This is a genomic window from Bradyrhizobium sp. DN3, from assembly GCF_041357655.1.
GTDB lineage: Bacteria > Pseudomonadota > Alphaproteobacteria > Rhizobiales > Xanthobacteraceae > Bradyrhizobium.
On the sequence record NZ_JAULLN010000007.1, the window covers coordinates 56507 to 284714 of the forward strand.

The 228208-nt window shown below is 60.7% G+C and carries 209 protein-coding genes and 10 pseudogenes (2 of these 219 cut by a window edge); 142 read left to right on the forward strand and 77 right to left on the reverse strand.

The features are described from left to right. The 7 genes from AAE027_RS12425 to AAE027_RS12455 all read left to right on the forward strand — a co-directional run. Positions 1 to 22, forward strand: the final stretch of a protein-coding gene (locus AAE027_RS12425) for a GmrSD restriction endonuclease domain-containing protein (protein ID WP_370988295.1). The gene continues 1745 nt to the left of window position 1, outside the view; 22 of the gene's 1767 nt are visible here — the last part of the coding sequence; the start codon falls outside the window, past its left edge; its stop codon occupies positions 20 to 22. A 222-nt stretch (positions 23 to 244) separates the two neighbouring features. After that, entirely contained in the window at positions 245 to 793 is a 549-nt protein-coding gene (locus AAE027_RS12430) for a cyclin-dependent kinase inhibitor 3 family protein (RefSeq protein WP_370988296.1), read from the forward strand. Between the two features lie 23 nt (positions 794 to 816). Further along, positions 817 to 1839 carry a hypothetical protein gene (locus AAE027_RS12435; RefSeq protein ID WP_370988297.1) on the forward strand — a complete coding sequence of 341 codons (1023 nt, stop codon included), beginning with the start codon at positions 817 to 819 and terminating at the stop codon, positions 1837 to 1839. Between the two features lie 835 nt (positions 1840 to 2674). Beyond that, a complete protein-coding gene (gene tnpA, locus AAE027_RS12440; protein WP_370988298.1) occupies positions 2675 to 3076 on the forward strand; it encodes an IS66-like element accessory protein TnpA in 402 nt (133 codons plus the stop codon). A gap of 23 nt (positions 3077 to 3099) precedes the next feature. Beyond that, the gene (gene tnpB, locus AAE027_RS12445; RefSeq protein ID WP_425304745.1) at positions 3100 to 3420 is read left to right on the forward strand and encodes an IS66 family insertion sequence element accessory protein TnpB; all 321 of its coding nucleotides are present in this window, start codon (positions 3100 to 3102) and stop codon (positions 3418 to 3420) included. A 45-nt stretch (positions 3421 to 3465) separates the two neighbouring features. Continuing rightward, entirely contained in the window at positions 3466 to 5130 is a 1665-nt protein-coding gene (tnpC, locus tag AAE027_RS12450; protein ID WP_370988299.1) for an IS66 family transposase, read from the forward strand. A 172-nt stretch (positions 5131 to 5302) separates the two neighbouring features. After that, entirely contained in the window at positions 5303 to 5464 is a 162-nt protein-coding gene (locus AAE027_RS12455) for a hypothetical protein (protein ID WP_370988300.1), read from the forward strand. A 106-nt stretch (positions 5465 to 5570) separates the two neighbouring features. Here the strand turns inward: AAE027_RS12455 and AAE027_RS12460 are convergent, their stop codons facing one another. Continuing rightward, positions 5571 to 8918 carry a TM0106 family RecB-like putative nuclease gene (locus AAE027_RS12460; RefSeq protein ID WP_370988301.1) on the reverse strand — a complete coding sequence of 1116 codons (3348 nt, stop codon included), beginning with the start codon at positions 8916 to 8918 and terminating at the stop codon, positions 5571 to 5573. 71 nt (positions 8919 to 8989) lie between these two features. Here AAE027_RS12460 and AAE027_RS12465 point away from each other — a divergent pair, with 71 nt between their 5' ends. The 7 genes from AAE027_RS12465 to AAE027_RS12495 all read left to right on the forward strand — a co-directional run bounded on the left by AAE027_RS12465 (position 8990) and on the right by AAE027_RS12495 (position 17045). Beyond that, complete coding sequence (locus AAE027_RS12465; protein ID WP_370988478.1) at positions 8990 to 9985, forward strand: helix-turn-helix transcriptional regulator; 996 nt, start codon at positions 8990 to 8992, stop codon at positions 9983 to 9985. Between the two features lie 31 nt (positions 9986 to 10016). Continuing rightward, positions 10017 to 10853, forward strand: a complete 837-nt coding sequence (locus AAE027_RS12470) for a pentapeptide repeat-containing protein (protein WP_370988302.1) — start codon at positions 10017 to 10019, stop codon at positions 10851 to 10853. A gap of 105 nt (positions 10854 to 10958) precedes the next feature. Beyond that, on the forward strand, positions 10959 to 11978 hold the full coding sequence (locus AAE027_RS12475) for a hypothetical protein (protein ID WP_370988303.1): 1020 nt from the start codon (positions 10959 to 10961) through the stop codon (positions 11976 to 11978). Positions 11979 to 12980: 1002 nt separating this feature from the next. Continuing rightward, on the forward strand, positions 12981 to 14012 hold the full coding sequence (locus tag AAE027_RS12480; protein WP_370988304.1) for an agmatine deiminase family protein: 1032 nt from the start codon (positions 12981 to 12983) through the stop codon (positions 14010 to 14012). A 38-nt stretch (positions 14013 to 14050) separates the two neighbouring features. Then, positions 14051 to 14710, forward strand: coding sequence for a hypothetical protein (locus tag AAE027_RS12485; RefSeq protein ID WP_370988305.1), 660 nt, complete (start codon positions 14051 to 14053; stop codon positions 14708 to 14710). A gap of 451 nt (positions 14711 to 15161) precedes the next feature. Continuing rightward, complete coding sequence (locus AAE027_RS12490) at positions 15162 to 15440, forward strand: hypothetical protein (RefSeq protein ID WP_370988306.1); 279 nt, start codon at positions 15162 to 15164, stop codon at positions 15438 to 15440. Between the two features lie 204 nt (positions 15441 to 15644). Next, positions 15645 to 17045 (forward strand): DUF2130 domain-containing protein, encoded by a 1401-nt coding sequence (locus AAE027_RS12495; protein WP_370988307.1) that lies wholly within the window; start codon positions 15645 to 15647, stop codon positions 17043 to 17045. Between the two features lie 29 nt (positions 17046 to 17074). Here AAE027_RS12495 and AAE027_RS12500 read toward each other — a convergent pair whose 3' ends face one another. Continuing rightward, entirely contained in the window at positions 17075 to 17692 is a 618-nt protein-coding gene (locus tag AAE027_RS12500; protein WP_370988308.1) for an ImmA/IrrE family metallo-endopeptidase, read from the reverse strand. 10 nt (positions 17693 to 17702) lie between these two features. Then, a complete protein-coding gene (locus tag AAE027_RS12505; RefSeq protein ID WP_370988309.1) occupies positions 17703 to 18068 on the reverse strand; it encodes a helix-turn-helix domain-containing protein in 366 nt (121 codons plus the stop codon). Positions 18069 to 18194: 126 nt separating this feature from the next. Here AAE027_RS12505 and AAE027_RS12510 point away from each other — a divergent pair, with 126 nt between their 5' ends. The 5 genes from AAE027_RS12510 to AAE027_RS12530 all read left to right on the forward strand — a co-directional run bounded on the left by AAE027_RS12510 (position 18195) and on the right by AAE027_RS12530 (position 22070). After that, positions 18195 to 18491, forward strand: coding sequence for a hypothetical protein (locus AAE027_RS12510; protein WP_370988310.1), 297 nt, complete (start codon positions 18195 to 18197; stop codon positions 18489 to 18491). Next, complete coding sequence (locus AAE027_RS12515) at positions 18491 to 18928, forward strand: putative metal-binding protein (RefSeq protein ID WP_370988311.1); 438 nt, start codon at positions 18491 to 18493, stop codon at positions 18926 to 18928. Before AAE027_RS12510 ends, AAE027_RS12515 begins: the two co-directional genes overlap by 1 nt. Next, positions 18928 to 19392: a Mov34/MPN/PAD-1 family protein gene (locus tag AAE027_RS12520; RefSeq protein WP_370988312.1), complete on the forward strand. Its 465-nt coding sequence runs from the start codon at positions 18928 to 18930 to the stop codon at positions 19390 to 19392. The genes AAE027_RS12515 and AAE027_RS12520 overlap by 1 nt, the downstream gene beginning before the upstream one ends. Continuing rightward, positions 19374 to 20774, forward strand: a complete 1401-nt coding sequence (locus tag AAE027_RS12525; protein ID WP_370988313.1) for a ThiF family adenylyltransferase — start codon at positions 19374 to 19376, stop codon at positions 20772 to 20774. The genes AAE027_RS12520 and AAE027_RS12525 overlap by 19 nt, the downstream gene beginning before the upstream one ends. 351 nt (positions 20775 to 21125) lie before the next feature. Next, a complete protein-coding gene (locus AAE027_RS12530) occupies positions 21126 to 22070 on the forward strand; it encodes a DUF5996 family protein (RefSeq protein WP_370988314.1) in 945 nt (314 codons plus the stop codon). A gap of 134 nt (positions 22071 to 22204) precedes the next feature. Here the strand turns inward: AAE027_RS12530 and AAE027_RS12535 are convergent, their stop codons facing one another. After that, a complete protein-coding gene (locus tag AAE027_RS12535; RefSeq protein WP_370988315.1) occupies positions 22205 to 23734 on the reverse strand; it encodes an MFS transporter in 1530 nt (509 codons plus the stop codon). Between the two features lie 86 nt (positions 23735 to 23820). Here AAE027_RS12535 and AAE027_RS12540 point away from each other — a divergent pair. Next, positions 23821 to 24005, forward strand: a pseudogene (locus tag AAE027_RS12540) (ribonuclease HII); the annotation flags it as partial. A 30-nt stretch (positions 24006 to 24035) separates the two neighbouring features. Here the strand turns inward: AAE027_RS12540 and ligD are convergent. After that, positions 24036 to 24983 (reverse strand): non-homologous end-joining DNA ligase, encoded by a 948-nt coding sequence (gene ligD / locus AAE027_RS12545; protein ID WP_370988316.1) that lies wholly within the window; start codon positions 24981 to 24983, stop codon positions 24036 to 24038. Positions 24984 to 25296: 313 nt separating this feature from the next. Here ligD and AAE027_RS12550 point away from each other — a divergent pair, with 313 nt between their 5' ends. Next, positions 25297 to 25497 carry a hypothetical protein gene (locus AAE027_RS12550; protein ID WP_370988317.1) on the forward strand — a complete coding sequence of 67 codons (201 nt, stop codon included), beginning with the start codon at positions 25297 to 25299 and terminating at the stop codon, positions 25495 to 25497. A 17-nt stretch (positions 25498 to 25514) separates the two neighbouring features. Further along, a complete protein-coding gene (locus AAE027_RS12555; RefSeq protein WP_370988318.1) occupies positions 25515 to 25931 on the forward strand; it encodes a hypothetical protein in 417 nt (138 codons plus the stop codon). 84 nt (positions 25932 to 26015) lie between these two features. Here the strand turns inward: AAE027_RS12555 and AAE027_RS12560 are convergent, their stop codons facing one another. Beyond that, positions 26016 to 26921 (reverse strand): sensor histidine kinase, encoded by a 906-nt coding sequence (locus tag AAE027_RS12560; protein WP_370988319.1) that lies wholly within the window; start codon positions 26919 to 26921, stop codon positions 26016 to 26018. A gap of 693 nt (positions 26922 to 27614) precedes the next feature. Here AAE027_RS12560 and AAE027_RS12565 point away from each other — a divergent pair. The 4 genes from AAE027_RS12565 to AAE027_RS12580 all read left to right on the forward strand — a co-directional run bounded on the left by AAE027_RS12565 (position 27615) and on the right by AAE027_RS12580 (position 36564). Then, entirely contained in the window at positions 27615 to 28229 is a 615-nt protein-coding gene (locus AAE027_RS12565; RefSeq protein ID WP_370988320.1) for a response regulator transcription factor, read from the forward strand. A gap of 88 nt (positions 28230 to 28317) precedes the next feature. Further along, the gene (locus AAE027_RS12570) at positions 28318 to 28686 is read left to right on the forward strand and encodes a response regulator transcription factor (RefSeq protein ID WP_370988321.1); all 369 of its coding nucleotides are present in this window, start codon (positions 28318 to 28320) and stop codon (positions 28684 to 28686) included. A gap of 89 nt (positions 28687 to 28775) precedes the next feature. Beyond that, on the forward strand, positions 28776 to 29753 hold the full coding sequence (locus AAE027_RS12575; RefSeq protein WP_370988322.1) for a LysR family transcriptional regulator: 978 nt from the start codon (positions 28776 to 28778) through the stop codon (positions 29751 to 29753). A gap of 1294 nt (positions 29754 to 31047) precedes the next feature. After that, positions 31048 to 36564 carry a trifunctional serine/threonine-protein kinase/ATP-binding protein/sensor histidine kinase gene (locus tag AAE027_RS12580; protein ID WP_370988324.1) on the forward strand — a complete coding sequence of 1839 codons (5517 nt, stop codon included), beginning with the start codon at positions 31048 to 31050 and terminating at the stop codon, positions 36562 to 36564. Positions 36565 to 37030: 466 nt separating this feature from the next. Here AAE027_RS12580 and AAE027_RS12585 read toward each other — a convergent pair. Then, positions 37031 to 37249: pseudogene (locus AAE027_RS12585) on the reverse strand (hypothetical protein); the annotation flags it as partial. 159 nt (positions 37250 to 37408) lie between these two features. Further along, positions 37409 to 37981, reverse strand: coding sequence for a LabA-like NYN domain-containing protein (locus AAE027_RS12590; RefSeq protein WP_370988325.1), 573 nt, complete (start codon positions 37979 to 37981; stop codon positions 37409 to 37411). 978 nt (positions 37982 to 38959) lie between these two features. Here AAE027_RS12590 and AAE027_RS12595 point away from each other — a divergent pair. Continuing rightward, on the forward strand, positions 38960 to 39373 hold the full coding sequence (locus AAE027_RS12595; RefSeq protein ID WP_370988326.1) for a cupin domain-containing protein: 414 nt from the start codon (positions 38960 to 38962) through the stop codon (positions 39371 to 39373). 404 nt (positions 39374 to 39777) lie between these two features. Here the strand turns inward: AAE027_RS12595 and AAE027_RS12600 are convergent, their stop codons facing one another. Both AAE027_RS12600 and AAE027_RS12605 read right to left on the reverse strand, forming a co-directional pair. Beyond that, entirely contained in the window at positions 39778 to 40665 is an 888-nt protein-coding gene (locus tag AAE027_RS12600) for a LysR family transcriptional regulator (protein WP_370988327.1), read from the reverse strand. A 431-nt stretch (positions 40666 to 41096) separates the two neighbouring features. Further along, positions 41097 to 41915, reverse strand: coding sequence for a YiiX/YebB-like N1pC/P60 family cysteine hydrolase (locus AAE027_RS12605; RefSeq protein ID WP_370988328.1), 819 nt, complete (start codon positions 41913 to 41915; stop codon positions 41097 to 41099). Between the two features lie 1391 nt (positions 41916 to 43306). Between AAE027_RS12605 and AAE027_RS12610 the strand changes: the two genes are divergently transcribed. Further along, complete coding sequence (locus tag AAE027_RS12610; protein ID WP_370988329.1) at positions 43307 to 44047, forward strand: Crp/Fnr family transcriptional regulator; 741 nt, start codon at positions 43307 to 43309, stop codon at positions 44045 to 44047. 1129 nt (positions 44048 to 45176) lie between these two features. Here the strand turns inward: AAE027_RS12610 and AAE027_RS12615 are convergent. The 4 genes from AAE027_RS12615 to AAE027_RS12630 form a co-directional block, all read right to left on the reverse strand. Further along, positions 45177 to 45578 carry an SPW repeat domain-containing protein gene (locus tag AAE027_RS12615; protein WP_370988331.1) on the reverse strand — a complete coding sequence of 134 codons (402 nt, stop codon included), beginning with the start codon at positions 45576 to 45578 and terminating at the stop codon, positions 45177 to 45179. Positions 45579 to 46137: 559 nt separating this feature from the next. Then, the gene (gene gorA / locus AAE027_RS12620) at positions 46138 to 47553 is read right to left on the reverse strand and encodes a glutathione-disulfide reductase (protein WP_370988480.1); all 1416 of its coding nucleotides are present in this window, start codon (positions 47551 to 47553) and stop codon (positions 46138 to 46140) included. Positions 47554 to 47959: 406 nt separating this feature from the next. Beyond that, entirely contained in the window at positions 47960 to 48475 is a 516-nt protein-coding gene (locus AAE027_RS12625; protein ID WP_370988332.1) for a Dps family protein, read from the reverse strand. Between the two features lie 139 nt (positions 48476 to 48614). Next, positions 48615 to 50243: a GMC family oxidoreductase gene (locus AAE027_RS12630; protein WP_370988333.1), complete on the reverse strand. Its 1629-nt coding sequence runs from the start codon at positions 50241 to 50243 to the stop codon at positions 48615 to 48617. A gap of 618 nt (positions 50244 to 50861) precedes the next feature. Between AAE027_RS12630 and AAE027_RS12635 the strand changes: the two genes are divergently transcribed. Beyond that, positions 50862 to 51062 carry a helix-turn-helix domain-containing protein gene (locus tag AAE027_RS12635; RefSeq protein ID WP_370988334.1) on the forward strand — a complete coding sequence of 67 codons (201 nt, stop codon included), beginning with the start codon at positions 50862 to 50864 and terminating at the stop codon, positions 51060 to 51062. Positions 51063 to 51213: 151 nt separating this feature from the next. Here the strand turns inward: AAE027_RS12635 and AAE027_RS12640 are convergent, their stop codons facing one another. After that, positions 51214 to 51429 (reverse strand): hypothetical protein, encoded by a 216-nt coding sequence (locus tag AAE027_RS12640; RefSeq protein WP_370988335.1) that lies wholly within the window; start codon positions 51427 to 51429, stop codon positions 51214 to 51216. A gap of 272 nt (positions 51430 to 51701) precedes the next feature. Between AAE027_RS12640 and AAE027_RS12645 the strand changes: the two genes are divergently transcribed. Next, a complete protein-coding gene (locus AAE027_RS12645) occupies positions 51702 to 52319 on the forward strand; it encodes a nitroreductase family protein (protein WP_208758068.1) in 618 nt (205 codons plus the stop codon). 97 nt (positions 52320 to 52416) lie between these two features. After that, positions 52417 to 52884 carry a carboxymuconolactone decarboxylase family protein gene (locus AAE027_RS12650; RefSeq protein WP_370988481.1) on the forward strand — a complete coding sequence of 156 codons (468 nt, stop codon included), beginning with the start codon at positions 52417 to 52419 and terminating at the stop codon, positions 52882 to 52884. A 538-nt stretch (positions 52885 to 53422) separates the two neighbouring features. Here AAE027_RS12650 and AAE027_RS12655 read toward each other — a convergent pair. Beyond that, positions 53423 to 54007, reverse strand: coding sequence for an antibiotic biosynthesis monooxygenase (locus AAE027_RS12655; RefSeq protein ID WP_370988336.1), 585 nt, complete (start codon positions 54005 to 54007; stop codon positions 53423 to 53425). A gap of 672 nt (positions 54008 to 54679) precedes the next feature. Here AAE027_RS12655 and AAE027_RS12660 point away from each other — a divergent pair. Then, positions 54680 to 55591 (forward strand): NADP-dependent oxidoreductase, encoded by a 912-nt coding sequence (locus AAE027_RS12660; protein WP_370988482.1) that lies wholly within the window; start codon positions 54680 to 54682, stop codon positions 55589 to 55591. A gap of 866 nt (positions 55592 to 56457) precedes the next feature. Here the strand turns inward: AAE027_RS12660 and AAE027_RS12665 are convergent. Then, a complete protein-coding gene (locus AAE027_RS12665; RefSeq protein WP_370988337.1) occupies positions 56458 to 56892 on the reverse strand; it encodes a hypothetical protein in 435 nt (144 codons plus the stop codon). 243 nt (positions 56893 to 57135) lie between these two features. Here AAE027_RS12665 and tnpB (AAE027_RS12670) point away from each other — a divergent pair. After that, positions 57136 to 57324: pseudogene (gene tnpB / locus AAE027_RS12670) on the forward strand (IS66 family insertion sequence element accessory protein TnpB); the annotation flags it as partial. Positions 57325 to 57370: 46 nt separating this feature from the next. On the opposite strand, the gene AAE027_RS12675 reads toward tnpB (AAE027_RS12670), so the two are convergent. Beyond that, the gene (locus AAE027_RS12675) at positions 57371 to 58447 is read right to left on the reverse strand and encodes a LysR family transcriptional regulator (RefSeq protein WP_370988338.1); all 1077 of its coding nucleotides are present in this window, start codon (positions 58445 to 58447) and stop codon (positions 57371 to 57373) included. Between the two features lie 841 nt (positions 58448 to 59288). Continuing rightward, positions 59289 to 63977 carry a trifunctional serine/threonine-protein kinase/ATP-binding protein/sensor histidine kinase gene (locus tag AAE027_RS12680; RefSeq protein WP_479714218.1) on the reverse strand — a complete coding sequence of 1563 codons (4689 nt, stop codon included), beginning with the start codon at positions 63975 to 63977 and terminating at the stop codon, positions 59289 to 59291. 286 nt (positions 63978 to 64263) lie between these two features. Between AAE027_RS12680 and AAE027_RS12685 the strand changes: the two are divergent. Beyond that, positions 64264 to 64420, forward strand: a pseudogene (locus AAE027_RS12685) (IS5/IS1182 family transposase); the annotation flags it as partial. 112 nt (positions 64421 to 64532) lie between these two features. On the opposite strand, the gene AAE027_RS12690 reads toward AAE027_RS12685, so the two are convergent. Further along, a complete protein-coding gene (locus AAE027_RS12690; RefSeq protein WP_370988340.1) occupies positions 64533 to 64940 on the reverse strand; it encodes a globin domain-containing protein in 408 nt (135 codons plus the stop codon). Positions 64941 to 65163: 223 nt separating this feature from the next. Continuing rightward, positions 65164 to 66168: a helix-turn-helix domain-containing protein gene (locus tag AAE027_RS12695; RefSeq protein WP_370988341.1), complete on the reverse strand. Its 1005-nt coding sequence runs from the start codon at positions 66166 to 66168 to the stop codon at positions 65164 to 65166. A 331-nt stretch (positions 66169 to 66499) separates the two neighbouring features. On the opposite strand from AAE027_RS12695, the gene AAE027_RS12700 reads away from it, so the two are divergent. After that, positions 66500 to 67036: a PAS domain-containing protein gene (locus tag AAE027_RS12700; protein ID WP_370988342.1), complete on the forward strand. Its 537-nt coding sequence runs from the start codon at positions 66500 to 66502 to the stop codon at positions 67034 to 67036. 188 nt (positions 67037 to 67224) lie between these two features. Next, entirely contained in the window at positions 67225 to 67827 is a 603-nt protein-coding gene (locus AAE027_RS12705; RefSeq protein ID WP_370988343.1) for a sulfite oxidase-like oxidoreductase, read from the forward strand. A gap of 44 nt (positions 67828 to 67871) precedes the next feature. Here AAE027_RS12705 and AAE027_RS12710 read toward each other — a convergent pair whose 3' ends face one another. The 3 genes from AAE027_RS12710 to AAE027_RS12720 all read right to left on the reverse strand — a co-directional run bounded on the left by AAE027_RS12710 (position 67872) and on the right by AAE027_RS12720 (position 71006). After that, the gene (locus tag AAE027_RS12710) at positions 67872 to 68264 is read right to left on the reverse strand and encodes a response regulator transcription factor (protein ID WP_370988344.1); all 393 of its coding nucleotides are present in this window, start codon (positions 68262 to 68264) and stop codon (positions 67872 to 67874) included. 344 nt (positions 68265 to 68608) lie between these two features. Beyond that, the gene (locus AAE027_RS12715) at positions 68609 to 69265 is read right to left on the reverse strand and encodes a response regulator transcription factor (protein ID WP_370988345.1); all 657 of its coding nucleotides are present in this window, start codon (positions 69263 to 69265) and stop codon (positions 68609 to 68611) included. A 613-nt stretch (positions 69266 to 69878) separates the two neighbouring features. Then, on the reverse strand, positions 69879 to 71006 hold the full coding sequence (locus AAE027_RS12720; protein ID WP_370988346.1) for a helix-turn-helix domain-containing protein: 1128 nt from the start codon (positions 71004 to 71006) through the stop codon (positions 69879 to 69881). 2034 nt (positions 71007 to 73040) lie between these two features. On the opposite strand from AAE027_RS12720, the gene AAE027_RS12725 reads away from it, so the two are divergent. The 6 genes from AAE027_RS12725 to AAE027_RS12750 all read left to right on the forward strand — a co-directional run bounded on the left by AAE027_RS12725 (position 73041) and on the right by AAE027_RS12750 (position 78469). Further along, the gene (locus AAE027_RS12725) at positions 73041 to 73814 is read left to right on the forward strand and encodes a heme ABC transporter permease (RefSeq protein WP_370988347.1); all 774 of its coding nucleotides are present in this window, start codon (positions 73041 to 73043) and stop codon (positions 73812 to 73814) included. Between the two features lie 153 nt (positions 73815 to 73967). Then, positions 73968 to 74591: a DsbE family thiol:disulfide interchange protein gene (locus AAE027_RS12730; RefSeq protein ID WP_370988348.1), complete on the forward strand. Its 624-nt coding sequence runs from the start codon at positions 73968 to 73970 to the stop codon at positions 74589 to 74591. A 212-nt stretch (positions 74592 to 74803) separates the two neighbouring features. After that, positions 74804 to 75502 (forward strand): c-type cytochrome biogenesis protein CcmI, encoded by a 699-nt coding sequence (ccmI, locus tag AAE027_RS12735; RefSeq protein WP_370988349.1) that lies wholly within the window; start codon positions 74804 to 74806, stop codon positions 75500 to 75502. Between the two features lie 3 nt (positions 75503 to 75505). Continuing rightward, complete coding sequence (gene ccmE, locus AAE027_RS12740) at positions 75506 to 75958, forward strand: cytochrome c maturation protein CcmE (RefSeq protein WP_370988350.1); 453 nt, start codon at positions 75506 to 75508, stop codon at positions 75956 to 75958. A 40-nt stretch (positions 75959 to 75998) separates the two neighbouring features. Then, a complete protein-coding gene (locus AAE027_RS12745) occupies positions 75999 to 77996 on the forward strand; it encodes a heme lyase CcmF/NrfE family subunit (RefSeq protein ID WP_370988351.1) in 1998 nt (665 codons plus the stop codon). Next, complete coding sequence (locus AAE027_RS12750) at positions 77993 to 78469, forward strand: cytochrome c-type biogenesis protein (RefSeq protein WP_271587686.1); 477 nt, start codon at positions 77993 to 77995, stop codon at positions 78467 to 78469. The genes AAE027_RS12745 and AAE027_RS12750 overlap by 4 nt, the downstream gene beginning before the upstream one ends. Before the next feature lie 83 nt (positions 78470 to 78552). Here the strand turns inward: AAE027_RS12750 and ccmB are convergent, their stop codons facing one another. From ccmB to hemA, 3 genes are all read right to left on the reverse strand, one after another. After that, positions 78553 to 79215, reverse strand: a complete 663-nt coding sequence (ccmB, locus tag AAE027_RS12755; protein WP_370988352.1) for a heme exporter protein CcmB — start codon at positions 79213 to 79215, stop codon at positions 78553 to 78555. A 130-nt stretch (positions 79216 to 79345) separates the two neighbouring features. Further along, positions 79346 to 79972, reverse strand: a complete 627-nt coding sequence (gene ccmA / locus AAE027_RS12760) for a heme ABC exporter ATP-binding protein CcmA (protein WP_370988353.1) — start codon at positions 79970 to 79972, stop codon at positions 79346 to 79348. Between the two features lie 367 nt (positions 79973 to 80339). Beyond that, positions 80340 to 81605, reverse strand: coding sequence for a 5-aminolevulinate synthase (hemA, locus tag AAE027_RS12765; protein WP_370988354.1), 1266 nt, complete (start codon positions 81603 to 81605; stop codon positions 80340 to 80342). Positions 81606 to 82684: 1079 nt separating this feature from the next. Between hemA and AAE027_RS12770 the strand changes: the two genes are divergently transcribed. The 3 genes from AAE027_RS12770 (at position 82685) to AAE027_RS12780 (ending at position 85104) form a co-directional block, all read left to right on the forward strand. Next, on the forward strand, positions 82685 to 83359 hold the full coding sequence (locus AAE027_RS12770) for a cytochrome P460 family protein (protein ID WP_128935402.1): 675 nt from the start codon (positions 82685 to 82687) through the stop codon (positions 83357 to 83359). A gap of 11 nt (positions 83360 to 83370) precedes the next feature. Beyond that, positions 83371 to 83940 (forward strand): cytochrome P460 family protein, encoded by a 570-nt coding sequence (locus AAE027_RS12775; RefSeq protein WP_370988355.1) that lies wholly within the window; start codon positions 83371 to 83373, stop codon positions 83938 to 83940. A 117-nt stretch (positions 83941 to 84057) separates the two neighbouring features. Then, complete coding sequence (locus tag AAE027_RS12780; protein ID WP_370988356.1) at positions 84058 to 85104, forward strand: DUF7482 domain-containing protein; 1047 nt, start codon at positions 84058 to 84060, stop codon at positions 85102 to 85104. A 440-nt stretch (positions 85105 to 85544) separates the two neighbouring features. Here the strand turns inward: AAE027_RS12780 and AAE027_RS12785 are convergent. Beyond that, positions 85545 to 85742: pseudogene (locus tag AAE027_RS12785) on the reverse strand (hypothetical protein). Between the two features lie 111 nt (positions 85743 to 85853). Between AAE027_RS12785 and hemE the strand changes: the two are divergent. Further along, a complete protein-coding gene (gene hemE, locus AAE027_RS12790) occupies positions 85854 to 86888 on the forward strand; it encodes a uroporphyrinogen decarboxylase (RefSeq protein WP_370988357.1) in 1035 nt (344 codons plus the stop codon). Between the two features lie 32 nt (positions 86889 to 86920). Here hemE and AAE027_RS12795 read toward each other — a convergent pair. The 5 genes and pseudogenes from AAE027_RS12795 to AAE027_RS12815 all read right to left on the reverse strand — a co-directional run. Continuing rightward, positions 86921 to 87095 (reverse strand): annotated as a pseudogene (locus tag AAE027_RS12795) (ferritin-like domain-containing protein); the annotation flags it as partial. Between the two features lie 100 nt (positions 87096 to 87195). After that, a complete protein-coding gene (locus AAE027_RS12800; protein ID WP_370988359.1) occupies positions 87196 to 87480 on the reverse strand; it encodes a (2Fe-2S)-binding protein in 285 nt (94 codons plus the stop codon). Between the two features lie 165 nt (positions 87481 to 87645). Next, positions 87646 to 88359 (reverse strand): caspase family protein, encoded by a 714-nt coding sequence (locus AAE027_RS12805; protein ID WP_370988360.1) that lies wholly within the window; start codon positions 88357 to 88359, stop codon positions 87646 to 87648. Between the two features lie 195 nt (positions 88360 to 88554). Continuing rightward, positions 88555 to 89034: a hypothetical protein gene (locus AAE027_RS12810; protein WP_370988361.1), complete on the reverse strand. Its 480-nt coding sequence runs from the start codon at positions 89032 to 89034 to the stop codon at positions 88555 to 88557. A gap of 843 nt (positions 89035 to 89877) precedes the next feature. Then, positions 89878 to 90252 carry a hypothetical protein gene (locus AAE027_RS12815; protein ID WP_370988362.1) on the reverse strand — a complete coding sequence of 125 codons (375 nt, stop codon included), beginning with the start codon at positions 90250 to 90252 and terminating at the stop codon, positions 89878 to 89880. A gap of 17 nt (positions 90253 to 90269) precedes the next feature. Between AAE027_RS12815 and nhaA the strand changes: the two genes are divergently transcribed. Together nhaA and AAE027_RS12825 are read left to right on the forward strand one after the other, a co-directional pair. Beyond that, entirely contained in the window at positions 90270 to 92138 is a 1869-nt protein-coding gene (gene nhaA, locus AAE027_RS12820) for a Na+/H+ antiporter NhaA (RefSeq protein ID WP_370988363.1), read from the forward strand. A gap of 185 nt (positions 92139 to 92323) precedes the next feature. Continuing rightward, positions 92324 to 92557 carry a DUF6894 family protein gene (locus tag AAE027_RS12825; RefSeq protein WP_128956846.1) on the forward strand — a complete coding sequence of 78 codons (234 nt, stop codon included), beginning with the start codon at positions 92324 to 92326 and terminating at the stop codon, positions 92555 to 92557. 291 nt (positions 92558 to 92848) lie between these two features. On the opposite strand, the gene hemC is transcribed toward AAE027_RS12825, so the two are convergent. The 6 genes from hemC to AAE027_RS12855 form a co-directional block, all read right to left on the reverse strand. Further along, positions 92849 to 93784 (reverse strand): hydroxymethylbilane synthase, encoded by a 936-nt coding sequence (gene hemC / locus AAE027_RS12830; protein ID WP_370988364.1) that lies wholly within the window; start codon positions 93782 to 93784, stop codon positions 92849 to 92851. Positions 93785 to 94380: 596 nt separating this feature from the next. Then, positions 94381 to 94827 (reverse strand): cytochrome C, encoded by a 447-nt coding sequence (locus tag AAE027_RS12835; protein WP_370988365.1) that lies wholly within the window; start codon positions 94825 to 94827, stop codon positions 94381 to 94383. Between the two features lie 13 nt (positions 94828 to 94840). Then, positions 94841 to 95083, reverse strand: coding sequence for a hypothetical protein (locus AAE027_RS12840; RefSeq protein WP_128956830.1), 243 nt, complete (start codon positions 95081 to 95083; stop codon positions 94841 to 94843). Positions 95084 to 95092: 9 nt separating this feature from the next. Beyond that, complete coding sequence (locus AAE027_RS12845) at positions 95093 to 96421, reverse strand: cbb3-type cytochrome c oxidase subunit II (RefSeq protein WP_370988366.1); 1329 nt, start codon at positions 96419 to 96421, stop codon at positions 95093 to 95095. Then, entirely contained in the window at positions 96418 to 97818 is a 1401-nt protein-coding gene (locus tag AAE027_RS12850) for a cbb3-type cytochrome c oxidase subunit I (protein ID WP_370988367.1), read from the reverse strand. Before AAE027_RS12850 ends, AAE027_RS12845 begins: the two co-directional genes overlap by 4 nt. Before the next feature lie 21 nt (positions 97819 to 97839). Next, positions 97840 to 98079 carry a hypothetical protein gene (locus AAE027_RS12855; protein WP_370988368.1) on the reverse strand — a complete coding sequence of 80 codons (240 nt, stop codon included), beginning with the start codon at positions 98077 to 98079 and terminating at the stop codon, positions 97840 to 97842. A gap of 618 nt (positions 98080 to 98697) precedes the next feature. On the opposite strand from AAE027_RS12855, the gene AAE027_RS12860 reads away from it, so the two are divergent. Together AAE027_RS12860 and AAE027_RS12865 are read left to right on the forward strand one after the other, a co-directional pair. Then, positions 98698 to 98907: a hypothetical protein gene (locus AAE027_RS12860; protein WP_128956834.1), complete on the forward strand. Its 210-nt coding sequence runs from the start codon at positions 98698 to 98700 to the stop codon at positions 98905 to 98907. 87 nt (positions 98908 to 98994) lie between these two features. Further along, on the forward strand, positions 98995 to 99528 hold the full coding sequence (locus tag AAE027_RS12865) for a cytochrome b (protein ID WP_370988369.1): 534 nt from the start codon (positions 98995 to 98997) through the stop codon (positions 99526 to 99528). A 504-nt stretch (positions 99529 to 100032) separates the two neighbouring features. Here AAE027_RS12865 and AAE027_RS12870 read toward each other — a convergent pair. Beyond that, entirely contained in the window at positions 100033 to 100449 is a 417-nt protein-coding gene (locus AAE027_RS12870) for a cupin domain-containing protein (RefSeq protein WP_128956836.1), read from the reverse strand. 710 nt (positions 100450 to 101159) lie between these two features. On the opposite strand from AAE027_RS12870, the gene AAE027_RS12875 reads away from it, so the two are divergent. Both AAE027_RS12875 and AAE027_RS12880 read left to right on the forward strand, forming a co-directional pair. After that, on the forward strand, positions 101160 to 101639 hold the full coding sequence (locus AAE027_RS12875) for a redoxin domain-containing protein (RefSeq protein ID WP_370988370.1): 480 nt from the start codon (positions 101160 to 101162) through the stop codon (positions 101637 to 101639). A gap of 534 nt (positions 101640 to 102173) precedes the next feature. Further along, positions 102174 to 102437, forward strand: a complete 264-nt coding sequence (locus AAE027_RS12880) for a helix-turn-helix domain-containing protein (protein ID WP_370988371.1) — start codon at positions 102174 to 102176, stop codon at positions 102435 to 102437. Positions 102438 to 102645: 208 nt separating this feature from the next. Here AAE027_RS12880 and AAE027_RS12885 read toward each other — a convergent pair whose 3' ends face one another. Then, positions 102646 to 103674, reverse strand: coding sequence for a hypothetical protein (locus AAE027_RS12885; RefSeq protein WP_370988372.1), 1029 nt, complete (start codon positions 103672 to 103674; stop codon positions 102646 to 102648). 900 nt (positions 103675 to 104574) lie between these two features. On the opposite strand from AAE027_RS12885, the gene AAE027_RS12890 reads away from it, so the two are divergent. The 5 genes from AAE027_RS12890 to AAE027_RS12910 all read left to right on the forward strand — a co-directional run bounded on the left by AAE027_RS12890 (position 104575) and on the right by AAE027_RS12910 (position 112683). Further along, positions 104575 to 105768: an efflux RND transporter periplasmic adaptor subunit gene (locus tag AAE027_RS12890; protein WP_479714220.1), complete on the forward strand. Its 1194-nt coding sequence runs from the start codon at positions 104575 to 104577 to the stop codon at positions 105766 to 105768. After that, positions 105765 to 108938: an efflux RND transporter permease subunit gene (locus tag AAE027_RS12895; RefSeq protein WP_370988373.1), complete on the forward strand. Its 3174-nt coding sequence runs from the start codon at positions 105765 to 105767 to the stop codon at positions 108936 to 108938. The genes AAE027_RS12890 and AAE027_RS12895 overlap by 4 nt, the downstream gene beginning before the upstream one ends. A 75-nt stretch (positions 108939 to 109013) precedes the next feature. Continuing rightward, positions 109014 to 109931: an NADP-dependent oxidoreductase gene (locus AAE027_RS12900; RefSeq protein ID WP_370988374.1), complete on the forward strand. Its 918-nt coding sequence runs from the start codon at positions 109014 to 109016 to the stop codon at positions 109929 to 109931. 87 nt (positions 109932 to 110018) lie between these two features. Further along, positions 110019 to 110474, forward strand: coding sequence for a (2Fe-2S)-binding protein (locus tag AAE027_RS12905; RefSeq protein ID WP_370988375.1), 456 nt, complete (start codon positions 110019 to 110021; stop codon positions 110472 to 110474). A 4-nt stretch (positions 110475 to 110478) separates the two neighbouring features. Then, positions 110479 to 112683, forward strand: a complete 2205-nt coding sequence (locus AAE027_RS12910; protein ID WP_370988376.1) for a xanthine dehydrogenase family protein molybdopterin-binding subunit — start codon at positions 110479 to 110481, stop codon at positions 112681 to 112683. 546 nt (positions 112684 to 113229) lie between these two features. Here the strand turns inward: AAE027_RS12910 and AAE027_RS12915 are convergent. Together AAE027_RS12915 and AAE027_RS12920 are read right to left on the reverse strand one after the other, a co-directional pair. Then, positions 113230 to 113763, reverse strand: coding sequence for a DUF1993 domain-containing protein (locus AAE027_RS12915; RefSeq protein ID WP_370988378.1), 534 nt, complete (start codon positions 113761 to 113763; stop codon positions 113230 to 113232). Positions 113764 to 114460: 697 nt separating this feature from the next. Next, complete coding sequence (locus AAE027_RS12920) at positions 114461 to 114838, reverse strand: c-type cytochrome (protein WP_370988379.1); 378 nt, start codon at positions 114836 to 114838, stop codon at positions 114461 to 114463. Between the two features lie 1095 nt (positions 114839 to 115933). Between AAE027_RS12920 and AAE027_RS12925 the strand changes: the two genes are divergently transcribed. Beyond that, positions 115934 to 116938, forward strand: a complete 1005-nt coding sequence (locus AAE027_RS12925; protein ID WP_370988380.1) for an AraC family transcriptional regulator — start codon at positions 115934 to 115936, stop codon at positions 116936 to 116938. A 246-nt stretch (positions 116939 to 117184) separates the two neighbouring features. Here the strand turns inward: AAE027_RS12925 and AAE027_RS12930 are convergent, their stop codons facing one another. Both AAE027_RS12930 and AAE027_RS12935 read right to left on the reverse strand, forming a co-directional pair. Then, the gene (locus AAE027_RS12930) at positions 117185 to 118210 is read right to left on the reverse strand and encodes a LysR family transcriptional regulator (RefSeq protein WP_370988381.1); all 1026 of its coding nucleotides are present in this window, start codon (positions 118208 to 118210) and stop codon (positions 117185 to 117187) included. Between the two features lie 158 nt (positions 118211 to 118368). Next, positions 118369 to 118794 carry a LysR substrate-binding domain-containing protein gene (locus AAE027_RS12935; protein ID WP_370988484.1) on the reverse strand — a complete coding sequence of 142 codons (426 nt, stop codon included), beginning with the start codon at positions 118792 to 118794 and terminating at the stop codon, positions 118369 to 118371. Positions 118795 to 119378: 584 nt separating this feature from the next. On the opposite strand from AAE027_RS12935, the gene AAE027_RS12940 reads away from it, so the two are divergent. The 4 genes from AAE027_RS12940 to AAE027_RS12955 all read left to right on the forward strand — a co-directional run bounded on the left by AAE027_RS12940 (position 119379) and on the right by AAE027_RS12955 (position 121556). Continuing rightward, positions 119379 to 119687 (forward strand): hypothetical protein, encoded by a 309-nt coding sequence (locus AAE027_RS12940; RefSeq protein WP_370988382.1) that lies wholly within the window; start codon positions 119379 to 119381, stop codon positions 119685 to 119687. 91 nt (positions 119688 to 119778) lie between these two features. Beyond that, entirely contained in the window at positions 119779 to 121014 is a 1236-nt protein-coding gene (gene clpX, locus AAE027_RS12945) for an ATP-dependent Clp protease ATP-binding subunit ClpX (RefSeq protein ID WP_370988383.1), read from the forward strand. Positions 121015 to 121161: 147 nt separating this feature from the next. Continuing rightward, the gene (locus AAE027_RS12950) at positions 121162 to 121350 is read left to right on the forward strand and encodes a hypothetical protein (protein ID WP_370988384.1); all 189 of its coding nucleotides are present in this window, start codon (positions 121162 to 121164) and stop codon (positions 121348 to 121350) included. Then, positions 121347 to 121556 carry a hypothetical protein gene (locus tag AAE027_RS12955; RefSeq protein ID WP_128935376.1) on the forward strand — a complete coding sequence of 70 codons (210 nt, stop codon included), beginning with the start codon at positions 121347 to 121349 and terminating at the stop codon, positions 121554 to 121556. Before AAE027_RS12950 ends, AAE027_RS12955 begins: the two co-directional genes overlap by 4 nt. A gap of 777 nt (positions 121557 to 122333) precedes the next feature. Here AAE027_RS12955 and AAE027_RS12960 read toward each other — a convergent pair. The 5 genes from AAE027_RS12960 to AAE027_RS12980 form a co-directional block, all read right to left on the reverse strand. Then, a complete protein-coding gene (locus tag AAE027_RS12960; protein WP_122401530.1) occupies positions 122334 to 122804 on the reverse strand; it encodes a pyridoxamine 5'-phosphate oxidase family protein in 471 nt (156 codons plus the stop codon). A 32-nt stretch (positions 122805 to 122836) separates the two neighbouring features. Next, entirely contained in the window at positions 122837 to 123532 is a 696-nt protein-coding gene (locus tag AAE027_RS12965) for a glutathione S-transferase N-terminal domain-containing protein (protein ID WP_370988385.1), read from the reverse strand. A gap of 215 nt (positions 123533 to 123747) precedes the next feature. Next, positions 123748 to 124665, reverse strand: a complete 918-nt coding sequence (locus AAE027_RS12970; protein WP_370988386.1) for an NADP-dependent oxidoreductase — start codon at positions 124663 to 124665, stop codon at positions 123748 to 123750. A gap of 98 nt (positions 124666 to 124763) precedes the next feature. After that, positions 124764 to 126041, reverse strand: a complete 1278-nt coding sequence (locus AAE027_RS12975) for an MFS transporter (protein ID WP_370988387.1) — start codon at positions 126039 to 126041, stop codon at positions 124764 to 124766. Between the two features lie 71 nt (positions 126042 to 126112). Beyond that, positions 126113 to 126424 (reverse strand): hypothetical protein, encoded by a 312-nt coding sequence (locus AAE027_RS12980; RefSeq protein WP_370988388.1) that lies wholly within the window; start codon positions 126422 to 126424, stop codon positions 126113 to 126115. A gap of 449 nt (positions 126425 to 126873) precedes the next feature. Here AAE027_RS12980 and AAE027_RS12985 point away from each other — a divergent pair. From AAE027_RS12985 to AAE027_RS13025, 9 genes and pseudogenes are all read left to right on the forward strand, one after another. Continuing rightward, positions 126874 to 127097, forward strand: a pseudogene (locus AAE027_RS12985) ((2Fe-2S)-binding protein). A gap of 161 nt (positions 127098 to 127258) precedes the next feature. After that, positions 127259 to 127747 (forward strand): bacterioferritin, encoded by a 489-nt coding sequence (gene bfr / locus AAE027_RS12990; RefSeq protein ID WP_370988389.1) that lies wholly within the window; start codon positions 127259 to 127261, stop codon positions 127745 to 127747. A 427-nt stretch (positions 127748 to 128174) separates the two neighbouring features. Beyond that, positions 128175 to 129152, forward strand: coding sequence for an AraC family transcriptional regulator (locus AAE027_RS12995; RefSeq protein WP_370988390.1), 978 nt, complete (start codon positions 128175 to 128177; stop codon positions 129150 to 129152). A 95-nt stretch (positions 129153 to 129247) separates the two neighbouring features. Beyond that, complete coding sequence (locus AAE027_RS13000; RefSeq protein ID WP_370988391.1) at positions 129248 to 129934, forward strand: nitroreductase family protein; 687 nt, start codon at positions 129248 to 129250, stop codon at positions 129932 to 129934. Positions 129935 to 129969: 35 nt separating this feature from the next. Then, positions 129970 to 130515 (forward strand): carboxymuconolactone decarboxylase family protein, encoded by a 546-nt coding sequence (locus AAE027_RS13005; RefSeq protein ID WP_370988392.1) that lies wholly within the window; start codon positions 129970 to 129972, stop codon positions 130513 to 130515. A gap of 81 nt (positions 130516 to 130596) precedes the next feature. Beyond that, positions 130597 to 130713 (forward strand): annotated as a pseudogene (locus tag AAE027_RS13010) (FMN-dependent NADH-azoreductase); the annotation flags it as partial. A gap of 4 nt (positions 130714 to 130717) precedes the next feature. Next, positions 130718 to 131227: an FMN-dependent NADH-azoreductase gene (locus AAE027_RS13015; RefSeq protein WP_370988393.1), complete on the forward strand. Its 510-nt coding sequence runs from the start codon at positions 130718 to 130720 to the stop codon at positions 131225 to 131227. 157 nt (positions 131228 to 131384) lie between these two features. Further along, positions 131385 to 131843, forward strand: coding sequence for a DUF3788 domain-containing protein (locus AAE027_RS13020; RefSeq protein WP_370988394.1), 459 nt, complete (start codon positions 131385 to 131387; stop codon positions 131841 to 131843). 291 nt (positions 131844 to 132134) lie between these two features. Next, on the forward strand, positions 132135 to 132359 hold the full coding sequence (locus AAE027_RS13025) for a hypothetical protein (protein ID WP_370988395.1): 225 nt from the start codon (positions 132135 to 132137) through the stop codon (positions 132357 to 132359). Positions 132360 to 132476: 117 nt separating this feature from the next. On the opposite strand, the gene AAE027_RS13030 is transcribed toward AAE027_RS13025, so the two are convergent. Then, entirely contained in the window at positions 132477 to 132725 is a 249-nt protein-coding gene (locus AAE027_RS13030) for a transposase domain-containing protein (protein ID WP_370988485.1), read from the reverse strand. A gap of 155 nt (positions 132726 to 132880) precedes the next feature. On the opposite strand from AAE027_RS13030, the gene AAE027_RS13035 reads away from it, so the two are divergent. Beyond that, positions 132881 to 133180, forward strand: coding sequence for a helix-turn-helix transcriptional regulator (locus AAE027_RS13035; RefSeq protein WP_370988396.1), 300 nt, complete (start codon positions 132881 to 132883; stop codon positions 133178 to 133180). Between the two features lie 767 nt (positions 133181 to 133947). On the opposite strand, the gene AAE027_RS13040 is transcribed toward AAE027_RS13035, so the two are convergent. Beyond that, on the reverse strand, positions 133948 to 135219 hold the full coding sequence (locus tag AAE027_RS13040) for a hypothetical protein (protein WP_370988397.1): 1272 nt from the start codon (positions 135217 to 135219) through the stop codon (positions 133948 to 133950). Between the two features lie 280 nt (positions 135220 to 135499). Between AAE027_RS13040 and AAE027_RS13045 the strand changes: the two genes are divergently transcribed. Further along, a complete protein-coding gene (locus AAE027_RS13045; RefSeq protein ID WP_370988398.1) occupies positions 135500 to 135838 on the forward strand; it encodes a carbohydrate ABC transporter permease in 339 nt (112 codons plus the stop codon). Between the two features lie 6 nt (positions 135839 to 135844). Next, the gene (locus AAE027_RS13050) at positions 135845 to 136696 is read left to right on the forward strand and encodes a carbohydrate ABC transporter permease (RefSeq protein ID WP_370988399.1); all 852 of its coding nucleotides are present in this window, start codon (positions 135845 to 135847) and stop codon (positions 136694 to 136696) included. Positions 136697 to 136712: 16 nt separating this feature from the next. Here the strand turns inward: AAE027_RS13050 and AAE027_RS13055 are convergent, their stop codons facing one another. Then, the gene (locus AAE027_RS13055) at positions 136713 to 137153 is read right to left on the reverse strand and encodes a hypothetical protein (RefSeq protein ID WP_370988400.1); all 441 of its coding nucleotides are present in this window, start codon (positions 137151 to 137153) and stop codon (positions 136713 to 136715) included. A 776-nt stretch (positions 137154 to 137929) separates the two neighbouring features. On the opposite strand from AAE027_RS13055, the gene AAE027_RS13060 reads away from it, so the two are divergent. Next, positions 137930 to 139948 (forward strand): autotransporter assembly complex protein TamA, encoded by a 2019-nt coding sequence (locus tag AAE027_RS13060; protein WP_370988401.1) that lies wholly within the window; start codon positions 137930 to 137932, stop codon positions 139946 to 139948. After that, positions 139948 to 144297 (forward strand): translocation/assembly module TamB domain-containing protein, encoded by a 4350-nt coding sequence (locus AAE027_RS13065; RefSeq protein WP_370988403.1) that lies wholly within the window; start codon positions 139948 to 139950, stop codon positions 144295 to 144297. The genes AAE027_RS13060 and AAE027_RS13065 overlap by 1 nt, the downstream gene beginning before the upstream one ends. A 199-nt stretch (positions 144298 to 144496) precedes the next feature. On the opposite strand, the gene AAE027_RS13070 is transcribed toward AAE027_RS13065, so the two are convergent. Then, the gene (locus tag AAE027_RS13070; protein WP_370988404.1) at positions 144497 to 144946 is read right to left on the reverse strand and encodes a VOC family protein; all 450 of its coding nucleotides are present in this window, start codon (positions 144944 to 144946) and stop codon (positions 144497 to 144499) included. Between AAE027_RS13070 and AAE027_RS13075 the strand changes: the two genes are divergently transcribed. The 3 genes from AAE027_RS13075 (at position 144878) to AAE027_RS13085 (ending at position 146202) form a co-directional block, all read left to right on the forward strand. Further along, complete coding sequence (locus tag AAE027_RS13075; protein WP_370988405.1) at positions 144878 to 145024, forward strand: beta-propeller fold lactonase family protein; 147 nt, start codon at positions 144878 to 144880, stop codon at positions 145022 to 145024. The two genes, AAE027_RS13070 and AAE027_RS13075, sit on opposite strands and share 69 nt — an antisense overlap. Positions 145025 to 145351: 327 nt before the next feature. Continuing rightward, the gene (locus tag AAE027_RS13080; protein ID WP_091879971.1) at positions 145352 to 145513 is read left to right on the forward strand and encodes a DUF2934 domain-containing protein; all 162 of its coding nucleotides are present in this window, start codon (positions 145352 to 145354) and stop codon (positions 145511 to 145513) included. A gap of 410 nt (positions 145514 to 145923) precedes the next feature. Beyond that, on the forward strand, positions 145924 to 146202 hold the full coding sequence (locus tag AAE027_RS13085) for a DUF2934 domain-containing protein (RefSeq protein ID WP_370988406.1): 279 nt from the start codon (positions 145924 to 145926) through the stop codon (positions 146200 to 146202). A 302-nt stretch (positions 146203 to 146504) separates the two neighbouring features. On the opposite strand, the gene AAE027_RS13090 is transcribed toward AAE027_RS13085, so the two are convergent. Then, entirely contained in the window at positions 146505 to 148292 is a 1788-nt protein-coding gene (locus AAE027_RS13090) for a peptide ABC transporter substrate-binding protein (RefSeq protein WP_370988407.1), read from the reverse strand. Between the two features lie 530 nt (positions 148293 to 148822). Between AAE027_RS13090 and AAE027_RS13095 the strand changes: the two genes are divergently transcribed. The 9 genes from AAE027_RS13095 (at position 148823) to AAE027_RS13135 (ending at position 157955) form a co-directional block, all read left to right on the forward strand. Next, positions 148823 to 149605: a MetQ/NlpA family ABC transporter substrate-binding protein gene (locus AAE027_RS13095; RefSeq protein ID WP_091879962.1), complete on the forward strand. Its 783-nt coding sequence runs from the start codon at positions 148823 to 148825 to the stop codon at positions 149603 to 149605. A gap of 120 nt (positions 149606 to 149725) precedes the next feature. Next, positions 149726 to 150760 carry a putative FMN-dependent luciferase-like monooxygenase gene (locus AAE027_RS13100; protein WP_370988408.1) on the forward strand — a complete coding sequence of 345 codons (1035 nt, stop codon included), beginning with the start codon at positions 149726 to 149728 and terminating at the stop codon, positions 150758 to 150760. A gap of 37 nt (positions 150761 to 150797) precedes the next feature. Further along, complete coding sequence (locus tag AAE027_RS13105; protein WP_370988487.1) at positions 150798 to 151415, forward strand: CMD domain protein; 618 nt, start codon at positions 150798 to 150800, stop codon at positions 151413 to 151415. 12 nt (positions 151416 to 151427) lie between these two features. After that, a complete protein-coding gene (locus AAE027_RS13110; RefSeq protein ID WP_370988409.1) occupies positions 151428 to 152012 on the forward strand; it encodes an alkylhydroperoxidase domain protein in 585 nt (194 codons plus the stop codon). A 59-nt stretch (positions 152013 to 152071) separates the two neighbouring features. Then, entirely contained in the window at positions 152072 to 153229 is a 1158-nt protein-coding gene (locus AAE027_RS13115) for an ABC transporter substrate-binding protein (protein WP_370988410.1), read from the forward strand. 52 nt (positions 153230 to 153281) lie between these two features. Beyond that, complete coding sequence (locus AAE027_RS13120) at positions 153282 to 155105, forward strand: ABC transporter permease (RefSeq protein WP_370988411.1); 1824 nt, start codon at positions 153282 to 153284, stop codon at positions 155103 to 155105. Further along, positions 155105 to 155953 (forward strand): ABC transporter ATP-binding protein, encoded by an 849-nt coding sequence (locus AAE027_RS13125; protein ID WP_370988412.1) that lies wholly within the window; start codon positions 155105 to 155107, stop codon positions 155951 to 155953. Before AAE027_RS13120 ends, AAE027_RS13125 begins: the two co-directional genes overlap by 1 nt. Next, the gene (locus tag AAE027_RS13130) at positions 155950 to 156690 is read left to right on the forward strand and encodes an ABC transporter ATP-binding protein (protein WP_370988413.1); all 741 of its coding nucleotides are present in this window, start codon (positions 155950 to 155952) and stop codon (positions 156688 to 156690) included. Before AAE027_RS13125 ends, AAE027_RS13130 begins: the two co-directional genes overlap by 4 nt. A gap of 188 nt (positions 156691 to 156878) precedes the next feature. Further along, positions 156879 to 157955, forward strand: a complete 1077-nt coding sequence (locus AAE027_RS13135) for a HoxN/HupN/NixA family nickel/cobalt transporter (RefSeq protein ID WP_370988414.1) — start codon at positions 156879 to 156881, stop codon at positions 157953 to 157955. A gap of 28 nt (positions 157956 to 157983) precedes the next feature. On the opposite strand, the gene AAE027_RS13140 is transcribed toward AAE027_RS13135, so the two are convergent. The 6 genes from AAE027_RS13140 to AAE027_RS13165 all read right to left on the reverse strand — a co-directional run bounded on the left by AAE027_RS13140 (position 157984) and on the right by AAE027_RS13165 (position 163878). Beyond that, on the reverse strand, positions 157984 to 159498 hold the full coding sequence (locus AAE027_RS13140) for a helicase HerA domain-containing protein (protein ID WP_128937954.1): 1515 nt from the start codon (positions 159496 to 159498) through the stop codon (positions 157984 to 157986). A 104-nt stretch (positions 159499 to 159602) separates the two neighbouring features. Further along, positions 159603 to 160421 (reverse strand): YkgJ family cysteine cluster protein, encoded by an 819-nt coding sequence (locus tag AAE027_RS13145; RefSeq protein WP_370988415.1) that lies wholly within the window; start codon positions 160419 to 160421, stop codon positions 159603 to 159605. Positions 160422 to 161011: 590 nt separating this feature from the next. Next, entirely contained in the window at positions 161012 to 162076 is a 1065-nt protein-coding gene (locus tag AAE027_RS13150) for a ketopantoate reductase family protein (RefSeq protein WP_370988416.1), read from the reverse strand. A 608-nt stretch (positions 162077 to 162684) separates the two neighbouring features. Next, complete coding sequence (locus tag AAE027_RS13155; protein WP_370988417.1) at positions 162685 to 162951, reverse strand: helix-turn-helix transcriptional regulator; 267 nt, start codon at positions 162949 to 162951, stop codon at positions 162685 to 162687. A 63-nt stretch (positions 162952 to 163014) separates the two neighbouring features. Beyond that, positions 163015 to 163275 (reverse strand): hypothetical protein, encoded by a 261-nt coding sequence (locus AAE027_RS13160; RefSeq protein ID WP_370988418.1) that lies wholly within the window; start codon positions 163273 to 163275, stop codon positions 163015 to 163017. Between the two features lie 9 nt (positions 163276 to 163284). Further along, positions 163285 to 163878, reverse strand: coding sequence for a hypothetical protein (locus AAE027_RS13165; protein WP_370988419.1), 594 nt, complete (start codon positions 163876 to 163878; stop codon positions 163285 to 163287). A 318-nt stretch (positions 163879 to 164196) separates the two neighbouring features. Between AAE027_RS13165 and AAE027_RS13170 the strand changes: the two genes are divergently transcribed. The 5 genes from AAE027_RS13170 to AAE027_RS13190 all read left to right on the forward strand — a co-directional run bounded on the left by AAE027_RS13170 (position 164197) and on the right by AAE027_RS13190 (position 169897). Then, entirely contained in the window at positions 164197 to 165132 is a 936-nt protein-coding gene (locus AAE027_RS13170; RefSeq protein ID WP_370988420.1) for a DUF7146 domain-containing protein, read from the forward strand. After that, positions 165129 to 166616: a DNA primase family protein gene (locus AAE027_RS13175; protein WP_370988421.1), complete on the forward strand. Its 1488-nt coding sequence runs from the start codon at positions 165129 to 165131 to the stop codon at positions 166614 to 166616. Before AAE027_RS13170 ends, AAE027_RS13175 begins: the two co-directional genes overlap by 4 nt. Before the next feature lie 124 nt (positions 166617 to 166740). Then, complete coding sequence (locus AAE027_RS13180) at positions 166741 to 167190, forward strand: hypothetical protein (RefSeq protein WP_370988423.1); 450 nt, start codon at positions 166741 to 166743, stop codon at positions 167188 to 167190. 26 nt (positions 167191 to 167216) lie between these two features. After that, a complete protein-coding gene (locus AAE027_RS13185; protein ID WP_370988424.1) occupies positions 167217 to 168329 on the forward strand; it encodes a hypothetical protein in 1113 nt (370 codons plus the stop codon). A 608-nt stretch (positions 168330 to 168937) separates the two neighbouring features. Beyond that, the gene (locus AAE027_RS13190; RefSeq protein WP_370988425.1) at positions 168938 to 169897 is read left to right on the forward strand and encodes a hypothetical protein; all 960 of its coding nucleotides are present in this window, start codon (positions 168938 to 168940) and stop codon (positions 169895 to 169897) included. Positions 169898 to 170038: 141 nt separating this feature from the next. Here the strand turns inward: AAE027_RS13190 and AAE027_RS13195 are convergent, their stop codons facing one another. Further along, positions 170039 to 170368 carry a hypothetical protein gene (locus AAE027_RS13195; RefSeq protein WP_370988426.1) on the reverse strand — a complete coding sequence of 110 codons (330 nt, stop codon included), beginning with the start codon at positions 170366 to 170368 and terminating at the stop codon, positions 170039 to 170041. A gap of 16 nt (positions 170369 to 170384) precedes the next feature. After that, a complete protein-coding gene (locus tag AAE027_RS13200) occupies positions 170385 to 170660 on the reverse strand; it encodes a hypothetical protein (RefSeq protein ID WP_370988427.1) in 276 nt (91 codons plus the stop codon). Positions 170661 to 170764: 104 nt separating this feature from the next. On the opposite strand from AAE027_RS13200, the gene AAE027_RS13205 reads away from it, so the two are divergent. Then, entirely contained in the window at positions 170765 to 172177 is a 1413-nt protein-coding gene (locus AAE027_RS13205) for a chromosomal replication initiator DnaA (protein ID WP_370988428.1), read from the forward strand. A 13-nt stretch (positions 172178 to 172190) separates the two neighbouring features. Here AAE027_RS13205 and AAE027_RS13210 read toward each other — a convergent pair. Then, positions 172191 to 172346: pseudogene (locus AAE027_RS13210) on the reverse strand (SOS response-associated peptidase); the annotation flags it as partial. Positions 172347 to 172467: 121 nt separating this feature from the next. Between AAE027_RS13210 and AAE027_RS13215 the strand changes: the two are divergent. Both AAE027_RS13215 and AAE027_RS13220 read left to right on the forward strand, forming a co-directional pair. Then, positions 172468 to 172911, forward strand: a complete 444-nt coding sequence (locus AAE027_RS13215) for a hypothetical protein (protein ID WP_370988429.1) — start codon at positions 172468 to 172470, stop codon at positions 172909 to 172911. Beyond that, a complete protein-coding gene (locus AAE027_RS13220) occupies positions 172854 to 174266 on the forward strand; it encodes a chromosomal replication initiator DnaA (RefSeq protein WP_370988428.1) in 1413 nt (470 codons plus the stop codon). Before AAE027_RS13215 ends, AAE027_RS13220 begins: the two co-directional genes overlap by 58 nt. Before the next feature lie 13 nt (positions 174267 to 174279). Here AAE027_RS13220 and AAE027_RS13225 read toward each other — a convergent pair. Continuing rightward, a pseudogene (locus AAE027_RS13225) lies at positions 174280 to 174435 on the reverse strand (SOS response-associated peptidase); the annotation flags it as partial. A gap of 121 nt (positions 174436 to 174556) precedes the next feature. On the opposite strand from AAE027_RS13225, the gene AAE027_RS13230 reads away from it, so the two are divergent. After that, positions 174557 to 175600, forward strand: a complete 1044-nt coding sequence (locus tag AAE027_RS13230) for a transporter (protein WP_370988430.1) — start codon at positions 174557 to 174559, stop codon at positions 175598 to 175600. A gap of 708 nt (positions 175601 to 176308) precedes the next feature. Here AAE027_RS13230 and AAE027_RS13235 read toward each other — a convergent pair. The 6 genes from AAE027_RS13235 to AAE027_RS13260 all read right to left on the reverse strand — a co-directional run bounded on the left by AAE027_RS13235 (position 176309) and on the right by AAE027_RS13260 (position 184351). Beyond that, positions 176309 to 176710, reverse strand: coding sequence for a hypothetical protein (locus AAE027_RS13235; RefSeq protein WP_370988431.1), 402 nt, complete (start codon positions 176708 to 176710; stop codon positions 176309 to 176311). Between the two features lie 463 nt (positions 176711 to 177173). Beyond that, positions 177174 to 178421 carry a tyrosine-type recombinase/integrase gene (locus AAE027_RS13240; protein WP_370988432.1) on the reverse strand — a complete coding sequence of 416 codons (1248 nt, stop codon included), beginning with the start codon at positions 178419 to 178421 and terminating at the stop codon, positions 177174 to 177176. Positions 178422 to 180002: 1581 nt separating this feature from the next. Continuing rightward, positions 180003 to 180638, reverse strand: coding sequence for a MarR family winged helix-turn-helix transcriptional regulator (locus tag AAE027_RS13245; protein ID WP_091879929.1), 636 nt, complete (start codon positions 180636 to 180638; stop codon positions 180003 to 180005). A gap of 830 nt (positions 180639 to 181468) precedes the next feature. Next, the gene (gene fliI / locus AAE027_RS13250; protein WP_128943773.1) at positions 181469 to 182794 is read right to left on the reverse strand and encodes a flagellar protein export ATPase FliI; all 1326 of its coding nucleotides are present in this window, start codon (positions 182792 to 182794) and stop codon (positions 181469 to 181471) included. A 36-nt stretch (positions 182795 to 182830) separates the two neighbouring features. Continuing rightward, entirely contained in the window at positions 182831 to 183559 is a 729-nt protein-coding gene (gene flgF / locus AAE027_RS13255; protein ID WP_091879923.1) for a flagellar basal-body rod protein FlgF, read from the reverse strand. 3 nt (positions 183560 to 183562) lie between these two features. Further along, positions 183563 to 184351 carry a DUF1217 domain-containing protein gene (locus tag AAE027_RS13260; protein ID WP_370988433.1) on the reverse strand — a complete coding sequence of 263 codons (789 nt, stop codon included), beginning with the start codon at positions 184349 to 184351 and terminating at the stop codon, positions 183563 to 183565. Positions 184352 to 184493: 142 nt separating this feature from the next. Here AAE027_RS13260 and motA point away from each other — a divergent pair, with 142 nt between their 5' ends. The 37 genes from motA to AAE027_RS13445 all read left to right on the forward strand — a co-directional run bounded on the left by motA (position 184494) and on the right by AAE027_RS13445 (position 215145). Next, the gene (gene motA, locus AAE027_RS13265) at positions 184494 to 185390 is read left to right on the forward strand and encodes a flagellar motor stator protein MotA (protein ID WP_370988434.1); all 897 of its coding nucleotides are present in this window, start codon (positions 184494 to 184496) and stop codon (positions 185388 to 185390) included. Then, positions 185387 to 186328, forward strand: coding sequence for a flagellar motor switch protein FliM (locus AAE027_RS13270; RefSeq protein ID WP_091879920.1), 942 nt, complete (start codon positions 185387 to 185389; stop codon positions 186326 to 186328). The genes motA and AAE027_RS13270 overlap by 4 nt, the downstream gene beginning before the upstream one ends. Next, the gene (locus AAE027_RS13275) at positions 186309 to 186623 is read left to right on the forward strand and encodes a hypothetical protein (RefSeq protein WP_370988435.1); all 315 of its coding nucleotides are present in this window, start codon (positions 186309 to 186311) and stop codon (positions 186621 to 186623) included. Before AAE027_RS13270 ends, AAE027_RS13275 begins: the two co-directional genes overlap by 20 nt. 76 nt (positions 186624 to 186699) lie before the next feature. After that, positions 186700 to 187089: a flagellar motor switch protein FliN gene (fliN, locus tag AAE027_RS13280; protein WP_091879914.1), complete on the forward strand. Its 390-nt coding sequence runs from the start codon at positions 186700 to 186702 to the stop codon at positions 187087 to 187089. 2 nt (positions 187090 to 187091) lie between these two features. Then, positions 187092 to 188132, forward strand: coding sequence for a flagellar motor switch protein FliG (locus tag AAE027_RS13285; RefSeq protein ID WP_091879912.1), 1041 nt, complete (start codon positions 187092 to 187094; stop codon positions 188130 to 188132). Between the two features lie 13 nt (positions 188133 to 188145). Beyond that, complete coding sequence (gene flhB, locus AAE027_RS13290; protein WP_370988436.1) at positions 188146 to 189231, forward strand: flagellar biosynthesis protein FlhB; 1086 nt, start codon at positions 188146 to 188148, stop codon at positions 189229 to 189231. A gap of 62 nt (positions 189232 to 189293) precedes the next feature. Then, positions 189294 to 189695 carry a flagellar basal body rod protein FlgB gene (gene flgB / locus AAE027_RS13295; protein ID WP_370988437.1) on the forward strand — a complete coding sequence of 134 codons (402 nt, stop codon included), beginning with the start codon at positions 189294 to 189296 and terminating at the stop codon, positions 189693 to 189695. Positions 189696 to 189706: 11 nt separating this feature from the next. Beyond that, positions 189707 to 190123 (forward strand): flagellar basal body rod protein FlgC, encoded by a 417-nt coding sequence (gene flgC / locus AAE027_RS13300; RefSeq protein ID WP_060735083.1) that lies wholly within the window; start codon positions 189707 to 189709, stop codon positions 190121 to 190123. A 2-nt stretch (positions 190124 to 190125) separates the two neighbouring features. Then, on the forward strand, positions 190126 to 190455 hold the full coding sequence (fliE, locus tag AAE027_RS13305) for a flagellar hook-basal body complex protein FliE (protein WP_370988438.1): 330 nt from the start codon (positions 190126 to 190128) through the stop codon (positions 190453 to 190455). A gap of 18 nt (positions 190456 to 190473) precedes the next feature. Beyond that, positions 190474 to 191262 (forward strand): flagellar basal-body rod protein FlgG, encoded by a 789-nt coding sequence (flgG, locus tag AAE027_RS13310; RefSeq protein WP_128936243.1) that lies wholly within the window; start codon positions 190474 to 190476, stop codon positions 191260 to 191262. A 13-nt stretch (positions 191263 to 191275) separates the two neighbouring features. Further along, on the forward strand, positions 191276 to 191752 hold the full coding sequence (flgA, locus tag AAE027_RS13315) for a flagellar basal body P-ring formation chaperone FlgA (protein WP_370988439.1): 477 nt from the start codon (positions 191276 to 191278) through the stop codon (positions 191750 to 191752). Continuing rightward, the gene (gene flgI / locus AAE027_RS13320) at positions 191749 to 192879 is read left to right on the forward strand and encodes a flagellar basal body P-ring protein FlgI (RefSeq protein WP_091879897.1); all 1131 of its coding nucleotides are present in this window, start codon (positions 191749 to 191751) and stop codon (positions 192877 to 192879) included. Before flgA ends, flgI begins: the two co-directional genes overlap by 4 nt. A 67-nt stretch (positions 192880 to 192946) precedes the next feature. Further along, positions 192947 to 193702 carry a MotE family protein gene (locus AAE027_RS13325; protein ID WP_370988440.1) on the forward strand — a complete coding sequence of 252 codons (756 nt, stop codon included), beginning with the start codon at positions 192947 to 192949 and terminating at the stop codon, positions 193700 to 193702. Then, positions 193703 to 194410 (forward strand): flagellar basal body L-ring protein FlgH, encoded by a 708-nt coding sequence (gene flgH / locus AAE027_RS13330; protein WP_091880379.1) that lies wholly within the window; start codon positions 193703 to 193705, stop codon positions 194408 to 194410. Positions 194411 to 194452: 42 nt separating this feature from the next. Continuing rightward, a complete protein-coding gene (locus AAE027_RS13335; RefSeq protein WP_176945324.1) occupies positions 194453 to 194896 on the forward strand; it encodes a flagellar basal body-associated FliL family protein in 444 nt (147 codons plus the stop codon). Next, positions 194893 to 195633, forward strand: a complete 741-nt coding sequence (gene fliP, locus AAE027_RS13340; RefSeq protein ID WP_128937942.1) for a flagellar type III secretion system pore protein FliP — start codon at positions 194893 to 194895, stop codon at positions 195631 to 195633. The genes AAE027_RS13335 and fliP overlap by 4 nt, the downstream gene beginning before the upstream one ends. A gap of 241 nt (positions 195634 to 195874) precedes the next feature. Then, positions 195875 to 196780, forward strand: a complete 906-nt coding sequence (locus AAE027_RS13345) for a flagellin N-terminal helical domain-containing protein (protein WP_130215213.1) — start codon at positions 195875 to 195877, stop codon at positions 196778 to 196780. Positions 196781 to 197051: 271 nt separating this feature from the next. After that, entirely contained in the window at positions 197052 to 197963 is a 912-nt protein-coding gene (locus AAE027_RS13350) for a flagellin N-terminal helical domain-containing protein (protein ID WP_128936236.1), read from the forward strand. A 297-nt stretch (positions 197964 to 198260) separates the two neighbouring features. Further along, complete coding sequence (gene fliF, locus AAE027_RS13355; RefSeq protein WP_370988441.1) at positions 198261 to 199886, forward strand: flagellar basal-body MS-ring/collar protein FliF; 1626 nt, start codon at positions 198261 to 198263, stop codon at positions 199884 to 199886. Further along, entirely contained in the window at positions 199883 to 200581 is a 699-nt protein-coding gene (locus AAE027_RS13360; RefSeq protein WP_370988442.1) for a hypothetical protein, read from the forward strand. Before fliF ends, AAE027_RS13360 begins: the two co-directional genes overlap by 4 nt. A 6-nt stretch (positions 200582 to 200587) precedes the next feature. After that, on the forward strand, positions 200588 to 201898 hold the full coding sequence (locus AAE027_RS13365) for a MotB family protein (RefSeq protein WP_370988443.1): 1311 nt from the start codon (positions 200588 to 200590) through the stop codon (positions 201896 to 201898). Then, positions 201895 to 203085, forward strand: a complete 1191-nt coding sequence (locus AAE027_RS13370) for a chemotaxis protein (protein ID WP_370988444.1) — start codon at positions 201895 to 201897, stop codon at positions 203083 to 203085. The genes AAE027_RS13365 and AAE027_RS13370 overlap by 4 nt, the downstream gene beginning before the upstream one ends. After that, positions 203082 to 204398 carry a flagellar hook-length control protein FliK gene (fliK, locus tag AAE027_RS13375; RefSeq protein WP_370988445.1) on the forward strand — a complete coding sequence of 439 codons (1317 nt, stop codon included), beginning with the start codon at positions 203082 to 203084 and terminating at the stop codon, positions 204396 to 204398. Before AAE027_RS13370 ends, fliK begins: the two co-directional genes overlap by 4 nt. Beyond that, complete coding sequence (locus AAE027_RS13380) at positions 204349 to 204930, forward strand: transglycosylase SLT domain-containing protein (protein ID WP_370988446.1); 582 nt, start codon at positions 204349 to 204351, stop codon at positions 204928 to 204930. Before fliK ends, AAE027_RS13380 begins: the two co-directional genes overlap by 50 nt. 90 nt (positions 204931 to 205020) lie before the next feature. After that, a complete protein-coding gene (locus AAE027_RS13385) occupies positions 205021 to 206253 on the forward strand; it encodes a flagellar hook protein FlgE (RefSeq protein WP_370988447.1) in 1233 nt (410 codons plus the stop codon). 34 nt (positions 206254 to 206287) lie between these two features. Continuing rightward, the gene (gene flgK / locus AAE027_RS13390; protein WP_370988448.1) at positions 206288 to 207763 is read left to right on the forward strand and encodes a flagellar hook-associated protein FlgK; all 1476 of its coding nucleotides are present in this window, start codon (positions 206288 to 206290) and stop codon (positions 207761 to 207763) included. Positions 207764 to 207766: 3 nt separating this feature from the next. After that, positions 207767 to 208813, forward strand: a complete 1047-nt coding sequence (locus AAE027_RS13395; protein WP_370988449.1) for a flagellar hook-associated family protein — start codon at positions 207767 to 207769, stop codon at positions 208811 to 208813. Positions 208814 to 208880: 67 nt separating this feature from the next. Beyond that, positions 208881 to 209225, forward strand: a complete 345-nt coding sequence (flaF, locus tag AAE027_RS13400) for a flagellar biosynthesis regulator FlaF (RefSeq protein ID WP_128956043.1) — start codon at positions 208881 to 208883, stop codon at positions 209223 to 209225. Continuing rightward, entirely contained in the window at positions 209225 to 209635 is a 411-nt protein-coding gene (flbT, locus tag AAE027_RS13405; RefSeq protein ID WP_370988450.1) for a flagellar biosynthesis repressor FlbT, read from the forward strand. Before flaF ends, flbT begins: the two co-directional genes overlap by 1 nt. 15 nt (positions 209636 to 209650) lie before the next feature. After that, positions 209651 to 210073: a flagellar hook assembly protein FlgD gene (gene flgD, locus AAE027_RS13410; protein ID WP_091879847.1), complete on the forward strand. Its 423-nt coding sequence runs from the start codon at positions 209651 to 209653 to the stop codon at positions 210071 to 210073. After that, complete coding sequence (fliQ, locus tag AAE027_RS13415; RefSeq protein WP_027572776.1) at positions 210070 to 210336, forward strand: flagellar biosynthesis protein FliQ; 267 nt, start codon at positions 210070 to 210072, stop codon at positions 210334 to 210336. The genes flgD and fliQ overlap by 4 nt, the downstream gene beginning before the upstream one ends. Before the next feature lie 70 nt (positions 210337 to 210406). Next, positions 210407 to 212488, forward strand: a complete 2082-nt coding sequence (flhA, locus tag AAE027_RS13420; RefSeq protein ID WP_128937932.1) for a flagellar biosynthesis protein FlhA — start codon at positions 210407 to 210409, stop codon at positions 212486 to 212488. After that, complete coding sequence (gene fliR / locus AAE027_RS13425; RefSeq protein ID WP_370988451.1) at positions 212485 to 213237, forward strand: flagellar biosynthesis protein FliR; 753 nt, start codon at positions 212485 to 212487, stop codon at positions 213235 to 213237. Before flhA ends, fliR begins: the two co-directional genes overlap by 4 nt. A gap of 5 nt (positions 213238 to 213242) precedes the next feature. Beyond that, a complete protein-coding gene (locus AAE027_RS13430) occupies positions 213243 to 213662 on the forward strand; it encodes a hypothetical protein (protein WP_370988452.1) in 420 nt (139 codons plus the stop codon). Continuing rightward, positions 213659 to 214138, forward strand: a complete 480-nt coding sequence (locus AAE027_RS13435; RefSeq protein ID WP_370988453.1) for a rod-binding protein — start codon at positions 213659 to 213661, stop codon at positions 214136 to 214138. The genes AAE027_RS13430 and AAE027_RS13435 overlap by 4 nt, the downstream gene beginning before the upstream one ends. 42 nt (positions 214139 to 214180) lie before the next feature. Beyond that, positions 214181 to 214690, forward strand: coding sequence for a flagellar biosynthesis protein FlgN (locus AAE027_RS13440; RefSeq protein WP_370988454.1), 510 nt, complete (start codon positions 214181 to 214183; stop codon positions 214688 to 214690). Further along, the gene (locus tag AAE027_RS13445) at positions 214687 to 215145 is read left to right on the forward strand and encodes a hypothetical protein (protein WP_091879832.1); all 459 of its coding nucleotides are present in this window, start codon (positions 214687 to 214689) and stop codon (positions 215143 to 215145) included. Before AAE027_RS13440 ends, AAE027_RS13445 begins: the two co-directional genes overlap by 4 nt. 119 nt (positions 215146 to 215264) lie before the next feature. On the opposite strand, the gene AAE027_RS13450 is transcribed toward AAE027_RS13445, so the two are convergent. Beyond that, positions 215265 to 216035, reverse strand: coding sequence for a response regulator transcription factor (locus AAE027_RS13450; RefSeq protein ID WP_164934354.1), 771 nt, complete (start codon positions 216033 to 216035; stop codon positions 215265 to 215267). 823 nt (positions 216036 to 216858) lie between these two features. Here AAE027_RS13450 and AAE027_RS13455 point away from each other — a divergent pair. Next, on the forward strand, positions 216859 to 217809 hold the full coding sequence (locus AAE027_RS13455) for a hypothetical protein (RefSeq protein ID WP_370988455.1): 951 nt from the start codon (positions 216859 to 216861) through the stop codon (positions 217807 to 217809). Positions 217810 to 217822: 13 nt separating this feature from the next. On the opposite strand, the gene AAE027_RS13460 is transcribed toward AAE027_RS13455, so the two are convergent. The 3 genes from AAE027_RS13460 to AAE027_RS13470 form a co-directional block, all read right to left on the reverse strand. After that, complete coding sequence (locus AAE027_RS13460; RefSeq protein ID WP_128936219.1) at positions 217823 to 218401, reverse strand: MarR family winged helix-turn-helix transcriptional regulator; 579 nt, start codon at positions 218399 to 218401, stop codon at positions 217823 to 217825. Positions 218402 to 218573: 172 nt separating this feature from the next. After that, on the reverse strand, positions 218574 to 218714 hold the full coding sequence (locus AAE027_RS13465; protein ID WP_370988456.1) for a hypothetical protein: 141 nt from the start codon (positions 218712 to 218714) through the stop codon (positions 218574 to 218576). Between the two features lie 197 nt (positions 218715 to 218911). Further along, positions 218912 to 219760: an SDR family oxidoreductase gene (locus AAE027_RS13470; RefSeq protein ID WP_370988457.1), complete on the reverse strand. Its 849-nt coding sequence runs from the start codon at positions 219758 to 219760 to the stop codon at positions 218912 to 218914. Positions 219761 to 219902: 142 nt separating this feature from the next. On the opposite strand from AAE027_RS13470, the gene AAE027_RS13475 reads away from it, so the two are divergent. After that, entirely contained in the window at positions 219903 to 220619 is a 717-nt protein-coding gene (locus AAE027_RS13475) for an HAD family hydrolase (RefSeq protein ID WP_370988458.1), read from the forward strand. 66 nt (positions 220620 to 220685) lie between these two features. On the opposite strand, the gene AAE027_RS13480 is transcribed toward AAE027_RS13475, so the two are convergent. Together AAE027_RS13480 and AAE027_RS13485 are read right to left on the reverse strand one after the other, a co-directional pair. Next, positions 220686 to 221093 carry a nuclear transport factor 2 family protein gene (locus AAE027_RS13480; protein WP_370988489.1) on the reverse strand — a complete coding sequence of 136 codons (408 nt, stop codon included), beginning with the start codon at positions 221091 to 221093 and terminating at the stop codon, positions 220686 to 220688. Between the two features lie 86 nt (positions 221094 to 221179). Next, positions 221180 to 222664 (reverse strand): mannitol dehydrogenase family protein, encoded by a 1485-nt coding sequence (locus tag AAE027_RS13485; protein ID WP_370988459.1) that lies wholly within the window; start codon positions 222662 to 222664, stop codon positions 221180 to 221182. Positions 222665 to 222808: 144 nt separating this feature from the next. On the opposite strand from AAE027_RS13485, the gene AAE027_RS13490 reads away from it, so the two are divergent. The 6 genes from AAE027_RS13490 to uxuA all read left to right on the forward strand — a co-directional run. Then, complete coding sequence (locus AAE027_RS13490; protein WP_370988460.1) at positions 222809 to 223621, forward strand: FadR/GntR family transcriptional regulator; 813 nt, start codon at positions 222809 to 222811, stop codon at positions 223619 to 223621. A 70-nt stretch (positions 223622 to 223691) separates the two neighbouring features. After that, on the forward strand, positions 223692 to 224669 hold the full coding sequence (locus AAE027_RS13495) for a sialic acid TRAP transporter substrate-binding protein SiaP (protein ID WP_164940153.1): 978 nt from the start codon (positions 223692 to 223694) through the stop codon (positions 224667 to 224669). 116 nt (positions 224670 to 224785) lie between these two features. Beyond that, positions 224786 to 225364, forward strand: coding sequence for a TRAP transporter small permease (locus AAE027_RS13500; protein ID WP_370988461.1), 579 nt, complete (start codon positions 224786 to 224788; stop codon positions 225362 to 225364). A 4-nt stretch (positions 225365 to 225368) separates the two neighbouring features. Beyond that, positions 225369 to 226775, forward strand: a complete 1407-nt coding sequence (locus tag AAE027_RS13505) for a TRAP transporter large permease (RefSeq protein ID WP_370988462.1) — start codon at positions 225369 to 225371, stop codon at positions 226773 to 226775. Beyond that, the gene (locus AAE027_RS13510) at positions 226772 to 227821 is read left to right on the forward strand and encodes an L-idonate 5-dehydrogenase (RefSeq protein WP_370988463.1); all 1050 of its coding nucleotides are present in this window, start codon (positions 226772 to 226774) and stop codon (positions 227819 to 227821) included. Before AAE027_RS13505 ends, AAE027_RS13510 begins: the two co-directional genes overlap by 4 nt. A gap of 112 nt (positions 227822 to 227933) precedes the next feature. Further along, on the forward strand, positions 227934 to 228208 hold the 5' portion of the coding sequence (gene uxuA / locus AAE027_RS13515; RefSeq protein ID WP_370988464.1) for a mannonate dehydratase. It continues 916 nt past the right edge of the window; only the first 275 of its 1191 coding nucleotides appear in the window; its start codon is at positions 227934 to 227936; its stop codon lies off the right edge, out of view.

The following is a 228208-nucleotide window of genomic DNA, read 5'->3' on the forward strand; positions in this document are numbered from 1 at the left end:
CGCAACATCTACACATGGGTAGGACTGAGTTTCGCCGTAACACCATAGAAGCGTCTGAACAAACGCAATCTCGTCGTCTTCGCCATCGCGCCAGGTCGGGACCCATATATGAATACACCCGTCGTCAGGCAGGGCAATTGTCGGCGATGGCAGAGAAATCTAATTTCGTGATGGCGCAGCGTTTGCAACAATCCGCCGTTAATCGAAGCTAGCTCCGCTTATTCAGGTCAGGGGTGAATTTAGCATGGCGCGCACGAGCAAGACCGATCCACTCAAAATCGCGGCGGTACGCGCCAGCCCGACACACGGGAGGATCGGCATCACATTCTGCCCCGGTAAGCACGACAATGCGGCCATGACGGGTGCGTGGGCTCGTGATCTTTCCGCCGATCTGGATGTGATAACCGCATGGGGCGCCCGTATGGTGATCACGCTTGTCGAGCAGTACGAACTTGAAGCGCTTCGAGTTCAAAATCTTGGCTCGGAGGTCCAGTGTCGGGGCTTAGAGTGGCGACATTTGCCCATTGCCGACTACTCAGTCCCGACGCCGAGCTTCGAAAAGGACTGGGAAAGGCAGGGCAAAGAAATCCGGGCGATCTTGCGGGCTGGCGGCGATATAGTTGTGCATTGCAAAGGTGGACTGGGGCGCGCCGGCATGATTGCAGCCCGGCTCTTGGTCGAGCTCGGGATGGCGCCCGAACAGGCCATTAGGGAAGTGAGACGTGCGCGCAAAGGTGCAATCGAAACGTTAGCCCAAGAGACCCTGGTAAGGCGAACGGTAGCTATTCCCTAAGGTTACTGCATGCGGAGGCAAAAATGGATTGGTTTGAGCGCTTGACCGGATTTCGTGAAACTACGTATGACGACACGCGATCCAAGCTATCCGTCGATGGACGTCAGCTGCATTCTCTGGTCAACGGAAAGCGTTACGGCGTTGGACGACTTGAGCTGGTGTCGGTAGCGGATCTTCGCGCAACCGCAATTTCGGCAAATGCTGCGCGTGGAAAACTCAAGGTGCAGATTGTTACCGGGGACGTCAGGCCCATGCACCGGGAGCAGGCCAACGCCGGTGCGCTTTTCCAGGTGGCTTCCCAGTTCAACCTCTTAGAAATGGTCTCTCCCGACATCACCCCAGAACGGGGCGTCACACGGTATCAGAGCGATCCAACCCAGGGGCCGGCCTGTGCGATTGCTGCCGGGGCGGCTACCATTTATCGAAACTACTTTGTCCCAATTGGCGATAAGCACGGCCAAACGGCCACCCGTCAACTTGACGGCCTTTCGGACATTGGGACCGCCTTGGCGACGGTTCTGCGCGAACCCGTTTCCGCGCTTTGGCAGATGAAGAACGGTTATGCCTTATGTACTCGAGGCGGGTTGCAGGCGATAACAGCTCACTTGGGAGAGCTGGATGAGAGCGAAATTGATGCGCTCCGGGCAAAACTTCGCATCGGCCTTCACAGCGACGTCGAGGTTACCGAGGTTCTGGGCGCCCAACCGGGACCACTACTGTCTCAAGCATTCTGCTCTGCCCTTCCTGTGGGATACAGTAGCATTCCTAGGCCGGCCTGGGAGCCGTTCGCAAGGCTGATACTTGAGGCGGCCTATGAGGCAACACTGCTCTGTGGAGTCCTCAACCTTGCGCGCGGCGGATCAAACAAGGTGCTGCTCACGTCACTTGGCGGTGGAGCGTTTGGAAACGACGAGCGATGGATTCACGATGCCATTGTGAGGGCCTTAGAGATTTTCAAGGATGTCGCCCTCGACGTCCGGCTGGTAAGTTTTGGAGAACCTTCGCAAACTTTTCGGGCAATCGCGCGCGAGTTTGAGACAGCGTAACGTTTACTTGGCTCTGATCAGGTCCCAAGTGGGATGTGTTCGGTGGGCCCAGGGCGGCAGCCAATAGCTGAAGTTTGGCGGCTCTTAGCCATCCCCAAGGACGCACGGAGCTCATGAATTGCCGGTGGCGTTCGTGAGCAATCCCACAGCACTCGCGTCCACTGTTAGTGTCCGTGGAAACTTGGGGGAACTCTGCTGCCAACATAGGTCCATACAACCACAGAGCGTCATTGCGGGGAGGCGTGAAGTCTCAGCCTGGTGAGCCAGCGCCGCCCGAACATTACATCCTGCTGTCCGCGCGCAGAGAGGCCGAGATGGCAAGGAAGCTTTAAAATTGGCTAATGCAAAGGAGAGAAAGGAATTGACGAATCGGCTCTCGAGCATTGAGCAGGCTGGCATGATCGAATTTGAGCGGGAATTCGAGTGACGGGTGCGTCTATATCCTGAAGACCTTCGGAAGGCGCTGGTCAGAAAGGATGGATCAGTCGTGTTGCGATCGATCAGCCGCGAAGAGTCCGAGATGCTCGACTTATTCTTCTGCCATTCCGGCCTTCCCTAGATCGAGACCTTGTCAGCCGTCGAAATGCTCGCCTTGGCGGACCGCGCGCGAGGCCAACGATCAGCCAAGATCAGCATTTTGCGACGATGAAGAGTGTTTTGACTTTGGCAAGCAAGCTTTCCGAGCAACCCCCGCTATCTGGCATGGGCTGGATCAGCGCGTTTCTGCAGCACAGTAGTCCATACCGAAGTACGCCTCCGATGGGGGCCGTCTTGCGTGAGGGGTGGTAATTCGCGAAGCGTGTGACCTTAAGTCTAGCTTTAAGGTCATCAGGCGATGCGGGTCGAGGTTTTGGGCGGGCTGGAGCGGCGGCGTCGTTGGTCGCAGGACGACAAGGCACGGATTGTCGAGGAGACGCTGGCACCGGGCGCGAAGGTAACTGAGGTTGCGCGGCGCAACGGAGTAGCGGCCAGCCTGGTGTTTACCTGGCGTCGACAAGCACGGACATCGGGACAAGTTGCACCATCTTTTACGCCGGTGCAGATCGCCGCCGTAGCGGCCTCGACTGAAGAAACTGCGAAGCTTTTGCCTACGGTTGATGGCCGAGTTCGCTCGGCGGCAGCCGCACGTACTGGATTGATAGAGATCGATCTCGGCAACCGACGGTGCATCCGGGTGGATGCGCACGTCGATCCGGAGGCGCTGGCGCGGGTCCTCGATGTGCTTGGACGCCGATGATTGCTGTGCCAGGGAATGTGCGAGTGTGGCTGGCGACAGGCTACACGGATATGCGCAGAGGCTTTCCGTCGCTGGCCCTCCAAGTGCAGGAGGTGCTGCACAAAGAACCGCTCAGCGGTCATTTGTTTGTCTTCCGCGGTCGCCGCAGCGATCTTGTGAAGGTGATCTGGCACGATGGTCAGGGAGCCTGCTTGTTCACAAAAAAACTCGAGAGAGGAAAGTTTATCTGGCCATCGGTTGCCGGTGAAGCGGTAACGATTTCGCTGGCGCAGTTGAGCTACCTGTTGTCCGGGATCGATTGGCGCAATCCGCAAGAAACCCAGCGTCCGACGCGGGTCGGATAATCGTTTTGGGTTTGAATCTGATGCTCGATCTGATTCAATGGCATCATGACATCGAAGCCGAACGATCTTCCGTCGGATCTCGCGAGAGCCTACCTTGCTCTGCTGGCCGAGCGCGAGGCGTTGCAGGCTGAACGCGATGTGGCAGTCGCGGATGCCGCCAACGCGCGGGCGGAGCTGTCAGACAGCGAGGTGCTGATCGCTCATCTTGAGCTGCGGATCGAGAAGCTTAAACGCGAACTGCACGGGCAGCGCTCCGAGCGCACGGCGCGGTTACTCGAGCAGTTGGAATTGGAGCTCGAAGAACTCGCCACAACGGCGACCGAGAATGAGCTTGCCGCGCAGGCCGCAGCAGCGAAGACGCAGAACGTTCGCCCCTTCATGCGCAAGCGGCCGGTTCGCCAGCCTTGGCCGGACGACATCGAACACGAGCGCGTCGTCATTGAGGCTCCAACGAGCTGCGCCTGCTGCGGTGGATCTCGGCTGGCGAAGGTCGGAGAGGATGTGACCAAGACGCTGGAGGAGATCCCGCGTCGCTTCAAGGTGATCGAGACGGTACGCGAGAAGTTCACCTGCCGCGATTGCGAGAAGATCAGCCAGCCGCCGGCACCGTTCCATGCCACGCCGCGCGGCTTCATCGGTCCGCAATTGCTGGCGACAATGCTGTTCGACAAGTTCGGCATGCATATCCCGCTCAATCGCCAGAGCGTGCGCTTCAAGGCTGAGCGGATCGACCTGCCGCTGTCGACGCTGGCCGACCAGGTCGGCCGCGGAACGTTCGCCGTCATGCCGCTGTTCCAGCTGATCGAGCATCATGTACTCGCGGCCGAGCGCCTTCATGGCGACGACACCACCATCCGCATCCTGGCGAAGGGCAAGTGCACGACCGGCCGGATCTGGACCTATGTGCGAGATGACCGGCCGTTCGCCGGGCCTGCGCCGCCGGCGGCGGTCTATTATGCCTCGGGCAACCGACGGGGCGAACATCCTCAGAAGCATCTGGCCGCCTTCGCCGGCATTCTGCAGGCGGATTGCTATGGCGGCTTCGAGCCGTTGTTCGACCCAAAAAGGAAAGCAATGCCGATCACGCCGGCATTTTGCCTGGCCCATGCGCGGCGGGGATTCTTCGAGCTGGCTGACATCGAGAAAGCCGCCCGGGAAGGCCGCAAGGGCAAACCGGTCTCCCCGATCGCGCTGGAGGCGGTCAGGCGTCTGGATGCGCTGTTCGAGATCGAGCGCGCCATCAACGGCCGTAGTGCCGACGAGCGGCGTGCCGTGCGCCAGGAGCGGAGCAAGCCGCTCTTCGACGACATGCATGACTGGCTGCTCCGTGAGCGAGAAAGCCTCTCGCGCTCCGCCGAGGTCCTGAAGCCCATGAACTACATGCTCAAGCGCTGGGACGACTTCGTCCGCTTCCTCGACGATGGCCGGATCTGCTTGACCAACAATTGCGCTGAGCGTGCATTGAGAGGCATTGCCTTGGGAAGGCGCAACTGGACCTTCGCTGGTAGCCAACGTGGCGCCGACCGTGCCGCGATCATGCTGACGATGATCACGACTTGCCGCCTCAACGACGTCGATCCAAAGGCCTGGCTCGCCGATGTCCTCGCCCGGATCGCAGATCTTCCCGCGTCGCGGCTGCGCGAACTGCTGCCCTGGGAATGGAAGCTCCTGCACCAAGCCGGCAAGTCCGCCGATCAGCAAGCCGCCTGACCTTCACGCAACGCCATCATAGAACTCGCCGCGCTCGCGCATGTGTCAATCAGGCGGCCTTCGTCGTATGCGTACATACCGAAAACCCAACGTTTCCTTCCTTCGGAAGACCTTGATTTTTCAGAGGACCGGCCTGGACGAACGATCCATACGGAAAACACTTGATTTCAGTATGGAGCGCGGCGTGAAACTTGGTCGGCGCCCAGTCAAGGCTTCCGTTGAAGCGCGCAAACGCGACCTCCGGGCCGAAGGGATGGAAATCCTCAAGATAGGCCGGACGCTCGAGATCGGCGCCTCGGTTGTGCAACGGGTGTTGGCCCAGGCTGAGCTGTAAGCTCGAGGAGGGGCAACAGCGTGGCCCCTTAACCAAGGCGTTGCGACGCAGGGGCGCAAGCGACAAGCAACGTATTGCTGCCGCGTGCGATTCTTACCCACCCACATCAACGCACGACACGTGTTTCGCTATCAAGCTCCCGCAGCGCGCAGAGACTGTTGACCAGCCGCATGTCCTCGACAGTATTGCAGGCCACCTCAAGCAATCGTGGGCTCGCAAATATCAACGAGAGAGCCTGCGCCCGTGAGATTGCGACGTTAATGCGGTTGATGCTGAAGAGAAAGTCTACGCCTCGTGGGATTTCGTCGCCTGACGATGTGGTCATCGAGATCAGGCAGACCGGAGCCTCCTGGCCCTGAAATTTATCAATCGTTCCGACCCGCGCACCCGATGGCAGGGCCGCCTTGAGCGCGTTAACCTGAAGATTATAGGGAGCGACGATCAGAACATCATCGAGGCTTAATCTGCTCTCGTGTCCAGCACGGTCGCGAAACTTACATGCCAGCAGGCGCTGCAGTTCAATTCGAATCGCCGCGATTTCCTCGTGCGAGCTCTGCGTGTTTCCCGCGTGCGGCACCTCGATCAGACGGGCTCCCGTACGCAGGGGATAAGTCTCGCCGATGATGCACTGCTGGGCAGCTCCCTCATCGCTATTCAACCGCCCTTCGTAGACGAAATCCGAAATGATGCGGCAAATGTCCGGGTGCATCCGGCGTGACGTCGGCAGAAAAATCCCGCGATCCACCGGAACCGTATTATGACCGGAGAGGAGATATTCAAGCGCCGACTGGCCACTCTCCCCGGGATGCGCACCTTGGATCGGCTGCGACAGCTGCATCGGATCACCGACCAGCACGACGTTCTTCGCACAAGTCGCCATCGCCACGGTGTTTGCGATCGAGACCTGTCCGGCCTCGTCTACAAACAGGTAGTCGAAGCTTGCCTCAAAATCGACTCGAGAAAAGAGCCAAGCCGTGCCGCCCACGACCGACGCTGACAATAGCCGCGCATCCTCATTTCTTTCTGTTTGGTGGATCAGGTCACCGTACCTGGCGTCGAAATCGCCGCCGCCCTTTTTGGCCATGCTGACCGTCGTACCGGTCTCGGCTGCGCGATCGAGAACTGCGTAGAGGAGATTGTCGATCGCATTGTGGCTGTGCGATGCGACGGCGATGCGCTTGCCGCGGCGCACGAGTTCGAGGATCGCGCATGAACTGACATAGGTCTTGCCCGTTCCTGGGGGGCCCTGGATTGGCAGCACGCTGCAATCCAGCTCCGCGACCGCCGAAACGACCTCCGACACAAACATCTTGCCGGCATCTACGACAGCTTTTAGACGGCGCGCGTTCGTAAACCGGGGCGAGGATCGGGTGATGAAGTCGCGTATGGCCGGGTAGCGCCCATTGCCGCGAATGAAAGAGTCAACCCCGCGTTCGATTGCGCCCTCGATCGCATCCGTGTCGAGGGGACGTCCCGGCAGCAGTGAGATGAATTTCGGCGCCTCGCGGAAGCGCGATTGAGAGAACCGAACCGTCGCGGTGCGGCGGGCGTAATTGAGGTTGATCAGATTCACTGAGACCGGCAGCCCATCCACCTCGATGTGGCAATCGCCCGGCTTGAGCTTGCTCTCCTGATCGGGAAAGTCATAGGTGCGCTCCCAGGAACGGCCCGCGTCGATGGTCCGCGTTTTGGCAACCAGTCCGCCCAGGCATTCCGCGTCCTCGATCAGATCGTCGAGCTCTTTGCTCATCTTGTCGAAGATGGCCCACCAGGCTGGCTTCTTTTCACGGGTGTGGAAGCAGCTGAGATCGAACAGCAGATCGGCGATACCCTCCCCATATCGATCGTGAACGGGGACGAGCTTCTTTCGCAGTGCCGCGACCGCTGCTTCATCGTCATGGACGGAGTTGCGTCTGCCGTCGCCTTTGCCGTTTGGCCCGCCCAGGGGGGCCCATTGCATGTCTGCGGGCCTCACACTGGACACGAGCCAGTCGCGCAGCTTCTGCGTCGAGATGCAATCGTCCCTATTGTAGTCGCGAATCTCGCGCAGGATTTTCGGATCCCGGCTGTCGCGCCAGTTCTCATAGGCGACAACGCTTGCGCCGGCCGTCTTCACCTCGCCGGACCGCGCCTCCATGTAAAAGACTTCGAGGTTTTTCAGTGAATAGGCGGGCTCCGAGGCAATGAGACTGCCCGAGACGACGGTGTAGAGATCGACGAAACGATGGTCCCGCAGCATCTGATCAAGCAGAGCCTCACCGACGCCGTGACTGCAAGTCAAGCGGCGGAGCGCCGAAATCTCATACGCGGCATAGTGGTAGATGTGGGCGCCGGGGTACTCCTCGAGCCTGTCGGCGAAGAACGTCATCAGTTTCCTTAGAGATTCGCCCTCGGCCGCCCGATCATGGGCCCAAAAATCTCTAAAGACGCCGTTGCCACCATCCTGAAACCACAGGCCATGCAGATATTCGAGGCCGCCTTCGAAATAAGGATCGCCCTCGATGTCATAGAAGACATCGCCCGGATCGGGTTTCGGCAACAGCGCGAGGCCGCGATTGGGGTCGAACGGTTTCAGCTCGAAAGACGGGGGCCCGCCTGCCCGCCGCAGGGTCTGCAGCCGCGCCTGGGCGGCGAGCTTCTGCAGGGTCGCTTCGGCAAGCTTGGGAATGCGCTGACTGAGTTGCCCGAGCTGGGTCATCGTGGTGACGCCAGAGGCGAGCAGCTTGCCGCGCTGGCTGCGGCTGATCCCGGCCACCAATGAGAGGCTGTCGGTCTCATTCCAGAATTTCTCGCAAGTATCGCGCCAGCGGCAGAGCCCGCACATTTTGACGGGATCCGGCGTCGTTGTCGGAGGCGCGACCACGAATTGCTCGAGCCGCTGCCGCGCATAACGTGAATATGCGGCGTACTCGTTCAGACGGAATGAAAAGCGCTTCCCGTTGCCGAGTTCGACATGCGCATGTTCGGGCTCGAGGTGCTGAATTTCGGACAGAAGATCGGAATAGAGCACGAGCTGCAGGATGTGCTTGGGATCCGGCTTGCGCTTAAGCTTAGTATCAACCACTTCGTACGAGAACGAGCCAAGGGCAGAAGGCCGCTCAACACGGATCAGAAAATCCGACCAGCCGCCCCACGGGAGGCTGAGCAGAGCACCCTGGAAGACAACGTCTGGGCCAGTCGCCAGAGCCTCGCGCGTTTTATTCGCCGCGGTCGCAAGGTCGCTGTCGCGGTTGAGCTCAAGAACCTTCTGGCCATCGGCCTTCAGGGCCGAGAGGTAGCGGAGCTCGTGATCGTCCCCGTATTTTTGAAGAAGCTGGGCGTCTTCACTGTCCTCGGTGGGGACCAGATCCTCGCCCCGGGCAAACCGCAAATCCAGCGCTGTCGCATGTTTGCAAGACATGAAACGCATCAGATCGGACGCCGATAGAAGGACCTGCTGCCCCTGAACTCGCATAACTCCCCCGTGTGTAAGACTACCGTAACGGGTATGGATGACAATAGCTGTCACCCCGGCGGTTGGCAGTCATGTCTTTCGAAAAAACTCAACAATTTCTCGATCTTACGACCTACGTCATGGCGCATCGTGCGGGCGTGACGCTCGCGGATGTCGAGGAGCGTTTCGAGATCTCGCGGCGTACCGCCCAGCGCATGATGCAGGCGCTGGAAGCGCAGTTTCCGGACACCGCGTCAGGCTACGACGAGCAGGGACTCAAGCGCTGGCGGCTTCAGACCAGCGCGGTACGGGACCTGCTGACTTTGTCGCCCGAAGAACTTGCGGCACTGGATCTGGCGATCGAGACCCTTCAGCGCACGGCGTCCGGCCTCGAGGCTGCCGAGCTGCGGCGTCTGAAGGAAAAAATCCTCGCGCTTGTGCCGCGCAGCAAAATGGCGAGGGTTGAGACCGATCATGAGGTGCTGCTGGAGGCTCAGGGCCTTGCCTCCCGGCCGGGTCCGGCTGCCAGGATCAGACCGGAAATCGCCGCTGTCATCTCGAATGCCATCAAATCCTCGCGGCGGCTCAGGATCACGTATCATTCCCGAGGGGCCGCGGAGCCGAGCATGCGTGTGGTTGAGCCCTATGGTGTTCTGATCGGAATCCGGCGCTATCTGGTTGCAAGGGCGAAAGACGATCCCGGTGGTCCGCTCCGACACTTTGTGGCGGAGCGCATCCAGTCGGGTGAGCTGACGGGCGAGAGCTTCGTTCGCGATCCAGGCTTCGACCTGCACGAACACGCGCGAAAGGCTTTTGGTGCATTCCACAATGATACGGAATTTGGCGAGGTAGTCTGGCGTTTCACGCCCTCCGCAGCCGATCATGCGCGTGCCTTCGCTTTCCACCCCAGCCAGGTGTTCGAAAACCAACCCGATGGCTCGCTCATTGTGCGCTTCTGGGCCTCCGGTCATCTCGAAATGTGCTGGCACCTATATATGTGGGGTGACCAAGTCGAGGTGCTGGCACCGGAAGCGCTGAGGAAGATGGTGCTTCTCTACAGGCGCTCCGACTTCCCGGCTCTTCCATAAGACATGCCAGAATCTGTCACCGGGCGAGTGCATGCTGGAGATAGCGAAACAGCCGCTGGATCATTTCATGCAACGCTTTGCCAGACGTACCGTTCTTGCGGCAGCATGCCTCCTTGGCGCAGGGCCGGGCATTGCCAGCCCGGTTGTTGCGAGGCACCGCAAACTGCGCGTCACGCAATCGGGTCTCGCCGAAGCAATCGACCTGCATTTCCGGTGGCTCACGAACGAGACAGAAGGCGCCCGAGCCGTCTTCGCGAACTGCGACCTCTCGGGACTCGATTTTCTCTCGGACCAGCCGGGCACTGTGGATCTGCGAGGCGCCGATTTCACGGGCGCGGATCTTTCCGGCATCAGGGGCAATGAATTGAGTTTCCACCACGCCTCGCTCCAGGGTGCACGGATGACATCGTCCTTTCTTTCTGCCCCGGTCTTTAGCGGTGCAACCTTGCGTCGGGCTCTGTGCAATCACGTGGTCTGGGGCTGGCCAGCCGCAAGGCAGACCGGAGACGTTTCTGCCGACGACTTTTCGCCCGCCGCCACTTTCATCAACACGGATCTCGATCTCGCTGATTTCAAGCAGGCGCGGGTGAGAGGGTATTTCTGTGGCGCCCAGTTCACGCATGCGTCGCTGGTAGATGCGGACCTTTCCTGCTCGCGCTTCGATGGCGACGCCGTCTACTGTCCGAACTCTTTCGCGGGATCACGGCTGATACGAACGAAGTTCGGGAACACAACCGTCAACGCGACGCGATTCCGTTTTGCATTTGATCGCGCCGACTTCTCCGGGGCCACTATTGGCCCCGACTGCACATGGCCTGGTACGCCGGCAGGTACGATAGGTCTGCAGAAGTCGCGGGATGATGTTTAAGACCAACATACATGGTGCGGCGAAACGATTCGGCGTGTGAGCCCTCTGTGGGCTGAGTAGCTCTAAGAAACTGGACGATCTAATCGTGTTAGAGGAGGATAGTGAATGCTTGAATTGATTATTGCCAAAAACGAGAAAGCGCGCCTTCAGAAGACGTTGTCAAGCATCGTGCGGAGCGCATCGCCTTCGGTAGGCGTCCAAACCGTGGGATTCCCAGGCGGCAATGACGATCTAGAACTCTTTACGAAGGGGGATGGCCATCTTTGGTACGGTGAAAGAACACTGACGTTAAAGGACGCAAAAATTCCAAGATATTGGAACGCGCTTGGGATCTACGACGAATCTCGTTCCGCTCAAACTCCCACTGTCGAGCTAAACATCGCTGTCGACGACAACAGTGGGAGAGTGTCCGGCTTTTTCGCGCGTGATCCGGCTACCAAGAAGATCTACCTAATGCACACCGGCAAGGTTGGTGGCGGAGCCAAGGGAGTGGGCAAAACCGCCTTCCTGGCCTGGAGCCGCAGTCCGGTTGTTCCTGTCTTGGATGTATCCGGCGGTACCCAGCGTTCAGGAATTGTGATTGGTTCTCTCGATCGCGAAACATTCGTCGGGAGAGTTGAACGATTCGTAAAAAGAGTCGCCTTGTTCAAAGAATTCGTGAAACAGGGGCATCATGAAGATCCGAAGTTTCGCGAACTTGTCGAGGAGCTTCAAAACTTCAGCCCCGAGTTCGCCGGCTTGAAAATGGGTTACCTCGACGGCACCGTTGAATACCTGAGCTATCATGGCGATGTGATCGACGAACTGTACCGCAAGCGCAGCAAATTGAAAACGCCGGGCGAGGTCATCTACAATACCAATCTAATCGATCTCGCTGTTCGAGACAGCGGGGTGCTGACCGAAGTTTACGAAGCTAAGACGTCAGTTGACCGACAGGTTCTCTATACCGCCATCGGACAGCTCATTGTTCACTCGGCAGAACAACCGAAGCCGCGCAAATTCTTGGTAATTCCGAAAGACCGAGTGCTTCCAAATGACATTCACGCTGCAATGAAAGAGCATGACATCGAATTGTTAAGATTCGCCGTGATGACCGATGGTTCTGGAGTCAAAGTCGACGTTTAAACTGGACATCAGCGCGCTTACGGCAGCTAAGGCCTGGGGCATCGTTGAAGGTGTAAGGAGCAGATACGACAATCTGTCTGGGAATTAGAGCTATTTGACAAATCATTCATTATGCATTCACCCAAGGATTGTGGAGATCATCTTGAAAGGCCTTTCTCGACGCAGCCTTATCGGAGGAGTGGGCATCTGCTCGGTCTTGCCGCTGATCTGTGGACGAGACGCTGGGACGAGCGACGCAATCCAGCACTCGCCGATCATTCTCGATGATGAGCTTCGGCATGGCTGTCTTTTTGCAACGACGAGCGGACAATGCTTTCCGGACGACCAGGCCGTATCCGTCGATCTTTGGAGTTTTAGGGTCAGCGAGATCGACAGCAGCAGCCTCCCTGCGTCAGTCGGACGGACAGTGATCTGGGACGATGTATTCTCTCTCCGAACTTTGACACGAAGCGTCGGAGCCACGCTTAGTGCCGTAACGGAATGGTATGGATTCGACCCCTGCGTCGGACAGTGTTCGTTTCACCTTGATGGCCACGGTCACATAGGTTCTCACGTGCGGGCAATCAATTCTCAGAGGAAGGCATCCGCATCTCTGGCGCTCATTGATATGAGCTCCTGTGGGCTTAGCCGGATTGATTGGCCTGACATCTTGCCGCACGTCCGGGACTCCTACGACGTCGTTGTCGGATTTAAGCATTGGTCCGGTTGCGGGCCGGTGTTGTGCGAAACGGTTGCTGGAAATCCGAGAATCAGAAAGGCGCTGGCTTACTGTGATAAATTCTTTTGGACCGACGACAAGATGCTCGGGCTAGATGAGCAGGCGTGTTGCAATGCGAGATCGCTGCCTTTGAATTCGTTGGTACAGGACCTGGTTCGAGCGCTTTCTGCAAAACGTTTGGCCTTAGGATTCGAAAAGATCGCTCGTGACGGAAGCTTGTTCGAAGGAAGGCTGCGAATTGCTCCCCAGGCAATCGCTCTCGGGACGTCATAGAGCCAGCTGTCATGTCCGCGATCAGAATACCCGCCGAATGGGAGCCGCATGATTTTTGCTTCATGTCCTGGGGGGTTCATCGGGAATGGGGCTCATATACCGAAAAGGTGAAGCGCGAGCTTCGCGAAATCATCTCCACTGTTGCGGATCACGAACCGGTCCGGCTGCTGGTACCGCCGGATTTGGTGGCCGACGCAAAGCAGCAGGGCTTCAGTGGAGCTGTCGAAATTATTCCGGCTCCCGTCGATGACATTTGGATGCGCGATATTCTCCCGACATATGCTCTTCAGAATGGTCGGCTTTGCGCCATCGACTGGAATTTTAACGGGTGGGGATCGGGACGAGTTCGTCCCGCACGTCCTGGTGACCGGCTGGCAGGCTTGTTGGCGGCATCCTTGTCAATTCCGTCCGTCCCCGCATCCTTCATTGCCGAGGGAGGGGCGCTTGCTAGCGATGGGCAGGGCATGGTCATAACGACGAAAAGTTGCCTGCTCAATCCCAACCGCAACCAGGCTTTCGGGCGGACACAGGAGGAGCAGATGCATGCAATCGAGCAGAGCCTCGCCGCCTTTGGAATTAGCAAGGTTGTATGGCTGGAAGGAGATTTGGATGAACCGATCACGAGCGGACATGTCGATGGCTATGTTCTGTTCGCCGCCGATAGCAGGATTCTTGTCGAAGGAGTCGATCGAGAGGAAACGCCTGAGGGACGTCGCAGGCAGATTGAAATCGACACGTTGCGCGGTCAGCTCGATACGAATGGGCGCAAGCTAGCAGTGAACGTTGTATTGCCGCCACGCGACCGTTATTTGCGGTTTTCAAATGAAACGTTCGCACCTTGCTATCTGAACGCCTATATCGCGAATGGTGCGGTTATAACCGGACGGTTCGGAGATCTGGAACGCGACGAAGCCGCCCGCCAGGCCTTGCAGCAGGCATTCCCGACGAGGAAAGTCAGAATGCTATGTATTGATCACATCGCCAGGGGTGGTGGTGGCGTGCATTGCTTAACGAAGGATGTGCCAAAAGCTCTCCGACTGTAGAACTTGATATGCGTAGCGAATGGCGGAAGGGGAGGATTATGGACCAGTCCGAAATCATCAACTTGGGTAAAAGTCTCGCAGCGGCCACGACCGGCTGGCTGGCAGAGAAGGCGAGTTCTGGGTTCGATGAAAGTCTGCTTAGCGAAGCTATGCTTGCTATTCCTCTTTTCGAATCCCTGAGGCGGGGCCTAAGCTGGCGGATAAGCGGGGAATGGTGCGAGTGGAACCTCGAAGGACTGAATAGGGGCGATGTCAATATAGATCTTTACGCCGAGAGCAAAACCGAGAAGCTCTTCGTGGAATTTAAGCTCTTGAAAGAGAAGAACCTCAATGATCAGCGATTGATCAAAGACATGATGAAGTTAGCGCTGCCCGACAGCCCCGAATTCGGCCGGCTGCTGGTTACTGCACACCCACCAAGCGGCCAAACGGAACAACAATCGAAATCAACTTTGCTACGAGGAATCGATGTTGCGAGACGGCCTATCAAATTCAATTTGACCAGGAGGGATGGTGTTGCGCCTCTTGTGATCAGCGATTTAGGGCCGCACCCACTTTCAGGCAAGATGGGTGAGCATGTCGATCGTATCATTCGATGTGATCCTGATGCCGCGAAGTTTGTTGTCGAGCATATAGCGAGCCAGCGCGACTCCGAATTTTTAGTTTCGGTTTATTCTATCTCACGGATCGGATCGTAACGAGACCAAACTCCCCCTCATGGTGTCCCGCCAAGCCATTTCGAAACCTCTGCGTTTAGAGAGCGCTGGCGGAAACGGATGAGAATTTTCATCTGTCTTTACTGCGCTCCCGCGTATCTGGCTAAGACCTCTACCTGAACCGACTGGGGTTCTTCTAAGCAGGGCAATCCACAAATATGAACAAGACCATTAGTTTTGAGCTGAGACAGCGTTTGCAACAAGTCGCCCACTTCGATGAGACTCATCCCGACTTGGTCCCGCCGCCGGCCCTGAAGAAGTTCATCCCCAAGGGCGATCCGACACTTGCGTAGGTCCCGCTGGTCGCGAAGAACTTTGACGTCAGCAAGGAAGCTGCCGCCCGCGCCTACGCCCGCTATCATCCGAAGCAGCTGGCCATCGTCGTGATCAAGGACGGCATAGTCCGGCGTGCCCACAAGGGGCCGACGTTCCCGTGGATTTCCGCGGCCTATGGAAAGCCGGTCCCGCGCGCGTCCAGTTTTATGCGAAAGATCTGCGCCAGCGGGTGGCCGGCGAGTTGTCATCCATCATTCCGGAGCACTGGTTGGAACTGAAGGATGGCCAGCCGGCGGAGCTTTTTGAGCAAGTTTATCCTCAGCAGGATGGGTTCGCGCTGCTGATGCTCTGGATTGAGATCGAGGAGTCCGAGGAGGTGGACGACGAGCCGACCTCGGCGCGGCGCGTCAGAGATCAGCAAGCACGCTGGCGTTAGCCGTCGAGATCTCTGTCTTCGAGACAGCATGATTAGCTTTAAGGAGAGGGAATTTCCTCCAGCAGGTTGCGCAAAACCAATGCTTCCAGCTTGACCCGCTAAATTTCCTTGTTCTAATTTTGTTCTCGTGCGGCCGGTCGATTCTGCCGGCCCTAGCCCGTATTTGAACGACAACAGCAGCCGCCCCGAATCCAGTCAGGTACCATGCACGAGATCCTCTGTCCCCACTGTACCAAGGCCTTCAAGGTAGATGAGTCCGGCTATGCCGAGATTTTGAAGCAGGTCCGTGACGCCGATTTCGCACAGCAACTGCACGAGCGGCTGGAACTGGCCGAGCGCGCCAATCAGAGCGCCGTTGAATTGGCCAAGGCCCAGGTAAGCAGCGATCTGCAGAAGATCACAGCTACTAAGGACGCTGAAATTCAGGAGTTGAAGTCCAAGGTTGAGGGGAATGGCGTCGCCCAGAAGCTCGCGGTAGCTGAGGCGCTCAGCGCCGTCGAGAAGGAGCGGGACAGGCTCGCGAACGCGCTAGCCGAGTCCGAGCGCGAAAAGAAGGCGGCCTCGGAGCTTGCTGAAGCGCTTCTGGCCAGCGAGCAGCATAAAATCACTGCTGCCACGGAAAAAGAAATCCAAGAGCTGAAGGCCAAAATTCAATCCGTCGAGCTTGAGAAGAAGCTGGCCGTGACCGAAGCGGTTGGCGCCATTGAGAAAGAGCGCGATGAGCTGAAAAACGGCATCAAGCAGGTACAGCTTGAAAAGCAGCTCTCCGAGCAGTCGCTCAAGGACAAGTACGAAACCCAGATCAAGGATCGCGATGACGCGATCGAGCGCCTCAAGGATATGAAGGCCCGCCTATCAACCAAGATGGTCGGCGAGACCCTCGAACAACACTGCGAGACCGAGTTCAACCGGGTGCGGTCGATGGCCTTCCCACGAGCCTATTTCGAGAAAGACAACGACGCGCGGACCGGCAGCAAGGGCGATTACATCTTCCGGGACTTGGACGAGGCCGGCATGGAGATCATCTCGATCATGTTCGAGATGAAGAACGAGAGCGACAAAACCGCTACGAAAAGCAAGAACGAAGATTTCCTCAAGGAGCTCGACCGCGATCGCACTGAGAAGGGCTGCGAATACGCCATCCTGGTCTCTCTGCTTGAACCGGACAACGAACTCTACAATACCGGCATCGTCGATGTCTTCCACCGCTACCCGAAAATGTACGTCATCCGGCCGCAGTTCTTCCTACCGATGATTACGCTCTTGCGGAATGCGGCGATCAATTCGCTCAAATACAAGACCGAGCTGGCGCTTGTGAAGGCGCAGAATATCGACATCACTCAGTTTGAAAGCCAGCTCGAGACCTTCAAGACCGCATTCTCGAAGAACTATGATCTTGCTTCCAGGAACTTCCAGACCGCGATCACTGAGATCGACAAGTCCATCGACCATCTTCAGAAGACGAAGGATGCGTTGATAGGTGCAGATCGCAACCTGCGCCTCGCAAACGACAAGGCGCAGGATGTGACCATCAAGAAGCTGACCCGGGGCAATCCGACGATGGCGGCGAAGTTTGCAGAGCTAAAAAGCCAGGCCGCTGAATGAGGCGCATACTTGACCTGCAGTGCGTCTAGCTACCCCGCTGCCCTCCTGCGCATCCGCGCTTTCCAATACGGCACTCCGAACATTTGCTCCTCGAGCTTTTTGAACTGCACCGTCGCAAACGCACCGCGGCTCACTAACCCAAGCCGTTCGAGACGCTTTCGAACGAAAGTATAGCTAATCTTAGCCGCTATACGACGCTTGAGCCGGACGATATCTTCCGGGCGCCAAGTCGATATGCCGATGGACTTCACGAGTTCTGAAAACTCCTGCTCGGGATAAATGAACTCGGCGGCAAAAACTTCGGCGCCCTTCTCAATCAGTTCATTGCGGTTGTAGTCGCCGCAGGTAACCACGCCGTTGGCTATCTGCTCCTGGTCGACATAGTGATGCTTGAGTTCATGGACGAGAGCGAAAAGCTTGGGCTCGTCCGGCAAGGACCGTTGGACGGCGACGGAATAATCACCGTCCGCACACATGTACATGGCTTTGATCTTGGCGGGCAAAGGCCAGGGGTCGATTCGGATGCCCTCTTTCTTGTAGATTTGGCGGACCTCTCGCAGGCCGAATGAGTTTGTACGCACCGCGTGGTACATGCGCTTTTCTCGCGCGAGGGCTTTAAGCCCTTCAAAATACTCATCGCGGGTCATTTAGGATCTCCTAACGTTTGCTTTTCGGCCGCTTGGCCTTCTCAAGAGCTTGGCGCGCCTTTCTAAACTCGGCGTACCGAATCACTTCCTCAAAATCATCGTTATCGAGTCCGCCGGTCGCTGAAGTTAGCGCCGCGATTCGCTTGTCATCATGTTGCAGATCCGGGAAAAATACGGTGATTGAAACTTTAAACAGGCGCGCCAACTTATCTAGGTCTTCGGCGGTTGGCTTGTAAGTACCCGTCTCCCACCTCGAAACCGTGTTTGCGGCTGTCCCCAGTTTCTCGGCCAGACCCTCCTGACTCAGCTTTCCTTCTGGCCAGTTTGTCCGGAGCCTCTGAATTGTTTCTCCTATGTGGTTGTAAATATTCGCCATCCGGACTTCTCCTGTTTTGGGATTGATTTGTCCTAGAATAGCTTGACAGCTCGCCTCCCGCAACATTACTGTATGAGGACGGAATCATCCTGTTTCAGGATGGCCGAAGGAAAGGAGGTGGTTGAAATGGAGACGGAGAACGTTCTGAAGCAGGACGATAAGAATCCGAAGACTATCCAGGCGTCGGTCTACACGACGTCTGGCGCGTTTCCCCGCAAGGGCAGCGAATCGGTCAAGTCGGATGATCTGATCGATAAGATCCTGAAGCAGGCGCAGCACGCGCTGCACCTGACGGATGTCACCGGCTGGGAAGCGACGGTCGACGGCAATGTCATCGACCCGAACAAGACCTACGAGCAGAATCATCTGACGGGCACGGTCGTGATCCACTGGGGTCCGCGCGAAGGCGGCGGGGGCTGCTAATGCACCCCGAAGCTTCCAAGCTGATCTTCGAAGAAGAGGTCGGACGCTGGCCGCCCGATCTCGCGTCTACACGCGGCTGGATAATGCACGAGGTCTCTTACCCGGTGATCGATTACGAGTTCACGCGCCCCGGCCGGACACCGCTGAGGCTGAAGATGTCGTTCGATGACTGGGATGACCTGCCGCCGTCGATAGCCTTGTTTTCCTCGGCCGGTGCTCTGCTGTCGTCCCTGCCTCCCAACCTCTCAAATATCTACAACCCATCAGCTCACCCCATCACCGGCCGGCCGTTCGTCTGCATGGCGGGCTCCCGGGAATTTCACACACACTCAAGCCACCTCGCTGAGCCTTGGAGCCAATTCAGGGGCAAGCCAGGCTTCGGCATCGGCGACCTTATGACCAAGCTGTGGCACGGATGGCTGAAAGGAGCCGGATAATGTCGAAGGTCATCTGCAAGCGCCACCACATCGAGGAGACGCTGAAGCATCTCCAGGAAGCGGGCCGGCGTGGCAACGAGTGCGTGGTGCTCTGGCTCGGTCGCGAATCGGCTGCAGGCATTGAGATCGAGGCCGTGTGCCGGCCGGCGCAGGTTGCGGGCGCGGACATCTTCCGCATTCCCCCTCCGGCGATGCGCGAGATCATCGGCATCCTCGCCCAACACGGCTGGAAGATTGCCGCGCAGGTTCATTCGCACCCGCGCGAGGCCTTCCATTCACTGGCCGACGACAAGTGGGCCATCGTGCGACATGAAAATGCGCTGTCGCTGGTCGTGCCGTACTTCGCGGCCCAGACCACCGCTTTCTCATTCATGCAGGATCAAAAGACCTTCAGGCTCAGCGCCGACAATCACTGGCAAGAACTGGCGGCTTGGGAGATTGGCAAATGGCTTCAAATATCCTGACACCCGAGGCGCGCCAGGAAAACGTCAAGGCGCTGGCGCTCGCGGCGGGCATTACGTCCGAACAGGCCGCCGAGCGCCTTGATGGCCGAGTGCTCTGCACGTTCGATCGTGACGACGCTGCTGCCTGCCAGTTCTATGAAGAACTGCGGCCGGTGTTGGGGAGGACCATAGACGTTCACGACACGCCTGACGGCCAGCGCTACCTGGTCGAAATGGTCATCGGCGAAGTCGAACCGCGAGGAGGTGCAGCTACGGTCTTCGTCGGGCTCGGGCCGGACAGCTGCTGCTTCAGTCCCGTGCCGGAAGGCGTGCACAGCTCAAAGCCGGTTCACAGTGCGCTTTCGGTCGTCGCCGCCTGCTACGGTGCCGCTGTCGCGGTTCACCGTGCGGTTGGAGAGGGCATTCCCAATCCCCCGCCGGAACACCTGGAAATCAGGTACGACGAGATCCTGGCCGACCTGAGTGTCCTAAATGAAGCTTTAGATATCGGTGAGACCCACCTGGCCGGTGCAGGCGCTATCGGCAACGGCTTTCTGTGGGCAGCTCGCCACGTTGACCTGCGCGGAGAACTCAGCGTCTGCGATGATGACGTTGTTTCCTCCGGCAATCTCCAGCGCCAGGTCTGGTTTGGCGAGGGTGATATCGACGATCCCAAGGCCTCAACGCTTTGCGAGAAGGCGCAGCCACACATCCCCGGCTGCCGGCTAAAGCCTGAACCCATGCGCTTGCAAGACCTGCCGAACCGATCAGGCGCCTGGTTGAAGCGCCTTATCGTCGCGGTGGACAGCCGGCGTGCTCGCCGTGAATTGCAGAACGAGCTAGCGGCTGAGGTGTTTGACGCCTCCACCACGGACATTCGCGAGGTGGTCATCCACTATAACCGCGCGGGCTCGGACCTCGCCTGCATGGGATGCCTGTATAAGGCGGATGAAAAAGAGGCCTCGCAAGACCAGATCATCGCCGAACACCTTGGCGTGAGTGTCGACGAGGTCAAGACCAGTCGTGTATCGCCGGCCGCAGCGGCGGCGATTGCCCAAAAGCACCCGCACCTCGATCCGGCGACAATCGAAGGCGAGGCATTCGATTCTCTCTACAAGACGCTCTGCGCAACAGGCAAGCTGCATGCGTCGGTAGGCAAACAAGTCGTTGCCCCCTTCGCCTTTGTGTCTGTTTTGGCAGGTACGCTGTTGCTGTTCGAAGTCATGACCAGACTCGCGCGGCCCGGATTGGTACAATCGAACGAATGGCATGTTTCGCCGTGGCGTGAGCCGTTCAGTCGAGGTCGGTTGACTCGCCTCCGGTTCAACGCGTGCGAGTGCTGCGGGGACTCGGTCCGGGCGCGAGCGATGCGTGGTTTGCGTACGAGGCTATGGGCAAGCTGAAGCCGGCATTGGTCAATGTGACGGTGAAGCAAAGGTCGACCCCGCACGGCCATCTCATTTCGTTCGATCTTACGCCTGCTCCCGTTAAAGATCCGCACCTCCCGGCCGGTAAGGTCGGGTGAATAGGCCTGCAGCGCGTGCCGGCAATGGCCCGAGGCTGACTAACGCGACGCTCGTCCAAGCGTCGCGGACGTGGCGTGCAAGGAACCGGACCGCCGATAGCCTTGGGAAAATGGCCGGACCTCAACGAACTTGGCGACGCGCCACCGTCAAGGCTCATATGTGAAATAAGATACTGAAATAAGATACGAGCGCCTCGTCCGGGCGATCAAACACAAAGGAGGAAACGCCATGAGCGCGATCTGGCCGGAAATCCCCTTCGAGACATGGCGCGAAACCTGTTCCGCGCTTCATTTGTATTGCCAAGTTGCCGGCAAGTATCGGCTCGCGAGGACGCCGTGGATCAACCATTCATGGCACGCGACTTTCTACGTGAATGCTCGCGGGCTCACGACTTCACTGGTTCCAGACGCCTCAGGTATCGAGATCACCTTCGATCTCTCCCGCCACATCGTAATCGCAGAGGCCTCTGACGGGCGCAGGGTTGAAATGGCGCTCGGGCCGATGTCCGTTGCCGACTTTCACACCAGGTTCTGTGAGCTGGTGGGACGTCTCGGCGGCACACCGGAATTCGACGGCCGGCCCAATGAAGTCCCTGATCCGATCCCATTCCAGGACGACCGTCAGATCCGCCCCTATGATGCAGACGCCGCGACGCGGTTCTTCAGGGCCCTGGTTGCAATCGACGGTGTTTTTCATCGGTTTCGGACGGGCTTCACCGGAAAGGTCAGTCCAGTCCATCTCTTTTGGGGCAGCTTCGATCTCGCGGTGACGCGCTTCTCCGGACGTCCTGCTCCGCTTCACCCGGGGGGCGTACCGGGTTTACCGGATGAAGTGACGCGCGAAGCCTACAGTGATGAAGTCTCATCCGCCGGGTTCTGGCCGGGCGGAGGCGGCACAGACTTTGCGGCTTTCTACTCCTATGCCTACCCCACTCCGAACGGCTTTGCCGACGAACAGATTTTGCCGACGGGCGCATATTTCGATCAGAAGCTCGGAGAATATCTCCTGGCCTACGACATTGTGAGGAAGTCGAGCGATCCGGAGGCGACGCTCATGTCGTTTCTGGAAAGCACCTATCGTGCGGCAGCGGACCTCGGAGGCTGGGATCGTGCCGCGCTCGAATGTCCGATTGGTCACCCCCTTCGGCCCCGCCCTCTGGACAGGAAGAGATGAAGTTCGACCAGCCTTCGCCTTGTTCAGGCAGAGCACCTTAAGCGCGACGTAGAGCTGCTATGCTGCGCCGGCGGGACTGCTCGTTCCATCGACGGTAGGCGCCGCCCGACTCGGATCTGCCTTGGTGTTCGCTTTCAACGCGCCGCTTGCGATCCAATCGGTCGGATCCAAAACCGAAGAAGAATGCCGCCCAGCAAGGAGCAGAGCGCCGCCACTTGTAACACTATGCGTAGCGCGCGTTCGAACGCGGCTGTTGCGGCTTCGGTGATGCCGGCTTGTCCCGCCAGTATTGCATTCAGCGTTTCGTTGGCTTGTGCCCGCGGCGCACCGGCAAGGTGATACGAAAAACTGGCAAACAAAACGGCGCCAAGCGCCGCGACTGCCAAGAGACCTGCCACCCGGGCGACCGCGTTGTTGACGCCCGAAGCGAGTCCGGCGTGGGCGTCACCCACCGACGACATTACCATCGACGTCAGCGGCGGGACCGTGATGGTCATACCAATGCCAAATACGCAGATCGCCGGAAACGCTCCGGCCCAGTAGGATTGTTGGAAATCGGTAAAAGCCAGCAGCGCCAGACCGCAGCCTGCGATGACGGGTCCGATGGTGAGCGACTGCCGCGGCCCGAAACGGTCGGAAAGCGTGCCGGCGAATTGCGCCCCGAAACCCATGATGAGAGCAAATGGAAGCAGTGCAGCACCGGCCTGTGTCGCGGAGTAGCCGCCGAGCCGGATCAAGCCAAACGGCAAATAATACAGCGCACCGCCTAGTGCAAAATAAAGCAACAGCGTCAATGCGTTGGCTGCGGCGAAACTGCGCGAACCGTACAGCGATATCGGCATCATTGCTCGTGCGCCGAGCCGGGCTTCCATTGCGAGAAATAACAAGAGCAATAGAAATCCCGATCCGAGCGCGCCGACTACGGTTCTGTCAGAAAATCCCGCGGCCGGAATGGCGTTAAGCCCCCAGGTGATCGAGGCGAGACCGGCGGCGATGGTGGCCGCTCCGGCCCAGTCCAACGATTTTGCGTTGTCATTTCGGCTTTCGCCTGCGAAGCTCGCAAGTCCCGCTGCGACGGCCGCCAGCGGCACATTGAGCAGAAAAATCGCGCGCCACGACACCTGATCGACTAGCCAGCCACCCAATACCGGGCCGACGGCGGCGGTCAGCGCGCCGACACCAGCCCATACTCCGATCGCATGATTGCGCTCGTGCTCGTCAAAAGTCGCTCCCAACATCGCGAGGCTCGCCGGGATGAGGAACGCGGCGCCAACCCCTTGGATTGCGCGGCTTGCGACTAACACCGTGATGTTGGGGGACAGGCCGCACGTAATGGAGGCCAAGGTGAATATCGTAATGCCGAAAACAAAGATGCGTCGACGGCCGTAAAGATCGGCAGCCGCCCCTCCAACCAGCACCGTAGCGCTTAGCAGCAGCAGGTAAGCACTAACGATCCATTGGGTCGCGGCCACGCTTGCATGCAAGACGTGCTGAATCGTCGGCAGGGCGATATTTACGACCGACCCATCGACCAATGCCATGCTCGACCCGAATATGGTCGCCGCCAGCGTCAGCCGCTTGCGTCTTTGCGACGGTGTCGCGTCAAAGGCTGGTGTCGCCCGGATAATGTTAGCCTCGCAGGGAGGTTGTGTGAAACCAATCATTTGGGGGGCTCGAGAAGCGTGGCTGTCGCGGTCAGCGTGCGCCTCGAGGGTACCGTTGGCAACCGCCGGTTCGCCCATTTCGCCGAGGCGACCTGCGTCACCCCGGCTACGGATTCGCGGACCACAAGGGCTACCCGGTGCCGGCTCACGATGAGGCGCTCGCCAGGCTTGGTGCATGCGCAGCTCACCGGAGGTCGTACCAGTACGCAAAGCTCTCGGGTTGCCGCCCCTGCCGACGTGGCTTTCAGCATCCGAGCGCACCGCCGGCTGAACTCCAGGTCGTATGCTTCGTCTTGGCGATTTATTTTCGCGACCAGTTCTTTTCGCGAACGACGTCCTTGGCCTTTTTGTCGGACCGCAGCCCGAGATAGACCGGCTGGCGAAGCTCGCCCTTGCTCGTCCACTCCGCGAACTTCACTTCCGCGACCAACAAAGGACGCACCCAGGTCGTGACCCGCTCGTCCTTCACCTTGGCAGAAAAGGGTGACTTGGCTGTCTTGAGCCTCACGAGCTTGCCGTGAAGCTCTTCGAGAACTTGGTGGCTGAATCCGGTGCCAACGTGGCCGATGTACCGCCATGCATCCCCTTCGCGTACCGCCAGCACGAGCGCGCCGAAGAAAGGCCGGGTTCGCCTGGGCGCCGTGAAGCCCGCGATCACTACCTCTTGCCGCTGTGCCGTCTTCACCTTCAGCCAGTCGGCGGTCCGGCATCCGGACGCGTAAGGGCTATCGGCGCGCTTGGCCATGATGCCTTCGAGATGTCTCAGCTCGGCTTCTGCGAAAAACTTTGTGCCGCTGCCTTTGCGGTGCTTGCTGAATGCGATCAGCTTGTGGCGCGGCAGGATGGCCTTCAGCCGCTTCTTGCGCTCGAGGAGCGGCAGCGCACGCAGGTCCTCACCGTCTGCGAACATAAGGTCGAACGCGCAGTACAAAAGCTTAGCCTCATGGCGCAAGGCGTTTTGAAGCAACTGGAAATGGGAAACGCCGTCCTTGCCGATCGCGACGAGCTCGCCATCGAGCACGGCGTCCGCTTTCACGCCCTCAAGTGCTTTCGCGACCTCGACATAGGAGTGGCTGATGATTTTCCCATTGCGGCTGTAGAGCGCGACGCGACCGCTCCGGATTTCCGATACCATGCGGAAACCATCGAATTTGTCCTCGAAGATCCAATTGGGATCGTCGAACGGCGAATCGGTCAGCGTGGCCAGCATGGGCTGTAAGCGATGAGGCAGGGTTGATTTTCGGGACATGGTCGGAGGGCGGGACGAGAGAGGAGGAGAAACGACTAGGATGCATCGTGAGTTCCGTCTGAAGGCTTGGGCGCAAAATTCTGGGATGACCGGTCCAAAAATTCCCAGGTCGCGGCAGATGAAAACGGGCCTGCCGGGTCGCCCCCGCGCTTGCCTTGAAACTCTGCTGCAACGCGAGAGCTGGCACCTTGTGGCATTTGCGCTGGGTCCTCTTTCCTAGGTCGAACGCATTTTCTGCGAAGCTTAACATTCCTGAATCCTCAGACCGGGAAAACTCGGCTAAGATGCCGCTTTCCCTTACTGGGGGCATCTCATGTTCGACATGGCGACCACCGCGCTTTTGCGCGCGGTCTTCGACGAAGTATGCGAGAGCCTTTCGGAGCGCGAGATCGGGGCGCGTACGCACGTGGCCTCAAAAATCCTGGAGGCCGCCACCAATGGCGAGCTCTCTCCCGAGGACCTCAGGCAGGTCGGCCGAAAGGCCCTCTCACACGCGCCCACGATGTGGCGCTGACTAAAGCGGGGGCGGACGTGAACTTCCAGGTCACGGTCCTGAAGATCCTGGCGGCATATCCGGATGGGTTTGCCGTGATGGACGACCTCAAGCGTGACATGGCCATCCTGGCGACCAGCGGCCGCGACTGGGCGGATCGAACCAGGCGCCTCGCGGCCAGGGTTCCGGACCTCGACATCTGGTCACAAGGGCTGGTCGAACGCATAAGCGGGGGATGGAAGATCACCGCCAAAGGACGGGCAGCGCTCGAGATCATGGAAGCCCGCCCAGCTGCGCCGGAGACGACCCAGGCGCATTCAGTTCAGGATTCCATTGCGACCTTCCTGTCGCCAGTTCCGGCGCTGCGGCAGCCCGCCGATCGTGCCAAGCGGCGGCGCGAGCGCCGAGAACGCCGCCGCGAAGCTCGCGAACGAGCAAGGGCGAACGCCTCCTGAGGTGAGATTAGTCAAGAAAAAAGCCGCCGGCGAAGCTGTGCGGCTTGATAGTCCCCCCTGCGGATCGGCCGCGCTGATGCCATTCTACGTGCAGGGAAACAGCATACGCACGGTAGTTCCCCTGTTTTCCGTGCTCTGGATATTCATCGTTCCATTGCAGCGTTCGACAAGGCGTTTGACTTGCGTGAGACCCAACCCTGTGCCTGTGCCGATTTCCTTAGTCGTGAAGTAGGGCTCGAAGGCTCGCTCGAGCACGTCCGGGCTCATGCCGGTCCCATCGTCGGAAACCGATATCTCGACCCAGGGAGCGTCTATCTGCGCGCAGACGTTCCGCGCGCTAATACTGATCGTCCCACCTTCGGGCATCGCATCGCTTGCATTCTTGCAGAGATTGAGGAGTGCAAGATGGAGCTCCTCCGGATCAGCTTGGAACTGCCCGAGGCCCGGGTCGATGTGCGTGTCGACAACAACGTCAGCGCGTAGCGTCTGGTCGACCAGATCACCGATGTCCACGATATGGTCATGGGAGACGGGCCGAACTGTGCTGCAATACGGACGATTGCTGTCCAGCAGTTTGCGGCTGAGCCACGCGCCGCGCTGGATTGCGCGGCGGAGCCTTTCAACGATCACAGCGCGATCTTGCGCGTCAGTCTTTACATCAAGCAGCCGGAGGCCTCCATCGATAACTGCCAAGAGATTTGCGATGTCATGGACGAAGATCTTCGTGGTGTCTCGATCGATGTCTGCGGGCCCGCAGATCGGAATATCGTTGGAATTGATTTTGCACAGGACGCCGGTGGTCTCTCCATCTGCTCCTTGCAAAGGCATCTCCGCCCGACCATTACGGACATTTGCAGATGTCGCCTCTGTCACGGCGGAGAGATCTATCGCGAACGCTCCGTCTCCGATAGGAACAGCGGCGGCATCTGGTAGCGAAAGATTAGCTCCCAATGCTGACTTCAACGTTTCTCGCAAGCTCACGACCGACATTCGCGTCTCCCTCAAGTTCTCATCACAGCGCCGACATGCGACACCGCGACGAGAACGACTTTGGACCGATTTGGAGACATCGGTCGCCATAAGTTCTATATCCCTACGTTATCGCGGCCCCTCGCGAGGCGCGGGTCCGACTTCGCGACACCATAAGGATCCTTGCAGTCAATGGACCTTAAAGGAACAGCCGCGCCCGATTAGACGCCGGACGAGCGCGGTATCCTCGAAACACAATAGCGATAGGTTAGGGCGCACGAGCGGCGATAACGGCGGTGAAGATGCTCGCCTCGCTGAAATCAGATGCGTATGAGGTAAGTCCGGTGATCTTCAACGTTGATCTCAGTTGTTTGTGATGGTCATCAACAGGCCCGCGAGCTCTCCGGGCGTGACTCTCTTGGGCATCTATGGCTGTCGGAGATGACCTAGGAGCGCTATCCCCTAACCGGACGTCCTGTGGCGGCGCCCGCCGGGATATTGGGATGCTGGGTGATGGAAAATTGCGCTCCGTCCGCGTTTCAGCAGTCGGCACTCCATCCATTCCCATTGGGAATTGACTCGATGCCTACCAATGTCTCCCATCAAAATGATAGAGAGGACAAGCGCGTCGGATCGATTGGAAGCCGAAGCTTGGGGACCATAAGCGGTGAACGTGACCGAAGGGCAACCTCTTGCTCTGAAGGCGAAATAGCCATGTCGGGCGACGCTATCGTCCATGTCGTCGACGACGACGACCTAATGAGGCATTCGATCGACGATCTTCTGCGATCAGTCGGTTACACCGTGAAGCTCTACGGTCGTGCGGCGGACTTTCTTGCTGCCGATCTAGCTGATGTGCCTGGCTGCGTGATCATCGACGTCAGGATGCCGGGGCCCAGCGGGCTCGAACTGCAGGCGTCGCTCGCTCAGCGTAATAACCGTTTGCCAATTATCCTGATGAGCGGCTATGGCGATATCCGCATGTCAGTTCAGGCGATGAAGGCGGGCGCTGTTGACTTCATCGAAAAGCCTTTTCGGGACCAGGAGATGTTGGAGGCAGTTGCCAACGCGATCCGAACGTGGAAGCCGCCATCGGCGGCGCCGGACAGGCTGTCGGAATTGCGCAAACGATACGAAAGCCTGACCGCACGTGAACGCGAGGTCATGGCGCTAGTGTGTGCAGGCCTAATGAACAAGCAAATCGCGGGCGCATTAGAGATCCAGGAGAGCACCGTGAAATTTCATCGGAGCGCGGTCATGACGAAGATGATGGCCAGCAGCCTCGCGGAATTGACCCGGATGGCGGCACTTCTGGAAGGCGAGGAGTAGGTGCTCATCGAAGCCTGTCCAAAAGGACAGGACTAACCTCAGCCGTGGGAGAGTAGGCGAGCGCGTCGAATAGGCGCAGTTTCGCTTCATGAACAAGAAAGCTCTCATCTGCGTCGTCGATGATGATGCCCTCCTCCGGGAGTCGCTGAATTACCTGCTGCGTGCTGCCGGCCACGAAGTAGCCTGCTTCGGGAGCGCGGAGTCCTTCCTCGATTCCGAGGAGAGCGAGCGCTGTGACTGCGTGGTCGCGGACATCGATATGCCTGGGCTGTCCGGTATCGATCTGGTCGAGCGCGTCGTTGAGATGTCGGATCCACCTAAGGTCATTCTCATTACCGGGCGCCCTGAAGAGTCGTGGCGCGAACGCGCGATGTACTCCGGAGCGGCCGGGTTTTTCAAAAAGCCAATCGAGGCGCAATCGCTGCTCGACATCGTTCAACGGAGTGTTGCCGCATGACGGACGTCCAGCCGGATCTCGTTTGCGAACGAAGTCCCCTGACGAGAGCCCGCTTGACGGGCTAGCTGACGAAATAAGAAGGAGCCACCATGGAATTCCACCAAATTCGGTATTTCGTAGCCCTTGCCAAATGCATGAATTTTACTCGGGCGGCCGAACAGTGCAACGTCTCTCAACCTGCGCTGACCAAGTCAATTCAGAAGCTGGAGTACGAACTTGGTGGCCCACTGGTTTTCCGTGAAAGGCACCTCAGCCAGCTAACAGACCTTGGAACGCTAATGCTGCCCACGCTGGAGCGGACGCTGCTCGCCGTCGAGGAGGCTCGCATCAATGCTAAGAAATTCAAGCGGAAGAAGGTCGCCACACTCCGGATGGCCCTGACACCGATGATCTCGGCGTCGATCCTGGCGAACCCGATCGCCGCGCTCACGACCCAGCTACCGGGCCTCCAAGTCGATCTGGTCGATGCTGAATCCTCTAACGTCTTCGAAGGCTTACTGAGCGGCGACGTCAGCGCCGCTCTGGGTAGCAGCTGCATTGGGCCAACGCCCGAACGCATCGAGCGTTTCAGCTTGTTTCGCGAAAGAGTCTTTGTCGCATGTGCCGAGGGGAGCCGGATGGCAGAGGAGTCCACCGTTAGCCTGAAGGATCTGCGATCCGCGAAATGGCTTGAAGCGATTGACTGCGAGATCTACCGCGCGTTCCGCGAGCACCTATGCGAGGGGCAGGTCGCACAGCCCGGGCACCGCGCGCAAGGGCTGCAGCACCTGCAGCACCTAGTTAGCGCAAACCTTGGCGTTATGCTAACCCCAGAGCACGCGCCAGCATTGCCGGATGCTGTCGTCCGTCCTATCGCGGACTTCGACTTCAAACACACTGTTGAGCTCTTTGTTGTCGGTGGACGTCAATATTCGCCTGCGCTCGAGGCTTTTATAAAGATTTGCAGGCGATTCGATTGGCAGGCACTGCTGACAAGGGCGCAGGCGCGGATCGCGCCAAAGACGGGTCCGTTCACCGCCATGTCCCGACGTCAAAGTGACCCGGAAGTCGTCCGCATCACAGCTTAGGGTAGAGCGACGCACGGCCTCTAGCGCTATAGCCTCGTCGCTATCGTTTGGATACGACCGCCCGTCATGCGGCCGTTTCCCGACTTCCGTCCAATGGCGGAGTACGAACGCCAGCTCACATGTTCGGATTGCGGCGCAGGCGCGCCACGAGCCCCCTCAATTGTCCCAGCGAGTAGCTCGGGGAGGCCCGGCTTTCAAAAGTCGTAGAAAGCCGTTGCTTGCGGGGCTTGTCATGGCGGCGGCTGTGGATGGTGCGGAAACGGCCTCAAAATGTGACGGAAGAATGGGTTCGCAAACTACTAGATCGACCCAGATGATATCAGGTGGAAGCTCGGATGAGTTCCCGCCAATCATCGACTTTGTTGCGATGGAGTCTGAGCACGGGAACGCCGAGTTCTTGCAACTGGATCGGTCTAGAGAATAACGCAGGAGGTCCGGGTGTGTCAGCCAACAACCGGCCGGGTTATGCGAAACATCCTGTCATCGATTCCATAACCAAAGGGAAGTTGCAGTCCCCGGATGTCGATGGGAAATCGTTCCGGCTTACCTTGACGGATGTGTTGGCAAACTCACGGGATCCGAAGACTGGGTGGACGAGCAGTGAAGACTGGTCGTCGTTTGAGTGATTGATTGTCCGGGTTTAGGCGCACCAGCTGGGCCCTTCGGCGGTGCGCGCTGCCAGTCAACCGACGTGCGGAGTAACGATTTGATCAAGCGACACATAGAGAAACTACTCCATCAGCAGAGAGCCCGCGCATGCCGCCAATCCCTTCATTGATCTCAGGCGTTTCCTGACCGGAAACACCAACGACTATGCATCGGGGGGCTGGCGCTACGTGATCCTGGCGCTGTTCTGGGTGCTCATGATTGCCGTCATCGGGATGGCCGAGCGAAATTGGCAGAAGGATCCGACGCAACGCACCGGCCGTCATCTGGGTGTCTGGGTCGTCAGGGTCTCATCGGCAACCTGTGGTTACGGGCATGTTATGGAAGCTACCGCTGCCGGCGTCCGATGGACTGCAATACTGGATCGAGCAGGAGTCAACCAATGCGGCATTCGAGTTTCATCGTACATTCCTCGGATGTCGTGCGGCCTCACATGACGATCTTTGGGCCCCTTGTTTTTCTGGCCGAGCTGGTGTTTGCGGGATCGATGATCCTCGGACTTGCGGTGCGCTTTGCCGGCGTCCTGGCCGTCTCCTACACGGTGCAGCTCTGGCTTGGCCTCTGCGGCAACGCCTCTGAGTGGCCTCGGACTATAATGAGTTAATCTCTTGAATGAACGAGATCGACAGTGAGAAACAACGGAATAGATGTCCTATGGAGAGACGGCGAACGCATATTCTGTCGAGAATGGCGAACAAACAGTAATGGCGAGCAAACGAGGGTTTTCACCGTCAGCAACTTGGATGCGATCCCATCCGCTGACAGCCTGGCCCGTCTCTCTCATGAATATGAATTAAAAGATCGGCTTCACGGCGCATGGGCGCTTTGCCCTCTCTCGCTCGTCAATCGAAGTGGGCGCGTTGCATTGCTCCTCGAGGACAATGGCGAGGAACCTCTCGAGGCTCTGCTCGGGAGACCATTTGAGCTTGGCCGCTTCTTGAGGCTCGCCGTCAAGTTGACTGAGGCGCTCGCTTGTGTTCATCAACAGGGGCTCGTCCATAGAGACCTGAAGCCCGTGCATATTTTCATTGCGCTCGGCGAGGAGCATGTCCGGTTGACCGGATTCGGAATCGCGACACAGCTACAGCGCACGCGGCGTATGTCCGAACTGCCCGAATATGTCGCGGGCACTCTTGCCTACATGGCGCCGGAACAAACTGGCCGCATGAATCGTTCTGTTGATGCGCGTAGCGACTTGTACTCGCTCGGTGTGATCCTCTATCGCATGCTAACGGGCACGCTCCCATTTACCGCGTCAGAACCTGGCGAGTGGATTCATTGCCATATAGCGCGAACGCCAGTACCTCCAGAACAGGGACTAGCTGACATTCCGGCCCAAGTTTCGGATGTCATCATGAAGCTGCTCGCGAAACCCGCGGAGCATCGATACCAGACGGCAGTCGGTCTCGGACATGACCTACGGCGCTGTCTTGTGGAATTTGAAACGAATTACCAGGTTGTTCCGTTTCCGCTAGCAGAGCTAGATTTATCAGACCGTCTGCTCATCCCTGAGAAGTTATATGGCAGAGAGGAGCAGATCGGAACGCTTACGACGGCTTTTGATCGCGTCGTCCGGAGCGGCACTCCCGAGCTGGTACTGGTATCTGGGGGCTCCGGTATAGGCAAGTCTGCGATCGTTGGAGAACTACGTAAGGTCCTGATGTCAACGCATGCGCTATTTGCATCAGGAAAGTTCGACGAGCGGAGGCGAGATATTCCGTACTCGACATTGGCACAGGCCTTCCAGGGGCTTGTACGCCAATTGCTCGGGAAAACCGAGAACGAGTTACGAGGATGGCGCAACGCTCTTCTGGAATCAATCGGACCAAACGGCAGGCTCATTACCGATCTCGTGCCTGAACTCGAGCACATTATCGGTGAGCAACCGGTGGTACCAGAACTCCCTCCTCAACAGGAAAAAGGTCGCTTTCAGCTGGTACTTCGTCGGTTCGTCGCGGTTTTTGCGAGACCGGAACATCCGCTAGTGCTTTTTCTCGACGATCTGCAATGGCTCGATGCTGCAACGCTGGACCTCATTGAGGATATGACAACGCGGCTAGACCCGCGTCATATGCTTTTAATCGGTGCCTTCCGCGACAATGAGGTCGACGCGCTTCATCCGCTTTCACGCACGCTGAAATCAATGAGCGATGCAGGAACCGCAGTCACGGAGATTCGTGTCGATGCCCTTGAGCACCATCATCTAGCGCAACTAATAGCGGATGCGCTGCACTGCGATCACGAACGCGCCGCATCGCTTGCGGGGCTAGTGCATACGAAGACCGATGGTAATCCGTTCTTCGTGGGTCAGTTCTTGAATGCTCTGGTGGAGCGCAACGCGATTGTTCCCGATCGCGCTTCGGGATGTTGGCATTGGGATGCCGAAAACATTCAGGCGTCGCGGCACACGGAGAACGTCATTGAACTGCTGGTCGAAAAGATCAAGCGTCTTCCGGAGGCGTGCAAGAAGGCGCTACAGGAGCTTGCATGTCTGGGCAACACGGGAGATGTTCTGGTCATCTCCAGAATTCGACAGTCAACTGAAAAAGATGTGGATGCGGATCTATGGGAAGCATGCCAGTTGGAACTTATAGAACGCTTGCCGGATGAGTACCAGTTCGTCCACGATCGGATACAGGAGGCCGCGTACTCGCTCATACCCGAGCAAACACGCGCACAAAAGCACCTGCAAATAGGAAGACTTCTCGTTGCACATACTCCCGCGGCGCATCTCGAGAAAGCGATCTTCGACATAGTCGGGCAACTCAATCGGGCCGTCAGTCATATCGTGACCGGCGAGGAACGCGAGCGCCTGGCTAACCTTAATCTGATCGCCGCCCGGCGTGCCAAAGCATCGTCAGCTCACACTTCTGCACTTAAATACCTCATCGCGGGGGCCGCTCTATTAGAGGAGAATAGTCAGCTTCGTCTACGCGATTTGACATACGCACTCGAATTCGAGCGTGCAGAATGCGAATTTCTGACGGGTGAACTACTGGCCGCGGACGCGCGCCTCGAGAGATTGAACATCCTTGCCGTCGGTACAAAAGAGCGCGCTGCCGTCACCTGCCTGAGGATGGATATTTGCACCGCAAATGGCCAGAGCGATTGTGCGATTGCTATCGCGCTGGACTTCCTGGCGCACGAAGGCATTCACTGGTCTGCCCATCCTGCGGACGAGGAGGTGCGCCGGGAGTACGACCAGATCCTGCATATTCTGAACAGCCGGCCTATTGATGAGATCCTCAGGGCCCCATCCATGGAGGATCCAACATCGCTGGCTGTCATGGAAGTATTAATCAAGGCGCAGACGCCTGCCATGTTCACGGACCTGAACCTCGCGTCACTAGCAGTCTGCAGGGCAGTAAGCATCAGTCTCGCGCATGGCAATAGCGATACGTCGTGTTTTGCTTATGTAATGTTCGCGCGCGTTGCCGGCCCACGTTACGGCCAGTACGACGCGGGCTTCCGGCTTGGTCAAGTGGGATTCGACCTCATCGAACGGCAGGAAAACAGGCGATTCCGTGCGTCGACGATTTTGGTGTTTGTGTTCACCGGCCTCCGCTGGATCAAGCACGTTCGGTCGAGTAATGCCTTGATCCACCGCGGTTTCACGGATGCAAACAATATTGGAGACCTGCTGTATGCCTCGTACGCTCGGAACAACCTGAATTCGCATCTTCTCTTTGCCGGCGACCCACTGGACCATGCCGAGCGCGAAGCCGAGTGGGGACTCAATTTCGTGCGAAACGCACGCTTTGGGCTCGTCGAACACATCATCGCGACTCAACTTGCGTTGATCAAGGCGTTACGCGGGTCAGGTAAACAACCTGCTTCCCTCGGCTATGAGGACATGGACGAGCATCAGGTCGAGCAATACCTTTCAAACAGCCCTGCCTTGGCTATCGCTCAGTGCTGGTACTGGATTCGCAAATTGCAGCTGCGTTATCTGATCGGGGATTATACGGCCGCGGTCGATGCGCTATCAAAAGCACGTACGCTGCTTTGGACATCCCCGCTTTTTCTCGAGGAAGCGGACTTTCATTTTTATGCGGCGCTTGCGCTCTGCGCGTCGCTGACCGGTAAGCCGATCGAAGAACGGCAGCAGCTGTGCGAAACGATTGCTGCTCATCATCAACAGCTCGAGATCTGGGCGCGGAATGGCCCGGAAAACTTCGAGGATCGGGCCGCGCTCGTCGGTGCGGAGATAGCGCGCCTCGAGGGACGAGACCTCGACGCGGAACGCCTTTTCGAAAAAGCGATTCGCGCCGCGCAGTTGAACGGCTTTCCGCACAACGAGGGCCTTGCCAGCGAACTCGCTGCGCGCTTTTACACTGACCGCGGCGTGGAGATTGTCTCACACGCCTATTTGCGCAACGCCCGCGGCTGCTACCTTCGTTGGGGTGCCAACATCAAGGTCCGGCAGCTCGAGGAATCGCATCCGCATCTAGTTGCATACGAAACCATCACCTCACCCGACGCTACTTTCGGCGCGACTGTTGAAAGTCTGGATCTCGGCACTGTGCTTAAGATGTCAAAAGCGCTATCGGTCGAAATGGATTTCGAGAAGTTGATCGACACGATCATGCGAATGGCCATGGAGCATACCGGTGCTGCACGTGGTCTGCTGATGCTTTGGCGAAAGACGGGTTTAAACGTCCAGGCCGAAGCCGTTACCTCGAGCGACTCGGTCACGGTGAGGCTCTGTGATGAGCCCATAAACGATGCGACCTTGCCCGAATCGGTTCTCAATTACGTTGCGCGCACAAGGCGCAATGTTTTACTCGACGATGCTGTGTCGGACGTTTCGTTTTCCGCCGACCCTTATATTAACGCGCACCAAGCACTCTCGGTGTTGTGCCTTCCGCTGGTCAACCAAGCCAATCTGATCGGAGCCATATACCTCGAAAATCACCTGGGTCCGGGAATCTTCGCATTTAGCCGGATTCCCGTGCTCAAGCTGCTTGCATCGCAGGCGGCGATCACGCTAGAGAACGCCCGGCTGTACCGCGATTTGTTCGAACGCGAAAGCAGGATCCGGCGTCTCGTGGACGCCAATATCATCGGAATTTTCATTTACGGAAGCCAAGGCACCATCACTGAAGCCAATGACGCATTTCTTCAGATCGTCGGATGCGACCGCGATGACTTTCAGTTCGGCGAAGTGCGGTGGACAGATCTGACTCCTCTGGATTGGGCCGAACGTGACGAGCAGATTTGGGATTCCAAGCTGAAACGCGACGGAACGTTACCTCCAGTCGAGAGGGAGCTTTTTCGCAAAGACGGCCACCGTGTCCCGGTATTGCTGGGCATCGCCAACTTCGCAGGGAGTATGGACGAAGGTGTTGCTTTCGTGCTGGACCTGACTGAGCAAAAGCGCGCTGAAGCTGAAGCCAGCGAAAGCGAGGCGCGATACCGGGAAGTGCAATCGGCGCTCGCCCATGCAAACCGGCTGACGACAATGGGGCAACTCCTGGCGATGATCAGTCACGAGGTGAAGCAGCCTCTCGCCGCGACTATCACACTTGCAGACGCGGGGCAGCGCTTTTTGGATGGCGCCGATCCGAAAGTCGACGAGGCACGTCAGGTATTCTCCCGTATCCGACAGGGCGGAATTCGGGCGAACGACGTCCTCGATCGCATTCGCAGTCTGGTCAAAAAAGCGCCGCAGCAAAGGGAGACACTTGATATTAATGCGGCAATTCACGATGTCGCCGCCCTTTCACGGGCGGAAGCGAGTCGCAAGGGCGTCATTATGCAGACGCAACTCTGCGAGACGCTACCCCTCGTTGAAGGAGATCAAGTTCAACTGCAACAGGTCGTGCTAAACCTCGTATTCAATGCAATCGAGGCGATGAGCGAAAATTATGACGGTCCGAGGGATTTGGTCATTAGTACCAGTCGGAGCGACGATGAAAGTGTTACCGTTGCTGTGAGCGATACGGGCCCCGGTGTCACTCAAGCGGACATTGAGCGGATCTTTGAGCCGTTCTACACGACGAAAACATCGGGCATGGGGATGGGTCTGTCAATTTGCCGTTCAATCGTGGAAGCGCACGGGGGAATGTTGCGCGCATTCACTAATGCACGACGAGGCGTAACTTTTGAAGCTTCCATACCCGCGAAGAAGGTCGTGTCCCGGTGATGGTGTAGCTCGGTAGAGCAAAGCCGTCCGCACGCGCGCCCTCCCAGGGAGCCTAGCGGGGGCGGCTTTGCGGTGGTCACCGGCAGTTCGCCGGTAGGGTCAGGTTGCTGATACCAACCTGATTCGAGGAACCACCAATGACCGATGAGATGATGACCCCCGCACGCTCGTAGAGAAGATCCCTGATGCGGAGCTGCTGAGCGAGATGATCGGCTTTGCTGCCCAGCGCAATGTGGGACCGCGCGGGGCGCTCCCACGGTCGATGATCGGGTGGATCTAGCGAGGTGCTCGAGCTCGCCGGGATTGCGACCGTCTGTTGCCGAGCGCCGCTCGCCCTTTTTTGGCTCTCCCTTGGTATGTCGTGCTCGCCCGCGAGGGATGCTCCGCTCTTCGCGTGCGTGTTGCGCGCGCCGTACCCTGCGGGTGCTCGCGACATTGTCTTTTCAGGTCGGAAGGTCCCTTCTCCCCTTCGTCTTTTCTTGTTCCGTATGAAGCTGACCTCTAGCTCTTCGCCGTTCACGCGGACGAGTTGACATCGCCGATAGGCGAGCCCGGTAGACGAAAGCAGAAGAAAGAATTCGCTCAGTGTGAGGCCTTCAATCGACGTTGAATTTGGAGTCTCGCACCGCGCTGTGAAACATCTTTAAGGCTACCTGCGGCGCCAGGTGCCGTCGATAGCCATCATGTTTACCGGTAGCGGGTACTCGAAAATGACCCGTCGGCCTTGTTGTTCTTTTTCTCCAGCCGTGGATGCGTCCGAAACAGTTCTTCTCTGTACTTCACCCGATTCCGCGCGTTCGCCATTCATCGTCATCATCACTCGACCGCGCGATCGCGCGCTGCATCAACCGTGGCGCTTGTCCCGCGCAATACGAGATGGCGCTCGTTCGGAACGATCGCGCCCGATCCTTGACTGCAGTTCCCTTATATCGCAAAAGACGTCGGCCTGCCGTCGCAACTCATCGGCGATCATTGACGGTTGAGTAGCGAGGCTGGATACGACGGTAACACGGACGCCGTGACGCTGCACCGCCTCTACCAGCGGACGAAAGTCACCGTTTCCCGAGCATAACACCATTTCGTCGATGCGATCTGCGAGCTCCATCGCGTCAACCGCAATTTCAAGATCGATGTTGCTTTTGACCTTGCGACGGCCGCTCGCGTCTACGAATTCCTTCGTGGCCTTCGTCGCCACGGTAAATCCGTTGTAGTTCAGCCAGTCGAGCAGCGGGCGCACCGAGGAGTATTCCTGGCTCTCAATGATCGCGGTGTAATAGCACACGCGCACAAGCGTCCCCCAGCTTTCGAATTCCTTCAGCAGGCACTTGTAATCGATATCGAAGCCAAGCGCTTTTGCGGTTGAGTGAAGATTGGAACCGTCAATGAACACCGCGATCTTGCTGGAGCTGGAAGGCATTAAGATGTGACCTGCGTTCATTCATGCGAGGCTGGAAAGTGCCCGCGGTTGAAGCGGGACGAACACCGAGTCAGTTGATCTAACATCATCAGGAGAAAGTTGTCGTCAGGCGGTGAATCAAATGCGAAAACCTCTCTCATCTTTTTTTGGTACGAAAACGTACACTTGGATGTCCGAATTATTCGGAAGGTATCGGGACGTCCAATCTGATGTATGAGGTCCGCAACAGATTACTGCGTCTGCTTCCACATGATGAACTCAAGAGCGTTCTTTTGCTAGCTGAGGAGGTGCCGCTGGCGAAACGCCAAGTTCTTCATCGCTACGGCGTTCGCATGCAGCACGTCTATTTGATAGAGACTAGCCCAGTGTCGGTCGGTGCGAAGTGGGGCCGCAAGAGTTCGTCGAGGTGTGGTTGATCGGCTCGGAAGGGCTCGCCGGAATACATTGAGTGGGTGGGAGAGGTTTCGGATCACCCAGGCGGAATTACCGCTGCGGCGGTGGTGTGAGTTGAACCACAGGTTAAACAACGAACTCACCAGCACTATCTGTATGGTTTCGGGAGTGGTGGGGCGGATGATTGGCAGTCCGCGCTCCGTCAAATGGATGAAGCGTGCGGCCGACATGCTCGCCGTGAGAATATTTTCAGTTAAGTAGATCGCGCCGTCGATTATGGGAGCTGCAGCAGCTTTCTCGGCGCCTTTCGTCAAGTGCATGGACAGGTCGCGGGAGAATCTGAGCGTGATGGACAGAACTCTGATTGAAGATGCGCGAGGTGGCAACAGCAGCCGCAACAGGCAAAACCGCCGCGATGCGATCACATCCGAATGGAGATCGATGATAAATGGTTATCGGATAGATAATCACAGGGCATTTCCCTTTATCCGGCGGCGGCGACACCCTCAAACTTGTTCGCAGAGGCGCGCCATTGCTTACGCCGCCACTCCGACTCGAAGAAGGTCCACAATCAGGAGGCCATAAATGCCAGTAAAGCAGCCGGTTCTCACGCCGCCCGGGGGCGGCAAGACGGTGAAGTTCAGTGCGGGTTCGAGCATCGAGCTGAAAGTGGAGAGCAGCCAGTCCGGAGGCGAATATGGCACTGTCCTGTGGACGCTGCGGGCCGGTGAGGAGCCGCCGCTGCACACCCACACGCGCGAGGACGAGCTGCTCTACGTGGTCCAGGGGAAGCTAATCGCGCGGGTCGGCGATGCCCACGTCGAGGTGGGGCCGGGCGCCTACGCGGCCCTTCCCCGCGATGTGCCGCATACGGTCGAGGTGGTCGGCGATCAGGCGATCCTGCTGGTCAGCTTCGTGCCGGGTGGGCTGGAGCGCTTCTTGGTCCCCCGGGACGGCGAGAAGCCGGATCCGGCCGCTTTCGGCCTGGCGTTCCCCTAGGGGCGTGGACCGGGACGCGCGGCGTTCGCGGTCGAGCGCCTGTGCGGGCCCGGACGCCGGCCGCTCCCGACCGCGCCAGATGATTGATTGCACGCGCACGCCGATCGGCGGCATCGCACCGCCGTACAGCGGCGTGTCGCGTGATCTGCGGCTAATTTCACGTGGCAGCACCGGCATGAACTGGAGGTGGAGGTCCAGACGATGCTGTCCTGGGAGCCCGAGCGCATTATCTTCGCGCGCGCCCGTTGGCACGACGCAAACGGCGCCGCTGAGCTGCGCAACGCATTTAGGTGGCTTTTGAAGGAGTCACAGTGAACGAATGCGCCACGTGCTCTCGTCGGATGCTGGGCGCATTCCACGATTTCACGCTATGCGAACGACGACAGGCCGACGCACGGCGGGACTCACGGATTGGTCTTGAGGCTCTTCGCAAAATGTTCAACGAACGCGCGCGCCGCGAGCTTCGCTCCGCGTCCGGCCGGGAATATGGCGTTTACGTCGGCGGCGCCCATGTTCCAATCCTTGAGGATCTGCACTAGCGCGCCCGACTTGAGTTCGGCGCGACAGCCCCAGAGACTGCAGGCCACGATCCCGATTCCGGCGACGCCGCCAGCCACGGCCGCTTCGTTGATGTTCCCCGACAGTGGAGCTTCCACCTTTATGGAAACGGTTCTTCCGTTCTTCTCGAAGCAGCAGATGCCATTCGAGCCCGGGACACCAATCAACACAGGATGTCCAGACAGATCGTTCGGCGCTTTCGGGTAGCCAGCCCGTTTCAGGTAGGCCGGCGAGGCGGCGATGAGCAGAGGATTTGATCCTACCCGTCTTAGAGTCGCTGAGGAATCCTCCAACTTTCCGGACCGGATCGCGACGTCGATCGCGCTCCTGATAAGGTCTTGGCGACCGTCGTCCATCGCCAAATCGATCCGCAGCGCAGGGTGCTTCGAAATGAAGGCGGGAAGTCGCGGTATGACCTCCCGGATCGCCATGCTAGGCGACAACCCTATCCGGAGCACGCCGCGAAGTACGCCCTTGCCGTGAATGGCTTGGGTCGCTTCTTCCAGAATGGCAAGCGCGGGCTCGACCTTCGCGAGGTAGTCCGCCCCGGCTTCGGTGAGCACAACGGCCCTTGTCGATCTCGCGAAAAGGGCCGCGCCTACCTCGCGTTCGAGCGACGCGATGTGTCGGGACGCCGAAGGTTGCGAAAGTCCGAGATCCTTGCCGGCCCGCGAGAAGCTACCGGTATGTGCGACACGGACGAAGAGTTTGAGAGCAAGGAGGCGATCAGTCATTTCGTCTTTGCGCAGAGAATGGTCATGTTCGAGCTTAGTTCCGGATCCAACTTATGCGAAAACCGAATGAGTGGCGAGCCTCACAAGGCGGTGAGCTTCATGCCTCCCGGTGTATAGCCCGACGCGGGCGATCAGGGCTTGGGTGGCCGAAACGTACGGCGTGCGGTGGGCGAACCGGCTGAAGCCGCCCCAATCCTTGGAGCGGAAAAGACCCCAGCTCTCTCCGGGCGCGGGTCAAGAGCTGCCGACGCGTCAGTAGCCGCTGGTCATGGCGCGCTATTCCGAACCGGTCGCTGCTTGCTTTGAACCTTTGAGAGCAGCGAAGAATTTGCCGATGAGTGGTAGTCGGAGTTCAAGCCTATTGAAAGAGCACGATCGCGACTAATGACAACAGCACAACCGATTCCGAAGTCAATCGTCTGGCCCTCACCTTACGGAATGTCGGGCTGGACGATTGCCGCGATCCCGCGTTCTATCTCGGGCGCAAGTGTGGCCTGTGCGGCGTCAACTTGGAGATCTGCCCAGCGCATGTTTTTATAGTTGAAGCCGGCGGGTAGTGTGGGCTTCACCACCATGAAGTAGGGCGATAGATCGAAGTCGCGCGGCGCATATAGAGACGAATGACGGATTTCGGCGATCTCGCACCGCCCGGACTTGTTCTCCATGTGCGTGATGTTGGGCAGGATCGGGTAACGCACGGCGTCGAATGCCTGCGCAATCAGAGACGAACAGATGATCCGACGCGAATCGCCGGAGCCGAGCGCGATGGTTCGTCGACGCCAACGTTGCGTGAATGGACAAGGGAATAGATAGCGCATGAGGTCAATAACGTTTTTGAAATCGTAGCCGAGACCTATCCGTTCGAATGCGTACCGGCAGACCTGTTCGCGGTCCGCATCGCTCAGGCCGACTGGCCGGCAGATGCGGGTTTGGCAATGCAAATACTTCGACAGAGGGGCCGACACGACCCCTTCGTCGATATTAGCTTCAATCAGGACGTGCGGCTCGCCGCCATTTGTGGCGCCCGATATCGGTCCGACGTACAACGCCGAATGCGACCATGTCGACTGAGTGATATATTTGATGCTGCTGGAAATACGACCTTTGCCCTCGACCAGCAGGACGTCACCGGGTTGAAGAGTGTGGCGTAGGGCCGTCGTTGCATCGTCTGAGGTGAGGGGCTCACACCGATTGGCCGGCTTCTGCAGCCGGGCGATCAAACGTTCGACGTTGTCGAACATCCAGCCCATCACTCTTTCCTTTCTTTTTGGCCGTTCCCGTATGGAAGTTCCGGACGACTTTTCCCTCTTAGCCAAGCCTATTCAGGAAAGACGGACCGGACCATTGCACTGAGGTCCATCTGCACAATGCATTTGTCTGAAACGACCATACCAAAGGATACGATTGACCATCCGGGCCGTTCCTAGTGTTGGGAAAGCCGCACTTGGTCCGGTGGCTGCTATCGACGCTGCTCTTCATCGGGCGCACGTGCGAGATCGCGGGGTGGAGCGAGTTGACCAATGAGGGCACTCGACGCTTCTATCGACTTTGCACTGGGGCTAATTTCGAGTTTTGACCTTCGCGTCGTTTCACCTACGTGCAAGGGTCAAGTCGCTTCAGTAGATAACAATTGGCAGGCAGAATCGCCTGGCTCCGTCGAGAATGGCTCAAGAACCAGTGCGCATGACCGCGGAAGGTTAAAACCGTTCAAACAGACGTTCGCCTTCCTCAAACCGGAAGCATGTTGATCACTGTACCAAGAACAAAGCACAGCGACCCGATTAGATAAAGCCAGTTCGCTAAATTGCCCATGCGACATCCCGTCGATTGACCGGCTGGGGATCTGCAGCCTTGTTCATTTCAGCATCTCTCCTCAGGAGAACGCAGGGGAAGTTTATCCATACGGCGGACACGTCGGCGTATCGGTCCAGGACGCCGTCGCAAAAGCGCTGAGGTGTGGTGCGGGAAGCTTGACGTGTAATATCGGTAGCGGTCTGCTCCATGATATGAATCATACGTTGGATTGCCCCAACTCGAACTGTCGGCGAGATGGCCTCAGTAGGAAGCATCGGGATGACTCCGCGGCGCCCAATAGCGCACGTCCGTTGTCACGGCCGGTACAATCGGTGCAGCAGACGATTTAGCGGGGGTCTGCGGCAGTGCGAGAGGAATAGCAATTGCCACGCTTCCCACTTGAATCTTCATGGCGGCCCCTATTCGTGTTGATACTGACTGTCCACCACCGACGAGAATGACCTTCTAGCGCTGCCGAGGGAAATCACGTCCCGCTATAGAGTCGATAAACGATCGTTATTGCCGCCGCGATCCGCAGGTGTCATAGCCAGGAACTCAACTGGCGCCAACTGCAGAGACTCCGTTGCCGCCGTGGACCAATCGATGTTGCGCGTGCTGCTGCATTGACCTAGACCATCTTGATCATGACGCAGCTGCTACGGTCGACTTGTCATGCACCATCCTCGCACACTCAGGTCTGATGGTGGCACGATCCAAGTCCCCGGCCCGTCACTAAATCCGAGCTGACCTGCGAGCGCGTTACGTCGCTTTCCGTCTCATTTTCTTGGTACGAAAACGTACAGTTGGATAGCTCGGTTGCTCAGAAAGTATTAGGACGTTGAATCTGATGTATGAAGTGCGCAACAGATTACTACGTCTGCTCCCACCTGATGAACTCGAGCACGTTCTGTTGCTCTCGGAAGAGGTGCCGCTTACGAAGCGGCAAGTTCTTCATCGCTACGGCGTTCGCATGCAACACGTCTATTTCATTGAGAGTGGCCTTGTGTCGGTCGGTGCCAAGGTTGGGCCGCAAGAGTTCGTTGAGGTGTGGCTGATCGGTTCAGAAGGGCTTGCGGGAATACATCACGCGTTGACGGCAAAAACGCAGCCGATGCACCGTCGAATTGTGCAGGTGGCCGGCGCGGCTAATCGACTCACGGTGGATCGCTTTCAGGAGGCGATTGCTCGTCTGCCGACTTTCCGCAGCGTGGTGCATGCCTATATCGCTTCCGTGCTTATTCAGACCGCTCAATCAGGGGCATGTAATACGTCCCATCAGCTACAGCAGCGCCTTGCGCGATGGCTCCTGATCGCTCGCAATGCCCTGGGATCTGACGAGATCCCTCTCACGCACCAAGTGCTTGCTCAGCTTCTCGGAGTGCGTCGCGCAGGCGTTACGGACTGCCTTCTACAACTCAGGGAGGATGGGCTTATCGAAATGATGCGTGGCTGCCTCGTCGTCCGCGACGCTTTTCGGCTGGCGCAGATCTCCTGCCATTGCTGGAGCTTGATCGAGCGCGAGAACCAGCGACAACTGCTGAATATTGGCACTCCGAACAGCGAATCGTTGGTGCATGGGAACCGATAATTATCTGCGATGCCAAGCCAAAAATGGCTGGTTGCCAAGGTTTGTTGTTGTTGGCCCCTCGGCTCTTCGATCTGCTCGTTCAAGCGAATCCGTCACGATTGGCCTCGAGGACCCGTCTTCACTTCGCATGCGGAGACGAGACGAGTTAGGCATCCTTCAGTTTCTCCAACATTCGACAGGGCTGGTAGACGAGAGGCACATTTGTGTCCCCTTTTGCAGGACTACGCCGTCCGAAGTGGCAAGGCAGGCACGACCCGACGGTACCTCACCGCGGGGGAATTAGGAGCACAGAAATGGAAGAACAAGAAGCTTTGCGTGTGATGCGGGTTCTCATCGACCATGGGTGCGGACCGGATATCGATATCGCAGACGCTATGGCACAGTCGTGGCTCACAGAGGCAGGTCTCAACGATTACGAATCTGAGCGCGGAATTGGGTTTGCCGGCGATCACAGATGGATAGTTCTGAGTGGGTGGGGGAGATTTCGGATCACCCAGGCCGGACTTATCGCTGCTCGAGGATCCATGATCGGTCCGAAGTCAAAACTGAAGTCGATCTAATGTACCTCAACAGGGCAGCTTGTGGGTGTCTCCCAATCTGCGTAGTGCACCCGCGAAGCAACATCTCAATGAACCGGTCGGGGAATGCCGCCAAATTTTAGGTGCTGAAGGCTGCCAGCGACGCTGCGCCTAAGAAGGAGGGGTCAATAATTCGAAACGGATTAACCGACATTTGTCGGTCAGCGCATGGTAGCTGCCCAATCTCGCAGACCTGTGCTGCATGTCGCGCGCGACAGTCGCGCGGCAATTCAAGTGAAATCATGGGAAGCGCGTTGAACGCTTTATGAACCGAGAACCGGGCAGCCGCCGCAAACGGATGAGCGGAGGGATAGCGTTGCTTGCTGCTCTATCTAAGAACCCCACGAGAGCCTTTGGTATTCAGAAGTGTACCATCACTCGTCAGCAACTCCAGATGCACGACGACAAGCTCCGGCCGCGTCATTGACATCCGGTGAGGTAGCTCCTCTTAAACGTTGCCAGAAAACGAACTGGGGCGCATCCTGGATTTTCGAGGTACTGATCCATTGCGACGGAGATGCCGCTATCACCCTTCGACTTTGATGGGGAGTTCAACTGCTGTGCCGCCCATACGATCCCGAAGGCGTCACAACTGGCTCCTCAGGCGCGTTAAAAACTGAAGTCGTGAGCAGGATAGCGGCGGCGAGAAGCCAGTAGTACTGGGCATCTAGCTGAGCGAATTTAAAGGCAAACGGCACGATAGCAAATACAACGCCAACTGCACGATCCACCCAAAGGTGCAGCCAATAAGGAATGATGCGGACCAAACCGGTGGGATGGTCGGTCATGGCGGCCAAGAGCAGCGCGGCGACACCGACAACAACCGAAAGCCACATTGCGAACGGTCCGCTCTGGCCGAGCTTCAACACGAACGGCGCCGCGATTAGGACGAACGCGACGGGATAATCTATCAGATAGGCGTGGAAAGACTTGGTGATGAAGCGAAATGACATCGGTGACTCCTGCGCGATTGCTGGGGCCGGCCCTTGCGACGAGGAGATTGCCCCCATCCAAGAGGACGATGGGGCATCCCCACGGCGGCGGGCACTGTGCACAACGATCGCGAGTCCGGTTAGACGCACCGAAAGGTATGCCGGAACGCCAAACATTAGAAATGACGGATCGTTATCGTTTCCATTCCGCTCGCGCCTCGCCATGGGCCAGCGAAATGGCGACTGGTCTTGCTCGCCCTTGCTCGTGTCGAAAGTACCAGCTGATGCGCTTATCCGGTCCTTCAGGAGCGGACTACGTTGGCAGGATCGAGTGTCGGGTTGGACAGAAGGGAATTATCGTACCTGGATTGGAGATTTCAGATGTTCGCACGTAAGCGAGCGAGCCGGCTCGACGAGTGGCTGGTTTGGGCAAGCGGCACAAACCCCGCAGCGCTCTCGACGCTATGGAGGCGGCCCGACCTTATCGATTGTTTCGCGGTCGCTCTAAGCTTTTAGGATTTAGGAAGCTCAACGTCCCGCGGCGCTCCGAGCGGGTCCTTCCGAGCCAGCTGCGGCTGAATCAAACAGCGGCGCTTGAGACGAGTGGTGCGGCGGCGTCGCGCCGATCGTAACGCACGGTCGGCGTACGCATTCCGACGATCTCCTCGCCAACTGTTGGATGCACCGCCATGACCGACATGAAGTCTTTCATGGTTGCTCCGCTGCCTATGGCGATCGCGAGCACCTGGATCAACTCGCTGGCCTCGTGAGCGAAGATATGGATCCCGAGGATCAGGTCAGACTCGCTATCCACGACGACCTTCAGAAGAGAGGCCTCGCAATCCCCCGTTACGGCCGCCTTCAGCGGGCGGAAGCGGACCTTGTAGACGTCGACTGCGAGGTACTGAGCTCTGGCTTCCAGCTCCGTCAGACCAACAGTGCCGATCTCCGGGCTGGAGAAGACCGCGGTTGGTATATTGGAGTAGTCGACCTGCCAAGCCTTTTTGCCGAACACCTTGTCGGCGAACGCTTGGCCTTCGCGGATAGCGACGGGCGTTAAGTTGAATTGGTTCGACACATCGCCCACAGCGTAAATATTCGCGATGTTCGTGCGCGAGTTAGCGTCTACGATGATTCCGCCTTCTGCCGCAGTCTTGACCCCGGCGCGGTCGAGTCCGAGCGAACTCGTGTTCGGAGCGCGCCCGAAGGCGAGCAGTACCTGGTCGGCCACCAGCCTCCCGCCCTGTTCGGTCGTAACGTCAATCCTTCCTGCGTCGTCGCCACCGCCGACGTCCCCATCACGTCTCTTGAGGCGGCAGATGCTGTCGCAAAACATCAGCTTAATGCCACGATTCGTGTAGGACCCGGCCATCGCTTGGCGCACATCCTCGTCAAAGCCGCGGAGGACATTGCTTCCGCGGCAGACGACGGTGACGTCGCTTCCCAACGCGGCGAACAGACCGGCGAACTCCATTGCAATGTATCCGGCGCCCCCAATTACAAGCTTCCTGGGGAATGTCTTCATGTCGAAGACGTCATCCGAGGTGATACCGAGCTCAATGCCCTCGAAGGGAGGCAGTGCGGGGCGTGCGCCTGTTGCGATCAAAATCGTGCGCGCCCGCACGCGACGGCCGTCCTGGAGGAGGCGCACCGTATGCGCGTCGTCGAGCACAGCGCGAGACCTCACGACCTCGACGCCTGCACGTTCTTGGCCGGCGCCATACAGCCCTTCCAGACGTGCAATCTCGCGGTCCTTCGCCGCCACGAGCGACGGCCAGTCGAAGCGAGGAATCGGTAAGTGCCAACCGAATTCTGTAGCCTCGTCGAATGTGCCGCGGAAGCGGCCCGCGTAGACAAACAGCTTCTTCGGCACGCAGCCGCGGATAACGCACGTCCCTCCCAGCCGGTACTCCTCGGCGAGCATCACCTTCGCGCCATACCCGGCTGCAACGCGCGCGGCCCGTACGCCTCCTGAACCGCCGCCGATGACGAACAGGTCGACGTCGAATTCCGGGTCGCGGGGAGGCTCTGAAGCGTCGGCCGCCGGCCTCCACCCGTCTCGCGGACCCTGCAATCCATTTGTATTACTCAAGTCAGGTATCCAGTCCATTCTGTGAGACCGGTCGAGATGCGTGCGCTGATCGCACGCGCGTTAGCAAATGTCCTGTTAGACGGCAGCTACTCTGGAGCCGAATGGCCCTGAGTTCTACCGCACGCGCTGTTACTTCGGACTCGCGGCGTCGCATTTTGGATTCAGTATCGGCGTCGAGCAGATCTTACGCCACCCGATTGGGCAGACAGAGGCCCGGCAAGCGCGGTCCGACGGCTAACGTGTGTGGCCACAGGGCTTCTGCTTTGTCCAGCCGATCCGGTCGCCCGAATTTCGCGAGCTGGCGTTGCTCTCAAGCCCTTCTAGTCACCTCGAACAGGAACCATGTACGACGTTCCGCCTCGTCGATCCAGTTCTCGATCAGGCTAGCAGAAGCTGCATCGCCATGTTCGTCGCAGATATTACGTGTCTGCCGCAGGCGCTGGCTGAGCGCGAGGTTGTCTTCTTTCAGCTCGGCTAGCATGCCGTCAGGTGTGACGAAATCGGCGTCATTGTCCTTGATATGTTTCACTCTGGCGATGTGGCCGATCGAGCGAATTGTTGTGCCCCCGATCTTGCGGGCGCGTTCTGCGATGTCGTCCGTCATCGCGAAAATCTGCGCCGCCTGCTCATCAAGAAGAAGGTGGTAGTCCCTGAAGTGCGGACCTGAAATGTGCCAATGGAAGTTCTTGGTCTTGACGTAAAGCGCGAACACATCTGCCAGAAGCACGGAGAGGGCGGCAGAAATATCTGTGGTGGCATTGGAGCCGAGAGTGCTCGGAGTGTGGAGTGGTGCCTCACGGCGCTTTCTCGTGTCCTCTAAACTCATTGTGGTCTCTCCTTCAAGGTGCTGCTGTGTTGTTGTTCGTCGGGGATGGCTCTGAATAAGAAAGCTTCGCGAGTAGAGACTGCCCAGTTGCAGACGGCGCTTTGACGTTGGCCCGATGTGGTCGGTTCCGCCCCAATGACTATCTACGTCTGCCTACGTCGGCCTGCGCCGGAGCTCCTCGAGACTGTTTGAGATCCTCGACCAGCATCGCCGCGGCATGGCGCGCGAGTGCCTGGGTTGGGGCGTTGGTATTGCCGCTAGTGATGTTCGGCATGATCGAGGCGTCGATTACCCGGAGGCCGTCGACCCCTCGGACCCTGAGCCTCGCGTCAACCACTGCTCGCGCATCCTGCCCCATCCGGCACGTGCCAACCGGGTGAAACATCGTCGTCACTGCACCCTTCACCCATTCGCCGATCTCTGCATCGGATTGGATGTGCGGGCCGGGATCGATCTCCTCCTCGATCACCGGCGCCAACGACTCCTGCGCCATAACCTCGCGGATCGCGCGTACCGATTCCACTGCGGCCCTCAGGTCTTCCTCCTCGCCCATGAAGTTCGGATTGATGAGGGGCATCGACGTCGGGTGGCTGTCGGCCAACCGCACCCAGCCACGGCTCTTGGGCTGAAGCACCACGAGTTCGAAAGTGATGCCGGAACGGTTCCCCGTCGGGCTGACGCCGCCAGTTGCGACGATGGGCACGTGATAGCATTGGATCGTAGGTTCGGCAGTAAAGTCCGACGGATTCCAGTGGGAAACCGTCTCGATGCCATTGCCCGCCGCCGGGCCATCCTTGGTGACGAAATAGCGTAGGCCCGCCTTCACGCTGCCGAGGCCATGTGCGGCCGCTTGGTAACCCAGATCGCCATTTACATAGGCGCGGACCGGCACGATCGCATGGTCCTGGAGATTTTCGCCCACCTCTGGAGAATCGACGATAACGGCGACGCCGTGCTGGCGAAGCTGCTCGGATGGCCCGATGCCCGAGTGCATGAGGATCTTCGGGCTATGGACCGAACCGGCCGACAGCACAACCTCGCCGGCCATGATCATCTCGTCATCCATGAGCTCGACGCCGACGACTCGATTGTTCTCGACGAGGACGCGAACAACGGTCTTGCCGGTCAGAAGAGTGACGCGGCCCGAAGCGAGGTGCCGACGGAGATAAGCGTCGACTGCGCTGCACCGCCGCTGGTGCCCGACCGTTGACTGCACCGGCGAGACGCCGATCTGGCTCTCGCCGTTATAGTCGGGGTTATAGGGAAGCCCATATTCCTGGAAGGCTTTGAGGCAGTATTGATTCAGCTCGTTGATGCCCTTGGGCTGCTGGATCGACAGACCACCATTGATGCCGTGATATTCGTCGTGGAACGTGTCGTTGTGTTCCTGCGCCATGAAGACGGGAAGCAGATCGTCGTACGACCATTTGCCGGTATCGCCGACCGCGGCCTGCCACGCGGCGAAGTCGCGCTTCTGGCCTCGGACATATGCCATCGCGTTGATCGAGGAACCACCGCCGAGCACCTTGCCTGAGCGATATGCTCGCTTGGTGCCGTGCTGGGGCACTGTCTCGTATTTCCAGACATGCCGATCTTGGGCCAATATTTTGGCAAAGCCGGCAGGAATATGGATGAACGGATCGCGGTCCGTGTCGCCTGCTTCGATCAGCGCGATCGAAACATCGGTGCGTTCGGCAAGATAACTCGCGACCACACATCCGGCCGCCCCTGCACCAACAACGACGATATCGAAGGCTTCTTGAGACATCAGCGTCTTCTCTTTCTCTGCGCCAATCTGTATCGTTCAACGCCCCTAGCCGGCGGCGCGCCATCGTAGTGCCTGATCCTGAAATTGATGGGACCTTGCGAGTCCGACAGTGACCTTGCATTGTGGGCGAGGGAAATCACCTCTCGCCATGAAGTCGATAGACGATCGTTATTGCCGCGCGCCGCATACATGATGCCGTAGCCAGGAAAGATGCGAGCCTTATCGGACGTAAGACCGACGCTTCTATTCTGCAGCGAGTTATAAGCCGCCTTCAGATGGCAAACCCGCCTTTAATGGCGTCGCGGCATGCTCGACTGAAGCTGCGAGTTCGTGCGGTCAGCCCCGAGAGATGTTCACAGATGGTGCACGAGAACGGCAAGGAGCGCGTGACACTTTGGACATCAGATGCGCGTGAATACCTCCCCGCATTCGCACGATCTAACGAAGTCTTAGACAAATCGGTCATCTTGACGCCGACGCATTCGAAGATCACTTGGAGACGAGCAAACTTTTGAGCGAAAAACTCCCGCTCACTGCTTTGGCACTGAACGGAGCATTCACTAACTCGATGACCCGCGATCTCATCAAGAAGAGGTGGGTACCGAACTGCGTTCACAGATGAACGACCAACTTACAGCGCTGAAGCTGTTCGCTCGCGCAGCTCGCGTGGGGAGCTTTTCGGGGGCAGGTCGTGAACTCGATTTCTCTCAGCCGTCCGCATCACGCCTTATTGCCGCCTTGGAGGTCGAAGTGGGGGCGACTCTCTTTAGCCGAACACCCGGGCGATCACGCTGGCCGACGCTGGAGCAATCTACTTAATGCGTGTAGAGGCGATCCTGGCCGAGCTTGAGGAGGCCGACCACGAGGCTCGCGGCACCGGAGAATTGCGAGGAGTGTTTCGCATCGGAACCTTGTCGAGTCAGGTCACTCCTAGGTTGTCGAAGCGAAGGCCGGGCTGGGGATCGTCGCCTCAAGCCTCATCGGTGCGAAGGCCGAGTTGGAAAGTGGGGCGCTCGTTCGTATTCTCGCCGAGGGCTGCCTCCGCATCTGACGAATGATATCGGTCTGAGAAAATCAACACTCCTATGCACTGAGAGTCGCCTTCATCATAAGCAGTGGACATTGTTGACACTAGTTGATCCTTGCGCGCCGCGTCGATGGCATCAAATCCATAACCAAAGGTCATTGGTTCATCGAGTTTCGTCGCGATAGCTTCGTTCGTATGCAAAGAATGCGGAAGATGACGGCCCACCGCACACACGAGTTGGTGGAGGATAAAGACAATCGTTCCGACATACCAGGCGGGGGAACGGCGGGCCGGCGACAACCAGATCCGGCGACCGCGTCCTATCAGACCCGCCGGGGGCAAGCTGAGAAACTCACATTGCCCCCAAATGAGATGTCGAACAGCCTCATCGCCGCAACTTTGCCGGAACGACTATGACCAATGGAATCCCAATGACTAACGCCGTCATCGACTGTATCTTGAGCCGAAGCGCGGCCAAGTATTACGACCCCGCCGCCACTTTGAGCGACGAAGAAATCCGTGAGCTGGTGCGGATCGGCACCACTGCGCCGACATCCTTCCATTTGCAGAATTGGCGCTTCATCGCTGTGCGCACGCCGGAAGCCAAAGCGCGACTGAGTCCGATCGCTTGGAGTCAACCGGCGATCACCGAGGCGGCCGTTACCTTCATCGTCTGCGGCCAACTGGCCGACTCCGGTGTAATACCTGATCGTCTGGCACCTCTGGTGAAAGCCGGCATCATGCCTGCCGAGATGGTGCCAGAATGGGAGATCCCCGCACGCGATCTGTACATGGAGTACCCGCAGCGCCAGCGCGACGAAGCAGTACGCACCGGCACCTTCGGCGCGGCGGCGATGATCTATGCGGCCCGTTCGCTTGGGCTGGGTTCGACGCCGATGATCGGTTTCGACGCTGAGGCAGTGCACCGCGAGTTCGGGCTGAGTAAGGACGAAGTACCGGTCATGCTGTTGTCCGTCGGGCCGGAGCGCCCGGGAAATTGGCCGCAGAAGCCGCGCCGCCCGGTGAGCGACGTGCTGGAACTCGTGTGATATGAATTTCGGAGACTAGAACTGAAGTTCTTGGCATCTAAAGCCGGAACAGGTACCTGCCGATTGCAAACAGACCCTCGACGCGTTTGCCAAGACCATCGGGTTCACCCCAAACATGATGGCGACTTTCGCGCAAAGCCCGATCGCATTTAACGCCTGGGCTACCCTGCTCGGGGCCTTGAGCAAGGCGCTCGACGTGAAGACACGGGACAGCATCGGCCTCGCGGTTTCTGAAGTGAACGGCTGCAACTACTGCCTAGCCGGTCATAGCTTTACGGCCGAGCATATGGCCAAGCTTCTGGCCGATGAAATAGCTCTCGCTCGGAAGGAGCACGCCATTGATCCGAGGCGGGACGCTGCCGTCCAGTTTGCGCGCAAGGTCATTGAGACACGAGGTCCTGTCAGTGATGCCGATCTGAAAGCGGTCCGCGACGCCGGCTATACGGACGCGAACGTCATAGAGATTGTCGCCCTCGTAGCGATGTACTCTCTGGCGAACTGTTTCAATAACGTGTTCGAGCCTGAGAAGGACTTTCCCGCCGTTACGCCGGCCGGCTCGCTCTGAACGCGATCCGGTCGCATTTACCATCCCGAGGGGCGTTTGAGGTTGCATGTGATCCAAGCAGGCTGGTCTCAAGCCGCGAGACGCAAACGAGTTTGCAACGGGCTGTGGCTTCGAAACATTGGAGCTGAGCCCTCGTTTGAGACCACTCGTCTTTCGGTACGAATCGCGACGCGTTCACGTCTCTCACCTTCACACGCCGTTATTTCAGTCGAAGGTGGTCGTTCGCTACAATCCTTATGGACCGAATGATGGGAGGGTGTGTCGGTTGCAAGCCACCGACCAAAATGATCGCGCAGGGCCAGGGCTGTTCCCTCACCATCCTTGGCATTAGATGGCTCTGTACGCACATGACGCCTCGTCAGTCGTGTCAAGGCGGGTAGGGCCTCCTAAGGAACGACGCCGGGTGAAGCCAACGCCCCATTCAGGACCTGGTTGGCAACAAGTCGTCGGAGATCAACAAAGCGGGGGGTAAGCATCGAGAGGCTGGTCGAAGCCTAATCCACGATCCACTTTGCTCGGGCTCCAGGACGAAGCAATGTCAGGGGTGGATGGCCTCGCCACTCTTGGCCTCTGAGAAATACTGAGGCGCCTCGCGACGGTCGTACTTTCCGTAGTCGCGTACAATCCGTACTCTCCGAACCCTTGCGCTGTCATCCAGCACGGAAGTGTCTTCGTACGCCTGCGCTGCAGCCGCGTTCTTCCAAGATATGAGCAGAATCAGATCGCCGGGCGTGAAAGCATCGAAGATATCCCAGGACGTGCTTTCGGCGGCCCATGGATTCAGGCCGAGCCGCTCGGCGCATCCGTAGGCGTTGTTGGTCCGCTTCCATTCCGCGGGGCGAGTCGCGTTAATCAGAGTGACCGTCGTTCCCTCGCTGACTTCGGTCTCATCGAGCCTTTGCTCGGAGAGGGCGTACCCCGGCGGCACTTGATTGTCAGCAGTGATCTGGCCGATGCGCAGGTGGTAGTCAGCCAGGATTTTGTCGCGGCCCTCCTGCTGAACCTCATGATGGGACCTGCAGGTGCGCCAGCGCACGAGCGACTTCTCATCCCGCCAGTTCGAGAGTGAAAGGATCCAGCCTCGCGGGTCAGCTACGGTAACGGACGTTGTCGACGAAGCCATCGACCAGCTCAAGCTCGGGACGCAGTATCTTAACTTTGTGGAGATAGTCATTCCAGTTCTCTCTATTGGGCAGCGTCTCGAAAATCACTGAAAACATGTCGTATCGCGCTCCTTCAGTGCCGCCGCGTAATCGATCTCGATGTCGAGTGCCCCGGCCATGAACGCACTCGCAATTCTAGCTGTCCTAAGCTGTGCGCTCTCGACCACACCCTGACGACCGCGCCCACCGCGATCGCGTTATTGATGAAGAGTCCACCGTAAAGCGATGTTGCGATACTCGCGTCAACACTTTTGGCGATTATCGAGAGTTCCGCTCGGGCTACTCGTCGAGAAGGAAGAGCTGCTCCGACACGGTCCTCGACACCAGCGCCGGCGCACGTCTTGCTGACGATCTATGGCAGACGTCACCACGCCCCGCCGGCCTCCACAGCGTGCCGGCCTATGGCTGAAGACGCAAATGCGCACTGGAAATCATCTTCCCAACCACTCACAATTTCGCTTCGTCGTGAGAAGCAGATGTTTTTACTCGTGCCACACCTTTGACTTCTCGCACGCTGCATCGATGGCATCGATTCCATATCTACAGGTCATTGGACCACCGAGTTTCACATCGTATGTTCGATCCTCTGCGAATTGGATCATGATGCCATACCACACTCGAAGAGGTGGACGATGAAAGCGATTATAGTCCAGGCCGCGGGAACGACCGGAATGAAGCTGGGAGAGCGGTCCGAGCCGCAGGCCGCGATAAACGACGTCATCGTTGAGGTTCATGCGTCAGGATTCGTTGGGACTGAGCTGGCGTGGCCCTCGACTTGGACTGATCGCAGCGACCGCGACCGAACGCCGTCGGTCCCCGGGCACGAGATGGCCGGCGTGGTCACCGCCGTCGGCTATGGCACGACAGGGCTGTCGCTCGGGCAGCGAGTGTTCGGCCTCGCCGATTGGTATCGCGATGGTACCTTGGCGGAGTACGTGGCGGTCGAGGCACGCAATCTCGCGCCGCTGCCGGGCGACGTGGACTTCACGGTTGGTGCGAGCTTGCCGATCTCGGGCCTGACTGCATGGCAGGGACTGTTCGATCACGGTCGCCTCAGGGCGGGCCAGAGCGTCCTCGCGCACGGCGCCGCCGGCGCAGTCGGTTCGATGGTGACCCAGCTCGCACGCGAGGCCGGTGCCTACGTCATCGGAACCGGACGCGCCGCGGATCGTCAGAAAGCGCTCGACTTCGGCGCGCAAGAGTTCGTCGACCTCGAGAACGACGCCTTGGAAGACGTCGGCGACGTCGATCTGGTATTCGATCTTATTGGCGGCGACATCGGAAAGCGGTCCGCGCGGCTGGTTAGAGCCGGAGGGACGCTGGTGTCCATTGTCGGGCCGAGCGAGACACGGCCCGCCAACGTCTTGACAATCGACTTTGTTGTCGAGTCCGATCGCGCCCAACTAAGTGAGATCGTCCAGCGGGTGCGAGACGGACGGCTGCGGACGAACATCGGTATCGTCTCGCCGCTCCACGACGCTGTGGCCGCCTTTAATCAGACCGAACGGATCACCGGGAAGAAAATCATCCGCGTTCGTCCGTGAACGGCACGCGCCTATCGATGCACGAGCCGACCGGCATTGCCCAGTTCAGGCTGCCTTCTTCGATGAAGTGAAAGCACGTTCGGCCGCGCTGCGCGGATTGGCTTTCTTGCGTCGGTCGAACGGATCGGGCCGAGATCGCGTGCCCCTGAGCTTATAGCGCCGACGGAATGAGAAACGACATTCGCGAATCGGAACGGGACGTTGATAGTGGGAGTCGGAAGATTGTCTCGTCGAAAGCGACCAATAGTTTCCGCGCGAACCGATCAATGCGCAAGGTCTTAGACAGAGCAAGTCAACCAGCCAATGCCATGACAGGCTCTCGCGGATTACTGTGCGCTCATTGTCGATCGCACAACTAAAATGTGGTATGGTGTTACGTCAAGCCGTCCGGGGTGCAGCTGCGGCCCCTAGTGGCTGCGCTGCGATCTGGAAAGGAGCGATTGTAGAGCTGAAAATCCGTCCTCACTTCCCTGGAGTCTACCGCGGCCAATCGGGGATCCAAGAACATGCTCCGACTTACACACTGTCGATAACCACCGACATTAGTCTTGATGGCATGCCGCCCAGTCAAATGGCGGTCCTCCAGCCGTTCGGAACGGAATTCACCGCTTGATCAGTCCGGTAGTCCAGAAAGTCGCTATCGACAACTACTTGATCACCAGGCAACCGCCAACTGCTTAAGCGTTGTAAGCAACGTCCCGAAGAAGCAAACGGCTCGGTGTCGGGCAAGGCGCCGCGCGCAGGATGTAGGCGCTAGCCATGTCGGCCGACCCACGCCGCCTTCTTCTTTGATTGAGGACATATAAACCGTATCGATTGTAGTCTCGACGGCTACGATCTATTCAGCAACGATCGGCGTAACGTACCTATTTGGGCAAATCTGCATGCCGCGTTAGAATCGATCGACACCTGATAGCCGGCGTGTCGAGGTCGGTCACCAATCCGACTTCGACCGCGCGGAGAACTGAGGTCGTCAGCAAGACCGCAACCGCGAGAATCCAGCAGCACCAGACGTAAGGCCCACCAAAATGGGCGGTAGACGGGGCAGTGATGGAAATCGCGTCCAATGCGCTATCCACCCACAGATGCAGCCAGGAACGAATGATCCGGACGATCCCCGTCGCGTAGTCCACGAAAGCCGGCGGCAGCAGCGCCGTGGCGCGGGTCACCGCGGAAAACCAGAGCGCGACAGGACTGTTCTTACCAAAGTTTATCCGGAACGGCGCGACCATCAAGACGATGGCTACAGGATAGTCGATTAGGTAGGTGTAGATGGACTTTGTGACGTTGCAAAAGGGCATAACGCAACTCCTGCATGCTGGGCTGCTCGATCGAGTTATTGGGACATCGAGAGTAGAGGCGGCGCCCCCAGACCAGCCGTTGTGCTTGGGCGACCCGTGCTGCCACCAAGTATCGATGAGGTGCATGAGGACAGTATTCTTGTCCTCGCGCCGTTAGAAATGCAGTATCGTTATCGTTTTCATTCTCTCCGGCGGTGGTGCGTCTACAACTTTCAGACGCAAACGGTCTGCGGGCACTGGCAGATGGACGGCCGCGGTGATCTCTATTGCGTCGCGCGTACGGGTGTAGATTGCCACCGGCGCCATACAGACATGGGCTGCGGCATGAACTCGCTGGCCTTACTGGTGCAGGAAGCCTTCAGGCGAGACCCGCACGGCGGCGATCTCTATGTGTTCCGAGGTAAGAGCGGCAAGCTGGTCAAGATCCTTCGGTCCGGAGGGGACACACTAGCCCAGCTAGCTCGTTTCTCGCGAGTAGTCACCGCCGGTCGACTGAGTGAGGTTGCGGGACTTTCCGTGCTTCCCGATCTTCGCTCCCAATTATCCGAGGATCTCGTGAGCGATCGGCTCGGAGCCGTGACTCAAACAGGGAGCTTGCAGCTTGTGCGTCGGGCTTGCGAATGTTGTCGTTGTTCGAGGCAGGTGCAGATGCGTTGCGGATTGTGTCCAGCACACCCGTCCAATCGCGAGCACGGGCAATCTTGATGAAGGCGTCAAGCGCTGGCGAATACCGCCTCCCCGCCACAGCCAAGAGCTGCACCTCGCACCGGACGGGATCGCCCTCAATCGGAATAGCGGCGAGCGATGGCAGCCTGGGGGCGTGCTCTGGGGCTAGGATGGCTCCAAAACCGGCGGATGCCATTTGCTGAAGATGCTTTTCCTGATCGCTGCTGTGCACAATTTTTGGACCTTGATGGTCGAGAAGACAAGCTTGCACGAATCTACTTGCGACATCGCATCCGACCCTTTCGAGAAAAATCAACTCGTGCAAGTCGTGTAGCGGGATGACGGATTTCCTCGCCATTACATGTTCCCGAGGAAGAACGAGCATGTACCGCTCTTCGAACAGCGGCCAGCGATCGATGCGCTCAGGCAGCTCCACAGCGTCGCCGACGAGTGCCGCATTGATTTCGCCATCCAAGAGCATCGTAACGAGCCCGTTGGCATCGGCTTCGCGCAGATCGAGACGTAGGTCAGGGATGGTCGTGGTGAGCTCCCTGAGCAATTCCGTAATGAGTGCGGCCGAGATTGACGGCGACAGTCCTATTTTGAGCCTGGCGATTGTCTTCTTTTGATAGCTTCGCGCCTGAAGCCGCACCGCCTCCGCGGCGGCAAATACTTGCTCGAGTGTGGGCAAAATCATCTTGCCCAACTCGGTGAGTTGGGTGAAACGACGTTCACGGTGAATCAGCGCTCCGCCGAGCTCTTCCTCCAGCTTGTGAACCGCCTTTGTCAGTGCCGGCTGAGTCACATTGCATTGCTTTGCCGCTTGCGTAAAATTGAGCGTCCTTGCGAGGGCCAAGAAGTATCGCACCTGATGGAACTGCAGATGCATGCTCACACTCGAGAGATTTGCCATGCTCCGGACCATTTCAGGTCGTCGCCATGGGAAGCAGGGGCGATGGCAAAAGGAATGGTCGTGGAGTTTCCGACGAAATGGGATCTGTGCATCGGCCCGGAGCTCTCGATATCCCTGGTGCGAAAAGTTCTCTTACCGACGCTCTTTCCTGCTAAGGCCGCGGAGGATAACATCAGCTCAATTCGAGGGTCCGGAAAAAACCCCGGATCATGAAGCTTGCATTGCGTCGATCCGATCTCGATATGCCGATAGCGACCTTGGATGTCGACGTTATGGGCGCAGCGTTTAGTATCCCTCACGGTCACTTCGACCCCGGTGGGCAATACAGTTGACGCTGGGAATAAGGTTCGCATCCTGGTTATCCGTGACGCTGCTGTCCTGATGTCTCGCGAGAGATAGAGCAGATTGCGCGTGACGGTAAGCTCGGTTCTTGTTGCGGCGTTCTCATTCTTGCGGATTTATCGAGTGAGTAGTTCCGCTTCGTCTCTGGCCTGCCCGGCAGCTCCGTGGTCTCGATCACCTATCAATCTAAGTTGGCTTAAAAGTCAGCCGCGGCCTACAAGTGAGAACAAATTGCACAGGTCGCCCTTGGTTAGTTGATTGGCCTTTTTTGGATTAGCAACTAAAGCGCGCTTGCCACCCCGGGGTCGCCATCTGTCATTGCATCAAGGCGACTCAACGGGCGAACTCATAACTGGTGCAGCTCTGTCACCTGAGCGACGGGGACGTGCTTGAAATCGCCAAAGCCGAAAGACACCAAGATTCGCACGGTCGATAGACATTCGCTCCGCTGTTGGCTCGATGTAGGATATTCGATTCACGCGGCTCGATTTGACTGCGCGGGCAACGTGAATCGAAAAGTTGCTCCCCGAGGTTCGGCGGCCGTGGCCCACAGTCGTCCCCCGTGCGCTTCGATGATGGTGCGGCAGATCGACAGACCCATCCCCAAGCCTCCGGGCTTTGTCGTATTGAAGGCGTCAAAGACGCGCTCAAGATCCGCTGAGCTCAGGCCTGGACCTGAATCCCGCACCTCGACAAGAACGCCATCCGGCTCGCTCTTATCGGTGGTAATCACCAATTCTCGCGCCCCCTCACAGATCGAGCTCAAGGCTTCGATCGCGTTGATGATCAGGTTCATAATCACTTGTTGCACCTGGACCCGATCTCCTTGAATGAGCGGCAAGCCGTCCACGAGGTGTGACCGCACCACAATGCCATTCTTCTCGACTTCACCACGGGTCAGCGCGATGACCTCGAGGATTGCTCCGTTGATGTCCACTTCTTCTTTCCGGAGAGGTGCTTTTTTGAAAAGCGCGCGCATCCGGCCGACGACCTCGCTGACGCGATTGCCGTTTGCAAAGATCCGGTTGAGAGCCTGACGAGCTTTCTCCAGATCTGCCGGTTCTTTGCTTAGCCAGTGCAACGCCGCTGAGGCATTGTTGAGCGTCGCGCCGATCGGCTGGTTGACTTCATGAGCAATCGAAGCAGAGAGCTGCCCCATTGTTGCGACTCGATTCGCGTGCACGAGCTCCATCTGCACCTCGCCGTAGCGCCGCTCGCTTTCGCGAATTTCCTCCTCTGCCCGCTTGCGCTGCGTTAAGTCTACCACGAAGGCAACGCCCTGGTCGTGTCGCCCGCCGAACGTCGCTGCCCCGACCAGCACCGGCACTCGGCTGCCGTTTTTCAGGAAGAACTCCTTCTCATAGGGTTGCACGGTTCCAGTCGCCTCCAGCTCAGCCACGCGTCGGTCGTCGGCATCGCGCCATTCGGTGGGCGTCAGATCCCGCCAGCGCAGTCGACCGGAGACGAGATCGTCGCGGTCGTATCCGACGATGCGGAGAAAAGCGTCGTTGGCATCGATGATCCGATCGTCACGATCCCAGACGAAGATGCCGATGATGTTGGCGTCCACTAGCCGTCGGATCCTGGCCTCCCGCTCGGCTAGCTCGCGGTACAGGCTGGCATTCTCTATTGAGATAGCCGCCTGGGAAGCGAGCAGTGTGAGGACCACCATTCGAGCAGGAGTAAACGCGTCAGTCGCAAAGTTGTTCTCCAAGTACAGCATTCCAATCAACCTGGTCTGCTTAAGTATCGGAAGGCAGAGCACTGACCGCGAGCGATGGTCGCGAATATAGGCATCCGCTGAAAACGAGCTCGGACTGGATGCATCGTGCAGGAGGACGCTTTCTTTTGCCCGAAGGACGTAGTGAAACACAGACTCCGGTAGATCAGCGGCGGTGACGCGTGCCTGTTTCAGGACCACGTTCACGTTGTCACCGCTGGTCGTGGCTTCTGCTTCAATTTGATATTTGTCGTCTCTCGAAAGTATCAAGAGACCTCGATCGGCGCCCGCGTGTTCGATTGCCGAACTCATGAGCGTGTTGATTAACTTCTCGAAGACGATCTCGCCTGACACTGCTTCCGACACTCTGAGTACGGTAGTCAAGTCGAGCTGCTCGACGGGTGTCACTATCGTCGCCGCGGAATCCGGGATCGACTTGTCCACGTTGAGGTGCGGATAAAGCTCCTCAAGTTGGCGGACCTTTCCGTCGGCTCCCCAGCGCAGGTAGCAGGTGCGCGCGGCCCGCAAATAGGTCGCGGCGATCTTCTCGTAACCGCGCTCTGCGTAGAAGCGCCCGGCAATCTCGTTGGCAATTGCCTGGTTGTGCACGAAGCCGTGTTTGTGAGCCTCGTGGATGGCCTTGTCGTACAGCTCCTGAGCGTTCTGCACCCGGCCCTCAAGGCGGGCGATTTCGGCGCCGACCAACGTGGCGCGATCTTCGAAGGTTTCGGGGTTGGCCTCCGTCCACATTTGGAGCTCCCGGTAGTGGTCCAGCACAGAATCGAAATGCCTCGGTTTCTCCTCCGGTGTAGCGCGATCACAGACCGCCGCATGCGCCAGCGCGCCATAGAGTCGATACTCCGCTGACTCGAACATTGCCGCCGACGTCCAAAGCAGCGGTTCGGCGTGTAGCGAGGCGTCAACCGCCGACGCAAGGTCTCCGGCGAAAAAGTGCGCCTGCAGCTTTCGCGTCCAGTAATAGAACTCGGCGAGCACCAAGTCGGGGCTCTTGGCTAAGCGGCGTTCGGTATCGATTTCACTGTATCCCTCGTGATCCAGGCATCCGAAAGTTGCGGTCAGCCCGCGCAAGGTGAGGATCAAACCGAGTTGTGCTTCGCAGCGCTCGATGGCTAGGCCGAAGCGCGCCCGCCTAGCGGATGCCAGGCCGTTCTCGCATTCCTTTTGCACTTCGGCGAGTGGATCCCCGGCGGCGAGGCAAACCGTGACAGTGAGCAACTCGCACTCGGCTGTCAGATACTCGATCGAGAAGATGAGCTGGTGATTACGTTTCCAAGTCTCTTCTTCAAGAAGGGCTCTGCCGGCTCTGAGATACTTGAGCGCCGAGTCGTATGCTGTCGAGAGCTTCGCGCGCCGGCCGGCGATCAGATTAAGTTCCGCGACGCGCTCGCGATCCTCGACTAAGGTGATGAGATGGGAGCCCCGGTTGAGTTGATTGACGATCTCAAATATCGCCTCCTCACGTTTTTCAGCGGGCGTGTGCTCGGCGAGGAGCATTCCGATGCGCAGGTGAGCCTCGGCACGCAGCTCCTTCGGAATTAGCGAGTAGGCGGCTTCCTGCACGCGGTCGTGCAGGAAACGGTAGGAATTGTCCGCACGGAAGATGAGGCCCAATCGCACGGCTTCCCAGAGATGGTCGTGGATGTGCTCGATTGAGCCCTGATACCCAATCCGCAGCATTTCGAACTCTGCACTGTTGCCCATGCAGGCGAACTGCTGGAGTACCTTCTGGGTTTCTGGCGGAAGGCGCTTCAACTTCTCGACCATCAGCTCTACAACATTGTCCGTAAAGCCTTTGTCACGAATGCGAAGCAGGTCCCATACCCAACGGCGCTCGCGATAATCGAACTTCAGTAGGCCATCGTCCGCCAGAGTAGAAATGAACTGGATTGCGAAGAACGGGTTGCCCGAGGTCTTTTCGTGGATCAAGTCTGCCAATGGGGCGCCGCGCTCCAGTTGGCAGTGAAGGGAGTCCACAATCAGTTTGCCTAGATCGTCGCGACTGAGTGGTGTGAGAACGATGTCCTGCACTGCCGCTCCGGCCTGACGGATCGCTTCCAGCTTACGCACGAGCGGGTGGGTGGCATTGACCTCGTTGTCCCGGTACGCACCAATGAGCAGCAAGTGCTGAAAATCGTTGCGGGTCAACAGGTCTTCGAGGAGGTCGAGTGTGGCGACATCTAGCCATTGCATGTCATCGAGGAAGAGCGCGAGCGGATGTTCGGGTCGCGCAAATACGCCGATGAACCGTCGAAATACGATCTGAAAACGTCTCTGCGCTTCCTGCGGCGGCAATTCGGGCACTGGCGGCTGTTCGCCAATGACATGCCTCAATTCCGGGACCAGATCGACGAGGAGCAGTCCGTTGGGACCCAGCGCCTCACGAAGTGCGTCCTGCCATTTGCGCAGGTCTTCCTCGTTCTGGCTGAGGAGCCGCCGGACGAGGCTCTGAAACGCCTGGGCCAACGAGGCATGGGGAATGTCGCGCTTGTACTGGTCGGACTTGCCTGATGCAAACAAGCCGCGTGGCGGCACGAGTGGTTTGTGTAGCTCATTGACGACTGCGGATTTGCCGATGCCGGAATATCCGGAGACCAGCACCAGTTCTACACGGCCACCGCCTACGATGCGGTCGAAGGCGGTCAGCAGAGCGTCAACCTCGCGGTCCCTCCCGTACAGCTTCTCGGGGATCATAAGGCGATCTGGGGTGTCGTGAGCGCCAGGAGTGAAGTCATCGATCCACCCCTGGGACTCCCATTGGGACAGGCAGCGCCGAAGATCGCTCTCAACTCCCGCCGCTGTCTGATACCTCTCCTCCGCCGTCTTGGAGAGCAACTTCATCGTGATCGCGGACACCGAGGCCGGTACGGTTCCTACGCGCTCGCTCGGTGCTGCTGGTTGTTTCGCGATGTGACAGTGCACCCATTCCATCGGGTCGGAGGCCGTGAATGGAAGACTCCCGGTCAGCATCTCGTAAAAGGTCACCCCAAGCGAGTAAAGGTCGCTCCGAGAATCGACCGAACGGTTCATTCGTCCCGTCTGCTCGGGCGCCATGTAGGCGAGCGTTCCCGCGATGAACTCTGGAGGTTCGGGCGACTGGCGCTCGCGCGTAAGTTTGGAGGCAATCCCGAATCCCGTGAGCCACGCGTTGCCGGTGTCGTCGACGAGGACATTCGCAGGCTTGATATCCTTATGTATGAAGCCCTGCTGATGGACTTGACCGAGTGTTCTTGCCAACCCAATAGCGGTGCGAAGGAAACGAGTCAGGTCGAGCGGTTGCCCCTGGTCACGCTCAAGAATCCGATCCAGCGGCTGACCGCCAGGGTCCTTGAGTAAGAGGATCATCCGCCCTTCGTGACGAGCAATGGCCAGAGGCTTGGCAGCCCACGCGGGATCGAGTTCGGCTCCGAGCGAGTATTCGTGCATGAGCCGCCCGATGCTCTGAGGCGACGGCTGTTCGAAGAGTGCGATCGCTAGGACCGGCGAGGGGGCGTCGTGCTTTCGGCCGCGGTAAAGGGTAAAGTCCGCGCTTTCCCGCAGGGGCGCCAGCACGTACCCCGAGAGCCCCGGGATAGGTGACATTCTTGTTGCCACAGCATCACCACTTCAGCAAGCTGCCTAACGTTCACGTAGCGCTATCATAGCGCTACCCGGCTCTCGCGCGCACGCGTCAATCAGGCGGTCTTCGTCGTATGCGTACGATGCGCAATAGCCGGATCAACAGATATCGCTGACCGATCCGGATGCCCGTTCGATGGCCACCAGCGGACGCGGATCGGGTGTCGTCGGCTATAATGTCCAGGTCGCGGTGGACACCACGACACCATCTGATAGTTACGCACAAGGTCATAAACGTCGGCCGACAACGGCCGCGCGCCGATCCTATCCGTTTGCACACAACCAAGACCCGGAACGGACATATCGGGATCACCGCTTCCAGAGAGGAAAAAAGGCGCTTAGTGCCAGGCGGGAGATCGTAAATCAGACGCCGGCCGCCGCCTTCATTTCACCCGCGAGTTCATCGTAGCAGACCGTCCACGCCTCACGAACGGCGGGCGTGAGATCCTCTCCAAGCGCCTGTTCGAGGGTCCAGAGCAACGCTTCCCGCATCGCGTCGTAGTCCGCGAGCTTAACCCCGTACTCGACATGGCGGACGGCAAGGTCATGGATCGCGGGCGAAAGTTGATCCGGCGCGGGTAGATTGTAGACGACCATAGCGAGCATGGTCATTAGCTTGACGCCCTGAATACGCATGTTGTTTCTGAATAGCGGCCGGAAATTCGGATTGGTGGCGAATAGTCGCTCGTAGAACAACGCCCCGGTGACCTCAGGCATAACCGCCAGCCGGGCGAAGGTGGTCTGAACAAGCTCCTGCTGCACAGCATCCACGATGTCATTTCCTTTGCGTGCGGGCGCGGCTCACTCGGCTGCGCGCGACACATGATAGCAATCGGATGCGACACCTCAGGCGCATAGAAGCGTCGTGCAACCTGACGCATCTCATTGGCGCGCGATTTCCGTGGGTCATTCACACGGAAGCAGTTGCGAGGTCGTCTCATTTAGCGCCAAGCAACGTCTCATTTAGCGCCAAGCGGGAGATCGCCCCGAGCATTCACGATGTGTCCTTTCCTGTCGTGCGCTGGCCATTCAGTCGTCCTTGCGATGCCGCACGCAGCATGGTGGGCGGGCTACCGAATTCGCTTGCGAACGCGCGATAAAACGTCGCCATACTGTTGAACCCCCAGCCAAAAGCTATATCGATCACCGATCGGCCGGTTCCCGTCGCGTCGGCGACGGCGTCGCGGCACCGGAGCAGTCGCTCGCGCGAAACGTATCGGGCGAAACTGATATTGTTTGCCTCGAACAGGCGATGCAACTGGCGCGCCGAGATGCCGAGCGCGGCCGCGGCGCTGGCGGCGGTCAGGGAAGGATCGGCGAGATGCAGGTCGACGTAACGCTTGGCGGCCGCGAGCCGCGCCGATTGTAGCGAATCCCGCCCCCGATTGATGCCTTCGTTGGAGATGTTACAGCTCAGTGCCACGAGACCGCAGAGATTGCGCAGCACGGCTTCACCGTGTTCGTTGGAGAGCAGCGGGGCTTGCGCCTTCACCGCATCAATGGCTGCGCCGAGCAGCGAGCCGAGCGGCGAGGCACCGGCCAACCGAAACGGGCGTTCCAGTCGGCCCCCGGTTATAATCGGCGAGAGTGCAGCCCACGGGATGATCAGCATGTCGAACGACTCTGGGCCTTTCCATTCCGCGTTGAATTGCCATTCGGTCGAGCTTATGCAGAAATCACCGGGCTCATGAATCAGGTCGACTGGCGTGCTGCGTGCCGCGGCCCTCCAGATGACCGGCGCGTGAAATCGGCGGACGAAGAACGCTTCGATCTTGTCCCTGGCAACGTCGGCCGCCGTCCGTTGGACCCTCTCAAGTCCCGAACTTATCTCCAGCAGCGCAAATTCACCTGCAATCGATCCACTCGCTTCCGCGCGAAAGGCAGCAGGATCCGGAATCTCGCCCGGCGTGATGCTATGGGCCTGCTTCGCGAAATAGTCGCACCAGAACCTCACGCGGTCGCGCGGCGCAATATGGTCCGTGGAAAAATGGACTTGCATGACCATCCCGTGGGCCGACCAAATGCCTTGGAACCTAACCTTAGACCGGTTACATGGGCAAAGCGAGAGTGCCAGACTTTGGGGCTGCCACTTTTTAAGCCGGATGTGAAGAGTTCCCTTGCGTCTCGATTCCAGCGGGCGAGCTGATCACCGCACCCGCCTCTCCGCGGCCTTAACCGAACAACAACCGAATGGCGATCGGCGCAAAATGAGACATCGTGCGGCGCACGGTGAGACGACGGTAGTGACTTGCGAGACTATGCTTACTCAAATTCGAGTGTAAGGCCGAATAGGTCCTATGAACAATGTGGGTACGCAAAGGAGGTTGAAAATGACAACCAACGCAACAAGCACGATGATTTTGGATGGCGACTTCGACAAAATCGACTTCCGAGGAGAAGTCGTCGACGGGCACCTCGTCACAAAAGGAATTCTTGCAGACCAAGCGGCAATGGATTCTATCCCAGTAGGGATATACGTTCTCGAAAAGGATGCCACTGTCGTCAAGTGCAACAAAGCTGCAATCGCGGGTTGGGGACGCACGCCGTCTCTGGGAGCCTCGGAGAAGTATTGCGGGTCACACCTTCTGCGTTACCCTTCAGGAGAAGTGATGCCGCACGAACTTGCACCACCATCCGTGGTGATCAACAACGGCGCCACCGTTCGCAACGCCGATGTGATTTGCGAGCATCCCAACGGCAATCGTCTCCTGGCGCTCGTTAATGTCTTTCCGATTCGTGACAACGACGACGAAGTGATCGGAGCCGTCAACATTTTCCGTCACAATACCAGCAAGACTGTCCCTGGCTTACTCTCCGAGTCTGCAAATAATTCCGATTCCGAGATCGGTGAGGGGGAGGAGCAGTGAGGCTCCCTTCGCCGCTTCGGGTTCCGTAGTTCTTCATAGGGACCTTCTCGGCATGTGGCGCACCAGAAGCTCAATGTTTGTCCGCCGCACCCGGCTGACCACGTTTTCGGGCCCTGGAAATTACAAGCTACGCTAACTAGGGCGCGCGGTGCTTTTGCGCGCGCCATTCTTTTGCGATGGAGCTAGCTATGCGATCGAACGAGCGACGTGAACGAGAGCGCGAGTTGCGTGCCGCTGGGCGGCTGCCCCCAGGACAGTCGCTTACGCTCGAGTGGCCGGTGAAGCATGTGGGCCCGGTGCCGGTCTTTCGCCCCAGGACGTGGGATTTTCGAGTGTTCGGCCTGGTAGAGGAGCAGCTGCGGCTTTCGTGGGAAGAACTCTCCAATCTGCCGCAGAGCGAAGTATTTGCGGACATGCACTGCGTTGTGCACTGGAGTCGGTTCGACAACCATTGGGGGGGATTGCTCGCCACAGAATTAATGAAGCGAGTGAAGCTGCGGCCAGAGGCGCGGCATGTGATGGTCCATGGCGAGAATAACCACACGGCAAACCTGCCAATCTCGGATTTTCTGCGCCCGACGACGATCTTCGCCCTGCGGCATAACGGCGAACTCCTTACGGCCGAGCATGGCTACCCGCTGCGCCTCGTGGTGCCAAACCTCTATGCGTATAAGAGCGTGAAGTGGGTACGCGGGATCGAGTTTTTGGATCGCGAATCGCCGGGCTTATGGGAATTTAACGGATATCACATCCACGGCGACCCATTCAAAGAGCAACGATCTTCGAGCTGAAACTCGGGACCGAACCTGGCCGAGCGCCGGCAGCTGATTCGCGGTCATGATGGGTTTTCATCCGATTTTGCGCGCTGCAGAGCCGATTGGACGCATCCGAGCAGAACCTCTTCGTCGATGGGCTTGGTCAGATAGCCAACGACGCCCTGACCCAGAACTCGAGTTCGCGCGCTCTCATCGGGGTAAGCCGTGATCAGAATTGTTGGTATGTCATAACCAGATCCTACCAAGCGGCTATGCAATTCAGGCCCAGTCATGCGCGGCATGTGGACATCAACGATCAAACAGGAGGTATGGCGGACATTAGGAGATGCCAAGAAATCCATTGCGGATGCAAAGACCTCGGTCGTGAAGCCCACTGCCTGCATGAGACCCGCTAACGCCTCGCGAGATTGCTCATCATCATCGATGATCGAAATCTGAATCTCGCTAGACATATCCCCGCCTTCTATGCTGGGGACGCGGACCGCCGCATTTCGCGTTCCGTATCTCAAGAAGCGCACCGCGCGGCTATCCAATCATCGTACTATAACGACAAGCGTTTGGACCCGCGATTATATTGTGGACGGGCGATGCCAGACCTCGGAATAATCGATGCTATACTTTGGAATAATTGATCCAGAACTTCTGAATAGGTCAACCCGATTTGGGCCACTTCCGAACGCGTGCGCTGATGCCAGGTCATTGCGCTCGACGCGGCAGCGGGCGCTTCCGGCACCGTCAAGAGCATCAGTTGGTTTGCGCCTAAGCAATTTTCGCTGATGGAGCCACCACGAAGCGATTAGGACCGTGGCGACTTTATACCGAGCGTCTCCGCTATTCTGACAAGCTCGGCTAGCGATTGCGCACCCATCTTCTGCATCACGTGGCCGCGGTGCGCCTTCACAGTGATCTCAGCTACGCCTAGCTGGAAAGCGATCTGCTTGTTCTTTAAGCCAGAGGTCACGAGAGCCAGCACCTCTCGCTCGCGCTGGCTTAAACGTTCGAGACGCGATTTCAGGTCCGTAAGCCGCTGCTCGACCTTTCGCCGCGTCCGATCGCGCTCCAGTGCGATCGTCACCGCATCCAGCATGTCCTGATCGCGGAACGGCTTCGTCAGAAAATCGACAGCGCCTGCCTTCATCGCCTTAACCGACATCGGAATGTCGCCGTGGCCGGTCATGAAGATGATGGGAATGGAAGCGTTCATTTTCGACAGCTCGGTTTGGAAGTCGAGACCGCCCAAGCCCGGCAATCTAACGTCAAGTACAAGGCAGCTCACCACGTCGGGTAATAACTCGCCTTCGAGCAGCTCCGCGGCCGACCCAAACAACTTTACCTTGAAGCCGACCGAGTTGAACAGATCTCCGAGTGAGTCGCGGAAGTCCCTGTCATCGTCAACGACGGCTATAGTTGGCTCCTCGGCTACTGCACGCTTTTGAATAGAATGCTGCGCCACGAGATACTCTCCCAACTTCGTGTAAAAATATCATCTCCACCAAGGCCGTTCAACACATGAGAGGGGTTCCAGCGTGGAACGCCATGGTTCGTGGGCCACGAGAAGTTCGCCAGCTTGATGTCCTCACCACCTCTATGTTGTACGCCCGCTGAAATGTCAGCTCACCTTCACGCTCCAATTAGCAGCGACGGATTTAGGGAACCCGGGATCACTCGGTGGCGTTTGGGCGGGGCCGTCCCCTTTGCGCCGCTTCAGCTTTCGGTCGCTTTGCTGAGCTCCGGCGGGATTTCTGCGTTCTGTTCGCCACGAGTCTTCCGGCTCTTAGCCGGTTGCTGGTGGGCTATGGGGGAGCATGAGTACGGCAGGTCTCCCGATTTGCAGCGTGTTAACTGGTTCGGCGGATTAAGACCGAAATGATCCGTTTACGTGCGATACCGTGCTCATCGTTACGGTCGCGCGAACGGATGCTGCTAGGCCATCACTCGTAGATGCAGGTCTTCTTCCCGCTTGTGAGCTGCGTTCGTAAGGCGCCGAAAGCCAGACCGCGTCAACGCAATGAGAGGCCGAGATGCCTCCACCTTCCGAATAGCAAACTTGGTCGCGACGTCGCAGGTCATTCATATGTCAAAGGAGGAGCCACGCTTCGGCGGTAATCCGCGGGGGCAATTCCCGTCGCCTTCCGGAACGCCGTGGCAAACGCGCTACGACTGCTGAAGCCTACCGCTAGACCGATTTCCGTCATCGAGCCCGCTCGTTTTGCCAGCAGCAACTTGGCGTGCTCAACACGATGCTTAGTTTGGTACCGATGTGGCGGCAGTCCGAGAGATTGCTTGAATAGCCTGCAGAAATGATATGGGCTCAGACGAACGAGCTGCGCCAACGTGCCAATCGGTATCCGCTCATTGAGATGTTCCTGGATATAGGCGCTGACGAGTCGTTGCTGCCACGGTGCAAGGCCGCCTTGGAGTTGAGGTTGAATGCTGGGCATCCCGCAAGTGAAACGCACGATTTCATGTATGAGCAGCGTACCGAGACTCCCGAAGTACATCGGGTCTCCTGCACGGCTCTCGACGAACGTCTTCAGCTTGAGCGCGGTGTGCCAGAGCGTTTCGTCTTCAAATAGTATACGTGGAGCGCTCGGTAGGTCGGTGATGCCACGCTTAGAAAGAGCCTTCAGGTTCGCAGGTTCGAAGTAGAAGTACATGAGCCGCATCTGCGACCCGCGCAGCTCGTGCCAATCGTGAAATTCGCGGCCAGCCGGCACGAATGTCAGTTTCCGCTCGAGGTTTCGGAGCGCAGATCGCGGCAGACCTTCCACGAATGTCTCTCCTTCACTGCGCTCTCCCTTCTCGTACATCACGAGCATATGGACTGGAGCCCGAAAATGATTCTGGATTCTACCTCGTCCGGTGAATCGCAATGATTCGGCCGTCATGCCATGCCCATTTACCTTCAAGCGTGCCACAGTGTCGGAAGGAGAGATTTCAACGACAGGATGGATCACGTCCGCCACGAGGTGACCATCTGATTGGCGAATTGTATCAAAAATGGAGCAGTCATGGTCGCCTTCAAAGTTTCGGGACGGGGTTATCGGGAGCAACGCGTGCGATCTTGAAAGCTGTTGCAGATCGTCAGGGCCACGCGGCGAACGGCGTAGCGTCGTCGAATTCCTCCGTAAACGGACTTGGTGGAGTTCGGCTCCCAGTTTGGAGGTCGGAAGTAGAAGGGGGCCTTCTGGCATGGCTTCTCCTGTTCGCTCAAAGTGGGTTCGTGCTGTCAACTGACCGTCATTTGCTAGACACATGGGGTCGACCTCCGGGTGCCTATTCAGGACTCTTTAATTCCATTGTCGCGGTGTTTCTGCGTGGGCACTAGGCCGGAGCGCCGGCTTTCTTCGCCCGAATTCGCGACGAACGGGTCGAGGTGAGCATGCCGTGTGATACCTTGGTCCTCAATTGCACTCGCATTTGCGCGTCTGACAGGAAGGGCCAAACGGGGATAAACTTTCGCGGAGCCGAGCTGCGACTTTCGTATATCCAGGCTTCGACTTAATTCACGCGGAGCTTCACATGGCCAACTCGGAGTCCTGAACCGTCGTGCGCGCCGCCGAGTTGGTTGGATGTCCCTCAGGATCCCGCGCATGCTACGGAGAAGAAACAAGACCAGAAATACCGGGCGGCGGGTCCTAACCTGGAACGACTGTTCTTCAAGCGCCTATTGTTTGGCCTGGACCCAATTTTGGTGCAGCTCTAGTTTGCCGCGCCGGCTAGTCAGGCCTGTAGCAAATCAATAATTCCGTACGCCCTACTCGGAGGCAAACTATGCAGTCGCCGAGCAAACTCGTCAGACGCGGCAAATTAGTCGTTCGGAGGTGGTAGATCATCGCGTCCGCCCGAGCTTGCGACTTTGTGGCGAGTGCAATCGAAATGCGTACCTAATCTTCGCGGTCACAACATCATAGGCCACTATGCGCTTATCGTGATTGGTGCGAGATAGTTCTCACGAGTTCGGTCACGGGTTTGATTTTGAAGATGCGTGGCCGATTCTCGAAGGATGCACTGGTACCGCGATGGCCGTTTAGAAACGTACCGCTTGATAGCGCTCCCCGTGGCCCGCATTTTCTATCCCGGCCCCTGAGACCCGCGAAACCGATTGCTACGCGGACACCCCTAAGTCCCTCCGTACTGGTCTTGATCGTAGGCCTGCAAGATGCGGACAAAATCGGCCATGCTGGATTGGTCTCGATTTTCGGCCATAGCCCCAAGTTGTGTGTTGGGCGCGGGCGGGCTCCCTCGCCAAAACCAGATTAGGAGATCCACGATGTTTTTCATGGCCGGCTCTCCGCAGCGAACCGTCGAACTAAGGGCTTGCGGGATCGGCGAAGCACGTTTCGGTCAGGGGAAGGGTCGGTCGGGCGCTACGCCGCCGACCTTATCCTGCAACTGCCTCTCGCGGGCCGGTTCCGTTGCGTTTCATTCCGTATCAACAGCTAGCACGGAGCGCGTGATTGACGCCATTGGGCGCAGGTATCAAGTGACAGTGCAGAGGTATTGGTTGAATCGAACGCTGGTCTATCCGGAATGAGAGTACGCAAAAGAAGGGCCGCCTGCGTTGCCACAAGCGGCCCAAGTCTAGGGAGGCGCCCAAGGTGGGCAGCGATGGCGGGGGGAGAGGAGGACCATCGCGGCCTCATACATACGATGATCGCGATAGGCGGCTCAATTGAACGCCAGTACGGACCAGTCATCCAAATGGAGCAAGGGTCCTATACGTAAGCTTAAGGCGCTCCACACGACGAACCGCTTCTGCTGCCTCAAGCCGCCAGCTTTACCGCACTCGACTATCCGCCTGGCCATAACTGCCCCTCCGAGTCGAGCGCCGCGAGCGAGAGTGCGAATAGCTACTGCATGCTTCGATCGTTAACACGATATGCATGCGTCAGACGCGAGACCGTTTCTCCAGGTGATCACGGATTCCGCCCGCTATCCACATCCTCCTTGTCAGCTGGATGACTACACAACACCGAGGCTCAGAGTGGCTAAATCCACTTCGCACAAAATCCGCGTGGTGGACTAAGGCGGACCACTCGATAGAAATGTCTAACCTCCGATCTTCGGGCATCGAAATGATAACCGGGGGTAATTTGCGACCCCGTGCCTCGTGTGATGCAATGCTCATCGGCTTTGCAGGCGAAATGAGAGCAGAGCCCCTACGCGAGCCGCGTTAGGAAGCGAGCGATTCCCCGCCTACTGGTTGGCTTCGAGGAGATCGAGAGTTGAAGCAGAGCTTTAGCGCCTACAGCAACCCAGGCAATTTCGTGCGCGTCGCCGCAAAGCTGCTGCCTTTGCTTTGGGGTTCGACAGCAGTCGCCTTCGCGATTGGTCTATTTGGAACGTTCGACGCGCCCTCCGACTACCAGCAAGGTGAGACAGCGCGAATCATGTACATCCACGTCCCCGCCGCCTGGACCGCAATGCTTGCCTATACATTCATGGCGGTGTCTGCGTTCGGATCCTTGGTATGGCGTCATCCACTCGCCGATGCGGCTCAAAAGGCGGCAGCGCCCCTCGGCGCAGCTTTTACTTTCATCTGCCTTGTCACGGGCTCGTTGTGGGGCAAACCAATGTGGGGCACCTATTGGGTCTGGGACGCACGGCTCACCTCCATGCTGGTTCTACTCCTCATTTATCTCGGTATCATCGCGCTCTGGCAGACAATCGAGGACCCGAGTAGGGCGGCACGAGCAGTTTCGATTATGACCCTCGTGGGTCTTATCGACATTCCGATTGTGAAATTCTCGGTCGATTGGTGGAACACGCTTCACCAACCCGCATCGGTGTTCCGGATGGAGGGCTCGGCTATTGCTGGCTCGATGCTCTGGCCGCTGATCGTTATGGCGCTCGCATACACGCTCTTGTTCGTGACGCTCCACGTTATGTCAGTTCGTAACGAGATCATGCGACGCCGAACCAGGCGCCTTGCGATCACGCGAGCCGTTAATGGCGAAGCGGCGATGGCTCGCATGCTGACGGCCGAAATAGGTTCCTGAGCATATGTTGCGGCATGACGGATTCATAATGGCGGCATTTCTGGTGACGGGCACCGTCCTGGCGGGAATGATCGTGGCCGTGCTTATCGACTATGGCCTTCAGCACCGTACGTTGGCTCGCCTTCTTGATCACTCGGATCGGCGCGGTCGCGCATGAGCAACATCCAGGCCTCAACTCACCTATCATTGAGCGCGTCGACGCGCCGAAGCGCACTGGCCCGCTTGTGGGTGGTTATCCCTTTTTTGGTCTTCTGCGGAATTGCGGCACTGCTTTTAGTGCGGCTCGGGGCCGGTGACCCCTCACTCGTGCCCTCTGCTCTGATCGGCAGGTCAGTACCGCAATTTGCGCTGATGCCGCTCGAAGGGCTTTCAACATCCGGTCCACCTGGCTTGTCGAGCGCAGATTTGCGGAGAGGGCACGTGACGATCTTGAACGTGTTCGCATCATGGTGTGTTGAGTGTCGGGAAGAACAACCTGCCCTGATGGAGTTGGCAAGCGACCCTACGCTGCAGCGACTGGGTGTGAAACTGTCCGGCATTGTCTACAAAGACGATCCTAGAAATGCGCTGGCCTATCTTGCCGCTCACGGCAACCCGTTCGCACAGGTCGGCACTGACCGCTCAGGCCGAACGGGGATCGATTTCGGTGTCTATGGCGTTCCCGAGACGTATGTGATCAAGGGCGATGGCACAATTGTGTACAAGCTGGTTGGTGGCATCTCGGACGCAAGCCGGCCTGGTTTGATGGACGCCATTGCCGAGGCTGAGCGTCCATGACGGCTGCATTCCACGCTCTCCATCCTTCCGGGATGAATGCAAGAAGGATCGTTTCTTGCCTCAACGTTGTAGTGCTCTGTCCGATACATTGTTCGGGAATTCCAAGTTGGCAATGAAGGCGGAACAGTCAGGTGGCCCGAGCCTCACTGGTGGCGCATGCCGGCGGACGGTGCGCTGTGCGGTGGTGAGGACGAACGGAGGTCTTTGAAAACGTGCTGTGGGTCATTTTTGCAATGATGACGTCGTCAGTCGTGCTGGCGCTGGCCCGGTCGCTCTCTGAGCGGCGCGAGGCCGTTCGCGCTCGTGATCCGGATGTGACGTTCTATCGCGATCTTCTGTCCGAAGCGGATGAGGATGTGCGCAGCGGAATGCTAGCACCTGAGGAGTCGGTGACGACTCGCGCCGAAATCGAGCGCCGGCTGCTCGCGTCACTCAACTCGGCCTCCGAGGGCTGGTCGCATACGTCGCGCCGCGGAGGTCAGCGACGCGCCGCAGCGGCTTTGGCGATCGTCTTAGTCCTGCCGCTTATCGCGCTCGCGTCGTACCTCAAGGTCGGCGCTCCCAGCCAGCCTGACATGCCGATCGCATCGAGGCGGTCCAATGCAGATTTTAGCCTCGCTGCCGCAGTTCCTGACATCCACGCCGGCCAAGCCGGAGCTGACATTGAAGGGCTTCCTCCAGAGCAACGGAGCAACGCGATCCGGGGAATGGTAGCGGAGCTCGCCGAGAAGCTCTCGAAGGACGGCCATCACCTTCAAGGATGGCTACAACTTATTAGGTCTTACGCTGCATTGGGTGAGCGCAAAAGGGCCGAGGCGGCTGTCGCAAGCGCGCGTGCTCAGCTAGCAGGCGATGCGCAAGCGTCGGCTCGCGTGGATGAACTCGTCAGACAGCTTCGTTTAGAGGAGTAGATCTTGACGCGAAAGGGTAGGCGCCTCGCTATCATCAGCGCAGCTGGCGTCACTTTAACGATCGCGATAGGGCTCATCCTGTTCGCGTTGCGAGACAGTATTGTCTTCTTTTATGGCCCGAGCGAGTTGGCCGCAAAGGCGCCGCCGCCGGGCACCCGGCTGCGCATCGGCGGCCTAGTGAAACGTGGATCACTTACTCATGAGGGGTCGTCGACTGTCATCTTCGCGGTGACAGACCTAAAGCACGATGTCGAAGTCAGCTACACCGGATTGTTGCCGGATCTCTTCCGTGAAGGGCAGGGCGTCGTCGCCGAGGGCACCGTGGAAGGACCGAGCCTTTTTCATGCCGACACGGTGCTAGCAAAACACGACGAGCGATATATGCCCAAGGAGGTAGCTGACAAGCTCAAGCAAGAAGGCACTTGGCGCAACGAAAGATCTGCGCGAGCGCAATAGCGCCGCTCCCACGAAACATCCCAGCTGATGGGACCACAAGATGATCATTGAAACCGGACATTACGCGCTCGCTTTGGCTCTCGCTGTCGCGCTGCTTCAATCAATTCTGCCACTCTGGGGAACCCGGACTAGGGATTCGGCACTTACTTCAATCGCGGTCCCTGCCGCAATCACCCAGTTCCTGCTCTTAGCTTATGCCTTCGCAGCACTGACTTACGCCCATGTGGCGTCTGACTTCAGTCTCGTGACAGTCGCCGAGAACTCACTCACCACCAAACCGCTTATATACAAATTCGCGGGCGTCTGGGGCAATCACGAAGGATCCATGCTGCTTTGGGTTCTGATTCTCGCGGCTTTTGGAGCGGCTGTAGCGATTTTCGAACGCGCCATGGCAAACGAACTGCGCGCGAATACGCTGGCCGTCCAAGGCTGGATCTCGCTTGCCTTCCTCTGTTTCATTCTGTTCACCTCCGATCCCTTCTTGCGACGATTTCCGGCGCCGCTTGAGGGCCTGGACCTTAATCCGCTGCTTCAAGACCCGGGTCTTGCCATACACCCGCCGCTCCTTTACGTCGGCTATGTCGGTTCTTCGATCGTGTTCTCCTTCGCGGTAGCCGCGCTGATCAGTGGCCGGCTAGACGCCGCTTGGGCCCGCTACGTTCGGCCCTGGATACTGATTGCCTGGATCTTTTTGACGCTTGGCATCGCCATGGGGTCGTACTGGGCCTATTACACCCTAGGCTGGGGCGGATTCTGGTTCTGGGATCCGGTCGAAAACGCGTCACTGATGCCCTGGGTTGCGGGCACCGCGCTCCTCCATTCGGCTGCCGTGATGGAGAAGCGTGAAGCCCTCAAGATTTGGACACTGTTTCTGGCGATACTTACGTTCTCGCTGTCGCTGCTGGGTACGTTCCTCGTGCGCTCCGGAGTACTGACCTCCGTCCATTCGTTCGCTAGTGACCCGGCTCGCGGCGTCTTCATCCTGGTCATACTGACCGTATTCATCGGCGGGCCACTCGCGCTCTACGCGTGGCGCGCTCCCTCCCTGAGCGAGCGTAGCGTGTTCGCACCCGTTTCACGCGAGAGCGCGCTGGCAGTCAACAACCTGCTGCTGACCACCTGCTGCGTTACGGTTCTGACCGGCACGCTCTATCCGCTCGCGCTTGAGGCCCTGACCGGAGACAAGATCTCGGTCGGCGCGCCGTTTTTCAATTTAACGCTCGGCCCGCTCGTAGCGCCTATCGTTCTGCTGATGCCGCTCGGTCAGTCGATCGCCTGGAAGCGCGGTGACCTGCTCGGCGCAGCGCAACGGGTGACGGTCGCAGCCCTGGGTGGTCTTGTAGTCTCAATTGTGCTCGTTGCCGTCATCCGGGGCGGCTCCGTCTTCGCCGCAGCCGGTCTCGGCCTGGCCGTCTACCTCATCGTCGGTTCGTTCACCGATGTGGCGTCGCGTATCTGGACAAGAGGGCAAGGCGGCCGGCTTATGCTAGCCCGCGCGATCGGGCTGCCGCGCTCCGCGTGGGGTGGGGCGATCGCTCACGCAGGCCTTGGCTTGACACTCATGGGCTTGGCGGCGACGGGTTGGGGTGTGGAGCGGATCGCGACCGTCAAGTTAGGTCAGACGATCGATCTCGGCCCGTATCAAGCCACCATAGAGAATTTTCAATCGCGGCAGGGACCGAACTACACGGAGCTCGTCGGCCATACGGTTATCAGCAAGGGCGGCGCATACGTGACAGCCGTCGAGCCAGCCAAGCGCAGCTTTCCCACACGACAGACAACCGTCACCGAGGCAGGCATCGTAACGCTGAGTTTTGGGCAGATCTACGTTTCGCTTGGGAACCGCCACGCGGATGGTTCGGTTGATGCGCGCCTGTTCTGGAAGCCGCTCGTGACGAGCATCTGGATCGGTGCGGTCATTATGGCGTTCGGAGGGATTGTGTCCTTGTCCGACAGACGCCTCCGAATTGGCTTCGCGCGCCGCGCGGCTCGCCTCCGCGTCGCCGACAGCCCCGCAGCGCCGGAGCCCGCCGAATGACGTGGCTTCGTCGCATTCTTCTGCTTTCGATCGTACTCGCAAGCGTCGCCCCTAGCTTGGCGAGGGCGGTTCAGCCGGATGAAATCCTGACCAACCCGAAACTCGAGGCACGCGCGCGCGCTATTTCCGCCGGACTGCGTTGTCTGGTCTGCCAAAATGAGTCGATCGACGATTCCAAGGCAGAGCTCGCGCGAGACCTTCGCCTGCTGGTGCGCGAGCGCCTTAAGCTCGGGGAGAGTGATGAGCAGGTCCGCGCTTTTCTGGTGAAGCGTTACGGAAACTTTATCCTGCTGAAACCGCCACTCGACTTGGAAACCGCTCTCCTTTGGGGAATGCCGGCTTTGGTACTCGGAGCGGGCGCCATCGCTCTCCTGTTCGGATTACGCCGCCAGCAGTCCACGCCAGCGGCACCATTGAGCCAAGCCGAGCGGGATCAGCTTGCCGCTGTGTTTGACTCCGATAGCCCGCTATAGGCTCCTCCTGAGGTCAAGTTCGGGCAAGGCCGAAGTCGTTCCACAAGAGCGCCCGACAGAAAACTCAATCGTTGCATGCCTCATTATTCTCCTGCGCTACGAAGAGCTGCGGCCGCAGCTATCGGAGCGAGCGCGATGGACGCGAGTCCGAGTGCGCAGAGGACCAGGAACGGTGTCAAAAAGGGAATTGTGGCACTTTGCGCCGCGGAGACACCGAAGATCAGCACCGGTACGGCTAGTGGCACGACGAGGATCGATAGCAACAGACCGCCGCGCCGCAGGGTGACAGTAAGGGCCGCCCCGATCGCCCCTAGAAAGGTGAACGTCGGCGTACCAACCAACAACGTTGCTGCTACCGATCGGAGGGCGGAACCATCCAAATCCAACATCAGGCCAAACAGAGGCGAGAGCATAACGAGCGGTAGCCCCGTCACAAACCAGTGGGCGATGCACTTCACAAGAACAATGAGTTCTAGGGGCGCCGGCGACAGGAACATCTGGTCCAGCGAACCGTCCTCTTGATCCGCCTGAAATAGACGGTCGAGGCCTAATAGACTCGCGAGAAGTGCTGCTATCCATAGAATTGCTGGGCCGATCCGCGACAGCAAGCGTAGGTCAGGCCCGATCGCGAAAGGTACGACCGTCACAAGGCTGAGGAAAAAGACCAGACCGAGAATCCCACCTCCACCGATGCGGCGGGCTAGCATGAGGTCGCGAAGAAAAACGACGAGGAGAATACGGGTCATGGTGCCCATCCGGCATCGCCATTGCGTCGAGACCGCTCCGCTGAAATCGGAAAAGCAGCGTGATCTCTTCTTTCCCGACCTCGAGACAGACCGCTATGTGGGGTGCCACCGCACTTCAGCGAAATGGCCATCACCTGATTCCAAGTCTGACTTGGACTGTCCCTCGCAGACCAAGAGGTTCGTGGGTCGCGGCCAGTGTCAATCCTCCGCCTTCGAGATGGCTGGCGACGATAGTCTTCAGCAAGGCGCGCGCGTGCCGGTCGAGCGCTGTTAGCGGTTCGTCGAGTAACCATAGAGGGCGATCGACGATTAAGAGCCGGGCCAATGCGACACGGCGACGCTGCCCCGCGGAAAGATAGCCGACAGGCAGATCGAGAACGTGGGCCAACTCCATGCGGTCCAGCGCCTCTAACGGGGTTCGGCGATCTCGCCCCAAAAATCCCAGGCCGATGTCGAGGTTCTCGCGGGCGGTCAACGACGATTTCAACCCGTCGAGATGGCCCACGTAGTGGAGCCGTTCTGCCAGGGGCGCCGGATCCGTGGCTTCCGACTCCACCCATGACATGCGGCCGGATCCTAGTGGAAAAAAGCCGGCGATCGCCCGCAAGAGTGTAGATTTGCCCACTCCGTTGGGACCGGTCACTTCGGCGATTTGGCCCGCGCTTAGTCGCAAAGATATCCCGTCGAGCAGGATGCGCTCGCCGCGCGCCACGGACAGATCTTCGATCAGCAGATGGGATCGCTGCCTAATATCCATGTTCAGTCCTCGTTGTCCGTTGTTTCGTTGTGATCGTTTTCAACGAACCCTCATTTGGAGGGCTTATCGAATGAACGACGGTTCGGGACAAACGTGTTCGAGCGGCGACGGAGAACAGCCCAGGAGGCCGAGGAGGTTCGCTCTTCGGGGCTGCCCATTAAACGGATGCGAGCCAGATCTTGAACGCTGAGGGTAGGATGGGCCACGCGATCGCCCCTACAAACGTGAGTTGCATTGCCCAGCTTGCTGCCTCGGCTGCACCACCGGGAACGCCCGACGCCCTTCCCTTGTACGCTGCGCCGTCGGTTAGCCGACGCCCTGCCGATGAAGCCGCAGGCGGTCGCGGGAGTGTTCCCAATCACGGCTCTCAGTAAAGAGAAAGGGCCTCCCAGGTCTCAGCGAGCGCAGCTGCGAGTTCAGCTATATGGGTATCCGCGTGGTATGGCGACGGCGTGATGCGCAGCCGCTCTGTCCCACGCGGGACCGTCGGATAGTTGATCGGCTGGATATAGATGGCGTGGCGCTGTAGAAGGCGATCGGCTGCCGCCTTGCACAATTCCGCATCGCCGACGATCACAGGCACGATGTGGGTTCCGGTCCGGAGAACCGGAAGCCCGGCGGCTTGGAGCGCCTCTTTCGTTGCAGCGGCCTGTCGTTGATGTGCTTCGCGCTCGGCAGACGAGTGTTTCAGATAGCGAACAGATGCACGCGCTGCGGCGGCAATCGGTGGAGGGAGGGCGGTCGTGAAGATGAATCCGGGCGCGAAGCTGCGCACCGCATCGCAAATAGATCGCGACGCCGAGATATAGCCGCCAATGCAGCCAAATCCCTTGGCGAGAGTACCCTCGATCACCGTCAAGCGGTGCATCACACCCTCGCGCTCGCTAATTCCGCCGCCGCGAGCGCCGTAGAGACCGACGGCGTGAACCTCATCAAGGTAGGTCATCGCCCCATACCGCTCGGCAAGGTCGCAGATTGCGCCGATCGGCGCCACATCGCCGTCCATTGAGTAGACCGATTCGAACACGACGAGCTTGGGGCGGCTTCCCGCCTCGCGAAGCAAGGCCTCAAGGTGACCAAGATCGTTGTGGCGGAAAATTCGCTTTTCGCAACCTGATTGACGGATGCCTTCGATAATCGAATTGTGGTTGAATTCATCAGAAAAGATTACGCACTCTGGGATCAGCTTACCGATCGTGGAGATGCTGGCCTGGTTCGATACGTAGCCGGAGGTGAAGACGAGACTGGCCTCCTTGCCGTGCAGATCAGCAAGTTCGCCCTCTAAATCAACTAAGGGCGAACTATTTCCCGCGATGTTGCGAGTTCCACCTGCTCCTGCACCGCAGCGGTGTGCCGTCGCGGTCAGCGCGCCCACGACCTCCGGATGTTGTCCCATGCCCAGATAATCATTCGAGCACCAAACCGTGATTTCAGTAACGGATCCGTCGAGGCGGCGCCATTTGGCGGTAGGGAAGCGACCGGAGACGCGTTCGATGTTAGCGAAGACGCGATAACGTTGTTCTTCGCGCAGGCGCTCAAGAGAGCCACGAAAATGGTGTTCGTATGTTTCGGCCGCACAATTGACGGCGCCCCTAACGAAGGTTGCGGTGGACGTCGTCAACGCTCGTTTCATGCACAACATGTCCGCACACGAATGTGTGTTCGCACACGAATGTCCATTACCGGAGCTTCCGTGCGCTGGATGCTTCGCTTGACGCTCAGCCGATATGTCGAGATCTTCCATGTCAACCTTCCCTATCCGTCACTCGAGCATAGGTCGACCATAGCCCATCACGCAGAGCACTTCGCACTCGTCTCAGTTATGATTTTAAAATCCTCCGGTTATGATCGAGCGCCGCTGCCTGAGGCAGCTCAGACCTAGGCTAGCCTCCTGTCCTTTTTGCATGGTGCGCACGCCGCCCGGACGCAAAATCCCCCTGGTCGCGACTTGGTACCGGACGCTAAGTCAACTGTACGACCAGATCAGCGAGATGGTTCGTCGCTCACCGCATTCTGAGATGCCGCCCGGATCATAGTCCAAGCCGCTCGATGGCTGTTCACCAGCGAAGAGCTGGGCGATCCGGATCGGCAGCCGGGTCGAAGTGAACAAAGAGCGCCTGTCGACTGGTAGTGTCATGCACCCATTGTTTGATGTAGGAGGCCTCTTCAGCGCTGGCGCGGTGAGGTGTCGCCAGTCGAGACACTATGCCTTCTCGCGAAGTGCCTCTACCGACACGCTGGACATTAGCTCGTAAGCTGCGGTGCGCGACAATCGCCCGGAGTAGGCAGAGGCAAGCCGCGAGCGAGTGGACGACGCTAAAAGGGATTGAGTGATCGGGGCTCGGTATCGGCCGAGAAACTGCACTGGCCCCTTCCGTGGGATCGCGTGCGACATTTGGAACAGCAAGAATTGGACACTCAATGGCCCAATCTGCAGATGAGCAAAGAGTCTAGCTCATCAGCAAGGACTGGACATGGCCATTAGTCGCAACTCACTGCGCCGGATTGCGAGGGAACAGAAAGATCCGATGATCAAACAGCAATAGTTCGAGAGTGCGTCATTTCCATCGGGCATCGATTTCATGCCCCCTTGTTGCTTTCGCACTTTGGCATCCACGCCTAGTCTGATCTGCGCGCAGTTAATGAGACCACCTGCGCAAGAATGCAGTCATTGCCTCATCGGCAATATCGAGCTGTCATAGGAGAGAGATTATGAGACGCACCGTACTGGCACTTTCCGCGGTCCTTGGCGTTGGCGCTCTAGCAACCGCAGCCTTCGCGCAGCAACCACAGCTTCCGCCACCCGACGATTGGCACGCCACCGGCCGCTATCTTCCTGAATACACGAAAGACGGGGACCTTATTCTGCCAAAAAACTTTCACGAATGGGTTTACGTTGGATCGCCACTGACGCCCAACTTTTTGAACCCGCCTCAAGCAAATTTCCCGGAATTTCACAACGTGTATATCGAGCCCGGTTCTTACGATATTTACAAGAAAACGGGCGTCTTCCCTGAAGGAACAATCTTCGTGAAGGAATTGCAGCTTATGCAGCCTGCCACCAATCCGGACGGTTCGAGTACCGCGCCATCGGGAAAAGGATTTTTCCCGGGGGCGTTCAACGGAGCGGATGTGACCGTCAAGGACACCGAGAGATATAAGGCAAGCGACGGTTGGGGTTATTTCAACTTCAATCACCACGAACCGAAAGCGGCCACTGCCAAAGTCCGGCCGGTCGAGGAATGCGGCTACTGCCACATCGCAAGCGCGAAACGGGATGACGTATGGACGCAGTTCTACGCGCTGCTCGACCAGGTGCCGCTACCGCCCGGCCAGAGTGGCTCCAAGAAAATGCCGCCCAGCGAGAATCCGTCTATCAAAAAGTAGGGACAACCGTGATGAAAATTCTCAGAAGTGCGGCCATAGCGTCCGCATCGTTCATCGCTGTGAGCGTCGGCTGCCTAGTACCACAGGTCGTACCTAGCCAGGCCGCCTCTGCGCAAGAACAACTCGTCGACGGGGCAGGCAACATGCATGTCCCGAAAAAGTACCGAACGACCTACGAATTCCTTGGGAGCTGGTCTGTTGCAGGTGACAAAGGTGCTAAGGAGATGCACGTGGTCTATGCGTCGCCCGGAACTGCGGTAGCTTATCGGACGACTGGCGAATTTCCCGAGGGTTCGATCCTGGTGAAAGAAGTGTACGCCGCGGCGACTTCGGAAATGACGACTGGGACCGTCAGCCATCAACAAAGCCTCAAAGGATGGTTCGTGATGGTGAAGGACGGCAAAAACAGTCACCCCGATAATAAATTGTGGGGCAACGGTTGGGGCTGGTCCTGGTTTGACGCGGGTGACCCGGTGAAGACGACCTCAACCGACTTCCGCTCAGATTGTCTAGGTTGCCACATCCCTGCCAAAGCGACTGACTGGATTTATGTTCAAGGCTATCCCGGACTCAAAAAGTGACAGGCCCTCGGCGAACTAGCTTTAATGTCACGTGTGCAAAACCAGACTGGATGCAAAGAAGGTAGCGTCATGAAGCCCAGCGGGAAGCTCGTCAGATGCGTTTGCGGATCGATGGTGATGTTTGTGGTGTCGTTTTCGACACCTCATGTAAGTCTAGCGGCCGATCCAGCTGCTGGCAAAAAGATTACGAAGCAATTTCTTACGTCGGGCCAGGTGGACCTAGTACGAGAGGTGGTGACGCTACCGCTCCATCGCGGCCGTCTTGCCTCGGGAGAGACCGTTTGGTTCGTTCTCACCGACGTAAGCGATTACGATACTTCGCAAAAGATGGGACTTACGTGGGCGCCGAGTCTCACTGATGCCAAGAACCTGAAGAGCACACGGGTTGCGGAAATGGACGACTCGGGTAACTTCACCTTTAAATCAGGGCGAGTCGATTTCTCACCCTCGCAGAAGTTGGTCGGAGGGGACGCGCCCAGTTTCTTTCCTCCTAAGACAGCCCGAGCCGGATCTATTGGGGATGCGCACTACAGCCCACTGGTGCGGGTGTCCAATAGTATGAATATCGTTTTCAATGCGCCGATCATCGCGTTCGATGTCGGGCCGGACAAAATTTCATTCTGCAACGGCAGCCCTGACTATTCCGTGGTGACGGACTCCGTAGCAAGCATCTGTCCTGATAAGGGTACTGTCGACTTGAAACTCCGGTCTGGATTCGCGAACGGAAGACACCTGCGTTATCTTAGCTTTGACGCAAATTCCGAGGAGTCGGCGACCCTTGAGGCGTCCACCTTTGCGCCTGCGGAAAGCGACATTCTTCAGAGCGGCGCGATCGAGGTGATCTATACGATTGTGAATGGCAACATGGGGGCGAACGATCCGAATCGCCAGGGACTCAACAGTGCTATCAAGGGAGAGGGGCCTTCGCTCGACATCCTCGCGCACTTCACTGAGATCAGCGCAGGATACTCCCCGATGTGGGACGTACGACTAGCCGAGTGGACCAAGGAAGCTATCGTGAAGGATCAAAGAAAACTGATCACTGACGGCGACGATCTTGAATCCAAAAGTGCGGCGGGCTTACTGGTGAGCCCTGCGGGAGGGCCGGTGAAGACGACGGGGAATCTAGTGAATTGTCCGGTTGTAGGCTTCACCAATGAATAATCTCCTGGCCACATAGCTGCGCTTCCCTCGTTCATGCGGGAAGCGCAATCGGTCTCTTCCACCGACGCTTCCCACTCACGTCGATGCGAATTTGATGAGCACGCGTTAGGACCCGACGCTACTGTTTGTAGGCCTTGATAATCTGCCGGGCTATCGCGACCGATGCTGCGGCGTTGGAAGGATAGGTTGCCGTCCACTTCAGTGGCGTGGCGCGATCGGCCTAGGTTTCGAGCCAGTCCAGTGGCGACCACGGGCATCGAATAATCATTTGCGGTTCGCAGCAGGAGAATCCCATATTGCCATTCTGAAGCGCGAGGACGCTCCTGCGGGCTCCAAGCCGATTCTCGACAACGTTGATAAGATGCTTGGTACTCCTGCGGACCGGGGTTTCCGCAGATCACTAACAAGGTCTTAGCAAGCCTATCGGAAACTGGCGGCCGCTAGCTGAAGATCGACTTGATATTGTCGGCATCTGCGGTCGGCCTTCGATGGCGTCGGCTGCGTGGCGCTGACGGGATCGGAGGCGGGGAAGCTATCTTCCAACCCGGTGTCGAGCTGGCGTGGCGATCGGCCCCGAGCGCTTCGCCTAAGTCCTCGGCGTGCTTGTCGTGCGGCGCGGGATTGAAGGTCTGAGCCATGGATTTCTCCTTCATTGACTGAGCCAACGCGGCGCATTTGAGCAGGTTGCCATGCTCCGCGTCTGCGCGCGGCGGTGTATCAAGAACCTCAACTCTGCATCAGGACCATTCGTGCCCCAGTCTGCGACAAAGCCCTTCATCGACGTCCTCTCCGGCCAGCGCCAGACCGTCCCGCCCATGTGGATGATGCGCCAGGCCGGGCGCTATTTGCCGGAATATCGCGAGGTGCGCGCCAAGGCAGGCGGCTTTCTCGATCTCTGCTTCGACCCCGAGCTCGCCGCCGAGGTGACGCTGCAGCCGATCCGAAGGTTCGGCTTCGACGCAGCGATCATCTTCTCCGACATCCTGGTAATCGCCTATGCGCTCGGACGTGAGGTGCGGTTCGAGGTCGGCGAGGGCCCGCGGCTCGAGCCGCTGGACGATCCGGCCAAGGTGGCGACGCTGGCGCCGCGCGCAGATTTCGGCAAGCTCGAGCCTGTGTTCGAGGCGCTCAGAATCGTGCGCGGCGCGCTCGATCCGAAGGTTGCGCTGATCGGCTTCTGCGGCGCGCCCTGGACGGTGGCGACCTACATGGTCGCGGGCCGCGGCACGCCGGACCAGGCGCCGGCCCGAATGATGGCCTACCGGCATCCCAAAGCTTTCTCAGAGATCATCGACGTGCTGGTCGACACCTCGGTTCAGTATCTGCTGGCGCAGCTCGCCGCCGGCGCCAATGCGCTGCAGATTTTCGACACCTGGGCCGGCGTGCTGCCTCCCGCCGAATTCGCGCGCTGGTCAACCGAGCCGACACGACGCATCGTCGAAGGCGTGCGCGCCAAAGTGCCTGACGCGAAGATCATCGGCTTCCCGCGCGGTGCGGGCGCGCAGTTGCCTGGTTACGTCGAGGCCACCGGCATCAACGGCGTCAGTATGGACTGGACCGCCGAGCCCGCCTTCATCCGCGAGCGCGTGCAGAGCAAGGTCGCCGTACAGGGCAATCTCGATCCGCTGGTGCTGATCGCGGGCGGTGCGGCACTCGACCGCGCCATCGACAACACCTTGGCGAATTTTTCGCAAGGGCGCTTCATCTTCAATCTCGGTCACGGCATCCAGCCGGAGACGCCGATCGCCCATGTCGAACAGATGATCAAACGCGTACGTGGCTAACGAGCGATCCTCCGACAGGCCCAACATCGGTGAAGCGGGTCGGCGTGCTTCATCTTTCTCGATCGACTCCCTACGCCAAGCCTTGGCCATTTCCAGCAGGCCCCAGTTGTCCAAGAACCGGTAGCGCAGCCAGTATTGGTTGATGGCGGTGAGCTCGTGACGCAGTCCCTTGTTAAGATACTCGATGACCCTGGGGTCGCCCTGCATGATGAACTTCAAGACTTGAGGTCGGGCCTTTGCCTTTCTTAGTTTAGAACGCTTCTGAGGAAAAACAAGCAAGCATCCCCGAGACGAAACCGAGAGGCACCTACCGAGAAAAACCAAGGAAGTCGGTCGCTGCGGGTCCAACTCCGGGCTCATACTGCGCGTCATCCGTGATCCGGCGATGCGGACAGTCGGCCTGACAGGCTAGCGCACATTCCCTATACGCCTCGTCGATGATCGTCTTGATGGTGCGCGCGCAGCGGCCGCACTCAGCGCTGCAGCCGAGACAGTCATAGATCTGTTTGGCATTGCGCAGCGCATCCTCTGCCGTATTCACGGCGTGGCGAACATCGCGGTCGGTGAGGACATTGCAGGAGCAAACGATCATGAAACCCTAAAAGGACATTTCAGCAACGCGGTTGAGATCGACATGGGATGGCGGCGGTCGGGCGCGTAGAACGTTCCAAAGAACACGGAGATGATTGAGCGGGGACCCGCCCTTGGAAGTCTTCCCTGACCTTTGTTCCTTGCAGATCAGCAGAACTTTGTATGTTCACTCGCTGCGACCGCTAGCCGCAGATCCGACAGAGGACACGGGAACGCCGCTCCGTTCCGCCAAAAGATCGACACTCTCGGTTAGCGTAGATGACACAACTGGAGTCTGCTGGCCCTGAGTTGCAGTCACCACTGCATTTTGGGTATTGTTGAAGACCTCCTCTATCCCCTTCGAAGAATCCATCTGCGTAAGAAGAGCGGTCATCAGCCGGCTATGTAGTTCATCAGGGTCTTCGACGATTACACCAGGCGCGGCTGAGCTCAGGATCAGCGCATTCTCACCTCCTTGAATGGGTGCAAGCCCATGTGAATAAGTCCTGAAGCGTCGCTCGTAAGGGTTGCGGCGCGAAGCCTCAATAACTAGGAGCCTGACGCGTGCTCCTGAAGTCCGGAGTTGCGAGAGGAGATGGTCAATGCTTAGCCCTTGTAGACGGATATCTTCTTCACTCCAAATCTTCGCATCGACTGGGATTAGATAATTGTGTCCGTCAGACTGGATTCCGTAACCTCCGAAATAAACTAACACAGTCGAGTTCGAATGTACTCTTGCCCTTAGATGATCGACTGCGTGTGTCATGTCCGAGCCCGTGGCATTTTCAATGGCATCGACCAGAAAGCCGTGCTCGCGAAGAGCATTTTTCAGGCCTTCCGCGTCGCGTGTCATTATGGGAAGAGGAGAGTCAGCATCGGGATAGGCCGAATTGCCAATCACCAGCGCCAGTCGACTAGTATCGAGGGGCGCGGATTTGCCCGACCAGATGGGATCGCTGATGGGCCGAGGCGTCTCCCGCTGCCTTGTCCCGTCGAGACTGGTTGAGAGCAAGCTGAGCGAGATTGCAACGCCGACTAGTCTGGGAGATCTCATTCCATTATGGTCTCCGAAGAAACGCGCCTTTCCGCTTGCTCGTCAATTCCGTCGCGCCGTCCAGTAGCCTGAACAGCGCGCTGATCCTGAGTGGCCGCTCCAGGTCCCCCGACCGGACGTCGCAAACAGTTTGCCCGCGCCCGCGGCATATTTGTCTTGGACCGTCACGGAAGCGCGAACCGCGCCCGTTTTTGCAACGTATCCTCGAAACTTCACGAGATTGGGATGCGTGACAATTCCGTTGGTCACATCGACAGTGAAGCTGTAAGTGGAATCGCAGGTTCCTCTTTGCGTCACGAAGACGAGGTCCCACGAGCCGTCGTAGGACGATGAACCGTATGCTGCCGGTGCAGAGTGGTGACTCCGCCGCGCCAATAAGTGCACGTCTGTCGTCAAATCTGGTATCGTCGCCCTGATCGACGTGCCATTGATCGGCGAGGCTGACGATTTGGCTGTGGCGGCGATCGCGATAGGAACAGCAATTGCGAGCGCACTTGCGAGCTTGCAGACCTGAATCTTCATGGAAGCTCCTGTTCGCTTTAAACCACGCAACGAGAATGACCTTGCAACTCGGTCGAGGGAAATCACCTCTCGCCATGGAGTCGATAGACGACCATTATTGCCGCTTTGCAGGGCGAGACTACAGTGAGGAGACCCATCATCGGGTAGTTCAAGGGCGACGACGAGTTAGGAGCCTCTGCGGACGTGGCGAGCAGACAATCATGTAACCACCCATGGCGCGGCGAACTCATGGGCTAGAGCGTGATGACACCAACTTCGAGTGATACGCATTCGAAGAACCAAAGTTTCCGTCGTGGTAAAGGACGCCAGTGGACGACGGGCTCTTGTGGCCGAAGGAACCCCGGCGCATCGCGACGCTGGTTTTGCGCGGATTGACGGTTGGTACCCTCGAACCCGGTCGGGACGGCCGCGCCCCCGACGTCCTCGGTGCGCGGAGCTTGCTTAAACCGACGCCTCGAGTATTAGAAATCCGTGCCAGTGGCGGACACCGCACTAGGGTGGAAGGTGCAAAGCCATGTCGGGCCGTGTGCCTTCAGAGGGACAGGCGGTTCTTCTCTCCGCATCGATGCGGTGGGAGACGGCGAGGTGAGGGGCCGGTCTTTCTGCAATGCTCTGGGTCACGGTTTACTCGCAGCTCCGATTGCGGCGGGGTGTACGGGCGCTTGGGCTTTACGACCGCGCTCGCAGCACTAGTGTTTTTGCCGAGACACCTCTTCGCGCCAGCCGAGAGTTCCGCTCCGGCCCGCAGCACGTGACGCACTACTTTTGAGCTGTTCCGATAACGGCTGGCTATCGACTTCATGGCGAGAGGTGATTTTCTTTTCCAGCGTCGCTGACCCAATCTTAATCCGTCATCGCCCGCCCGCGGCTGCGGCCGAAGTCGGCCTTCCGTTGGACGATCATCAGAGGTCCGACATGCACATCGAAGAGACCGCTCGCATTTCCTTGCTCCGCTCTGTCGAACGTCCGCCGTTGAAGAATGTCGTCGTGCTCGTGGAGGGCGCGGGTGTTGCGAACGGAGTGGAGCGTGCGTTCAGCACAAGTGTGAGTTGCGTGCTCGATGACGATATCGGCCGCATCGCGTCGAGATGTATGGAGATCCCAGTCGTCGGGTCCAACGGCGAGGTGTCGGGCGTCTTGTGCCATACCAATCCGTTCGATGCGCGAGCCGCGGTCGCTGCTGGCGAGCGGCACCCGGTGAGAACGGCGCGCGAACACTTGGGCTCCGTTCAGCGATGAAGCTTATGATCCCGCCCGGCCGCCTCGATCGTGCGGTCGATCACAAGACAGAGCACGTGCTCGGCCCCGCCGATGCCGAGATCTCGCTGGTTGAGTACGGCGGCTACGCCTGTCCGCACTGCAGGGCTGCCAACGAGCGCATCGCGCAGGCGCGCGATCAACTAGGCGACCGCGTTTGCTATGCCTTCCGCCACAGGCCGCTCACGGACAACAGTCTTTCCTTCCGTGCTGCGGAGCTCGCTGAGCTTGCTCAGACACCAGAGACGTTCTGGTCGGCGCACATCAAGCTGATGACGAGGTCGATGCAGCTCACAGAGGACGACCTTTCGGCGGTGGCCGCTGACCTAGGTGTGCATGCCAACCCCACGCTTCGCGATAGCGACGCGGTTCGCCGCGCGAAGGCGAGGGTGGAGTCGGACATCGCGAGTGCACGCGCGAGCGGCGTGAGATTCACGCCGACATTTTACATCAACAGCCGGCGCTACGACGGACCCTGGGACGAAAGTTCTCTCGTTGATGCAATGCTTGGCACGCTTGGCCACCGGGTCCGTACGGCTGCCCTGGACTTCGCGAGCTGGGGCCCGTCCGCCGGCATTTTGCTCGTCGTCGCGACTGTGGCGGCGATTGTCTTGACGAACTCGCCGATCGGGCCGGGGTTTGAGGCGCTCTGGCGCTGGGAGTTCGGCGTGAGCTTGGGCAGCGCAGCCTTTCGGGTGTCCATCCTCCATTGGGTCAACGACGGGCTGTTGACGTTGTTCTTCCTCGTTGTGGGATTGGAAGTGAAGCGCGAGATGACAGTCGGACACCTCGCAAGCCGTCGCTCCGCGGCGCTTCCGATCGCGGCCGCGCTCGGCGGCATGGTTGTGCCGGCGTGTCTGTATTCGCTGGTTCTCCCCGCGGGGCCGTGGTCGCACGGGTGGGGTGTTCCGATGGCGACCGACACCGCGTTCGCGATTGCCTTGATTGCAGTGATGGGCTCCCGCGTCCCGGTCGAGCTGCGCATCTTCCTCACGGCGGCGGCCATCGTTGACGACATCGGTGCGATCGTAGTCGTCGCCGTGTTTTACTCCGGCGAAATCCATCTGGCCTACCTTGCTGCGGCGGCGATGGTTGTAGTTGCGCTAATGCTGCTGAGCCGATCTGGGGTGTACCATCTCTCGCCCTACATCCTGATGGGCGCTGCGCTGTGGGCCCTCGTATACGCGGGCGGTCTCCACGCTACATTGGCCGGCGTGTTACTTGCCTTGTTCATTCCGACGCGACCGCCCGCCAATCTGGCCGCCCTGATGACGCAGGCGAGCACCATCATCGCGTCCGAAGCTCGGCATGAGGGCGAAGTTCTCAGGCGCGGCCCCTCCACTCCAGCCCTGCAGGCGCTCGACGCAATCTACGATAGAATTGAATCGCCCGCCGATCGACTGCTACGACACGCAGGCGCGCGATCGAGCTACGTTGTCCTCCCAATCTTCGCATTGGCGAATGCCGGAGTGACGATCAACCCAAGCGTCCTCGCTGGCCATGGCCGTCTCACGGCTGCGATCGTCGCTAGTCTCGCTATAGGAAAACCGCTCGGCGTCTTCCTCGCGGCCGCAGCGGCAGTGCGCACAGGCATAGCCGTCAAGCCGGCCGAATACACGTGGCGGCAGCTGGGTGGGGCAGGAGCCCTCGCTGGCATTGGCTTCACGATGTCGCTCTTCATCGCCGGACGGGCATTTCCAAGCGCCACCGACCTCTCGGCCGCAAAAATCGCTGTGTTCGCCGCCTCGAGTCTTTCTGCCGTCGTCGGGACTGGCCTGCTCTGGGGAGCTCCGCATCAGGAGCTTATCGGAGATGCGCCGCAGAGCGCCGGCATGAAATCATCATAGCTTGCCGCCGCTTATGCCTAACCGCGAAAAGGAGATGATTCCACCTGCGACGCGGCGGTCCGCCTGTTCCACATCGCAGGCGTGAAACTTAGGGGCACTTGGTCGAGATCTCCTGGTATCCCGCCGTCGAGGACACCAGCAACGCAGAGTTATCGTGGCGAACCGTCGCATTTGAAGGAGTCGAAATGACGCACGTATATTTCCACTGCGCGAACACCAAGAAGGTTTTCGTCGATCGCCGCGGCGCCGTCGTGGATGATCTTGCTGAAGCGCGGGATCATGCGAACCGCATCGTGCAGTCCCTCACCAAAGAGCGCAGCCTCGAGGATTGGCGTGACTGGGTTCTGCATGTCAGCAATGATCAGGGCGATGAGCTCTTCGTTGTGCCCTTCACTTTCGTGCTCGGGGAGCCGAATTGAGGTCGCCGTTTTCCAAGCGATCCTTTGGACCAACGCGCTTATGTCCCACTTGAAAAGCAGGCCGCTGGTGCCCTACGAAGACTATCTTCAGCGTCAGCGCCGCAAGGTCAAGATCGATTTGATGCGCCGACACGAATTGCGGAGGAGTGCTCGCGCGCGCTGGGCAGCAAAACGCCGCCGCCAGCCCTGCGTTTCGTTGGTGGGCCAGGTTGCAGGCTTTGCAACTGGTCGCGCCGAAATCGCATGCGGTGTCCAAAGACCCGAAGTCCTTCGTCATGCCAGGTATCGAATTCAGAGTGGCCTTTGCTCTTCCATGATGCTAGGCACAGCCTTCAATATCTCCTCCGCACCTCGCTGAAGAAGTTTGTCTCCGAGACGTGTGCCTATTGCGTCGGCTTGATCGGCCGTCCCAACGCATTCATCAGCAATCTTCGTGTGGCCATCTGGATGAGTCACCTGTCCTCGAAGCGTTAATGTCCCGGCGACCCATCTGACAGAAACCCCGAGCGGTAAGCTGCAGCCCGCATCGAGACTTCTCATCAATGCGCGCTCTGCGTCTACTTCGGTGCGCGATTTCCGATCTTCAATCTTTTGAAGCAGTGCTATGAGTGCGGTATCTTCTTCGCGAGCTTCGACCGCGAGGGCGCCTTGGCCGACTGCATACGGGAAAACATTCGAGTCTAGTATCTGTGAGGCCTCATGTAGCAATCCTAGCCGTGACAACCCCGCCGCTGCCAATAGAGTAGCGTCTATTCCCTCTCGGTTCTTTGCCTTACAAAGCCTTGGAAAAACGTTTCCACGGATGGGTCGAACATCCAGACCAGTGCAAAGAGCGAGAAGTTGCGCTTTGCGGCGAATTGATCCAGTGCCGACGCGCAGCCCTGGTCGTAGCTGAGCTAATGTAACGCCACAAATTGTGTCACGAGGATCCGCTCTTTTGGGAACGGCCGCCAATACCAAACCGGGCTGCAATCTGGTCGGAAGATCCTTGAGAGAGTGAACGACCAAGTCAACTTCTTTGTGCGTAAGCGCGTCTTCGCTCTCCTTCGTGAATGCTCCGATGCCGCCAAACTGTTGAAAGGACGACCGTCGATCTCTATCGCCAACCGAACTTGTGAAAACGAGTCTTACCTCAGCGGCCGGCTCGACGCCATGAATAAGAGCGGCGACGTGACTGGCTTGCCAGCGGGCCAAATCACTTCGCCTGGTGCCGAGGCGAATTTCCATGATCAAGGCTCTGATTGTTGTGTAGCGCCGACTTCTAGCGCTGCGAAGGGATCGACCTGGAGGGCTTCATGTGGGCTGCCGTCACTTGTGTTCATAACGAAGCGATAAAGGTAGTAGGACGGTGATCGAAAAAACCTGTGGCCATTATGCCAAGCCAAGGGAGAGCCTCCATGATCAAGAGCCGATGCCGCTCGATTGGATCGCGTCGCTTTCTAGTCACCTCCACGCACTGTGTCGTGAACGCGCATATTCGCTCGGAGTCGCGGAAACCCGGATGGGCCAGTGGCGCCGGGGTGGTCACTTCGGGCAGGATGCTCACCGGTAATCCTTCGACGATAGGGGCGATGACTTTTCAGCCCTCATTCGCTGATATTCCGCAGCGGCCTCCTCGGCCGTCGCGAAGTTCTTGCTATAGATGAAGTTTTCGCAACCATTGCTGATGCGGGCGTAGTAGGGTTTTCGCCGCCTAGCAAAGTCCGACCGCTTCCTGACGCCGGGGAAGCCGTGCTTGTTGACTATGGTGCGTGGCATGTGCGCTTGATTCCTGATGCTGGGGCGAAGCCCCTCATTGTTAAGCTCGCTTTTCTAACGGCGCGCTATTTGAATGGATTCATTGACGCGGAATAGGTCGGGGTTTTGGCGTAGTTCGCGGGAACGTTCCAAAGCGTCGCGACATACCAGGCGGTCCAAGCAACGATCAGCAGGCTTAGCACCCAAACCCAAACAGGGATTGGCGAGGGCGATTCTGCCCGGTGCGGCTCGAATGGTTCTTCGGCTCCAAACGCGTTGACCATGAAGCGCAGCGTACCGTGAACGACGGCCCCATCACCGAGCCCGCTGAGTGTGATCCCGGGCCCATTGCGGACCTGGAACCGAAGGCGTCGGACGCCGACTTGGCCAGTGGCGTCCTGGGCTTCGATGCGCAGGCCGTGTTCGCCGTCGGCAAGGCTCTTGGTGTCGAGCGCTATCTGCGCCGGTGGCCGCTGATCGGTAACGGGATCGGTCGCTTCGTCGAGATAGATGCGGATGCGCGGATCGGGCACGTGTTGCATTCCTCTAACGGTCGGCATGCAGGACGCGATATTTTGGATGATCGGGATCCCGTTCGCCGGGGGTGACCAGCATCCACACCGCCGCCACGATGCAGCTAAGTGTCACGAGGCCGGCCCCACCCGCCACCAGCGCATTGCCGAGTAGTGGTCCGGCAAGACTAGGACCGCCAGCGCCACCAGCGATCGAAGGCGCAGTGCAGAGGTAGCCAAGCGCCGAGAGAATCCAGGCGGTAATCGTATCGGTCATCGTCGCCTCCTATTTTTCAGCGCGGAGCTTCGTGATCTCGGCAGGCGTCACCAACGGCCCGTGGTTACCCCATGACGTGCGCTCGTGATTGATGATATCGGCGATCTGCTGATCAGACAGCCGGTCAGCGAACGGCGGCATCTCTATTTCGTACTTCTGGCCGTCGATTGCCTTACCGCTAAGGCCGCGCAGCATGGTGGTGATGTGTTCGGCAGGGTCAGCGGCATTAACGACCGGATCGCCTGCAAGCGGCGGAAATGTGCCAGGAACGCCTTTGCCCTCGGCGCCGTGACATGCGCCGCAGTTGTCGGCGAAGAGCTTCGATCCTTCCGCAGCATCGAACGTCGGTGCCGGGGGCGCTACTGGCGAGACCTGCTTCGGCGTCGTTGCTTGCTTCTGCAGTGGTTCGTTGGCGCGGGCCGCGACGACATCAGCCGCACTGATTAAGGCACCCCGATTGCCCCACGAGGATCGCTCGTGATTGATGATGTCAGCGATCTGCTGATCAGACAATTGATCGGCAAACGCCGGCATTTGCGCTTCATAGCTCTGGCCATTGATTACCCGCCCGCCAAGTCCGTGCAGCACAGCGCCAATATGTGCCGTCGGATCGGCGTCGTTAACCACCGGATCTCCGGCGAGCGGCGGAAACGTTCCCGGCACACCCTTGCCTTCCGCGCCATGGCAGGATGCGCAGTTGTCGGCGAACAATGCGGCACCCTTGATGGCGTCAAACCCCGGGGACCCGCTCGAAGGACTCTCAGTCGCGGCGCGGGACTGCGTCGGAACGAGCGGGGGCTGCTTCAGCGACAACAAATAGGCTACGAGCGCCTTGCCGTCGTCGTTGGGGATGACGGTACCGCCTGGCGCGAACTGGGGCGGCAATGGCACCGCTTTCTCTCCTGGAGGTAGTTTGTCCACAATCCTGAACAGCCAGGGGAAGGCCGGCATGATCGATTGCGGTACAACTGCACGCGGTTGATAGAGATGGATGTACTGCCATATGCTACTCGACTGCCGCTTACCGATATTGCTCAAGTCTGGACCAGTGCGCTCCGAACCTAGTAATTCCGTAGTCTGGTAGGCATAATCGCCGGGCGCAGACGGGCGGCCAAACGGCTTATCTCCGGAGAGCGGGCGTACTTGCTGGGTATGGCAATAGAAGCAGCCTTCGGAGACATAGACATCTCGACCCCGCGCCTCAATCGGGGTTAGTGGCTTAAGGCCCGGCGTCGGTGGCACCTTCGACAGCCAGATCCCCGGCAGCACGCCCATAAGAATCGCCAGTCCAGTGTAGATCAGCGTTGAACCGCCAGAAATGGCCAATGTCCTGTTCATGCCGGCACCGTCTTGGCTGCCGCAAGCTCGGTGCAGGACCTACCGTAGGTCATTGTCCAGATGTTGAAAGCGAAGACAAGATGGCCGGCGAACATCAGCGAGCCGCCGACGGAGCGCCACAGCCAGTATGGCGCGGCATCTTCGACCGACTGGATGAAGGTGAGTCCTCGAAACCAATCGAGCCCCTGAACGGTGCCGGCGGCCGATAGCGCCGCAACGTATATGACAACGCCGACGGCGGACAGCCAGAAATGTATACCCATGGCCAGGTTGTAGGGATACTTGCCAGTGGCGCGCGGCAACAGCGCATAGATGCCGCCCCAGATCGCGAAAGTGACGAAGCCATACATCGTCAGGTGCGAGTGCCCTACCGTGTAATTGGTCAGATGCCAAAGCTGCTGCAGCGAGCGAAACGCCTCGAATGTGCCTTGTATCGAACCCAGTAGATAGCCGTAGACGCCGACGAGGATGAAAATCGCGGGCGAGCGATATATCCATTCGTGAGTCCCCCGGAAGGTGAGAAGGAAGTTTGCGGTGCCGCTCAGCACTGGAACCAGCATGGCCACACTGAAGACGATGGCCGTAGTCTGCAGCCACCATGGTAGTGGACTGAATTCAAAATGATGAGCGCCGATGATCGGATAGAAGATGAGATTGGTCCAGAATGCAAAGACGCCGAGAGAATATGAATAGATCGGCCGGTTCAGGAGCTTCGGCAGCGCATAGTAGGACACACCGAGCGATAGAGGTGTGAACCATAGTCCGACGGCGTTATGCATGAAGAAGGCCTGTACCGCGACCTGACCCAGTCCGTACTGATACCAGGGCAACATCGACACCACGACCATAACAATCGTCCACAGCGTGCCCCCGGTAGTATACCAGTTAGAAATATAGATATGCTCGCCATCCCGGCGCTCGACAGTGGCGATCATATTCCAGACCGCGGTGATCAAGCCGAGTCCAAGGATTACGCGAATCCACCACAGCCATTCGCGATACTCCTGGCCGTAGGTGAAGCCGAGATCGAGTGTGACCGTGCCCAGCACGGCGGCGACATTGAGGAGCGCAAGACTGATCCATGCGAGGCGCTCGCTGTAGAGCCTTGCGCCAGAACTGCGCGCGGCGACAAACAGCGCAAGCCCAATCAGCGCCTGGCTCGCCCAGGCATAAAATGTTCCGCTGGTGTGTATCGCGCGCAGCCGACCGAACGACAGCGCTGGCGTGGTCGCGAAATCCGGGTAAGCGAATTTGAAGCTGACGAGGAGCCCCACGGCCGTGGCGAATACAAGCCAGATTGTTGCCGAGGCCACGTACGCCGCGAGCACCCGTGCCAAAACACGGTCATCCGGAGGGAGCGCGCGAAGTGGAATGGCTGCAGCGCTATCGGACATCATCCGTCTCCTCGACGACGTTGTTCAGCGTTGCCCTGAGGCGCACCAAAAGCGTGACGTCAGCGGCCTTGCAACCGGGCCGGCTTTATCGGGAGAATCCGGCGCGATCACTTTGTCCTTATTTTTGTAGCTGAGCTGGTCGGAAAAATGGATCGTTTCGCCGATCCTGTCCGCCGTTACGTACCGGTAGCCATCTTCCCATGGTTCGCCGAAATCGGCGGCTTTACCACTTACTGAAGCCGGGTTTACGCCGTTGCTTTGCATATCGAGCCTCCTGGCTTCTCGATCTGATCGCGTGTTGGTGACGTCATTTGAAAGCTGCGGTATGACGACGCGTTGGAGAATGAGCTTGCAAGGCCCGCCAAGGGAAATCACCTTTCGACATAGAGTCGATATACGATCGTTATCGCCGACCAACAGCGTCGTAGTGAGGAATGCCACCCGTCGCATCTCCAGAGATCCAGGTTGCCCTACGCTGATCGCCTAGGTTGCGACAAGGGTAAGCGGGCGTCGCTATGGAACGAGCAAAACTCGATTTGTCCAAAGGCGCGAGGGCCAGTCGCTTGGATATGCGCCTGCAGGCATTCCACGCTATGGCGTCGTCACACCGCGGAGGCGGCAATAACGATCGTCTATCGACTCTATGGCGAAAGGTGATTTCACTCGGCGCAGTTGCAGGGTCATTCTTCAACCATCGTCATTCAAATACTAAATGCCGCCAACGAGACGCGACCAGCGCGAAAAGCAACGAGGGTCGATATGAAAGACAACAGTTTGAGGTCGGTGATGCGATCCATGTCTCTGGCCAACTCAGCCGGCAAGAAAATGGCAACCTGATAGCGCCTGCTTCTCGATGAATTCGGTCGGCTCGCGGAGGTTTCGATGATGGAACGACAGATGCGAGCGACCGACGCCAATGCCGTCAAGAGTTCAGCGCGCTTCGGAGCAACGCTGAACACCGCCGTCCAGGAGAGGCTTTATGTCCTCGTCGTCGCCGCATTCGCCGCGGCGGGCAACGTGCGCAGGGAGGCCGGCGGCACGCCTCGGTGCGCCAGCAACCTGATCGGTGTGGCGAGACTGGCCCTTTCCTGAGCAGCTCGTCGAAATCATCTTCAGGGGGACGCTGCCCGGAGCCAGAGGCGAAGCCGCGGTGGTGAGTTTCCAAGTTAGGTAATCGCTTTGCGCAGCACTTCTTCTCGCTACGGCGCCGGCGCCCGATTGTTCCATTGGCTGACGGTCATGCTGGTTCTTGTCGCCTATGTGCTGAGCAGTGGCGATGGCTACTCGCTCTATTCCGCCTCCGCGGACGGGCTCCGGAGGATTCACGAGACGCTCGGGGTTCTTGTTTTCAGTGTCGTCGTATTGCGGTTGGTATGGAGGCTGATCGACAGCGCGCCAGCGAAGCAGCCGATGCCGCGATGGATGACCCTGATCGCGCAGCTCGTCCACTTCGTGCTTTATGTGTTCCTCATTGCGATTCCAACAACGGCCGTGCTTGGTACCTGGCTTGAGGGGATTCCCGTCACTCTTCCCGGATTCGACATCGCTCCGCAGATCACGAAAGCGCATGGCCTGGGTCATCTGATGATGGAAATACATGCCACGCTAGGTAACGCCATCCTCTGGGTTGCCGGCGTGCATACAGCCGCGGCCCTCTTCCACTACTTTTATCTGCGTGATGAAGTGTTTCAGTCGATGATTCCCGGTGCATGAATGATCAGTCCGAGTACCGCGGAGAGCCGTATTCCCTCTGAAATTGGCGATGTTTGCTTGAAAAATTCACTGAATCTCATGCGCTGCCGCTCCAACTGACAGGAGTTCGTCGCGACAGCGCACTGACACAAATACGGTAGATGATGTCAAAGTCCGTGCCTCCTGCAGGAAGCCGAGGTCGCCCTCAGACCGCCGTTGTTAGCTGGTGCAATTTGAGTCGCCGAATTGCCGATTACCCAATCAAGTCTAGCGACATTGAGGCTCGTTTGTTCGACGTCGCGCAAGTAGTTTGCGCAATCGTAGCGCGGGAAGATCTGCGTTGGGGTTGCCGATCCTGCCGCAAGCAGCCTCGACGGCGCGGGCAGTTGGCTTGTCGTAGAGTGTGCTAGCGAGCATGGCTAAGATCCGTTCGATGCGGTGCAGGCCCGGTGAACCGAGTGAACGCATTGTACTCGTCTATCGTTAGCTTTTTGAGGACGTTCGTTGCTCACTGCGTCTGAAGCGTCAGTTGGTAGGAGTGGTGAGCGGGCTGTCATTGGTGTCAAGGACGAACAGGGCGAGCAGCTTCGCCGGCTCGGTCTTGCTCGCGTTGCGGCTGATCGAGTGGAGCGAACCCGGAGATTCAGACCAGCTCTCGCCGGCCCGATAGATGCGCGTCTCGCTATCATTTACCTTCGACTCGATCGCGCCTGAGATCACATATGCATAGATAAAAGCAGATTTCGCGTGGGTGTGGGGCGGAGAGGCCGCGCCCGGTGCGTAATCGACTTCCACAGCAATCAGTGACTTGCCAGGGATATTGGGAATAGCCGCCTCGAAGTTCTTCGTGACGGTTTCCGCCCCGCTATCATGGGCGCAAATAGGGCCGGTCATCGAGAAGGCGAGAGCGGCGCTAAGGACGATAATGGATTGGATCTTCATGGGCTTTGTCCTTTTCCTCGATAGGAAAATCACGATCGTATCCGGTATAACGGGCGGGAAGAGGTCGTCACGAGACTGGCTATTTCAAATGTTATCTGAAACTCGTGGTGGAACGTTAGGCTCGCTTGAGCGATGCTAAGCTGACGTCACCTCACGGGAAAATGTCTGACTGTTATGGTTTCCATTCCAACGCGTCCATTGTGCTGATGAGGTCCGACGCGAGAGGAGCCCGCGTGCCGCACGCACCTGGCGAATTAGGTGTGCCACGTCAATGCCACACATGACGTCATTGGCGCCATGCAATGCCAGTTCAGGAGTGGATAGGCGGCCGTTTCCCGCAGGCTGGGACGTTGATCGATTGCCGAGGCGGCGAGTTTCTGCAGACGCGGCCACTGGCATCTGGCTCGGGGGCGCACTGCGCGACTGACTATAACTATCGTTTATTGATTTTATGGCGAGAATCAATTTTGCGTTGCCGACGTCCTTTGGTCAATCTCCTAGCTAACGTCGTATAATTCGATCCTGTGACCGACATACAATGTCGGCTTGAGAAGCTAGGCGGCTCGATTATGCGAAGCAACGACCTCATCGAATCGGCGCGCCTTCCGGAGATGGGATCAGCGAAGAGACCTGGTCACCGGATGCGGGGCCGTTCTTGAGGAAGCCGCGGGCGGTTCGAGCGCCTTGCGGTTCAAACAGTGAGGCCGATTATGATGCTGCAAAACGGCGACATCTTTCCATCTCTTACCTTCGCTCGCGTCGGGGGCGGAAAAATCAGCCTGCCTGCCGATCTTGCAGGTTGGTTTGGCGTGGTTTTATTCCATCGTGGCTCCTGGTGCCCGTACTGCAACGCTCAGCTCGCCGCTTTCGCGCGAGCGGCAGACAAATTCGTCGGTGAAGGCATCAAGGTCGTCTCGGTATCGGTAGACGACCGGGAAAAATCGGAAATGCTCGTCGAAAAGCACAAAATCGGTTTCCCCGTCGCTTACGGTGCTGACGCGCGAGCGGTTTCCGCGGTGTCCGGCGCCTTCGTTAATGACGATCCCGTCTGTCTCCAGGCAACCGGCTTCGTCTTGAACCCCGAAGGCCAAGTGGTGACGGCCGTCTATTCGACCCGCGCGATCGGCCGTCTGATGCCCGACGATGTGCTCGGTTTTGTCCGCCACCTCAAATCTTTGGCAAAAAATTGAAAGCAGCAAAGCAGCGGGATTAGCTGGAAGATCGATGGATGGCGCACGTGTCTGGATGGCGCTTGGCCGGGGACATGATTCAGGAATGTTTTGCGCGGTTGGTTAGGGTTCCGCCACGACGTCTGCAGCGGCTCACCTAGTCAGATAACGGCAACACTTTCGACGAAGTGCTGGCATTCCGGTTTTGGAAGCTATCTAAGTTGGCGAACGTTGCTGCTAGCAGCTCCCATCAGGGCGAAGGTCATTCCTGCAACCAAACAAAAGATCGTGCTATGATCTCCGCCTAGCTAGTCCGAAGATCAGCGAAACCAAGGCGGAACCCAGCGACCATCCGACGTAGCGAGCCGCAGCATTCATCCCACTTGCAGCTGCGCTACGTTCTATGGATCCAGCCGTCATCATCGCAGTGTTTGTTCGGGGTCTAGAAAAGGCCGAAGCCGATACCCACAAAGGGCTAACTCATAATTGATGCTCACCGCGTTACGCCCGATATACCGTCCGAGAAAGCCGAGCTTGTCGTTCGATTGATCCTTCATGAGCAGGATTAGCCGCATTTTCTCAATGGAAACTGGATTGATCCTCAAGGCTTGGCGACAAAGAGCAAGAATAGCTTTTGCGATCGATCAACTCTCGGTCGGGCGTTCAATCTCGCGCGTCGCGGCAGATGTCGGCTTCAGCAGCGTTGCCGCGTTCTCGTTTGCCTTCCGGCAGTTAATGAAAATACCACCGACTGCCTTTCTTCACTATCTTCCGAAGCGGGTCGTCTCGTCAGTAGGAGAATGCGATAGCACGCCTTAGATTGGCTATAGGGTAGCTGCAGCACCGCAAGTGCTGATGACCTGGGCGATGGAGCGTAAACGGAAGCGGGTCGGGACTTCTCCGCCGCCAGGTCCCATCGGCGATCGCCGGATCGTAGTCATCGCTTGGCAGCGCCATACGATGAGACGTATGGTTTCCACGGGCCTCGCTGAAAAAGGCGTGTGCCAGGCAGTTTTGTGGTCGAAACTCACGAAGCGAATGCACCGATTCTGATTCCAGACATTCCGGCGATTATCGCTGATGCTACGACGGCGCTTATAGCGATGCAGACACCCCAAAGTCGACCGGCAGTACGTTGATCGACACCGTGTGCGATCAGCACCACCCTTAATCCTGAAGCGAGGTGGCTCAAGACAAAGAAGACGCCGAGCGCGTAGTGAGGGAGCAGACGGATGTTCCAAGCGTCATGAATGAGCCCAGTCGGAGCTCCGATCGCGAAGTTCCAATCCGTGGGTATGCCGAGAAAGCTTCGTGCGTAGACGAAGACCGAATTCATGTGGCCGAGAATGAAGACTGAGAGATAGGCGCCCGAAGCGATCTGATAGGTCCTCTGGAAGTCATGTGCCGAGGCGCTCCACCGCCACGCCAGAAGGAGGCCGGTCCCTATCTGGAAAAGCATGGTTGCAACCAACAAGGGTTCACCTACGGCAGAGCGATAAACCACGCGTCCGATCTTCATCACTGCGGCGTGCGCATCAGGACCTATCAAGCCGAACAGATGGTTCGCTAGATGAAACACCACATATAGGCTCAGGACCACGGCCGTTACTCCATGGACAACCCGCCAACCTCCGACCACAGGCTCAGCTGATTCAGCCGGACCTCGTGCAGACTGCGACCATTTCGCGATTGCGAGCCAGATCGCGCACCAGATGACCTCATCGGGAATAGGGCTCTTGATTAGGGCTTGCACAACGCCGAGAAAAACATAGAGCGTCGGCGACACAACGCTCGCATAGGCGAGGCGCCTTGAACCGGGATCGGACGTTGGTCGACAAGCTAGAGCGATCCCGAGGAACGGCACCACGAACGCAACGACCAAAACACTGGTCGCGCAGGCGATTGCGACGGGTGGCAGGCTTGCGGCTTGCGTGCCGACGATAGCATGGAAAGCATTGAGCAGAAATGGATAACAAATCGCCGCCGCCGCCGGCGCAAGAGCGACATAGCCATCGCGCTTCTCGAGACGCCTACTGCGAACAATTGCGTCCATCATCCACCCTACAGAGTCACGGTTAAGAAACCGGGTTCGAGACGACTTCCGAGATAGGCGGGCCTTCGAGTATTGTCTGCGTCGCGCATCGGTGTTCCGATCAATCGTTCATTGCTGGGTGGAGTGTCTCTTTCGATCAATCACCGTCTTCATTGTGCTTTTGAATGTTCGACCGGTGTCATAGCAAGAGAAGGTAGCGTCAGTCGAAGCTTCCGCCAAAGGCAAGTAATGTCCTGATAGAACGGCGGATCTTAGCACACAAGCTGCCCAATTCGCCTATGAGCCGCTAGCCGGCTAAAATGTATTTGAGTTATTCATGCGCATGATGAATGGCTCACCTTTACTGTTCGTAGTGCGTGTCACTCGCGCAGGTTACTGATGAGCGTCTCTTCGAGCTCGCGACCGAAGTCGCGGCAACGGTGTGCGTGTCGTGACGCCGTTCATTGCCCCTCAACGCGGCTCAGGAGTCTTTGCTGAAACGAAGCGCCGGGCTCAGCGTGCGGTGTGGTCGTGCATTCCGACTACATAATCATGCTAATCGGAAAGCAGCAATAACCATCGTTTATCAAGTCGATGTCGAATTGTAATTTCCCTTCGCCGTGCTGCAGGGTCACTCTCTAAAGCATCTTCGTGTCGTAACGTTCAACGCTGAACCGACACGCGGAACACGATGCTATTGGAGAGTCGACATGCAATGCAGCGGCGCAATTGAGGCTGTCGCGTCTCTTGGCGGTGCCGTCAGCCAAGTTATCTACTTCCAAGACATTGCTGCCGTTCGTGCGGTAATTGCCTTTGTATCGATCGAACATGACCGCAAACTTCGCAAGGCCGCAAGATACCTGTCTCAGTCAATGCGGCGTTCTAGCTCGTTTGGGAGAGCCGGAAGTGAGCGCAGCTGAAAGAATGGCTGTGGCGATCCAGTTCATCGAACGTCCGTTTCGTCGCTTTCGCAGATGCGTTGGCGCATCGATCTGCATGCTACTTGCGCTTACGCTCGCGGGCTGCAACGAGAAGGCGCAATCGCAGGTGGTCGCGCCTCCGCCGTCCGTTACGGTGGCGCAACCGGTCAAACGCACCGTCACCGACTGGGACGAGTTCACCGGCAGGTTCGAAGCGATCCAGGAGGTGCAAGTCCGTGCCCGCGTCGGTGGCTTTGTCACCAGTGTCGAGTTCAAAGACGGCGACATGGTGCACGCCGGCGATCTGCTCTATATCATCGACCCTCGCCCGTTCGAGGCGGTGGCGACCCAAGCGGACGGTCAGCTCGCCGATGCGCGCGCCAAGACAGAGCTGGCCAAGCGCGAGCTTGAGCGCGGGCTCATCCTCGTAAAGACCAGTGCTGTCTCCGAGCAAGTCGTCGACCAGCGTCGCGCGGCATTGGAGGCCGCTCACGCCGCTGAGACTATTGCCGAAGGCGCGCTAAAGGCCGCCCAGCTTAACGTCGAATTCACGCATGTGGCGGCACCGATAACCGGCCGCGTCAGCCGCCATTTTGTGAGCGTCGGCAACCTCGTGCAGGGGAGCGACAACGGCGGCTCGACGCTACTTACCACGATTGTTTCAATGGACCCAATGTACGTATATTTCGACGTTGATGAGGCGACCTATCTTAAGAACAACAAACTGTGGTTCGAGGGTAAGCGGCCGAGCTCACGCGATACGCCTAATCCAGTGCAAGTGGCGCTGACCGGCGAGACCAAACCATCGCACGACGGCCATATGGATTTCATCGACAACCGGCTCGACGTCTCCACCGGCACGCTTCGCAGTCGCGCGATCATCCCGAACCACGATCTATCCATCCTGCCCGGCCAGTTCGGCCGCGTGCGGCTAATTGGCTCCTCGCCCTATGAGGCGCTTCTTTTGCCAGATGTAGCGATCGCGACCGATCAGTCGCGCAAGATCGTGTTCGTGGTCAAGGATGACAACACTGTGGAAGCGCGTGCGGTTGAACTCGGTCCGTTGGATCAGGGACTGCGCGTTGTTCGCACAGGCCTGAAGCCGGAGGATCGTGTCATCATCGACGGCCTCCAGCGAGCACGCGTTGGCGCTAAGGTGAGCCCGCGCAGCGTCGAGATCAGCGGCAGTAAGTCATGAATCTCGGACGTCTTTCCGTCAATCAGCCCATTCTGGCGATGGTGCTGTCGATCGTGCTCTTGATTGTGGGCGCGATCGCGTACCAGACGCTGCCCGTCTCTGAATATCCGCAGGTAGTGCCGCCTACGGTTACGGTCACCACGCAATACCCCGGCGCCTCGGCACAGACTGTGTCCGATACGGTCGCAGCTCCCATCGAGCAGGAGATCAATGGGGTCGAGGACATGCTGTACTTGTACAGCCAGGCGACCTCCAACGGCCAGCTCACGATAACCGTGACTTTCAAGCTTGGCACCGATCTCGACAAGGCCCAAGTGCTGGTGCAGAACCGCGTCGCGATCGCGCAGCCGCGGCTGCCGGAGGAGGTGCAGCGCAACGGAGTAGTCACCCGTAAGAACTCACCCGACATCCTGATGGTCGTGTTCATGCTGTCGCCCGACGATAGCTTCGACCAGCTCTACATATCGAATTATACGCTGTTGCAGGTGCGCGACCAGCTTCTGCGGCTCGATGGCATTGGCGACATCCAGATGTTTGGCGCGCGCGACTATTCGATGCGGTTGTGGCTCGATCCTGACCGGATCGCCAATCTCGGTATGACCTCAAGTGACGTCATTGCCGCGGTCCGGGCCCAAAACCTGCAGATCGCGGGCGGCCAAATCGCAGAGCCACCGATTGCGGATCGCGCATTCCAGCCGAACCTGGTCTTCACTGGGCGCCTCAAGGATATCAGGCAATTCGAGGACATCGTGGTGAAGGCTGGTTCCGACGGCCGTACCGTACGGCTGCGCGACGTTGCGCGGATCGAGCTTGGCGCGCTGGCCTACACTACCAACAGCTTCATACTACGAAAGTCAGCTGTTGCGATGGTGGTGACGCAGCGGCCCGGATCGAACGCGCTCGCCACCGCGAAACATATCTCCGACACGATGGCGCAGCTCAAGACGAGCTTCCCAAAGGGGCTCGACTACAATATCGGCTACAACCCCACCGAGTTCATCGCCCAATCGGTGCACGAGCTGATCAAGACGATTTACGAGGCGATGGCGCTCGTGGTCATCGTGGTGCTGGCGTTCCTTCAAGGTTGGCGGCCTGCGATCATCCCAATTGTCGCGATCCCGGTGTCGCTGGTCGGTACATTTGCAGCGATGGCTGCGCTCGGATTCGGCATTAATAACCTTACGCTGTTCGGCCTCGTACTTGCGGTCGGCATCGTGGTGGACGACGCCATCGTGGTTGTGGAGAATGTCGAGCGACATCTCCAGGCAGGTATGAGCCGGCGCGAGGCGGCTCTCAAGACGATGGAGGAGGTCGGCGGCGCGCTGGTCTCGATCGCCCTCGTGCTCTGCGCGGTGTTCGTGCCGACCGCGTTCCTCGGCGGCATTTCCGGGCGATTCTTCCAGCAATTCGCCGTCACAATCGCGGTCGCGACCGCGATCTCTTGCTTCTGTTCGCTAACGCTGTCGCCAGCACTAGCCTCCCGAATTCTTACTCCGCATGAGCAGAAACGTCCAACGGCGCGCTGGAACATCGTTGCACGTGGTTGGGACGGCTTCACAGCGCTTTTCAATTGCATCTTCGAGCGCCTAGCGCATGGCTACGCGGCCGCCACCGCCTTCGTGATCCGACACACGGTGGTGATGCTGGCAATCTACCTCGCGCTGATCGGCGGTGCTGGCTGGCTGCTCGCCACCACTTCTCAGGGCTTCATCCCGGCGCAGGATCGTGGTTATCTGATCATCTCGGTGCAATTGCCGGGCGCCGCGTCGCTGGTGCGGACCACCGCGGTGGTGCGGGAAATCGAGCGAATTGCGCTGGATACGCCAGGGATCATCCGTGTCGCGGCGTTTGCTGGCTTCTCCGGCGCGACCCGCACGCAGGCGGGCAACGCCGCGGCACTGTTCCCCGTCTTCGACGACCCCGAGGCGCGAGTTAGGAAGGGCCTGACTGCCAGCGTGATCACTGCGGATCTGCGAAAGCGGCTGTCGGCGATCCAGGGCGCCTTCATCATCGTCATTCCACCGCCTGCGGTGCCAGGCATCGGCACCGGCGGCGGCTTCGCCATCCGCATTCAGGATCGACAGGGGCGCGGTCCCGAGCTGCTCGGAGCTGCCACGGACGAGCTCGTGGCCACCGCGCGGAAGTCGCCAAACCTAACGTCGGTGTTCTCGCCGTTCACGGCGAATACGCCGCAGCTATTCGTCGACATCGATCGCGTGAGGGCGCAGAAGCTCGGTGTTCCCATCGCCAGCATTAACGACACGATCCAAACCTACTTCGGTTCGACCTATGTCAACGATTTCAACCTGTTTGGGCGCACCTATCATGTCACCGCGCAGGCCGATCTGCCATTTCGAAGAGAGGCCTCTGATTTGGCGCGGCTCCGTACCCGCAACGCGGCCGGTGACATGGTTATGCTGGGGAGCGTAGTGGACTTCAAGGATATCTCCGGGCCCGATCGGGTCGCGCGCTACAATCTCTACTCAGCATCCGAGCTGCAGGGCGAGCCGGCACCGGGCGTGAGCTCGAAGACAGCGCTCAACACCATCAAGCAATTGGCCGACAAAACATTACCGAGCGGCTTTTCTTTCGAATGGACCGATCTGTCCTATCAACAGGTGACGGGTGGCAATGCCGGGCTGTATGTGTTCCCGATCTGCGTGCTGTTCGTCTATCTGGTCCTCGCGGCACAGTACGGTAGCTGGACCCTGCCACTCGCGGTGATCCTGATCGTGCCGATGTGCCTTTTCGCGGCCACCATCGGCGTGCGCATCATGGGCGAGGACATTAACATCCTGACCCAGATCGGCTTCGTGGTGCTGGTGGGACTTGCGGCCAAAAACGCGATCCTGATCGTTGAGTTCGCGCGCGACATCGAGCTTGAAGGTAAACCGCGCCTGGAGGCGGTGATCGAGGCCTGCCGGTTGCGACTGCGGCCGATCTTGATGACCTCGTTCGCCTTCATCCTCGGCGTGCTGCCGCTCGTCGTCTCCACCGGTCCGGGATCGGAGATGCGCCAGGCCGTCGGCGTCGCCGTGTTCTTCGGTATGCTCGGAGTTACGTTGTTCGGCCTAATCTTCACGCCGATCTTCTACATGGTCGTGCGCAACCTCGCGGAAGGAAAGGATGAGCGCAAGCCGACCCACGCGATGGCCGCCGCGGCGGAGTGAGTTGCGGTTATGCCGATCGAGATGAAGCCAGAACAACCGCCGCCGAAGAGGCAAATGACCGAGGAGAGAATTCCCATGAAGGCGATCATTGTGACGGACCGGGCTACAGGAACGGCCGGTATGAAGCTGGTGGAGCAGCCCGAGCCACAGGCAGCGATAAATGACGTCGTCGTTCAGGTTCGTGCGTCGGGTTTCACGTGGGATGAGCTGATGTGGCCCCCGACGTGGACCGATCGCCTCGATCATGACCGAACACCGTCGATCCCTGGGCACGAGTTGGCCGGAGTGGTCACCGCGCTCGGCTACGGCACGACGGGGCTATCAGTGGGACAGCGGGTGTTCGGCCTCACGGACTGGTATCGCGACGGCACACTGGCTGAGTATGTCGCGGTCGAGGCGCGCAACCTCGCGGCGCTCCCGGGCGACGTCGATTTCACCGTGGGCGCGAGCCTGCCGATGCCGGGCCTGACCGCGTGGCAGGGACTGTTCGAGCACGGCCGCCTTCAGGCGGGGCAGAGCGTCCTGGCGCACGGCGCGGCTGGCGTAGTCGGTTCGATGGTGACCCAGCTCGCGCGAGAGGCCGGCGCCTACGTCATCGGCACCGGACGCGCTGCCGACCGTCAGAAGGCGCTCGACTTCGGCGCTCAGGAGTTCGTCGACCTCGAGAACGATGTTTTGGAAGACGTCGGCCAAGTCGATCTGGTTTTCGATGTCTTCGGCGGCGACATCGGAAAGCGGTCGGCACGGCTTGTTCGAGCCGGAGGAACGCTTGTTTCAATCGTCGGGCCAAGCGAGGAACGGCCCGCCAACGGCCTGGCGGTCGATTTCGTCGTCGAGTCCGATCGTGCCCAACTGCGTGAGATCGTCCAGCGAGTACGGGACGGGCGACTGCGGACGAACATCGGCAACATCGCGACCCTCGACGATGCCGTCGCTTCTTTCAACCGGACCGAGCGACGCAAGGGGAAGACTATCATCCGCGTTCGTCAGTAGGGACCCGTGCCCCTTGATGCATGCAGTCGGCCGACGCGGTCCGGGTCGACCGCCTGCGTCGTATCAGCTAGCCACCACGAGGCATCCATGGTTTTCACGTTAAAGATCAACGGCACACCCCATGAGGTCGATGTCGACGGCGACACGCCGCTGCTGTGGGTGCTCCGCGATGTGCTCGGTATGACCGGGACCAAGTTCGGCTGCGGCCAGGCGCTTTGCGGCGCCTGCACCGTGCATGTCGACGGCCAGCCGGTCCGCTCCTGCCAAACACTGGTCGACAGCGTTGGCGACAGCGCGGTCACCACGATCGAGGCGATCGGCCAGGCGCCGCAGGGTGCGGCCTTACAGAAGGCATGGCTGGAGTTGGAGGTGGCGCAGTGCGGCTACTGTCAGTCCGGCCAGATCATGTCGGCGGCTGCGCTCCTGAAGGATACGCCGAAGCCGACGGATAACGACATTGACGCCGCCATGTCGGGAAACGTCTGCCGATGCGGCACCTATCAGCGCATCCGCGCTGCGATAAGGCACGCTGCGGGAGTTTGAGATCATGAAAGGACCTATTACGAGAGAGCAGATCGTCGATGGAACGGCGATGTCGCGGCGCGCTCTTCTACAGGGCGCAGGCTTGCTGCTCGGTTTTGCGCTGACCGGTGCAAGCACGGAATCCGTCTTCGCGGCGCCTGCTTCGCGGGTGGTCGAGAATGAGGTCACGGGTGAGTTCGCGCCGAATGGATTTATACGGATCAATCCAACCGGCGACGTGACCCTGGTCATACCGATGGCCGAGATGGGACAGGGGGTTTACACTGCGCTCTCGATGCTCCTGGCTGAAGAACTGGAAGTGAAGCTTGACCAAATCCAGGTTCAGCATGCGCCGGCAAATGATGCGCTTTACGCCAACTCGTTTCTGCACATTCAAACTACAGGTGCTTCCTCCTCTGTACGTGCCTTCTGGACGCCGCTGCGTCAGGCAGGGGCGGTGGGTCGCAATCTGCTGATTGCGGCCGCCGCAAAGCGCTGGAATGTCGATCCAGCGGCTTGCCGAGCCAAGGATGGCGTCGTTTTCGATGCCTCAGGCTCGAAGCATCTGACCTACGGCGCACTTGCGAAGGCTGCGGCGAAATTGCCCGTGCCGCCTGCGGCAAACGTGAAATTAAAGGATCCGAAGGATTTCGCCCTGATCGGCACGCGTGCCAAGCGCGTGGATTCATCTATAAAGGTCGATGGGCGCGCGCTCTACGGCATCGACACGCGATTGCCGGGAATGAAGGTTGCGGCGGTTGCTATTTCGCCCGTACTCGGTGGCAAGGCGAAAACCGTGGACGAGAAGGCAGCACTGGCGGTGAAGGGCGTCCGACAGGTGATCAATATCGATGAAGCGGTTGCTGTGGTGGCGGATCACTTCGGTGCGGCGAAGAAGGGGCTCAAGGCTGCCACCATCACGTGGGACGATGGGCCGAATGGCAAGATCAGCAACGCCGACATCGTCAAACAATTGGAGGAAGAATCCCAAAAGCCGGGCGCGGTCGCCCGCAATGATGGCGATGCAGGGAAGGCTCTTGCGAAGGCGGCGCAACGGCTTGACGCCATTTATCAGGTACCTTTCCTCGCTCACGCGGCGATGGAGCCTATGAATTGCACGGTTCATCTGCAGAATCATCGTTGCGACATCTGGGTTGGGACGCAAGTGATGACGCTCACACAGTCTCTGGTCGTCGAGCTCACCGGCCTGCCAAAGGATGCGATCAAAATTCACAATCATCTGATTGGCGGTGGCTTCGGCCGACGGCTGGAGGCGGATGGCACGGTGCTGGCCGTCAAGATCGCCAAGCACGTCGATGGCCCAGTAAAGGTGATCTGGAGCCGCGAGGAAGACATCCAGCACGACATGTATCGGCCGTACTACGTCGATCGGCTGTCGGCTGGACTTGATGCAGCCGGTAAGCCAGTCGCTTGGACGCATCGGATCGCCGGCGCCTCGATTACCGCTCGATATATTCCCTCTTGGTTCAAGGATGGAGTAGACCTCGATGCCGTAGAATGCGCGGCCGGACCTTATGCGCTGCCCAATATCCACGTCGACTATGTCCGGGTCGAACCCCCCGGTGTTCGGACTGCTTTTTGGCGCGGCGTCGGACCGACGCACAATGTCTTTGTAGTCGAAAGCTTCATGGATGAGCTCTCGCACGCCGCGAAACAGGATCCTGTCGCTTATCGCAAAGAATTGCTTAGTCACAATCCGCGAGCGCTTGCTGTTCTGTCCCTTGCTGCGGAAAAAGCAGGCTGGGGATCGCCACTTCCAGCCCGGAATGGCCGCGGGATTTCGGTACAATTCGCATTCGGAAGTTACTTGTCGGCGGTCGCCGAGGTGGAAGTGGCGGCCGACGGCTCTGTCAAGGTCAAGCGGATCGTCTGTGCGGTTGATTGTGGCATGTGCGTCAATCCCGATACGATCGAAGCACAGGTTCAGGGCGGAACGATTTTCGGGCTAACCGCCGCGCTTCATGGCTCGATCACTTTCAAGGATGGGCGCGTCGAGCAGAGCAATTTCGATGACTATCTGCCGATGCGCATCGACGAAGTGCCGGTGGTGGAGACGCACTTGATTAGGAACGCAGAAGCTCCAGGTGGCATCGGTGAAGCTCCGACAGCCATTGTCAGTGCTGCCGTGACTAATGCGATCTTCGCCGCTACCGGCAAGCGTGTGCGCAGCCTGCCGATCGATACGGATTCGCTGAAGTCGTCGTCATAGTCCTTGCCTATCCCGGCGCGCCGCAGCGGGCGCGAGGACGATGGTGCAGAGCCGAGTGGGCCCAAACGAGACGATTCCGTGAAATGCACCATTCAAGGGCTGGGCTCACATGGTGCGGCGCTGCCAGAGCTGACTTGTCAACTCTGCACTCAGATCCCAGACGTAGGGGCTCGTCTGCACCATGTCCCTTGCTGGATGAACTGTTTGTAGGCCAGCCCACTCCGGGCCTTGTGAAGTCTATCAGCTTAACGATAGCAAGCGTTCGAACCTGCTGCCGGTCGTCGCTCAAGCCAATCTCGACGCTGGGCAGCCGTTTGATGTCGCAGCCTACGGCCCCCGCACAGGACGCCGCAATTTGCACCTGCGCCAGGACGCTTATGCGAGCGCGGTCAATTATCGCGGCTCCCAACTCGCTTACAGTAGCCTCGAATTCAACTTCGCTTTGCAGTTCGCCGATGACCTAAGTAACTCGCTCACAATCGGCATCCCGTAAACTTGCTTCCTTGCCTTGAAGGGCTTCGGCCCGTGCCGCACTGCGCCCGCCTCTCACGAGTAGTCACCACCGCTCTGCTGAGAGAGGTTGCCGAGATAGTCTCGCTTCCCGATCTTCGCTCCGAGTTGCCGCAGAATCGCGTGCGCAATCGAGATGTGGAAAAAGAAGTCCGGTAGCACGAGGTGCCGGATATAGTCGTCGCCGCCGAACCAGCCGCGAGCAATAGGCGGCGTAAGTTCGTATGTGTGGGACTGCGCACCGGCCATCTCATTCGGCTGAACATTTTGCAGGAAGGCTCGAGTCTCAGTGAGACGTTGCTTCAACGCGGGATACACTATCGGGGTGTTACGGAATGCCGGTCGATCGTGTTGCATCAAGTTCGCCATATGCCTCTCGACCTTGTTACAGCTTACCGAGAATTGCTCTCCGAAAGTGAGCATGTCGGGCGCGAGACGCTCGCCAAGAATCCGTCCCGCCTCAAGCCCCTTGGACAATTCGAGCGCCTTGGCGTCATCGAGATAATCGTCCATCACGTTCAGTCCATGTACCATGACGGGAACTGTGATTTCGTAGACCGAGAATGACACGCTGATTTCCTCGCGCTCATTTGTAGTCCGCACGTCAGTCGGACCCGATAGCTCGATAAGTGAAGTCAGTGGTTACCACTCTGCCGCTCAATGAAATCGTAGCCTTTGCTGCTCGCGCGGCGAGGCGCAACGTCTTGGAGCCATGTCGAGCCTCCGCGCTTGTTCGGCCTGCGTAGCGGATCTCAACATCGGACGGGGCCGGCGTAATTGGAAATACCATTTGGGCATGCATTTCATGATTAAGGGAAATAGTCGCCTAGGAGCCTAACACACGCGCGCGCATCTTGCCCTCATCGATCGGCCATCGAGAAGTGCGCTATACTCGCGGTGTAGGGCGGCGTAGAAGGACATGAAGGGCGCTTCGCGATCACTGGTTTCCCGCGACTCGCAACGCTTCGAAAACGCCACCCGCCTATCGTGATGCGTGTCCCAGGCCATTCAGCTCCTGCGGGAGTGGAGCAGAACGATGCGCCTGTCTTCGACTTTGTGGTAGGCCACTGCGAGGCCACTGTCGCCGAGGGCATTTCAAAGCGGCTCATGGCCGCTTGTCCCGGATTTTTCTTTCCACGTACCGTCTCCTTCGCTCATCAGACACGGGATCAGGCAATTCGGATGCCTGCGCAGACGAGGCGGCAGTAAAAAGATGCTTAGACGTTCAACTGGGCCGTCCGCTGCCAAGGTCTCGCCAAACGATCCGCTACTTCAGCGTCGCAAGATAGGCATCGAGGTCAGCCCGGTCCGTCGGGTTCTTGAGCCCGGCGTAGGGCATCTTGTTTCCGGGAACTACCTTCTGGGGCGATTCCAGATACGCATCGAGGATCTTCGTATCCCAGACAATATCGGACTTCCTCATCGCGTCACTGTAGGGGAACCCGGGAGCCGTACCCGCCTTTCTGCCGATGATTCCTCCCAGGCCAGGCCCGACACGATTGGCCTGATCGGTAGCGTGGCACGTTGCGCAAGCTTGGAAGACGGTCTTTCCGTGCGCGGCGTCCTGCGCGTGGCCTGGATTGGCGGCGGCTCCCGCAAACAAGAGAGCCGCGAGAATCGCACGAAGTGTTCCTGCGCTGTTCATTACGAACATCCTTTTTTGATCGGGATCAGGGGTGGCGCGGCTGCGCGAAATCGTTGAGATCGTCTCCGAGTCGAAGCGCCTAGCAGATCAAATAGGCGCGGCCACAGCCGGGCCTACATGGGTACTTTCATCGCGCATCCTTCGCTGCCCGCGCGCGTCACGACGAATGGCGCGATAGTTCAGTCCTTAACGGGAGGGCCGCGTGCGCTCGGCCGCCCGCCACACCGAAAGATCGGATACAGGGGACAAAATGAGAAATTCCTTTTGGACATGCATTCGATAGGCGTGAGATATCGTCCAAGAGGCCTGTGGGCGGCTGCGGTCGGGCCCGACAGCGATCAGCCGTCGAAGAATGTGCTGGTACTCGAGATGCCGTGGCGTAGGACGATGTAAAAAGGGCAATTCGCGATCACTCCCCGTCGGGTTGCTTCGAAACGCCATGCGCGAGCACTCCTTCCAGCTCGAGCTTCGGATAATGGATCCGGCTCGGGCGCTTCGTGGGGAAACAGGTAGGGACCAAATCGGCCCGGATTGGCTTCGGCGTGACAATGGCGATCGAAACGACGAGATCGCGACAATTGCGCACCTTGAACTGCGGTAATACTCACCCGCGCGCGGCTTTTGAGCTGGAACGTGCCCATCCTGCTCGTCTTATGATTCGTCGCGTACGAGTTGCGAGGGGGACCAAGCAGTCCGCGGTGACAGCACGACCTGCGGGGCCGACAACCCGTGCCAACGATCGGTCCGTGACGAAGCCAGCTGTGCGATGGCGGTTCGGGGCTTCCTGACGCGCGTCGGCGTGCATTCGCAGGAATTCATAAAGTTTCCAAGTCGTTGAGACGCTCAGCGGGCTCATTCATGTTACGGCTGAATATATCTAATTCGGCTATCGCCACTACTGGGTCAGCCGCAAGTGGCTATTTGTCCTGCGTGCTCAGTCGAAGACAACGAAGACCGAACCAATTAAAATCCCAGATCAGGTTAAGGCGCGGAAGGACCCTTCGCTCGGTCGCGAGATTGGCTGCTTGCGAGATGTGTTCTCTCGCCGCCTCGAGCTGAGCTCATGAACCTGAGCAACATAAAGGCGTTTTGGACGTGGCAGGTGAGCCGTTCTGGCGTATATCGCGACAAGACCTCGACAAGTTGATGGCCACATTGGACGTCACCTTCGTCAAGCTGTCGCAATGCGTGCTTGCGACGGGGGCTCACCTGGCCGTCGCCTGCGCGGATGCCACCACCATCCACTACTGTCTTCGAGGCGTCGGGTTCATTCTCTTGGACGGTGAAGCGCCCATCCGCCTGACGCCGCATACACTGGTGATAGCCCCGCCTGGACGAGCAATGACAATTGTCGCCACGGAGCGCCCGACCACACTGCGGAAGGTCGGCAAGGGCGACGACGGCCTCTTCGCGCCCGGCTCGTCGTACCGGCACACCATCGGCGATGGCAAGCCGACACTGGCGCTTGCGTGCGGCACGTTTCGAGCCACCTACGGCCCGGCACTGGACTTGTTTGCATCGCTTGCAACGCCCATTGTCGAGACGTTCAACGTACATGACCAACTCGACCAGATGATAGCCTGCGCAATAACCGAGCTCGCGGCCCAGGACGTCGGTGTGGGACCAATGTCGGCGGCGCTGCTGAAGCTCGTGTTGCTCGCGCTGCTTCGACGCTGCCTAGTCTCGAAGAAACCGTGGGTGGAGCGCTTCGCGATCTTAAGCGACCCGCCGATCGCACGAGCTTTCGCCGAGATGGCCTCGCGCCCCTCCTTTCCGCACACCGTACAAAGTCTATCCCACGCCGTCGGTCTCAGCCGCTCAGCTTTCATGGCGCGGTTCTCAACTGCCTTCGGTGAGGCGCCCATGTCACTCCTGCGCCGCCTTAGGATGCGCCTCGCTGCTGACCTGCTCTCAGCCAACGCGCTATCGATCGACCAGGTCGCCCTAAACGTCGGCTACCAGAGCCGGAGCAGCTTTACGCGCAGTTTTCGTCGGTACTACGGCAGCGACCCTTCAGAATACCGCTCCAAAGCGCAGAGCGCACGGTCCTCAAGGGCTGCTCCAACTGAAGATGCGATCGAGCAATCCGATGCCGCGTGAGAATTTCGTCCGCAAGAGCGTTGGCGCCGCCGCCGGCGAGCTCATTGCGGCCTAGTGATGACACCCGAGCTCGATCAACTCAGTGCCCTCTCGGTTCGGGGCGCGAGCTAAGCGTCGACATCTCCCGCGGCGCGCTGCTCGTGGAGGTGGCTCCGGCATCTCGTAGAACGAATTCTACGGAATCCCGACCTTCAACGAGTTGACGCCACGGCTGCATCGCGCATCCAGTCGAGGCTCGGTGCGGATTCAGGCGAGCGTCTTAGCTCGTTTGCACCGCGTAAGCCCTCGGGCCGTGAGATCGATGCGCTGGAAGCCGCTCGCCCTCTGCCTGCTCGCCGGCGCGGGCGCGCTCGCCATCTCCGGGAGCCTTTCGTGCGGCATTTCCTTCTGGGGGACTTCGATCGACCAGTCTCGAAACCGCGCGACTTTGATAAAAGCGTCCAGCGCCGGCGAGTAGCGGCGCCCCTGCACGGCCAGCAGCCGCACCTCCCGCGAAATCGGGTCGCCTTCGAGCGGAATAGTCTTGAGCGTCGGAAGGCATGGCATGTGCTCGGGCGCGAGTACCACGCCGAAGCCAGCGGCGGCCAGGTACTGGAGGTGCAAGTCGTGACCGCTGCGGTGGCCCAGATGCGGCGGTTCCTTGGGGAAATACAACCGTTGAATCTTTGGGAGGACGTCGCATCCGACGCGCTCCAGCAAGACGGTCTCGCGGAGGTCGTCAATTCCGATCGAGGGGCGATTTGCGAGCTGGTGTGTCGGCGCCAGAACCGCGACGTAGCGCTCTTCGAAGAGCAACCAGTCGTCGATGCGGGTGGGTATGTCCTGCACGTCCCCGACGATTGCGGCACTGATCTCCCCCTCAAGCAGCAGGTCGATGAGCTTCTCCGCCGTGCCCTCGCACAGCTCGACATTAAGTCCCGCGACGAACCTTGCAATCTCAGTGATCAGATCGAGAATGAGCGAAGCCGAGATAGAGGGGGCGAGGCCTATCTTGAGTGGCGCGACCTCCTTGCGTTGAAATTCTTTAGCTCTGCGACGTGCCGTTTCTACCGAGGCCAGTGTGCGCGCCAGCATCGGAAGAACCTCCTTCCCGAGGTCGGTGAGCTGCGTCAGCTGGCGCTCACGATAAATCAACGGGCCCCCGAGTGCCTGCTCCAGCTTCTGGATCCCCTTGGTCAAAGCGGGCTGTGTTACGTTGCACTGCTCCGCCGCGCGGGTGAAGTTAAGCGTGGATGCGACCGCGAGGAAATAGCGAACTTGATGAAGCTCCATGGGTCTCCGATAACTTGCTCCTGTCTATGCACTTGACGCCGTGACGGGGGGGCGCCGAAATGACGGAACTGTGGATGCCACTTGCATGCACACGTTGGAACGGCTCAGTCTATTGGTTTGGACGCACGGACACGCTTTCTGGAGCTCTGAGAGCCGGGCTAGTGCGCAGCGAGGTGGGCGGAGCTCGCTGACGAGGAATCGGCAAATGCCCTGCGGCAGGCTTTATGGTCTTTCCCCCTCGCGAAGAGCGCATTCAGTTCTGTCGAGCCGAAATCCCATTCAGGCAGCACCCGTACGAGCTGCCCAGTCTCCAGCTCTGCCCGCACGCTGATTTCGTCCGACGCGGCAAACCCTAGCCCGGCTACGGCGCTTGCTGTGGCTCCTTCGCTGGTGGTGATCGCGAGCTGGCTCTCAACGCGCACGGAGGTGACACGGCCGTCTTTGCGTAAGGAGAAGGTCGGCGATGAGTGCGCCGGACTGACGATCACCGAGTGGTGCGCGAAGTCCGAGAGCGTGTCGGGCGCGCCGTGCTCTCGTAGGTAGTCCGGAGGGCCGCGAGTACCCTCGGAAGCCGTATGATTGATCCTTCTTCATTTTAGCAAGAATGAGGGATTTGCCCGCCGTACCCGCCACGGCGGCCGCCGCTTAAGGGCTAGCTAGAGGCTAAAATCCGCGTCACGAATCTGATCCGAAAGTTCCATTGAGCCGATCCTCATCGACGAGTGCGCCCTCTCCCCGCGGGAAGGCGTGCCTCAGCCCTTCCAGCGACGGTCGGCTGGCAACTCCAAGACGAAATGTAGGTTTTTCTTTCAACCGGCCTCATCGAAAATATGGAACCTATCATCGTCCGCTCATCGTGCACGGGCCGAAAATCGGTTTCGCGCGAAGGTGCGAGCCTGATTGCGAAGCAAATCCCGCATGGATTGCGGGCGTCCGACGGAAGGAAAGCAGTCGCAGGATGTCGAAGTGGACGAACTCTACGATTTGTTCGAGTGCATTAAACCTTCGGATCGTCGTCCCGCGCCCTTTTGGGTGCCCAAGCTCAACCGGCGCTCAATTGAGCCGCTCGTGACAATTGCCTTAGGCTTGGCGCAACGGAGACCTGGATGCGTTATCGCCCGGCCGAAATGTAAGTCCCTCGCAACACCTGCCATTCTGGAGCCTGATCATGAGAAGAATCACTGTTCTCGTCGCCTCTGCTCTGATCATTGCATCTACTAATGCCGGGCCTGCCGCAGAGTCCAACTTAAACAAGGATGTTAACGCCGCTCGCGCGGCCTTGGCGACGGTGCACAGCAAACCCGCCAATGCGGCCGACAAAGACGAGGCTTGCCGCGTCTACGTCGCCTCATTCTATCAGTCCGCGAGGCTGCGGCAAGCCGCTGCTGGCGGCGTCGACGGCGCGAGGGTGTTAACTGCGCTCGATTCCGTGATCAATATTTTCAACGATCTGTTGGCGCCGAAATGCGGCGGTTGACCCTCACTGTTCTCTGGCAATGACAATGGGCGCGGGGCCGCAGATGATCGTATTCCCGTTGACAACCCCCTGGATATGGTTTGAGGCCGCCATGGCAGTTCACTCAATCACCAACACTACACTCCACAATTTGGTGGCAGGTCCCACGATCTTTATCTGCGATGAGTGCGTCGAGCTCTGCAGGGACGTTATCCGCGAGGAGAACAAGTCCTCGCTGGTCAAGTCGCGCGACGGCATTCCGACGCCGAAGGAAATCTGCAAGGTGCTTGATGACTACGTCATCGGGCAGAGCCATGCGAAGAAGGTCCTGTCGGTCGCGGTGCACAACCACTACAAGCGCCTCAATCACCAGACCAAGCACAACGACGTCGAGCTTGCGAAGTCGAACATCCTGCTGATCGGTCCGACCGGCTCGGGCAAGACGCTGCTCGCGCAGACGCTCGCCCGCATCCTGGACGTGCCTTTCACGATGGCGGATGCGACCACGCTGACCGAGGCCGGTTATGTCGGTGAGGACGTCGAGAACATCATCCTGAAGCTGCTCCAGGCCGCCGACTACAATGTCGAGCGCGCCCAGCGCGGCATCGTCTATATCGACGAAATCGACAAGATCAGTCGCAAGTCCGACAATCCCTCGATCACGCGCGACGTGTCGGGTGAGGGCGTGCAGCAGGCGCTGCTGAAGATCATGGAAGGCACGGTGGCTTCGGTCCCGCCGCAGGGCGGCCGCAAGCATCCCCAGCAGGAATTCCTGCAGGTGGATACCACCAACATCCTGTTCATCTGCGGCGGTGCGTTCGCCGGCCTCGAGAAGATCATCTCGGCGCGCGGTCGATCGACCTCGATCGGTTTCGCCGCCCAGGTGATGGCGCCGGAAGATCGCCGGACCGGCGAGATCTTCCGTCACGTCGAGCCTGAGGACCTCCTGAAGTACGGCCTCATCCCCGAATTCGTCGGCCGCCTGCCCGTCGTGGCGACGCTCGAGGACCTCGACGAGACCTCGCTGAAGAAGATCCTGACCGCGCCGAAGAACGCGCTGGTGAAGCAGTACCAGCGGTTGCTCGAAATGGAGAACATCGAGCTGACCTTCGCCGACGAGGCGCTTGGCGCGGTCGCCCGCAAGGCGATCGAGCGCAAGACCGGCGCGCGTGGTCTGCGTTCGATCCTCGAAGCGATCCTGCTCGAGACCATGTTCGACCTGCCGGGCCTGGAAGGTGTGGAAGAAGTCGTGATTTCCCGCGAGGTCGTGGAGGGCACGGCGCGGCCGCTCTACATCTACGCGGATCGCTCGGGGCGCACGGTGGGAAGCAGCGCTATAGCGTACTAACTCGACCGGGCCAAACGACTGACGCCTACAGCATCCGATCCGTTACTTGTTCTTCCCCCTCGTTTGCTACTGCTCCGGTGCCCAAATCGACGTCAACGAACCTAAATCGCTAAATAGTACGATAATGTACTGTGATAGGAGTGAAACATGGGTGAGATCATTCGATTTGCACCAAAGTCGGAGCGAGAGCGAGCTCGCCTTGTTCGAGAAGCTCGAGCGATTTATGACAGCGTCTTCCCGCCGTCTGAATGCGCCTGCGACCAGCCGGACAATGCATGCGCAAGCCACATGCGCGTGGACGCAGACATCGATCACGGCGATGGGGGCGCATCATGATCGCGATCATCGCCGTACTCTGCAGCTTGTCTTCTCCCGCAAATTGCCACGAGCAGACCGTCACCACCTCGAACTTCGCTGACATCTCGATGCAGTCCTGCCTGATGGGCGCACCGCAGCTTGCCGACTGGATGAATCAGCATCCGACCGAGCGCCTCGCAGCATGGCGCTGCGTGCTCGGTAAAAAGGATGGCAGGGGCGCTTAGGGTCCCCGGGGCCGATTTTGTTCCTCAAATAGTTCCGCGACTCCGCGCTCGATCCGCGAGGAGTCAATTTGCTTGGGTCCAGGCCGGCATGAGGAAACTCGCCAGGACTGGGATGAGATAAGCGCGGCCGAGCTCGACCAAGGCGGTCATGATCAGTTTTCTGGTCGGAGCGAAGTATTCGCCGTAGGCGGCAGCTAAGCTGTCACGTCAGCGACATACAGATGACCACCTGTGCGCCCGCCGTGGCTCTTTGGCCATCTCCAGTGACGATGTGGATGCCCACGACGCCGCGACGATGTCATGCCCCCTGGAATAGAACGATCTTCGAGCTAATGATGCCTATGCCGCCGATCACTATCTCCACAGGTTACTTTTCCTCGACGGTCGCGGGACGGTCATATTGTTTCGAAACGCCACCGAGGAGCTGCAAGCACGTCCAGTAGAAAGTAAAGAAAGAAACTTCGTAAACGCGCCCATGGAAGCTCCCACCGTCGCGATTGAGGCGTCGCAGGTTAAATTCGACGGCATGGACCGCTTCCGCCCTACGACGAAAGACCTTCGCTCCTCTTAAGTCCTAAGGGCATTTGATGAGCGCGCTAAGCGCCTTGTCATCGGTGTCGAGGCAGTAGACAGCGAGCAGCCTCGCGCCCGAACTCACATCAGCGTGGGGCGGCCATCGATAAGGCTGCGCTGCGCGGGCGATCCAGATAGTGGTTCGGATGTTCGCGGACTTTCTACCTCTGGGTACCGACCGGTCTTTTTTTGCGGAGCCCGCACTTATGCCCCGATGGGCTTCACACCGTACTTTTGATAGTAGGTGCTCCTGATTTCATCCTGACTTCGAGGAGGGCGAGCGAAGACATGGGCTGGAGATAGCAACGGGCTGATTGAAGTGGTTTCGATTTTGACAACGTGATCAACAGGATACTCTAGGCCATTCGTCGCCCGAACCCAGTCGGCGATCATCAAGGACTCGCCATCTTCTGGCGGCAGTATCAACGCACGGCCCTTGAATCGGTAGCCGCGCCTCTGGAAGATGTCGACTACGTTAATTTCGACAGCGGGATTGCGCTCCAAGTTCAATATCGTCCGAGGCGAGGCGATGTCAGCGAAGTACAGAACGCCGTTTCTTACCGTCAAAGACGCCTTCGGGGAAAGATTTGGCGTTCCATCCTCGTTGACTGTCGCCACAAACGACAATATCGCCTGCTTGATGATTGCCTCCATGTCGGCAGTGATTTCAATCATAGATACCATCTCCTTGTTCTTCGCGAGCGCTTCTAGCCAGCTGTCACTTGCAGCCCGCGTTGCACCGCCGGCCGAGCGAGGCCACGGGTGAGCCACGCCTGCACATGAAGAAAGCGGTCGAAGCCGACGAGATCGCGTGCTTCGTAGAAGCCGATCAAATTGCGCACCCAGCCGAGCAGCGAAATGTCGGCGATGCTGTAGTCGGCCCCCATCACCCAGTCCCGGCCCGCCAGCCGTTGGTCCAGGACACTGAGCAGCCGCGCTGATTCGGTCGCGTAGCGGTCGCGCGGGCGCTTGTCTTCATAGGCCTTACCGGCGAATTTGTTGAAGAACCCGACTTGGCCGAACATCGGCCCGACTCCGCCCATTTGCCACATCACCCACTGGATCGTTTCGTAGCGGGTGTTTGGATCGGCTGAGATGAATTGCCCGGTCTTGTCGGCAAGGTAGAGGAGGATCGCGCCTGATTCGAACAGCGCGAGCGGTGTTCCGCTAGGCCCATCAGGGTCGTAGATTGCGGGAATCTTTCCGTTGGGGTTGAGCGCCAGAAAGGCCGGGTCGTGGGTTTCGTTTGCCATGATGTCGATCCGGTGCGGCTCGTAAGGAAGGCTCGTTTCCTCAAGCATGATGCCGACCTTCACTCCGTTGGGCGTGGAAGTGGAAAAGAGTTGCAGCCGATCGGGATACTGCGCCGGCCAGCGCGCAAAGATTGCATGATCAACAGTCACTTTCTTCCTCCTAGATAAGCGGGCCGCGCCGGGCCGGGGCAAAGGCGAATCCTCCGCCAGGATGCGAGCCGAGCTCGCATGGGTACCCAGGCACGACCTTGGACATCAGCTGAGAGACGACGGGATGGATGGGCATTGCCTGCCCCACGCACCGGCCCGGGGAAAGCGCCGACAATGCATGTGTGAGGGGAGAACCGCTCGCCTTCGCTGCTTCCTCACGGACGAACTCGGATGATCGTTTTCCCGCTGATCCGCCGCGTCGGATTGAAGGCGGCGACTGCCTCGTCAAGGGTCGCGATGTTGCCGATGTTTGTACGCAGTCGTCCGTCCCGTACCCGCTGGACGATCTCACCCAGTTGCGCGCGATCGGACACCAGAACAAAGTCGATCGCCAAGCCGTCGACGGGCCGCGCTTCGGTCGGCCCGGCGATGGTTACCAACGTTCCTCCGGCTCGAACCAAGCCGGCGGACCGCTTACCGATCTCGCCCCCGATGACGTCGAAAACCAGATGGACTCCGCCGACGCCTTCGAGATCGTCTTTCTCGAGGTCGACGAACTCCTGCGCGCCGAAGTCGAGCGCTTTCTGACGGTCGGCGGCGCGTCCCGTGCCGATGACGTAGGCACCGGCCTCTCGTGCGAGCTGCGTCACCATCGAGCCGACCGCGCCGGCCGCGCCGTGCACGAGAACGCTCTGCCCCGCCTCAAGGCGACCGTGCACGAACAGTCCCTGCCAAGCAGTCAGGCCCGGCATCGCTACGGCCGCCCCCACCGAGAACTCGACGTCGCCTGGCAGCGGTGCGAGATTGCGTGCCTCCACTGCCACATACTCAGCCAGGGTGCCGCCGCGATACGAGTCCGAGAGACCGAACACCCGTTGTCCTACCGACAGTCCGGTTGTGCCATAGCCGAGAGCGGTGACAATACCTGCCAGCTCCTGGCCGGGAATCGTCGGCGACCGGTCACGGTCGAGGCGATCGGTCCAGGTCGAAGGCCACGTCAGCTCGCCCGAGGTGAATCCAGACGCATGCACCTGAACGACGACGTCATTTATCGCTGCCTGCGGCTCGGGTCGCTCCACCAGCTTCATCCCGGCCGTTCCCGCAGCCTGGTCCGTCACAACGATCGCTTTCATGGGAATGATCTCCTCTCATTCGTCTCATTGCTGGGTATGTTGCGTCGATAATCTGCGCTTCAATCGGGATAAAGCGGCGCCCAGGACAGCGACGATTCTCATGACACTGTTCCATGTACTGGTGAACCGCTAGCGGTCGAGCCGTCGGACGTGCTCTTCCCGGTTCTGTCGGTGTGCGGATTGCGCGCACCGAGAAGGGCAAATAGGGTGGCCACAGCGGCAAGTCCGCCGTATCCGAGCGTGATCTGCGGAAGCGAGAACAGGTTGGAAAGTTGCCCGGAGATGAGGCTCGGGAAGGCGGCGCCGCTGTAGCAGAGAAGGTAGATCGCGCTGAAGATTGGTGCCCGTTCGGCGAGTGTGCTGCCGTGCAGCAAGCCGCGTGTGGCGGCGCTGATGGCGATGCCCTGGCCGGCACCGGCAACCATGGTCGCGGTGATGAACAACACTAGTGTGCCGGCTAAGATTGCAGTGCTGATGCCGATCATTCCGGCCACGAAGGTGATCATACCGACGCGTTGGGCTACCGCGGATGTGAACCAGCCACCAATGGGAGCGCCGAGAACGCTGGGGGTCATATAGGCAGCGAACACTAGCCCGAGGATCAACGGGCTGCGGGTGTGGAGTTCATCTTGTACAAGCGCAGGCATGAACGCTTGGTAGAAGCCCCCGCTGGCCCAAGTGGCGAGAAACACCGCCGCCGCGACAGGGAGCAGATGCCTGACCCGCGCCGGTACGCTGACCTGGGGTAACAGCGATCGCCAAGCGCCCGGAGTTGGAGTTGCTGTTTCCGGACTGATTGCGACGAGTGCAACAGACAGTAATAGGAAGCAAACGCAGACGAGATAGATGAGTTCGCGCGGCCAGGGGCCGAACTCAACAAGCGCACCGGATGCTATGGCGCCGATAGCGACGCCGAGCATCGGTCCTTGGCTGGTGACAACGGACGCCAACCATTCCGGTCTGCTGGGTGCCGCATCGACGATGTAGGAGGTTAGACTGCTGCCAGCCAACCCGGTGCCGAGGCCCACGAGGAGCCGACCGGCCAGCAGAGTGTCGATGTCGTGCACATTGAGCAACAGCAGACACCCCAGCAGGAGAAGACCGAGGCTAGTGATCGCAGTGACCCGGCGGCCCAGATGATTGGAGAGCCGTCCCAGTACCAACAGCGCGGTTATGGTGCCGACGGCGTACGCGACGACGGCCATCGAAATACCGGCGTTAGTGAACCCGTCTTCTGTCCGGTAGGTGTTGTAAAGGGGGATCGGAGCGGCCGCAGCGGCGAATGAGACCACCAAGGAAACTACCGCTGATAAAAATGCCAGCGGGAGCATTCCGCTTCGGTGAGACTGGCTGATCACTGGTGGCAAGTTTTGCATCGAGTAGCGAATCGGTCGTCTTCCAAAGAATTCGGGCGCGCAGGTCCGAGTTCTCCGCTTGGTTTGCTTCACTAGGTGGCGGTGATATTGGTGCCAAACTGACGAGTGGCTCCATCGCTGAGAGCTGCCACAGCCGTCCTTTGGCTATTGTCGATCGGGTACTGCCATCGTCGATCCGCGCGGCGCACGACGCCGCTCGCTGAGTCTCGAACGTATTTGCGACTTAGATCTTTGCCATCAATTGACCGATCCAGCGCGATCAGGGCGAAATCGTCGGCAACGTACACACGACGCGCGTTGGCCTCGAGCGGCAACGCGTACTTGAGATCGAACTCGAGTCGGGCTGCGATTTCGTTGGAAGCGAGCGGATTGGATCCGGACATCAGGGGTCTCCTGCTCGTGTTGGCTGAAACGGTTGTCCTGGTCGTTATTCGACTGAGTGGCTGTCAAGGTCGCAGCGCGGCTCGAAAGTTTCCAATAGCCAGTACTTATGGTTTTCATAGCGAGGGGAATTGCGCAGCGACAGTCCTCAATCCCGTTCTTAGATCAAGACAAGTTGCTTAGCCGCGGCTGTGTCATCTGCGTTAACCGAAAGCGTTGATCTTCGGCCGGCGTGGAGCGGTGCTTCTGCGTCCTCCGTCCGATCTGCAGCTACCGGTCGCCCCCGATTGACCAAGCAGATTTTTGCTGGCCTCCAAAGATCAAAGGTCAAGGCGGACTTCCCATAGCGGTCGACACGCAACCATCTTCTCCTTGTTTGGAGCCTCCAACGCGCACTGGCTTCGTCTCCTATCGGCGACGCTGTATCACTGAGGGTCTTCCTTCGCGCTTCATGATCATCTGCTCCTGTAACGTCCTCAGCGACCGGTATCTTCGCCACGCAGTGAACACGACTGACGCCGCGCTGCGCAATGCCAAGCAGATCTATGAGCATCCCGGTTGCAGCGCCGAATGCGGCCGCTGCGCGCACACCATGAGGACGATCATCGACGAGGCGTAAGGGAGCGTGCACTAGCGTGTCAGGCTGGTTGCCCCGCATGGTGGGACCAAGGATGAATGAGCCCAAACTCACGTCGAAAATAGCCTTAGGTTCCCTTGATTTGCTGGACAGGCGCCTCTCGGTTTCACGCCCAGAGAATGCCTGTCTGCTTGTTCTTCGTCAGAATCGTTCTAGACTTGCGAGGGTCAAGAACGGGCCTCAAGTCTTGGAGTTCATCATGCAGGGCGACCCGAAAGTCATCGAGTATCTCAACAAAGCACTGCGTCACGAGCTCACGGCAATTAATCAGTACTGGCTGCACTACCGCTTCCTGAATAATTGGGGTCTCCTAGAGATGGCTAAGGTCTGGCGCAAGGAGTCCATCGAGGAGATGGAGCACGCTGACAAGCTCACCGACCGCATCATCTTCTTCGATGATTTCCCAAACATGCAGGTGCTCGATCCCCTGCGCATCGGCCAGAACGTCAAGGAGATTATCGAGTGCGATCTCGCCGCGGAGATGAGCGCGCGTGCCCTCTATGAGGAAGCGGCGACCTATTGCCACAGCGTAAAGGACTACGTCACGCGCGACCTCTTCGAGGAGCTGATGAGCGATGAGGAACATCACATCGACTTCCTCGAAACCCAGCTCGATCTAATCGGCCGCATCGGCCTCGAGCTCTACACCCAGAAACATGTCGGCGGGCTCAAGACCGAAGAGCACTGAATTGTTGCGCCGTCCACGGCAATGTGGCGACGAGCAGCTGTAGCGATTGGTGCCGCTCACGCTTCAGTTGTGCTCGATCGCAGGCAACCATGCACTTTGCGACCACGACGTTCCAGCGCTGCGGATGCCGTTCATGGAGGGCCTTGGTTTCGCCACCGGCATATAACGAGTTTTCCATGATTGCCGACCGGGTCCGTGCGGCGAATGGCCAAGGGTATTCTGTCCATCCTCTCGTCAGAATTGAAACCACTTTAATTTCACGGCTTCTTTCTCCCGCTCATGCCTTTGCTGATCCGCCTTGGGAGGCAGCAAGAGATCAGGGACGCATATCGTTGGAAATACGAGCTGATCTCCGGGCCGTAGTGATCAGAAGCGCGCTTGGCGCAATACGATATGCTGCGTGGGCAATTCAGGTTCTCGAGGTCTTATGTCTCAAGTCGACTGGTTGAGTCATCTCCTGCAAATCATCACCGTTACCGGCCAGCTTGAGGTCCGCTGCGCGTACGGCGCGCCATGGCGTGTTATCTGGCCTAGGGCGGCGGCGAACGAGATCCCTTACCATGTCATCGTCAAGGGCCGGGCGATTTTCGAGGACCCTGAATCGAGAACGGTGCAGGAGCTTGGGAGCGGGGATATCGTGCTGCTCCCTCACGGTTCGGCGCATGTACTGCACGACGGCAGCGGCAAAACGCCGATCAACACGCACGAAAGCAGGGGCTCTGCAGGATGGATGTTGAGCGAGAACAATGGACGGGGTGAGCAACTAGATCTGCTGTGCGGACGATTTTTCGTCGTGCCACCCCATGATCGATTAGTCCGCAACTATCTGCCAGCAAATCTGGTCGTGCGGGCTCTGAAAAACCACGGGGAAGAGGACATCGCGTCGGCATCGAGTCAACTTTCCGGACTGGTCAGCTTAATGCGAATGGAGTCCGCTGAGGATAGAGCGGGAGGACGCGCCATTCTGAACGCGCTTTCTTCGATCTTGTTCACTCTAGTTCTCCGCGCCGCGAGCGAATCCGGAAAATCCACCGAAGGCTTGTTGGCCCTTGCTGGCAATCCGAGATTGGCGCCGGCCATTGCGGCGATGTTCGCTGATCCGGCGCGACCTTGGAAGCTTCCCGATCTGGCGGATCTATGCGGCATGTCACGCGCGACATTCATGCGCCAGTTTCAGGACAAGTTAGGTCGCTCCGCCCTCGACCTGTTGACCGATCTGCGCATGAGCATGGCCGCCAACGAACTCAAGAAGCCAAGGATCAGCACGGAAGCTGTGGCTGAGACGGTCGGGTATCAATCGGTTTCGGCCTTCCGGCGTGTATTTGCGGAGAGGATGGGCATGACACCAGGCGAATGGCGCCGACTGGCGCACAACGGCGATGAGCCCGGGTCGTCGCCAAAATGATCCTTTTGAGCACCAATTTGAGCCTATAGAGGCTCGAAACGATCATTTCCGGCGGTAAATTGGGCTCCGTCATCACTTGATAACGGAGCACCCCGATGAACAACACCACTGCAACCGCTGTCGCTGCCGATCGGGAAACCTCCCGTTCGCGGGCGCGGCCGTTGCCGACAAACGCCGTGATCGAAACCATTCTGAGCCGCAGCGCTGCGAAGTATTACGACTCGACGGCCGTCCTCAGCGACGATCAGATCCGTGACCTCGTGCGGATCGGCACGTCAGCGCCGACATCCTTCCATCTGCAGAACTGGCGCTTCATCGCCGTGCGCTCACCCGAAGCAAAGGCTCGGCTGCTTCCGATTGCCTGGAATCAGCCCGCAATTACCGAAGCAGCCGTCACCTTCATCATGGTCGGCCAGTTGGCCGATGCCAGCACCGTCCCTGAGCGCTTGGCGCCCGTCGTGGAAGCCGGAATCATGCCGGCACATGTGGTGCCGGAATGGGAGGGGCCCGCGCGCGGCCTGTACGACAATCATCCGCAGCGCCAGCGCGACGAGGCTGTACGCTCCGCTACCTTCGGCGCCGCAGCCATCATCTATGCAGCCCGCTCGCTAGGCCTGGGTTCGACACCGATGATCGGCTTCGATGCAGAAGCCGTGCACAAAGAGTTCGGCCTGGCCGAACACGAAATCCCGGTCATGCTGTTGACCGTCGGGCCGGAGCGGCCCGGCAACTGGCCGCAGAAGCCGCGTCTGCCCGTGGCCGACGTGCTGCACTTCGCATAACCAACTCTGAAATCAACTATCCAAGGAGAAATATCATGGCCAGAGCTGTCGCTCTGAAGCCGGACCACGTTCCGGCCGCTTCGAAACCGACCCTCGATATGTTCACCAAGAACATCGGGTTCACGCCAAACATGCTTGCGACCTTCGCGCAAAGCCCGATCGCGTTCAACGCATGGGCCGCTCTGCTCGGCTCCTTGAGCAAGGCGCTCGACGTCAAGACCCGCGACAGTATCGGCCTTGCGGTCTCCGAAGTGAACGGCTGCAACTACTGCCTGACGGTGCATAGCTTCACGGCGGAGCATATGGCCAAGCTGCCGGCGGAGGACATTGTTCTCGCCCGAAAGGGTCACGCAACCGACCCGAAGCGGGATGCCGCCGTCCAGTTTGCACGCAAGATCATCGAGAGCCGAGGCCATGTCACAGACGCCGATCTGCAAGCCGTCCGCGATGCTGGCTACACGGATGCGAATATCATGGAGATCGTCGCGCTCGTGGCCATGTACTCGCTGACGAACTTCTTCAACAACGTGTTCAATCCCGACAAGGACTTCCCCGCAGTCGCAACGGCCGGCTCGATCTGAGCCTGCCAGTGGTATCAACCGCCTCCAAGGAGCTATGGAGGCGGTTGATGCAAGAGCTTCCTAGCCATTTGGATCCCTCGCATGAATATCCTCCATATTGATAGCAGTCCTCGCCCGAAATCGCATAGCCGTGAGCTTTCGGCGGCGGTCGTCAAGAAGCTTCTTCAGGTTGCGCCGGATGCGAGCATCAGGCGGCGTGATCTTGGAGCTGATCCTCTGCCTCACGCCACGGCTGACTACGCGGATACGCTGTCATCGCCGGCCACACTGGCGGCACCGCCTGAAGGGCGCTTTGGACCTTGCCGAAACACTCATTCGGGAAGTCGAGGCGGCTGATGTGATTGTCATTGGAACGCCAATGCACAACTTCACTATCCCTTCGGTTCTTAAAGCGTGGATCGACCAGGTCCTGCGCGTCGGCCGCACAATGGAGTCAACGCCCGTCGGGAAGGTGGGAATGCTTCCGGATCGTCCGGTTTTTATCGGCGTCGCTTCCGGCGGCGTCTTTACCGGAGAACGAGGAAATCAGCCTGATTTTCTCACGCCCTATCTGACGCTGGCACTGAACTCTATTGGGCTAAAGACGCTGCAATTCCTTCCGCTGCAGGCCACCGCGTTTATTGAAGAGGGCCAAGCTTCGCTAGCGAGCGAGAAGGTAATTGACGGTATCGACTTGACAGTCGTGCGAGAGCTTCGAGACGTCGCTGCTTGATCAGCCGTGCTCTCGAGTATCGCCAGACCGTATCGCAATGCTCTCCGTGCTCTGGACAAAGTCGCACCGGCGGCATTCTGAGGGCCCATGGCAAGCCTTGACAAGCGCCCGTTTAACCTCCGGCCCCCCCGCGGGACTATCAACACGAGGTCTTCCGATGATTAGTACGCTTCCGCAAATCGGCGACAGGATCACCGACAAATCAGCATCGCCCGATGAAAGCAGCGTTCGCGACTGGATCGGAGCAGATGGCTTCCAATACTGGGCCAAGCTGCGGACCTGGATCGATGAATCCTACCCAGAAGTTTTCGCGCCGGATTGGGTCTACGGTGGAAAGAACCGCGGTTGGTCCCTGCGTTACAAGAAGACCAAGGCGTTCTGCCACCTGGTGCCGGAATTCCGACGAGTTTCAGCTGTGGTGGTCATGGGTAGAGCAGAGCGAGAAAAGTTTGAGGAGCGGCGCTATGTTTGGCACCCGCAATTGATCAAACTCTACGATGACGCGAAAACATACATCGACGGAAAATGGCTAACGATTGCCGTCGCATCGGCAGATGATCTGCATGATGTGACGAACCTTCTGACTATGAAGCGCCCGCAAAAGTCGTGCGGTTGAAGGTCACAAGAACGCTGGTTTGCCGGCGATAGCTCCAAGGATACGAAGAGCGGTGCCTCAGGGGTGGGGAAGTGGCGGATATCCATTCAAAGCTTGCCTCCGCGACGTTAACGGGAATTGAAAACGCAGCCAGACGGTTCGCTTCTAGGCAGGCGTGGCGAGACGCTGGACATATGACATTGAACCCGTTGGCCAAATCTGTATTTTCGAAGCAGGAGATTTATCATTTTGAAGTCGACCCGCGCCAGTCCAAACATACCGGTACAGCCGAACGTCAGGCGGAGTGCGGTCATGGAAACGGCGCGGAAGCTTGGTCTGCTCGGTGGCGAAAACCGTCGGATCGGCGACCGTGTTTGCCAAGATCTGGTGGCGGCGGCGAAGAAAAAATCCGGCATATCGTCCGACACCGAGCTTATCGAGTACGCGCTGGCGGAGGTAGCACTCGAAGACGACTTCGGCACCAGAATCATCCGTCGCAAAGGCCAGGTCGCGAAAGACGTCGACCTTGAGCTTTGATCTGCTCCGTGCGCTGCAGCGGATCAAGCCGCATCGCACTGCGAACGCGATTCGCCGCCGCCACGCGAGTTGTGGGGACGACGCATCTCTGAAAGCTTGCTTGAAAGTGTGCTTTTGTCATCCTTGCCGGACAGTTGATTGGGCCCAAGCAGCGTGAGCGACGTTCTGCGGACGCCACTTCCAGGGGAGGAGTTCGTCAATGCGCTTGGCAGAGTGATCCGGCAGGCGGGCTAGGACATCGGCGAGCGTGCGAGTAGGGTGCAGACTCGCATCCAGCCAGAATGACTCAGATCTAACCACGGTGTTGCCCTGCTGAACGAAGTAAATGCGAGCCGGGCCCGTAGCCGATTCGGAGTTCGCTGACACCTCCGCCAACCGGTTTCACATCGCCCAGGTTGCCGAGCTCGCGGCGACGGATGCGGACGCGTGGTCTGGTTCTATTGTGCGTGTCATACGTTTGAGCGTGTTTTAAACGTTATAACGTGTGGTGTTGATCGCCTGCAAATGCATCATCCTGCCGGATGGGGCGGCGAAAATCTGCACACACGCGGCGACTTCTTGCCCGCAACATTCGGCGGCTTCGTTTGCAACGCGATTGGTCGCAGGATGATCTTGCGGACGCTGCCGGCGTGCGTCAGGCGCTGGTCAGCGCGCTGGAAGTCTCGACCGCTAATCCCACTCTGGAAACGCTGGACAAGGTTGCAATTGCCCTTGACGTCGAGGTCGCTGACCTGCTGATGCCGATAGCAAAGGTGTTTGCGGGACCGAGCAGGAGACGCCCCCCCGCGCGTTCTCGCGGAAGAAGCGTGGCTAAGGCCTGACCTGGACGCACGCGCGCCGAACCGCCGCTAGTCGATATCGCCGCCTCCGCTTCGCCGAATGTAGCTGCAAGTCGCGAGCTGCTAAACTCGGTATCGCTTTGCAGGGCACGCTGATCCTGCTTCGCCGAGTCCGCGTTGCGCTGAGGCCTCGCTACAGCGAGTGCGGTCCGACGCTCTACCGAATGCTTGGGGGGGCCATCGACCGAGAGGTCGCATAGCGGGAGCCCCTTGGGTGTACTGCCGAGGAGCCCGCAAGCGGGTCGGATGAGAAATTCAGCTTTCAAGCCCGGGAACCAGGCCGCTCCGAGCTTCGGGAGGACTTCAGGACGCACGCGACCCTTGCATACCCCCGTCTCCTCTTTGTTCCCCATTTGATCGCCGGAAGTTATCAAAGCGCTAAGGAGCTAACTTATTGTTTGAAAACCCTATTATTTAAGGCAAACCGGCCAGCGGATCGAAGGACGAAGCCAGCGCGTTTACAGTCCGTTGCTGTAATTGAGATGGAAATGGCTCTCCCTCAGGCGAGATCCCCTCCGGGCGGACGGCATCGCCCTCCATGCCGCCGCCGCTTGTCATCGAGGGGCGCAGCCGGCAGTCTCTTCGGCCTCGACAGACCGCCCCCGACAAGTGCCGCATATTACAAAGTCAACGGCAGATATTCTCAGTCACTACTTGACGTCCGTTAGCTCTCTTACGATCGCGGAAAGGCGACGCCTTGCCTGATGTATATCCGCCCGGCGGCGGCGAGCGGAAAGGAATTCTTGTGATTACGTCACGATATCGACGCCGCGCTCGGCCTTCCTCCGGCGCCAGCGGAGGCGACGCTTTTGTCCCCCCATCGTTACCTCCTGATTCTTCTCGAGGTAGATCTGAACCGCCTGTTCCGTGAGATGGATGCTTTGGCTCATAATCTGCGTGGTCGTCAGGCCGGCAGTCCCCGATTCTGTCAGACCGCCCTTGCGGAATTGGGTTAGCGTCAGGTGGGGTAATCCGCCTTCCTCGCAGATCTTCGCCACCGTCTCGTAGAGCCTTTTTCTGGACCAAGGTCTCGGCTTGTCTGGCGCCGATCGTTCGCAGGCGAAGAGCGGTCCGGAAGTACGATTGGCCTTGAGCTCGTCAAGGCGCTGCATCAGCGCAGGATAGAGCGGCTTACCGTCGTCATCGTGCAATAGAAAATATCGCTCCTGGTTTATCTTTTCGGCACGCACGAATACCTCCGCCTCATGATGGAGCCCGCGATATTCATTTACTGTCATTTTGTAAGGAAAGTGGCTGACGCGCGCTTCCATCTCCCACGCGAACAGTGCGATGGCCGAAACCGAGAAGAGGCCTTTGCGATCGGAGGCCCGGACGAACGTCGCGAGCTGAGGGATCGTCACGGCCGGCGCACCTTTGGAACGGTGCGGCATATAAGCGCCTTCGAACGGATTGACGCCCTTGTGGAGCAGGTGCGCGTGCTTGCGCTTGGTCCCGTTGACCATCGCCCGCAGATTGTGGATATCGTCTTTCGCTGTGCGACTGCGCTTGCGCTGCACCGGCTTGCCGTTCTGGTCGATGTCAGTGACAAAGAGGTATTCTTCATAGAAGTCATCAACCAGCGCGGGGGTGATTTGGATCATCGGGACATCCCCGAAGCGCTTGCCCGCCAACGGACCCTTTTGCATCACGTGATTGCAGCAGCGCCGAATGCTATTGACATAGGTCTTCTGCGTGATCTTGACGAGATTCTTGAAACGGACGGTGGCTTCGTACTTCCTTGATAACCACTCGAGCGTGCCGTAAAGCGGCCCGCTCTCAACCGGGATTGCCAGGCCGTTCTGTCTTCTCGCCTCAAGCAGTGGCAGGACCTCACTATCATAGGTCGCGAGCGCTGTTGTGAGGTCAGTACCAAGCGATAGGCCCGTGATAGGGAAGCCGTCCTTCCGCATTTTTGTCGAGGCCTCGAATCGGAAAAAGGTCATCTGCTTGGATTCCGACCAGTGGTGCCGAACATACGGCGGCAGCGCCGTCTGACAGAGGCACTGAATATCTTGAGCCATCTGAAGTTCTCCTTGAGCTCCGCTAAGGCTGATTTTGGCATACGCAGGGCCGTGAACTGCCTGAATGCCACCAAATTTCCGGGATGAAGCCAACCGCCGTGGGGTAGAAAGGATGGTAATGCTCAGGTCGGCATCACGGCGCCGAGTAGAGACGAGCGGATCACCAAGCAAAGCATCGCTACCAATCCGGCTGTCGAGTCGGGACGGCTCTTGGGAAATGAGTCGGGACAGATAAAAAAATCCAGCAATGCAAGCGCCTTACGTTGACTGACGTGTGGTAGTGGCGGGATATTCGAACGAATTGTTCGAACAGGCCGAGCTGGATGGCGCCGGCTATTTCCGCATCTTGTTTCGGATCACCTTGCCGGCGCTAGCGATCCTGCTCATCGTCGCCATTCTGTTCACGGTTCTCGTGATTTTCGGCGACATGACTGTGGTGGCGCTAACCACCAGGGGCGGCCCGGGCTACGCGACCGAGATTCTCCCCTATTGGGCTTATCTTAAAGGCATCCAGGGTGGAGCGCTGAGCCAGGGCGCGGCAATCGCGCTGTTTCTGTTCCCAGTTCTGCTCGCCGTCTCCATCGTGGCCTTGCGGATGGCCTATCGCAGGCAGGAGTAGCAACCGATGCGCACGGGACAAACGCTTCGCATGGTCGGCTTCTACGCTGCACTGCTGTTGTTCTGCGCCTTCGCAATCTTCCCGGCGGGCTGGATGCTGATCACCGCCTTCAAGAGCAATGCCGATCTGTACGATCCGGCCAACAATCCGTTCTTGTTCAATGTTCCCCCGACCCTGAGCCACATCGGCTTTCTGTTCACAGAGACGAACTATCCGGTCTTCCTCTGGAATTCATTTTTCATCGGCGTCATCGTCGTCGCCATCACGCTGGTGCTCGCGGTGCCTGCCGCCTACAGCCTGGCGCGGCTGATGGGGCATTGGGGTGAGCATTCGAGCATCGCGATATTCCTCGTCTATCTTATTCCCCCCACGCTGCTTTTCATCCCGCTATACGAAGTTGTGACGTTGCTCGGTCTCGCCAACACGGTGTGGTCATTGATCCTGGTCTATCCGACGATAACGGTTCCATTTTGTACTTGGCTCCTGCTTAGCTTCTTCCGTTCGATTCCACGCGAGATCGAGGAGGCAGCCTTGACCGACGGCTGGAGCCGCGTCGGCGTCTTCTTCCGTGTGGCGCTGCCGCTTGCCGTCCCGGGTATCACGACCTGCATCGTCTTTGCCTTCGCGCTGTCGCTGAGCGACTACATCTATGCGGCCGTGTTCGTCAGTTCGACCGCGAGTCGCACCGTGAGCGCCGGGGTGCCGACCGAATTGATCCGCGGCGATATCTACTATTGGCAGGCACTGATGGCGGCGACCGCCATTGTCGGGCTTCCGCTCGCCGTGGTCTATGGCCTGTTGTTCGACTGGCTGGTCAAAGGCTTTCAGGTCGAGCTACCGCGTTCACCTCGGGCGTAAGGGTCGTTTGACTGTGTCATGCGAAAGATCGGATGAGGTATCGCAGGTCCGGCGGGTGTGGGGAAACGCGGTAGCGCCCCCCCGCTACCAATCGTACGATTTTCTCCGCCAAACTACGATTTTCCGCGACACCATGCGCTCGATGGTAGCGCTTCGGGCCGGCGACACGGGTGGTCGCCAGCGCCGGATCAATGGCGGTTGAGGCGAGCTGACGCGTCGATTGATAACAAGGCCGCGCCGCTGCCTCTACCGCCTCCGAACGCGTATCCAAGGCGGCCGGACGAACATTGATCGGCAGATCGCCAAAGCCGAGGCGTAGAACGGCGAATAAATCTCCAAACCAAGCGCCGTCACCGATTTGAAGCTCCGACTTCGGGAATGCGACCAGAAGCGCCCAACGCTCCTGCGACATCAAACGCGTCCGGGTTCGATCGAAGGCAGCACGATGCGCCGCCATCCGGCTTCACCCAATCGACAGGACTCTTCTGGTTGTTGACCCTAGGCCGCAACCGTCGAGAGCCCGGTCGCAAGGGGCCTTTGATCTCCACGTCAAACGCGCCCTGGCGGGGCGAGGAGCCTACGCATGTCTGGCGGCAGTTCATGGCGAAGCGGGCACTTTTTTCATCGATCGCTTCCCCAATCCAAACGCACTCAGGATCTTTGTTTGGATCATCTCAGCGACGTCGATGGTGTGAGACGAGCGCGAAGAGCTCGAACTTGTCATGATCGAAATCGCTCGCGCATCGCCGGTGGCGATGGCCGGGACGCCTTCGGGGAAGTGCAGCGCGGATAGAGGCGCTTGAACTTGCCATGGCTGCTCCGCAGCCACTCAAGGGGGCGCAGGAATCACGCCTTGAAATTTCCCGATCATGAGTCCGATGTGGATGTTCCCCGTTGCAAGAAATTCTGTGAGGACTCGTTACCGGAATGCCGTCCAAACACAATAATGGCAAAGAGTCGCGCGCGGAACTCTTCGGATGGGGCACACAGTTTCTAGAGCATTTTTTCGTGGAGCGTACCTGAACAGTGGAGCTTTCTTGAACGTCGTGGTCTTTGTTCAATCAATAGAAGATCACGAAGACGATTTTTTCTGTGCCCTACATTGTCCATCATGATGTCTATCAATTTCGCGTGTGGTGCCTGTTGAATGCTGAGACAGGGGATCGCCGGGCCTGAGTTGCAGAGGCTCGAGTTGTCAACAGGCGAGTACGGAGCGGAACAATCAAGCAAATCGTGTTGCGACGATGCCTGCCGCTGCGGCGGGCAAGGCGAGGATATTTTGTCGCTGCGGCGCGACGCATCCTGCATTCGGGGTGCGTCGCCGTCGTCGGTTGGTCGCTGTGCGAGCAGGCTCACGCGCTCGATTTCTTTGGCCTTTTCGGTTCCGACGATCCGCCGCCGGTCAGCGCCACGACACTGTCCTATCGGCTGGAGATTGAAGCCAAGACGCTGGATGGCAAGAATGATAGTGACGCCGAGCAGGTGTTGCGCGATGCCTCCGGCACCTATCGCCTCCGACAGGAACCACCGCCGGATGGCGAAGGTCTCGTGCGCCGGCTTCAGGCCGATATCAATCCGCTGCTCGATGCCCTTTGGGGGCTTGGCCGCTATAACGCCCAGATCGATGTAACCGTGGACGGAGTTCCCGTATCCCCCGACGAGACCGGGCTCGCCGCCGCGGCGCGTCGGGCCGACACCTTTCGCAATCGGTCGGTCGTTCCAATCAAGGTCGCCGCACGGCTCGGTCCCTTGTTCAAGCTGCGCACCGTCGATGTGGACTATGCGCGCGAGCAAGCGCCGCGTGGATTGCCGCGCCGCGCCTTTGCGCTGAAGTCCGGCGATCCCGCGATCTCGGCCGACCTGCGCGCCGCGCAGGTGAAGCTCGTGGACTGGTTCCGCAGCAACGGACATCCGCTTGCGAAGATCGCCGACGTCAAGGCCATCGTCGATCATGCGGCCGCTGCAATGGATTTTCGGCTGCGGGTCGAAGCGGGCCCCAAAGCCGGCATCGGCGCCGTCACGATCTCGGGCGGAGATGTCGACCCGAGGGTAGTGGCCACGCATGTCCACCTGACGGAAGGCGAGCCTTATTCGCCCGAGCGGCTCGCCTTGACGAAAACCTCGATCGCCAGGATCCCAGCCATCGGAGGAATTCGCATCCGCGAGGCCGACAAGCTCGATGCCAATGGCAACCTGCCGGTCTTCATCGATTTGACGGAAAGGCCGAGGCACGCGGTGGGTCTCTCGGCGAAATATTCCACCGTCGATGGTCCCGGCATTGCAGGCTATTACGAGGATCGGAACATATTCGGCGGCGGCGAGCGCCTGAGGCTCGAAGCCTCGGCCTCGCTTCTGCAACGGGTCGACGGCACGTCCTTCAACGGCTTCAATAATCTCCACGCGTCGGATTTTGGCGCGCGATTGACCGCTACCTTCATCAAGCCGGGCATGTTCGGTACGGCCAACGATCTTCTGGTCGAGGCCACTGCGTTCCGCGAGCGTGTCGGCAACAACGACCTCGGCGGTTACGCCGACGATACGGTGCGCGGCACGTTCGGCGTGATCCACCGCTTTTCGGAGGCGGCTTCGCTGCAGGCCGGCCTTCAGGTCGAGCAATCGAAATCGCTGGACGTGCTGGGGCGGGTCGACGCGACGCTGATCGGCTTCACCGCGACCGGCCGCTACGACACCACCGACAATCCGCTCGATCCCACGCGCGGTGTGCGCCTCTCGGCGACCGTCAATGCCTATCCGAAGCTGATGGGCTCCACCATCGATCTATTCGAAGGGCGGATCGCGGGCTCGGCTTACTATGCGCTCGACGAGCAGGCCAATTACGTTCTGGCGGGCCGGTTGGCCGCAGGCTCGCTTGCGGGAGCGCCGCTCGCCGAGATCCCGGATGCGCATCGCTTCTTCGCTGGCGGCGGCGGATCCGTGCGCGGTTACGGCTTCAATACCATTTCGCCGATGATGTTCGGCCAAATCACCGGTGGTCGCAGCCTGATCGAGGGCTCCGCCGAGGTGCGGGTGAGGATCACGCCCACCATCGGCCTCGTGCCATTCTTCGACTTTGGCAGCGCCTCCCGATCATCCCTGCCGGGCTTCGATGATTATGTGGGCTATGGGGCGGGACTTGGCTTGCGCTATCTCACGCCGGTCGGCCCGATCCGCCTCGATGTCGCGACGCCGCTGAATCCACGCCCCGGCGACAGCCGCTACGCAATCTATCTCAGCATTGGGCAAGCGTTCTGATGCGCATCCGACGGCCGCTCATTGTCCGTTCCGCCGTCGCCGCCCTCGGGCTCGTCTGCGTCGCTTTGCTCGGCCTCGTAGTCTACGAAATGGCGGGCGGGAGTGGCGAGAACCAGCAGGATGTGCTGGCCAGTCTTGTCTCGCGAACGCTCTCGACGCCGGCGACCCAGGTCCATGTCGGCGCCGTCGATGGAGTGTTGTCCTCGGATGCCACGGTCCGCGACGTCAGCATCACCGACAAGGACGGAGTTTGGCTGACGGTCGACAAGGCGCGCCTCGTCTGGCGACGCAGCGCACTGCTGCTGGGGCGACTGGAGATCGACCGTCTCGAGATCGGCTCCCTTGAGATCAGGCGAAAGCCGCTGCCGTCCGATCAGCCTGTCGCCGAGTCCGACCAGCCGATCCTGCCCGACCTTCCGGTGAAGGTGCAGGTGAAGGCTTTCGACCTGCGAGCCCTGACGCTTGGGCAGTCCATTCTGGGTGAAGCCCTCAGTGTCGCGGCGACCGGCAATACCGAGCTCGGCTCGCCCGCCGAAGGGCTCGTCTTCAATCTCGACGCCATCCGCAAGGATTTTCCGGGCCGCTTCAAGGCCGCTCTCGCCTACGTTCCGCAGGGAAATGCGCTGACCCTCAACGTCACGCTTGACGAGCCGGCCCATGGACTCATGTCGAAGCTCGGCCATTTGCCGGGCGAACCGCCCGTCACATTCGCACTGGGCGGCCAGGGTACGCTCGACAGCTTTCGTGGTGCCCTGAAGTTGCAGGCCGGTCCCACGATCGATGCGACCGGCACGATTACGCTTGACCGAAACGGCGCGGGCCGGGTGCTTGCAACGCGCCTTACTAGCCATCTCGGGCCGTTGTTGCCGGCAATTGCCGCGCCGGTCTTTGCCGGTGAAACCAAGCTCGACAGCACGACGCGTATTGGTGACGACGGCAGCGTCGCACTGGACGGGTTGACGCTCACGAGCCATCTCGCCCGGCTCGACGCGAAGGGCTTGCTCGGAGCCGACAAGATGATGGATTTCGCGGCTTCCATCCGCGCCCTGCCGAGCAACGGCGACGTGACCGAAACTGACCACGGCTCGATCCGCAGCCTCGTCTTCGATAGCCACGTCAACGGCTCGATCAAGGCTCCCACAGCATCGGTCAAGCTCGCGCTGTCGGGTGCTCATCTACCGGACGGAGACGTCGAGACGCTTGACGCTTCCGTCACGGCCCTCCCTCGCGCCGAAGCCAGCGATCCCGCAACGCGTATTATCCTTGACGCGAACCTGCGCGCCTCCGGCATTGCGGCACGCGACGCGAGTCTGGCGGCCGCGATCGGCAGCACCGCATCGCTCGTGCTCCACGGCGATACCGACCTGGGCGGCCGCGCCAGGATCGAGCGTCTCGAGATCGGTACCTCCACGGTTCAGGCGACCTATACAGGTGATGTCAGCGCCGATCGCCTGCATGGCCGTGCTGCCGGCACCGTGCCCGACCTCGGGTACTTTGCCGACCTTGCCGGGCTGAAGCTCAAGGGCTCGGTGGCGTTCGGCCTCGATCTCGACGCGGACCTCCAGCGTGGCAGCTTTGACGCCCGAATGTCAGGCACTGGCGAGAAGCTTGCGACGGGACTTGCAGCGCTCGATGGGCTCGCGGGCGCGCGGCTCGCACTCGCAGCCGATCTCTCTGCCGATGGCCGCGACACTTACACGGTCCGCGGCGCGTCGCTCGATGGAGCCAATGTCGCGGTTCGCGTCAAGGGAACGGTGACGCGCGACTCGAGCGACCTGTCGGCCCATGTGGACCTGCCAGATCTCTCGGCGGCCGATGCGCGCCTCACCGGTGCGGGAGCTCTCGACATCGGCATGACCGGCGGGCTCGCGCATCCCGGCGTTTCGTTCGGGGCCTCCGTGGATCGCGCCACCGCGATGCAGCGCCCCATTCCCCATCTGGAGCTCGCCGCGACGGTCAACGACATCAACGGGCTCTGTGCCGTCGACGCCAAGCTCAGCGGCTCCGTCGACGGCAACCCGGCGCGCGGGATTGTTCAAGTGAGCCGCCGATCATCGGCGCGTGACGATCGCGGAGCTCCCGCCTTTGCCGGATGGCACGCAAAGACCCTCGACATCGCGATCGGCTCGGTGTCCCTGAAGGGCGCAGGAACGGTCGACGCGCAGAGATTCGCAAGCGGGCGGATTCGCTTCGCTGCTGGGGCGCTCGCCGACCTCTCACCGCTTGTTCTCACAGAACTCGCCGGTTCGGCCTCACTCGACCTTGCCGCTTCGGCTGATGGCGGCCAGCAGTCCGTCCGTCTCGTTGGCAAGGGCGCGGGAATCCGTGCCGCCGGTATGGCCATCCGCAGTTTCGATCTGCGCGCCGATGGCGCCGATCTCTACAGCCATCCGGTGCTCAATGCGGATGCCCGGGTCAACGATGCCGCGTTCGGCGGTCAGACCGTCTCGAGCATCGCGCTAACGGCCAGGGGTAATGCCGATACGAGCGCGATCGGTCTCTCCGCCAAGGCTGCCGGCTTCGATCTCGATGCCGCGGGTGCGTTGACGTCCAAGGAGCGGACGCGGTTCGATCTCAATCGTTTCACCGCACGGCGTGGCGCCAAGGCGATCGTATTGCAGGGGCCCGCAGGCTTCACGCTCGAAGACGGCACGGTGCTGATCGAGCATCTGGCCCTCGGAATTGGGACTGGCCGCTTCACCGTCGATGGCAAGGCCGGCAAGGCGCTCGACCTCAAGGCCGTGGCAAGTGCGATCCCGCTCGGCGCGGCCGATGTCGCGGTGCCCGGTTTGGGGCTCGCCGGGACGCTTGACGCTTCAGCCGCGATCGCCGGCTCCGCGAGCGCGCCGATGGGTCAATACAACGTGGCCGTCAAGCAGCTCGCGGCGCCGCAGACCAGGAGCGCGGGCTTGCCGCCGATCGACATTGCCGCGAATGGGCGGCTCGATGGAGGCCACGCGAGCCTGAACACCACAGTTGCCGCGGGAAAAGCCGGCACGTTCACGGCGTCGGGCACGCTGCCGCTCGACGCCACGGGCCCGATTGCGCTGACCGCGAAGGGCCGCCTCGATGCCGCCGTCGCCAATGCGATGCTCTCCGCCTCCGGCCGCACCGTGTCCGGTAGCGTCGCGCTCGATGCCCGTGTCGGCGGCACGCGCTCGAAGCCCCAGATCGATGGTGTCGCCACCATGAGCGGAGGCACCTTCCGCGACAGCATGCTCGGCACGCGCCTCGATGCCATCGAGGCGAAAATCACCGCCGAAGGAGAGCGGATCGTCGTGGAGCGCCTGGCCGCGGTGACGCCCAACGGCGGCACGTTGTCAGGCTCCGGCCAAGTGAGGGTCGCCCCGGATGCAGGCTTCCCAGGCACGGTCTCGATCCGTGGCCAGCAGGCGACCCTCGCCGCCAGCGCGCTGGCGACCGCTCAGGCCAATCTCGCCCTCGACGTCACGGGCGCCCTGGCGCGCGATCCACGGATTGCCGGTCGCATCGACCTGACCCGCGTCAGTGTCGATATTCCGGACCGCCTGCCTTCGACGCTCAAGCCGATCGACGGCATCAACCATGTGAACGCTTCTGGCCAGGTCGCCGCACGCCTTGCGGCGGAGCGCAAGGCGGAGACGCTGAAAGGCAGCAAGGCACGCCCGGCGCTCTTCAACGCGTCTCTCGACGTGACGGTCTCGGCGCCGAACCACGTCTTCATCCATGGCCGCGGGGCGACTGCGGAGCTCGGCGGCTCCATTCACGTGGGTGGCACGACCAACGGTCCGGTGCCGAAGGGCGCCTTCTCGCTGTTCCAGGGCAAGCTGGTGGTGCTCGGAAAGACGTTGACCTTCACCAAGGGTAATCTCTCCTTCAACGGAGATCTCGCGCCCGAGCTCGATTTCGCGGCAGAGATACAGGCTTCCGACATCACCGCACAGGTCGGAATCTCGGGACCGGCGGCCGCGCCGGTCTTCGCCTTGCATTCGCAGCCCGAGTTGCCGCAGGATGAGATCCTGTCGCGCATTCTCTTTCAGAAGGCCTCGGGCAGCCTGACGGCCTCGCAGGCCGTACAGCTCGCAGGGGCCGCGGCTCAGTTTGCAAGCGGTGGCGAGGGAACGGTGGACCGCATGCGCCGCTCGCTTGGGGTCGACAATCTGGACGTGGGCGCCGGGGCGGGCGGTCCGATGGTCGGCGCCTCGCGCGCGATCGGCGACAGGCTGAGCGTGGGTGTGCGGACGGGCGCGAGCCCCAGCCAGTCAGGTGTGTCGGCCAATGTCGACGTGACGCGCCACATCCGCGTCGAGTCGGATGTTGATGCGAAGGGCTCGACATCCGTCGGGGTCGGCACGCGATTCGAATGGTAACGCAAAAGCGATTGTTCGACCCATCTCGGCTCATCCGAGAGGGGCGATCATGTGTCGTGCCGCGAGAACGCGAAGGCGCGTCTGCTGTTTGAAAATCGAAGCTGCATGGCAAATCGATGTCCCCTGGCTGGAGCGCTCGCAGCGTGAGCGGCGACGAGGTCGGCGATTGCGTCGAGCGGAGGCGCGGTGTCCGCGGGCCTCATCCCCCGAAGCCGTAGTAGTCGCGCACCGCCGGCTCGCGCAGCTCGCCCGGCTCGAAGACCTCGATGACGACGCCATCGGGCGCGCCGAGCATGAAATAGCCGCCACCTCCGCCGAGGCGGCGGATCGGATTGGGAATATGAAGGTTCGCGGCCTTCATGCGCTCGTACAGCTCGTCGATGCCGACGACCTGCATGCCGAGATGATGGACAGCGTTCTTGCCCTCGCCGCGCGGCAGTTGGTCGTAGAGGTGGATGGCGCCAATACCGACCTTGATAAAGACATTCCGCGCACCCGCGACATCGCCATCCCACATCACCACGGCATCGAACCAAGTCCTATAGAAGTCGATGGTGGCATCGACGTTGGATGCAAACAGATGCACGTGCTGCAGGTGGTAGCGGCGAACGAGGACACCGACACGATCAAGCTGTTCAAGCGCGACCATACCAGCGGCGGCCTCGTTGCTACAGAGCGGGCCATCCATGTTGGAAGTCCCGTTTGCATTCTCGTCAGGCCAGGTTGATCTGGAGCTCATCTCAAGTAACGAGCCAGCCCGCGCAGCTTCGCTCCTCATGCAGCCAAGCTTCTGGAGTTACTAGGGATTTCCTTTTTTGGAATGTGATGGCGGATCCCTCCCCCGCTACCGACGACCTTCAAGGCGCATCATCGATCGACGTCTGGCCAAGTCCGCGCCGCGTAGCCGAGCTCGCGGGAGCAAAGGAACTCTTGCGCATGATCGCGGCTTGAATCCGCGGGCCAGCGTCGCCGCCGATTGCTGGTCTGCACGGCCCCGCCTCCAAGCCCCCATACTCCCCAAGGATGGGGCCGTGCTTTAGAGCAGGAGATGCCCATGCCTGAGCCGACCGAGCAGGACATCAGAGAACGCGCGCACCGACTGTGGGAGCAAGCTGGCAAGCCCGAAGGTCGTGAGGACGAGTTTTGGCAGGCGGCCGAGCAGCAGTTGCGCAACGAGGACAAGTCGAACACCACGCGGACGCCGGATACGCTGTGACCCGCAAGAAATGCCCCTTCTGCCACGGTCTGGGATGGGTCTGCGAAAACCATCCGCTCCGGCCTTGGAGCGAGAAGTTGGGCGGCTGCCGGTGCGGTGAGGGGATGCCCTGCACCTGCAACACGACCGAAGATCCCGAAACAAGGGCCGTGATCGTCGAGGCGGATACGACGTGGCATTAAAGCTTGATCCGGAAAAGTGCGAAGCGGTTTTCCGGAAAGATCATGCATAAACAGAAACCTGAAGCGCGATGACGATTCATCCAAATCTCATCGCGCTTTAGAACCGTCACGGCCGGCTCAGTTCGAAATGGCGGTCTGCGTCTGCACTGCACGCGGAACGGAACTCTCGAGAATGAATTGAGGCTCTAAGCAGCATGAGCTGTGGTGCGGGTCCGTTCGCAGGGCGCGGTGTTCACCGTGGACGAGCAGCAAAAGATAGAGCACCAGATCGAGCTCGCAACGCGAGCGGCGGTGCTCGCCAAGGACGAAACCACTGTCACGCGATTCAGGAGCTTTGCCGAGGAGCTGACGCAGAAGCTCCTCCGCATGATGCGGCGCGGCAAGGTGCGGGCTCGCGCCTACGAACTCTGGGAGCAGGCCGGCCGTCCGGCCAACCGCGACTTGGAATTCTGGCTGGAGGCTGAGCGGCAAGTGGAAGAAGAGCGCGAACAAAGGAAAGGCTTTTGACCGAAATAGCGACGATCGCCGCCGGCGCTGATGATGCCCACATTGGCCGCAAGGCGCTGGCGCCGGCCGCCCCTCTTGTTGCCATAGAAAAAAGCCGCCGAGGTCTTCACCCTGACGGCTTCGAAAGTCCGTAGCTGTTGATCGCCTCCCCAGCCTCGTGCGTACCGCCGTTACCTTGTTTGCGGCCATGCACGATTGTTGTAGGCGAGGGCGAGTGATTCTGCTGTGACCTGAATCACACAGTGGAAAGATGACGGAGGTCCGGTGCAAAGGCGTCCGTGGCGCCCTCACTGGCCTGCTCGTCAGGTGCGATACCAGCTCGCTAGATTCCACGTCGTGACGTCCCAGCCCGACATGTCGACCATGAGGTTGTTGACGTTCGCGTTGACGACGTTGCGGGAGAGCAGCGGCAGGAAGACGTTAGCCTCGCAAAAGGTCTCGTCGACCTTGATCAGCAGTGCCGCGCGCTTGACCGGGTCGAGCTCGTTCTGCGCGGCCTTGTAGGCCTTGTCGGCTTCGGGATCGGACCAGCGCGAGATGTTGCGGCCGAGCCATTTGTTGTCCTTGCTGGCGATCTCCCAGGAGACACACTGGTTCAGGAAGCGCTCCGGATCGGGCTGCGGCTGCGTGGTGTTGTACATCTCCATGTCGGCGTAGAATTTCGAGTAGGTGTCGGGGTTGCCCACATCCGAGGAGAAGAACACCGATGCAGTGACCGCCTTGATCTCGATCTCGATGCCGGCCTTCTCGCAGGCCTGCTTGATGATGGCCTGCGTCTTCTGGCGCGGGGCGTTGGTCGAGGTCTGGAAGACGTATTTGAGCTTCTTGCCGTCCTTCTCGCGGATGCCGTCCGCGCCCTTCTTCCAGCCGGCCTCGTCGAGGATCTTGTTGGCCTTGTCGATGCTGAACTCGTATTTGAGCTTGGGCGACTTGAACTGCTTGGGCGCGTTGACGAAGCTCGCGGTGGCGACACCGCCGCGGCCGTAGATGAATTTCTGGATCGAATCGCGGTCGAGCAGGAGGTTGATCGCCCGGCGCACGGCCGGATCGGACAGCGTCGGATGCTTGGTCTTGGCGTTCGAACGCTCGCCGTCGACCTCGGTCCACGGGTCGGTTGTGTTGAGGATGATGAACTCGACATTGCCGGACGGCGTGATGTCGAGCTTGCCCTTGCCGCTCGCCTCCATGCGCTTGAGGACCTCCTCCTCCACCTGCATGTTCCACGCGAAGTCATATTCGCCGGTCTGCAGCACCGCGCGCGCTGCCGATACCGCATCGCCGCCACCCTTGATCTCGAGCGTGTCGAAATGCGGCTGGTTCTTGACGTGATAGTCGAGGTTGCGTTCGGCGCGGATCAGGTCGCCGGGCTTGAACTCGACGAATTTGTATGGGCCGGTGCCGACCGGCTTCAGATTGGCCGGTGCCTCGCGCGATTTGGCGCCGCTATAGTCGCCGAAATGATGCTTTGGCAGGATCTGGCCGACCGAGCCGACGAAGGGATCGGCCCAGAACGGCGTCGGCGCCTTGAAGATCACTTTGATGGTGTGGTCGTCGATCTTCTCGACCTTGATGTCCTTGTAGGATCCCGTGGTGTAGGCCGCAGTTGCGAGATCCGCGGCGTACTGCCAGGTGAAGACGACGTCGTCGGCGGTGAAGGGCTTGCCGTCGTGCCATTTGACGCCCTGCTTCAGCTTCCAGATCACGCTCGTGCCGTCCGCCGCAAGGCTGCCGTTCGCCTTGGTCGGGACCTCGGCGGCGAGGCAGGGGATCAAATTGCCCTCCTTGTCCCAGCCGGCGAGCGGCTCGAAGAAGACGCGCGAGGCCATCTGGTCCTTGGTGCCGATCGCGAAGTGTGGATTGAGCAGGGTCGGGGCCTGCCAGAACAGGAGCTTGAGCGGGCCGCCGCCGCCCGCCTTGGCCGGCTTGTAGGGCAACGTGGCGTCCGCCATCGCCACATCGTTCCAGACCAGGATCTGGCTCGCGATCGGCGCTGCGATTCCGATCGCAGCCACCTTTTGGATGAACGAGCGTCGCGACAGCGTGCCTTGCTTCACCTCCGCGACCAGATTGCGGATTTCGTTCTCGTTCATCGGATGACCTCCACCTCGAAGACAAATCGTCGCCAGCAGCCATCATGTTGCATCATGCATAAGGCGGCAATGCCGGCAAGGCCGCAAGGCCCTGCGACGAAATGACGATGTGGAGCACCCCTGCGGGCGACGACCCGGATCGCCGCCCGAGAGCACCCAGGCGGCGATCCAGTGCGAACTTACGTGAACTTGGGGAAGTTCTAAGGCCGCGCCGAAACGCTAACCCGGTCGCAGCAGCTGCATCAAGTTTCGTGATGTTGCCCCAGTCGGAGATTCATTGCAGCCGCCAGGAAATTGCCACACATGACCCCTTGGAGCGCTGACCTTAGCGGATGCTGACAACACCAATCGCCAGCACCGTGACGCGCCTCTGCGGAAGGCGCCGTCGCCGTGATTTCGTTTCCTGTTTGGTGCCGAATGGAGAAAGTGCGCCCGTCACGACCTGCCAATATGGATTTCAATTTCATTGATTTCGCGCGGCAGAGAAGCGAATACGGTTCCATCATTGCCGAAGACCCACGGAGACCAAGATGTCGTTTCGCCTTCCCCTGATCCTCGCGACCGTGCTCGCTGCCTGGTCGGCCGCAGCCACCGCCGAGACCATCAAGATCGGCGTGACGCCGGGACCGCACGCGCAGATCCTGGAGGCGGTGAAGCCGATCGCCGCCAAGCAGGGCCTCGACATCCAGCTGATCGAGTTCTCCGACTATGTCGTGCCGAACGCGGCGCTCGATGCCGGCGAGATCCAGGCCAATTCATTCCAGAACCAGCCCTACCTGGACAACCAGAAGGCCGACCGCGGCTACAAGATCGAGGCCGTCGCGCTCACCGTGAACTTCCCGATCGGCGTGTATTCGAAGAAGCACAAAGCCTTCGCCGATATTCCCGAGGGCGGCAAGGTCTCGATTCCGAACGATCCAACCAACGGTGGTCGCGTGCTGCTGCTGCTGCGCGACAAGGGCGTGATCAAGCTGAAGGAGGGCACCGGCTTCAAGCCGACGGTGCTCGATATCACCGAGAATCCCAAGAAGCTGAAATTCATCGAGGTCGATGCGGCGCAGGCGCCGCGCGCGCTCGACGATGTCGACGCCGCCGCGATCAACACCAATTATGCAACTCAGGCGGGACTCGATCCCGTCAAGGATCCGATCCTGCGCGAGGACCCGAAGGGGCCCTATGTCAACCTGATCGCCGTTCGCAGCGCGGACAAGGACAAGCCCTGGGTCAAGACCCTCGTCGACAGCTACCACACGCCCGAGGTCAAGGAGTTCGTCCTGACCAAGTTCAAGGGCGCGGTGCTGCCGAGCTGGTAGGCAGTCTGCCCAGGCTTCAGCGCAGGGGCGATGCCGACGGGCAGCCCTGCGCAATGCCCGCTTGTCTGGAGCTGCGGCAATCGACATCATCGGGGCCCATCCTCGCCCGGCAGGGGTCGTATGAAACGCTTTGCAAACCTGAAACGACTGGGATTTTTCACGCGGCTGCTCGACGAGGCTCCCCCGGCCGAGCGATATCGCTTCGCGGCCGAGCAGATCGTGCGCGCGGAAAAGGCGGGGCTCGATTCCGCCTGGATCGCCCAGCACCACTTCCACGAGCGCGAAGGCGGCCTGCCGTCGCCCTTCGCCTTCCTCGGCTACGTCGCCGCGCAGACCTCGCGCATCCGCCTCGGCACCGGCATCGTCACCTTGCCGCTCGAGAGTGCCGTGAGAGTGGCGGAGGATGCCGCGGTGCTCGATCTGCTCTGCAATGGCCGTTTCGAGCTCGGCGTCGGCACTGGCGGCAACCCGTCGGCCTTCGCTGCCTTCGGTCTCGATAGCGCGCAGCGCAACGAGATTTTTGCCCGTAATCTCGACGTCGTCCGCACCGCGCTGGCCGGCAAGCCGCTTGATGGTGGCGACACGCTCTATCCGCTGCGGCCGGAATTGGACAAGCGGATCTGGCAGGCGACATTCTCGGTCGCGGGCGGTGCCCGGGCCGGCAAGGCCGGCGATGGCTTGTTGCTGTCGCGCACCCAGCCGCGGGCCAAGGAGGCGCCGCGTGCAACGCTGGCCGAGATCCAGAATCCGATCATCGATGCCTATCTCGACGCGCTGCCGCCGGGACGCGAGCCGCGCATCATGGCCTCGCGCAGCGTCTTTGTCGCCGACGACCGCACTGAGGCGATGCGCTTTGCCGACATCGGACTGCGGCGCGCGCTGCCGCAATTCCTCAAGGGCGGTCACGCCAGGCCCGGCGAGACGCTGGAGGAGATGATCACCGCGTTCGACACCCATGTCGGCGCGGCCGACGACGTCATCGCCTCGCTCCGCACCGATGCTACGCTGGAGCGGGTGACCGATCTGGTGTTCCAGGCGCATTCGGTCGATGCGCCGCATCCCTACATCCTGCGCTCGATCGAGCTGGTCGCGGAGAAGGTCGCGCCGGCGCTTGGTTGGACCCCGACGGCGCCCGACGTGGCGCTGGCGGTCTAGTCGGAATGAGTGTGATCGTGCTGCACGAGGCTGAATGATGGCAACAAAAGATATCATCGACGCGCTCGCCGGGATCGAACCGGGATCGGCTCTGGATGCCATCCGCGCACGCCGCCTTCAGGCGCGCGAGAACGCGCAGAAGAGCTATCTTTCACTGTTCGAGCCGATCGACGCCAGTGATTTCTCGCTTGTGGAGCGTGTCGCAGTCGCGGCTTTCGTGACCGGGCTCCATGGCGAGTCTCCCGTCGCAGCCTTCTATCGCGAGAAGCTTGCAGCGAACACGGATGGAGCGGCGCTTCTCGCGGCGATCCAGGTCGAGATCGAGCGCGGCCAGACGTCGGGCCCGTATGGCGCGTTTCCGGACGGCCCGTTGTCGATCGAGAACAAGGCCGGCCTGATCTATCGCGTGAGCGCAGAGCGTAAGCCCGATCTCGGCGCCCGGCTTGTTGCGGCGCTCGAGCATGCGCATCTCCTGGTGTTCCGGCCCCGCGATGCGGCCGCTTCCGACATGAAGGCGCTGCTGGCCGCCGGCTGGTCGAACACCGGCATCGTCACCTTCTCCCAGCTCGTTGCGTTCCTGTCGTTCCAGGTGCGCGTCGTCACTGGCCTGCGCGTGCTCGGCGCTTCGCTCGGGCGCACCGCGGCCGGCGCGTAAGGAGATCGCATCATGACCGCTGCAAACAATGTCAATCCGCCCGTCGTCTTCACCCAGGACGAGCTCGGCTGGGTGTCGTGGATCGATCCGCTGCCCGAGGCAGAGCTGACCGAACGGCATTTCGCCGGCCTCGTCGATCGCGCCCGCGCCAAGTCGGAATATTTCCGCCTGCTGGTGCGCGATCCCGAGGTGCTGGAAGCCCGCACCAAGACCGACAAGGACATCTTCTACAACGTTGCCGACGGCCTGCCGCGCGCCGAGCGCGAGCTCGCGGCGGCAGCGACGTCGCGCTACAACGGCTGCATCTATTGCGCCTCCGTGCATGCGCGCTTCGCCAGCACCTACTCCAAGCGCCGCGACGACGTGCAGCGTCTGCTCGACGAAGGCGTCAGGGCCGATCTCGGCGAGCGCTGGAATGCCGTCGTCAAGGCGTCGGTGGCGCTGGCCGCAACGCCGATCGCGTTCGGCCCCGATAATGTCGAGGAGCTGCGCCGCGCCGGTCTCGATGATGCCGAGATCGTCGACGTCATCAATGGCGCGTCATTCTTCAACTGGGCCAACCGGCTGATGCTGTCGCTCGGCGAGCCCTCGAAATAGGCAATCGCAGCGGCATAGAAATTGCTGCTTGTTTCAACACTGAGTGGATGGAGCCGTGCATGAGCAACATCGATCGTCGGTCCCTGGTCAAGGGCTCGCTCGCCACCATGATGGCAGGAGCCGCCTTCTCGCGCGCAGCCTTCGCGCAATCCTCCGAGCCGATCCTGCTCGGCGTCAGCGGTCCCTTGACCGGCCCCAACGCGCAATATGGCGCGCAGTGGAAGCAGGGCTTTGATCTCGCGCTCGACGAGATCATGGCTGCCGGCGGCATCAACGGCCGCAAGCTCGCCTACCAATTCGAGGACAGCCAGAGCGATCCGCGCCAGTCGGTGGCGATCGCCCAGAAATTCGTCTCCGATCCCCGCATCGTCATGGAGCTCGGCGACTTCTCGAGTCCCGCCTCGATGGCGGCCTCGCCGATCTATCAGCGCGGCGGCCTCGTGCAGTTCGGCTTCACCAATTCGCACCCCGATTTCACCAAGGGCGGCGACTTCATGTGGAGCACATCCGTGAGCCAGGCCGACGAGCAGCCGCTGCTGGCGTCCTACGCCGTCAGGCGCCTCGGCCTGAAGAAGCTCGCGGTGCTGCACCTCAACACCGATTGGGGCCGCACCAGCCGCGACCATTTCGTCAAGGCGGCCAAGGAATACGGCGCCGAGATCGCGGTGACCGAAGGCTACATCGCGGAGGAGCGCGATTTTCGCTCCACCCTGGTGCGCGTGCGCGATGCCAATCCCGACGGGCTGATCCTGATCTCCTATTATTCGGACGGCGCGCTGATCACCCGTCAGGCGCGCCAGGTCGGTCTGAAGCAGACCATCTGCGCGGCAAGCTCGGTCTACTCGCCGAAATTCCTGGAGCTCGGCGGCGAGGCGGTCGAGGACGTCCATCTCGGCACGCGCTATTTCCCCGAAGACCCGCGGCCCGAGGTGAAGAAATTCATCGCGGGCTTCAAGGCGAAATATGGTGGGCAGGAGCCCGACGCCTTCAACGCCTATTCCTATGACGCGATGAACATGGCCGCTGCCGTCCTCAAGATCGGCGGCACCGACCGCCGCGCCATCCGCGACGCCTTCGCCAAGGTCAAGGACGTCTCCAGCGTCATCTTCGGCTCGGCGACGTTCGACGTGGCGAGCCGCCGCGTCAAAGGCGCCATGAACGCCGAGCTCGTCGTGCGCAAGGGTCAGTTTGCGCTCTGGGACGGCAAGCCGACCTGACACGATGGCCGGAGCATCCGCTCCGGCCGCTTCTCTCAACTTGGACCATCGCGTGGCTTCCTGGCTCGACTACACGATCAATGGGCTGATCGTCGGCAATGTCTATGCCCTCGTTGCGGTCGGGCTCGCGCTGATCTTCGGCGTCAGCCGGTTGATCAACTTTGCCCAGGGCTCGATCTATCTCGTCGGCGCCTATATCGGCTGGGTCGCAGTGGTGCAGCTGCATACGCCGCTGCCGCTCACCATCATCGTGGTCGCGGTCGCTGCCGCGATCGTCGGGTTGATCATCGAGCGGTTCGGCCTCCGTCCGCTGCAGAACTCGGTGCGTATCGCGCCGCTCTTGGCGACGATCGGCATCAGTTTCGTGCTCGATCAGCTGGTGATGCTGACCTTCTCGCCCAATCCGCGCGCGCTGCCGAGCCAGTTGCCGGACGTCCGCTTCCAGGTCGGGAACGGCACGATCGGGCCGCTTGATCTGCTCATCGCCAGCGTCGGCATCACCAGCGCGCTGCTGCTGTTCGTGTTCCTGCGCTACACCAAGCTCGGCTGGGCGGTGCGCGCCACCGCGCAGGACCGTGACGCCGCGATGCAGATGGGCGTCGACGTCAACCGCGTCAATCAGGCTGTGTTCGGCATTGCGGCGGCGCTCGGCGGCGTCTCCGGCATGCTGGTCGGCATGTACTACAACCAGATCGACACCGCGATGAGCCTTCAGGCCACGCTCAAGGGCGTCGTCGCGGAAGTCGTCGGCGGCGCCGGCAACGTGCCGGGCGCGGTGGTCGGCAGCCTGCTGCTCGGATTGGTCGAGAGCTACGGCGTCGCCGCGTTCGGCACCAGCTACCGCAATCTGTTCGCCTTCCTGCTCTTGGTCGTCGTGCTCGTGCTGCGCCCGAACGGCCTGTTTGCGAGTGCCCGGCAGGCGCCGCCGGAGCCACTCACCGGCACCTTCATCGCGCCGAGCCGTCCGGTGCGCATTCCGCGCTGGGCCTTGCTGGTTGCCGTCGGTGGGTTCGCAATCCTGCCGCTGTTCCCGGTGTCCTTCTACGTGCTCCAGACCCTGATCAATGCCTGGCTGCTCGGCATGCTCGCGCTCAGCCTCACGCTGGTTGCGGGCACGGTGGGCCAGGTCTCGCTCGGCCATGCCGCGCTGCTTGCGATCGGCGCCTACACTGCCGCGCTGCTGTCGCTGGCGTTTTCCGTTCCGGTCGGCCTCGCCATCATCGGCGGCGGCCTGATGAGCGCTGCGCTCGGCACGCTCCTGATCTCGCCGTCGTTCCGTTTGCGCGGGCATTACGTCTCGATCGCAACGCTCGCCATCGGCGAGATCGTGTCGCTGGTGATCCTGAACTGGGAGAGCGTCACGCGTGGCCCGATCGGCATCTCCGGCATCCCGCCGTTGTCGCTGTTCGGCTACGACCTGATCAGCCCGGCGTCGGTCTACTGGTTCAGCCTTGCGGTGATGGTCGTGCTGGCGCTGCTGCAGGGCCGCCTGCTTGTCTCGCATCTCGGCCGCAGCTTTCGCGCCATCCGCGACGACGACATCGCCGCGCGCGCCTATGGCCTCAGCCTGAACCGCTACAAGTCGCTGGCTTTCATTTTCGGCGGCTTCGCCGCCGGCGTCAGCGGCGGCATCGCCGCGCATCTTTATTCCTACATCAACCACGAGACCTTCAACACGCAACAATCGATCCTGGCGCTGACCGTCGTCATCCTCGGCGGCCTCGGCAACGTCGTCGGCGCAATTCTCGGATCGGTGGCGCTGGTCGGCCTGCCCGAGGTGTTCCGGATCGCGGCGGAGTATCGCATCCTGATCTACGGCATAGTGCTCTTGCTGCTCGTGCGGTTCAGGCCGCAGGGCCTGTTGGGGACGATCTGATGTCCGAGCAGCACATGCCCATGTTGTCCTTGCGCGGGTTGACGCGGCGCTTCGGCGGTCTCACCGCGGTCGACGCCATCGATCTCGACCTCGCCAGGGGCGAGCTGATCAGCATCATCGGCCCGAACGGCGCCGGCAAGACGACGCTGTTCAATCTCGTGACCGGTCTCGACCGGCCCGATGCCGGTACCGTCAGCTTCGCAAGGCAGGACATCACGGGTCTGTCGCCGGAACGGCTCGCAGGCCAGGGCATTGCGCGCACCTTCCAGCTCGGCCGCGTCTTCGGCAATCTCAGCGTCATGGACAACGTCCTGATCGGCGCCCACACGCGGTTGCGCGCAGTGAAGCCGGCCGTGCCGGTGATCGGTCCGCTGCTGGAATTGGGGCTGGCGCTGCTGCGTCCTGCGAGTGTCAGGGACGAGGAGGAGCGGCTGCGCGAGGAGGTGAAGGTCATTCTCGCCCGCTTCGGCGAACGGCTGCTTCCGCGGATCGACCAGCCCGCCTATAGCCTCTCCTATGCCAACCGCCGCCGCGTCGAGATTGCACGTGCGCTGGCGCTGAAGCCGCGCCTGCTGCTGCTGGACGAGCCGACCGCCGGCATGAACCCGACCGAGACCGCGGAAATGCAGACGCTCGTCGCCGAGCTCAAGGCGGAGGGGCTGACCATCCTCCTGATCGAGCACAAGCTGGAGATGGTGATGCGGCTGTCCGACCGCGTCATCGTCATGGACGAGGGCAAGAAGATCGCGGAAGGGCCGGGCGAAATGGTGCGGAGCGATCCCAAGGTGATCGAGGCCTATCTCGGCCACGGCCTCTCAGGAGCGGCGGAGCAGGAGAGCGCGGCATGACGAACCTTTCTCCCGCACCGCTGCTGGCGCTGTCTGATGTCAACACCTTCTATGGCCAGGCCCAGGTGCATTTCGACCTGTCGATATCGGTCGCACGCGGCCACATCGTCTGCCTGCTCGGCGGCAATGCCAGCGGCAAGTCGACGACGATGAAGATCATCCTTGGCCTGGTGAAACCGCGCTCGGGCGAGGTGACCTTTGACGGCGCCTCGCTGATCGGGCTGACCACGCCGCAGATCGTCCGCCGCGGCATCGCCTCGGTGCCGGAGGCGCGGCGGCTGTTCGCGGACATGAGCGTGCGCGAGAACATCCTGATGGGCGCTTTCGTGCGCAACGATCGCGATGTCGTGGCCCAGGATCTCGACAGGATGCTCACGCTGTTCCCGAAGCTCGGCCAGCGGCTGTCGCAGCGCGCCGGTTCGCTCTCCGGCGGCGAGCAGCAGATGGTGGCGATGGCGCGCGCGCTGATGAGCCGTCCCCGCATGATCGTGATGGACGAGCCGACCATGGGCCTGTCGCCGCTCTATGTCGACCGCGTGCTGGAGCTGATCCGGACCATCAATCAGGACGGCGTCTCGGTGTTCATGGTCGAGCAGAATGCCAGCCTCGCGCTCGAGATCGCGCATGAAGCCTATGTGCTCCAGACCGGCAAGATCGTGCTCTCCGGCCCGGCGCGGACGCTGAAGGACGATCCCCGCATCCGCGACGCCTATCTCGGCGGCTCGGAGGCTGCGTAGTAATTGGAGCGCGCCGTCATCTCCCCATCGTCATGGCCGGGCTCGTCCCGGCCATCCATGTCTTGTGGCACGAAGAACGTGGATGCCCGGGACAAGCCCGGGCATGACGACTTTCTCCGGGGCTAGTCAGTGTGATGATTCTATGAAAAAATCATACCGCTGGCGCGACGGGGCGTGCAACGGACGGAATGATTGTCGTGACGAGATGGTCTTTGCGGGCGGTCGAGCCCGGAGCGGCGCTGCTGTTCGGCGCGCTCATTGCCGCCAACATCGCCGCGTGGGCGTGGGCCTTTGCGCTGTTTGGCGATCGGCCGACGGTGATAGCGACCGCGCTGCTGGCTTGGGTCTTCGGCCTCCGCCACGCCGTCGATGCCGACCACATCGCCGCGATCGACAACGTCGTGCGCAAGCTGATGCAGGCGGGCGGCGCGCCGCGCAGCGTCGGCCTCTATTTCGCGCTCGGCCATTCCACCGTCGTCGTGGTCGCGACCATGCTGCTCGCGCTTGGCGTGGTGAGCCTTGGCGGCGACAGCCTGCTCAAGGAGATCGGCGGCGTGATCGGCACGTCGGTATCGGCGCTGTTCCTGCTTGTGATCGCGGCCATCAACCTCGCTATCTTCGCCGGCCTGTGGCGGACGTTTCGCGCGGCGCGGGACCAAGGTATCCATGACGCCGCGGGCCTCGATGCGCTGCTGGCCAATCGCGGCGTCCTGGCGCGCCTGCTCGGGCCGATGTTCCGCCTGGTGACAAAGCCGGGGCATATGTACCCGCTCGGCTTCCTGTTCGGGCTTGGTTTCGACACCGCGACCGAGATCGGCCTGCTCAGCATTTCCGCCAGCGAAGCCGCGCGCGGTACCTCGCTCGCCGATATCCTGGTCTTTCCGGCGCTGTTTGCATCAGGCATGGCGCTCGTCGATACCGCCGACTCCGCGTTGATGGTGAGCGCCTATCGCTGGGCCTTCGTCGATCCCCTGCGAAAACTCTGGTACAACCTCACGATCACCGGCGCCTCGGTCGCAGTGGCGCTCTTCATCGGAGGCATCGAGGCGCTCGGCCTGATCAGCGATCGGTTCGATCTCTCCGGCGGCCCGTGGGCGGTGGTCGAGGGCCTCAACGAGTCGCTGGCGAATGTCGGCTTCGTCGTGATCGCGCTGTTCGCGATCGCCTGGCTCGTCTCGGTCATACTCTATCGCCGCATGTTCTCGGATGACGCGCGACGCTCGCCGGATGCGGCCCGCGGCTTCGATGCGACCGAGGCGGCGTAAGTGAGGAGACGCCCCTGAATCCGCCAGCTCAGAGCGCGGCGGCGCTTTGCGCGGGCTCCGCCGGCAAATCATCGCCATTGGGATCGCCCGGCGCCGTCGCCCAGGCCAGCTCCACCAGCGTCACGATCCGGCGGCCGCCGCCGTCGAGCTGGCAGACGATCAGGCCCTGCTCCTCCATATAGCTGAGCAGCCGCTGCGCGCGGCGCAGCGAGTGCGAGCCATAGGCGCGCGCGATCGCGGCATCGCCGGGACACGGCCAGCCTTCCTTCGCCGCGCGCGCGATCATCATGAACACGCCCTGCATGTCGTCGGGCAGGATCGAGGCGCGCAGCGACACGTCCTGCCAGGCGTCGTCGTCGGCGAGGTCAGTGCCGAGCCCGGCGCGGGCGTGCGTCAGCATGCGGCGGAATTCGTTGAGATCAGGCACGGCCGCGCCGAGCCCCTCGATGCGGCAGCGGACCACGAACTCCTGATAGAGCACGCCGATGGCGCGGAAGCCGGCATCGGGCTCGGCGAGCACGGCACGAAGGGTACGATCCACGCGCTCGCGCCGCTCCGCGAGCTCTTCGGCGCTGACCGGAAGCTCGATCGGCTCCGCGCGCGCTTCCGGCGCAGCTGCCGCCTTTGCGGCGCGGAGCTGCTCGAGCAGATCCGGTGCGGGCCGGCGCTGCGGGCGGCTGGCATCGGGCGGCGGCGCCGCCAGGATCACGGCGCGCGCATCTTCCAGCGTCGCTTCCGGCAGCGGCATCAGCCGCGGTGTGGAATTGCGCGGGCTCGTGTCGGTCGGGCCGATGTTCAAACGCAGGGGACGCCGCGACAGCGCCGGTCCCAGCGCCATGAATTGGCCACGCTCGAGATCGCGAAAAGCTTCGGCCTGCCGCCGCTCCATGCCAAGCAGGTCGGCGGCGCGCGCCATGTCGATGTCGAGGAAGGTCCGGCCCATCAGGAAGTTGGAGGCTTCCGCCGCGACGTTCTTGGCGAGCTTGGCCAGACGCTGGGTCGCGATGATGCCGGCGAGCCCGCGCTTGCGGCCGCGGCACATCAGATTGGTCATGGCGCCGAGCGACAGTTTTCGCGCCTCGTCCGAGACTTCGCCCGCCACCGCCGGCGCGAACAGCTGCGCCTCGTCGACGACCACCAGCATCGGGTACCAATGATCGCGGTCGACGTCGAACATCCCGCCGAGGAACGCCGCGGCGCGCCGCATCTGGTTCTCGGCGTCGAGCCCTTCGAGATTGAGCACGGTGGAGACGCGATGCAGCCGCGCGCGCTCGCCGGCGACCTGAAGGCCGCGCTCGGTGTGATCCTCGGCCTCGATCACCAGATGGCCGAAGCGCTCGGCCAGCGTGACGAAGTCGCCTTCGGGGTCGATGATGGCCTGCTGCACCCAGGGCGCGCTCTGTTCCAGCAGCCGCCGCAGCAGATGCGATTTGCCGGAGCCCGAATTGCCCTGAACCAGGAGGCGGGTCGCGAGCAGTTCCTCGAGGTCCATGGCCGCCGCGGCACCCGCCGTGGTCTGCCCCATCTCGATCGCAACCGTCATGTCCCCGACTCAAGTCCCGTCATTCGCGGACAGGGGCTTATCAACCCGGCCGGGGCGCGTCGAGCGCTACCGCGCGAATCAGGCCGTGTTGCCCACGGCGGAGTTCAGAGATGATGCGACAACCGTAGAAGCGCGGGCCAATAGGGCGGTTGCGGATCGTCGTCCTCATTCTCGGGGATGGTGCAGGATCCGAATTCCTGCCTGATCCGTTCGATCTCGGCGATGCGCTCGTGCAGCCGCTGCAAATGCTCGGGCGACTTTGCGCGCCAGAACCGGAAGGTGTCGGCGGTGAGCGGCAGGAATGCGGTGCCGAACAGCGTCGGATCGGGAACGACGGTGTGTCCCAGTAGCAGGAACCGCTCGGTGCCGGACACGACAAGGGTCGCATAGCCGCGGTTTCCGATCCGCCTGATCCCATTCAGCGACCATTCGGCAAGCTTGCTGAAATACGGCTCCTCGCGCCAGCGGTCGGGACAATCATCATCGACCGTGACGTTGACGGCGTCCTGGCTGAAATGCACCACGATGCCCGACTTCGCCGGAAACCAGTCGTCGTCGAGATGGCCCTGCAGCCAGGCACAGACGAACGACCGGCACATTTGCGGGCGGCGATCGTAGATGGTGCATCCCATGCCGGCCTGCCAATGTTTGCAGAGCTGGTTCACCGGCTTGTCGACGCCGGCCACTTCGAGGATATCGCAGCAGGCGTTGCATGAGCCGCATTGCCGGACCGGGCGGGCCGCCTTCGGCAGGCCGGTCGCACGAAAACCCTGGCCGTCGCGCACCAGCAGCTTCTGCTTCTCCAGTGCGGTCAACGCGCGCTCGATCTTGAGACGGGACAGTCCGGTGGCGTCGATCACGCTCTTCATCGTCGTCGCGCCTGCCTCGACCGCGCGGACGACGCTCAGCATCGCCTGATCCATTGTTGTTGTTCTTGTTCTCTCGGCCGTGCATTGCGATTTCGCCGGAACAACCGACCCGGCAAAACAGGTCATAGACACCTGACCTAAAAAGATATGTTGCTCACCTCTCTGCCGGCTGGGCAAGAAGCCGGACCCGTTCTGCGCGCATGCAACGTTTGCGCGAATGAAGGGCCTGCACGTGAGGGGAGCCCATTCGCGTCGAATCGACTCGCTTTGCTCGCGAAGCGCCGGGATATGACGGGCGGCATGCCGTTCGTCTCACGCAGTCGTGATATCAGCGGACCGCGCGTAGGCGCGATGCGAGGGCGACGACCCGGCCGCGTGACCAATGGGTGCGACGACTGTCGTTGAGTTTGCGCCACACTGGGAACAGTGCCGTACGCCGAACCTGCAGTGAGCGCTGGTTCAGATCGTCACGGAGGCGCGGCATGAGTAACGTTGGGCGCAACGCTCGGCGCCGGCGCCCGCCGTCTCGGACATTTCGACTTGGTCACGCGCACCGGTGCGGTCACGCTGGTCGCCATGACCGGCGTGATTCGGATTCAAGCGCTCTGGAGTGCGTGAGGGCCGACGTCGCTGGAAACGGCGCGCTACTGCGCGCCGGATCCGCCCTGCACGATCTTCTCGTTCAGCTTATGGTCCACGGTGTCGACGGTGCGGTCGATTTCGGCGTTGGGCACACCGAGCTGATGCGAGATCAGCTTCACCAGCAAGTCGACGCGCTCGATGAAGGGCGCGCCGCTCGCGACCGCGCGGGCCGCCGATGACGGCTTGAGCAGGCTTTCGGCGGCCTTGGCATATTTCGCGAACGGCACCTGGTCCTGCGGGTCGGCGCCGAGCCGGCGGGCGATGGCATCGACATGATCGTAGATCGTCTGCGACCGCGCGAGGTCGCCATGCACGGCGTCACGGATCGACTGCGGCTCATTCGGCGTGATGCAGCGGTAATTGCCGGTCAGCAGCATCGACCATTTCGCCAGCGGCACGAACAACGAGTCGAACACCTTCAGCTTCACCGGCACGTCGTGGCCGTCGAGTGTCACCGCGTCGATGTCGGCTTCGAGTTCGCGCAGCAGCTTGTTGTGCTTCTCGTCTGCGAACACCGATGCCTTGAAGTTCGTGGGCAGGCCGACATGAAGCACGTTCGCCGCCTCTTCCGGCGGACGGAACGCCTGCGGGTCGGGCGAGCACAGCGTCACCAGCCCCGGCTCGAACCGCTCCCACACCTGCGCATTGGTGTAGGCCTCCTCGAGATCCATGTCTGCGAGCGCCGGGATCCGCTTCAGATAGGGCAGCGGCGGCATGTTCATGATCGAAAGGCACGGCAGCTTCGCCGCCGCGATCTTGACCATGAGAACGCGCACCGTGTGGTTGGTGTATTGCGGCTCTTGCATCGCGAGGCCGACCAGGTCGTAACGGGAGAGGTCGACATTGGCCGGTGTCACGGCGTCGAGCTTGCCGGGCAGGTCGCGCGAGAAGATCGCCCGGTGCACTGCCTCGTCGCGCAACTTGATGCGCACCTCGGTACCGTCCCTGTTGATCAGCTCCGCGGTCTTGGCGCGGCACACCAGGGTCACGTTATGACCCGCCATCAGCAGCTTCGTGCCCAGCAGGGAGCCGTAAGAAGCTCCGAGAATCAATATGTTGCGCGCCATGCTCCGTCCCTTTGACAATGTGTGTGATTTTTGAGCCCCGGCCGTCAGCCGCGGGCGAGTTGCCGGCATCTAAAGCGAACTGCGTGGGGATGGCAACTGGGATAATGCATACAAGGAGGTGCCGGTCCCGTCGCATCCGCGCCTGTGTCGCCTCCCCGTCAATCCCATCATGCGAAAATATTCCACTTTACCGAAATTCGGATTTGTCGTATGTGCCGCCCATCCCGGCTCACCCTTGAGGGGCGATCATATGTCGTGATGATCGCAGAGCCGGGCTTGCGGTGGACGCGGCAGCGTCGGGCGCGAAAGCTGCGGGCAGGGCGGATTGCTCTCCGTGAGCCCTAAAGTTTCGCGCAGACGGACGGCGCTGTCAGGTTCGTCGCGCCAGCATTTCGATGGCAACGTGCACAACGCCGTCGAACCCTGTGGCGCAGGCGAGCCGCGCGTACGGCAAAACCGTGTGGTCCTGAGCGCCAGCGAAATTTTCCTTCGCCAAACAACGCAAAAAACCCTTAAAAATCAAAGTCTTGGACGATGTGCGCTGGCAACGAAAAAGGCCCGCCCGGATCAGGCGGGCCCTAATAGGCCCCAGTCTCATTGAAAGGGCGCTAGCCGGGGCTACCCGAAGCACGCCGGCCGCGCCCCTTGCCCCGGCCTCGGCGACGGTCCGGAACATATGCATCCACCTCGCGCTGCCAGCGGGCAATTTCGCTCGCAAGCCAAAGCCTCCTGTTCGGGCTGACGAAAGTCCCCCGGGGAAACACGCCCTCCTTCATCATCCTGAAAAGCGTGGCCCTCCCGATCGGGATGAGCGCCAGAATTTGCTGTTCGGTCAGCATTTGTTGAGGTGTGTCCGGCGTCAGGTCTTCCGGCATCGCCGACCTCCATCCTTTACTCAACTCCCGTTTCGGCTCCGCCGTCTGCCGCCCGATCGCGCATCAAACCTTCGCTGCGATCGGCGCTGACTTGCGAACACTGCCCTTCGATCGCGTTGTTTTCTCTTGCTCGGCGATCCACGTGCGCAACGTGCTGCGGCGGGCGCAGATGATTTCGCCCAATCGAAAGACAGGCAGGTCCGAATGTGCGGCCAAATGATAGACGCGCCGTCGCTTGGCCGGCGAACCGAACATGAAGCGAGCAATTTCTTCTGCGCCTTCGAGCAGATCGTCGGCGACACAATTGTTTTCGCGCGCCTTCATGGGTTACTCCTACGTGCGAAGGACATTGGCGACAGCAAGAATTGTCCGCTCGCTGATCCCTGTTCTTTCCCTCCGGTCACCACTTTCCCCGATCGCTGGATTTCGTCGATCTGCGAAAGAAAAGAAGTCCATGTAGCTGGTGTTCAAAAGCGAAATTCCAACGAGAACCTTAGGAACGGGCTTCTCGAATTCGATCGAGAACCTGTACCTCTCATTGGGGAAACGCTTTCTGCCGAGAACGTGGCCGCGTGTACCCAAAAGCGCGACTATCTTGGTGACGTAGTCGGCCAAGCATTCCCGCTTGGCGGCCGAGATCATTTCCTCGAATTCGCTGCCGAACTCGCTCGTTTGCCTATTTCGCTTCGCTTGAAGCGCTCGGTACTGCGCAACAGCGGCTGGTGCGGTGCGGGCCGTGTCCGCCGTGTTGACGGCAATCAGCAAGTTCGCCGCGTCTCGTTCTTCCATTTGCGCGGCCGAGGTTCCCCGCCCGGAGGTCCGGATCAGTCCGTGCTCGCGGACAGCCCGGCCGATCGCGCCGGCGCGCTCCGCATCGATCCCTTCCACATCTGCTATGGCAGCTACCAACTGACTAAGTGTCGCCATGACAATCACCCATTTGCAATACTTGCAAATGGAGCGAGATGTGTCAAACTCCATTTGAGAAAATATCAGATGGCGGTCTTTGGCAGCGAGAGCAGCTGTCTGAAACGGAACGCCGCCCTGCTTGGGGGCAAGCAGGGCGGCGCCAACTTGATCTTCCGACCGGACAGGTCGGGCTCGCAAGGCCCCCGTAGTTTAAGTCCGGTCGCCGAGACCCCGCAAGGACAAGGGAGGACCGGGCCAATGATAGCACCGGGCCAGCGACAAACCGTCCGCAGCGACTGGATCGAGCGCGCCCGCGCGGTGACCGCCGGGTCGGTCTTGCACGAGCGCGGCATCCTCAAGGCCCTGAAAGGTCGCAACGGCCAGCTTGCGGGACCGTGCCCGAACTGCGGTGGCAGGGATCGCTTCGGCGTCAACCTCAAAAAGGGCCTGTTCAACTGCCGTGGCTGCGGGACCGGTGGCGGCGACGCGATTGCGCTCGTCCAATTCCTCGACGGCTGCGACTTCGTGCGTGCAGTTGAGACGCTGGTCGGGCCGCCGCCCAATGGCAGGACGGAAACAGACGACGAGCGACGCACCCGCGAGCAAGGTGCCATTGAGCGACGCGAACGGCTGGAGCGCGAGCGGATCGAGCGCGAGGGCCGCGAGGCAGAAGAGTTACGCCGGCAACATCAGAAGGCGAGTTGGCTGTGGTCGCAACGGCAGCCGATCGGCGGCACTGTCGCCGAACTTTACGTGCGCGAGGCGCGCGGCATCACCTGTCCGCTGCCGCCGACGCTATGGTTCTTAGCGCCGCGCAAGCCCGAGCACCATCCAGCCATGATCGCGGCCTTCGCGCTGCCGCATGAGGTCGAGCCTGGGCTGCTCGGCGAGCCGCGCGGCGTCGAAGCGGTGCATCTCACGCTGCTAAAGCCGGACGGCAGCGGCAAGGCGGATGTTGACGAGCCGAAGATCGTCGTGGGCAGCCCCGGAAGCCTGCCTATCGTGCTCGCGCCGCCGAACGACCTGCTCGGCCTCGCGATCACCGAAGGCATCGAAGACGGCTTAAGCGTGTTTGAGGCCACCGGCTGCGGCGTTTGGGTCGCGGGTTCCGCCCCCCGCATGCCAAGGCTCGGTGCCGCGATCCCGAGCTGGGTCGAGTGCATCACAATCTGCGCGGACGACGACAAGGCGGGCCGCAAGAACGCCTATGCCCTCGCCGAGCTACTCGACCAGCGCGGCGACGTGGAGGTGAAAGTAGAGGGCCTGCCATGATCAAGCGCGATGATGTGAATGACACCCTCCGCAATGATGGCGTCGGCGCCGTGCGCGAGCGCTACGACAACGCGAAGAACTATCGCAGCAAGCGTGAGAACGAGCGAAGTGAGCCGCCGCAAGCGCACATGCTGCCGCCGCCCGGCATGCCGATGGCGGTGGCGCGTGAGTTTATTGAGCGGTGCGGCCGTTCCGACGACGGCGAACTAACGATCCGGCACTGGCGCGGTGGCTGGTGGATATGGCGAACGTTGTACTGGCAGGAGACCGATGATCGAGCCATGCGCGCCTTGCTCTACAAGTTTACCGAGAATGCTTTCTACCCGGCGGCTGGTGGTCCGGCGGATTGGGCACCGAACCGTCATCGCATCGGCGACCTGGTCGAGGCACTCTCCGCAGTCGCGTTTCTGGCTGCCGACATCAACCAGCCGACATGGCTCGACGGGCGAGAGACCGGCACCATTGTCGCCACGGCAAACGGGCTGCTCGACGTCGAACGTCGGCGGCTCTACCCGCACTCGCCGCTGTTCTTCAATCAGACGGCAGTCCCATTCGACTACGCCCCGACTGCGCCGCCGCCAAATAAGTGGCTCGCCTTCCTTGCCGAAGTGTGGCCGGACGAGCCCGCTGCCGTCGATGCGCTCAGCGAATGGTATGGCTACGTGCTGAGCGGAAGGCTCGACTTGCACAAAATTCTATTGATGGTCGGCCCGACCAGAGGCGGCAAGGGCGTGATCGCCCGCATCCTCAGCGCGCTCGTCGGCGAGCGGAACGTTGCGGGACCGACGTTGAGCAGCTTGGGCGGCGAGTTCGGCCTCGCGCCGTTGCTCGGCAAAACATTGGCAGTGATCAGCGACGCCCGTTTCGTCGGCAAGAACAGCAACGTCGTCGTTGAGCGCCTGTTGAGCATCAGCGGCGAAGACAGTCTCACCGTCAACCGCAAATATCGCGACCAATGGACCGGGAAGCTGCCGTGCCGTCTGCACATCGTTTCAAACGAACTGCCAAAGTTGGGAGATGCATCAGCAGCCATCGTCGGGCGCATCGTTTTGTTGATGCTGTCGCGAAGTTGGCTCGGCAAAGAGGACCACGGCCTCGAAGTCGCGCTGCTCGACGAACTGCCCGGCATCTTGAACTGGGCGCTCGCAGGCCTGCATCGGCTCACAGTAACTAACCGCAACAGGTTTACGCGCGTTAGCACGGCCGATGAAGCGATCGCTGCGATGCGCGATCTGGCAAGTCCTGTCGCCGCCTTCGTGCGCGAGCGATGCGAGATCGGCAAGCCCGAGTTCGAGATCGAGGTCGGGCGCCTGTACGTGGACTACAAAAATTGGGCCGAGCACAACGGCCACCCGAAGCCCACCAAGCAGGTGTTCGCCCGAGATCTGCGCGCAGCATTTCCGGCCATCAGGATGAAGCGACCGCGAACCGAGGAAGAGAAGCGGGTCCGCTTCTATGTCGGCATCAAGCTCAAGCAAGACTAATGACTACAGCCTACAATAGCGGGGACTGCGGACATCGCGGACCTGACCTTGGATGGAACCCGGCTGTGGTCCGCAGTGTCCGCGATCCAGCTCACTGTAACCTCTATTACGGTGGGGACCGGCCATGACCGCGCCGGTTCGGATCGACCACGGCTTTACGGCCGACTTGCGTGCGGGGCGGCTAAATGCGGAGGCGTTGGATGCTTTGGCGGGCGCGCTGGATTTGGCGATCGACAAGCCGGCAGATGCCGCCGCCGCGCTCGGGCTGGAACGTTCAAGGCAGGAACAGTCGGCTCAAATCGCCGCGCGGAACGAGGTTTTGCGAGAAGCAGGCGGAAGCCTGCCGGCCGTGCTTTCCCTAAGTGCCAAGGCCGCGCTGATCCGATCAGCTTTCCTGAATTATCGCGCGGGCGCTTGGCGACGCGACCGCTTGCTTGACGAATGTCCCATGCATCATCGTGGCACTTTGCGAGAATTCGCTTGGCGCGCGCTGCGGCTGCACGACGGCATTCCCGAGGCGCGAACAATCCGGCGAATACTTGGCCGAGAGCCGGTGCGGCGGCCAACCAGCTAATGCAGGCTTGCGCATGAGTGATCTCCATGGAGAACGTCATGGCACGCAATGAATTCCAGAACACGGCTGGCTTTCCTACCGCTTCCTCGGCCTCGCCTTACGGGGGCGTAGTCGCCGGACCACTTCAAGCAATGATGGCGATGCGGACGGGCGATCCGATGGAAGTGCTGCCGAACGAGGCACGGGAAAAGTTCCGGGAGCTTGAGCAGAAGCGCGGCGACGCCGGCATTCTTGTCCGAGCAATCGTTGAGGATCAGCAGCAATTGCGGATCGATATTCAGCGACACCAGAACCGGATCAAGGAATTGCAGACTCCGCGCGGCACGGGCGGCTTCGACCTCGGCGATGATGCGCCGCAAGTCATTTCGGAACGGCGCACTCTTGAAGAAAAGCTTGCAGAGCAGCGCCGCCTCACTGCGCTCAATGAGGCGCGATCGACCGTCTATCAAAGGATCGGTGAGCTGGTCCGCAACGTCGAGCAAGCCGTCGCTGCGCGTCCTGCCGGATGCATCGGCCAGATGGTCAAAATCGATCTCCGGGCGTTCAAAGGGAGTATTCTTGACGCGATCGAAGCGCGCCGGCAGCGCTGTCGCGAGTTGAAGGCCGATCTCCATCGCGTTCGCTCTGCGCCCTGGCCGAGTGACTTTGTAAAGCAAAAGATGCGGGAGCAGATCAATCGGGTAGCCGAAAGTGGGCGGCCACTGGTGGAGCAAGCCGTCGAGCACAACGAGCAAGTCTCGTTTCCTAGTCAGAGCCATCAAGTGCGAATTTTCAACAGTGATCCTGCTGCCATTGGTTACGTCGAGCTGCCGAACACGCTGGAGGTAGTGTTTTGGTTGCACCGAGACGAATTGATTGCATCTATGGAGCGCGCGGTTGACGAGATCGCCGACGATCAGAGCGCCTTGACCGAAGAACAGCGCCGCGATGCTGAGGCCGAAATTCACGTCGATCTGCTGGCAGTCGAGCGTGAAGAGTGCGCGCTTGTGGAAATCGCGCAATCGCAGGGATTGCCGGCCGACTATCGCGTCGATTGCGATGTGCGTGCGATCTTGGGCTTTGAGTGGGTGCCCGCGCCCGCGCGGGTGCCCCGCGAAGACGACGGCCAATTTGGTGTTGTTCGCAGAGTTGGCCCCTAAAGGTTTGAGAATGCGCCGCTGGTGAAAGTTCGAGCATTGGCATGGCGGCGCGTCGGCGGCGGCGGAAGTGGGTTTCCTGTTCTCCCATCCGCCGCTGCCGTTTCCCGGCCCGGTAAACCGGTTTACCCGCGTTTATCCGAGCGGCTCGACTCGGAGTAGCCCGGGGCCGGCAAACGCTCCAGCGGCCGTTACAGGCGAGGCCGTGGGAGGTCCGCCTCACGGAGCGACAGGTCCGAGAGCTTCGATATCCTCACTCCATGGGCGGCGTCGTCGCCAGTCGTCCGCCGCTCTCGCTCGACGCTGTACGCCGCTTTGAGCATGGCGAGAAACCGCGCCCGATCGGGCCGCGAAAGCGACTTCCATAGCTGCCATGTCCTTTCCAAATCCGTCACCGGCTCCATCCTCCGGAAATTGCAATATTAGCCAGCGCAGCAAAATCGGGAAAGGTCGCCGCCAGATATGCGAATGGCCCGGCGTCCCGCGTACCCGCGCCAAATTGCGCGACCGGTAGGACCCGGTGAAAGGCTTGCCCCCCGTGCCGGCTGGCCCCAGCCGGTTCCAATCCGTGCTATCAGTGCATGATTTGCTCGAACTGGTTGTCGTCGCCCATGTTGCAGTCTACGCCTGACGAGAAGCAGGCCATCATCGATTATATGACCTCGCAGGCGCCCGACCTCACCGTCGAGTTCTTGCAGAAGGTCTATGCCGAGAACGTCCTGAGCCATCAGCATGTCGTCTGGGACGTTCACACGGATGTCGATCGTTGGTGGGTCATCACCAATCCGACCAACCTGTACTCGCAAGAACAGTTTCCGAACATGGACTTGACCGTCACGTTTCATGTTGGCCTCTGCCTGCGCATCCCGCGCGGCCAAAGAACGAAGCTGTCAGAGCTATCCGTCGAGCCACTGGCCGGATGCTTTCGGCATATCAGCGAAGCCTCGGAGGCTCTGGCAACCGCACAGGAGGTCAGTGATTTTCAGGCTGTCGGCGTCCGTTGCCGTGAGGCGTTGCTTGCTTTCACCAGCGCCGCGCAGATTGTGGTGCCTTGGGTCGGCGATGCTGCCGGCGAACCAAAACAAGCCGACTTCAAGGCGTGGGTCGATCACATCTGTTCCGTTTGCCTTGCGGGTCAGGCGCACGAATATCGGCGCCATCTGTTCAAGACGCTGCTCGACGAGGCGTGGCGCTTTTCCAATTGGCTCACACACGCCAAGGCCTCGTCATGGCACGACGCCGAGGCCGCGACGACCACGGTGGAACATGCCCTTGGCCTGGCGGCGTCTCTCGTGATCCGCCATCTCCGTGGCGTGCCCGACGCATGTCCCGCCTGCGGCTCGAACCGGCTATCTCCTCAACGCGGGTTTCACTCAAGCGTGCCCGATGTCGAGTGGGAACGGCCGACATGCGAGAAGTGCGGGTGGACTGGTGAGCCGGTGCCGATCCTCGGCGATCCCGAAGCCTACGTTGCGGAGGAGGAAGATCGTCCGCCGCCCGAAGGCGAGTGCATCATACCCACCGTGCCGCTCCGGGAACTTCGGAAGCCGTCGGGAAGAAGTAGCGAGTAGGTCAGTCGAGCCGTGCCCGTCCGGCCCTGCTCGATGATATTGCCGCCTGTCGGCAAGCGGTTATAGACCTCGTGCAGTTCCTCGGTGTTTTCGACCTGAATGCCGAGAGGCCTCGGCGATCGGTGTCGAAGCTCGCCGAAACTAAGGGACGGCGCTATCTAGCGCTTCCGAGCCCGCCCATCCGCTCCAACTGTCTTTCCAGCCTACATACACTCGCCTTGCCAGGTTGGTAAACGCCGGATGCCAATCGTCTTCAAATCGCTCGATGCCTTCGTAGGTGAAGATATCAACGCCTGCGTACAGGACCTTCTTGGTCCTCCGATTTTCTCTCCGGTTCTCCGGAAAGAAGCTATGGGCGAGAGCATTCCGCAGCGCATTTAGTTTGTTTAGATGATCACGCACATCCCGAGGGATTGGCTTGATGGCGTGGACTAGGTCGGCCTTTTTCATCAGGTAAAGCTCGTCCAGCATGTGGTGGACAAAAACTCTAAACTTCTTGGTCCGCCATAGCTTTCCAAAGTGGAATTGCTGTTTGGGCACCCTGAAAAAAGTACTTTGCGATCACGTCGGATAGGATTTCATCCATGAGGGTGTAGCGCGTCACGATGTGGGCGATGACCATATTGCGTATCGCCAGCTTGATATGAACACCAAGGTAGTCTCGATCGATCTCTTCGTCGAAATCGGCAAAGTTAGTCTTCGTGATTGCGGCGATTTCCCTGGCTTCGGATATCAGCCTTTGCTGGTGAGGAGTAAATCGCATGCTGGCCCCCGGTTTTCGTGGAAAATCCACAATAATCTTGTAAGAGCATTAGTGTTCAATCTGGACGCGAGTTACATTCGTCCATGGCTCGCGTCCAGAACCCTATGCTGTTTTCAACCTATTTCGGCATACCGGCACAAGCCTTGGTGGGTGCTGGGCTGATCGACCCTTTCCTAGACGTTGATATGCCGCTGTTCATAGACCCGGTGCTGCTGGAGAAGTCCGGCAACAAGACGATCAATACATCGGCCATTGGCCGGTTTCGCAGGCACTTCGAGATACTGGTGCGCATGCTCAACATCTCGAAGGCAGAGGATGACCCAGCTTGGAAAGCAGCCCGGCGCCAACTTGACTTGAGTGAGCCGCCTGAGAATGGGCTGGGATACGGCGGCAGCGGCCGATCGGGCAACTCCCGGCCTGAGGACATTCGAGAAGCCATCCTTCGCACCAGCAAGGAGATCATCACGCTGGGCGCGAGCGATCCAGAGATGATCTCGCTAATGGGTTTTTTTGAAGAGGATGTGGGTCCCGACACCATCAGCGACATGACAACGACGGTCATCATCGAAGACTTGGCGGCGATCACGGAGGCTTTCTGCCAGGCTAATGGCGTGCCTCTGTTTTCGTCGGAAATCTGTGCAAGCCACAAGCTGCCGAAGTACGTTGATCCCCAAGGTCGCTCCGCACCGATCGTCCTCATTCCGGAGGATATTGTCCGCGAACTGCCCATTGCCAATGATTGGTCGGATATCGAGCGCGCTGCGATGGAAAATGCGCGAATACGTGAGCGCGTAAACCGGCTTCTAGGTGGCATTGCCCGGCCCACCGTGGCAGATCGGAAGCATGCGCTTCGCGGTGCCGCCTTGGGCTCGCAGGCGGACTTTGACTTCTTCTTGGCGGCTGTGAAGGAAAATGTCGGTAGCTATGATCCTAACCTAGATGCGCTCGGCTACTATAGGCTCAAGGCAATAGTCGCGAACGGGTTTCCGGACCTCAAGCAGACAACTCGTTATGACCTAAAGCTCGGCCCCGGCGAGATCATGCGCGTCGCCAAAGATACGATCGACCAGTTCAAGAGGCATGTAGAGGCCGGTAATCTTTGGGAGGAGCTTTGGGTCGGCGGCAAGCCCAAGAAGGAGCGCGCCTCCCAACTCATCTACTACGCGATCGCTGATGCATTCTGTAAGGCGAACGATTTGGATATCTCGCCCGAGGCAAACATGGGCGGCGGGCCGATCGATTTTAAGTTCTCAAGCGGCTATCAGGCCCGCGTATTGGTCGAGATGAAACGATCAGGCGGCACGGTCGTGCATGGCTATGAGAAGCAATTGGAATTCTACAAAACCGCGTCACAAACGGAGTTCGGCGTGTTTGTCATCATCGACTACGGTGATCTAGGCAATAAGCTGAATGAGGTCAGGCGCATTCGAGATAGACGTCTTAACAATGGCGAGCGGGCCTCAGAAATCATCGTAATCGACGCCACTCGGAAGGCTTCGGCAAGCAAGAGAAAGTGATGCAGAGCGCGGCCTATGCCGCCGCCTTATCTTCCTTGTCCCGACCTCGCATGACGATCCCGAGCGCATCGTCGCGCAATGGTCGTTGCAACGCCTTCGCTTCATCCCATGGCGCGCGCATCCAGACGTCCCGTTCCTCATCGGGGGTCAGGATCACCGGGATTGCCCTGTACCCCGGGCTCAGCGATTTGACGAGCGCCTTGCCATGAAGCATCTGTAGCGCGTAGCGGCGCAAAATGCGGGGCGGAAAAATGACAAACCTAGTCCGGTTAGCTGCGGTAGTCGCATCGATGACCATCGGCGTGAGTGCCGCCTCGGCGCATCATCCCGGCATCGGCGGTATCGGTGGTTCCGGCGGTATCTTGACGATAGGCGCTGGCACCCTCGACGATGGGCAGTTCGCTTTTTCCGCTTTCGTCGATTATCTTCGGCTCAAGCAACTGAGCGAACCGACGCTGCTCGCGAACGTCGGCAACAATGTCCATGGTTTGCAAACAGTCGAAAGCTACGCTGTTGCGTTCGATTTCCCTGGCTTCGGATATCAGCCTTTGCTGGTGAGGAGTAAATCGCATGCTGGCCCCCGGTTTTCGTGGAAAATCCACAATAATCTTGTAAGAGCATTAGTGTTCAATCTGGACGCGAGTTACATTCGTCCATGGCTCGCGTCCAGAACCCTATGCTGTTTTCAACCTATTTCGGCATACCGGCACAAGCCTTGGTGGGTGCTGGGCTGATCGACCCTTTCCTAGACGTTGATATGCCGCTGTTCATAGACCCGGTGCTGCTGGAGAAGTCCGGCAACAAGACGATCAATACATCGGCCATTGGCCGGTTTCGCAGGCACTTCGAGATACTGGTGCGCATGCTCAACATCTCGAAGGCAGAGGATGACCCAGCTTGGAAAGCAGCCCGGCGCCAACTTGACTTGAGTGAGCCGCCTGAGAATGGGCTGGGATACGGCGGCAGCGGCCGATCGGGCAACTCCCGGCCTGAGGACATTCGAGAAGCCATCCTTCGCACCAGCAAGGAGATCATCACGCTGGGCGCGAGCGATCCAGAGATGATCTCGCTAATGGGTTTTTTTGAAGAGGATGTGGGTCCCGACACCATCAGCGACATGACAACGACGGTCATCATCGAAGACTTGGCGGCGATCACGGAGGCTTTCTGCCAGGCTAATGGCGTGCCTCTGTTTTCGTCGGAAATCTGTGCAAGCCACAAGCTGCCGAAGTACGTTGATCCCCAAGGTCGCTCCGCACCGATCGTCCTCATTCCGGAGGATATTGTCCGCGAACTGCCCATTGCCAATGATTGGTCGGATATCGAGCGCGCTGCGATGGAAAATGCGCGAATACGTGAGCGCGTAAACCGGCTTCTAGGTGGCATTGCCCGGCCCACCGTGGCAGATCGGAAGCATGCGCTTCGCGGTGCCGCCTTGGGCTCGCAGGCGGACTTTGACTTCTTCTTGGCGGCTGTGAAGGAAAATGTCGGTAGCTATGATCCTAACCTAGATGCGCTCGGCTACTATAGGCTCAAGGCAATAGTCGCGAACGGGTTTCCGGACCTCAAGCAGACAACTCGTTATGACCTAAAGCTCGGCCCCGGCGAGATCATGCGCGTCGCCAAAGATACGATCGACCAGTTCAAGAGGCATGTAGAGGCCGGTAATCTTTGGGAGGAGCTTTGGGTCGGCGGCAAGCCCAAGAAGGAGCGCGCCTCCCAACTCATCTACTACGCGATCGCTGATGCATTCTGTAAGGCGAACGATTTGGATATCTCGCCCGAGGCAAACATGGGCGGCGGGCCGATCGATTTTAAGTTCTCAAGCGGCTATCAGGCCCGCGTATTGGTCGAGATGAAACGATCAGGCGGCACGGTCGTGCATGGCTATGAGAAGCAATTGGAATTCTACAAAACCGCGTCACAAACGGAGTTCGGCGTGTTTGTCATCATCGACTACGGTGATCTAGGCAATAAGCTGAATGAGGTCAGGCGCATTCGAGATAGACGTCTTAACAATGGCGAGCGGGCCTCAGAAATCATCGTAATCGACGCCACTCGGAAGGCTTCGGCAAGCAAGAGAAAGTGATGCAGAGCGCGGCCTATGCCGCCGCCTTATCTTCCTTGTCCCGACCTCGCATGACGATCCCGAGCGCATCGTCGCGCAATGGTCGTTGCAACGCCTTCGCTTCATCCCATGGCGCGCGCATCCAGACGTCCCGTTCCTCATCGGGGGTCAGGATCACCGGGATTGCCCTGTACCCCGGGCTCAGCGATTTGACGAGCGCCTTGCCATGAAGCATCTGTAGCGCGTAGCGGCGCAAAATGCGGGGCGGAAAAATGACAAACCTAGTCCGGTTAGCTGCGGTAGTCGCATCGATGACCATCGGCGTGAGTGCCGCCTCGGCGCATCATCCCGGCATCGGCGGTATCGGTGGTTCCGGCGGTATCTTGACGATAGGCGCTGGCACCCTCGACGATGGGCAGTTCGCTTTTTCCGCTTTCGTCGATTATCTTCGGCTCAAGCAACTGAGCGAACCGACGCTGCTCGCGAACGTCGGCAACAATGTCCATGGTTTGCAAACAGTCGAAAGCTACGCTGTTGCGTTTGCCTATGGCTTTACCAACGATCTCACAGTGTCAGTGCGCCTGCCATGGGTGCGCCGCACCGGCATCCTCGAAGCCGTGCAAGAAGATCCGGCTGCTCCCGCCATGGTGCGTGACCGTGGCAATACATCGGGCTTCGGCGATGTCACCGTACTCGGCCAATACCGCTTTCTGAATAATCAGGTCAGCGGAACGCAGGCGGCAGTGTTGTTTGGCGTCAAAGCGCCGACGGGCACAACCGACCTAGTTGATAGGTTTGGCGAACTATTCGAGGCCGAATTTCAGCCGGGATCGGGCTCTTGGGACGGGCTTTTCGGTGCGGCTTTAAGCCAGCGCTTAAATCCCGCCTTGAGTTTCCATGCCAATGTGCTGGCGATTGCTGCCGGCACCGGAACGCAAAACACCAATCTCGGAAACCGCTTTCTTTACAACGCCGCGCTTTCCTACCGCGTCTTCGGCGAGACTGCGAGTGAGCCGCACTCGCACGATCTGCGAAATGCCTATGCGCATGCCGATCATGACCATCCGCCAATGGTCACGAAGGCTCCGGTGGTCGCCGCTCCGCACAGCCACGTGGCGCTCGACGCCTTACTTGAGATCAACGGCGAGTGGCATGACAAGCAGCGTATAGCCGGCGTCATCGATCCGAATTCGGGCGGCAACACGATATTCGTCTCGCCGGGCCTTCGGCTCACGGTCGATAACTGGTCAAGTTACGCGATGGTCGGCATTCCAATCGTAAACAACTACAACGGCGTTCAAGCGACGCCCGCGTGGCGGGCTCTGGTTGGAGTGTCCGCTGTTTTCGGACCTTGATCCACATTGGATCGAAGCGTGAACTGCTGCCGACCAAGCGTTTGACTAGATGGCAAGACCGCGCGGTTGCCTAGCGGTGATGCTCCCTCGTTTGCACATTGAGCCGCCTGCGCACATGACCCACCGAGACCCGCGAGATCGCGCCGTATCCGTGGGTGCATCGAGATGAGGATCGCTGGATGCCGGGCAATTGAGGCGCGGCGGCGGGATCAGGGAGCGCAGCGCGTCGTGGCGGATGCTGATAATGACCACCGGACGGCCGACTAAGCGGCGTCCGCGGCTGTGATCTCGGCGGCTAGCATAAAAATGTTCCCCTTTGAAGGATATTTGATGCGCGATTGAAACGCGCACCGCCGCTCGCCCGTTGGTGGGTAATCGAAACTGCTCGCGGAGATCCCCATGACCGACGAGGATATGCTCGTCCTGGCCGGATTGGCCGGCTTAGCCTGGTGGACATACGTCTTTCTGCCTCTGGTCTTTTTCTATACCTGAGGACGGGTTGTTTGATGGATGTCGTCCCCGCTGATGTCGCGCGATCGTCAACTGTTGGTGAGCCGTTGAGGGCAACGCCACGCTGAGCCTCGCGTTTTGCACCGTTTCAGTGCATCGCAATTTTCGCGCGACTTGCGCATTAACATCGCGCTTCGAGAGCGATGATCATTGCGCAGCATCGCATCTCATTTCTGTACGCCGTGCAACATATCCTCTTTAGAGGGCTATCTCCTTCTGACCGAGCGCAACGGCCACCTCGTTTCGGAGAGGCATCAGCGAACGGCAGATGTCATAAGCGCACCCCTCGAAGAACCGGTAGATCGCTCCTTCTCCATCGATTGTGACCCACTTGTTGAGCAAGTATTCGATCTCGGTTGATCGATCCGCATCCAAGTGGCTTCCGCCCATTTTATTTGCCAAGAAGGTGATCACTGCCCGTGGCTTTATGGGACGCTGTGCAAGGATCATAACCTCTTCATGATCCAAGTATTGTTGTAACTTGTATGGCCGATATGTCATGCCCGGAGGATGTGATCGCTCCGTTATAGGTGGGAAGAACCGGATAATTTCGGGCGGAATGCTTTGAGCCTCTTCCTCGCGAACGCCAGCCTCGGCCACTAGAACGATGCTCCGACTGCGACGACGCTTCTGAACATGGAAGGCCAACCTGTTACCACTACCGTCGAGAGTAAGTATACGGAGGGAATGAGCCATCCGTAAGCGAGTGAACGGATGCAGCGGTTGTAGGTAGCAGCAGTTCAAGAGGTCATCGACGTGCCAGACGAAGAGTTGGTCTAGGTAATCGTCACCTTCTAAGATCATCTCTTACAGCCCCTCCGGCAACAGCAGGTGCGCACCTTCACTCGACCACCTTCCACTGATACGTCTCGGCAATGTCATGCGTCGTCAGATGCGACAGTCGCGACACGACGCGCGACGGCACCGCCAACATATCCGCACGGATTGCGTGCAGCACACGCCTGCCACTCGGATTTCCACAGCTACAGCGATCGGCCCACGAAAAAAGCCCGACCCCGGCGAGGCGGGATCGGGCCGACGATCAGGCGATCAGAGCGGGCGGTCAGGCGACGAGCCGCAGTCCAGTCTCCGCTTGCTGCACTGGCACAGGCTCGGCGATGATCCGCTGCAACTCGGCGGCCCACGCCCCTAGGACTTCCCGCTTCTCTTTCACCTCGCGATCCTCGGCGTGGACGTAGTGCTTGCCGGTGACGGGTGGGAGCTTGATGCCGTCCTCCGTCGTCACGCGATGATCCAAGCAAAGCGCAATCTTCGCCATCGGCTGACCGATCCGACGCGCCCAACTCGCTGCTGTCCGCCGCAGATCGTGTGGCGTGAACGGCTTCAACCCGAGCAACTGGCAGATGCCGGGCGTCCTCATCTTGCCCTTGCGCTTGTCGCCGCGCAGCGCATCGGCCATCGCCTTGCGATGCAACGGCTTGTTGTCGAGCGGGCTGGCGAATACGAAATCCTTGTTGTTGTCCTTCAATGCCTCCCGGATGATCTCCACCGCGAGGCTCGCCAGCGGCTGTTGGATCATTCGCCGCTTCTTGACCCGCTTCAGTGGCACGTCGAGGCGCGGCTGCTCGCCGTCAAGGTCGATCAGTTCGTCGCGGTGCGCGCCGAGCAGTTCGGCCGAGCGCAGCATGGTGGCCAACTCGAACTTGAGCGCGAGCCGGGTCCTGCGGTCCCATGACGTCATCAGGTCGTCGCGGTCGAGGCCGTGCCAGAAAATCCTGATCTCGTCCACGGACAGCACGCGGGTGCGCGGATGCTCCGGGTCGAGCGGCTCCAGATCACTGCAAGGGTTGGCGGTGATGTACTCGCGCCGCAATGCCCACCGGAACATGCCCGATGCCGCTTTGCGCATGTGACGCGCATTGCTGACCGACGGCTTGCCGCCGTGCCGACCCGCCACGATGTCGTCCGACAAAGCCTGAATGTCGCCTCGGGTGACGTGGGCCGCGATCTTCCGGCCCAACTTCGCGCCGATGAAGCGTCGCAGATGGCTCGCGGTGTTCTCCCAACTTTCCAGCCGGGGCCGCATCTCGCCGTCCGCCTTCCGGACTGGCGTCCGCATCCAGTCGATCCGCTCCTCGATGATCTCGTTGACGGTCTTGCCCCGCTTTGCCTGCCGCTCTCTGCGGTCGCGGAAGGTCTCGGCCATGCCGTCGCGGCCCATGCCCTTGAGGCCATAGACCTTGTTCCGGGCGTCATCGACGGTGAACGTCTCGGGATTATACACGCCGAGCCAGCCGGTTCGCTGCTTACCGGTCGCCGGATCGGTGAACTTAATCGAGAAGGTCGCCATGCCCGCCGTGGTGATGCTGACATAGAGGCCGGGGCATTTGCGATCGTAGAACTTGATCCGTTTGGGCACCCGCCTTTCGCAAAGGCGATTGGTCAGAATGACGCTGCCGGTGCAGGCGCGCTTGCCAGCGGGGTCGGCGGTGATGGTAGTATCCATTTTCGGTTTCGGCTCCTAAGGCTTGGGACCAAAGGGCTCGGCTTTGGGTCTTTCAGTTTGTCGTGCGGACGCTGAAAGGCTTAGGGCCGGGCCCTAGATTTGGCGAAACCCGCCGAAGCGCCCCGCAACAGGCTAGACGAAAAGTGCTTGTTTCAAAGGGGTTTTGTAGTCTTAGCGGGTCTCACCGAATGACAAAATATAGACGTGTGGTCCTGGCCGTCGTTGCTACGGTCAAGCCCTGGCGGATGCGGCATTGGCGTCAACCGGCGCGGTGTCGGCGACTTTCGCCGGGGTGAGGGAGGCCAGAAGGAATTCGGCTCCCGGGAGAGCACGGCATAAGCCGTCAAACCACTGCGCAGGGAAGGCCGTGTGTTGGGCTTCACCTGTATGCTGCTGTGCGGTCTTCTCTGCGTGTGCGTTTCGCGCAGCGGACCGCGGGTGCCAGCCGGCACCCGGCCTTCCCTGCGCCCTCTTGGATCTGGAGGGTGGAGCGACGAAGCAAAGCTCGGGCGAAACGCGCCGCGAGAACGGGAATGTGTGTCTGCTACCGCACGGTCTGTCATCGCCCGGCTCGACCGGGCGATCCAGTATTCCGAGACGGTCGTGATTCAGCCGAGAGGCCGCGGCGTACTGGATTCCCCGCCTTCGCGGGGAATGACAGCGTCATTTGGAGGACGACGGCGATGCTCCATACTCCGTCATTGCGAGGAGCCCTTGCGACGAAGCAATCCAGAGTCTTTCCGCGGAAAGACTCCGGATTGCTTCGCTACGCTCGCAATGACGAGGTTGAGGCGAGCGCTAACCACACACGCGCTGTCATCGCCCGGCTCGACCGGGCGATCCAGTACTCCGAGACGGCAGTGATTGAACCGAGAGGCCGCGGCCTACTGGATTCCCCGCCGGAGCCTGTCATCGGGCTCGCCGAAGGCGAGACCCGGTGGCGGGGAATGACAGCGTCATTTGGAGGACGATGGCGGCGCCCCTTACTCCGTCATTGCGAGGAGCCCTTGCGACGAAGCAATCCAGAATCTTGCCGCGGAAAGACTCTGGATTGCTTCGCGGAGCCTGTCATCGGGCCGCGCTTCGCGCGGACCCGTTGGCTCGCAATGACGAGGTTGAGGCGAGCGCTAACCACACACTCGCTGTCATCGCCCGGCTCGACCGGGCGATCCAGTATTCCGAGGCGGAAGTGATTGACCGAAAGGCCGCGGCGTACTGGATTCCCCGCTTTCGCGGGGAATGACAGCGAATTGGAGGACGACGGCAGTGCCCCTTGCTCCGTCATTGCGAGGAGCCCTTGCGACAAAGCAATCCAGAATCCCGCCTCGGAAAGACTCTGGATTGCTTCGCTGCACTCACAATGACGATGTGGAGAGAGTATACGCGCGCATTACGCTCTCGCGGGGCGGCCCATCGCGCTGCGCCTCACCCCTGGCTCGCCACCCGCGCGCGGTCGAGATGTGCCTCGATCTTCGGGCGGTCGCGGGTGCGCTCGAAGCTGGTGCAGAGCAGCTCGGTCTCCTCGAGCGAAACAGGGGCGCGATACAGCCGGCACATGAACTCGGCGGTCGCGCGTCCCTTGCCGGTGCCCGGGCCGCGTTCGGCAAGAAACATGCAGTCCCGGCAGATGCTGGCGTCGAGGCGCTGATGGGCTGCATCGAGATGATTGAGGATCTCCCGCAGCGAGTCACGCAGTCTGATGCACTCGTCGGTGCCGAGCGAGGTGACTGCATTCAGCACGTGATTGATCGGGTCGTGCTGGCTCAGGCATTTCTCGCCTTGCGCGGTGACGTGAAGCACGACCGAACGCTTGTCCTCGTGCGACGGCTTTCGCACCAGGAAGGACTTGCCCTCGAGCGTCTTCACGATTTGCGATGCCGTGGCCCTGGTGGCGCCGATGAAGCCGGCAAGCGCGGACGGCGTGCGCGAGAACCTGTTGGCGCGGCCGAGAAAGCGCAGCGCCATCCATTCGCGATCGCGCAATCCATGCTGATTGCCTTCGAAATACCAAGCCCTCGCCGCCTGAACCAGCAGCTCGACGGCTTCTCGCGCCAATGGCATGAATCTACCTCGTCCCCGGAACTTCGTGTGCGGCGTTCCGAAGCCGCCTCGCGCCCTGGCTTGCGAATGCTGCGTGAGACGTCAGCCGGCCGGAGGCGTCCGACGAGCACGTCGTGTCCAGCTCTCGCTCGAACGCACGGACTGCAACGCCTCCAACCTGGAGCACTGGGCGTTGCGCAGTCCGGAGCGAGAGGCTGCGTCGCTGATGGACTGCCAACAGCGTCGTCGTCGCACGGGAGCCCGAGTTGCCGTCGCCAGCAGACGATGGATCGGAGTGGTTCAACCGAAGCCCCTAAAGTTCAAGTCGCAAAGCAGAGTTTCTTCTATCCATCGAAACGATGAATGAGCTTCTCAACAAAATCAAGTACAGACGCTCTCGCAGACTGGATGTCGTTGCAGCTGAATGTAACGTTCAACACAATCTCGCTCGTCGGGACACATGATGGTGAACGGGACGCGCTGCCCGATGAGCAGCATGCACGCAACTATACGAGGGTTTATCCACGCCACGTTGCTGTCTGTCGTTGATGCAGGTTGATCGAAGCTTGTGCATGACGACGATGTGTCTCGGAATGTCATCCACAACTTGTACGATCCGTCAGGGAATCGCCCGGGAGAACTCGCAGGAAGTGCACGCGGCGGTTGTTGCGGTCGCCCGTTCGTCGCTTCCGCTCGATTCCTCTCGTCCGATCGACTTGATATTCCCGCGACGGAAGCCGGTCATGGCTGCGCGTGCGCATGCGCTGGAAGCGTGGCCGCATGCGCAATCATCTGTCGAAAACAACGGGCAGGGCACGACGGCGTCGCGCGCCATCTCACCGCGCAACCTGCTACTCGCCCCTGAGCATGTCCCGGAGTTCGCGGAATGGATCGGCGCTCGGTGGGGCCGACGCGTCCTGCCGCATCGCGCTGTAGATTCTCGGAACCATGTCGACCGCCTGGTCAAGACCCGAATCACGCCCCGATTGATATCCGCCCATCAGGCGAAGGTCGCGCGTGTCCTCGTATTTGGCGATCATGGCGCGCAGCTTGCTCACCAATTCGCGCTCTTCGGGGTCCCAGACGTTATGGGCGAGGCGGGAGACCGAGGCGAGAACGTCCACGGCCGGATAGCGCGCCTGGTCGGCGATGTGCCTGGAGAGCACGATATGCCCATCGAGCGTGCTGCGGATGGTGTCGGCGATCGGCTCGTTGTGATCGTCGCCGTCGACCAGCACGGAGAAAATCCCGGTGATCGTGCCGGATCCCTCCTCGCCGGGGCCGGCGCGCTCCAGGAGCCGCGGCAGATCGGTGAAGACCGTCGGCGCGTAGCCGCGCGCGACCGCCGGCTCGCCGGCGGCGAGCGCGACCTCGCGGGCGGCGTGCGCGAAACGGGTGATCGAATCGACCATCAGCAGCACCGATTCGCCGCGGTCGCGGAAATATTCGGCGACCGCCATCGCCGTCTTCGGCGCCAGCCGCCGCATCATCGGGCTCTCGTCTCCCGTCGACACGATTGTGACGGCGCGGTGACGGTCGGTGCCCAGCACGTCCTCGATGAACTCGCGCACCTCGCGGCCGCGCTCGCCGACCAGCGCCAGCACGACCGTGTCAAAACCCTGGCTGCGGGCGAGCATCGCCAGCAGCGTCGATTTGCCGACGCCGGAGCCGGCAAAGATGCCGACGCGCTGGCCGGCGCAGATCGGCGAGAACAGGTCGATGACGCGCACGCCGGTGCGCAGCGGCTTGTGCACGCGTGCGCGCTTCATGGCCGAAGGTGCCTCGGCTTCCGCCGAGACCGCGCGCGATCCCGGTGTGAGGGGTCCCTGGCCGTCCAGCGGCGCGCCGAGCGCATTGATGACGCGGCCCTTCCAGCTCGGATCGGGCGCAAAGGACAATGGCGGCATCCGGTATGCGACCGAGCCCAGCCCGCCGGCGAATTGGCGATCGAACGGCTTGGCGATGATGCCCTCGCTGTCGATCCGCACCACCTCGCCGATCTGGGGCCTGCCGGCCGAATTGACGCCGATGAGCTCGCCGAGCCTGACGAAGCGCGACAGGCCGGAGACGCGGAAATGCGTCGGCGCGATCTCGGAGATCGCGCCGCTGACGCTTGCCAGGGGCGTGCTCTGCTGAAGCTCCAGCAGCGCCCACTCGAGTTGCCGAAGAGCGTTCAAGGAAACCGTCCAACCTCATTGCGCGCGAGGCGCAGCCTATTTGCCGGGTTCGCCCAGCGTCCGGATTGCATTCTGGAGCGAGCTCTCGGTGCCCTCGATCATCGAATTGGTGCCGTCGAAGGCGCGCGAGGCCGCGATCAGCTTCGTCAATTCCATCATCGGATTGGCGCCGGAGCCTTCGACATAGCCTTGCTTGAAGCCGTCGCGGGAGAAATCGGCGATCGCGGTCGCGGGACGATCGGGCGTGACGCCGGAATTGCCATAGCGCTCGAGATTGGCGTCAGCGGGAATGTTGAACAGGCCGATGGTGCCGATCTCGTTGTTGTCCTGGGTGATGGCGCCGCTGCGCGCGATCGAGATCGGTCCTCCGTTGGGGTCGAGCGTGATCTGCGCGCCGCCGGAATCGATCACGGGAAAACCGGACACGGTCTGAAGGTCGCCGTTGGGGGCGATCTGGAGACGTCCGTCACGGGTATAGACCGTGCCGTTCGGACCGGCGAAGGCGATCCAGCCCTGTCCGACCACGGCGACGTCGAGCGGGTTGCCGCTCTCGGTGATGTTGCCCATCTCGCGGGAGATGATGTTGTCGCCGGGCGAGGAGAAGGCGACCGGGTTCGCGCCCGCCTTGGACAGCACGGTCTCGAACTTCACCACGTCGGTGCGGAACGCCGCGGTGTTGACGTTGGCGACGTTGTTGGCGATCGTCTGGAGGCGCTTTTCGAGGGCGACCTGCGCCGACAATCCCACATAGAGAGCCGATTGCATGACTTACTTTCCGAAGCGGATGGACTGAAGTTTCGAGAGCATGTCGGTATCCATGCTGGCCATCGACGACGCGCCGCCGATCAGGACCAGCACGGGATTGGTCGAGTTGTCGCTCTGGGCCTGGGCCGCATCCCACATCGCGGCAAAGCGCTGCACGAATTTGGTGACCTTGGCCGGGTCCTGGAAATCGGTGAGCTTGATCTTGTCCGTGATCATCTTGGCCTGGGCGTCGATGTCGGCCGAGCTGATCGTCGACGGCAGGCCGAGCGCGGTCTGAACCACCTGCGTCAGCGCCTTGTCGGCGAGGATCTGGTAGGCGGTGGTGACGGTGGAGGCCTTGCGGGTGAAATAGAGCGCCAGCCGCAGGCCCTCGTTCTGGTCGCCGGCTTTCTGCTCCATCGTCTGCCTGACATATTGGGTCGCCGTCCCGGTCGTGGCCTGGGTGGTCTGGGTCGCGTTGCTGCCGAGGGCGGCGAAGTTGAACGCCGTGGCGAATTCACGATAGCGGACGTCGGTGAGCTTGTTGGCGAAGGTGTTCTTGTTGGCGACACCTTCGGTCAGCACCTTGCGCATGAACGCCTTGGCATAGGTCATGTCGCTGAGGCCATAGGCCTTCATCGCATAGGAGTAGAGCCGGTAGTCCTTCAGGAAATCGTCGATGGTCTTCACGTTGCCGATATGGCTGAGGAAATAATCGGTCTCGCGGCTGACGTCCGGCTGTTTCGCGACCTGTGTCAGCGACTTGCCCATGTCCTTGGTCAGTCTGGTGTAATCCGCGATGGTGGATAGCATGACACGCGTCCCTCTGGCCGCTCTTGCAACATCGTCTCAAGCTGCCGCGAATTGCTTGCGCGGGGCTGGCGGTCCCGAAGCCAGCTTCGCGCAAGCGTCGCCGACTAGATATTCCCGCTGGGATCGGCGATGGAGCGGCGCGTTGGGCAGTTTCGTGGGGATTTTCATCACGGTGGCGGCACTGCTCGGCGGATTTGCCGCCATGGGCGGGCACCTGGCCGTGCTCATGCAGCCGTGGGAGTTCGTGATCATCATGGGCACCGCCGTCGGCACCTTCATCGTGGCCAATCCGTGGAAGACGGTCGTGGACACCGGGGTTGCCTGCATGCAGGCCATCACCGGCGCTGTGCCCAGTGAGCGCTATTATCTCGATCTGCTCGGCGCGCTCCATGCCCTGATGCGCGAGCTGCGAGGCAAGGGCCGCAACGAGGTCGAGGCGCATATCGACGAGCCATCCTCCTCGGAGATATTCAAGGCGTTTCCGAGCGTGCTCTCCGACCCCGCGCTGCTCCAGTTCATCTGCGACTATGTCCGCCTGATCATCATGGGGAATGCGCGCACGCACGAGATCGAGGCGTTGATGGACGAGGAGATCCACACCATCGTGAAGAGCAAGCTGACGCCATACCATGCGCTGGTGGTGGTGTCCGAGGCGCTGCCGGCGCTCGGCATCGTCGCCGCGGTGCTCGGCGTCATCAAGGCCATGGGGGCCCTCGACCAGTCGCCGAAGTTGCTGGGCGGCTTCATCGGCGCGGCCCTCGTCGGCACCTTCGCCGGCATCTTCCTGTCCTACGGCATCATTTCGCCCTTCGCGCTGAAGATCAAGATGACGCGCGAGAAGAAGTGCCGGCCCTATATCATCGTCAAGCAGACGCTGCTGGCGTTCATGAACGGCGCCATGCCGCAGATCGCCGTCGAACACGGCCGCAAGATGATCGCCAGCACCGAGCGGCCGTCGATCGACGTCGTCGAGAACGAAACGATTGCAGGTCCCAAGGTCGTCGTGACCGAGGCTGAACCGAAGGCTGCCCGCGCATGATGATGGAAGACGTCGACGTCGATCAGCGCAAGCAGCTGCCGAACTACCTGCTGGACGCCGCCGGCATATCGATCGAACGCATGCCGATGCTCAATGTGATCTTCGATCGCATGGCGGCATCGTGCACCGACAGCCTGCAGCCGATGGCCGGAACGCCGTGCTATTTTTCGGTCAACGGCATCACCAACGACCGCGTCGGCGACATCATCAAGGATTACGAGGCCAACGCGGTCGCGGCGGTGCTCTATGCCGAGCAGTGGGACTCCCGTGTCATCATCATGCTCGACCGCGATTTCGTGTTCACGATGGTCGAGGCGATGTTCGGCTCCGACGGCGCCGAACCGCCGCTCGACGTCGAGCGCGCGTTCTCGAACATCGAAATCCGCCTTGTCCAGGCGCTGTTCGAGCGGTTCGCCAAGGCGCTGCAATCCGCCTTTGCCGGAACTTCCAACGTCACCTTCCGCGTGGAACGGGTCGAGACCGCCATGGCCTCGCTGGCGATCGGACGCAGCGGCAACATGTCGATCTGCGCGAACATCATGTTGCAGGCGCTCTATCGCGGCGGCCAGATGTTCCTCATCATTCCGCACTCCGCGCTCAACCCGCTCAGGCAGAAGCTCGCGCATGTCGTCGTCAGCGACGGCCGCGCGGCCGATCCGCGCTGGCGCGAGCAGATGGAGAGCGAGGTTCACCGCACCGAGGTGACGCTGAGCGCGGTGCTCGACGAGAAGATGATATCGCTCGGCGACGTCGTGAAGTTCCAGGTCGGGCAGGTGCTCGAGCTCGAAGCCACGCCGCGCACGCTCGCCCGGCTCGAAAGCAACAACCAGGTGCTGTTCTGGTGTCAGATCGGCCAGCTTGATGGCTATTACGCCATGCAGGTGGCAGATCCCGTCGATCAGAAACGGGAGTTCGTCGATGATATCCTATCTCGTTGATGCCGTGCTGCTGATTGCGCTCGCCTTCACCAGCATGCGGGTGACCCGGATGCACCGTGAACTGGCGCGGCTGCGCAGCTACCAGGGTGAATTCTCGACCATCGTCCACGAGACGGCGGGCGCCTTCGACACGGTGATCAATGCGGCGCACGATTCCACCGCAAATCTCGGACGGCTCGCCAACGTGCTGAGCACGAAGATCGATCAGGCCCACGAGGCGATCGCGGCGCTGGATGCGAGGACCGGGCTCGTGCCCGTCGCGACCACAGGCGGCGCCGACGTGAACAAGCATTGAAGCCGAAGCCGGCGAAAACGATACGGTCGGAGCGCGGCGGTGCTCCGGGAGCGGAAATACCAAGAGGCGATACCAAATGGCGCAATCCTTCGATTATGAGTCTGCCACTCGCGCATCGGCATCCGACGAGGGGCACACCGACGCATCTCCACTGGAGCGGCTGGCGGAGATTGCCGCGCGCACGGCGGAGGAGACCGGCAAGTTCGCCAATGTCGATGCCATACTGCGCATTCCCGTCACCATGCAGGTGGTGCTGGGATCGGCGACCATTCCGGTGGCGAACCTGATGAAGCTCGGGCGCGGCGCCGTGGTGCCGCTCGATCATCGCGTCGGCGAACCCGTCGATGTCGTCGTCAACGGCCGCATCGTCGCCCGCGGCGAGGTGGTCGTGGTCGAAGAAGACAATTCCCGCTTCGGCGTCTCGCTGACGGAAATCGTCGGTCCGCTGGGGCAGGGTGATACCTGACCATGGCGGCACAGGTCGGCATCGCTCCCGTCAAGCAGCGAGGCGTCGCCACACTGGGCGGAACGGAAAAGGTCGCTGCGCTCCTGCTGGCCATGGGCCGGCAGGCGGCCGCGAGCGTGCTCCAGCAGTTCGAGCCGCAGGAGATCCGCATCGTCACCAAGGCCGCGGCGGAGCTGCGGCCGATCACGGCGCAGGAGCTCGAGGGAATCGTCGAGGAGTTCGCCCAGCAATTTTCGATGGGCGCCAACATCCTCGGCACGCTCGGCGGTCTCGAGGCCGTGCTCGGCGACGTGCTGCCGGCCGACCAGGTCTCGCAGATCATGTCGGACCTGCTCGGCAATTCGAGCCGGTCGGTCTGGGATCGCGTCTCCTCGGTGTCGGAGAACTCGCTCGCGAGCTATCTCTCCAAGGAGCACCCGCAGACCGCGGCGCTCATCCTGTCCAAGGTCAAGCCGGCCTGCGCCGCCAAGGTCATGAGCCAGCTGCCGTCCAGCCTGCGCAACGAGCTGATGCGGCGCGTGCTGAGCCTCAAGCCGATCGTCGACGACGCCATGCGCATCATCGAGAAGACGCTGCACGAGGACTTGACGCTCAACTTCGCTCGCAATCTCGGCGCCGACACCTACGCCCGCGTCGCCGACATCATCAACAAGATGGAGCGCGGCCATATCGAGGACATGCTGAAGAGCCTGTCGGAGAAGCGGCCGAAGTCGGCCGAAGTGCTGAAGGAGCTGCTGTTCACGTTCGACGACGTCATCAACCTGACGCCGAAGGCGCGCACCATGATCTTCGACCAGGTGCCGACCGATCGCATCGTCGTCGCGCTCAAGGGCACCGACAAGAGCTTCCGCGAGCTGATCCTGTCCTCGGTCGCCTCGCGCGTCCGCCGCGTTGTCGAGCACGAGCTCGCCATCGGCGAGCCGTCGAACCAGCGCGATGTGCTGGAGGCGCGGCGCGTGATCACCGATCTCGCGCTCGAGCTCGCGGAGAAGGGTGAAATCGAGCTCAACCCCGAGCAGGAGGATGAGCTGGTCTTCCGCTGACCGCTGAACGGGCATGGCAGAAACATCCGATCAGGAGAGCAAGACAGAAGAGCCGACCGAGAAGAAAGTCCGTGATGCGCTCGAACAGGGCAAAATCCCGGTCTCTCGGGAGGCGTCCATCTTCGCCTCGATGGCTGCCCTGATGGTGATCCAGGCCTTTCTGATCGGCCAGGGCGTGCAGCAATTGACGCCGACGCTGAAGAGCTTTCTCGACGATCCCGAGGGCTTCCCCCTCAGCACCGCGGCGGACGCGCAGAACCTGCTCACCGTGGTGGGACTTCATTCGCTGCGATTCCTGGTACCGCTGGTCGTCATCATGATGGTATTCGGCCTCGCCGCCTCGCTGCTGCAAAATGCGCCGCGCCTGGTGCTGGAGCGCATCAAGCCGGACGTGTCGCGCATCTCCCCGGTCAGCGGCTGGAGCCGTCTGTTCGGCACGCAAGGACTCGTCGAATTCGCCAAGTCGTTGTTCAAGCTCGCCTCGGTGACCGCCGTCGTCGCCTTCGTGCTGCGCTCGTCCGAGGCGAAGGCGTTCGAGGCGATGTACACCGATCCGGTGGCGCTGCCGGAGATGATCCTCAACATCGCGATGCGGATCGTCTCGGCGATCTGCATCGCGACCATCGTCCTGGTCGCGATCGATCTCGCCTGGTCGCGCTTCCACTGGCGGCGCGAGCTGCGCATGACCAGGCAGGAGATCAAGGATGAGCACAAGCAGGCCGAGGGCGATCCGCTGATCAAGGCGCGCCTGCGCTCGCTGGCGCGCGACCGCTCGCGCCAGCGCATGATCGCCTCCGCCGCGCGCGCGACGCTGGTGATCGCGAACCCGACGCATTTCGCGATCGCGCTGCGCTACAAACGCGAGGAGAATGCGGCGCCGCTGGTGGTCGCCAAGGGCATGGACGTGATCGCGCTGAAGATCCGCGAAGTCGCCGAGCAGAACCGGATTCCCGTGATCGAAAACAAGGCGCTGGCGCGCGCGCTCTACGAGGCGGTGCAGGTCGACCAGGTGATTCCCGCGGAATTCTTCCGCCCCGTCGCCGAGATCATCTACTTCCTCCAGTCCAAGCAGGCGGCACGGCCCGAGAAGGTCCAGTAGATCCGAGGATGGTGCTTCGCGCAACAGCTTGACGAAAGCTTAACGCCCTAGGGTTCTCCCGAATGGACCAGAACGGGGCTGTCGTGGGACCGCTTTATCTCTTCGAACTCGCATCGTCGCAGGCGCGCTACCTTGAGCTCCGCCAGTCGACCATCGCCACCAACGTCGCCAATGCCAACACGCCGGGCTTCAAGGCGCGCGACGTCGAGCCCTTCAACAAGGTGCTCGACGGCATGCCGGTCAGGCTCGCAACGACGTCGCCCTCGCACATGCAGTTGTCCGCCGCCGAGACCGACACGCGCAAGATCGCCAAGAAGGACAGCTGGGAAGTGGTTCACTCCGGCAATTCGGTCAGTCTCGAGCAGGAAATGATCAAGGGCAACGACGTCAATCGCGACTATTCGATGAACGCGGCGATCGTGCGGTCGTTTCACCGTATGGTCCTGTCGAGTGCGAAGGCCTGAGGTGAATTGATATGCTGGACTCTCTGCAGTCGTCATTGACCGTCGCAAGCTCCGGGCTCGAAGCGCAATCGACGCGCATGCGCATCGTCTCGGAGAACCTCGCCAACGCGACGTCGACCGGGCGCACCGCCGGGGCTGATCCGTATCAGCGCAAGACCATCACCTTCGATGCCGCCATGGATCGTGCCTCGGGTGCGCAGCTTGCGAAAGTCAAGGAGATCGGGGTCGACACCACGCCGTACCGCGTCGAGTACGACCCGGGGCATCCCGCCGCCGACAAGGCCGGCTACGTCAAGCTGCCGAACGTCAACATGATGATCGAGATGGCCGACATGCGAGAGGTCAACCGGTCCTATGAAGCCAATCTCCAGGTCGTGAAGCAGGTGAGGTCGATGCTGGGCATGACCATCGACCTCTTGAGGAGCTGATAATGCTTGAAGCAATTTCATCCACGGCGATCTCCGCCGGTCAGGCGGCGAGCCGCGCGACCGAGACGCAGGCCATCTCGCCGGCGGCGACGACCGCGATCCAGGCCGGTGACGATGTCGGCTTCGAATCGGTGATGAAGCAGGTGACGACGGACGCGATCGGAACGCTGAAGGCGGGCGAAGCGGCGTCGATCTCGGCGATGCAGGGCAAGGAATCGACGCGGCGCGTCGTGGAGGCGCTGATGTCGGCCGAGCAGGCCTTGCAGACGGCGGTCGCGGTTCGCGACAAGGTCGTGCAGGCCTACCAAGAAGTCGTTCGGATGTCGATTTGATCTGAAGGAGTGACGATCGTGAAATCGCTCGCCATTGCGGCCACTGGCATGAACGCCCAGCAGACCAACATCGAGGTCATCGCCAACAACATCGCCAACATCAACTCGACGTCGTACAAGCGGGCGCGCGCGGAGTTCACCGATCTGTTCTATCAGATGGATCGGATGCAGGGCGTCGCCAACGTCAACGGCTCCTCGCCGATTCCGGAGGGTGCCAATCTCGGCCTCGGCGTCAAGTCGGCGGCGATCCGCAAGCTGCACATCCAGGGCGCGCTGACGCAGACCGGCAATCCCTACGACCTCGCGATCAACGGCCGCGGCTGGTTTCAGGTGCTGGGTCCCAACAACGAGGTGCAATACACCCGCGCCGGTTCGTTCAACACCAATGCCAACGGCCAGCTCGTCACGATCGACGGCTATCTGCTGGACCCCGCGATCACGGTGCCGCAGGGAACGGTCGAGGTCACGGTCAACCAGACCGGGCAGGTGTTCGCCAAGCTGGACACGGAAATAAATCCACGGCAGATCGGCCAGCTCAACCTCGCCAATTTCGCCAATGAGGCGGGGCTCGAGCCACTCGGCAGCAATCTCTACCGCGAGACGACCGCGTCCGGTACGCCGGTCGTCGGGCTGCCGGGCGATTCCGGCTACGGCAAGATCAACCAGAAATATCTCGAAGCCTCCAACGTCGATCCCGTCAAGGAAATCACCGAGTTGATCTCGGCGCAGCGCGCCTACGAAATGAATGCCAAGGTCATCCAGGCCTCGGATGAAATGGCTTCGACTGTCTCGAAGGGCATGCGCTAGTTCCGGTGTCTCGATGTTGAACAGGGTGGGCCTGATCATGCGCGGGTTGGCCGCCGTGCTGCTGGTTCTCGTCTCGGCGCGCCTCGCGGCGGCCGAGGAGAAGCGGCTTCCCGTGCCGGCCGTCTCGATCCGCGCGGGCGAGGTGATCCGGGACGACATGATCACCGAGCGCGCCTTCGCGCCGAGCCTGCTCGGCGTCGCCATGTTCATCGAAGGACGTCAGGTCCTGGTCGGTCGCATGGCGCGGCGCACGCTGCTGCCGGGCCAGCCGATCCCGACCAATTCGGTGGAGGATCCCTGGACTGTTGCCCGCGGCGCCATGGTCAAGGTCGTGGTGGAAGACAGTGGCCTGTCCATCGTCACCTATGGCTCGGCGATGCAGTCGGGCGCGGCCGGCGCGCTCATCCCGGTGCGAAACACCGATACAGGCGTGATCATCAGGGGCATCGTCCAGCCGGACGGCACGGTCAAGGTCGTGGATGGGTCATGACCAGAGTCCTGCTTGCGCTCGTCCTCCTCCTCGCTACCGCCAGCGCTCAGGCCGCGGTCCGCATCAAGGACATCGCGGACATCAAGGGACTGCGCGAGAACCAGATCGTCGGCTATGGCCTCGTCATCGGCCTGAACGGCACCGGCGACACGCTCCGCAATGCGCCGTTCACGGAACAGTCCCTGCAATCGATGCTCGAGAACATGGGCATCAATGTCAGGAACGAGACCACGAGCACCAACAATCCCACGCGTCCGACGACGCTGCGCACGCGCAACGTCGCGGCCGTGATGGTGACCGCGGACCTGCCGCCCTCGATCGGAGCCGGCGAGCGGATGGACGTGACCGTGTCCTCGCTCGGCGATGCGACCTCGCTGCTCGGCGGCACGCTGGTGATGACGTCGCTGCGGGCGGCGGATGGTGCGGTCTATGCCGTTGCGCAGGGCGCGATCACGGTCGCCGGCTACAGCGTCGGCGGCCAGGCGCAGAACGTCAGCCAGGGCACGCCGACCGCGGGGCGCATTCCGAACGGCGCGCTGGTCGAGCGCGAAGTGCAGGGAAGCCTCCATGAAATGGAATTCCTGGTGCTGGAGCTCAAGAATCCGGACTTCGTCACCGCAACGCGCATTCTCGATGCTATCAACCGCTACGCCGGCGGCCGCTATCGCGCGCAGATCGCCTTCGAGCGCGACTATCGCACGATCGTGCTGTCGAAGCCGCGCAACATCGGCCCGGTCCGATTCCTGGCCGAAATCGGCGAGTTGACGGTCGAGCCGGACACGCCCGCACGGGTGGTGATCAACGAGCGCACCGGCACGGTGGTGATCGGACGCGACGTACGGATATCGACCGTTGCCGTGACGCACGGCAATCTGACGGTGCGCGTCACCGAGCTTCCCGTGGTCTCGCAGCCGGCGCCGTTCTCGCGAGGTCAGACGGTGGTCGTTCCGCAGACCGTGGTCGAGGCCAACGAGGCGGGCGCGCAGGTGGCGATCCTGAGCGGCGTCGATCTCCAGCGCCTGGTACGCGGGCTGAATCAGATCGGCCTGAAACCATCAGGCATCATCGCCATCCTCCAGGCGATCAAGACGGCCGGCGCGCTCCAGGCCGATGTCATCGTGCAATGATGCACAAGCGTCGTGCAAGCTTGGTCGCTCAATGCTCTGGTCTCGACCGAGAATCGCACGCGGCCCGATGCTGAAGCTGGATCACAAAGCCAAACTCCTCCTCGTCGCGGTGTGGACGCTTGCGGGCGCTTCGCCCGTGCTGGCGCTGGACGAGGCGAAACCGACGAAGCCGCTCAACCTGCTCTCCTTCGCGCGTGCCCGCGCGTCCGGACCGCAGAAGCCGGGCACGTCGGCCACCCCGATTCCGGGCGGAAGCGCCTCCGTCCGTGCCACGGCTTGGGCGGCGGAAGATTCAGGTCCGGCCATCACCGGCGCAGTGCCGGCTTCCGAGACGCCGGCGCCGGCACCTGTACGTGCAGCCAAACCCGGCAGCGTCACGGCGCCGCCGAAGCCCACACCTCCACAGGCCGCCGTGTCCGCCGATAGTGACGTCGCGCTGTTCTGTAGCAACGTGGCCGACCCCGCCGTCGACGCAAGGCTGGCTTGGCAGCTCAAGGAGCTGGAGAAGGCCGAGAACCTGCTCCGCGAACGGATCGCCGAGGTCGAGGCCAAGCGTGCCGAATACGAGAAGTGGATGGCGCTGCGCGACGACTTCCTGAAGAAGGCCGAAGCCAGCGTCGTCGAGATCTATTCGCGCATGAAGCCGGAGGCTGCGGCGACCCAGATTGCCGGCATGGCCGACGAGACCGCCGCCGCCGTGCTCGCCAAGCTCAGCCCGAGGAGCTCGAGCGCAATCTTCAACGAGATGGATACGGCCCGTGCGGCGCACCTCGCCGACCTGCTCGGCGGGATGCGCCGTGTGGATGACGGAAAGACCAAATAGATGAAGAAGCCGATCCTCATCCTCCCGCTCGTACTGGCGTCCGTCTTCCTCGCCGGATGCTTCCATGATCCGGCCGAGGTCCTGACCGGCCCGCAAATGTCGCCGGTCGGCAGCGGCTTGAGGACCCAGGCCGATCCGATCCCGGTGACGCCGCGCATGCGCACGCCCGTCAGCTATCGATCGACTTGGGATGACGGCACCGATCTCTACCGCGATCCCCGCGCCCGGCGTACCGGCGACGTCGTGACGGTGATCATCTCGATGCAGGACAAGGCCAAGCTCGACAACAAGACCGGCCGCTCGCGCGATTCGCAGGTCAAGTTCGGGCTCGACTGGCTGATGGACGTCGCAGGATGGAGCGACAAAGGCCAGGCCAACGCCAATCTCAGCACCAACACCCAGATCAAGGGTAACGGCCAGATCGACCGCACCGAGGATATCAAGCTGTCCATCGCGGCCATCGTCACCGACGTGTTGCCGAACGGCAATATGATGATCAGCGGCTCGCAGGAATTCCGCGTCAACACCGAGATGCGCGTGCTCAATGTCGGCGGCATCGTGCGTCCGCGCGACATCTCGCGAGCCAACACGATCTCCTACGACAAGATCGCTGAGGCGCGCGTGTCCTATGGTGGCCGTGGAAATCTGTCTGACGTGCAGCAGCCTGGATGGGGACACCGGATCTATGACGCCGTGGCACCATTCTGAGATCCGCACCGGCCGAGCCGCGTCGCGAGGGCAGGGGACGTGATGCGCCTGATTGCGGCCATTGTCGTGCTGACCCTTGTCGCGATCGGTGCGGGCGCCCTTGCCGGCCTGCATCTGTTTGCGGCCGCTGAGCGCGTGGCCGACGCGAAGAAGAGCGCCACGCCGCCGCCCCTTGCGTCGAGCTACGCCGGCAGCGCGCGGCTTCGAAAACTGTCCCCGATCGTGACCAATCTCGCTGCACCGGCCAACAACTGGGCCCGCGTCGAGGCCTCCATGGTGACCGAGAGCATGAGCGACGAGGATGCCGGCATCCTGGCCGCCCACATCAGCGAGGACATCATCACCTATCTGCGGTCGGCGTCGGTTGGCCAGTTCGAGGGATCGCGCGGGCTCCAGCACCTGCGCGACGACCTGACCGAGCGCGCCAATATCCGCTCGTCGGGCAAGGTCCGCGAATTGATCATTGAGACGTTGGTGATCCAGTGAGAGTAAGAGTCCTGCTACTCGCGTTGATCCTGGTCGTGCTGCCCGAAGTGGCGCTGGCCCAGATTCCGGACCTCAACTCGCTGCTGCCGCCCGGCAACGGCTCGACCAGCGGCCGTATCATCCAGCTGATGGCGCTGATCACGGTGCTGTCGGTGGCGCCGGGATTGCTCATCATGGTGACGAGCTTCACGCGATTTGCGGTGGCGCTGTCGTTCCTGCGCGCCGGTCTCGGCCTCCAGACCACGCCGGCCAACCTGGTGCTGATCAGCCTCGCGCTGTTCATGACCTTCTACGTGATGGCGCCGACATTCGACCGCGCCTGGGAGACCGGCGTCCAGCCGCTGATGAAGAACGAGATCTCGGAGGAAGAGGCCTACCTGAAGATCACCGATCCCTTCCGCGAGTTCATGCTGGCCCACGTTCGCGACAAGGATCTCCAGACCTTCGAGGCGCTCGCTGCGGAAAGCTTTCGCAAGAAGTTCGACGACAAGCGCATCGACATGCGCGTCATCATTCCGGCCTTCATGATCTCCGAACTCAGGCGTTCGTTCGAGATCGGATTCCTCATCATCCTGCCGTTCCTCGTCATCGACATGATCGTGGCGACGCTGACCATGTCGATGGGCATGATGATGATGCCGCCGACGATCCTCGCGCTGCCGTTCAAGATGCTGTTCTTCGTGCTGATCGACGGCTGGAACCTGCTCGCCTCCGGACTGGTGCGGTCGTTCTCCTGAAAGAGCGCGGCTCGGACCGCGTCATCATGGTTAGCGGATGGTAACTACGATACCGCCGCTACAGCGATGATATTCAAGGCGATTTTAATCCGGCGGCAAGATTCGGTGTGCTAGCAAGGCGTCACGGCGGGTTGGACCCCACCCACATCAGTCCAAAGGCATGATGCCGCCCCTCCGTACCGGTGAAAACCCGGTATGTCCCAAAGTGAAAATGTAACGCGTACATAAAGGGACATTCGCAATGTCAAGCCTGCTCACGAACTCGTCCGCCATGACCGCGCTCCAGACCCTGCGGTCTGTCAGCTCGCAACTCTCCACCACGCAGACCCGGATCTCCACCGGCCAGCGCGTGGCAACCGCCTCCGACAACGCCGCCTACTGGTCGATCGCGACCTCGATGCGCGCCGACAACGCCGCGCTCTCCGCCGTCTCCGACTCGCTCGGTCTGTCGGCCGCGACGGTCGACACCGAATATACCGCTCTGAACAAGGTTCTCGGTGACAGCAACTCGGGCCTGACCAAGCTCCAGTCGCTGCTGGTCGAAGCCAAGACCGCCGGTATCGATCGCAGCAAGATTCAGTCGGAAATCACCCAGATCCAGCAGGACATGAAGAACGTGGCCAGCGCGGCCACGTTCAACGGCGTCAACTGGCTGAGCACCACGGCCACCACGCCGGCGACCGTCAATCTCGTGTCGTCGTTCTCGCGCGTCGCCTCCACGCCGACCACCGGCTCGATCACCGTCACGGTTGCCAACTACTCGCTCTACACCTCGACCACGAGCGGCATCTTGGACACGGTGAGCGGTACTGCGTCGGTCGACACCATCAACATCGGTGCACTGACCGACTCGGCGGCTGACCAGACCACGCTCGATGGCTACATCGCGCAGGTCACCGCGGCGATCGGCACGGTCTCCTCGGGTGCCGCCAACCTCGGCGCCATCAAGAACCGCATCTCGAACAACTCGGAGTTCGTGAAGTCGCTGATGGACTCGGTTGATCGCGGTATCGGCCAGCTCGTCGACGCCGACATGAACCAGGAGTCCACCCGCCTGGCGGCCCTCCAGGTCCAGCAGCAGCTCGGCGTTCAGGCGCTCTCGATCGCCAACAACAACAGCCAGAGCATCCTGTCGCTGTTCCGCTAAGCGTCAAGACAGTCCGGGGAGGGCCGCGCTTCTCGCGAAGCGCGGCCCTTTCGTTTGGCGTGACGTCGCGCGCGCCATGATTCCGATTTACCTGTTGCGGTCCGATCACAGGGCCACAAGCCTCGCACAAGCTTCGCTGGATAGTCTCGCCGCTACGACGGGTTGGGTTCACGCGCATTTCCGTATCCCAAAGGCATGATGCCGCCCTGTCGTACCGGTGCAAGCCCGGTATGTCCCCAAAATCCAATCTGCTTTCAAAGGGACATCAAAGATGGCTTCCAGCCTGCTTACGAACTCCGCTGCAATGACTGCGCTGCAGACCCTCCGGAATGTCAGCGCCAGCCTGCAGACGACCGAAAACCGGATCTCGACCGGCCAGCGGGTCGCGACCGCTTCGGACAACTCGGCCTATTGGTCGATCGCGACTTCGATGCGCGCCGACAACGCCGCGCTCTCCGCCGTCTCCGACTCGCTCGGTCTGTCGGCTGCGACCGTCGACACCGAGTACACCGCTCTGAACAAGGTCATCGGCGACAGCAACTCCGGCCTCACCAAGCTCCAGGCGCTGCTGGTCGAAGCCAAGACCGCCGGCATCGACCGCACCAAGATCCAGGCCGAAATCACCCAGATCCAGCAGGACATGAAGAACGTGGCCAACGCGGCGACGTTCAACGGCGTGAACTGGCTGAGCACCACCGCCACCACCCCGGCGACGGTGAACCTGGTGTCGTCGTTCTCGCGGGTCGGCGGCACGCCCACGATCAACACCATCACGGTGACGGTTGCCAACTACTCGCTCTACACCTCGACCACGGCCGGCATCCTGGACACGGTGAGTGGCACCGCATCGGTCGACACGATCAGCATCGCTGCGCTGACCGACTCGGCGACCGACCAGACCACGCTCGACGGCTACATCGCGCAGGTCACCGCCGCGATCAACACCGTCAGCCAGTCCGCCGCGAACCTCGGCGCCATCAAGAACCGCATCTCGAACAACACGGAGTTCGTGAAGTCGCTGATGGACTCGGTGGATCGCGGTATCGGCCAGCTCGTCGACGCCGACATGAACGCGGAATCGACCCGCCTTCAGGCGCTCCAGACCCAGCAGCAGCTCGGCGTTCAAGCGCTCTCGATCGCCAACCAGAACAGCCAGAGCATCCTGTCGCTGTTCCGCAGCTAAGCGGCGCTTTCGAAAACGACCGTGCTCCCCGCGGAGCACGGTCCCCGCCGAGATCGGCGGACGTGACGGCACAAGACGTGCCCGAAAATCGACCTTCCGACGTCAGATTTCATGCGACATGTCGCGGCCGCTCCGGCGGCAATGCGTCCGGCCGTCCGTTGCCGATGTCGATTGCGCCGCCGAATTTGTAAAAATTGCAACGCCTCGCCAGCGAACCGACACATTCGCGACCGCGCGCAACCTTCAGACAAGGTTGGCAGCGGAGTGTCTCATACGTTCGCATAGGTACGAGGTCATATGCTGCTCAGTCGTGCGCAGGTACAGCAACTGCTCAACAATCTGCTGGAGCTTGGGCCACGACGCTTGATGGCCTTGGGGCTGATCGGCTTTGCCGTTCTCGTTACCGTCGTCGGCGGTGCCTACTATCTGAGCCGGCCTGAATTCGAGACGCTCTATACCGGCCTCACCCGCGAAGACGTGACGCGCATGGGCGCCGCGCTGCGCGAGCAGAACATCGCTTTCGATGTCAATACGGCCGGAGACGCCGTCTCGGTGCGGCCGAGCCAGACCATGCAGGCGCGGATGCTGCTCGCCGAGAAGGGCCTGCCGACCAGCGCCAATTCCGGCTACGAGCTATTCGACAAGATCGGCTCGCTCGGCCTGACCTCGTTCATGCAGGAGGTCACCAAGCTGCGAGCGCTGGAAGGCGAGATTGCGCGCACGGTGCAGCTGATGAAGGGCGTGAAGGCCGCGCGCGTGCATATCGTCATGCCCGTACGCGGCTCGTTCCGCGCGACGCAGCAGCCGCCCTCGGCATCGGTCGTGCTGCGCACCGACGGCGCGATCGAGGCGCGCACGGCGCAATCGATCCGTCATCTCGTCGCGGCCGCCATTCCCGGCATGAGCCGCGACAAGGTGACCGTGCTGGACGCCGACGGCTCGATGCTGCTCGCCGAAGAGGATGAGGCCAGCGCCGCACCGACCAAGATGGCAAGCCTCCAGAAGACGGTCGGCGGCATGGTGCAGGAGAACATCCGCAAGGCGCTGACGCCTTATCTGGGTCTCGACAATTTCGAGGTAAGCGTCGCACCGCAGCTCTCCACCGACAAGCGGCAGATCAACGAGACCGTCTACGATCCCGAGAGCCGCGCCGAGCGTTCGGTGCGGAACGTGCGCGAGAAGGAGTCTTCGCAGAACGCGGACCGGTCGACGCCGACCACGGTGCAGCAGAACCTCCCCGATCAGCAGGTGAACGCGGGCGGCAGCAAGAACTCCAGCGAGGACAAGACCCGCCGCGAGGACGTCACCAATTTCGAGGTGTCGTCCAAGACCACGACGACGGTGAGCGACGGCTACTCGGTCAAGAAGCTCTTCATCGCGGTCCTGGTCAACCGCGCGCGCCTCGTCGCCGATCTCGGCGACAAGAGCAACCAGGTCATCATCGACAGCAAGCTCGCCGAGATCAGCCAGCTCGCGGCCACCGCCGGCGGACTGGACAAGCAGCGTGGCGACCAGATCCAGGTGACGGCCGTCGACTTCATTGAGGGCTCGCGCGAGCTGGCGCCGGTGCCGCCGATCAGTTTCGTCGAGATGATCAACAAGCAGCTCGGCAGCGTCATCAACGCGGTGACCATCCTCGCCGTTGCCTCGATGCTGGTCTGGTTCGGGCTTCGGCCGGCGGTCAACGGTATTCTCACCCATCGCGCCGAACAGGAGCAGACCGAGGCAGCGGAGGCTGCCGCCCTTGAGGCCGCCGCCCTTGCATTGCCTAACAGCGAGGAGGCCGAGCTCAACCTCGTCGAAGATCTCGAAGGCAAGATGCAGCGAACGCCGCAAAAGCGGCTGGAGCAGATCGTCCGGCTCGATCAGATGCAGGCGGCCGCGATCCTTAAAGACTGGATGCGACGCGAGGAGGCGGCATGAACGCAGCAATCGGAAAGCTCCTGACGCAGTTCGACGCGAACGGCCGGGCCAAATCGCCGCCGCCTCCGCCGCCGAAGATCCAGGACGTGCTGACAAGGCCGAGGGAGGTTCGGCGCGAGCCGCAACCTCAGCCTCAGCCGCAACCACAGCCCCATTCGCAGCAGCAGCTTCAGCCGCCGTCCCCGGCAGCGGAAGCTCCGCCGGTCAACCTTCTCGACGATGCCTATCGTCGCGGCCATGCGGCCGGCGTCGCGGAAGGCGAGGCCAGGCTTGCGGAGGAACGCGTCCGCAGCGCGATCCGGCTCGGCGAGGAGCGGGCCAAGTGGTCCGACCAGCAGGCGGCCACCATCGTCAACGGCTTCGAGACGGCTTGCCGCGAGATTGAGACCAATATCGCGAGCTCGGTTGCGCGGATATTGCTGCCGTTTCTCACGGAGGCGGTCCGCGACAAGGCGATCGAGTCGCTGGTCGAGCAGATCGCGGCGTTGACCGGCAATTCGCCGGTGCCGGTGTTCAAGGTCACCGGCCCGAGCGAGTTGCTGGACCTGGTGAAGGCGCAGCTCGAGAAGGCCCGGCGGACGGGCATCGCTTATGAGGCCGCCGACACCTTCGAGGTCCGCGTCGTGGCCGACCAGACCGTGATCGAGACCCAGATCTCGGCCTGGAGCGAACGCCTCAAGGAGGCGCGCCGGTAGTCCGCCATGAATGAGGTCAAGCCAGAGCTCGTGATCATCCGCCGGCGGAGCGCTTTCGACGACGAGAAGCCGCACGGCGGCGTCTGGAAGATCGCTTATGCGGATTTCATGACCGCGATGATGGCGTTCTTCCTGGTCATGTGGCTGCTCAACGCGCTCAACCAGGACCAGAAGCAGGTGGTCGCGAGCTATTTCAATCCGATCAAGCTCGCGGAGAATGCACCTGCTCCGAAGGGTCTGAAGGACCTCTCCAGGAAGGAGCCGTCGTCATTCGAAGGCCAGGACGGCAGGCGTAAGCCGGCGGGGCCGAACGAAGAACGTCGCGGCGACTCGCCGACGGCGGAGAAACCGCCCTTCTACGAAGAGAAGGTCCTGTTCCGCGATCCCTATGCGACGCTCGCCGAGATCGCCAATAGTGCGAACCAGGCCTCGGGCCAGCGTCGCGCCGGCGCCCTGACATCGGCCGAAGAGGACGGCCTCAAGGGTGGCGACGCTTACCGTGATCCCTTCGATCCCGGCTATTGGAAGCTGGCGCCGCAGATGTCCAAGGACGCGGATCGCATCATCGAGAGCGAGCCGAAGCCGAATGCCTCCGCGCGCGATGCGTCCGGCACGGGTCAGAGCGAACCGCAGGCGCGCCGCGCCAAGGTGGATGATGCGGGCGGAAGCGTGGCGCCGAACGCGGATAGCCCGTCCGCAAGCCTGTCGCCCCTGTTGCCGCCCGGGCCTGCGCCGTCGCAATCCTCGCGCGAGGGCAGCGCCCAAGCGACCGCTCAGGCCAATGCTGCCGCGCAGGCGCGCCCCAACGATACGACGAAGGACAACGAGCCGCGCGATGCGGCGCAAACGCAGCAGCCAACCGTCAAGCAGCTTCAGTCTGCGATCGCGGACGCGCTGTCGGACGTCAAGGCCGGCGCGGGACCTGCGGCCGAGGTTCGTCAGGTCGAGGAAGGCCTACTGATCAGCCTGACTGACGATGCGAGCTTCGGCATGTTCGCGGTCGGCTCGGCGGAGCCGCGGCCCGAGCTCGTTCGCGTCATCGACAAGATCGGCCCGCTGCTGACGAAGCGGCCCGGCATGATCATCGTCCGCGGTCACACCGACAATCGGCCGTACAAGTCGGAGACCTACGACAATTGGCGGCTGTCGACCGCCCGTGCGCAGATGGCCTATTACATGCTGGTCCGCTCCGGCGTCGATGCGCAGCGGATCGAGCATGTCGAAGGTTACGCCGACCGGCGGCCGAAACTGCCGAACGATCCGGCGGCCGCGCAGAATCGGCGGATCGAGATCCTGATCCGGGAGAAGCGCCTTTGATCCGGCCGCTCCTCCGCACCGTCTTGCTGCTGCTGCCGTTCACGGTGGCAGGCGCATTGGCGGAGCCTGCGCCGGCCCCGGTATCGACAGCGGGGGAGCCGTATGAACTCGTGCGCGCATTGCAGGCTGTGCAGGATGGCATCGCCAATGGTGACACCGCGGCGCATGGCAGCCACATCGCGTTGATCCGGCAGGTCGGCGAGAAATTTCTCGCCGCTGACGCGGGCGTGTGGAGCAATGCGCGGAACGGCCAGGCCGTCGTCATCTATCTGCTCAGCGGCGGCGCGCCGCAGGTTGTGCGCAAGCTGCCGCGCGACAAGCTGAACGTCGACGAGCGACTGTTCGATGGTGCGCTGGCCTATGTCGAGGGCCGCCAGGACGAAGCGCGCGAGCTGCTCAAGGACGTCAAGCCGCGCACGCTTCCGTCGGGTCTGGGCGGGCAGGTCGCGCTGGTTCAGGGCGCGCTCTTCGCACGTGCCGAGGCCTCGCTCGCGATCGAGCGCCTCGACGACGCGCGCTTGCTCCTGCCCGGTACGCTCGTAGAGGAGGCGGCGCTGCGGCGCGAGATCCTGCTGGTTGGGCAGGCCGAGGAATTCGACAAGTTCGAGTTCCTGACGCTGGCCTATATCCGCCATTACCGCAACTCGATCTATGCCGGCGATTTCTGGCAGCGCTTTTCCACGGGCCTGACGCAATCGAGCCTCGCGCTCGACGAGCGCCGCTTTGCGCGGATCACAACCCTGTTGGAGCAGATCGATCGCGCCAGCCGCCTCAAGCTCTATCTCGTGATCGCGCGCGCGGCGATGGTGCGCGGACAGCTGGCCGTGACCCGGCTCGCCGGCGAGCGTGCGCTGACGCTCAGCGCCGATGCGTCAGCGGATCGCGAGCGTGCGCATTTCTTCCGTGGCGCCTCGCGGACGCTCACCGACGAGTATGATGGCGGTCTCGCCGAGCTGAAGGCACTCGACCGCTCGAAGCTGCCCGAGCGCGACGTTCCCCTTCTGAATGCGACGCTGCAGCTCGCGCTCGACGTCCGCAAGCCGTTCGCCGGCGGATCCGCGGCCGCAGCCGATAAGCCTCCGGCAACGCCGGCGCGCCTCGACCTCGCGTCATCGACCGCGACCATCGCGCGTGCGCGGAAGCAGCTCGGCGAACTTGAACTCCTCACCAGGGATCGCCGTCCATGACCAAGCTCAGCGAAACCTCCGGACAGCCATTCTCGGGCCTCGCGGAAAGCCTCAACATGCGCAGCACGTCGCGCTCCGGCAAGAGCGCGGGGGCGAAATCATCGGCAGACTCGTCGTTCAACGATCTGCTCCACACCGTCTCCAATCTCGCCAAGCGCGCGCTCGACGATCAGGGCAGCGACACGAGCGCGAAAGCCGGAACACTGCGCACGCGTCTGACGCACCCGATCGGGAAAGACACGGCGAAGGACGAGGCGACGTCCGACCGCATCTCAGCGGCTGACGAGCCCAAGTCCAGTCACAAGACCGGCGACCGGAAGACGGGCGAATCGTCGGAGACGGAAGATCTGGTCGACCCGACCGCAAAGCCGGACGTTTCGAATGGGCCGGGCATCCCCGCGATCGTCGGACAGGAGCTCGCCGCCGTGCCGGCCGCGAAGCCGCAGCCGGCGACGGTTGACAAGAAAGACGCGACCGCACGCGACGAGCGCATGTCCACGAAGCGTGAGGTTCAGGCTGCGGGCATGGCGAAGGTCGCCACAGCCGAGTCTGCTTCGTCCGCTCTCGCTTCGGCTGGTACGCGTTCTCAGGATGCGGCGGCTCCGGCCGCACAGCAAGGCAGCGAGACATCGCCAAAGGCAATGCCGGCGGCGCCTGGTTTCGAGGCGGTCACGGCCAATGTGGAACCCGCCGTCAAGGCCTCGGCGCGGGATGCATTGCCCGAGACGACCAAGGTCACCGTGGTGCAGCAGGAGACCCATCTGCCACCGGCGCAGTTCAACGCGCCGCAACAGGTCGCCAACGCCGTCGTCGCCGAGCTGAAGGAATCCGCGACGACCTCTGCGACCGCCGATCCCGCAGCGTCCCAGACCAACGCGCCGGATCAGCCGCTCAAGATCCTGACCATCAATCTGGAGCCGCCGGCGCTCGGCAACGTCACCGTGCGCCTGCGTCTCGTCGGCACCGAAGTGTCGGTCCACCTCGCGGCCGAACGCAAGGACACCAGCCAGATGCTGGACCAGCAGCGCGACTCCATCCGCGATCTCATGCAGTCGGCGGGTTATGTCGCTGACGTCGCGCCGGTCCAGCACGGCTCGCTGGATGGATTCCAGAGCGGCTCCGGCCAGTCGCAGTCGCAGCTTTCGAGCCAGCAGCAGCCGCCGTCGCAAGGCTCGTTCGGTGGCGCGAGCACGTCGTCGGGACAGTCCGACGGCGACGCGAGGCAAGCCCGGCAGGAGCGCCAGCCCAACCAGGAGACGCGTCATGACCAGGACGTGGCGCCGCAGATTCGTCGCGGCCCTGTTTATCTGTAACGCGGGCGCTGCGGAGGCGGCGGCCGACAGCGCGCGCCCCTGCGAGCGCGAGATGGCGCGTGCGGCCCGGCAGCACGGGATTCCGCTCGGCATCCTCTATGCGGTCGGCCTCACCGAGACCGGGCGGCGCGGCGCGCTCCATCCCTACGCGCTCGGCGCCGACGGCCAGACCGTGTTCGCCAAGGACATGAACGATGCGATCGCGAATTTCGAAACCATGCGAAGCAAGGGCATCAAGCTGATCGACCTCGGCTGCATGCAGATCAATCACTATTATCACGGCGACAAGTTCGCCTCGGTGCGTGCGATGTTCGATCCGGCCAAGAACGTCGAATATGCCGCGCTCTTCCTGAAAGAGTTGAAGCAGCGCGAGGGCAGCTGGACCATGGCGGTCGCCCGCTACAATGCAGGGCCCAACAATCAGCCGGCGCAGAAGCGCTACGTCTGTCACATCGTCGCCCATCTCGTCTCCAGCGGCTTTGGCGCGTGGACCGACAAGGCGCGCTCGTTCTGTCAGCCGAAGACGACCTGACGACATCAAGTTGTGCACGGTTCCCCATCATCAGCCCCGCGCAAGCAAGAACCCTCATTGTAACTTCAACCTACCACAGGAGCCCAATCCATGAGCCTCTACGGCGTTATGCGCACCGGCGTTTCCGGGATGAGCGCGCAGTCCAACAAGCTCTCGACGGTCTCGGACAACATCGCGAACGTCAACACCACCGGTTACAAGCGGGCTTCGACCGAATTCTCCTCGCTGATCCTGAAGAGCGGCTCGGGCAATTACGACTCCGGCGCCGTCGAGACGACCGTCCGCTACGCCATCAGCGACGACGGGCATACCCAATTCACCACATCGACGACGGACCTTGCCGTTCAAGGCAATGGCTTCTTCGTGGTGTCGAACGCCACCAACACGCAGCAGTTTCTGACGCGAGCAGGCTCGTTCGTGCCGGACAGCCAGGGCAACCTGGTCAACGCGGCCGGCTACTATCTTCTCGGTCAGCCTGGCCTCGTGACCAATTTCTCGCAGAACAGTCTGGCCGGCATGCAGATCGTGAACATCTCCCAGGTCTCGCAGGTGCCCGTGCCCTCGACGGCGGGAACGCTGACGGCCGGCAATCTGGATCCGAATGCGGCTGTTATTGCCGGTCCGCCTGGCCCGGCATCATATTCATCGAAAAGCTCGATCGTGGCCTACAACAATATCGGCCAGCCCGTTACGCTTGACGTCTATATGTCTCACACCGCGACGGCGGCTGGCTCGGACACCTGGCAGATCCAGGTCTACGATTCCGCGACCGGGACCTCGCTCGCCCCCGCCACCACCTTTACCTTCGACACCACCGCGGTCGGCAAGGGCGCCCTGGCTGCGGCAAGTCCGACGGGTCTCACCGTGACTGTCCCGGGCGGTGCGGCGCTGACCATGGATCTGTCGAACATGACGCAAGCCGGCACGGACTTCAGCTTCAAGGCGACCGTCAATGGCAGTGCCCCTTCGGCCATCGACAAGGTCAACGTCGACGAGGCAGGCCATGTGACGGCGGTCCTCAAGAACGGCCAGCAGCTGACGCTTTACACGATCATGCTTGCCGACGTCGCGAGCCCCGACAATCTGACGCCCGAGCCCGGTAACGTCTATTCGACCAACATGAACTCCGGCAACGCGCAGGCCGGAAATGCCGGCACTGGCGGGCTCGGCACGATCCAGTCCGGCGCTTTGGAAGACTCCAACGTCGATCTCGCGGACGAGCTCACCGGGATGATCGAGGCGCAGCGCGGCTTCACCGCGAACTCGAAATCGTTCCAGACCGGCGCCGACCTGCTCGACGTCGTCGTCAACCTGAAGCGCTGAATCCTCGAGCGCTCATCCCGGGGAAGAGCAGATCATGTCCCTTACCGCCGCTCTCGACTCCGCTCGCGCTTCGCTCATGGCGTCGGGCATCCAGTCGTCGACGATCTCGCGCAACATCGCCGGTGCCAGCACGGCCGGCTATTCGCGCAAGATCGCCGTGCTGGACAATCTTCCCAATGCCGGTGTTTATGTCGCGGCGATCCAGCGCGCCGCCAGCGGCGGCCTGTTCACCAACGTCTTGACCGCGACGTCGGCGTCCGCCAAGCAGAGCGCGATCTATGACGGTCTCCAGAAGATCGCGACCTCGACGGTGGACGATCCCGAGCTCGAGCAGTCGCCGACCGCCCAGCTCACCAAGCTGAAGCAGGCGCTCCAGCAATACGCCAACTCGACGGACAACGCGACGTTGGCGCAGGCCGCGGTGGCCTCCGCCAAGGACATGGCGACCGCGCTCAACCAGGCCACCAAGACCGTGCAATCGGTCCGCGAAGGCGCGGACGCCGACATGGTGACGTCGGTCGCCAATATCAATCAGCTCCTCACCCAGTTCGACAAGGTCAACACCGCGATCGTGCGAGGGACGATCACCTGTGACGACGTCACCGACTATCTCGACCAGCGCGACAGCATCGTCTCGAAGCTGTCGCAGGAGGTCGGCGTCTCGATGTCGCTCCGCGCCAACGGCGATGCGGCGCTCTACACCGACAGCGGCGTCGTGCTGTTCGACAAGACGGCGCGAACGGTGAGCTTCACGGCGACCAATGTCTATACGCCGGGCACCACGGGCAATGCGGTCTATATCGACGGCGTCCCGGTCACCGGTGCCAATTCCGTGATGCCGCTCAAGACAGGCAAGCTCGCGGGGCTCGCCGAATTGCGCGACAACGCCACGGTCACCTATCAGAGCCAGCTCGACGAAGTCGCGCGCGGTCTGATCGACGCCTTCAAGGAAGTCGATCAGTCCGGCGCCGCGCTGCCCGACGTGCCCGGCCTCTTCACCTATCCCGGCGCGCCCGCGATGCCCGCGAGCGCCACCATTTCGGTCGGCCTTGCCGGCACGATCAGTGTTGCCGCGTCGGTCGATCCGGCCGCAGGCGGCAACCCGAATCTGCTGCGCGACGGCGCGATCAGCGGCAACGCCGCCTATAATTACAACACCACCGGCAACGCCGGCTTCTCGGCGCGGCTCCAGCAGCTCATCAACGAGATGGACGCGCCGCAGCCGTTCGATACCACGGCGCAGGGCAAGCCGAGCGGCAGCGTGATCGAATTCGCGTCCTCCTCGGCGAGCTGGATCGAAAGCCAGCGCAAGGCCGCGGACGACAGCGTCCAGTACCAGAACACGTTGCTCGACCGCAGCACCGCGGCGCTGTCCAACGTCAACGGCGTCAACATGGACGACGAGATGTCGCTGATGCTCCAGGTCGAGCGCACCTATTCGGCATCGTCGAAGATCATTTCCACCGTCGACGAGATGTTGCAGAGCCTGCTGGCTGCCGTGGGGAATTAAGTCATGATGAGCGCGAACTACATCTCGACCTTGATGCTGTCTTCGGCCTTGAGGTCATCGATCACCAACAATCAGAGCGCGCTGAGCAAGGCTTCGAAGGAGGCGACCACGGGTCGCTTCGCGGACGTCGGCCTCGAGCTCGGCACGGGGACGGGTCGCGACGTGAGCTTGCGCGCCGAATTCAACTTCGCCGACCAGCTCGTCGATACCAACGAGCTCGTTGCGGGTCGGCTTGACGTGACGCAGAACCGGATCACCCAGCTCGGCTCGACCGCGTCGGATTTCCTCAAGAACCTGATCGCCGCCCGCGATGCCGATAGCGGTGCGCGGATCATCCTGCCGAGCGCATCCGCCAATCTCCAGGATCTCATCGGCGCGCTCAACGTCTCCTATAACGGCTCGTACCTGTTCGGCGGCATCAATACGCAGACCCAGCCGGTCACGAATTACACCGCCGGCTCGGCCAGCAAGAACCAGGTCGACGCGGACTTCCTCGCGAGCTTCGGCTTCGCGCAGTCTTCGGCCAGCGTGAGCACCATCACTCCGGCGCAGATGCAGAACTTCCTCGACAACACCCTCGACACCGAGTTCGCGAGCCCGGCCTGGAACACCAACTGGTCGTCGGCGACCGACCAGACGCTGTCGAGCCGCATCTCCACGACCGAGGTCGTCGACAGTTCCGTCAGCGCCAACCAGCCCGGCTTCCGCAAGCTGGCCGAGGCCTACACCATGCTCACCGATCTCGGAAACACGAGCCTGAGCAAGGATACGTTCCAGGTCGTCGTCGACAAGGCCATCAGCCTCGTCAGCGGTGCCATCAACGATCTCGCCGTGCTCGGGGGCACGGTCGGCTCGATCCAGCAACGCGTCACCGGCGCGACCGAGAAGCTGAAGATCCAGAAGGACATCCTCAACGACCAGATCGTCAAGATGGAGGCGGTCGACCCGACCGAGGCGTCGGTCCGGGTCAACACTTTGCAGACCCAGATCCAGACGGCGCTCGCGCTCACCTCGCAGCTCCAGAAGATCAGCCTCATCAACTATCTCTGAGCTAAAGTTCGCTGCTAAGGCTCGCAACCTTGTCTTGTTATTCGGTCTCCCGTGCAGAGTGGTTCTGATGACGTTTGAAGCCTATGAAGCGGTCGTCGACGAGAGTGGCCATGAGGCGCGGGGCCGCGAGCGGCAGGCGCTCAGCCTCGGCATCGACCGGCTCGAGCGGATTCAGCGAGGCGGATTCCGCCTCGAGGATCTGGTCGAGAGCCTGCTCTATGTCCGGCGGCTGTGGACGATCTTCATCGAGGATCTGTCGCATCCGGAGAACGGACTGCCGGACAAGCTGCGGGCCGACATCATCTCGATCGGCCTGTGGGTCGTCAAGGAAGCCGACCGCCTTCGCGAAGAGAAATCGAACGACGTGATGCAGCTCATCGAAATCAACCGCCTGATCCGAGACGCTCTTTGATGAAGATCTCCTTGCGGGCGGGCGAACGGATCTACATCAACGGCGCGGTGCTGCGCGTGGACCGCAAGGTCTCCGTCGAGCTCGTCAACGACGTAATGTTCCTGCTCGAAGGGCAGGTCATGCAGGCGTCCGACGCCACCACGGCGATGCGGCAGCTTTATTTCATCGTGCAGCTCATGCTGATGAACCCGACCGACGTCCGGGATGCGTCGGCGCTCTACGCGCAGCATCACGCGGCCCTGCTTGCGGTGTGCGAGAACGGCGAGATGCTCGACGGACTTGCCGCGGTCGACGAGCTGGTCGAGACGACCCGTTACTTTGAGGCGCTCAAGCGGATCCGGGCGCTGTTCCCGGTGGAGCAGGCGATCCTGGCCGGCGTCACAACCCATACCCCATTCGAGGCTGCCTGACAGCGGAGAAGCTAGATGAACGTCACCAGCGCGACCGACACGACCGGCAAGTCCTCCAGTTCGACCAGTTCCACCACGGCCACGTCGAGCAACAGCGTCGACTACAACACGTTTCTTCAGCTGCTCGTCGCCGAGATGAAGAACCAGGATCCGACCAATCCGATGGACACCTCGCAATATATGAGCCAGTTCGCGCAGCTCTCGACGGTCGAGCAGGCCATGCAGACCAATACGAAGCTGGATGCGCTGCTGTCCTCACAGTCGTTGTCGCAGGCCAACGGGCTGATCGGAAAGACCGTCAGCTTCACCGACTCGACCGGCGCCAGCTTCAGCGGCAAGGTCGCTTCGGTCTCCATCAACAGCGACGGCTCCATCGCGACCCTCGAGAACGGCACGAAGGTTGCCGTCGGGCCCGGGCTCACCATCAGCCAATCATGAACGAGCGGGACGCCCTCGACATCGTCCAGGCCGCGATCTGGACCATCATCGTCGCCTCCGGGCCCGCGGTCGGTGCCGCAATGCTCGTCGGCACCGTCATTGCGCTGATCCAGGCGCTGACTCAGATCCAGGAGGTAACGCTGACCTTCGTCCCGAAGATCATCGTCATTCTCCTGGTCGTCGCAGTCTCCGGCTCGTTCATCGGGGCGCATCTCTCCACCTTCACCGAGATGGTTTATTCGCGGATCGAGCACGGCTTCTGATCTCCGAGGCCACCACCCTCGCGTAAGCTTTGCACGGCAGATTACCGGGCGGATCCTCTGCCGGTGACCCATGGCCGATACGTTAGCTGCTAGCCTGCCAAGCCCGCGCCGCCTCGGGGCGGACGCCTTCTTCGCGGGCGGTATCGTGACCATGCTCACGATCCTGTTCCTGCCCATACCGCCGATCCTGATCGATCTCGGCCTCGCCTTCTCCATCGCGCTCTCGGCGCTGATCCTGATGGTCGCGCTGTGGATCCAGCGGCCGCTCGACTTCTCGGCCTTCCCGACCGTGCTGCTGATCGCGACGATCCTGCGCCTCGCACTGAACGTCGCGACGACGCGCCTGATCCTGTCGCGGGGCGGGGAGGGCGAACAGGCCGCAGGCTACGTCGTCGCCGGATTCTCGAAGTTCGTCATGGGCGGCGACTTCGTCATCGGCCTCATCATCTTCGCGATCCTGGTGACGGTCAATTTCGTCGTGATCACCAAGGGTGCGACGCGTATCGCCGAAGTTGGCGCCCGCTTTACCCTGGACGCCATCCCCGGCAAGCAGATGGCGATCGACGCCGACTTGTCGGCGGGTCTGATCGACGACAAGGAAGCCCAGCGCCGGCGCCGCGAGCTCGAAGAGGAGAGCGCGTTCTTCGGCGCCATGGACGGCGCCTCGAAATTCGTCCGTGGCGACGCCATCGCCGGCCTGATCATCACCGCGATCAACATCTTCGGCGGCATCATCATCGGCGTCACCCATCACGGGCTGACGCTGTCGCGTGCCGCCGACGTCTACACGAAACTGTCCGTCGGCGACGGCCTGGTGTCGCAGATGCCGGCACTGATCGTGTCGCTGTCGGCAGGCCTCCTGGTCTCCAAGGGCGGCACCAGGGGGTCGGCGGAGCAGGCCGTGCTGCGGCAGCTCGGCAGCTATCCGCGCGCGGTATCCGCCGCCGCGCTGATGATGTTCGTGCTCGCCTTGATGCCGGGGCTGCCGATGGCGCCGTTCGTGCTGCTCGGCGGCGTCATGGCCTTCGTCGGCTATTCGCTGCCGAAGCGGCAGGCAGCGCTGAAGCAGAAGGAAGATGCGCGCAAGGCCGACGAACGTGCGCAGGCCGACGCCAAGGAATCCGTCAAGGAGCAGCTCAAGACCGCGGAGATCGAGCTGGCGCTCGGCGGCCATCTTTCGGTCCATCTCCTTGGCTCGCGCACCGAGCTTGCGCACCGTGTCGCCAAGATCCGCAAGAAGTTCGCCAAGCAGTACGGCTTCGTCATTCCGGAGATCAAGCTCAGCGACAATCTGTCGATCGATCCCAAGGGATACCAGATCCGGATCCACGACACGCGCGTCGCGCACGGCGAGCTCAGGCTCGGCGAGGTGCTGGTGCTGGTCGACAAGGACGGCAAACCCGACGTCCCCGGCGAAGAGGTGATCGAGCCCGCCTTCGGCATGAAGGCGCTGTGGGTGACGGAGGCCTTCACCGACGAAGTCAAGCGGCAGGGCTGCAAGCCGGTCGACAATCTGTCGGTGCTGCTCACGCATCTCAGCGAGGTGATCCGGGCGAATCTCGCCCAGCTCCTGTCCTACAAGGACATGCGCGCCCTGCTCGACCGACTCGATCCGGAATACAAGCGCCTGGTCGAGGATCTCTGCCCGTCGCAGATCTCCTATTCGGGACTGCTGGCCATCCTGAAGATTCTGCTGGCCGAACGCGTGTCGATCCGCAACCTGCACCTCATTCTCGAGGCGATCGCCGAGATCGCGCCGCATGTTCGGCGCTCCGAGCAGGTCGCAGAGCATGTGCGGACGCGTCTAGCCCAGCAGATCTGCGGCGACCTCTCCGACAACGGCGTGCTGAACGTGGTCCGCCTCGGCAATCGTTGGGACCTGGCGTTCCATCAGAGCCTGAAGCGCGACGGCAAGGGCGACGTCGTCGAGTTCGACGCCGATCCACGCCTGATCGAGCAGTTCGCGACCGAAGCCAGTGCGGCGATACGCAAGTTCACCGAGAACGGCACCAGCGTGGTGCTGGCGGTGACCCCCGAAGCCCGTCCCTATGTCCGGATGATCCTGGAGCGGGTGTTCCCGACCTTGCCGATCCTGTCGCATGTCGAAGTCGCGCGCAGCGCCGAGATCAGGGCGCTCGGAGCCGTATCGTGATCAGCGGCCTCGCCGACAGCGTGCTGGTGACGTTCATCGTGTTCTGCCGCATCGGCGCCTGCCTGATGCTGGTGCCCGGCTATTCCAGCGTCAATGTTCCGGCCCAGGTGCGCCTGTTCGTCGCGCTCGTCACGACGTTCGCGTTGACGCCGATCCTGATCGCGGTCCTGAAACCGCTCACGGACAACGCGGCGCCGCTGACGCTCGCGCTCCTGATCTGCTCCGAGCTCGTGGTCGGCAGCGTCATCGGCCTCGGTGGGCGTGTGTTCTTCCTCGCGCTCCAGACCATGGCGACCGTGATGGCGAGCGCGATTGGACTGAGCAACATCCCGGGCACGCCGGTCGGCGACACCGATCCGGCGCCGGCCCTGGTGCCGCTGATCATGGCGGCCGTCACCACGCTGTTCTTCATGACCGACCAGCATTGGCAGGTGCTGCGCGGGCTGATGAACTCCTACGACCTCTGGCATCCCGGGAACAGGCTCGGCGGCAGCATGGCGCTCGACCAGCTCGTCGGCCGCCTCTCGGAAGCGTTCGTGCTGACGCTGCGGATCACCAGCCCCTTCATCGTCTATTCGGTCATCGTCAACCTGGCGGTCGGCCTGATCAACAAGCTGACGCCGGCCATACCGGTCTATTTCATCTCGGTGCCCTTCGTGCTGTTCGGCGGCTTCCTGCTGCTCTACCTCACCAGCGACGAGCTGCTGACGCAGTTCATGCTCGGCGTCTCGTCATGGCTGGCGGAGTGATGGTCATGACGTCGCGCGCGGACAAGCTCGGTCGGATGGTCTCGCTGCTGAAGCTCCAGCTCCGGCTGTCCGAATGGCAGCTTGCGCAATTGCGCCAGCAGGAGCGCAGCCTGCAGGACGAGCAGGAATGGCTGGTCGGGGCCCTGAACGAAGGGAAGCCGCCGGCGGGATCATCAAGCGAATCGATCGCGCGACGCCTCAACAGGACGAGCGTCGGCGCCCGCGCGGTTCAGGCGCAGGCATCGCAGCAGCTCGACCTGGTTCGCTCGGAGAGCCGCCGTGTGAAACAGCTCGAGCAGGTTGCGAAAGCGGCGCTCGCCGACAAGCTTCGCGACGCGGAGAAGCAATCGCTCGAGGAAATGACGGGCACAAGCCCAGCCGTGCGCGAGTGGACGCCGTGGCCAGCCAGCCGGAACAAGACATGATCGTGACAGCGACACCCGACCTCGTTCTCGACGTCCTCGAAGCCGCCGACCCCGTGGCGCAGCGCGCGGCCACCTCGAAGCTCGATGCGCTGAAGTCATCGGACGCCGATTTCGCCGCCACGATGGAGGCGGAGGTCGGCAAGGCCAAGGCGGCTGCTGCCGATCAATCCGCGACGAAGATTTCCGAAGCACAGTCGGGTGCAGTGAACGGCGCTCCGGTGCAGGTGATCAAGGCGCCGGCCTCCGGCGAGGTGTACCGGAAGTTCGAGGCCTTCATCCTCCAGACCTTCGTTGAGACGATGTTGCCGAAGGAGTCGGAGGAGGTCTTCGGCAAGGGCACGGCCGGCGGCGTCTGGAAGTCGATGCTGGCGGAGCAGCTCGGTAGCCAGCTGGCCAAGGGCAAGGGCATTGGCATCGCCAGGCAGCTCGCTGCCGCGCATCCGGCAGGACCGGACGTTACGGGGAAGGCCGGATGACGATCCGGGAATGGGTGACAGAAGTTGAAGGGTGAATTTCCTATGCAGGCACAACAAGGCGCGGCGGCCCTGGTGATCGAACAGCCGGTCGCGGACATCGAGGCGACGACGGAAGCAGCAGCAGGCGATGCGCTGCTGCCCGTGCTCCTGCCGAATCCCGGCGGCGAGGCGGTGATCGAGGGCACTGACGCGGCGAGACCCGACGAGATGCGCGGCCTCCTGGCGGCGATCCGCCGGCTCGAAAGCATCGTCGAGGAGGAGACGGCTGCACTTGCGGCCGGGAAGAAGATCGATTTCGACGATTTCAGCGCCCGCAAGAGCCGGAGCATGCTCGAATTCGTCCGCCTGATGCGGGCACGGATGCATCTCGGCAACGAGATCGAGATCACCGAGGAGATCCAGCGGTTGCGCGAGAAGCTGGAGCGGAATCGCTCCGTCCTCGAAATGCACTACGACGCGGTGCGCGAGGTCGCGACCGTCATCGTCAAGGCGATCAAGGATGCCGAGTCGGACGGCACCTATACCGGCCGCGCAACACAGGATGGAAAATGATCAGACTGGTGCTGGCCGGGCTCTGGGTATGCATCCTCACTGCAGGCACGAGCTACGCCGTGGCCTATTGGAAGGAAAACGGCAGCCTGCTGCCGGCGAAAGACGAATATCTCGATGGGCTGCAATATCAGAAGACGCGGGCGCTGAGCGTGCCCATGGTCGAGAACGGCAACGTGCAGGGCTACATCGTCGCGCGCTTCGTCTACACGGTTGAGGCGCGGACCATGCACCAGCTCAGCGTTCCGCCGGAGCCGTTCGTCGTCGACGAGGCCTTCCGCAGGATCTATGCCGACGACCGGCTCGATTTCAGGAAGCTCGCCCGCTACGACCTCTCGGTCCTCACGACGGCCATCAAGCAGCGCGTCAACGAGCGGATGCAGGCCGACGTGGTCCAGGACGTCCTGGTTGAGGACTTCAACTACGTTTCGAAGGAAGAATTCCAGCAGAAGCCCTAGTTCGCTCTTCGCTGCTGTGCTTCGGCGGCATTCCTGCCGCTTCCGTCAGCTTTCAGAACACTCCGGCCTCCGCGGGGATATCTCCGCGAAGGCCGCCTTCGTATCGCTGTCTTGCCGCGCTAGTTACCTGCCGAATACGCTGCCGGGGCGGCGTGCGCCCTGTTCAGGAGGATGCCGACCTCGTCGAGCTCCTGCATCGGTACGTCGATCGTCTCGCCGGCCGGGATGTTGAGGCGATACCCGACGTAGCGCCGGGCCACGATCGCGTCGAAGCCGAGGCGGTCGCGGAGCTTCTTGCGCAGCTTGCTGACGTGGCTCTCGATCACGCTCTCGTCGAAGGTCGACTCGAAGATGCCATAGACCGCGTTGAAGATCTGCGTCTTGGTGATCCACTTGCCGTGGTTGCTCACCATATATTCGAGAATGCGCAGTTCGCGGCGGGGCAGGGTGAGGGCGTGGCCCGCGATCTCGGGGTCACGACCGTTGAAGAAGACCTGGATCCTGGTCTCGCAGGGCCTTGGCAGCTCGCCTACCCGGCGGCGCGCGATCGCCGCCGTTCGGGCGAGGATTTCGCGCAGGTGGATCGGCACGTGCACGACGTCGTCGACGCCGGACTCGAACAGCTCCAGCGTGTTCTTGAGCATCTTCTGGCCGCTCATGGCGATGATGGGAGCCGAGGAGCGCTTGCGCATCGCCCGCGGCAGGCTTCCGCGGGCATCGCAGTCCCCGAGCAGGAAGGCGTCCACCGCCGCCAGATCCGATTCACTCGCAGATTGCAGCCAGTCCCAGAATTCTCCGGAGGAGAAGCCGATCGACGATACACCTTCGCGAACGAGCCCTCCGACGTAGCTGTTCGCGACGCTCTCGCGATCATCAACGATAATATACATCAGTCTTTCGCCCCTGTTTCGCACTTGTTGCGCGCCCGGTTGGTTATTGTGATGCCCCGGCTCGGCAACGATGCTGTTTGACGACATTCCTTCCCGCGTATCGTTGTTATGGTTCCGATGTTCGCGGGCAGCCCTACGCATTCAGTGCCTGCGTCTCGCAGGCCTGCTACTTCGACTCGATACTGAACGCTTACTGCGTGAGGCCCGGCGGGTGTCTTACGGATCACCTCGCGGAGCGGATTGAGAAACGACCTAGAACAGTTGCGCCAAGTTGCTCATCGCGTCCGAACACTACTGAACTGTGTCGATCTCCTCGCCAACTGGCGAGAATCACTTGACTAGGACCGTAACGATTGCCCATTTCCGATCAAGCGTGCGCCACAAAGCGATTGCTACGTGTGCTTGATGCTGTTGGTTCGTTTCGAGTTGTTTCTTGATATATTCAAACGCATCAGTTGATTTGGTTATTGAACTAGTTTTGCACCGTGGCATTCCTAAAGTTCCGCATCCCCGTATAATTACAGCCGTTTTGGGTGATGTTGCTCGTCAGGCAAATTGAGGGGTTTTCAACCCGGGATTGACCCCCGCCACCCTGTTTCCACATGCGACAATTCGACTCATGTACAGCGGCGAGACTCCAGCTTGGCGAAATCTTGGCGAGGGTGTGTCTTTCGAGTCGCACTCTTGCCACGTGCATGACGTCTTCGACTCATCTGACGTCGCATCGCGCGCCATGAAACGTTTTTCGGTGCGCACGGTTCAGGCAAGCTTCGACACATAACGTTGCCGTTCGACAGATCGAACCGAACGGAGCATTTCCAAAATGTTGTCCGATGGACAAGCTCGTCCCAACGCGAGCGCTGATGTTTCCGCGGCGGCGAAGCCGGCGCCAGAGGCGCGCGATACAAAGGACAATGCGGCACGAGCGACCAAGCCGGCAGCGAACGCAAAGCGTGCCTCGGCTGCGGCGAGCGATGAAGCTCTGGCGAAAGAAGCGCTCGAGGGGCTGAAGCGTATTCGTGCCAAGGCGCGCCTCGACAAGATGGCGATACCGAAACCGGCCCCGACCGTGATCAAGCCGGCCGTGATCGTGGCCAAGCCGCCGCCGCCGCGCCCGACATGGGTCGCGCCGCTCGCAACATTGGCGGTCGCCGCCATTCTGGTGGTCTGCGCCTGCACCGGCGTGATCGCCTATCTCACCACCACGCAGCCCGTCCAGAACAACGTCGCGGCCAATACGGAGATCAGGAATCTGCGCGAGACGGTCGCGCAACTGCGCAAGCAGGTGTCGGGCGTGTCCGAAAATCTCGACGGCCTGCGTACCGCGGTCGATCAATCCAGCAAGGCGACCAATGACCGCTTCGGCAGGTTTGCCGAGAACCTCGACCGCATCGAGCGGGTGAGCTCGTCCTCCACAGTGAAGCTCGACAAGCTCGCTCAAGGACAGGCGCAGGTACAGGCCCAGGCGCCGGCAACTGTGGCATCGCAGCCGCCGTCATCGCAGGCAATGCCGATGGTGGCCTCGGCCGCTGCGCCCGAGGTCACGGGCTCGCTTGCTCCGTCGGCGCCGCGCAAGGTGATCAAGGGCTGGTCGGTCCGCCAAGCCTATGAGGGAATTGCGATCCTGCAAAGCCCGAACGGCGTCATCGAGGCCGTGCTGGGACAGCAGGTACCCGGGCTCGGCCGTATCGAAGACATCAGGAACGAGAACGGGCGTCTGGTGGTGGAGTCCAGCGGAGGCGTCGTCTATTCGTCGCGCAAGGCAACGCCCTGATCGATGGAGTCTTCTATTGGCGGTGATGCTCGAAGCTGGTGCATAGCAGATCGACTTCCGCCTCCGCGATCGGTGCGCGAAACAGGCGACAGCTGAACTCCACCGTCGTCTTGCTGTCCGTGGCAGTGCGATCTTCCCGGAGGAAGATGCATCGCCTGCAAATGTCGGTGTGGTGCCGCTGCTCGGCTGCGTCCGACTGATCCAGCACGTGCCGCAACGTGTCGCGAAAGCGGATCTTGACGTCGTCGTCGAGGACGGCAATCGCCTCGACGAGAACGGTGACCGGGTCGCGCACCAGGAACTTCTTGCCCTGCTGCGTCACGCTCAGCATCACCGAGCGCTTGTCCTTGGCCGAGCGCTTCCGCTCGAGATAGCCGAGCCGCTCCAGCTCGCCGATGATGAATGAGGCGGTGCCGCGCGTGGTGCCGACGTAACTCGCCAGCGCCGAAGGCGTCCGGGAGAACGGGTTGGCGCGAGAGAGGAAGCGCAGCGCCATCCACTCGCGGTCGCGCAATCCGTGCTTGGTCCCTTCGAACCACAGGATTCGCGCGACCTGCTCCAACAGTTCAATCGATTCGCGAGCCAAATTCATTTCAATTCCAGGTCGGATAAAGCTTTATTCAATTGAGCCCTGAGTAAGCGCAATCTGGGTGGACGAGAATGAAGCTCACGCGCTCCTTCGTCCTGGCCGGACGGCAGTTCGCGCCAGGGAAGACCCTTCTCCGGTTTCCGGAGATGGAACTTCCGGCCGTGGAACTAGGGCGTCACAAAGAAAGTTCGAGTAAATCGCTCGGCTCAACTTCTCTGAAAATTTCAATCAAATCACGACGGCTCGCGCCCGGATTGACGGTGATGTGCGATGACTGAGCAACATGATGTGTCGCTCCGGCCATGATGACGCCCATTTGTTGCAACGGAGCGCGTCGATTTGCGCGGGCGCGCGGATCGTTGGCGGCCTCTCCCGGATGGACTGCGGCGGAAGAACCGCAGTTTTCGGTTAATGGATATTGCGCCGCAACGCGTCCAAGCAGTTAAATCCGGCACACGATCAGATCCGGAAAAGCCTGGCGAGCCGATACGGGATTCCCGTCGCTCAGGAGCCCTATCGTCCTTCGCCGGCGCGCCACAGCGCATCGAGGCCGTGCCGATAGGTCGGACAGGCGAGCGTGACGTCGAGCTCGCGCTTCAGTTTCGCGTTGGAGACCCGGGCGCTGCTGGCATAGAAGCTGCGGGCCATCGCCGACATCTCGGCGGTCGCGAACGCTTCTTCCTTCGGCGGAGCAACGCCCATCAGCTGCGCGGCGTAGGCGATCACGTCCTGCGGCGGCGCGGGCTCGTCGTCGCACACGTTCCACGTCCCTTCGCCCTGGTGATGAATCGCGGCCATGATCGCGGTCGCGATGTCGTCGACGTGGATGCGGTTGAAGACCTGTCCCGGCTTGATGATGCGCCGGGCCGTTCCTGCCCGTAGCGTCACGAGCGCGTTGCGGCCGGGACCGTAGATGCCGGCAAGTCGCAGGATCGCGACGTCGCCGCCTGACGCATCCGTCCAGGCTTGCTCCGCTGCGATCCGCATTTGCGTGCGCTCGAGCGCAGCCTGCGGCGACGTGCTCTCGTCGACCCATCCGCCGCCGTGATCGCCATACACGCCGATGGTCGAGAGATAGACGACCTTGCGGCGGCCCGCCGGCAGCACGTTGCCGAACGCCGCCAACGCGGGATCGCCGGCACCGCCGGGCGGGATCGAGACGAGAAGGACGTCGGCGTCGCTGATGCGTTCAGCCGTGGTGCGATCCGGATCACGCCCGGAAAAGGGATGCACCTCGATGCCGGCGAGATCATGCCGCTGGGTGGGATCACGCACGGTGCCGGCGACGTGCGAGAAGGCGCCGCCGAACCTGCGGACGAAGTGCCTGGCGCTATAGCCGAAGCCAAGAATGAAGAGCCGCATGCGTCTGCCGTGCTGGTCGGAGTTCCCGTCGCGCCGCTGCGCGCGTCCCCGCTCATAAGAGATTTTTGGGGCCGGCAAAAGATATTGCGATTTGTCTCACCTGCGGCCTCGGGCGATGGTCACCCGGGCGTTAGGAGAGATCATGCAGGCAGAAGCATCCGCCGCAGTAGCATGCGATGCCATCGAGCTGATCCGGCGCGCCGCCGCGCTGATCTTCGATGTCGACGGCACGCTGGCCGAAACCGAGGAGCTGCATCGGCAGGCCTTCAATCATGCCTTCTCGTGCCACGGGCTCGGTTGGGAGTGGGACCGAGCCGTCTACAAAGACCTGCTGCGGGTGACTGGGGGCAAGGAACGCATGCGCGCCTACCACGCAAGACTACGGATCGCCCAGCCATTGGCGGACGCGGACATCGCGGAGCTTCACCGCATCAAGACCGCCCACTATGCCGAGCTGGTCGAGGCCGGCTGCTGCCCCTTACGGCCCGGCGTGGCGGAGCTGCTCGCCGCGGCGAGGGAGCGCGGCCAGCGGCTCGCGATCGCGACCACCACTTCGCACGGCAATATCGATGCGCTGCTCTCGCAGGCGCTGGGGACGGGCTGGGCCGGGGATTTCGACGCGATCGTTGCCGGCGACGACGTGCGGCATAAGAAGCCTGCGCCGGACGTCTATCTCGAGGTCCTGGCGCGACTGAAGCTGACTGCGCACGACTGCGTTGCGATCGAAGATTCCGCCAATGGCCTGATCGCGGCCTCACGTGCCGGCATACCGGTTCTGATCACGCGCAGCATGTTCTTCGGGGACGATGATTTCAGCGATGCGCGGGTGGTGCTGGACGATTTGTCGGGGCTTGGATGAGGCGCCAAACAAAAAGTCGCAAAACAACCCCATGCACAGTAGATCACGCCGGCGTGATCGCCGTCTTCAGTGGACCCGGTGGCTCGGGCTATCCTCTTCAGCCTGCTCGACAATCTGCGCGATCGGGCTCGACTGGTGATGCACCAGGCGCCAGCCGTCGCCGACGCGGCGGAAATGGTTCGACGCGGCCAAGGCGGTGCCGTCGACGATCTCGATGCAGAGCACCCGCGCGCTGTCGCCGTCGATGATCGCCTGCGGCTCGGCGCAGACGATCATCGGCCGCTCCGGGTTCTGCAGGATGTCGCGCCAGCTTCCGATCACGGTGGCCCGCCCGATAATGGCTGGCCAGCCGGGATGGATGCAGGAAATGGCGTCATCATCAGCCCACATCCGCTCCATTTCGTCGAAATTGCCGGTCGAAAAGGCGGCGTAGAAGGCCGCGTTCGCGGCGATGACCTTGCTGTCCTTTGCCATGGCTCTCGGGTGGGCCAAGGACAGGCAAAAATCAAGCGCGACTTCCGTCAATTTTGACCGCAGTGCAGCATGACCGGTTTCGCCAGTCACGCCGAGGCGTGCGTCGCCACCGCCCGCCGTGCGCCATCCTTATAGAGACGGCCGAGCGCCGCGGTCACCGCCTCGCGCAGGCGCGGCTCGGCGCCAAGCGGCCCGAACACCTTCGCGACGGCGAGCAATGCGGGTGCGAGCCGTTCGGCGACGGGACCCGCCTCGCGCGCCAGCGCTGCAAACTCGGCGGCAAGGGGATCGCGCACGTCGATGGCGCGGCCCTGCTCGTCGAGGCCGGTGACGTAGCGCATCCAGCCGGCCACTGCGAGCGCATGGGTTGCGATCGGCAAATCCTGGCGCAGGCGATCCTGCATCGCGCCGAGCAGGCGCTGCGGCAGCTTTTGCGAGCCGTCCATCGCGATCTGCCAGGTGCGGTGGTGAAGTGCAGGATTGGCGAAGCGCTTGAGCAGCGAGGCGCGATAGGCGGCAAGGTCGGTACCTGAAGGCATTGTCAGCGTCACCGCGGCTTCTTCCATCACCTGCGCGGCGAGGCGCGCGAAATGCGGGTCCTGCATGGTGTCGGCGATGGTCTCGTAGCCCGAGAGATAGCCGAGATAGGCCAGTGCCGAATGGCTGGCGTTGAGCAGCCGCAGCTTCATCAGCTCGAACGGCTTGACGTCGCTGACGAGCTCGACGCCCGCGGCGGCGAGATCGGGCCGGCCCGCCGTGAAGCGGTCCTCGACCACCCATTGCGTAAACGGCTCGGTCATCACAGGCCAGGCGTCGTGAAAGCCCAGCGCGGATGACACCGCTTCCCGGTCGGCATCCGTGGTTTCCGGCACGATGCGGTCGACCATGGTCGAGGGGAAAGCGACCGCATCCGCGATCCACTTGCCGAGCTCCTTCGAGCGCAGCGCGGCGAACTGCGTCACGATCCGCTGCACGGTGTGGCCGTTGGCGGCGAGGTTGTCGCAGCACAGCACGGTGAAGGGCGGAAGGCCCTGTGCGTGGCGGCGCGCCAGCGCAGCCACGATGAAGCCGGGCGCCGAGCGCGGCGCGTCGAAATTATTGAGATCGTGCACGATGTCGGGATGCCGTTCGTCGAGGTCGCCGGTCTGCGGCGTGTGGCAATAGCCCTTCTCGGTGACGGTCAGGGAGACGATGCGAGTGGCGGGATCGCCCATCCGCCCGACCAGCCGCGAAGGATTTTCGCGCGCGACGACACTGTCGAGCAGCGCGCCGACGACGCGGTGCTCGGTGCCTTCGGCCGAACGGATGGCAACGGTGTAGAGGTGGTCCTGTGGGGCGAGGGCATCGCGCGTATCCGGGCTGCGCAGGCTCGCGCCGACGATGCCCCAGGACGCGCTGCCTGCCGCAAGGCAATCGTCGATGACGACGGCCTGATGCGCGCGATGAAATGCGCCGAGACCAAGATGCACGATTCCGGGCGTGACGCGCGAGCGGTCATAGGCCGGGTGGCGGATGCGAGGTGGCAGCCCGTCGAGATTGGCGCGGCCAAGGCGCGTCGAATTAAGGCGCATGGACGTCTCCCCTTTGCTTTGCCGCTGCTTGACATGGCGCCTGTCCTCGGTCAATGCTCCGGTCAATTGGTAAGACCAATTTTCCAAAATTGGCCGGTCGCGGGTGCTTGAGGTGCGTCGCGCGATCCTTTCGGGAGGACCAGCGTGCCGCTGGAAGCTGTGGAGGCGAGACGGCTCTATCGCCAAGTCGCCGATCAATTGCGAAGCCTGATCGACAGCGGCGAGTACGCGGTCGGCAGCCGCTTGCCGACCGAGCGCGAGCTCGCCGAGCAGCTCAAGGTGTCGCGGCCGACGGTCCGCGAAGCCCTGATCGCGCTCGAGGTCGAAGGCCGCCTCCGCATCCGCGTCGGTTCCGGCATCTACGTGATCGAGCCCGCCGCCGTTGCGACACCGGCACCCGCATCCGTCATCGAAGGCCCGTTCGAGCTGCTGCGCGCCCGCGAATTCCTGGAAAGTGCCATCGCCGAACAGGCCGCACGCGTGGCGACCAAGGACGACATCGCCCGCATCGATGCGTCCCTTGTCGCGATGGAGAATGTCGAGCATCCCGGCGAAGCCTCGATGGTCCACGACCGCGCATTTCACGTCGCGATCGCCGGCAGTCTTGGCAACGCCGTTCTGGTGCGCGTGGTCGGCGAACTGTTCGACCAACGCCTCAATCCCTATTTCGCGCAACTTGCGCATTATTTCGAGAGCCCGGGCACGTGGCGCACGGCGCTCGACGAGCATCGCGCCGTGCGCGACGCGATCGTGGCGCATGATCCGGACGCCGCGCGCGATGCCATGCGCGTTCATCTGGCGCGCTCCCAGGAACGCTTTGCGCAGAATTTTGGCGCCGAGAACGCGGCGGGATCGTCGTCCGGACGCGGCAGCACGGTGCGACCTGCGGCAAAACCGTCAAAACCGAAACATGCGCCGAAGAAGCGGGCTGCGAGCAGCCACGCGCGGCGGCGATGAGATTGGGCGGCCCGCATCCTTGTCGGCGCGGGCGAACAAGAAGCAGACTTGAACGATGGAGGAAAAGTCGATGTTGAAGAAGATGACGATTGCTGCGGCGATCTCCGCCGCCGCGCTGCTGGCTGCGACCAATGCAGGCATGGCGCAGACCAAGCTCAAATGGGCTCATGTTTACGAGACGTCGGAGCCGTTCCACACCGCCTCGGTCTGGGCCGCGCAGGAGATCGGCAAGCGCACCAACGGGCGCTATCAGATCGAGGTCTATCCGGCCTCCCAGCTCGGCAAGGAGGCCGACATCAACCAGGGCCTGTCGCTCGGCTCGGTCGACATCATCATCTCCGGCTCGAGCTTCGCGGCCAAGAGCTTCCCGCCGATCGGCGTGACCTACTATCCCTACACCTTCCGCGACGCCGATCATCTTCTCGCCTATACCAAGAGCGACATCTTCAAGGAGCTCGCCAAGGGCTATGAGGACAAGAGCGGCCACCACATCGTCGCGGTGACCTATTACGGCGTGCGCCAGACCTCGTCGAACAAGCCGATCAAAACCTGCGCCGACATGAAGGGCCTGAAGATTCGCGTGCCCGACGTGCCGGCCTATCTGGCAATGCCGCGCGCCTGCGGCGCCAACACCGCGCCGATCGCGTTCGCCGAAGTCTATCTCGCGCTCCAGAACGGCACCGTCGAGGCGCAGGAGAATCCGCTGACCACGATCGAGGCCAAGAAGTTCTACGAGGTGCAGAAGCACATCGTGCTGACTGGCCATATCGTCGATCACCTCAATACGGTGGTGGCCGGCGCGCTGTGGAAGAAGCTCTCCGACGAGGACAAGAAGATCTTCACCGACGTGGCGCAGGAAGCCGCCGCCAAGGCCACCGGAGAGATCAAGCAGAACGAGGCCAAGCTGGTCGCCTTCTTCAAGGAGAAGGGCTTGAGCGTGACCGAGGTCGACAAGAACGAGTTCCGCGACACCGTGCTGAAGAACGTCGCGTTCGAGACCTTTGGTTATCGCAAGGCCGACTGGGAGCGGATTCAGGCGGTCAAGTAACCGATGCCCGTCGTTCCGGAGCGACGCGTAAGCGTCGAATCCGGAAACCTCGAGATTCCGGGTTCGGCTCTTCGAGCCGCCCGGAATGACGATTGAGACGTTTGAGGAGCAACCCCATGTCGACCGCCGAAATACACCGGCAGATCACCGCGGACGAGATCGCCCACACCTTCGAGGAGGAGGCGACGCCGAAGGTCGATCTCGGCATCTACGCGTTCGAGGATTGGGTGGCGCTGGCGATCTTCTGGGTGATGGCGCTCGCCGTCTTCCTCCAGTTCTTCACCCGCTATGTGCTCAACGACAGCTACGCCTGGACCGAGGAGATCGCGACCTACTGCCTGATCGGCGTGGTCTTCATCGGCGCCGCGATGTGCGTGCGGCTGTCGCGGCACATCCAGGTCGATCTCGTCTATCGCTATCTGCCACGGCCCGTGGGCCGTGCGCTGTCGACGCTGATCGACCTGATCCGGATCACCTTCTTCGGCTACGCCACCAAGCTGGTCTGGGTCTACATCCAGATCATCGGCGACGAGCAGATGACCACGATCAACTTCCCCAAGAACTATGTCTATTACGCCGTGCTGCTCGGTTTCGTGCTGATGTTCCTTCGCGCGGTGCAGGCGGCGCTGCAACACTGGCGGCAGGGTTATTCGGTCCTCGAACGTCCCGGTGCCTACGACGGATCGGAGATATAACATCATGCTGCTGTTGCTCGGAGGCTTTCTCATCCTGATGCTGCTCGGCGTTCCCGTGGCGATTGCCATGGCCGCGTCGTCGCTGCTCTACATCCTGGTCAGCGGCGTGACGCCCGACGTCACGCTGGCGCAGCGCATGATCGCCGGCGTCGAGAGCTTTCCGCTGCTTGCCGTGCCGTTCTTCATCCTGGCCGGCAACCTCATGAACATTGCCGGCGTCACCGGGCGCATTTACAAATTCGCCGTCGCGCTGGTCGGGTGGATGCGCGGCGGCCTCGGTCATGTCAACATCATCGGCTCGGTGATCTTCTCCGGCATGTCCGGCACCGCGATCGCGGACGCCGCCGGTCTCGGCACGATCGAGATCAAGGCGATGAAGGACCACGGCTATTCCACCGAGTTCTCGGTCGGCGTCACCGCAGCCTCGGCGACGCTCGGGCCGATCATCCCGCCGTCGCTGCCCTTCGTGATCTACGGCATGATGGCGAACGTCTCGATCGGCGCGCTGTTTCTCGGCGGCGTCATTCCCGGCATCGTCCTGACCCTGTTCATGATGGCCACCGTCACCTATTTCGCGCACAAGAACAAATGGGGCAGCGATACGCCGTTCTCCTGGCCGCAGCTCGGCTCGGCCGGGCTCGAGATCGTCATCGTGCTCTCGTTCCCCCTCGCGATCTGGCTGATGGTGCTGGCCGGTCTTTCGGTCAACTTGGCCGTGGTCATCGGTCTTGGCACGCTGCTCGTGATCGACTGGTATTTCGACTTCTCGGCGGTGATGGCGCTGATGGCGCCGGTGATCCTGATCGGCGGCATGACGCTCGGCTGGTTCACGCCGACGGAAGCCGCGGTCGCCGCCGTGATCTGGTCGCTGTTCCTCGGCCTCATCCGCTACCGCACCATGACGCTGCAAACGGTGGCGAAGGCGACCTTCGACACCATCGAGACCACGGCCTCGGTGCTGTTCATCGTCACGGCAGCCTCGATCTTCGCCTGGCTGCTGACGGTGTCACAGGCCGCGCAGACGTTGTCGGACTGGATGCTCAGCGTCACCCACAACAAATGGGTGTTCCTGGCACTCGCCAACGTCCTGATCCTGTTCGTCGGCTGCTTCATCGACACCACGGCGGCGATCACCATTTTGGTGCCGATCCTGCTGCCGATCGTGCTCAAGCTCGGCATCGATCCCATTCATTTCGGCCTGATCATGACGCTGAACCTGATGATCGGCCTGTTGCATCCGCCGCTCGGCATGGTGCTGTTCGTGCTTGCTCGCGTGGCAAAGCTCTCGGTCGAGCGCACGACGGTGGCGATCCTGCCCTGGCTGGTGCCGCTGATGCTCGCGCTGATCGCGATCACCTACATTCCCGACCTGACCCTCTGGCTGCCAAAATACATGGGACTCTCCAAATGACCTCCACTGCTCTCGCCGCAACCCTGTTCGGGCCCGAAGACCTGCGCATGATCGAGCATCCGCTCGACAAGCTCAGTGACGGCATGGTGCGCATCCGCTTCGGCGCCGGCGGCATCTGCGGTTCGGACATGCATTATTTCCGTCACGCCCGCACCGGCGATTTCGTGGTGAAGTCGCCGCTGGTGCTGGGCCACGAGATCTCCGGTGAGGTCGTGGAGATCGCAGGTCCCGCGGCGAACCTGAAGGTCGGTGACCGCGTCGCCGTCAATCCGTCGCGCTGGTGCGGCCATTGCGTCGCCTGCCGCGAAGGCCGGCCGAACCTCTGCGAGAACATCTACTTCATGGGCTCGGCCTCGAAGACGCCGCACATGCAGGGCGGCTTCGCCAATTACTTCGATGCGATCCCGGCGCAGTGCGTGAAGATCCCGGATCACGTGTCCTATCAGGCTGCGGCGCTGGCCGAGCCGCTCGCGGTCTGCCTGCATGCGGTCGCGCGCGCCGGCAACATCGAGGGCAAGCGCGGCATCATCTTCGGCGCCGGCCCGATCGGGCTTCTGACCATGCTCGCCGCACACCGCGCCGGCATGACTGATGTCACGGTGGCCGACATCGCGCCGGCGCCGCTGGCTTTCGCAAGCCGGCTCGGCGCCTCGCATGTCGAGAACGTCTCGGGCGGGGAGGAGGGTCTGAAGGCGCAGGCCGCTTCGCGACCCTATGACGTCGCGTTCGAGGTCTCCGGCACGGCCGCGGGGCTTGCGAGCGCGATCGGCATCGTGCGGCGCGGCGGCGTCGTGGTGCAGATCGGCAATCTGCCGGGCGGGCAGATTCCGACGCCGTCGAACGCGGTGATGGCGAAGGAGATCGACCTGCGCGGCTCGTTCCGCTTTGGCTTCGAGTTCATGACGGCGGTGGAACTGATCGCGGCCGGCAGTGTCGATGTGCTGTCGCTGGTCACCGCCGAACGGCCGCTGTCGACCGCGCCCGATGCGCTCAGGCTGGCACTCGACCGCTCGCAGAGCGTCAAGGTCGTGCTGACCGCGAACTGATCTTAGAGTCCCGTTCCGATCTAATCGGAACGGGACTCCAGATTCTTGTTTTGACGCGTTTTCTTCACGCGAACCGGTATCCACTTCGCTCGAAAACGCTTTAGGAGAACGCATGATGCTGGAGGGATGGCGCTGGTACGGGCCGGATGATCCCGTGTCGCTCGACGATGTCAGGCAGGCCGGGGCGACGGACATCGTCTCCGCGCTGCATCAGGTGCCGATCGGGGAAGCCTGGACGCGCAAGGCGGTCGAGGAGCGCAAGAATTTCATCGAGAACGGCCAGCCCGGCCGCTCGCAACTGACCTGGTCGGTGGTGGAATCGATTCCAATCCCCGACGACGTCAAGCGGCTCGGGGGCAAGGCGACGAAGTCGATCGAGGCGTGGAT

What these genes read in the sequence shown, in the direction of transcription:
- AAE027_RS12430 (WP_370988296.1), top strand. Translation starts at nt 245, where the DNA reads ATGGCGCGCACGAGCAAGACCGATCCACTCAAAATCGCGGCGGTACGC.
- AAE027_RS12435 (WP_370988297.1), top strand. Translation starts at nt 817, where the DNA reads ATGGATTGGTTTGAGCGCTTGACCGGATTTCGTGAAACTACGTATGAC.
- tnpA (WP_370988298.1), top strand. Translation starts at nt 2,675, where the DNA reads ATGCGGGTCGAGGTTTTGGGCGGGCTGGAGCGGCGGCGTCGTTGGTCG.
- tnpC (WP_370988299.1), top strand. Translation starts at nt 3,466, where the DNA reads ATGACATCGAAGCCGAACGATCTTCCGTCGGATCTCGCGAGAGCCTAC.
- AAE027_RS12455 (WP_370988300.1), top strand. Translation starts at nt 5,303, where the DNA reads ATGGAGCGCGGCGTGAAACTTGGTCGGCGCCCAGTCAAGGCTTCCGTT.
- AAE027_RS12460 (WP_370988301.1), bottom strand. Translation starts at nt 8,918, where the DNA reads ATGCGAGTTCAGGGGCAGCAGGTCCTTCTATCGGCGTCCGATCTGATG.
- AAE027_RS12465 (WP_370988478.1), top strand. Translation starts at nt 8,990, where the DNA reads ATGTCTTTCGAAAAAACTCAACAATTTCTCGATCTTACGACCTACGTC.
- AAE027_RS12470 (WP_370988302.1), top strand. Translation starts at nt 10,017, where the DNA reads ATGCTGGAGATAGCGAAACAGCCGCTGGATCATTTCATGCAACGCTTT.
- AAE027_RS12475 (WP_370988303.1), top strand. Translation starts at nt 10,959, where the DNA reads ATGCTTGAATTGATTATTGCCAAAAACGAGAAAGCGCGCCTTCAGAAG.
- AAE027_RS12480 (WP_370988304.1), top strand. Translation starts at nt 12,981, where the DNA reads ATGTCCGCGATCAGAATACCCGCCGAATGGGAGCCGCATGATTTTTGC.
- AAE027_RS12485 (WP_370988305.1), top strand. Translation starts at nt 14,051, where the DNA reads ATGGACCAGTCCGAAATCATCAACTTGGGTAAAAGTCTCGCAGCGGCC.
- AAE027_RS12495 (WP_370988307.1), top strand. Translation starts at nt 15,645, where the DNA reads ATGCACGAGATCCTCTGTCCCCACTGTACCAAGGCCTTCAAGGTAGAT.
- AAE027_RS12500 (WP_370988308.1), bottom strand. Translation starts at nt 17,692, where the DNA reads ATGACCCGCGATGAGTATTTTGAAGGGCTTAAAGCCCTCGCGCGAGAA.
- AAE027_RS12505 (WP_370988309.1), bottom strand. Translation starts at nt 18,068, where the DNA reads ATGGCGAATATTTACAACCACATAGGAGAAACAATTCAGAGGCTCCGG.
- AAE027_RS12510 (WP_370988310.1), top strand. Translation starts at nt 18,195, where the DNA reads ATGGAGACGGAGAACGTTCTGAAGCAGGACGATAAGAATCCGAAGACT.
- AAE027_RS12515 (WP_370988311.1), top strand. Translation starts at nt 18,491, where the DNA reads ATGCACCCCGAAGCTTCCAAGCTGATCTTCGAAGAAGAGGTCGGACGC.
- AAE027_RS12520 (WP_370988312.1), top strand. Translation starts at nt 18,928, where the DNA reads ATGTCGAAGGTCATCTGCAAGCGCCACCACATCGAGGAGACGCTGAAG.
- AAE027_RS12525 (WP_370988313.1), top strand. Translation starts at nt 19,374, where the DNA reads ATGGCTTCAAATATCCTGACACCCGAGGCGCGCCAGGAAAACGTCAAG.
- AAE027_RS12530 (WP_370988314.1), top strand. Translation starts at nt 21,126, where the DNA reads ATGAGCGCGATCTGGCCGGAAATCCCCTTCGAGACATGGCGCGAAACC.
- AAE027_RS12535 (WP_370988315.1), bottom strand. Translation starts at nt 23,734, where the DNA reads ATGATTGGTTTCACACAACCTCCCTGCGAGGCTAACATTATCCGGGCG.
- ligD (WP_370988316.1), bottom strand. Translation starts at nt 24,983, where the DNA reads ATGTCCCGAAAATCAACCCTGCCTCATCGCTTACAGCCCATGCTGGCC.
- AAE027_RS12550 (WP_370988317.1), top strand. Translation starts at nt 25,297, where the DNA reads ATGTTCGACATGGCGACCACCGCGCTTTTGCGCGCGGTCTTCGACGAA.
- AAE027_RS12560 (WP_370988319.1), bottom strand. Translation starts at nt 26,921, where the DNA reads ATGTCGGTCGTGAGCTTGCGAGAAACGTTGAAGTCAGCATTGGGAGCT.
- AAE027_RS12565 (WP_370988320.1), top strand. Translation starts at nt 27,615, where the DNA reads ATGTCGGGCGACGCTATCGTCCATGTCGTCGACGACGACGACCTAATG.
- AAE027_RS12570 (WP_370988321.1), top strand. Translation starts at nt 28,318, where the DNA reads ATGAACAAGAAAGCTCTCATCTGCGTCGTCGATGATGATGCCCTCCTC.
- AAE027_RS12575 (WP_370988322.1), top strand. Translation starts at nt 28,776, where the DNA reads ATGGAATTCCACCAAATTCGGTATTTCGTAGCCCTTGCCAAATGCATG.
- AAE027_RS12590 (WP_370988325.1), bottom strand. Translation starts at nt 37,981, where the DNA reads ATGCCTTCCAGCTCCAGCAAGATCGCGGTGTTCATTGACGGTTCCAAT.
- AAE027_RS12595 (WP_370988326.1), top strand. Translation starts at nt 38,960, where the DNA reads ATGCCAGTAAAGCAGCCGGTTCTCACGCCGCCCGGGGGCGGCAAGACG.
- AAE027_RS12600 (WP_370988327.1), bottom strand. Translation starts at nt 40,665, where the DNA reads ATGACTGATCGCCTCCTTGCTCTCAAACTCTTCGTCCGTGTCGCACAT.
- AAE027_RS12605 (WP_370988328.1), bottom strand. Translation starts at nt 41,915, where the DNA reads ATGGGCTGGATGTTCGACAACGTCGAACGTTTGATCGCCCGGCTGCAG.
- AAE027_RS12610 (WP_370988329.1), top strand. Translation starts at nt 43,307, where the DNA reads ATGTATGAAGTGCGCAACAGATTACTACGTCTGCTCCCACCTGATGAA.
- AAE027_RS12615 (WP_370988331.1), bottom strand. Translation starts at nt 45,578, where the DNA reads ATGTCATTTCGCTTCATCACCAAGTCTTTCCACGCCTATCTGATAGAT.
- AAE027_RS12625 (WP_370988332.1), bottom strand. Translation starts at nt 48,475, where the DNA reads ATGAGTTTAGAGGACACGAGAAAGCGCCGTGAGGCACCACTCCACACT.
- AAE027_RS12630 (WP_370988333.1), bottom strand. Translation starts at nt 50,243, where the DNA reads ATGTCTCAAGAAGCCTTCGATATCGTCGTTGTTGGTGCAGGGGCGGCC.
- AAE027_RS12635 (WP_370988334.1), top strand. Translation starts at nt 50,862, where the DNA reads ATGAACGACCAACTTACAGCGCTGAAGCTGTTCGCTCGCGCAGCTCGC.
- AAE027_RS12640 (WP_370988335.1), bottom strand. Translation starts at nt 51,429, where the DNA reads ATGACCTTTGGTTATGGATTTGATGCCATCGACGCGGCGCGCAAGGAT.
- AAE027_RS12645 (WP_208758068.1), top strand. Translation starts at nt 51,702, where the DNA reads ATGACTAACGCCGTCATCGACTGTATCTTGAGCCGAAGCGCGGCCAAG.
- AAE027_RS12655 (WP_370988336.1), bottom strand. Translation starts at nt 54,007, where the DNA reads ATGGCTTCGTCGACAACGTCCGTTACCGTAGCTGACCCGCGAGGCTGG.
- AAE027_RS12660 (WP_370988482.1), top strand. Translation starts at nt 54,680, where the DNA reads ATGAAAGCGATTATAGTCCAGGCCGCGGGAACGACCGGAATGAAGCTG.
- AAE027_RS12665 (WP_370988337.1), bottom strand. Translation starts at nt 56,892, where the DNA reads ATGCCCTTTTGCAACGTCACAAAGTCCATCTACACCTACCTAATCGAC.
- AAE027_RS12675 (WP_370988338.1), bottom strand. Translation starts at nt 58,447, where the DNA reads ATGCATCTGCAGTTCCATCAGGTGCGATACTTCTTGGCCCTCGCAAGG.
- AAE027_RS12680 (WP_479714218.1), bottom strand. Translation starts at nt 63,977, where the DNA reads ATGCACGAATACTCGCTCGGAGCCGAACTCGATCCCGCGTGGGCTGCC.
- AAE027_RS12695 (WP_370988341.1), bottom strand. Translation starts at nt 66,168, where the DNA reads ATGCAAGTCCATTTTTCCACGGACCATATTGCGCCGCGCGACCGCGTG.
- AAE027_RS12700 (WP_370988342.1), top strand. Translation starts at nt 66,500, where the DNA reads ATGACAACCAACGCAACAAGCACGATGATTTTGGATGGCGACTTCGAC.
- AAE027_RS12705 (WP_370988343.1), top strand. Translation starts at nt 67,225, where the DNA reads ATGCGATCGAACGAGCGACGTGAACGAGAGCGCGAGTTGCGTGCCGCT.
- AAE027_RS12710 (WP_370988344.1), bottom strand. Translation starts at nt 68,264, where the DNA reads ATGTCTAGCGAGATTCAGATTTCGATCATCGATGATGATGAGCAATCT.
- AAE027_RS12720 (WP_370988346.1), bottom strand. Translation starts at nt 71,006, where the DNA reads ATGCCAGAAGGCCCCCTTCTACTTCCGACCTCCAAACTGGGAGCCGAA.
- AAE027_RS12730 (WP_370988348.1), top strand. Translation starts at nt 73,968, where the DNA reads ATGAGCAACATCCAGGCCTCAACTCACCTATCATTGAGCGCGTCGACG.
- AAE027_RS12745 (WP_370988351.1), top strand. Translation starts at nt 75,999, where the DNA reads ATGATCATTGAAACCGGACATTACGCGCTCGCTTTGGCTCTCGCTGTC.
- AAE027_RS12750 (WP_271587686.1), top strand. Translation starts at nt 77,993, where the DNA reads ATGACGTGGCTTCGTCGCATTCTTCTGCTTTCGATCGTACTCGCAAGC.
- ccmB (WP_370988352.1), bottom strand. Translation starts at nt 79,215, where the DNA reads ATGACCCGTATTCTCCTCGTCGTTTTTCTTCGCGACCTCATGCTAGCC.
- ccmA (WP_370988353.1), bottom strand. Translation starts at nt 79,972, where the DNA reads ATGGATATTAGGCAGCGATCCCATCTGCTGATCGAAGATCTGTCCGTG.
- hemA (WP_370988354.1), bottom strand. Translation starts at nt 81,605, where the DNA reads ATGAAACGAGCGTTGACGACGTCCACCGCAACCTTCGTTAGGGGCGCC.
- AAE027_RS12770 (WP_128935402.1), top strand. Translation starts at nt 82,685, where the DNA reads ATGAGACGCACCGTACTGGCACTTTCCGCGGTCCTTGGCGTTGGCGCT.
- AAE027_RS12775 (WP_370988355.1), top strand. Translation starts at nt 83,371, where the DNA reads ATGAAAATTCTCAGAAGTGCGGCCATAGCGTCCGCATCGTTCATCGCT.
- AAE027_RS12780 (WP_370988356.1), top strand. Translation starts at nt 84,058, where the DNA reads ATGTTTGTGGTGTCGTTTTCGACACCTCATGTAAGTCTAGCGGCCGAT.
- AAE027_RS12800 (WP_370988359.1), bottom strand. Translation starts at nt 87,480, where the DNA reads ATGATCGTTTGCTCCTGCAATGTCCTCACCGACCGCGATGTTCGCCAC.
- AAE027_RS12810 (WP_370988361.1), bottom strand. Translation starts at nt 89,034, where the DNA reads ATGAAGATTCAGGTCTGCAAGCTCGCAAGTGCGCTCGCAATTGCTGTT.
- nhaA (WP_370988363.1), top strand. Translation starts at nt 90,270, where the DNA reads ATGAAGCTTATGATCCCGCCCGGCCGCCTCGATCGTGCGGTCGATCAC.
- AAE027_RS12825 (WP_128956846.1), top strand. Translation starts at nt 92,324, where the DNA reads ATGACGCACGTATATTTCCACTGCGCGAACACCAAGAAGGTTTTCGTC.
- hemC (WP_370988364.1), bottom strand. Translation starts at nt 93,784, where the DNA reads ATGGAAATTCGCCTCGGCACCAGGCGAAGTGATTTGGCCCGCTGGCAA.
- AAE027_RS12840 (WP_128956830.1), bottom strand. Translation starts at nt 95,083, where the DNA reads ATGACCGATACGATTACCGCCTGGATTCTCTCGGCGCTTGGCTACCTC.
- AAE027_RS12845 (WP_370988366.1), bottom strand. Translation starts at nt 96,421, where the DNA reads ATGAACAGGACATTGGCCATTTCTGGCGGTTCAACGCTGATCTACACT.
- AAE027_RS12850 (WP_370988367.1), bottom strand. Translation starts at nt 97,818, where the DNA reads ATGATGTCCGATAGCGCTGCAGCCATTCCACTTCGCGCGCTCCCTCCG.
- AAE027_RS12855 (WP_370988368.1), bottom strand. Translation starts at nt 98,079, where the DNA reads ATGCAAAGCAACGGCGTAAACCCGGCTTCAGTAAGTGGTAAAGCCGCC.
- AAE027_RS12860 (WP_128956834.1), top strand. Translation starts at nt 98,698, where the DNA reads ATGATGGAACGACAGATGCGAGCGACCGACGCCAATGCCGTCAAGAGT.
- AAE027_RS12870 (WP_128956836.1), bottom strand. Translation starts at nt 100,449, where the DNA reads ATGAAGATCCAATCCATTATCGTCCTTAGCGCCGCTCTCGCCTTCTCG.
- AAE027_RS12875 (WP_370988370.1), top strand. Translation starts at nt 101,160, where the DNA reads ATGATGCTGCAAAACGGCGACATCTTTCCATCTCTTACCTTCGCTCGC.
- AAE027_RS12880 (WP_370988371.1), top strand. Translation starts at nt 102,174, where the DNA reads ATGAGCAGGATTAGCCGCATTTTCTCAATGGAAACTGGATTGATCCTC.
- AAE027_RS12885 (WP_370988372.1), bottom strand. Translation starts at nt 103,674, where the DNA reads ATGATGGACGCAATTGTTCGCAGTAGGCGTCTCGAGAAGCGCGATGGC.
- AAE027_RS12890 (WP_479714220.1), top strand. Translation starts at nt 104,575, where the DNA reads ATGGCTGTGGCGATCCAGTTCATCGAACGTCCGTTTCGTCGCTTTCGC.
- AAE027_RS12895 (WP_370988373.1), top strand. Translation starts at nt 105,765, where the DNA reads ATGAATCTCGGACGTCTTTCCGTCAATCAGCCCATTCTGGCGATGGTG.
- AAE027_RS12900 (WP_370988374.1), top strand. Translation starts at nt 109,014, where the DNA reads ATGAAGGCGATCATTGTGACGGACCGGGCTACAGGAACGGCCGGTATG.
- AAE027_RS12905 (WP_370988375.1), top strand. Translation starts at nt 110,019, where the DNA reads ATGGTTTTCACGTTAAAGATCAACGGCACACCCCATGAGGTCGATGTC.
- AAE027_RS12910 (WP_370988376.1), top strand. Translation starts at nt 110,479, where the DNA reads ATGAAAGGACCTATTACGAGAGAGCAGATCGTCGATGGAACGGCGATG.
- AAE027_RS12920 (WP_370988379.1), bottom strand. Translation starts at nt 114,838, where the DNA reads ATGAACAGCGCAGGAACACTTCGTGCGATTCTCGCGGCTCTCTTGTTT.
- AAE027_RS12930 (WP_370988381.1), bottom strand. Translation starts at nt 118,210, where the DNA reads ATGGAGCTTCATCAAGTTCGCTATTTCCTCGCGGTCGCATCCACGCTT.
- AAE027_RS12940 (WP_370988382.1), top strand. Translation starts at nt 119,379, where the DNA reads ATGAGAAGAATCACTGTTCTCGTCGCCTCTGCTCTGATCATTGCATCT.
- clpX (WP_370988383.1), top strand. Translation starts at nt 119,779, where the DNA reads ATGGCAGTTCACTCAATCACCAACACTACACTCCACAATTTGGTGGCA.
- AAE027_RS12950 (WP_370988384.1), top strand. Translation starts at nt 121,162, where the DNA reads ATGGGTGAGATCATTCGATTTGCACCAAAGTCGGAGCGAGAGCGAGCT.
- AAE027_RS12955 (WP_128935376.1), top strand. Translation starts at nt 121,347, where the DNA reads ATGATCGCGATCATCGCCGTACTCTGCAGCTTGTCTTCTCCCGCAAAT.
- AAE027_RS12960 (WP_122401530.1), bottom strand. Translation starts at nt 122,804, where the DNA reads ATGATTGAAATCACTGCCGACATGGAGGCAATCATCAAGCAGGCGATA.
- AAE027_RS12970 (WP_370988386.1), bottom strand. Translation starts at nt 124,665, where the DNA reads ATGAAAGCGATCGTTGTGACGGACCAGGCTGCGGGAACGGCCGGGATG.
- AAE027_RS12975 (WP_370988387.1), bottom strand. Translation starts at nt 126,041, where the DNA reads ATGCAAAACTTGCCACCAGTGATCAGCCAGTCTCACCGAAGCGGAATG.
- AAE027_RS12980 (WP_370988388.1), bottom strand. Translation starts at nt 126,424, where the DNA reads ATGTCCGGATCCAATCCGCTCGCTTCCAACGAAATCGCAGCCCGACTC.
- bfr (WP_370988389.1), top strand. Translation starts at nt 127,259, where the DNA reads ATGCAGGGCGACCCGAAAGTCATCGAGTATCTCAACAAAGCACTGCGT.
- AAE027_RS12995 (WP_370988390.1), top strand. Translation starts at nt 128,175, where the DNA reads ATGTCTCAAGTCGACTGGTTGAGTCATCTCCTGCAAATCATCACCGTT.
- AAE027_RS13000 (WP_370988391.1), top strand. Translation starts at nt 129,248, where the DNA reads ATGAACAACACCACTGCAACCGCTGTCGCTGCCGATCGGGAAACCTCC.
- AAE027_RS13005 (WP_370988392.1), top strand. Translation starts at nt 129,970, where the DNA reads ATGGCCAGAGCTGTCGCTCTGAAGCCGGACCACGTTCCGGCCGCTTCG.
- AAE027_RS13020 (WP_370988394.1), top strand. Translation starts at nt 131,385, where the DNA reads ATGATTAGTACGCTTCCGCAAATCGGCGACAGGATCACCGACAAATCA.
- AAE027_RS13025 (WP_370988395.1), top strand. Translation starts at nt 132,135, where the DNA reads ATGGAAACGGCGCGGAAGCTTGGTCTGCTCGGTGGCGAAAACCGTCGG.
- AAE027_RS13035 (WP_370988396.1), top strand. Translation starts at nt 132,881, where the DNA reads ATGGGGCGGCGAAAATCTGCACACACGCGGCGACTTCTTGCCCGCAAC.
- AAE027_RS13040 (WP_370988397.1), bottom strand. Translation starts at nt 135,219, where the DNA reads ATGGCTCAAGATATTCAGTGCCTCTGTCAGACGGCGCTGCCGCCGTAT.
- AAE027_RS13050 (WP_370988399.1), top strand. Translation starts at nt 135,845, where the DNA reads ATGCGCACGGGACAAACGCTTCGCATGGTCGGCTTCTACGCTGCACTG.
- AAE027_RS13055 (WP_370988400.1), bottom strand. Translation starts at nt 137,153, where the DNA reads ATGGCGGCGCATCGTGCTGCCTTCGATCGAACCCGGACGCGTTTGATG.
- AAE027_RS13065 (WP_370988403.1), top strand. Translation starts at nt 139,948, where the DNA reads ATGCGCATCCGACGGCCGCTCATTGTCCGTTCCGCCGTCGCCGCCCTC.
- AAE027_RS13075 (WP_370988405.1), top strand. Translation starts at nt 144,878, where the DNA reads ATGCACGTGCTGCAGGTGGTAGCGGCGAACGAGGACACCGACACGATC.
- AAE027_RS13070 (WP_370988404.1), bottom strand. Translation starts at nt 144,946, where the DNA reads ATGGTCGCGCTTGAACAGCTTGATCGTGTCGGTGTCCTCGTTCGCCGC.
- AAE027_RS13080 (WP_091879971.1), top strand. Translation starts at nt 145,352, where the DNA reads ATGCCTGAGCCGACCGAGCAGGACATCAGAGAACGCGCGCACCGACTG.
- AAE027_RS13090 (WP_370988407.1), bottom strand. Translation starts at nt 148,292, where the DNA reads ATGAACGAGAACGAAATCCGCAATCTGGTCGCGGAGGTGAAGCAAGGC.
- AAE027_RS13095 (WP_091879962.1), top strand. Translation starts at nt 148,823, where the DNA reads ATGTCGTTTCGCCTTCCCCTGATCCTCGCGACCGTGCTCGCTGCCTGG.
- AAE027_RS13100 (WP_370988408.1), top strand. Translation starts at nt 149,726, where the DNA reads ATGAAACGCTTTGCAAACCTGAAACGACTGGGATTTTTCACGCGGCTG.
- AAE027_RS13105 (WP_370988487.1), top strand. Translation starts at nt 150,798, where the DNA reads ATGGCAACAAAAGATATCATCGACGCGCTCGCCGGGATCGAACCGGGA.
- AAE027_RS13110 (WP_370988409.1), top strand. Translation starts at nt 151,428, where the DNA reads ATGACCGCTGCAAACAATGTCAATCCGCCCGTCGTCTTCACCCAGGAC.
- AAE027_RS13115 (WP_370988410.1), top strand. Translation starts at nt 152,072, where the DNA reads ATGAGCAACATCGATCGTCGGTCCCTGGTCAAGGGCTCGCTCGCCACC.
- AAE027_RS13125 (WP_370988412.1), top strand. Translation starts at nt 155,105, where the DNA reads ATGTCCGAGCAGCACATGCCCATGTTGTCCTTGCGCGGGTTGACGCGG.
- AAE027_RS13130 (WP_370988413.1), top strand. Translation starts at nt 155,950, where the DNA reads ATGACGAACCTTTCTCCCGCACCGCTGCTGGCGCTGTCTGATGTCAAC.
- AAE027_RS13135 (WP_370988414.1), top strand. Translation starts at nt 156,879, where the DNA reads ATGATTGTCGTGACGAGATGGTCTTTGCGGGCGGTCGAGCCCGGAGCG.
- AAE027_RS13140 (WP_128937954.1), bottom strand. Translation starts at nt 159,498, where the DNA reads ATGACGGTTGCGATCGAGATGGGGCAGACCACGGCGGGTGCCGCGGCG.
- AAE027_RS13145 (WP_370988415.1), bottom strand. Translation starts at nt 160,421, where the DNA reads ATGGATCAGGCGATGCTGAGCGTCGTCCGCGCGGTCGAGGCAGGCGCG.
- AAE027_RS13150 (WP_370988416.1), bottom strand. Translation starts at nt 162,076, where the DNA reads ATGGCGCGCAACATATTGATTCTCGGAGCTTCTTACGGCTCCCTGCTG.
- AAE027_RS13155 (WP_370988417.1), bottom strand. Translation starts at nt 162,951, where the DNA reads ATGCCGGAAGACCTGACGCCGGACACACCTCAACAAATGCTGACCGAA.
- AAE027_RS13160 (WP_370988418.1), bottom strand. Translation starts at nt 163,275, where the DNA reads ATGAAGGCGCGCGAAAACAATTGTGTCGCCGACGATCTGCTCGAAGGC.
- AAE027_RS13165 (WP_370988419.1), bottom strand. Translation starts at nt 163,878, where the DNA reads ATGGCGACACTTAGTCAGTTGGTAGCTGCCATAGCAGATGTGGAAGGG.
- AAE027_RS13175 (WP_370988421.1), top strand. Translation starts at nt 165,129, where the DNA reads ATGATCAAGCGCGATGATGTGAATGACACCCTCCGCAATGATGGCGTC.
- AAE027_RS13180 (WP_370988423.1), top strand. Translation starts at nt 166,741, where the DNA reads ATGACCGCGCCGGTTCGGATCGACCACGGCTTTACGGCCGACTTGCGT.
- AAE027_RS13185 (WP_370988424.1), top strand. Translation starts at nt 167,217, where the DNA reads ATGGAGAACGTCATGGCACGCAATGAATTCCAGAACACGGCTGGCTTT.
- AAE027_RS13190 (WP_370988425.1), top strand. Translation starts at nt 168,938, where the DNA reads ATGTTGCAGTCTACGCCTGACGAGAAGCAGGCCATCATCGATTATATG.
- AAE027_RS13195 (WP_370988426.1), bottom strand. Translation starts at nt 170,368, where the DNA reads ATGCTGGACGAGCTTTACCTGATGAAAAAGGCCGACCTAGTCCACGCC.
- AAE027_RS13200 (WP_370988427.1), bottom strand. Translation starts at nt 170,660, where the DNA reads ATGCGATTTACTCCTCACCAGCAAAGGCTGATATCCGAAGCCAGGGAA.
- AAE027_RS13205 (WP_370988428.1), top strand. Translation starts at nt 170,765, where the DNA reads ATGCTGTTTTCAACCTATTTCGGCATACCGGCACAAGCCTTGGTGGGT.
- AAE027_RS13215 (WP_370988429.1), top strand. Translation starts at nt 172,468, where the DNA reads ATGACCATCGGCGTGAGTGCCGCCTCGGCGCATCATCCCGGCATCGGC.
- AAE027_RS13220 (WP_370988428.1), top strand. Translation starts at nt 172,854, where the DNA reads ATGCTGTTTTCAACCTATTTCGGCATACCGGCACAAGCCTTGGTGGGT.
- AAE027_RS13230 (WP_370988430.1), top strand. Translation starts at nt 174,557, where the DNA reads ATGACCATCGGCGTGAGTGCCGCCTCGGCGCATCATCCCGGCATCGGC.
- AAE027_RS13240 (WP_370988432.1), bottom strand. Translation starts at nt 178,421, where the DNA reads ATGGCGACCTTCTCGATTAAGTTCACCGATCCGGCGACCGGTAAGCAG.
- AAE027_RS13245 (WP_091879929.1), bottom strand. Translation starts at nt 180,638, where the DNA reads ATGCCATTGGCGCGAGAAGCCGTCGAGCTGCTGGTTCAGGCGGCGAGG.
- flgF (WP_091879923.1), bottom strand. Translation starts at nt 183,559, where the DNA reads ATGCAATCGGCTCTCTATGTGGGATTGTCGGCGCAGGTCGCCCTCGAA.
- AAE027_RS13260 (WP_370988433.1), bottom strand. Translation starts at nt 184,351, where the DNA reads ATGCTATCCACCATCGCGGATTACACCAGACTGACCAAGGACATGGGC.
- AAE027_RS13270 (WP_091879920.1), top strand. Translation starts at nt 185,387, where the DNA reads ATGATGATGGAAGACGTCGACGTCGATCAGCGCAAGCAGCTGCCGAAC.
- AAE027_RS13275 (WP_370988435.1), top strand. Translation starts at nt 186,309, where the DNA reads ATGATATCCTATCTCGTTGATGCCGTGCTGCTGATTGCGCTCGCCTTC.
- fliN (WP_091879914.1), top strand. Translation starts at nt 186,700, where the DNA reads ATGGCGCAATCCTTCGATTATGAGTCTGCCACTCGCGCATCGGCATCC.
- AAE027_RS13285 (WP_091879912.1), top strand. Translation starts at nt 187,092, where the DNA reads ATGGCGGCACAGGTCGGCATCGCTCCCGTCAAGCAGCGAGGCGTCGCC.
- flhB (WP_370988436.1), top strand. Translation starts at nt 188,146, where the DNA reads ATGGCAGAAACATCCGATCAGGAGAGCAAGACAGAAGAGCCGACCGAG.
- flgB (WP_370988437.1), top strand. Translation starts at nt 189,294, where the DNA reads ATGGACCAGAACGGGGCTGTCGTGGGACCGCTTTATCTCTTCGAACTC.
- flgC (WP_060735083.1), top strand. Translation starts at nt 189,707, where the DNA reads ATGCTGGACTCTCTGCAGTCGTCATTGACCGTCGCAAGCTCCGGGCTC.
- fliE (WP_370988438.1), top strand. Translation starts at nt 190,126, where the DNA reads ATGCTTGAAGCAATTTCATCCACGGCGATCTCCGCCGGTCAGGCGGCG.
- flgA (WP_370988439.1), top strand. Translation starts at nt 191,276, where the DNA reads ATGTTGAACAGGGTGGGCCTGATCATGCGCGGGTTGGCCGCCGTGCTG.
- flgI (WP_091879897.1), top strand. Translation starts at nt 191,749, where the DNA reads ATGACCAGAGTCCTGCTTGCGCTCGTCCTCCTCCTCGCTACCGCCAGC.
- AAE027_RS13325 (WP_370988440.1), top strand. Translation starts at nt 192,947, where the DNA reads ATGCTGAAGCTGGATCACAAAGCCAAACTCCTCCTCGTCGCGGTGTGG.
- flgH (WP_091880379.1), top strand. Translation starts at nt 193,703, where the DNA reads ATGAAGAAGCCGATCCTCATCCTCCCGCTCGTACTGGCGTCCGTCTTC.
- AAE027_RS13335 (WP_176945324.1), top strand. Translation starts at nt 194,453, where the DNA reads ATGCGCCTGATTGCGGCCATTGTCGTGCTGACCCTTGTCGCGATCGGT.
- AAE027_RS13345 (WP_130215213.1), top strand. Translation starts at nt 195,875, where the DNA reads ATGTCAAGCCTGCTCACGAACTCGTCCGCCATGACCGCGCTCCAGACC.
- AAE027_RS13350 (WP_128936236.1), top strand. Translation starts at nt 197,052, where the DNA reads ATGGCTTCCAGCCTGCTTACGAACTCCGCTGCAATGACTGCGCTGCAG.
- fliF (WP_370988441.1), top strand. Translation starts at nt 198,261, where the DNA reads ATGCTGCTCAGTCGTGCGCAGGTACAGCAACTGCTCAACAATCTGCTG.
- AAE027_RS13360 (WP_370988442.1), top strand. Translation starts at nt 199,883, where the DNA reads ATGAACGCAGCAATCGGAAAGCTCCTGACGCAGTTCGACGCGAACGGC.
- AAE027_RS13365 (WP_370988443.1), top strand. Translation starts at nt 200,588, where the DNA reads ATGAATGAGGTCAAGCCAGAGCTCGTGATCATCCGCCGGCGGAGCGCT.
- fliK (WP_370988445.1), top strand. Translation starts at nt 203,082, where the DNA reads ATGACCAAGCTCAGCGAAACCTCCGGACAGCCATTCTCGGGCCTCGCG.
- AAE027_RS13380 (WP_370988446.1), top strand. Translation starts at nt 204,349, where the DNA reads ATGACCAGGACGTGGCGCCGCAGATTCGTCGCGGCCCTGTTTATCTGT.
- AAE027_RS13385 (WP_370988447.1), top strand. Translation starts at nt 205,021, where the DNA reads ATGAGCCTCTACGGCGTTATGCGCACCGGCGTTTCCGGGATGAGCGCG.
- flgK (WP_370988448.1), top strand. Translation starts at nt 206,288, where the DNA reads ATGTCCCTTACCGCCGCTCTCGACTCCGCTCGCGCTTCGCTCATGGCG.
- AAE027_RS13395 (WP_370988449.1), top strand. Translation starts at nt 207,767, where the DNA reads ATGATGAGCGCGAACTACATCTCGACCTTGATGCTGTCTTCGGCCTTG.
- flaF (WP_128956043.1), top strand. Translation starts at nt 208,881, where the DNA reads ATGACGTTTGAAGCCTATGAAGCGGTCGTCGACGAGAGTGGCCATGAG.
- flbT (WP_370988450.1), top strand. Translation starts at nt 209,225, where the DNA reads ATGAAGATCTCCTTGCGGGCGGGCGAACGGATCTACATCAACGGCGCG.
- flgD (WP_091879847.1), top strand. Translation starts at nt 209,651, where the DNA reads ATGAACGTCACCAGCGCGACCGACACGACCGGCAAGTCCTCCAGTTCG.
- fliQ (WP_027572776.1), top strand. Translation starts at nt 210,070, where the DNA reads ATGAACGAGCGGGACGCCCTCGACATCGTCCAGGCCGCGATCTGGACC.
- flhA (WP_128937932.1), top strand. Translation starts at nt 210,407, where the DNA reads ATGGCCGATACGTTAGCTGCTAGCCTGCCAAGCCCGCGCCGCCTCGGG.
- AAE027_RS13430 (WP_370988452.1), top strand. Translation starts at nt 213,243, where the DNA reads ATGACGTCGCGCGCGGACAAGCTCGGTCGGATGGTCTCGCTGCTGAAG.
- AAE027_RS13435 (WP_370988453.1), top strand. Translation starts at nt 213,659, where the DNA reads ATGATCGTGACAGCGACACCCGACCTCGTTCTCGACGTCCTCGAAGCC.
- AAE027_RS13440 (WP_370988454.1), top strand. Translation starts at nt 214,181, where the DNA reads ATGCAGGCACAACAAGGCGCGGCGGCCCTGGTGATCGAACAGCCGGTC.
- AAE027_RS13445 (WP_091879832.1), top strand. Translation starts at nt 214,687, where the DNA reads ATGATCAGACTGGTGCTGGCCGGGCTCTGGGTATGCATCCTCACTGCA.
- AAE027_RS13450 (WP_164934354.1), bottom strand. Translation starts at nt 216,035, where the DNA reads ATGTATATTATCGTTGATGATCGCGAGAGCGTCGCGAACAGCTACGTC.
- AAE027_RS13455 (WP_370988455.1), top strand. Translation starts at nt 216,859, where the DNA reads ATGTTGTCCGATGGACAAGCTCGTCCCAACGCGAGCGCTGATGTTTCC.
- AAE027_RS13460 (WP_128936219.1), bottom strand. Translation starts at nt 218,401, where the DNA reads ATGAATTTGGCTCGCGAATCGATTGAACTGTTGGAGCAGGTCGCGCGA.
- AAE027_RS13465 (WP_370988456.1), bottom strand. Translation starts at nt 218,714, where the DNA reads ATGGGCGTCATCATGGCCGGAGCGACACATCATGTTGCTCAGTCATCG.
- AAE027_RS13470 (WP_370988457.1), bottom strand. Translation starts at nt 219,760, where the DNA reads ATGCGGCTCTTCATTCTTGGCTTCGGCTATAGCGCCAGGCACTTCGTC.
- AAE027_RS13475 (WP_370988458.1), top strand. Translation starts at nt 219,903, where the DNA reads ATGCAGGCAGAAGCATCCGCCGCAGTAGCATGCGATGCCATCGAGCTG.
- AAE027_RS13480 (WP_370988489.1), bottom strand. Translation starts at nt 221,093, where the DNA reads ATGGCAAAGGACAGCAAGGTCATCGCCGCGAACGCGGCCTTCTACGCC.
- AAE027_RS13485 (WP_370988459.1), bottom strand. Translation starts at nt 222,664, where the DNA reads ATGCGCCTTAATTCGACGCGCCTTGGCCGCGCCAATCTCGACGGGCTG.
- AAE027_RS13495 (WP_164940153.1), top strand. Translation starts at nt 223,692, where the DNA reads ATGTTGAAGAAGATGACGATTGCTGCGGCGATCTCCGCCGCCGCGCTG.
- AAE027_RS13500 (WP_370988461.1), top strand. Translation starts at nt 224,786, where the DNA reads ATGTCGACCGCCGAAATACACCGGCAGATCACCGCGGACGAGATCGCC.
- AAE027_RS13505 (WP_370988462.1), top strand. Translation starts at nt 225,369, where the DNA reads ATGCTGCTGTTGCTCGGAGGCTTTCTCATCCTGATGCTGCTCGGCGTT.
- AAE027_RS13510 (WP_370988463.1), top strand. Translation starts at nt 226,772, where the DNA reads ATGACCTCCACTGCTCTCGCCGCAACCCTGTTCGGGCCCGAAGACCTG.